Below are 230686 nucleotides of genomic sequence, written 5' to 3' on the forward strand. Positions count from 1 at the left end.
CTTCGTTCCAGGCGCCGGGCAGATCGCCGAGGGGTTCGGACACGATGAGCCGGGTCTCCTCGCCGACGTCCCGCAGGAACGCGACATCGGGGTGCAGCCTGCGCAGTGCGTCCACCCGGCTGCTGTAGAACAGCGACCGTGACGCGTGCCCGCTGGAGTAGCGGAAGGCCCAGACGCGTTCGCCGTCGGTGATGGCGAGCGTCATCTGGAGCGGCAACTCCACGCCGTGGTCGCGGCCGACACGCTCCACCACTCCCGCCATCCGGGCCACGGCGGTCGGCGGGTCCTGGTCCAGGCCGAAGGTGAGGGCCAGGTAGAACATCACCTCGGAGTCCGTGGTCCCCTCGATGTCGGCGTACAGGGCGGGGTCGACGAGCAGCGTGAGGTCCCGGCGCATGAGGTGGAAGCCGGCGATGGCGCCGTTGTGCATGAACATCCAGCGGCCGTGCCGGAAGGGGTGGCAGTTCGACTGCTGTACCGCGGTGCCGGTCGACGCCCGGATGTGGGCGAAGAACAGCGGGGAGCGGACGTGGTCCGCCATCTCTCGCAGGTTGCGGTTGTTCCAGGCGGGACCGACGTCCCTGAGCAGCGCCGGAGTGCTGCTGTTGTCCTCCGTGTACCAGCCGACACCGAACCCGTCGCCGTTCGTGGTCTCCACGCCGAGCTTGGAGTGCAGGCTCTGGTCGATCAGCGAGTGGGCGGGTTTGTAGAGGATGGTGTCGAGCAGCATGGGTGTCCCCGAATAGGCCAGCCATCGGCACATGTGCCATCACCTGGGTCCTTACAGCACGCCGGGAAGGAATGTGCTTCCCGTTCGCCCGGAGTGGGGCGGCTCGACGAGCATCCTTCGCCGCGACCGTCATTGCGGGTTGGAGCACCCCGGCACGGGCCTACCCCGGACTCTGCGGGCGACGTCGTGTGGATCTTGTCCGGCTCTCCCATTCTCGGCTCCCTCTGCGGAGCGCGCCACGCGGGGCGGGAACACCGGATCCGCGGATCCGAGCGTCCACCTCCGGACGGGCGGGCGATTCCCGCCGGATGCCGTGTGCGGGCCCGTGGCACAGAGTGGCGAAATGCCGGAGAGGCGGCTTTCCGTCATTGTTCTCCGGGAAGGGCGGTCGCCCCCGTCGGAGCTCGACACAGGAGGAGTCTCTGCGTGCCCGAACCGCAGACCGGTGCGCGCCGCATTGCCGCGCCAGGCTGGATGCGCAGGCACACCCCGCTGCTCGGCCGGCTCCTGGAGCAGCTCGCGACCGTACGGGTCCTGGACTGTGCGACTCGGCTGGCCGCCCAGGCCTTCCTCGGTGCGCTGCCGGCCGTCTTCGTCATCGCCGCCGTCGCACCCGAATGGGTCCAGGACGAGCTGGTCTCCTCCATCCGCGCGACACTGGGGCTTCAGGACACCGCGCTGGACCAGGTGCGGGCCGTGTACTCCGCCACCGACCCCACGGCCGTGGCCGGTACCAGCGGGGTGGGGATCCTGGTGTCCCTGCTGTCTGCGACCGCATGGAGCCGCGCCCTGCAGATGACCTGCGAGCGCTCCTGGCACCTGCCCAAGGCGAAAGCGCGGCTGGCCGCGTGGCGGTGGCTGGTCTGGCTCGTCGTCTGGTTGGCCGCCCTGCTGTTCCAGGGCCCCGTGCAGAACGCCTTCGGTGCCGGCCGGCCCGTCGGATTCCTCGTCGCGGTGGTCAGCGGCACCCTGCTGTGGTGGTGGACCCAGCACCTGCTGCTGGGCGCTCGGATTCCGTGGCTGCCGCTGCTGCCCGGGGCGGTTCTGGCCGGGGCCGGGGCGCAGCTCCTTTCCATGGGATCGAGGATCTACATGCCCCATGCCGTGGAGCGCAGTCTGCAGCAGTTCGGCAGCCTCGGGTCGGTCTTCGTCCTGCTGTCCTGGCTCATCGCGTTCTTCATCGTCATCACGCTGGCCATCGCCGTCGGGTACGTGGTGGCTCACGAGCCGCTGCCGGCTCGCCGGCTGGGTACGCCGGCCGCGCCCGAAGCCCCCGAGACGGTGAGTGGCTACCAGACGAGCGGGTAAGCCTCGCTGCCGGTGCGCTCAACCCACTGCAGCCGCTCGTACACGACGGCGGTCCGGCCCTCGGGGGTGCGCTCCGCCAGCCTGCGCAACAGGTCGCGCATTCTGCGCAGGGCCAACGGGGACCCGGCCGCGGCGAGGGCCACGTCGTCGACGGCGGTCCGGACGTACCGCTCCCAGCCGGGCACCGGGACGCTCACCCGCAGCCGTCCGGCGGGGTCGTGGAACCGGCCGATGTCCAGGTCGCGGCCGGCGAGGCGGGTCAGCAGGTCCTCGACGCGGTCCAAGGCCTCGACCGCCGTGGCCGGATCGTTCACCGCCGGGGACAGGGCGCGGAGCGCGATGTCGGCGAGGAGCCTGAACGGCAGTTCGGGGTCCTGGCCGAAGGTCCGCTCGACCCCCGTCGCGAGGACCGCGCGCAGTGCTGCCTCCGCCGGACCGCCCGCCGTCACCTCGGCGAGGACGGTGCCCCCCGACAAGGTCGTACCCGGGGCGACGCGGAACGCGAACGTGGAGTCGTGTTCCCGGGCGACGGCCATGAGGGCGGGTACGTCGATCCCCTGCAGTACGGCCGGCGGTCCCGTCCAGCGGACCGCTACGCTCGCGCCTGCCGCCGGGGGCTGCGGGGCGGCGGTCCCGTCCGGAACGTACGGGCGCAGGTACAGGGCGTCGTACAGGCGGTGCGCGCGGGCGGCGATCGCGGTCAGCGCGTGGCCGAGCTGGATCGAGTCGAACGCCTTCATCTGCAGCGTCCGCATCAGGCCGAGCGCGACCAGCGTGAGGAGCATGGCGACGCACGGAACGAAGGCGGAGACGCTCTCGCGGGTGCCGAGGGCCAGGCCCGAGGTGATGCAGAAGACGAACACGCCGACGGTGAAGGCGAACGCCCGCCAGACGATCGGCTCGTCGCGGAACAGGCCGAGGCGCGGGGTGAACGTGCTCGCGGAGAACTGCACGACCAGGAACAGCATCGAGTAGATGATGCTCACCAGGCTGACAACGCCGAAGCCCAGGGTGAACAGCACGCTGACCACCCGTCCGGCGGCGACCTGGGGCCCCGCCGTGACCAGGGGGGCCAGTAGGCCCAGCACCAGCCCGGCTACCGCGCACAGCAGTTGGGACAGGTCCCTGCGCAGGGCGCGCGTGGGCCGCTGGAACAGCGCGCCGCGCCGGTGCCGTTCCCGTGCCGGGCGGTCGGGGCCGTCAGCAGAGCCGGGCATCCGGCCTCCTCCAGGGTCGTGTCTCGCGGCTGGGTCGCGCCCCGCCTCCCCCGGCGCCGTCCCGGGGGCCCGGGCCGCGGACTGCGCCTACGGACTGCGCGGGCGCCGTTCCCGGGCGGCATGGCGGCCGCCGGCGGCCAGCAGGGCGAGTACGGCGAGCACCGCCAGCAGGACGAGCACCAGCAGCAGGACGGTGAGCACCGTCGGGTGGTTCCACAGGGCGAACACGAGGGCGAGGACCAGCAGCACTCCGGCCGTGATCCCCCGTCGGCGGGCCTCCACCCAGGTGCCGGCGCTTCCGGTGCGCAGTCCGCGGGCGGCGCCCCAGCGCGCGGCGGAATCGGCCGCGTGCTCGGCCCTGCCGCGCACGCCGCGCGGCAGGCGGCCCGCACCGGACAGGTAGGCGCCGAGCGCCACGACCACCCCGAGGACCAGTGCGGTCCGGACGGCCGCCCGCAGGAACCGCACCAGCGTGTCGAAGACCGCCGCCGCGGCGGCCGGGGACTGCACCTGCGCCGGGAGGTGGTCGAGGTAGTGGCGGCGGGCGACGGCCAGACCGACGGCGAGGACCAGGCAGGCGGCCGCCGCGCACAGCGCGGTGGTCACCAGGGCCCGGCGGCGGCGCCGCGCGAGCAGGACGCCGATCGCCCCGAGGACCACGGTGAGCACGGGCAGCCAGTTGCCCACCGCGTCGAGGAGGTGCACGGCGCCCCGGATCTTCGCCAGTTCGTCCGACTGGAAGAGCACCATCTGCCGGTCGACCCGGGGGATCTTCTCGGCCGGCGCGAGACCCGCCTTCACGAGGTCCTGCTTGACGTTCTCCACGGCGGCGCCGAGGTCAAGGGTGACGGTTCCGCCGTCGACTCCCACCGCTCCGCGGCCCTCACCGGTCAGCGCGTGCACCACTGCGGAGTGGGCGGCGCGGTTGGCGGCGGTCCAGACGGACTCGAACCTGTCGCTCTCGACGAACCGGGTCGCGACCTTGCCGACGGCCGCGTCGGCGGCCGAGTCCAGCTGCGGGCCCAGCGCCTTGACGGCCGTACCGACGCGGGGCGGCAGCCCCTGCGCCTCCAGCCACTTCGCCAGGTCCGCGGTGACCCGGGAGCCGTCCACCCGCACGTCGGCCGCCTCGGTGATCCGGTGGACGGCGGCGGCCTCGATGTCCGGATCCGAGGCGAGCGGGGAGACGGTCGACACGTACCGCCCTGTGTCCAGCACGATGTCGTGCACCCACACCGTGAGCAGGGAGACCGGTACGAGGATGCAGGTGAGCGTGATCAGCACCGCCGAAACGGTGCTCGCCATGATCCTCCATGGACGCGAAGCCCCTGGCCGAGCCGGTGCGGGCGCCTCAGCGGGCGGCTCGGACGGCAGACTCATGGCGCTCCCCGGGGACGGCGTGAGGTGAAGGCCGCTTCCCCGTCATTGGACACGTGGCGCCGCCGTTGTGCGCGTCGGGTTGAGCCCACCGTGTGATGCGCCCCTGCCTCCTGCCCTCCTGTCCTACGCGACGAAGCCATCCGCCGGGCCACACGATCGGGTAGCCCGGTCGAACGCATTCGGGGCGCTTCGCGGGCCGAACGGGCGCGCGGGGAGGCAGGGTGTTGCCATGGACCGCCGACAGATCAGCTCCATCGCCCACACCGACCACCCCATCGCCGCTCCGCTGGGCGACGATTCCGTACGCACGCTCCTCGACCGGGCCCTGCCGGGCACCGACGCCCGGCTGCTCGACCTCGGGTGCGGATCCGGCACGTGGCTGATGCGCGCACTATCCGCTCGCCCGGACCTGCGTGCCGACGGCGTGGACAACGACGCGCAGGCCATCGCCGCCGCCGCTCGCGCCGTCGACGAGGCGGGGCTCGGCGGCCGGATCGCCTTCCACGCCCAGGACGCCGCGGAGTTCGCTTCCCCCCACCGGTACGGGCTGGTTCTCAGCATCGGTGCCACGCACGCCTTCGGCGGCCTCCTTCCCGCGTTGAAGGCCGCCGACAGCCACCTCGCCCCGGGCGGAAGCGTTCTCCTCGGGGAGTGCTTCTGGGAACGCGAACCCGACCGCAAGACCCTTGACGCCGGTTTCGCCGTCGATGACTACGACAGCCTCGCGACGACCGTCGACCGCATCACGGCCGCCGGCTGGGTGCCGGTCTACGCGCACGTCAGCACCCTCCAGGAGTGGGACGACTACGAGTGGTCCTGGACCGGATCGCTCTCCCGCTGGGCCCTCGACCATCCGGAGCACCCGGACCACGGCCAGGCCCTCGAGGCCGCGGCCGGACACCGCGAGGCGTGGCTCCACGGCTACCGGGGCACGCTCGGCTTCGTCACCCTGCTCCTGCGCCGCGCGAACCGGCCACAGCACTAGGTTCACGGGGGAAGGGCCCGGCCCGGCCGCGCGCGGTGTCGTCGTCGTCAGAGGCGGTGGAGATGCCTCAACACGGCGTGCGGCACGGCCATGTCGACGTAGGCCGCCGACGCCGGGCCCGTCTCTGCGGCTGCGGCCGGGAGCACCAAGGCGGCGTCGAGCGCCGGGGCGAGAGCGGTGGCAGCCGATGTCGCGGTGAGGTGGTGGATGCCGCCGTCCTTGCCGTAGGCGATGCTCGACACCACCGGAATCCGGCCACTGCCGAGGAACACGCGGAGCACCCCCGGATCGACCCGTACGTCCTCTCCCTCGCCCACCACCAGCGTGCGGCCGTCCTCACCCGTGAGGCCGACCGCCAGCGTGGTGTGCTCGTTGAGGCTCCCCACCAGTCCCCGCTGTACGTACCCCGCGACGTGGGTGCGCAGCGCGGCCGGGTCGTCGTCCAGCCATGCCGGGAGGTGAGGGCCGCCGTCGTGTACCACGACGGTCCTCACCCCGCTGTACCGCAGGAACCCGATGTCGCCGCAGAACGCGTGCCGCAGTTCGTCGTCGGCGAGCACGTGGTGCCCGGCCACCACGACCACGGTCCGGCCGTGCAGTTCCCTGATCCGGGGCAGGGCGGTGACGAGGGTTTCGGCCATGTCCCGGGCGGCCGGGCCGGGGTGCGCCTCCGGTGTCATGCCTCGGCTCAGCCGTCGGTCCGCTGGTACAGCGTCCCGTCGCTCCAGATCCGGGCGACCCTGCCCCACTCGGCGGCAGAGGCCACGTCGGGGAAGAAGCCGTGCCCGTTGAGGTTGGCGCTGGTGTTGCACAGCACGGGGACGCCGCTGAGCCGTCGGTAGGCGGACAGCACGGCGAAGAGCAGGTCGTCGTCGGCCGGCCCGACCGTCTGGAGCCGCGCGGTGCCGTCCAGGTGGATGACCGCGGGGATCCGGTCCACCCATTCCGCCCGTACCTCGTGGTCGAAGAGCATGTGCGGGTCCGGCGTGCCGGGAGCGAAGATCCCCGGTGCATCGGCCTCGAGGCAGATGGGGGCGACGGGCCGGTAGGGCTCGCGGTCCTTCACCCGGTTCAGCTCGTCCTTCATCGACGCGCTGACCGGGGCCGCGAGGATACTGCGGCCGCCGAGTGCGCGAGGGCCGAGTTCGGCTCGTCCGTGCAGGACCACCACGGGCTCTCCGGACTCGTGGAGGATGGCGGCGAGTTGCTCCGGAGCACACGCTGACGCCGACCAGCCGGCGGGCAGCTCGGGTGACGGCGTCAGAGCCGGGCCCAGCCGGGGGTTCCACGCGAGCGGTGCCAGACCGTCGCGCTGCGCCCGGCCCAGAACGGCCGCCCCGATGGCGGAACCGGAGTCGTTGGGGAACGGCGGGACCCACACGTCGCGGAAGTCCGGTGCCTCGCGCAGCGCACTGTTCCACTTGATGTTGAGCGCGCAGCCGCCGGCGAAGCACAGGTTCCACGGACCGTCGCCCTTCGCGGCGCGGACCTTGGCGGTGATCCGTTCGACGAGGAGGCCCTCGAAGAAGGCGTGCACGCTCGCCAGGACGTCCTCGTCGCTGATCCCGTTCTCCGAGACCCGGGCGCGGACCGCGGAGAAGAACTCGTGTACGGGAGGCACGGACCGCTCGAAGAGGCTGCCGTACCCGCCGACCGTCGCGCGGTACTCCACGGCGGCCGGCTCATCGCTCTCGAAGACCCGGTGGAACTCCTCGCGCAGAACCGCGACGACGCTCTCGTCCGTCCGGCCGAGCGCGATGTACGCCATGAGCTTGCCGGCGACCGAGAGGTCGTCGACCGTGGGTGACTGGACGGTTTTGCGGAAGGGCCCGAAGTGGTGTCCCGCGATGGCGTACGCATGGCCGATGAGGGGGAAGAGCTCGCCCAGGTTCTCCACGCCGCCGCGCGGGTCCGCCCAGTAGAGGCGGGGGAAGAGCCCGCCGTCCCAGACCAGGACGAAGGAGCCTTCGTCGCGCTGGGCGAAGGGGCTGGATGCGTAGGCGCTCGCCACGTGTCCCGCCGCGTGCGGGTAACTGGTGTACGGGTAGGTCTTGCCGTCCATCGGGAACGTGCCCGAGACGCTGGGCGAATCGAGTGCCGGGCATGCCGCCGACTCCCGGTAGGGACCGACCACGATCTCTGCGGGCGTTCCCTGGTCGAGGAGGGCGACCGTTCCGGAGACGTCTCCGTCCCAGCCGTCGACCACCCACTGGTCGACGTCATCCGGCTTGTAGCCGAAGTCGGAGAGGACTCCGGGGATCAGGCTGAAGTCGGCAACGGTGCTGTAGCGCAGACCGTTCCCCAGCTTCTCCATCTCAACACTGAATACGAGACGGTCGTCGTCGAGCAGCGCGACGGCACCGTCGTGCGTGAGTTTCAACCCGCAGATTATCAACTGTGTCACTCCTTGGTCTGCTTGAGTCGGCGCATGGGCGTGCTTCGGTCTCCGGACTGTTCGGAGGCGAGTCTCAACTGGTAGAGGCTGGATCTTCGGCCCGGGCGGAAGAGAGGGCGCCATTCATCGCGGGTCTCGCTCGCCGGGACTTCTCTGAACCCCAGCTTCCCGAACCATTCCCCGCCGTGCCGGGTGAGGGCCAGCAGAGAGCTGTAACCCCGTTCTCTGGCGATGGTCTCGGCAATGCCGACCAAATGCCGGCCGATTCCCCGGCCCTGCCGGTCGACCGCAATGCACAGGTTGTAGACGACCAGGCTGCCCCCGGACGGTGCCACCCCGGCGCAGCCGACCAGTCGGTTCCCTTCGCAGGCGACCACGAAGTCCTGTGACGTTGCGGCGATTTCGGCGAGCGGGCGAGCGACCAGCAGGCCCTGCTCGACGAACGGGGCGGAGAGCAGGGCGATCTGCTCCGCGTCCTCGGGGCGGGCGGGTCTGGCGACGAGCACGTCCTGCGCGGTATCGGGCCGGGAGGCGGTCAGCACGGACTCACGCATCCTGCGCACCACCGGGCGGGGCGGGCGGGCTGCCGGTGAAGCCGAGCCCGAAGTGCTGTTCGGCCGGCATGAGTTCGATCATGTTGACGTTGACGCGGGCGGGCTGCGAGAGGCACCAGGCCACCGCCTCGGCCACGTCGTCGGCGGTGAGCGGCTCGATCTCCTGGTAGAGCGCGTCGGCGCGCTCCTCGTCCCCGTCGTAGCGGACCTTGGCGAACTCGGTCTTCGCCATGCCCGGCGCCACACAGCTCACCCTGACGCCCGTTCCCTGGAGGTCGACGCGCATGTTCAGCGACAGCTGGTGGACGAATGCCTTGGTGGCGGCATAGACGTTCCCGCCCATGTACGGGTAGCTCGCGGCGATGGAGCCGATGTTCACGACGTGGCCGGACCCGCGCGAGACGAGCCGGGGAAGCACCAGGCCGCTGAGGTTCAGCAGGCCGGAGATGTTCGTGTCGATCATTTCGCGCCAGGAATCGTCGCTGCCGGACTGCAGGGGCCCGAACCCGCGGGAGAGCCCGGCGTTGTTGACGAGTACCGAGATGTCACGGAATTCCGGGGGCAGCTCGTCGAGGGCCAGGGCCAGCCCTTCTCGGTCACGGACATCGGCGACCAGCGGCAGAATCGCTCCTGTGGAGTCCTCATCCGCCAAGACCTTCAGACGGTCCGCTCTACGGGCGAGAGCCACCACGGAGTAGCCCCGCCGGCACAACACCTGTGCAATTCTCCTGCCGAATCCCGACGACGCACCCGAGACCACGGCTACGCCACGCTTTTCCTGCGCCATGCACACCCCCTCGGCCCCCGTTGCGCTGTATCGCGACGAAGCCTTCGCGTTCATCCCGCACCCCCGTCAGGGGCGGGGTTCCGGACACCTGCTTCAGCGGCATTGGGATCTCCTTGCACGCCGACCGGCCAGAGGTACGCCTCGCTGCGTCGAAACCCCCTCGCCGACAAGGCTCCAGGCCGACTGACCTCTTACCCGTCAATTCCTGGCCAGTGAATCATGGTCCGATGCGGCTCGACCGAGTCTTCCAGCCGGTCGGAAGCGGAGCTCAAGGCATACTCAACCGGTCTCGCGATACAAATAGTTGGATGGAGAAACCCGTGGAGAGGCTGCGATGATGCGACTGCACGGTACTTGACGTCGCACGATCGCGAGACTCAACCCGGCATAACCGCCGGACGACAGCGCCCGCTCGTTCGGCCTGAACACGATTGCGGGGAAGCCGCTATTCGCCCGTTGACATTCCAAGTCCATTCCATGGTAGGAATGTTGGCAATGAGGCAGGGGCGGTGCATGTCGAATCGAGTCTCACTCGAGGGGCAGTACATGAAGACCGTTCCACCTTCGAATGACAAGGGAAACAGTGTGCCTCCATTCAGAAGCGTCGCATTCGCGTGTCCGTCTTAGCCCGGCCACTGCCGAACCCGTGCGGCCCGACCGGACCCGCGCACGCGCGGGCCGAGCGCGTGTGGTCCTGAGATCCGCGCCGATGGCCGGCTCCCACGCGCGGGCGACGGTCGGTCCCCGCACCGTGCTGCGCACCGTGCCCGTCCTGCGCGCGGACGGCGGATGGCTGGAAGACCGCGTTTCCCCAAGCGACCTGCCCGAGGTGCTCCGCGCGCCCGCCGACGACATGCGGGGGCGGCTGTGAAGCCGGGGCCCCTCATGGACTGGGAGCCGCCGCGCAGCGCGAAGGCGCTACTGGTGTGCCTGCCCCACGCGGGTTCCGGCGCCTTCCAGTTCCGCACCTGGCAGGAACTGCTCGGCCCGGACATCGCGCTGCTGGCCGTACAGCTGCGGGGACGCGAGAACCGGTGGCGCGAGGAGCCCGCGACGGGCATGGCGGAGGTGCTCGAGGAACTGGCGCCGGCCGTCGCCGCCCGGCTCGACCTGCCCTACGTCGTGTTCGGCCACAGCATGGGAGCGCTGGTGGGTTACGAGCTCGCCCGCGTCCTGGGCCGAGAGCACGGCCGGCCGCCCCGAGGATTCGTCGCCTCGGCCTGCCGGGCCCCGGACGACCAGGGCGAGCCCTCCGGCTCGCTTCGGCTGACCGACATGGAGCTCGTCGCCGAACTGGTCGCGGAAGGCGCCGTGCCCGCCGCCTTGGGCGCCAACAGCCGCCTGGCCGCGGCGGTGGCGCGACCCCTGCGCGGCGACATCGCCCTCTGCGACTCCTACACGCCACCCGGCGAGGACGCTCTCCTGCCCTGCCCCATCGGCGCATGGCGGGGGCAGGACGATGCCGGCGTGACGGACGGGCACATCCGCAAGTGGCGTGCCTGGTCCGCCGGCGCCGGCACCGTGCAGACCTTTCCCGGAGACCACTTCTACCACCACGCCGATCCACGCCGCGTGACCGCTGAACTGAGGGCGTTCGTCCTCGGTCCGCTGTCAGCGCACAGCTGACCGGGGGACGCTCCCGAGCGTCCCCCGGCGGCAGAACCGCTCCGTCCCGCTCACGCCCTCTCAGTCCCCGACCCGCCCCGGCCGTCCGGGACGGGACAACCCCGAAGGAATTCGCATTGCGAAGCAACGATCCGCTGCCCGAGCTGGGAGATCCGGACCTCCGGTCGCCCCGGAGCTATCTTCGATGGCTGATCGGCAGGCAGTCGAGCACACTGTTCCTCGGGGTGTTGTGGGGCTGCCTGTGGATGGCCAGCATGGGCCTGACCCCCTTCGCCATAGGCCGGGCCATCGACGCCATGTCGGAGAAGGACACCGACCGGCTGCTGGTCTGGACCGGCGTCATCATCGGGCTCGCCCTGGTGACCACCGCCGGCAGCGTCCTGCGCCACCGCTGTGACACGATCGGCCGGCTCAAGGCCAACTACCTGACGTTCCGCCTCGTGGCCGCGCAGGCGGCACGGCTGGGCGCGACCCTGCCCAAGCGGATCTCCACCGGCGAGGTCGTGGCCATCGGCACGGCGGACATCTCCCGCATCGGCGCCCTGCCCGGGGCCGTCGCCCGCGGCATCGGCAGCGCGGTCACCGTCGTGCTCGTCGCCATCGTGCTGCTCTCCACCTCGGTCACCCTCGGCCTGCTCGTCCTCATCGGCGTCCCCGTCCTCCTCGCGGGCACGGGCCCGCTGCTCAGCCCCCTGCACAAGCGGATCGGCAGCTACCGGGACCTGCAGGGCGACTTGACGAACCGGGCCGGCGACATCGTGTCCGGGCTGCGCGTGCTGCGCGGCATCGGCGGCGAGGCCGCGTTCGGCGAGCGCTACCGCAAGGACTCGCAGCGGCTGCGGCAGGCGGGCGTCCACGTGGCGAAGGTCGAGTCGGTGCTGCCCGCCGCCGAGGTGCTGCTCCCCGGGATCTTCGTGGTGGCGGTCGTCTGGATCGGTGCCCGCCTCGCGGTCGGCGGCGGTCTCTCCGCCGGTGAACTCGTCGCGGCCTACGGATACGCCGCGTTCCTCATGCTGCCGATGCGCACGGCGACTTCGGCGGTCCAGTCGTTCGTCGGCGCCGATGTGGCGGCGCAGCGCGTCGTGCGGGTACTGGCCCTCGAGCCCGACGCCGGCTCCGACGTCGCACGGGCCGACCTCTCCGAGGCACCCGACCTGTACGACGCGGAATCCGGGCTGCGGGTCCGGCCGGGGCTGATGACCGCGATCGCCGCCTCCACTCCGGAGGAGGGCGCCGAGATCGCCGAGCGGCTCGGGCGCTACGCCCCGGGTCAGGTGAGCGTCGGCGGCGTACCGCTGGACTCGCTGCCGCTGGAGCAGGTGCGCGAGCTCATCCTGGTGGCCCGCAACGACGACACCCTCTTCTCCGGTGTCCTGGCCGAGGACCTGGGCGGACGTTCGGACCAGGTGCGGGCCCGGGCCCTGCACGACGCCAACGCGGAAGACATCGTCGAGGCCCTGCCGGACGGCCTGGCCACCGTCGTCACCGAAGGGGGCTCCGCCTTCTCGGGCGGCCAGCAGCAGCGGCTCCGGCTGGCGCGCGCGCTGGCAGCGCAGCCCCCGGTCCTCGTCCTGGTGGATCCGACCAGTGCCGTGGACGCGCACACCGAATCGGTGATCGCCGAACGGCTCCACAGGTCCAGGGCGGAGCTCACGACCGTGGTCGTGAGCAACAGCCCGCTGTTGCTCGACCAGGCCGACGAGGTCGCCTACGTGGAGGACGGCAAGGTCGTCGTGACCGGCACGCACCGTGAACTCGCCACCGGTGCGCCGCAGTACGCCGCCGCCGTCATGCGGGAGGAGACGTGACCGTCACCGTCCCCCGCCCTTACGACAGCCGCCCTCAGAGGAGTGCCCAGTGAGTCTTCCGGTAGCCGACGCGAAGACGGTCCGCCGTCACGTACGGGGCCTGGTGCGCAGCCATACCGCCCTGCTGACCCGCACCGTGCTCTGGTTCGTCCTCGCCACCGTCTGCGGGCTGGTCGTGCCCGCCCTGCTGGGCCGTCTGGTCGGGCAGGTGGAGGAGGGCATCACCACCGGCCAGGTGGACATCACCGTAGCGGTGATCGCCGGACTCCTCCTGCTCCAGGGCGTGTTCACCCGTACGGCCCGCCTCCAGGGGGCCCGGCTGGGCGAGCTGATCCTGGCCGACATCCGCGAGGGGTTCGTGCGGCGGGTCCTGACCCTGCCGCTGCGCACGGTGGAGAAGGCCGGGGCCGGCGATCTGCTGACCCGCAGCACCCGCGACGTGGATGCGCTGTCCAGCGCCGTACGCATGGGGGCGCCGTCGATCCTGGTGGCGAGCCTCTCGGTGGCACTGACGCTGGTGGCGCTGATCGTAACCAGTCCGATCATGGTCCTGCCGTGCCTCGTCGCCGTCCCGCTCATCGTGTGGTCGACCCGCTGGTACCTCGCACGCGCCCGGGAGGCCTACCTGGCCGAGGCGGCCGGCTACTCGGACCTGGCACAGGGCCTCTCCGAGACGGTGACCGGCGCCCGCACCGTGGAGTCGCTACAGCGGTCCGGCCCGCGCATCCGCCGCACCGATGAGGACGTCGAGCGGGCGAACGGCGCGGAGCGGCGCACGCTGTTCCTGCGCAGCGTCTGGTTCCCGCTGATGGACTTCGGCTACGTGCTGCCGGTCGCCGCCACGCTGCTGTTCGGCGGCCTCTTCTACATCGAGGGCTGGGTGAGCCTCGGCGAGGTGACCGCCGCGACCCTCTACACCCGGGCCGTGATCGACCCGCTGGACGAACTCCTCGGCTGGCTCGACGAGTTGCAGGTAGGCGACGCCTCGCTGGCCCGCCTGATCGGCGTCGAGGCCGAGACCGGCCCGGCGAGCGACTCCGGTCGGCGCCCTGAGGGCGAGCGGCTGGCCGCGGAGGGCATCGCCTATGCCTACCGGGCCGGTCACGATGTGATCGAGGACGTCAGCCTCAGCGTCGGAGCCGGTGAGCGCATCGCCATCGTCGGCCCTTCGGGGGCCGGGAAGTCGACCCTCGGCCGGATCCTCGCGGGGATCCACGAGCCGCGCACCGGATCGGTCACGCTGGGCGGAGTGCCGGTCCACGAACTCCCGTTGGAGGAGCTGCGCCGGCACGTCGCACTGGTCACACAGGAACACCACGTATTCCTCGGAACCGTGCGCGAGAACGTCGCTCTGGCCGCGCCGGACGCCACGGACAAGCAGGTGACGGCGGCCCTGGCGGCCGTGGCCGCCGAGGACTGGGTCCGGGCCCTTCCGAACGGTCTGGACACCGAGCTGGGCACCGACGAGAACCCCGTGTCGCCCGGCCAGGCACAGCAACTGGCCCTGGCCCGGCTCGTCCTGGCCGATCCGCACACCCTGGTCCTCGACGAGGCCACCTCGCTGCTCGACCCGCGGGCCGCCCGCGACCTCGAGCGTTCGCTCGCCGGCGTGCTGCGCGGGCGCACGGTCATCGCCATCGCCCACCGGCTGCACACGGCCCATGACGCGGACCGTGTCGTCGTGATGGAGTCCGGCCGCATCACCGAGCAAGGAGCCCATGACGAGCTCGTCTCGGCGGGGGGCGCGTACGCCGGGCTGTGGGAGTCCTGGCACGGGCGCGGTCCCTCGGCCTCCTCGAAATCCCCTGTTCCTTCACCTGCTGTGGACCAGCCCGAACACTGAGCGCCAGGAGAGACCGTTGCAAGCTGAGCGCACGCGCATAGTCGACGCCGAAGCCATTGCCGCCATCGTCACGAAGGTGGGACTCGGACACCTCTACGATCTGACGATCGCCCGTTTGGAAACCGTTCTCGCCACCGGCCGCGACGCACCGGTGGAGATGAAACAGCGGGACGGGTTCCTCATCGAGACACCCCATATGGGCCTGCTGGAGTGGATGCCCGCGCTCCGGCACGGCGCCACGGTGTCCATGAAGATGGTCGGCTACAACCCGCACAATCCGGTCAAGAACCAGCTGCCCACCATTTTGTCCACCTTGTGCGCCTTCGATGCGGACAGCGGCCACCTGCGGACGGTCATCGACGGGACCTTCGCCACCGCCATCCGTACGGGCGCGGCGTCCGCGCTGGCCAGCCGGGTGCTGGCGCGTCCGGACTCGGCGGTCCTCGGACTCGTGGGCTGCGGCGCGCAGGCCGTGACACAACTGCACGCCCTGTCCCGGGTCTTCTCCTTCTCCGAGATCCTGGTGTGCGACGAGGACGTGCGGGCGGAGAACTCCTTCGCGGCCAGGTCCCGGCTGCCCGCCGGGACCGTACGGGTCGCGCCGTTGGCGGAGGTGGAGGAGCGGGCCGACGTGCTGTGCACCGCCACCTCGGTCGCGCCGTACGCGGGCCCGGTCATCCGGGGAACCGGGCTCAAGCCCGGGGTGCACATCAACGCCATCGGCTCGGACATGCCGGGGAAGACCGAGCTGCCGCTGGAGCTGCTGCGCAAGGCGGTCGTCGTCCCCGATCACGTGGCGCAGGCGCGCGCCGAGGGCGACTGCCAGCAGCTCGCTCCCGAGGAGATCGGGCCCTCGCTCGCCGAGATCCTCCTGGACCCGGAGGCCCACCGGAAGCTGTCCCCGCTCACCACCGTGTACGACTCGACGGGCCTGGCGCTGCAGGACCTCGTCATGGTCGAGGTGTTCGAGGAGCTCGCACGAGAACTCGGCGTCGGCCACCACATCGCCATCGAGGCGACTGCCGACGACCCGCAGGACCCCTACTCGTTCCTGCCGGGGCCGGTCACCCGGTCCTGGGAGGGGCAGCCGGGGGCACGGCGATGACCGCGGCGACCCCTCTCCCGGGGCACGCCGGGCCGGTGATCGACACCGGCGTGTCCTCGGTCCTGGAGCTGATCGACCGCGAGGTGGCCGCGCACCCGGGGGCACCCGCGGTGCGCGAGCCGGGCCGGGAGGTGACGTACGCGGAACTCGACCGTCTCGCGGACACCGTCGCGGGCCGGCTCGGGCGGGAGTTCGGCATCGCTCGCGGTGACACGGTGCTCATCGCCGCGCGGGCGGGAGCCGACTTCACGGCGGCGGTCCTGGGCACGCTGCGAGCCGGGGCCGCCTATCTGCCGGTGGACACGACGTACCCGCCCGAGCGCATCGAGCAGATTCTGCGGGCGAGCAGCGCGGCACTGCTGGTGCTGGCCGATCCAGGGGCGCTGGACACCGGTGCTCCGGGGATGCGGGCGACCGGTCTGGCGGGTCTGGTGGCGCCGGATCCGGCGGGCAGTGCGGCGGCGGTTCGCCGAGCACCGGCACCGGAGGATCCCGCGTACGTCATCTTCTCCTCCGGATCCACCGGCAACCCCAAGGGCATCGTCCAGACCCACCGCTGCCTGGCCAACTTCATCTCCTGGCAGGTGGACGGCTCCGGTCTCGGGCGCGGTCGGCGGGTGCTCCAGGTGGCGCCGCTGACCTTCGACGTGTCGGTCCAGGAGATGTTCTACACGCTCGCCTCGGGCGGGTGCCTGCACGTGCCGGAGCCCCATGTGCGGCGCGATCCACGGGATCTGATCGACTTCGTCATCGACGAACGCATCGAAGTCGTGGACTTCCCGCAGTCGCTGATCGACGTGGTCATGTCGTTGCCGACGAACTTCGAGCACGCCGCGGACCTGCGCCACATCATCAGCGCGGGCGAGACGGTCCGGGTCACGCAGGCTCTGGAGGGACTGCTGACGCGCCGGCCGGAGATCACCCTGCACAACCACTACGGGCCGGCCGAGAACCACATGGTGGCCAGCCACTCGATGAGCGGGGCGGCCGGCAATCTCGAACCGAGGCCGCCGGTCGGGTCACTGGTGTGGAACACGTACGTCTACGTGCTGGACGAGCGCGGCGTGCCGGTGCCCGACGGGGAGGTCGGGGAGGTGTACATCGGCGGTGCGGGTGTGGCCCTGGGGTATACCGATCCCGAGCTGAGCCGCACCGCGTTCGTGCCCGATCCGTTCCGTCCGGGCGAGCGGCTGTACCGCACCCGGGACCGGGGGGTGTGGCGGGCCGACCAGACGCTCCAGCTGCTGGGCCGGATGGACGACCTGATCAAGATCCGGGGCAATGCCGTGGAACCCCGGGAGGTGGAGGCGCGCCTCACGGGCTTCGCCGGGGTCAAGGACGCGGCGGCGTTCGCGGTGGTACGGGCCGACGGGGCGGTGGAGCTGCACGCTGCTCTCACCGGTGCTCCGCCGCCGGCCCCGGAACTGCGCCGGGCGCTGCTCGCGGTCCTGCCCGACTACATGGTGCCGGTGCGCTGGTGGCTGGTGGACGGCCTGCCCGTCTCACCCAACGGCAAGCTCGACCGCAAGGCGCTGCCCGGCCAGGGGGCGCAGCCCCTGTCCCTGGTGCCTCACCAGGCGAACGCCTCGCGGTAGCCGCGCTTCTCGATGCAGTACGTCCGGAACGCCTCGGCCTTCTCGACCAGCGCGTTGTCCCCGGTGCGCACGGCGGCTTCGACGAACCAGTCGAACGCCGCCGTCGCATCGGCCTGGCGCGTGAAGTGGACCGCAGCGAACTTCCGGAAGGAGGCGCGCAGGTTGCCGGAGTTCATATCGGCCGCGGAGGACATCAGATCCGCCACGTCGGCGTCCGAGACCGGAGGACGCGAAATGATGCGGACGGGCAGCTCCGACGGGATGGAGTTCTTGATTTCAATGGGAGCCTCGGCATCCGAAAAATCGAGGCAGAGAGACAGCCTGGGGAGCGGTGAGATGCTCCGGGCCGAGTGCGGAACGGTGGTGTGTATTTTCCAGACCTCGCCACGTCGGAGGTGATAGACGATGTCGTTCTCGGAATGCAGGGAGTCCTCGTCCGTGCGTAGGGGTATCTGAAGCCTCGTACCCGGCTCGGAGAATTCCAGAAAATCAACATGCGGCGCGAGAATTCCGTCACTGAGGCCGAATACGCGTACCCACTGCAGCCTCTCGAGAGGGAAATTGTCGGTGACCAGCGACATGATGCCGGGAAGCTTCCTGCCCAGCTCCGTCAGGGTGAGCTGCCCCTCGTAGGGCCGGAAGGCCGTGTCCTTGCCGCTCCCGCCGGAGTTCGCGAGAACATGCGCGGACCAGGAGCCGAAGGAAAACGCGTCGTACTCGCCCCCGGCATCGTTTGAATCGATGACCGCAAGGTCTTCGGTCAGGTCGTAGGAATCGATCGGAAGCGTGGCGAGCCTTTGTGATTTGAGCATGCGAGATCCCGTCGGTTGATTGGTGCACCGTGGCGCCGGACATCGGTGATCGGCAAGCATAACGACCGGAGGAAGAGAGGGCAATGGCCGACTGTGGGCATCGGATTCGTGATTGACAAGACCCATTTCCCTTGCACAGGATCTTGGGTGCCGTCATGTTCTTCAGAACCATCGAAGGTATTGGGTGAGCGTACAAAATGCTGAGTGACAATGCCCTGAGTGAATCCTGGCTCGCCCGGTTGGCGGCCGGCCGCGGAGTTCCGTTCCTGGATGTCGTGTCCCCGGACGGAGAGACGCCGGAACACGTCCTGGACCCCGCGGTCACCGAGCGGCTGGATGCCCTGACGGGCGGCGACGCGACGGGCCTCCTGCTGCTGACCGTCGCGGCCACCCGGCTCGCGCTGGCTGCGCTCGACGGGGAATCCCGGCATGTGATCCTGGTGCCCGCGCCCACCCCGTCTCCCACCCCGTCGCCCGGGGCGGACACGGGGACCGGCGCGGACTCGGCGCCCCGCGAGCTCGCGCTCTGCGCTCCCCTCGACCGCGAGGCACCGGCCTCGGCCTTCCTGATGGCGCTGCACGCCGAACTCGAATCCGCCCTGCCCCTCGCCTGGCCCGACCGGGAGGCGCTCACCTCCCGTCTGCACCTCGCCGGTGTGCCCGTGGGCCGTGCTCTCGGCCGGCTCGGCATCGTGTGCGAGGAGGCGGGCGGCACGCTGCCGGCGCCTGTCGGCCTGTGCCTGACCCTGCGCCGGGCCGACGGCCGGCTGACCCTGGCCGCCGAGGCGGACGGCGATCTTCCGGTGGCCGCGGCAGCGCTGCTCCGCTGCACGGCGGCCGCCCTCGCGGAACTCGGCCGCTCACCTCGGCGGCCGGTCAGGGAGCTGGACGTCCTCGGTCCCGCACAGCGCGCCGAACTGGAGCGGTGGTCGGGCCTGCCCGTCGTGGCGGACTTCGCCGACGCGACCCTCACCGGCATCGTCGACGACGCCGCGGACCGCTTCCCGGACCGCGAGGCGGTGTCCGACGGCACCGTGGTGTGGAGCCACCGGGAGCTGGCGCTGCGCTCCTCGCGCGCCGCGCGGTCGCTCTCCCTCGACCACGGTGTCAAGCCGGGCGACCGGGTCGCACTGCTGCTGCCCAAGAGCCCCGAACTCGTGCTGGCGGTACTGGCGGTACTGCGGGCGGGCGCCTCGATGGTTCCCCTCGACCCCTCGCACCCTCCGGCGCGGGTCGCCCGCCAGCTGCGCCTGAGCGGGGCGGTCTGCGTCATCTCCGCAGAAGAGGAACTGCCCGGACAGGTGGCCCTCCCTGTGGTGTCCCCGCAGGCCCTGGCCACCGCCGACGGCCGGGGGGCGGCGGCCGAACCGGGCCCCGACGACGAAGCCATCCTCTTCTTCACCTCCGGATCGACCGGCCTCCCCCGCCCGGTGGCGCTCACCCACCGCCAGCTCGCCCACAAGACCCTCTCCTCGGGGCGGCTCCTCGGTTTCGACGAGGAGAGCCGGTGCGCCCTGCTGTCGGCGGTGACCTCCGACGCCCTGACGTACCAGATCTTCACGACGCTCGCCGCGGGCGGCTGCGTGGTGGTCATGGACTCACCCCAGACGCTCTCGCCCCCGGAGTTCTGGGCGTCGACGCGCCGGCTGCGCGTGAACGTCATCAACTGTGTTCCCTCCCTGCTCGCCGTGATGGCCGAAGGGCTGCCTGCAGGCGCCGCCGAAGAAGTCCGCATCTGTCTGCTGGGCGGCGACGAGATCCCGGCGGGGCTCCTGCCCCGGCTGGCGGACCGGCTGCGCGTGGGCACCTTCGGCAACCTGTACGGGCCCACCGAGGCCACCATCGAGGCGACCACCTTCACCTGCCCCGGATCGGCCTTCCCCGAGTTGACCACCGTCCCGGTCGGCAGGCCCTCCGAGGGCTTCGGCGTGCTGGTGCTCACCCCCCACGGGGACCACGCACCGCCCGGCATCCCCGGCGAGATCCACGTGCTCGGACCCGGCGTGGCCCGCGGCTACGCCGATGACGAACCGACCGGCCCGGGGCGGTTCTGCGAACTCCCCGCACACCCCGGCGTCCGGGTGTTCCGGACCGGCGACTTCGGCCGCTGGAACCGCCAGGGCGAGCTGGTCTTCCTGGGCCGCCGGGACAACCAGATCCAGATCCACGGCAACCGGGTCGAGCTCGGCGAGGTGGAGGCGTCCCTCAGCTCCGTCCCCGGCATCGTCGCCGCCACGGTCCTTCCCTTCACCGCCCCCTCGGGACCGCCGGCCGTCGTGGCCGTCTACACCTCGGACCAGGGACTCGAACCGGCCGACGTCCGCCGCCGGTTGGAGCTGCGCCTGCCCGGCTACATGGTCCCGGGCCGCATCCTGCGACTCGACGAGCTGCCCGTCACCCTGCACGGCAAGATCGACCGCACGGCCATCCTGGCCCATGTGGCGGGCCTGGACGGGCAGGTCTGGCAGCCCGACGACGAAGCAGACCGCACCGCCGCCCGGATCTGGGCCGACGTGCTCGGCGCCGCGCCGCGCGCCGGGGACGAGGACCTCTTCGCGGCGGGCGGCCACAGCCTCACCGCCGCCGTCCTCGCGGGCCGGCTCGGCGCCGCTGCCGGCGGCGGCGTGATCACGGTCCGCGATGTGTTCACCGCCCGCACTCCCGAAGGGCTCGGCGCGCTGCTGCGCCGCGCCGCGGCCGACGGGCGTGCGGCCCCCGCCGCCCGGACACCGTGGCCCGAGACCCCGGACCCCGTCCCCGCGAGCAACGCCCAGCGCCGCATGTGGTTCCTCGAACAGTACGAGGACGGGGAAGTGCGCCCGTACAACATGGTGGAGGCCTTCCGGCTGCCCGGCCCCCACGAGGCGGCCGACGTGGCGGACGCGCTGGAGCGGACGGTGCGCAGGCACCAGGCCCTGCGCACCGTGTTCCGCGCCGACCCCGACGGCCTGCGCCAGATCGTGCTGGCTCCCGAGCGGGCCCGGCCCGCACTGCGCCTGCACCGGGCGGGCACCGAGGGTGCCGCCGGCCTCCTGCGGCGCATCGCCGATGCGGAGCAGCGCCACGTGTTCGACCCGGCCGAGGGTCCCCTGCTGCGTGCCCACTGGCTCGTCGAGGACGGGCGCCCCGGCGGCACGCTCGTGCTGTCCGTTCATCACAGCGTCTGCGACGGCTGGTCGTTCGCGGTGATCCTGCGCGACCTCCAGCGGTTCCTGAACGGCAGGGAACAGGTACCGGAGCCCACGCAGTACGGTGCGTACGCGCTCGGCGAGCAGGCCCGACCGGACGACCCGCAGAGCAGCGCGTTCTGGCGGCGCGTCCTGGACGGCGCGCCGAGCGTCGACCTGCCGCTCGACCGCCACCGGCCGACGGAGCGCAGCTCGGCGGCGGGCACCGTCCGGCTGACGCTCGGCGCGGGCACGACCCGGTCCGTGCAGGAGCTGTGCCGGCGGCTCTGCACCACCTCGTTCACGGCGATGGTGGCCGCCGTCCGCGTCCTTCTGCTGCGCTGGAGCGGGGCCGGCGACATCGTGCTCGGCACGGTCGTCTCCGGCCGTGACCGGCCCGAACTGGCCGACTCGGTGGGGCTGTTCGTCAACACCGTGCCGCTGCGCACCGCGATCGGGCCGGAGCTCGGTTTCACCGATGCGGTCGCGGCGGTGGCGGCGCACGCGCGGGAGGTCCGCGCCCATGAGGAGTACCCCTTCGAGAACCTCGTGGAGGCAATGGGGCGCGAACGGATCACGGGACGCAATCCGCTCTTCGACGTGCTGGTCGAGGCCGCCGTCTCCGGTACGGACCCGCTGGGCACCGAGGAGGACCCGACGGCCGAGCACATCCGCCTGGACAGCGGCGCGGAGGGGTTCGACCTCGCCTTCAGCTTCGGCGAACCCGGCCCGGACCGTCCGATCGAGGTGGCGGTCACCTACCGCGAGGACGTACTGGACGCAGGGACCGCGCACCGGCTCGCCGGCCAGCTGGAGCACCTCCTGACCGCACTGGCAGCCGCCCCCGAGGCCCCCGTCGGCACGGCTCCCCTGCTGCCCGGTGCACAGCGCGCCGCGCTCATCGCGGCCGGTACCGGGGAGAGCCCCTCCGCCGCGCGCACCGCGGGCACCCTCCTCGACCTCGTCGGTGAGCAGGTGCGGCGCGCGCCAGAGGACCGGGCCGTCGTCTGCGGCGACCGTGTCCTGACCTACCGCGAGCTGGACCGCCGGGCCGACGCCCTGGCCGCCCGGATCGCCGCGGTGGCGCCGACCGGCCCCGACCGCGTGGTCGCGGTGCTGTGCGAGCGTTCCGAGTGGATGCCGGTCGCGCTGCTCGCCGTCCTCAAGACCGGTTCGGCGTTCCTTCCCCTCGATCCGCAGCAGTCGCCGGCCCGGCTGGCGCGGGTGCTCCGCGACAGCGGCGCGGTCGCCGCCGTCACGTCGGCGGACTTCACGCAGACCACGGTCGCCGAGGGCCTGCCCACGGTGACCACCGGCGACGGGCCCGAGGCCGCTGCGGTCCGGGACGAGCCACGACCGCTCCACACCGCCGGCCCCGCCGACCTCGCCTACGTCGTGTACACCTCCGGCTCCACCGGAACACCCAAGGGCGTCATGGTGGAGCACCGCGGCATAGTCAACTCCGTCCGGTTCCGCATCGACCACTACGGTCTCGACGCCGGTGGGGCGGTCCTCCAGGTCGATCCGATCCATGCCGACGCCGGCATCGCCGACGTGTTCAGCGCCCTGGGTTCGGGCGCGCCCATGGTGATCGTCACCCGGGAGCAACTGCTCACGCCGGAGGACGTGGCCGCGGTCATGCGGCAGCACCCGATCCGCCATGTGCTGCTCGTGCCGAGTCTCTACCAGATGCTCCTCGACGAGGTCGGCCCGGCGTTCCGCGAGGTGCGCGAGGTCGTGCTCGGCGGGGAGCGGGTCACCCGGGCGCTCGCCGCCCGGCATGCCGAACTCCTGCCCGGTGTCCGGCTGTTCAACGAGTACGGTCCGGCCGAGGACAGTGTGGTGACCACGGTGGAGCCGGTGGACGCGCCAGGGGCCCCCGGCAAGCCGGACATGCGGTCCGGGACGGCTTCCGGCGACGCCTCGATCGGCCGCCCGCTGCCCGGCAAGTGGGTGGACCTGCTCGACGAGCGGGGCGGGCTGGTGCCGCTGGGGGCTCCGGGCGAACTGTGCATCGGCGGAGCAGGCCTGGCCCGCGGCTACCTCGGCGACGCCGAGCTGACCTCCGCCCGCTTCGTGACCAGCCGGGTGCGCCCGGGAGAGCGCATGTACCGCACCGGCGACCTGGCCCGCCGGCTGCCCGACGGACGCCTGGAGTACCTGGGCCGGTCCGACGACCAGCTCAAGATCCGGGGCAACCGGGTCGAGCCGAACGAGGTGGCCGCGGTCCTCGCCGAAGCCCCCGGTCTGCGCAACGCCGCCGTGCTCCCGACGACCGGCGCCGAACCGCGGCTGGTCGCCTACGTGGTCGGTGAGGCGGACCCGGCGGCGCTCCGCCGGCACCTCGCCGGGCGGCTGCCGGCCTACATGATGCCCGCCGCCTTCGTGCACCTGCCCGCCCTCCCGGTGGCCGCGGGCGGCAAGCTCGACCGCCGGGCGCTGCCCGCGCCCGACGAGGTTCTGGCCGCCGCGGAATCCCCCGCTGCCGCCCGGCCGTTCACCCCGGCCGAGCAGCGCGTCGCCGACGTGTGGACGCAGATTCTGGAGCGTCCCGTCACGGACCCGGACGCGAACCTGTTCGAGCTGGGCGGCCACAGTCTGGCCGCCGCGCGCATCGCGCACGCCCTGCACGTCAAGGTGCGCACCGTCTTCACGTACCAGACGGTGGCCGCGCTCACCACGGCACTGGAAGGGCAGTCGGCGACGGCCGCAGCGGAGCCGGGCCCGGTCGCGGGGGCGTCCTCGGAGAGCGGGTTCCTGCCGCTGTCCCGGGCACAGCACCGCGTCTGGCTGACCTCGCGGTGGGCGGGCTCGGACACCTTCATCATCTCCGACCTCGTACGGCTGGGCCGGCGGATCGATGCGGGCGCGCTGCGCAGCGCCCTTGACGCCGTCGTCGAGCGCCAGGACATGCTGCGCGCGCAGGTCCTGCCCCGGGGAACGGATGCGGAGCTGACCGTGCTGGACCACCTACCGGACGGCGCACCGCTGGTCGTCGTGGATCTGCCCGGTGCGGACCCCGCGGGGCCGGAGGTCGCTGCCGCGCTGCACGACGCCCGGCGGGTCAGCTTCTCCCTCGACAAGGCGCCGCTGTTCGAAGTACGGCTGCTCGCGGGGCCCGTCGGCGGTGATCTGCTCACCGTCACCGCACACCACCTGATCTACGACGGCGCGAGCGTCGACGTGCTGCTGCGCGACCTGTTCACCGCGTACGAGCTGGCCCTCGCGGGCGAACCGCCCCGACTGCCCCGACTGCCCTACACCTACCAGGAGTGGGTCCGCGAGGAGCAGGAGTGGCTGGCCGGGCCCGAGGCGGAGCGTCAGGTGGAGTTCTGGCGGGAGCGGCTGCGCGGCGTCCCTGAAGGGCCCGACCCCGTGGACCCGGCCCGCCGCCGGGGCCGCCGGGGCCGGACCGGTGTGGTGCACCGGTCCCTTCCCGCAGCCGTGCTCCGCGGCGCCCCCGGGACCCCGTTCGCGCAGGTGGTCACCGCATTCGCGCTCACCCTGCACCAGCGCACCCGGGCCACCGACCTCGTCGTCGGTTTCGCCGCGGGACTCCGCGACCGGCCCGAGGCCGACGACCTGATCGGCTACTTGGTCAACGCGGTGCCCCTACGGGTCACGCTGGACGGCGCCGTGACCGGAAGCGAGTTGCTGCCCCGGGTCCAGATCGGGATCGCCGAGGCCTACGAACACTCCCGGCTGCCCTTCGACGTACTCGCGCAGCGGCTGGCGCTGCGCGCGGCACCGGGCCGCAGCCTGCTGCTCGACCTGGGCGTGAGCTGGGAGAACGCGGGCCTGCGCCCCGAGAGCCACGTGGTCGAGGACCTGCTGGTGAACGATCTGCCCGCCACCAGTGACCTGTGGCTGTACGCACGCGTCAAGGGCGACACCCTGCACCTCGACCTCACCTACGACGACAACCTGCTCGACGAGGCGGAGGCCGGCGGCTACGCCGACCACGTCGCCGCGGTGCTCGGCACCTTGGCCACCGGCCGGTCCGCACCGCCCGCCGGCACCCCGTCACCGACCGTGCCCCCGGCCCCGACTCCGGCGCCGTCCGCACCCGGCTCTGTTTGGAGCGAGACACACTATGACTTCTGACACCGCCCCCAGGCACGGGGGATCGGCGACCATGACGGAACCCGGCCTGACGCAGCGGCTGTGCGAGCTGTTCGCCACCGCCCTCGAACTGGACGACGTCACGGCGGACACCGACTTCTTCGTCGCCGGCGGACACAGCCTGTCCGCGCTGGACCTCGCCGTGGCCGTGGAAGAGGCCTTCGGCGTGCGGGTCCGCGTGCGGGACATCTTCGACGCCGCGACGCCCGCGCTGCTCGCGGCCGCGCTGGCCGAACTCGGCCCCGGAGCAGTGGAACCCGCCGAGCCGCCCGCCCCGCGCCGGCGGCCCGCCGCTGGGCTGCCCGGACACGAGGTCGCCGAAGCCACGCGCTGGCTGTGGCTCGAACGGCAGCGCGGGGACGGCGACTGCGGGGCCTACACGGTGCCCTGTCTGCTGGACGGCGAGGGCGCCGTGGACGTCGACAGGCTGGCGGCGGCGCTGGCCGGCCTGGCACGGCGCCACCCGGCGCTGCGGACCGTGTTCGTCGAGGCCCAGGGCGAACCCCGGGCGGTGGTCACCGACGACGTGCCGCCGCTGGAGGTCGTCGACCTGCGCGGGCACGACCCGGACGACACCCGGTTCGACTCCTTGGTGGACGAGCGCCTCGCAGTGCCCTTCGACCCGTCGGCCGGCCCGCTCACCCGGACCACCCTGTTCCTGCGCCCGGACGCCCGGTGGTCGCTCCTGCTGCTCGCGGACCACCTCGTGTGCGACGGACGCAGCCTGGAGATCCTCGCCACGCAACTCGTGGCGGCCTACGCGGACCCGGCTGCCGCCGGGCCGCCCGAGGACCGGCCCGCTCACCGCTCGACCGATCAGGAGGCCGCGCTCGACCACTGGCGTCGCGTGCTCCTCCCCCCTCCGGCGCCGCTGCCCCTCCCGGTGCACGGTCCGCGGACGCAGCGGGCCGGCAGCGCCACCGCCATCGCCGTGCGCGAGATCGGTCCGGACGTGCTGCGCCGGCTGACGCAGCTGGGCAGGCGGCACCACGCGGGCCCGTTCGTGCCGCTGGCCGCCGCCGTCGCCCGGACCCTGGCGGGGATCACGGGCAGCACGGACATCTGTCTGGGCACGCCCGTGGACCGGCGGGCCCGACTCGGTGCGAACGACGCGGTCGGCTTCCACGTCGCGACGGCCCCGCTGCGGCTGGAGGTCCGGGCCGAGATGTCGGCGGACGACCTCGTCCAACAGGTCGCGCGGCGCACGGTGGACGCGGTGGACCACAGCGAGGTGGCCTTCGACACGCTCGTGGCGGCGCTCGCTCCCCCGCGGGCCCCCGGACGGCCGCCGTTCTTCGACGTCTGGGTGGCCCTGTATCCCCGCATCGACACCGGACCGTGTCCGCCGGGCGGGATCGCCCTGCGCGGCGGGCCGATACCCCAGCGCGTCGGCATGTTCGAGCTGTCCTTCCAGTTCGTGGAACACGCGGACGGCATGCGGCTGTGGCTCCAGTACGACACCGTGCGCTACGCCGCGGACACCGCCGAGCGGGTGGCCCGGCGGCTCGGCGACGAAGTGGCGCGCCTCCTGCGGGACCCCGCGGAGCCGGAGTCCGAAGCGGCGCCGGCGCACCGGGCCTTCAGCGGATTCCGGTTCGACGCCTGACCCGACCTGTTGCCCCTGCACATGAGGAGATGAACCATGACGACGTCCGTCAAGCCCCGGACCGGGACAGAGCTGCGGCTGACCGCGGCCGAGGCCCGGCAGGTGTCCGAACTGACACTGCGCCTGGCCGAGCGGTACCGCGCGGCCGACGACGAACGGCTGCTCCAGGAACTGCCGTTGCTCACCGACGGACTGCCCGTCCGGGTCCGGCGCTTCCTGCGCGCCTTCTCCCTCGACCAGGCACGCGGTTTCTGCGCGGTCAACGGCCATCTGGTGGACGACGAGCGCATCGGGCCCACGCCCGCGCACTGGAAGGACGAGACCCGGATCCACCACGAACTGCCCGAGGAGATCCTCGTCCTCCTCTACGGTTCGCTGCTCGGCGAACCGTTCGGCTGGGCCTCCCAGCAGGACGGGCACTTGGTCAACGACGTGTTCCCGATCCGCCAGTACGAGCGCGAGCTGCTCGGCACGGGCAGCAAGACACCGCTGACCCTGCACACCGAGGACGCCTTCCACCCCCACCGCGCCGACTACATCATCCTGTCAGCGCTGCGCAACCCCGACGCCGTGCCGGTCACCGTCGCGGAGGCGGACTTCTCGGAGCTGCCGCAGGACGTCCTCGACGTCCTGTTCCAGAGCCGGTTCCGCATAGTTCCCGACACGTCGCACCTGCCGCAGAACAACACGGTGCGCACCGACGAGGACCGGCTGGTCTTCGAGAACATCGCGCGCCTCATCGACGGGCTCGGCCCGGTGCCCGTGCTGACCGGCTCCCGGTCCCACCCCCTGCTGTGCTTCGACGCGACGCACATGTCGGCGCCCGAGGAGGACCAGGAGGCCGTACGGGCCTTCGCGGCGGTGGCGGAGCTGCTCGACGCCGGCCTGACCGACTGCCCGCTGGAGGCCGGCAGCTGCGTCTTCATGAACAACCACCGGGTGGTGCACAGCCGTAGTGCCTTCGAGGCGCGCTACGACGGCACGGACCGCTGGCTCAAGCGGGTCAACGTCACCCACGACCTCCGCAAGTCCCGTGCCATGCGCCGGTCCATCGGCTCCCGCCTGATCGGCTAGCCGGCGCCCGCACGGCGGAACGCCACGCACTGTGCCCGGGGCGACCCTGCCCCGGGCACAGTGCGTGGCGTCTCGGCGCGGCCTAGACGGCCTAGTGGTCCGGCTTGGCGTTCCGGATCAGGTCGGAGACCTCGCGGACCGTCGGGGTGTCGAAGAAGTCACCCATGTCGATGCTCACGCCGAGCTGCTTCTCGACGGCGTCGATCACGGAGATCGCCAGCAGGCTGTGCCCGCCCTCCTCGAAGAAGTCCCCCTCGGGACCGATCGGGCCGGAGGCGAGGACCTCCTCGAAGATGGCCCCGACCTTCGCCTCCAGCCCGTCGCCTCCCGCTCCCGTCCGCGACGGGGAGGACGCCGGTGCGGCGGCAGCGCTCTCGGCGAGACGTACCAGGGCGCCCCGGTCGATCTTGCCGCTCACCATCCGGGGCAGCTCGTCGACCAGCGTGATGGAGGTCGGCACCATCGCGGGCGGCAGTGCGGCACTGGCCCCCGCCCTGATCTCCTCCACCGTGGTGTCCACGGCTTCGATCCAGGCCGCGAGCGCCGGAGCGCCGTCGGGGCCGCTCACCACGGCGACCGCCGCCTGCCGGACTCCCGGCAGCAGTCCCAGCACGCTCTCCACTTCACCGGGTTCCACCCGGTGGCCGCGTATCTTCACCTGGTCGTCGGCCCGCCCGGTGAACTCCAGCATTCCGTCCGGGCGCCACCACACGAGGTCCCCCGTGCGGTAGCTCCGCCCTCCGGGCGCCTCGGCGTCGGCCACGAACGCCGCTGCCGTCAGCTCCGGCCGGTTGCGGTATCCGTCCGCGAGGCCGTGTCCCGCCAGCCTGAGCTCTCCGACGAATCCGATCGGCAGGACCCGGCCGTCGGCACCGGTCACGGTGGCGACGGTGTTGGCGATGGGCCACCCGATCGGGAGGCCGGGTCCGGCGGCCGTGCCGTGGTCGAACGCGGTCGCGCCCACCGAGCTCTCCGTCGGCCCGTACTCGTTGATCAGCCTGACCCCGGGCAGCAGTTCGTGGTGGCGGCGCACCAGATCGGGCGTCGTGGCCTCGCCGGCGACCGTGACGGCGCGCAGTGAGCCCGCGGCACGCGCGAGTTCGCCCAGCAGGACCCGGTAGAGGCTCGGGACGGTCGTGAGGTGGGTGATGCGGTGCTGTTCGGCCAGCTCGGCCAGCTGACGCGGCAGCAGCTGGTGCGTGTCCGCGAGGACCAGGCGGCCGCCGGAGGCCAGCACCGGGAACAGGTCGGCGACCGAGCTGTCGAACGCCAGCGACGGCAGTTGCAGCACCCTCGTATCCAGGTCCAGCCCGTGGTTGCGCACCTTCCAGCGCACATAGCTCGCGACGGCACGGTGCCGGATCTCCACGCCCTTGGGCCTGCCGGTCGACCCGGAGGTGTACACCACGTACGCGAGGTCGTCCGGGAGCGGCCCGGGCCAGTCGGTCCCGGGCCGGGCGGCGGGGCCGCCGGCCGCGGCCTGGATGTCGATCACCGGGGTGGTGAGGCCGCCGGGCAGCCCGGTGAGCAGGTCGGGCGCGGCGAGGACGGCTCCGCACTCGGCGTCGTCGAGGATCTCGGCCAGCCTCGCGGCCGGTGACCTGGGGTCGAGCGGCACGTAGGCCGCGCCCGCGAGCAGGGTCCCGACGATCGCCGGCACGGCGTGGACCGTCTTGCCGGTGAGCACCCCCACCCGGTGTCCCCGTCCGATGCCCGCTGCCCGCAGACGCGCCGCCACGGCCTGCGCGGCCCGCCAGAACTCGCGGTACGTCAGGGTGTCGGCGCCGGCGACGACGGCCGTACGGTCCGGGTTCGCGCGGACCGTCTCCTCGATCGGCGCCGTCAGCGTCGTGGTGACGCCCTGTGGTGCGAAACCGCGTCGGCCGAGGGCAGTGGCCGCGGCCACGTCGTCCGCCGCAGCCGCCGGCAGCGCGGCGGCCGGACCGTGCGGATCGACGAACCCGGCCAGGACACGGGACACCGACCGCAGCAGGACTTCCAGGAACCAGGCCTCGGCGCGATCCGGTCCGGCCTCGGCCACCAGTTCGCGTACGCCGTCCGCACCGGGCTCGGTCAGGCTCAGCTCGATGACGTCCCGCCGGGACGCACGGGGGGCGGGGCCGGTGCCGACCCGGGCCGAGCGGACCAGCACCGCGCCGGCGAGTGCCGCGTCCTCGTCGGCCACCACGGGCGCCGAGCGCAGTGACGCGTCGGCGGCCCGGATCAGATCGCCGACGGTGGACCGGGCGGCGAGCCCTATCCCGGACAGCACCGGCCCGGCCGGGCCGGACACGGCCACCACCGGCTCGTCGGTGTGCTCCGCCGCACCGACCACCACTGCCGTCGCCGCGGTGAGGGCGACCAGTTCCTCCAGGGGGCGCCCGCCGGAGACCTTGGCCAGGCCGTCGACGGCGGACGCGGTCAGCGCGAGCCCGGCGTGGGCCCGCGCCGGCTGCGCGGCACCCGTGCGTCGAGGGCGGATCGTGGTGGCGGGCACCACAGAGTCGGACGTCATGGGCACATTCCCTTGCTCGAGGACGAATGAAGACAACTGCCCGTCGGCCAAGCGGCGTTCTCCACGGCGCATGGACCGCCATGGATTTCGAACACCGCATCGGGCACGTGCGGGCACACCCGTCACCGAGGTGGGACGCGAACGGACCGCGCACCGGCGGGCCGTGGCCGAGCCGGTACGCGAGTCACCGCTGACACCACAGGGTGCCCTTGCACTTGTCGGGCCGGAGTACCGGGCGGCCCGCAACTCGGGCGCCCGGTACTCCGGCCAGGCCGCTGCCTCGCGTCAGCCGCGCTTCGCGATCATGTTGGCCATGCCTTCCTTGCCCTGCGTCTTCAGCGCCTTGAGGCGCTCCTGGCGCAGGCGGGCATCGCTCCGCGAGGCGATCCACTGGTTCTCTCGGATCAGCTTGTGGTAGCTGTCCAGGCGGCGCTGCTGCAGCATGCCGTCCTCGATGGCCTCCTGTACCGCACAGCCGGGTTCCGCGACGTGCTCGCAGTCCCGGAACCGGCAGTCCTCGGCGAGCTGCTCGATCTCGGAGAACGTCTGCTGCAGGCCGTCGGCGGCGTCGTACAGGCCCACGCCGCGGATGCCCGGAGTGTCGATCAGCACCCCGCCGCCCGGCAGGGGCATCAGCTCGCGGGTCGTCGTGGTGTGGCGGCCCTTGCCGTCGCTCCTGGTCTGCTGGGTCTCCATCACGGAGCGGCCCAGCAGCACGTTGGCGATGGTGGACTTGCCCGCGCCCGACTGTCCGACCAGGACGCTCGTCCCCGTCAGAACGGCCGCGAGGATGTCCATGCCGTCGTCGGTGGTGGCGCTGACGACCAGGACGTCCACCCCTGGCGCGGCCTGCTCGACCGTCTCGCGGACCCGGTCCGCGTCCTCGGCGAGGTCGGACTTGGTGAGGACCATCACCGGCTGCGCTCCGCTCTCCCACGCGAGGGCGAGGAACCGCTCGATCCGGCCGAGGTCCGGCTCCGTGTCCAGGGCCACGACGACGCCGATGGTGTCGATGTTGGCGGCGAGCACCTGGCCCTCGGAGCGCTGCGAGGCGCTGGAGCGGACCATCGCCGTGCGACGAGGCAGCAGCGCCTGGACGTACGTGCCGGCCGCGCCGGCCTGGACCGCCACCCAGTCGCCCGTGCACGGCATTTTCATCGGGTCGGGGTCCGCGACCGGACCGGTGTCGGCATGGACGACGGTCACCTCGGAGTCGCCGTCGGCGATCACGACGTCGCAACGGCCCCGGTCGACCCGAATGACCCGGCCGGGCAGCCACGAGGGGTCGGCAACGGAGGCGAATTGGCCGTCGAGCTCAGGGGACCATCCGTAGGCCTCCAGCGGCCGCGGGTAGATCGAATCGGCCGATGTCGATGAGTGACGCAACGCGATGAGCCCTTCGGGAGGCGTTTCCGGCCGGCGCACGCGAGTCGGGCTGCACCGGCTGCTGAACAAGGGGCGGAGGAGTGGGGCTGCTCTTCGGGCGCGGCTACGACGGTGGTGACATGCGGGTCGCCCACCCCGGCCGGCTCCGACGCCAGAGGCATGCAATGCACTTGACGCTACGACAGCCCTGGAAGGCCCGCAACACCGCTCAAGCACCGCTGGATCGAAACTCGAGATGCAGAAGGAGAGGTCCGCCGTCGGGGACGGTGCCCGCCCACTCACCGGGTGTTGGCCCGGGTGAGCGGGCGGTGCGGCTGCTACTGTCCGGCGGGCGTCGGGGCGCTGTGGTAGAGGGCCCGCAGTTCCTTCTCCAGGGCCTCGACCTCGTCGAGCCTGGGCTTGCTCTTGGGCGCGAACAGGCCGTCCTGCTCCCAGCGTTCCGGGTCCAGGCTCAGTGCCGAGACGTTGAGCCAGCCCCGCGAGCGGATCTCTTCGAGGCGCTCGGGAAGGGCGTCCTCGAGGGCGAGGTAGAAGATGACGTGGGCCAGCTCCTCGATGCGCTCCAGACCGTCGCGCACGCTGGTGAGCACCGTGCCGAAGGCCGGTATCTCGTCACCCGGCAGGTTCTGCTCGAAGAGCCGGGCGAGCGTGGGCACGTCGTCGTAGTAGTCGATGTAGTCGAATGCGAAGACGCCGCGATAGCTGCGCGCCCAGGCCTGGAAGAGGTTCATGATGGTGCCCTGGGTGGCCACCGCGTGCGCGCCGAGCGCGCTGAGCGTGGTGCTCGCCGACTCGTCCAGGAAGGTCTTCCCGTAGAACTGCGGGTCGGAGAAGGACCATCCGACGTAGTAGTCCCAGATCGTCTTCAACGACATGATCACGGCGTTGTCGTGGAAGGCGTAGGAGCCCTGGATGTTCAGGGTGAGCCCCTCGGCGAGCGAGAGGAACCAGCGGTTGGCGTACCGCACGAAGCCCTCGTCGAAGGACTCCTTCACGTCGCGGCCGACCATCTCGGTCACGAAGCTGTTGGCGTAGCCGATCAGGTTCGACCCCACGGAGTAGTAGGGGTCGGCGAAGACCGCGGCGTCGCCGACGCACGCCCAGCGGTCCTGCGAGAAGACCTGCTGCGAGGAGTGGCTGTAGTTCTTCAGTACGCGGAAGTCGAGGACCGGCAGCTCGCGGATGGCGGGCTCGAATCCCGGAACGCGCTCCGCGACGAAGTCGATGGCCTTCTCGATCCGGTTGAACTTGGTGACCGGGTGGAGCTCGTCGGACACCACGATGCCCACGCTGGTGTGGTTGGGGGCCAGCGGGATGGCCCACACCCAGCCGCCCTCGAACATGAAGTGGTTGGTGGAGTGCCAGCGCGGTTCGGTGATGCGGTCGTGCCAGCCGGTGTGCTCGGCGCCGACCGCCTCGTCGGTGTCGAGCCGGCCTTCGAGCCGGAACCAGACCGAGTTGTGGGGCTTGGGGTACCGCTTGGTGAGGTCGAGCTTGCGCTGCAGCAGCCGGTGCCGGCCCGTGGCGTCGACGACCCACCGGCAGGTGACGCCGGTCGGCTGCGCGCCGTCCTCGTCGACGGCCTGGTACGTCACCCGGTGCGGGGCGTCCTGCTCGCCGAGCTCGATGTCGAGCACCTTGACGCCCTGCGTCAGCTCGGCCCCGGCATCCGCCGCCACCACGCGCAGGTGCTCCTCCAGGGAGCCGCGGTTGAGCTGGTAGGACTTCGCCGGGAGGAAGCGGTTGACGCCGAACTCGGCTTCCTCGTGGAGGCCCGAGCCGCCGCCGTAGAAGTACCGGAGCCCCAGCTTCTCCAGGTGCTCTTCCTCCAGGTAGTCGTACAGACCGAGGACGTGGTGGAAGTAGTACGCGCCCACCTCGACCGAGGACTCGCCGACCTTGTGTGCGGACAGCGGGATGGGTGAGCGCTCGCGCTCCAGGACGAGGAGGGAGAGCTCGGGCTGCGCGTCCTTGAGCTGCTTGGCCAGGCAGAGCCCGGCCAGGCCGCCGCCCGCGATGACCACGTCGTAGTCGACACCGCCGAACACGGAGTCAGTACCGCTTTGCCTGCTCACTTTGTACCCACCTTGTCGTTCTGTCGGTTCTCGATGTTGAGGGCCAGGCTCCGGATGGTCCGGTCCGTGTAGGGGTCCGAGACGTCGAGCTGGACCCCGATCCGCGCCTCCACGCGCGAGAGCAGGTCCATCACGCTGAGGGAGTCGCCGCCGAGGTCCAGGAAGTCGTCGTCCAGGCCGATGTGCAGGGGCGCGAACAGCTCCTGCCAGATCTCCAGGAGCGCGGCCTCCGCTGCTGTCGTCGGCTCCGGGCCCGCCGCGCCCTGGCCGACGGTGTCCGCGTACAGGGCCACCAGGGCCGTGCCGTCGACCTTGCCGTGGCCGGTGAGCGGCACGGTGTCGACCGGGATGATCGCCGACGGGACCATGTACTCCGGCAGGTTCTCCTGCGCCATGGCGCGCAGGCGGTCGACGTCCCGGGCGGTGGCCCCCTGGACGAAGGCGATCAGGAGCGGCGTCTCCGTGTCGGTGGCGTGGCGCATCACGTGCACGTGGCCGACCGCGACGTCCTGCGAGAGGACCTGGGCCACGTGTCCCAGCTCGACGCGGCGGCCGCGGATCTTCACCTGGCCGTCCCGGCGCTCGATGAATTCGAGGTCACCGTTCTCGTGCTGCCGGACGATGTCCCCGGTGCGGTAGACGCGCTTCCCGGCGGCCGGGGGCGAGGACGGCGTGAAGAACCGCTCCGCGGTCAGCTCCGGATCGCCCAGGTAGCCCCGGGCCAGACCCGCCCCGGCCAGGTGGAGCTCCCCGAGTCCGCCGGGGCCCACGGGCGCGCCGTCCTCGTCCAGGACGAACGCCTCGGTGTGCTCGATCGGCTTGCCGATGAGCACGCGCTCGTCGGTGGCCGCGAGGCGGTGGACAGTGGAGCAGACCGCATTTTCGGAGGGTCCGTACTCGTTGTACAGGCGCACCTGGGGGAGGCGCAGGAAATGCTCCTGGGTCAGACCCGCCGTGAACCATTCGCCGGCGATCGTGACGCACCGCAGGGACGTCACCCGCTGGGCTTCCATGCCTTCCAGGAGGCGTTTGTACAGCATGGGGGTGATCAGGAAGTGGGTGACACCCCGGTCCTCCATCAGGCCGGTGAGGTAGCGCCGGTCGGTGATGCGGTCCCGGCGCGGCAGGAGCAGGCGCACACCGGAGGTGAGGGCGCAGAACGTGTCCGCCACCGCGCTGTCGAAAGACGGCCGCGGAATGGCCAGAGTCACGTCTTCCGGACCGAATCCGTAATAGGAATTGCGCCACGTCACCGTGTTGACGATCGCGCGGTGTTCGACGGCCACACCCTTGGGGGTCCCGGTCGAACCCGACGTGTACACCACATATGCGAGGTCGGAGGGGGCGGCCACCGGCTCGGGGTCGGAGTCCGGCGTGTCGAGGGCGCCGCCCATGACGTCCAGAACGAAGAGCTCGCCGTCGAAGAACATCGCGCCGGCGGCCGCCGACGACTCGATCACCATGGCCCTGGGAGCCACGGCCTCGACGATCCGCTGCGTCACCGCGGGCGGGTTGTCGGGGTCCAGGGGGACATAGGCACCGCCGGCCTTGAGGGCGGCCAGCATGGCGACGATCACGTCCGGCGGATGCCGGACCAGGATCGCCACCCGGTCGTCGGGGCGGACTCCGCCGGTGTCCCGCAGGTGGTGTGCCAGCCTATTTGCCCGGCGATTCAGCTCGCCGTAGCTCAGGGCTTCGCCTTCAAATTCCAGGGCAGTATGACCCGAAAATCTTCTGGCGCATTCCTCAAAAAGGAGAGTCAGAGTCTTCGGATCGTCATGGCTCATCAACAAACGCCCCCTGCCGAATTATTATTAATTCTCGATTCACGCAGACTAGTCCTCACCGATCGAAGGGCCCTCTATTAACGCTCGAGTGCACGTCGGGCCTACGGCTTCGCCGGGTCGACGGCGGTCCAGGTGCGCTCGGCCCGGTCGCGCAGGAGCTCGGCGGTGACGCCGCGTTCGGCGCTCAGCCGGGTGAGGACGCCGGCCTGCTGCACGGGTTCGGCCTCGGGGTCGTAATCGGAGCCGGTGAGGTGCTTGAGCCAGGGTTCGAGGCCCATGGCGTAGGCGTAGACGTGACGGGCGCCCAGCTGCCGGGCGAGCTCGTCGGCCTGGGCGGCGTTGCTGCCCTTGAGCCGGCGCCCGGTGTTGTGCTCACGGGAGAGCTTCCCTTCCAGCATCGGCCCGTACAGCCAGTTCAGGGGGGCTCCGACGCACTCGAGGCCGATGAAGAGCGCGTCGAGAGGAGTCTCGGTGAGGCCGGGGACGTTGTCGAACAGCGCGGGCTCGAGCGGCGTGATGTCGGTGGCGAAGAGGAGCCTGCGGCCGCCGGCTTGGACGAGGGGCACCATCTTGGTGCGGATGTCGAGGTCGGCGTGCTCGCCCACGAAGGGCAGGGCGGTGACCTCGACGTGCTCGGCCACGCGGTGGGTTTCGAGTTCGGCCAGCTCCTGCACGTCGGAGAAGCCGAGGGCCTGGAGCATGGCCTTGAGGCTGGGATCGGGCAGCGATCCGCCGGAGGCGCGGGGAACGAGGATCGTGCCGATGCGGGTGCGGAGTTGGAGCAGCGTCTCGAGCGAGAAGTGGTCGGAGTGGAAGTGGCTGATGACGACGGCGTCGATGTGCCGGGGGAGGTCCTCGAGGGTGTAGTGCTCGTAGCCGTCGCCGGAGTAGCCGATGAGCGGGTCGAGGAGGACGGACGCGTTGCCGGTCTCGATCAGCACGGTTGCGTGGTTGAAGTACCGAACCCGGACGTCGCCGGGCGCGGGCGGGGTGTGCTGCGCCGGCGGCACGTCGTGGAACAGCGCGGTGAACGCCGGGAGGTCGGCATCGGCGACCCCGAGGCGCTGTGCGAGGTGCGGGACGTCGACGGGGTCGAGGCGCGCCGCGAACAGTTCGTCCCACAGCGGGGAGTCGAAGGGCACGTCGATGTCCAGGCGGTCGGGCCGCGGCAGGACGGGGCTGCTGTACACGAAGGGCTGGGGGCTCGGTGCGGCGGTGAGGGAGACGCACTGGCCGTGGCGCTCGTGCGCCGGCGAGCTGTACATCAGCGCCTCGAAGAAGCGGAAGTCGGGCCGATGGGCGGTGTCGTAGACGAGCTCGACCCGCCCGCGCAGAGAGTGGGGAACCAAGGGATAGAGCGGCTCCATCGGCCCGCCGACCGCCTTCTCCCGCAGCAGGGCACGGAGTTCGTCTATGTCGTCGGCGAGCTGGAGCTTGGCCTGGCCCGCCTTGACCATGGCCTCGCGCGCCGCCTGGACTTCGTCGAGGGTGGCGCCCTGGGGGTCGAGGAAGGGCGCGCCGTAGCGGTGTGGGTCCGAGGTGACCGCGTCGTGGAGGTGAGGTGCCTTCAAGTAGCTGTCCACGATCGGCAGCAGGCGGTCCCGCAGATTGAGTGCGCCGGTGTGGGGCGCCAGGAGATAGGGCCACGCGTACCAGCGGTGCAGCAGGGGCTGAGCCACCGCGGACGGGCGGAGATAGAGCTTCTGGTGTGCGGGCACGGCAATTCCCTCACTGTCGGTTCATGAATCCGGCAATTTAGCAGGACAATTGCCCGGCGATCACCCTGCTGATGCATCTCTGAATGGGGGCCCCAGAGCAGCTCAAGGAGAAATCAAGGCGGCATGGATTACATGGAGCGAATTCAGCCGGCGTCACGTGTGTCGCGGATGTATTCGGGGATGTATTCGCGCCAGGCTCCGGCACCCGGCACTCGACGAGCCCGGGTCCCGGATGCCCGATGGCAGGGGCAGGGCCGCTACGGCCGCTCTTCGGTCGGTTCCTCGATGACGTGCACGGCGGCCTCCTCGGCGGAGGCTGCGCCCGCGTCGATGCCCACATCGTGGGCGAGCACGTCGTGCTCGTGCGGGGAATGGGTGGCGGGCGCCAGCCGGCCCGCCCGGACACCACCCGCTTGCGGATCGATGGGCTCGCCCTCACCGTCGGCCAGATCGCCGATGCCGTCACCCGTCTCGGGGCCGGGTTCGGGGACCTCCCGGGCGAGGCGGTCGTCGAGGCTCTCCCCTCTCCGCTGCTCTTCGCCGGTGGTGGCGTAGTCGTCGCTCGCGTAGGGCCGCTCGGGCGGCGAGTAGCCCTGGTCGAGCATGTCGTCGGTGGTCGGCTCCCCCACGGCGTCGTCCAGGTCCGGCTGCCCCTCCGAAGGCTCGTCCTCGGGCTGGGGCTGGTAGACGTCGTCGCCGCGGGCGTCGGATCCCTTCATGGCCGTCTCCTCTCCTCCACGCGCCACCGCGCTCGGGGACGTGGGCCCCGCGCGCGGACGGTCCCCCTGCCCGTGCGGCTACCCGTTCCGCCCGGATCCACCGTCCGCCCCGCCGGCCGGACCTGGTGTCAGGCTCTCCACGGCCGCGAGGACCTCATCGACACGGATCCGCAGCAGGCGCCGGTCGGGGCGGTCGGCGTGCGCGTCCCCCGGGCGCAGCGGGTCCCCGTCCGGCTCCGGATGCCACAGGACACGGTGGGGTCCGGCCGCGGGCGGGCCCCAGAGCCTCGGCGACACGGGGCCGAACAGGACGACGGAGGGGGTGCGCAGCGCCGACGCGAGGTGGGCGAGCCCGGTGTCCCCCACGACGACGCACCGGGCCTCGGCGACGAGCGCGCACAGGCGTGCGAACGGCACGTCGGCCGTGCCACCCAGTACCGCGTCCGGCGGCAGGCCCGCTCCGGCGGCGACGCGGCGCCCCAGTCGTCCTTCGGCGGCACCGGCGGTCACGACGACCTGGTGCCCCGCGCGGCGCAGGGCCGCCGCCACGGCCGCGAACCGCTCCGCCGGCCACTGGCGGGCGGCCGCGTCGGCGCCGGGATGGATGACGGTGGCACCGGGCGCGGGCGAGGGCTCTCGGGGCGGCGCGATGCACAGGTCGCCGGGGTCGGCCGGCATCCCGTACCAGCGCAGCAGCCGGCACCAGCGGTCCCGTTCGTGCTCCTCGGGACGCCAGAGCGGTCCGGGGATGCCGGGCGTGTGGTCGTGCCGGTAGGCGAGCAGCCGGTGGGGCCGCAGCCGCTGGAGCAGCAGGTGGCTGGGCGGGCCGTTGCCGTGCAGGTCGACGGCCACCTCCGGCGGCGGGCCGTGCCAGTCGAGGGAGGCGGGGACCTCGCGGCCGGCGGCCCGGGTGCCCAGGATGCGGTCGACGAGGCCTGTGGCGGCCGCGGCGCCCGCCAGCCGCTCGGGAGCGGCCAGGACGATCTCGTGGTCCGGCAGGTGGCGGCGCAGCGCTCGGAGCGCCGGCACGGCCGTCAGGAGGTCACCCAGCCCCAGTGCACGGAGCACGAGGGCGCGGGGCCGCGGGCCGGCGGGGCGCCGGCGGCCCGGCGCACCGGCGCCTGCGCGGGCCTCTCGGCGTTCAGGGCCTTCCGCGCCTGCGCGGCCTTCGGGGCCTTCGGGGCCTGCGCAGGCTTCGGGGCCTTCCGGGTGCCGGCTCACGCCTTCCCCTTCACCGCCCCGTGACCCGGGCGGCCGCCTCGGCCGCCCGGCCGGCCAGCACCGTGGTGGAGCGGCCCGCCAGGTAGGGCAGGACGACGGCCTGCCCTCCCCACGCCCGCAGGACGGCCGCCTCGGGAAGGTCCTCGACCGCGTAGTCGCCTCCCTTGACCCAGATGTCCGGCCGCAGCTCCGCCAGGAGCGCGGCGGGTGTGTCCTCCTCGAAGGCCACGACGGCGTCGACGCTGCCGAGGGCGCCGAGTACGCGCATGCGGTCCGCGAGGGGGGTCAGCGGTCTGCCGGGGCCCTTGCGCCGGGTGAGCGACGCGTCGGAGTTGACGCACACGATCAGGCAGTCGCCGATGCGCCGGGCGCTCTCCAGCAGCCCGACGTGGCCGGCGTGCAGGAGGTCGAAGCATCCGCCGGTCGCGACGACGGTCCCGCCCCGGGCCCGGACGCTCCGGGCGAGGGCGAAGGCGTCCGAGGGAAGGCTGTCGTCGGCGGCGGCCGGCGCGTGCCACAGGGCGGGGTTGCCCGCTCCTCCGGAGGCCACGAAGGAGCACGCTTCGGCGACCGCCCGTTCCACGGCCTCTCCGGGCAGGGCCCCGTCGGCGAGGGCGGCGGCCGCGGTGGCGGCGAAGCAGTCGCCCGCTCCACAGGGGTCTCCGGCGGCCCGGTAGGGCGGCGGTACGAGCATCGGCGTGTCCTGGCCCGGGCTCGTCAGCAGCGCTCCGCACGCGCCCAGCGTCACGGCGACGGAGGCCGCCGCCCACCGCTCGGCGAGCCGTGCGCCCCGCAGGGCGTCGTCGCTCAGGGTGGTGCCCTCGCCGGGGCACAGGGCGCGCGCCTCGGCGGCGTTGGGCGTCACGAGGCGCGCTCCGGGTACCGGGTCGTCGCCCTTGGGATGGGGGTCCCACACCAGGGGCACCCGGTGGGCGGCGGCCACGAGCTGCTCGCGCACCGCGCGTGCGGCGTGGCGGCCGTAGTCGGCGACGAGGACCGCGCCGGCGCTCGCCAGCGCCTCGCGTACGGCGTCGCCCGGTGCGCCCGGCCGGCCGCCGCCCCGGTCGATCCGCACGAGCGGCCGCCCGCCCGCCATCACCCGGGTCTTGACGGGGAGGGACCCGGTCAGGGGCAGTTCTACGAGCCTGACCCGGTCGCGCAGGGCGCGCCGTACCGTCCCGCTGGCCTCGTCGTCGCCGAGCGCCGTGATCAGTACGACCTCTCTCCCTTCGCGAGCTGCCAGGACCGCCGCGAGTCCGGCGCCGCCCGGTCGGCACCGGTCCTCGGTGACGTCGACGACCGGGGCGGGAGCGTCGGGCGACAGCCGCGTCGCGGTGCCTTCGATGTCCTGGTCGAGCAGGGCGTCCCCGACGACGACCAGCGGCCCGGGCGCGCTCACAGCGGCCTCGGGGCGGCGGCCATGGGCTCGCCGGTCCCGGTGGGCCGGGCGCGGGCCCGGCCGGCGGCCGCGTCGAAGTTCTCGCACAGCAGGTGGACGGCCACCAGATGGGCTTCCTGGATGGTGGCGGTGCTCGTGGCGTCGATGGACAGCGTCTCCTCGGCGATGTCCGCCAGCGGGCTCGGAGCGGGTCCGGTCATCGCCCAGACGTGCAGGCCGACGGTGCGTGCCGTCGCGGCGGCGGCGATCAGGTTGGCGCTGCGGCCGGACGTGGACAGCAGGAGCAGCACGTCTCCGCGACGGCCGTGGGCGGACACCTGCCGGGCGAAGACGTGCTCGTAGCCGTAGTCGTTGCCGATGGCGGTCAGGCTGGAGGTTTCGGCGTGCAGGGCGATGGCCGAGTACGCGGGGCGCTCCTTGCGGTAGCGGCCGACGAGTTCGGCCGTCAGGTGCTGGGCCTGGGCGGCGCTGCCGCCGTTCCCCGCGGCCAGCAGCCGGCCGCCCGCGGGCAGGATGGCGGCCAGCCGGTCACCCCAGTGCGCCAACCGGTCGAGGCCGTCGCGGCGGAGCCGGTCCAGGGCGTCCTGGAGCGACTGGCAGTGCTGGTGCGCGTCTTCGCTCACGTGGTGTTCGCTCATGACGGTCGGACAGGTCGCAAGGGGGCCGCGTCCGTGTCCGTGCCTCCTTCGGTCGTCGGTGGTTCGTGGGGGTGCCCAGGGATCGGGGCCGGGTCAGACCGCTCCCGCCACGGCCTGCCGGGCGGCGAGCACCGAGCGGTACACCGCCTCGGTCGCCTCGGCGACGCTCGCCCAGCTGTAGCGGCTCAGCACGCGTTGGCGGCCCGCCGCCCCGCAGCTCATACGCCGGCCGGGGTCGGCGAGGAGGGTGCTCACGGCGGCCGCGAGGGCCTCGGGGTCGCCGGGCGGCACCAGCCGGCCGGTGACGAAGTCCATGACGGTGTCGAGCTGGCCGCCCACCGCGCTGGCGACGACGGGCCGGCCGCAGGCCATCGCCTCCAGCGGAACGATGCCGAACGGCTCGTAGTCCGCGGGGCACAGCACGATGTCCGCGCTGCGCAGGACGGCCGGTACCTGCGCACTGGGCACGGCGCCCGTGAAGTGCACGCGGTCGGCGACACCGGCTCCTTGGGCGATCGCGCGCAGTCGGCGCACCTCCATGTCGGCGTCGACGAGATCCCCGGCCGGCCCGCCCACCACGACGAGTTCCGTGTCGGGCAGTGCGGCGAGGGCGGCGATCGACACGGCCGCACCCTTGCGCGGGACCAGGCGGCCCAGCTGCACGAGCCGGTGGCGGCGCGGTCCGCGTTCGGCTGCCGGGCCGTGCGGGGTGAACACGTCGGGGTCCACCCCGCACGGCACGATGTCGACGCGGTCGGGCGGGATGCCCATCCGGGCCAGCTCGGCGACCTCGTCGCGGCAGGTGGCGACGACCCGGTCACCGTGCAGACCGACCTCCCGCTCACACGGGACGCGGGACGGCGGGCTGGTGTCGGCATGGCCCTGGTGGCGCCGCTTGACCGTGCCCAGCGCGTGGTAGGTGTGCAGCAGCGGCAGCCGCAGTTCCCGCGTGGCGGCCAGCGCGGCCATCCCGGACATCCAGAAGTGGGAGTGCGCGAGATCGGGGGGCCGCTCCTGCCATTCCCTGGTCAGGTAGTGGCCGAACGCCGGCATGTAGGGCAGGAGTTCGTCCTTCGGGATGTGCCGGGCCGGGCCGGCGGGCACGTGGTGCACGTCCACGCCCGCGCGCAGCCGCTTGCGCTGCGGCAGGTCGCGGGCGTCCTTGCGGGTGTAGACGGTGACGCGGTGGCCGCGGTCGGCCAGGGCCCCGGCCAGCGAGGCGACGTGCACGTTCTGCCCTCCGGCGTCGGCCCCGCCCATGGCCGCGAGCGGACTCGCGTGTTCCGAGACCAGGGCGATCGACAGCCGGCCGGCGGCATGCGGGCCGGGCCTCATGAGCACGCCTCCGCCATCACGCGTTCCCAGTCGGCCAGGAAGCGTTTGAGCCCGTACCGTTCGAGGGCCGCCTGACGCCCTCGCGCACCGTCCTCGGCCGCGGCCTGCGGATCCTCCAGATAGCGGCGGGCGGCGCGTGCCAGCACCTCGGGGCGCGTCGAGAGGACCCCGGTGCCGGGCGGTACGGCCTCCACGGCCTCCGTCGTGGCGAGTGCGACCACGGGCATCCCGAGGTGCATGGCCTCCAGCAGGGACAGCCCGAGGGACGTCCACCGTACGGGGTGGAGGTAGAGCCTGCGCTGCGCCATCGCGGCGTGCAGTCCGTCCTGGGGCAGATCAGCGCTGCGGCAGCGGTCGGCCGGCAGGCCCAGTTGGGCCGCGAGCCCTTCCGTGCGCATGCCGAACACGTCCAGGGGGACCGCCGCGGACAGTGCGGGCAGCAGGTCGGTTCCGGTGTACCGGCCGCGGCGGACGGGCTCGTTGACGACGACCGCGGCCCGCGGGAGGCCGCCGGTGTAGAGGTGGCCGGGATCGACGATGCCGTGCTCGATCACCTCGGTCCGGGTGGAGCCGTTGTCCCAGAAGAGCCGGTTGAAGTGCGTGACGTGGACGAGGGTCAGGTCGTCGCGGTCCGCGTACGGGTGCCTGGTGGTCGGGACGTTGCCCTCGGGGGTGTTGTGCTCCAGGTACACGGCGGGCAGGTCCCGGCCGGGGCGGCGGCCGCCCAGCCACCGCGCGGCGAGCTCCGGCTCGTGCGGGCGCTGGAGGACCACGAGGTCCACGGGGGCGTCCCTCAGCTGCTCGGGGGTGACCTCGTGCACCGAACCGGGCCAGGAGAAGGTGCGGGCGCGACCCAGTCCGTCCGGATCACGGCCGGGGGTGACGGGGACCAGGTAGGTGTGCGGCCCCTGGACGAACGCCGTTGTCCACGACCCGTGCACGTGCCACAGCAGGATGTTCATACGTTCGCTCCTCGCTCCGATTCGCTTGGGTCGTCGGCGGCGGCTGCCGTCGCCGCCGTGCGGCCACCGAGCCGGGCCACGGCCCTGAGGACCTCGGCGTCCGGGACACCGTCGAGACAGGGGTGTCCGCGCACGGGGCAACGCCGGGCCCGGCTGTCGCGGCACGGTGCCTCCTGGTCCCCGAGCAGAACGTGCGGCACCCCGTACGGGCGCCACCGCTCGGCCGGTACGACCGGGGCGAACAGGCAGGCCACCGGGGTCCCGACGGCGGCGGCCAGGTGGGCGGGGCCGGTGTTGCCGACCACCGCGACATCGGCCCCGGCCAGCACGCCCGCCAGGCACCGCAGGTCACCCGTGGCCCCGCCGAGGTCGAGCGCGTGGCGGCCGGCGACCAGGGCGGTCAGCTCCCGTTCCGCCGGCCCGCCCGTCACGACGACCCGGTGTCCGGCGGCGCTCAGGGCCTCGCAGGCCCGGGCGGCGCGCCCGGGACTCCACGCGCGGGCCGTGACCGCCGCGCCGGGGTGCAGTACGACGTACGGGCCGATACCGGTCAGCCCGGTGGTGTCGGGCGGTTCGGTGACGCGCAGGGTGCCCGCGTCGCCCGGCGGGAGGGGGAAGCCCGCGGCGTCGGCGAGGTCCAGCGCGGCTCTTGCCTCGTGGCGGTGGGGGGCCCGGTGGTGGCGCAGGTCGAGGAGTGCGCCGGGGTAGTCCTCGCAGTCGGCCGCCGTCCACGCCACGCCGGCGAGCCTCAGCAGCAGGGCCGCCGGGAGCGGGCTCTGGTGGTGGGAGACCAGGATGAGCGCCCGGTCGAAGCGCGCGGCGGCCACCGTGGCGACCAGCTCCAGCCAGGCCCGCTCCGAAACGGGTGCGGGCTCCAGCCCGACCCAGGGGGCGTCGTACACCAGGACGTCGTCGACGCCGGGCAGCAGCCGGCCCGCGGGGGCGCCTTGCGGACCGCACAGCAGCGCGGTGTACGAGGAACCCGCCGCGACGGCCCGTATCGCGGGTCCGGCCAGCAGGACGTCGCCCGCGCTGTCCAGCCGGACGACGAGCGTGCGCGGGCGGCTCACCGCACACCGCCCGGGGTCCGCGTCCCTCGGGCTCCCGCCCGCAGGGCCAGGCGTACGGCCGCCATCAGGTCGGGCGCCGACTCGGGTGCCCGCGCGACTTCCCGGGGCCGGGTGAGGGCGGTGGGAACGAGCACTCCGCGGGCCCCGGCGGCGCGGGCGGCTTCCATGTCGGCGCCGATGTCTCCGATCACCACCGTCCGGCCGGGCGGTACGCCGAGCCGTGCGCAGGCGGCGAGTACGAGGGCGGGGGCGGGCTTGCGGCAGCCGCACCCGTCGTGGGGGCCGTGCGGGCAGACCGCCCAGACGGAGAACGGCCCGATGAGGGCGTCCACCCGCTCGCGCACGGCCTCGACCTGGCGGCGGGTCAGCAGCCCGCGGGCCACGCCCGACTGGTTGCTGACCACGCCCACCGGGATGCCGAGGGCGGTGACCGCGGCCACGGCGTCCCGGGCCGCGTCCATGGGCACGACGCGTGCGGGGTCACCGTTGTACGGGACGTCGACGACCAGGGTGCCGTCGCGGTCGAAGAGCACGGCGGCGGGAAGCCCCGGGTCCCCGCTGCCCGGTGCGGGGCGCGGGACCGGCGCGGCGGCGCGCGGGGGCCCGTCGAACAGCCAGGGGCCGTCGTCGGACGCCCGGTGCCGCGCACCGGCCGGGTCCGGGTGGCCGCTCATGCCCCTGCCCGCGCCGCGGCGGGCGCGTCCGGCGCGTCCTCGTAACGGGGTGGACGGGCCGTGGCCCTCAGGGGTGCGGCGCGGCGGTGCACGAGCAGGCCCTTCAGCCAGTGCCAGGTGGCCGCCGGCGGGATCAGCGCACTCGTCACCGCCATGGTGGCGACTTCCCTGGCGGTCCGTGGTCCCGGCGCGATCCGGGCCGCGGCGAATTCCGCGCTGCCGGCGAGCCAGCCCGCGGCGCACAGGGCGGCGGGGCGCGGCCGGCGCAGCGCGGCGCAGCCGAGGGCGCCCACCGCCGCCCCGGTGACGAGGAGGTGCCGGGGCAGGCGCCCGCGCGGAGCGGCGGCGCGGCCCCACCAGTCACGGCCGTGCAGCCGGGTCATGAGCACGTCGTCGGCGTTGCCCGCCTGCTGGCGCAGGGATACCCAGCGGTTCGCGGGCCGGACGGGGTGCGCGGTGCGGCGGCTGCCCGCGGCCAGTGTCCAGCCCGCGTCGAGCACGCGCAGCGCGAGGTCCGCGTCCTCCCGGAAGGCGCGGCCGAAGCGTTCGTCGAAGCCGCCGACGCTTTCCAGGGCCTCCCGGCGGTACGCCATGTCCGCGGTGATCCAGCGGGCGGTGGCCAGGCCCGCCGTGCCGCGTTCCCAGTCGGTGGGCCTGCGATCGGGCGGGAGGGGCACGGTGATGCGGGCCGTGACGCCCGCCGTGCGGCCGGACGCAGTGGACAGGTCGCGCGCCAGCGCCTCGCACCAGTCGTCGCCGGGGACGACGTCGTCGTCGAGGAAGGCGATCCACTCCACGGCGCCCGCCGCCCGCGCGCCCGCGTTGCGGGCCGCGGCAGGACCGCGGCCGCCCCCGGCCACCACGGTGGTGACGGCTCTCAGTTCGTCGGGGACCTGGGCGTGCACGGGGCCGCCGCGGTCCGGACGCCGGTCGTCCACGATGACGATCGCGGCGGGTTTGGGCCCGGCGGCCCGTGCCAGCGCCGTCAGGCAGGTGTGCAGGCTGGGGCGGCCGAGTGTGGGGATCACGACCGCGTACTCGGGCGCCGACGCGGCTCCGCCGTGTCGCGTGGTTCCGGTCATCGTGACCACTCGTCCTCGCCCTGGCGGAAGAAGGCGCCGCGCCGGACCGCGTAGGGGCCGATGGCCAGGAGGTCCACCGGCGAGGAGCCGAAGCACTCCAGTGCCTCGCGGGGGTCGTCGACCATGGGCCGGCCCGCCGTGTTGAGGCTCGTGTTGACCACGACGGGCAGCCCGGTCATCTGCTCGAAGGCGCTGAGCATGCGGGCCACGAGCGGTTCGGATGCGGGATCGACCGTCTGGATGCGGGCCGTGCCGTCCACGTGCACGACGGCCGGGATGCGGTCGCGCCACTGCGGCGCCACGTCGTGGACGAAGAGCATGTAGGGGCTGGGGATCGGGCCGTCGAAGATCTCCGCCGCCCGGTCGGCCAGCACCATCGGGGCGACCGGCCGGAACTGCTCGCGGCCCTTGACGTCGTTGAGGCGTTCGAGGTTGCCGGCGTGGCCGGGGTGCGCCAGCAGCGAGCGGTGTCCCAGAGCCCGCGGCCCGTACTCCGAACGCCCTTGGAACCAGGCCACGATGGCGTTGTCGGCCAGCGCCCGTGCCACGGTCTCCGCGATGTCGGGCGGACGTTCGAAGGGGACGGCCGCCGTCTTGAGGAGCGCTCCGAGTTCCGCGTCGGACCAGTCGCGCCCCAGGTCGGCGCCGGCCATGGGCTCCACTTCCTCACCGGAGCCGGCCGAGAGCAGCAGGGCTCCGCCCAGGGCCGTTCCGGCGTCGCCGGCGGCGGGCTGGACCCACACGCGGGAGAAGGGGCCCTCACGGGCGATGCGGGAGTTGGCGACGCAGTTGAGCGCCACACCCCCGGCGAGGGTCAGCAGCTCGTCGTGCGTCTGGCCGTGCAGCCAGCGTACGAGGTCCAGCAGCGTCTCCTCCAGGACGGCCTGGGCGCTGGCGGCGACGTCCGCGTGGTCCTGGGTCCAGGGCTCCTCGGGGCCGCGCGGGGCGCACAGTTCGTGCCAGGGGACGCCGGTGGCCCGGAAGCCGCCGTCGCCCGTGGGGTGGACGTGGCGGCGCAGCTCGGCCAGCATGCGCGGCCTGCCGTGCGAGGCCAGCGCCATGACCTTGAACTCGTCCGAGGACCGCAGGAAGCCGAGGTGTCCGGTGAGCTCCTCGTAGACCAGGCCGAGGGAGTGCGGCAGGTCCTGCGCGTACAGCGGCTCCATCCGGTCCCCCACACGACGGGCCGCGAGATGGGAGGCGCGCTCCCCCCGTCCGTCCAGGACCAGGACGGAGGAGGTCCGTGCCCCGTCGGCGGCGAAGGCGCCCGAGGCGGCGTGGGCCATGTGGTGCGGAACGAAGCGGACGATGCCCGGGTCGAGGCCCGGGAGGGCCGTCGCGAGGAATCCGGGCGCCTGGCGCGCGTAGGTCAGGCGCAGGTGGTCCCAGGGGTCGTCGAGGCCCATGAGGTGCGCGGGCCGCGCGAGGTCCGGGTCGAAGGAGTAGGCCACCGCGTCGAGGTCCTGAGGGCGCAGACCGGCCCGTTTCAGGCACCAGGCGGCGGCCTGCTCCGGCATTTCCCACGCCGAGAACGGCACGGGCCGCTTGCCGTGCTTGCGGCGGGAGAATCGTTCCTCTTCCGCAGCCGCCACGGTCCGTCCGTTGACGACGACCGCCGCCGCCGGATCGTGGAACAAGGCGTTGATCCCGAGAATGCGCATGAGTGACAGGCCTTTCGGTGAGCGTCGCACCGGGCCCCGCGGGCGCCCGAAGGGGCCGCGCGGGACTCGGCCGGGCGGCCGCGGATCAGTCGGCGGTGTGCTCGCGGTACCAGGCGATGGTCCGCCGCAGGCCCTCTTCGGCCGTCACCACCGGCTCCCAGCCGAGCTTGTCGCGCGCCAGGGTGATGTCGGGGCAGCGCACCGCCGGGTCGTCGGTCGGCCGCTCGATGTAGCGGATCTCGGACGGGGAGCCGGTGAGCCGGATGATCCAGCGGGCGAGCTCCAGCATCGTGATCTCGGTCGGGTTGCCGATGTTCACCGGGCCGCGCATGCTGTGCGCCGCGGCGGCCAGGATGCCTCGTACGGTGTCGTCCACGTAGCAGAGCGAGCGGGTTTGCAGGCCGTCACCGGTGACGGTGAGCGGCTCGCCGGCCAGCGCCTGCCGGATGAAGGTGGGGACGGCGCGGCCGTCGTAGCCGCGCATCCGCGGCCCGTAGGTGTTGAACAGGCGCACGATGCCCGTGTCGGTGCCGTGTTCGCCCGCTTCCGCCGTGGTCAGCGCCTCGCCGAAGCGTTTGGCCTCGTCGTAGACGCTGCGCGGGCCCACCGGGTTGACGTTGCCCCAGTAGCGCTCGTTCTGCGGATGCTCCTGCGGATCGCCGTACACCTCGGACGTGGACGCGAGCACGAAGCGCGCGTCGGCTCCGTGGGCGAGGGCCAGCGCGTTGCGGGTGCCGAGGCTGCCCGTCTCCAGGGTGTGCAGCCCCAGCCGGAGGTAGTCGGCGGGCGACGCGGGCGAGGCGAAGTGGAGGACGAGGTCGGGGGGCCGGGTGACACTGAACGGCTCGGAGACGTCGGCCCGTTGGAAGACGAAGCCCGGCCGGTCCAGCAAGTGCTCGATGTTCTCGCGCCGCCCGGTGCTGAAGTCGTCCACGCACGTGACGTCGGTCCCGGCGTCCATCAGCGCGGTGCACAGGTGCGAGCCGACGAAACCGGCGCCACCGGTGACGACCGCGTGCTCCCACCGGCGTGGGACGGTGCTGTCCATGGGAATCTCCTCTGACACGGCGGGACCCGTGGTCCCGCACCAGGGGCCCGGCCGCTGGAGGGGCTGCCCGGGGGCGGGGCAGCCGGTCGGGCGGCGCGGCCGGAGCGGGGCCTGGTCCAGCCTCTTGTCTCACGCCCCGGTCGCGCATCCGGGGACGGGCATTGCGGTGAAACACGGAGCGTGACCGACCGTTCGCCGTCTTCGGCTCAGGGCCAGGACGGCTCCCTGCGGGGCACGACCACCAGCTCGGACACCGCGCTCCCGGCCGGCACCGACAGCGCGTACAGCACCGTGTCGGCGACGATCTCGGGGCTCTGGAGCATCGAGACATCGGCGTCCGGGAAGCGCTCCATGATGAACGCCGTCTCCATGCCGCCCGCGATGATGCCGGTGACGCCGATGCCGGGGCAGTCCCGCTGGGCCTCCTTGAACAGGGTGTGCGTGAAGGCGCGCAGACCGGACTTGCTCGCCGAATAGGGACCGGCCTCGGTCCACGTCCGGTTCGCGGCGGTCGACAGGATGTTGACGATGTGCCCTCCGCCGTGGGCGACCATCCGCCGGTAGACCTCCAGGCACAGGTACATCGGCCCGAGGAGGTTCGTCGTGACCACCCGGGTCACCTCGTCGGCCGTCAGGTGCTCGATCGCCTTCGAGACGTCCACGGCCGCGTTGTTGACGAGGATGTCCACCCTCTGGCCCGTCTCCTCCAGGTCGCCCACGACGGCCGCGACCGCCTGCGGATCGCAGACGTCCAGCTTGACGAACCGGGCGCGGGCCCCCGACGCCTCCAGTCGGGCGCACAGCTCTTCCCCCAGGTCCTTGCGTACGTCCGCCACGAGCACCGAGGCACCCGCCTCGGCCAGCCTCCGGGAGATCGCGCCGCCCAGGCCCCGGGCTCCGCCGGTGACCAGGGCCTGCCTGCCCTGGAGGTCTCCGTACACGCCGCTCATCGCGTCACCTTTCCTCGGTCGGGGCGTGGCGGCGGCTGCCGCCGCCCGCTTCCCCACTGTGGGGAGCCGATGGCGGGCGGGCATGCCGGATTACGCCACTTCGACGCGTGCGCGTCCGCCGGTGCCTCGGCGCGTGCCTCCGGCCGAGCCGCTGCGGACGGGGCGAGCGGGAACGGGATTGCCCGCGTCCGGCGCGGGTAGCGGCAGCCCAAACGGCCCGTAGCGGAAGGAGGGGGTCTCGTCGTGAACGGGCGCCGGCTCTCACCCGGGGAAAGGCGAGCGCTCGCTGCCATCGAGCGCTCCCTGAGTCAGGATCCGCGATTCGAGCGGAAGATGGCGGCCGCGGGCGGGCCGCCGCCCCACCGCACCGGACGCCCCGGCGCGATCGGCCGGCTGCAGCGCCGGGTGTGCGCCCTGGCCCTGGTGTCCGCCGCGCTGCTCCTGCCCGCCGCCGCCACCTCCTCACCGGCGCTCATCTGGGCCTTCACCGCCTCGTACGCGGCGACGCTCGCCTGCCTGGTGCTCCTCGTACGGCGCTGGTGCCGCCGGGGCACCGACGGGCCCGGTTGACGGCAGGGCGCGGGACCATCGTGGCGCCGCCGCGGTGCGTCCGCCCCACCGCGGCCGGGCCGCCCCGGTCCCTGCTCCCGTGTTAGAGGCGCGCCTCCCGGGGCAGACGGCAACCATCACGCGACATGGAAAGGAAGATCGCCATGACCACGGCGCGCGAAATCATGACCGAGGGCGCTGAGTGCATCGGCGTCGACGAAACCGTCCTGCAGGCAGCGGAGAAGATGGTCCAGCTCGGGGTGGGCGCCCTGCCGATCTGCGGCAACGACGACAAGCTCAAGGGCATGCTCACCGACCGCGACATCGTCGTGAAGGTGCTGGGCGCGGGCAAGGACCCCGCCAGCTGCACGGCCGGTGAACTCGCCCAGGGCGAAGTGGTGACCATCGGCGCGGACGACGACACCGCGGAGATCCTGCGCACCATGAGCGAGCACAAGGTGCGACGGCTGCCGGTCATCGACGGCCACCGGCTCGTCGGCATCGTCGCCCAGGCGGACGTCGCACGCTCGCTGCCCGACCCCCAGGTGGGCGACCTCCTGGAGGCCATCTCGGTCCCCTGACCGGGAGGGAACAGCGCTGAGACACGAGACACCCGCGACCGGCCGGGCCGCATCAGGATCGGAGGCCCAGTGAAAAGCACCGACGCCGCGGAGGGGGTCAGGGCCGATGTCGGCGCCCCCGACCCCTGGGAGGATTTCGCCCGCGTACGGCGGCAGATGGGGCGGCTCCTGCGGTCGTGCGCGGGCGGTCCGGCACCGGAGCACGACCGCCGTGCGAGCGGCACACGAACGCGGGCTGAGGACCGGCCCCGCCCCGGCCCGCACGACCCCGCCTCCGGGCGGGGTACGACGATGACGACGACGCGGGACTCGACTTCCACCTCACGCTGAGGCGCCAGGGATCAGCCGTCAGCCCCGTGTACGGGACCAGCGGCGCCCGCGTCCGCCCATCCCGATCGGCGCCCGCTCCGCCCGGCCCTGATCGGCGCCCCGGTGCCGCCCCTCCTCCGCCCGCGCGCTGAGGGTGCGGCGCAGGGCGGCGGTCGTGGCGGTCCGCTCGTCGGCGGGCCTCGGCGAACGCGCCGCGTCGACGCGGTCCACGAGGTCCAGCAGCCGCCGGGGCTGCCGGCGCCAGTTGTAGGCGAAGAACCCCGTACCGCGGACCTCGAGGTCGTGCGCGAGGGCCAGCAGGCAGTTCATGCCCGTGACGTCCATGAACGGGACGCGCAGCATGTCGCAGACCACCACCGCCACGTCGCAGTCGAGACCGTGCCGCACCCGCCCGAAGACGGGCTCGGCCTCCATGTCCAGTTCACCGGCGGGAGCGAGGTGGAGAGTGGGTCCGTAACGCCGTACCACGACGTGGAAGTCGGATGCCATGACCTCTCACCTCCCCGGGAGGGGGCTGCTGCGTCGACGCCGTCCGCCCGCGGCGTACGCGGCGTCGTCTTCGATACTGGCCCCTTCGCGCCCCGTTCGGCAACCACCCGGCCGGAACTCCGGCGGACTCAGGCCTCGGCGGTGATCAGGGCGGTGACGGCCGGCAGGCCGCCGTCGGCGAGGGCGCGGCGCTGGCGGTCCGCGGGGGTGCCCCGGCGGAGGAGACGGTGTACGAGCGAGCCCACCTCGCGCTGGTCGCCGGAGTCTTCCAGGGCGGGGCCGATGTGCCGCATGAGCATGCCCAGCACGTCTCCGCTGCTGCGCGGTCGGCCTTCCAGGTCCAGCAGCGTCTTGCTGAGCCCGTGCCGGGCCGCGTACCACGTGGCGGCTTGCAGGATCTCGGGCTGCCACTCCACCGGAGGCACTCCCGCCTCCTCCTCGGCGATCGCGGTGGCGGCGAGGGCGCGGACGATGCCGGCGAGCATGACGGCTTCGTCCGCCTCCAGCTGCACGTCACAGCAGCGCACCTCAAGGGTGGGGTACCGATCCGACAGCCTGGCCTGCCAGTACAGCTGTCCCCGGTCGGCGATCAGCCGCGATGCCACCAGCGCCTCGGCCCGCGCCTCGTAGTCCGCGACCCCCTTGAAACGCGGTACCGGGCCGCTCACCGGCCAGCGGCCGAAGATGATCGTGCGCCAGCTGCCGAACCCGGTGTCCTGCCCGTCCCACAGCGGCGAATTCGTGGACATCGCCAACAGGGTCGGCAGCCAGACGCGCAGGCGGTTCAGGACCGCCACCGCGGTCTCCCGGTCGGGAATGCCGACATGGACGTGCATGCCGCAGATCAGTTGCTCGTCGACCAGCAGGCGGGCCTCTCCCCGCATCCTCAGGTACCTCGTCTTGCTGGTGACGGGGACGGGGTGGGCGTCCCTGAGCGGCGCGGCGCCCGAGGTCGCGATGCGGCAGCCGTTCGCCTGGGCCGCGGAGGCGACCGCGTGGCGCAACCGCAGGAGATGGCCTCCGATCTCGTCCATGGCCCCGCACACGGGGGTGGCGACTTCGATCTGGGCCTGGAGCAGCTCGTCCTGGACCTCCCGCGCGTCGGCGATCGGCGCCAGGCCGGCCGTGGCCCGTACCTCCTCCACGAGCGGCGCGGGAAGCAGCGACACCGGGTCGACCAGCAAATACTCTTCTTCGACCCCAACAGTGATCATGCCAGGCGGCTACCCCGAACCGCCGTGATCATCCGTGCGGCACCCACGCCCTGCGGCGGCGCCGGCGAGGCGGGAGACTGCTGTTGAATCCGCCGGCCCCGCGAGGGCACGCGCCGTCGCGGGCCGCCCACGGCACTTCGAGGCCTGCCTGGGATACGTAAGCCCGTAGCTGGGCATACCTTCCATACTTCTCATCATTGCCGGTGTTTGCTTTGGGTTGGAGGGATCCCGCCGTGAAGTCTCCTATTAATCCAAAGTCAGGCCGTGTGCGGATCCAAGCCGGTCCGCCGGCCACAAAGCCGCTGGTCGCCGAGCCGACGGAAGCGTGGGCGACAGGAATGGTGATGGCCAGGACACCGTGCTCGGCGCGGGAGGCGCGGCAGATCCTGGCCGCCGCCGCTGAACTGGCCGATGTCGCGGTCGAGGACATGGCGGCGGCGCTGGCAGCCGGCTCGCGCGGCGTCCCCGTACCCCCGCAGGTCGCGAGGGCCCTGCACAGAGCGGTGGAGGCCGCTCGCACGCCGAGGTCGCCGTCGCCTGCCCTGTCGGTCGGCATACTCCCCAGCCGACACCGGACCGAGGAGGCCCTGCGACGGCTGCGGGACTGCCAGAGCCGCCTGGCGGCCGCTCCCACGGACCCGGACGCCCTGCGGGCGATGGACGACGTCACCTACACCCTGTGCGTCCTCATGGGACGGGCCACCGCGGCCGACGCGCTCCTGGCGGCCGAGCACCACCTGTCCCGGCCGGCCTAGGCCGGCCGCCGCGTGCGGGAAGCGGCGGGGCGCGGGAAGCGGCGGGGCGCGGGCGGCGCGGGGCTAACCGGACCGGGCCTCGCGCGTCCTCGAGCGGTTCTCCTTCCGGATCGCCTCCATCAGTTCGGACCGGCTCATGTTCGACCGGCCTCTGATGTCCATCCGCTGGGCCAGCTCGTAAAGGTGCTGCTTGCTGGCCTGCTCGTCGACGCCTTCACCGCTGGGGGCCGGCTTGTCCCGCGGAGTCGCGGCGCGCGCGTCCGAGGGGCCCTTGCGGCCGTGTTCCTTCCGTTCCCAGTGGTCCGCGACCTTCTCGTACTTGTGCTTGAGCGCGCTGAACGCCACCCGGTGGGCGCGCTCGCCCTCCCCGTACTGCTCCACAGCCGAGTCGTGCGCCTTGATCCAGGTGCGCTGCGCGTCCTTGGGCGAGCGCTCCAGCGTCGAAGGGAGCTCTTCACGTCCTGGCATGCTCCACCTCCGGTGGGTGATGACGGGCGGCGCCCGGCACCGCACCGAGCGCGAGGGCGGCCGGGTGCCAAGCACCGCCTGCCCGGGCAGCCCTCACCCAAACGGCCCGGGATCCGGCGTCCGTCAGCCCTCGACCCCGGTGGAGGTGTGGGGGGAGCCGACCGGCTTGGACTCCGGCGATCCGCGCTGGCGCAGGTAGACGGACAGGATGACCATGGCCGCCACGGCCAGGAGCTCCGACTGCCAGTTCTGCAGGGTCCTGTTCCAGAAATCGGGTGAGCCCAGGTAGGCGCCCCATCCGACGGGCTCCTGCAGTTGTCGCAGCTGTTGCTCGTCGTAGGCGGCCATGCCGGAGATCGACTGGGCGAACCACGCCAGCACGAACAGACCGCCCATGACGAGGCCCAGCGAGCGCGAGTACACCGCCTGCCGCCAGTCCTTGGTGCCGGCCCAGCGCGGCGAGTCCTGTCCCGCGTGGTCACCCGTCCGCTGGTCGCGGTCCGACTCGGTACCGATCTTGTGGAGCACCTTGGACTCCGGTGAGCCCCGCTGGACCAGCCACACGGTGCCGAAGATGAACAGGAAGAACTGCAGGAACTCCGACTGCCAGTTCTCGCTGACGTCCACGGCGAAGTCCGAGGACATCACGTACTCGCCCAGGCCGATCCGCTGAACACCATCGTCGGTGAGCTGCTCGTTGAACTCGGCGTGGCCGGCCAGCGCCTGTCCGAGGAGGACGAGCAGGAACGCCGTTCCGAAGGCGAGAGTGAGGCTGTTGTCCCTCCAGAAGCTGCCGTGCTCCCGCGCCTTCCGATCCCCGCGGCTCACCGCTGCATCGCCCCGATCGCGATGAAGTACCCCAGCCCGCCCACGATCACGACCAGGCAGGCAATGAAGAGACCCCGCATGTCAGCCGCCCTTCACGACGCAGTCGTAGGGCTTGTCGCCCCGCGGCGTGCAGCCTGCCGCGACCACCCGCCATCCTCCGGTGAACCGCGACAGGAAGAGCGTCTCTCCGGAGGCGCGGACCAGTGCCTGCCGCCCGTACACCTCGGCGCCGTCCACCGCTCCTGCCGGCAGGTCCTGGCCCTCCAGCGCCTTCGCGCACGTCTGCTTCTCGTCGTCCTCCAGCTGCGAGCGGGTCTCGGGTGCCAGCAGGGCACACGCTGCCCGGTAGTCCCCGGAAGCGAGCGACTGCTCGAAGGCGCGGCCGGCGTCCCGGGCCCCGTCCACGTGCGCCGCGGCCGCCCCGCAGCCGGACAAGACCCCCAGCAGCACCCCGGCAAGGGCCACGGCGCCGGCCGTCCTCCGAGCCGCGCGTGGCGGGCGGGTCCTCGAGGTCATCGGCTGCCGGCGCCGGCAGTGGCCAGCGGTCCCCTCGGCGCCTTCCCGACCGTCCTGCGGTCGTCCTGCCCGAGCATGTTCGTGTCCATGCAGTGCATCCTCCAAGCGCGCGGACGGTGGGGAGAACGGCGTTTTCCATGGATTTCCCTACCCGCGGGCAGCGGCCTCTACCGCCGCGGAGACCGACGCCGCCCAGGTGGAGCAGCGCGGGCACCGCTCCGGCACCGGCCCTGCCGTCCACCGATCGCGCTCCGGGACGCACCCTTAGGGCCGCTTCTGCCGGGTAGGCGCGACACAGACCGCACGAGCCGAGGAGGCATCGTCATGTCGAACCCGCAGGAACCGGGGGCGCGGCGCAGCCGCAAGGGCGGCGCGACGCCGCAGGAGGCCGGTTCGCTCAAGGCCGCGCAAGGCGGCCGCAAGTCCGCCAAGGGCACTCACCCGCAGGGCACCGACAAGGGGCAGAAGGGCGGCGGAGAAGGCGGCGCGGTACCTCCTGAGGAGCGCACCGACCACCCGTAGGACAGCGACCACGCGTAGCGCATCGCCGACCGGACGACGAACCATGCCGTTGTCCGATCGGCTGCGCGTGAGGAGGGCCGCGTGGGCCGAGGCGCGGGCGTTCAGGGGTAGCGCTGGAGTGGACCCCACGGGCCGGGCTGCTCCGTGATCTCGCGGGTGGCCTCCTCGATGACGTCGGGCGCGATCCACGCGAGGGGTTCGGCGTCGCGGACGAGCGGCTCGTTGTCCGGGCCGCGTCCCGCCTCGCGTCCCCGCAGCAGCCACGGCCGCACGTCGTCGCCGCGGACCCGGGGCAGGTGGCTGTAGTCGTGCAGGCGCCGCGCCACCCAGATCCGGATCGGCCGCTCCCCCCACCACGGTTCGACGTCGAGGGGATTGGCCGACAGGCCCGGCAAGGGCGTGCCCGTGAGCTCGTCGGAACTGGAGGAGGTGTCGAGGTCGGCGTCCGGGTCGCGTGACCACCGCACGTACACGCCCTCGCCGTCGCCGAGCCGCACGGCCACCTCGTCCAGTGTCTTCAGTGTCGGAAGGTCCCGGTGCGCGTTCACTGGTCCTCCTGGGCTGGCCCGCCCTCCCCGACTTCCGGTCAGCGGGCGCCTGCCCGGGCGGGCGGCACCGCTAACCTCCGCAGGCGCCCGCCCGCCGGCGGGTCCGCGCCGGCCGGCGGCAGGGCGCCCATCGCCCAGCGGATCGCCGCGGTCACCGCCTGCCCGGAGGGGCGTACGCAGGCCTTCTCGAACGGCTCCGGCAGCCGGGGCAGCCCGAGCTCCGCGCGGGCCCACCGGGGGAGCACGCTCGCGGCGTTCGCGGCGAGGAGGACGTACGGGGCGCGAGCGGCCGGCGGCAGCGGCGGGCCGAGGAGGATGAAGCGGGCGGCGTCCCGCGCCTCGGGAGTGCCGCGCAGTTCCGGCCGGTAGGCGGCCAGCCGCCCGGCCAGGCCGGCCCGGTCGAGTGGGGGGTCCGGCACACCGAGCGCGGTGGCCACCCGGGCGGTGTCGGCGATGTACGCGTCACAGCCGGGCCCGTCGAGCGGGTGCGCGCCGTACCGCTGGTGGGCGCGCAGGAAGCTGTCGATCTCGGCGACGTGGACCCAGGCCAGCAGGTGCGGGTCCGCGGCGTGGTAACGCTCGCCGGCGGCGGTGGTTCCGCGCACCCGCTCGTGGACCGCACGGACCCGGTCGACGGCCTGCTGGGCGTGCTCGGCCGTGCCGTACGTCGTGACCGCGAGGAACGTGCTGGTGCGCTGCAGCCGCCCCCACGGGTCCCCCCGGTAGCCGGAGTGCCCGGACACCGCTGCCATGGCCAGCGGGTGCAAGGACTGGAGCAGCAGGGCCCGCAGTCCGCCGATGAACATCGAGGCGTCGCCGTGGACGGCACGCACCGGCCGGTCCGGGCCGAACCAGCGGGGGCCGGGCGTGCCGTGGATCCGGGCCCGCGTCGCCGGTCCCGCGGGTCCGGCTACGCGGGAGAACAGTTCGCGGCCGAGCTGTTCGCGCAGCGCGGCCAGCACAGGTGAGGCCACCGCCATCCACCCATTGTGCCCGCGGATCCGGTACGTGTCGTCAGCCCTCCCGAACGCCGGTGCGGGTGCGCACCCCGGCCTCGTCGGGAGCGTCAGGCCGCGGCGCCCAGACCCGGGCGCAGCCCCGCCGGGACGCCCTCGGACAGGTAGCACACCTGGACGGGCGTGCGGCGGCGGCGCAGCAGGAAGCCGGAACCGATCGCGGCGGCGGTGACCAGGCCGCCTATCACCAGGGCGCCCCGTACGCCGGCCGTTTCCATGAGGAGCCCGAGCAGCGGCGGCGCGGCCAGGCTCCACAGCGTGCGCACGCTGCTCCACACGCCCAGGACCCGGCCCCGCAGGTGCGCGGGGGGATCCGTCTGCAGCACGGTGGTCCCGGCGGTGTCGGAGACGGACTCCGCGACCGCCATCGGCAGGACGAGGACCAGCAGGACGGCGAGGGAGGGGGACAGCCCCGCCGTGACCTGGAGGAGGCCTCCGGCCGCGGCGAGCAGGCCGACCATCCGCACGGAGGGCTTGCGCAGCCGGGCGCCGAGCACCGCGCCGACGATGCCGCCGGCCGCGAGGACGGTGGAGACCGTGCCGAAGGCGGCGGCGTCGCCCGCAAGGGGGCCGGTGACCAGCACGGCCAGGGTGAGCCCGTAGTTCCGCCCGAAGAGGGCGCTGATCCCGCTGATGGCGGCGAGCGCGACCAGGCGGGGACGGCTCAGGAAGAAGGTGATCCCCTGGCGCATGGTCATCTGGCCAGCCGCCGCGTCAGCCGCCGCGGTCTTCTCCAGGGGGGCCGCCGGCGGCGCGGCATCCCGCGCGGCTCCCGCCGCCTGCCGGGCAGGCTTGAGGAACGGGATCACCGCCGCGACGAAGAGGAAGGAGAGGCCGTTGCCCGCGTAGGCGGCCGCCGTACCGAGGAAGGCCACCGTCACGCCGCCGAGGGCGGCGCCCGCGAGCCGGCCCGCGTTGTGGACCAGCGAGCCCACGCCGATGGCGGAGGGCACGTCCTCGGGACGGACCAGGTCGTTGCCCAGCAGGGCGCAGGCGGGGCCGTCGACCGTGGCGATCAGGCCCGTGACGGCGGCCAGCACCATCAGCACGCCGAGGTTGATCTGGCCGAGCGCCACCAGGACCGCGGTGACGAAGGCGACGGCTCCCAGCAGGGCCTGGCTCACGACAGCGGTCAGCTTCAGGGGCCACCGGTCCACCGCGGCGCCGCCGGCGAGCCCCATCAGCAGGCCGGGTGCGGCCTGGACGGAGATGGACAACCCCGTCGCGGCGGCGGAGCCGGTGATCTGCAGCACCAGCAGGTTCTGCACCGTGAGCTGCATCCAGGTCCCCGCGTTGGAGACGAAGTGGGCCACGGACCACCAGCGCATGCTGCGGTAGCGCAGGGAGCGCCAAGGTGAGCGGTCGGGCGTCGCGGAAGGCGGCACGGTGGCAGGGGAGGGCGGTGAGGAAGACACAGTGGGGTACCTGAAAGAGCGCAGGGCTCGGCTGGTCGGCAAGGGGGGAATCGGGGGCGGGAGGACCGACACGCTCCGGCGTGCCTACCGCGGTGGCGGCGAACCTCCATGGGGACAGGAGGGATCTCTGCGTCCCGGCGATCCATCGTGGCAGACGCGGATTCGCGGCGGCGGTCCGGCACCGGCCGGTGCAGGGGGTACGGCGCCCAAATCGTCGACCGCGCCGGGCCGTTGACGGCCCGCGTGGGCTTGCTCACAGGAACCGCGGCCCCGCCCTCGCGGTGACCCCGGTCACCGGACGCGGCCGGCCGTGCCCGCGCGGACCGGGCAGGCCCGTACGTCGACGCGTACGGCGGACGCGCCGGGCACGCCGGGCCCCCGCGCCGCGACCGGCGCTGCGTAGTCCCCGGAAACCGGGGTAGCCGCAGGGGGACGGGGCCCGGGCTTCCGTCCCCGGGGCCGTCCTGAGCGAAGGAGGCCCGCCATGTCCCCCCGCAGCCGCCCCGCAGGGGGTCCCACGTCGCTGGTGCAGTGGGCCGCGCTGCTGATCGGCGCGGCATTCTTGGTGGTCGGAGTCCTGGGCATGATCCCCGGCCCCACCACCGGCTACGACGCGATGACCTTCGCCGGACACGACTCCGGCGCCGAGCTGTTCGGGCTCTTCCAGGTGTCGGTCCTGCACAACATCGTGCACCTGGTCTTCGGGCTCGCCGGTATCGCCCTGTCGCGTGCCCCCAGTACGGCGCGCACCTTCCTGATCGGCGGCGGAGCGATCTATCTGGTGCTGTGGCTGTACGGGCTCCTCGTCGACCGCGACACCGACGCCAACTTCATCCCGGTGAACACGCCGGACAACTGGTTGCACTTCGGTCTGGGCCTGGCCATGGTCGTCCTCGGTCTGCTCCTCGGCCGCACCCCGCCGGTCCCGCACCGGCGCTGAGGGCCGACGGCCACCGCGTCAGGTCTGCCGTACCGGCGAGTACGCCTCCGCGTCGAGGCCGAAGGTCCATGCCACCCCCTGTCTCGCGGTCCGTGTGTCCGGCGGCACGCGCAGCCAGTACGTGCGGCTCGTACCGTCCGGCTCCGGCGTGGAGTTGACCACCTCCACCATCACCACGTCCTCGTCGCCCGGCAGCGGCATCCGCCACAGGACTCCCGTCGCGTCCCGGTGCACCGGCTCGGCACCCGATGCGGTGAGGTAGCGCTCGTAGCCGTAGTGCTCCAGCATCACCCGGCGCAGCTCCGCGTTCTCCTCCTCCCGGATGCGCTCGGGCGTCAGCGCGTCCAGGCCGGCCAGGAAATCGGCGGGGACGGGCATCCCGCGCCACGCGTACAGCGCGAAGCCGTCCGGGAACGCGAGGGCGGGCCCGTCGCCGCGGTCCAGGCGGCCCGCCTCGTCCCGGTACAGCTCCACCGGGCGCTCGCAGACCACGGCCAGCCGCTCGTACGGCCACCACCAGCCCGCCGCCCGGGCGACGGCGGCGAGCCCCTCCAGCAGGGCGCCCTCCCCCGTGTCGAACGCGCACAGCCAGGCCGCGTCGTGCTGGCCCAGCACGGCGTCCAGGAGCAGCAGCCGGACCTCCGCCTCCTCCGCGGTGTCCTGCGCCAGCTCCTCGACGAGCCCGGTGCGTATGCGGCCGGCCAGCCGCTCGGTGTTCTCCCACAGCCGGGCGCCCGTCAGGGCCCATGTCCGGCTCCAGCCCCGGGGACCGAGCCGCTCGTGCGAGCGGGCGCGCTCCGCCGCCCACGGCGCGCTGCGGACCTTCTCGCGCACGCTCCGCCCCCGCACGCCCCTCCCCCACGGGCCGTCCGGGTCGCCGAGGAGGCCTACCGCGGCCCGCGGCGAGTCCGCCCACACGATCCGCTCGGGTGCGGGCAGCCCCGCCGCGCGGTAGGCGAGACGGACCCCCGCCTCCGCCGCCGCACGGTCCGCGGGCCCGGTCGCCGCCGCGACCGCCCGCCACCCGTCGACCCCGTGCACTGCGCCCGTCAGTTGCGTCACGTCCGTCATGTCCATCACTTCCATCGCGTCCATCACTCAGTCCGCCACGATCCGCACCGAGCCCGGCACGTACTCCCGCTGCCGCACCACCCGGTACCAGCCCTTCGGCAGCGGTATCGCGGCGTGCTCCTCGTGCACCACCCGCCCCCCGTCGGGCAGATGCAGCAGCAGCGGCGCCAGCGGTCCCGGCTCCCGCACCAGCCGGCCCGGCCCCACCACGGCGTGCGCGTGCCCGGTCACCTCGCCCAGCGCCAGTACGAGCCGCCCGCGCCCGTCCCGCGGCTCCGACGGCGCGTCCGCGGCGTACGACGGCACCGCCGATTCCTCGAGCGGCACGATGAGTACGTCCCCCTGCCGGTACATCCGGGTCCCCCTTCCCACGCGCCGCCCGGTGCGCCGCGTCGTCTTCGAAGCTACGGCGGGGGTCTGACAACGGCCCTTCGCCCTCCCCCGCTTCAACCGCTGTCAGCGCCGCTTGCTACAACGTGATGGCGCATCGGACACGACAGGCGAGGAACGGCGGGGACCATGAGTTACGCGAGGCATCTGCGGGAGTCGTACGGACTGCCCGTCTTCGTCTTTCCCGGGCCCGGGGACGAGAAGGGCATGGACCGGCTGCCCGAGGCGGACGCCGTCGCATGGCGGATCTCCTCCGACACCTACGACGCGGAAGAGGCCTGGCCCGAGGCGTTCGCCCGGTTCACCGCGGCCGTCGACACCACCCGCGTCCGCGCGATCGTCGTCGGGGCATGGGAGGACGCGTACGACAGCGGCCCCGAGGAGATCATCGCCGCGCTCACCGCCGCACGCGCCCAACTGCCCGCCCTGCGGGCCCTGTTCCTCGGGGACATGGAGTCCGAGGAGTGCGAGATCTCCTGGATCAGCCAAGGCGACGTCGGCCCGCTCCTCGACGGCTTCCCCGAACTGGAGGAGTTCGGCGTCCGCGGCGGCAGCGGCCTGGTCATCCCTCCCTTCGCCCACCGGCGGCTGCGCTCCCTGACCGTCGAGACCGGCGGCATGCCCGCCCGCGCCGTCCGCAACGTCGCCGCCAGCGACCTGCCCGCCCTGCACCACCTAGACCTCTGGCTCGGCACGGCGAACTACGGCGGGGACTGCGAGCTCGCCGACGTGCAACCCGTCATGGACGGCGGCCGCCTGCCGAGCCTGCGTCACCTCGGGCTGCGCAACAGCGACATCCAGGACGAGATCGCCACCGCCATGGCCTCCGCGCCCGTCGTCGCCCGGCTGGAGTCCCTCGACCTGTCCATGGGCGTCCTCACCGACCAGGGCGGCGCCGCGCTGCTCGGCGGCCAGCCCCTCACCCACCTCGCCGCCCTCGACCTCCACCACAACTACCTCAGCGACGCGCTGAAGCAGCGCTTCCGGGACACCCTGGAGAGCGCCGGCGTGCGGCTGGACCTCGACCGGGGCCACGCCGACGAGGACGACTGGGACGGCCGCATCTGGCGCTTCGTCGCCGTCGGCGAGTAGCGCGGCGGCCATGACGGAGCACACGCCCCCGCGCTGGGCAGTGGTCGGCAACCCGGAGAACCGCCGCGTCGCCCTGTTCACCCGGGCCGTCCGCGACGCCGGGCTGCCCGCGCCCCGCATCGTGCCCTGGGCCCGCGTCCTGCGCGAGGGCGGTGCGGCGTTCGCCGCCGACGAGCTCGTACGCCTCGACTCGCCGGGGGAGAACACCGAGGTGGACCGCGCCCTGCGCGGCCTGGACGACCCCACCCGCGTGGAGGGCGGCGCCCGCTGGTTCGCGCGGTTCACCGCAGCCGTGCGGAGCCTCACCGGCGGCGTACGCCTCGACGACCCGGACGAGCTGGCCGTCCTCTTCGACAAGCGGGACTGCCACCGCGTCCTGGACACCGCCGGGGTACCGGTCCCCCGGTCCCCGACCTCCGGCGGCGGCACACCGGTGCGCGGCTGGGACGACGTACGCGCCCTCATGGGCGAACACGGCATGCCCCGCGTGTTCGTGAAACTCGCGCACGGCTCCTCCGCGTCCGGCATCGTCGCCGTCGAGACGGCCGGCCGGGGCCGCGTCCGGGCCACCACCTCGGTCGAGACGGACGGGGAGGGACACCTGCACAACTCCCTGCGGGTGCGCCGCCTCACCAGCGAGCGGGAGACGGCCGCGCTGGTCGACGCACTCGCCCCTGACGGACTGCACGTCGAACGCTGGTGGCCCAAGGCCTCCCTGGGAGGCCGCGCGGCGGACCTGCGCGTGGTCGTCGTGGCCGGCCGGGCCACTCACGCCGTGGTCCGCACCAGCCTCTCGCCCATGACCAACCTCCATCTCGGCGGGAGCCGCGGCGACCTGTCCGCCGTGGTCGAGGCAGCGGGGCCCCGCTGGGCCGACGCCCTGGAGATCTGCGAGCGGGCAGCGGCCTGTTTCCCCGGCACCCTGTCCGTCGGCGTCGACCTGCTGCCCGCCGTCGGCTGGCGGCGGTTCGCCGTCGCGGAGGTCAACGCGTTCGGCGACCTGCTGCCCGGCCTGACCGGCCTGCCGGGCAGCGGAGCCGAGGGACTCGACACGTACGCCGCCCAAGTCGCCGCCGGACCGCCGTACGCACGGCGCCGCGCGGACCCGCACCATGCACACCAGCACCACCACCCGAGGAACCGCCACCGTGCACCAGCCTGACACCGGGCCCGACATGAACGAGGTCGTCGGCCGCGACGACCTGCTCCTGCTCACCCTGGACACCCTCCGCTACGACGTCGCAGCCGAACTGGCCGCGGCCGGACGCATCCCGCACCTGGCCCGTCACCTGCCCGGCGGCGCCTGGGAGGAGCGGCACGCCCCGGGCAGCTTCACCTACGCCTCCCACCAGGCGATGTTCGCCGGATTCCTGCCCACCCCCGCCGTGCCGGGACCACACCCGAGGCTGTTCGCGGCACGCTTCGCCGGCAGCGAGTCCACCGCCGGGCGCACCTACGTCTTCGACACCCCCGACCTGGTGTCCGGCCTGGCCGCGGCCGGGTACCGCACCGTGTGTGTGGGCGGCGTCGGCTTCTTCAACAAGCAGGGCGCGCTGGGCGGCGTCCTCCCGGGGATGTTCCAGGAGAGCCATTGGGAGCCGGAGTTCGGCGTGGCGTCCCCCACCTCCTTCGAGGCGCAGGTCGAGCGGGCCGAGCGGATCGCCGGCTCGCTCCCGGCGGAGCAGCGGCTGTTCCTCTTCGTCAACGCGTCCGCGCTGCACCAGCCCAACTGGTTCCACCTGCCGGGCGCGACACGGGAGGCGGGTGACAGCCGCGCCACCCACGCCGCCGCCCTGGAGTACATCGACGGCCACATCGGCCGGCTCTTCGCCGCGATGAGCTCCCGCCGCCGCTGCTTCGCCATCGTCTGCTCCGACCACGGCACGACCTACGGCGACGACGGCTACACCGGCCACCGCCTCGCCCACGAGGCCGTGTGGACGGTGCCGTACGCCCACTTCTTCCTGGAGCCGTCCGCATGACCGCCACCGCCACCGGTCTCCACGTCCGCCCCTACCAGAGCTACGTCTACGCCTACCCCCACAAGACCGCGTACGCCCCGCTGCCCGGCCGGCCCGCCCTGCGCGACCTCTGGCGCGGCGAGGACAAGAGCGCGCTCTCCCTCTACCTCCACATACCGTTCTGCGAGGTCCGCTGCGGCTTCTGCAACCTCTTCACCCGCATCGGCGCGCCCGACGGCCTCAGCGGCCGCTACCTCGACGCACTCGACCGCCAGGCCGCCGCCGTCCGCGAGGCCCTCGGCGACGACGGTCCGGTGCGCTTCGCCAACGCCGCGTTCGGCGGCGGCACACCGACGTTCCTCACCGCCGACGAGCTGACCCGGCTGTGCGACATCGCCGAGCGGCGCATGGGCGCGGACCTGCGCGCCGTCCCCCTCTCCGTCGAGACCTCGCCCGCCACCGCGACCGCCGACCGGATCGCCGTCCTCGCCGAGCGCGGCGCCACCCGCCTCAGCATCGGCGTCCAGAGCTTCGTCGAAGCGGAGGCGAGGGCCGCCGTACGCCCGCAGCGCCGCGCGGACGTGGAGGCCGCGCTCGGCCGGATCCGCGAGGCCCGCATCCCGGTCCTCAACATCGACCTCATCTACGGCATCGACGGCCAGACCCCCGCCACCTGGCGCACCTCCCTCGACGCCGCCCTCGCCTGGGAGCCCGAGGAGCTGTACCTCTACCCGCTCTACAAGCGCCCGCTCACCGGTCTCGCCCGGCGACGCACCGCGCACACCGACACCGAGTGGGACGAGCAGCGCCTGGACCTGTACCGCAAGGGGCGCGACCACCTCCTCGCCCGCGGCTACGAACAGGTGTCGATGCGCATGTTCCGCCGGGCAGGGACCGCCCCGCAGGGACCCGACGACCACGCCTGCCAGACGGACGGCATGATCGGCCTCGGCTGCGGCGCCCGCTCCTACACCTCCACCCACCACTACTCCTTCGACTACGCCGTCGACATGGGCCGGATCAAGCGGATCATCGACGACTACACGGCCACCGCCGACTTCGGCCGCGCCCTCCTCGGACGGTACGTGGACGAAGGCGAGGCGCGCCGCCGCCACCTCCTCCAGTCCCTCCTCCAGGCAGGGGGCATGCCGCTCGCCGACTACCGCGAGCGCTTCGGCACCGACCCGCACAAGGACTTCCCCGCCGAACTCGCCGCGTTCACCGCGTGCGGCTGGCTCGAAGGAGCCGGGACGCAGAGCGGGGAGCTGCGCCTGACCCCGGAGGGGCTCGCCCACTCCGACGCCCTCGGCCCGGCGCTCTTCTCCCCCGCCGTGCGGGCCGCCATGGCCGCCTACGATCCGAAGTAGCCCCCGTGGACCTGACGATCCTGTACCGCGGCCCGCTCGCGTCCTGCGACTACGACTGCCCGTACTGCCCCTTCGCGAAGCGGCGCGACACCCCCGATCAGCTGCGCGCCGACCGCGCGGCCCTCGACCGGTTCACGGCCTGGGCGGCGGCTCAACGCGGCGACCGGCTGTCGATCCTCTTCACCCCCTGGGGCGAGGGCCTGGTCCGCTCCTGGTACCGCCGCGCCCTCGTGGACCTCTCGCACCAGCCGCACATCGAACGCGTCGCCATCCAGACGAACCTCAGCTGCCGGACCGACTGGCTCGCCGAGGCCGACCCGGCCACCGTGGCCCTGTGGTGCACGTACCACCCCGGCCAGACGCCCTACGCACGCTTCCTGTCGAAGCTCGGGGAGCTGGCAGAGGGGGGCATCCGCCACAGCGTCGGCATCGTGGGCCTGCCCGAGAACCTGCCCCACGCGCGCCGGCTGCGCGCGGACCTGCCCGACCACGTCTACCTCTGGGCCAACGCCGCCGAGGGCCACACGTACACCGACGCCGAGGCGGACGACTGGACCGCCCTGGACCCGCTCTTCCCGTACAGCCGCCACCCCCACCGCTCGGCCGGACTGCCGTGCCGCACCGGGGAGTCGGTGATCTCGGTGGACGGCGAGGGCACGGTCCGCCGCTGCCACTTCGTGCGCACCGAGCTCGGCAACCTCTACGACGGCTCCTACCGCGCCGCCCTGGCCCCGCGCCCCTGCCCGCTGGCCGTCTGCGACTGCCACATCGGCTACGTCCACCTGGAGACCCTCCCCCTCTACGACGTCTTCGCGGGCGGCCTCCTCGAACGCATCCCCGACCGTCCGAGGGCACCGGGCAGGTGACGGGTGGGTGTACCCCGGCGTACCGGGGTCCGGCGCAGGCGGCTGGTACGGGGCGGACCCGCTACTGCCAGTCGTCCCACGGCGGGTCCATCTCGTCCAGGTCGAAGGGCGGCTCGTCGGCGTACGGCTCCGCCGGCCGTGCCGCCGGCACGAGGGCCGCGGCCGCCGGGGGTTCGGAGGCCGGGGCGGGTACGGATACGGGTGCGGAAGCCGGAGCCGGAGCCGTGGCGGTGCATTCCGCCAGGGTGTCCAGGACGCCCTGGCCGTACTTGGTGAGCTTGGCCTCGCCGACGCCGCCGATGGTGGCCAGTTCCTCCACCGTGCCGGGCAGTCTGGTCGCGATCTCGCGCAGGGTCGCGTCGTGGAAGACGACGTACGCCGGCACGCCCTGCTCGCGCGCCGTCGCGGCCCGCCAGGTGCGCAGGGCCAGGAAGACCGGTTCGGCCCCGGCCGGCAGGTCGACCGGCACCCGGGCGCCCTTGCCGGACCGCGACCCGGACTCCTTGCGGGGCGGGGCGACGACCGCCTTCTCCTTGCGCATCGAGACGCTGCGGCGCCCGCCCAGCACCTCGCCACTGGCGTCCGTGAGGACGAGCGTGCCGTAGTCGCCCTCCACCGCCAGCAGGCGCAGCGCCAGCAGCTGGCGGACCACCCCGCGCCATTCGGCGGTGCTCAGGTCCGACCCGATGCCGAACACGGACAGCGCGTCGTGGTCGAACTGGATGACCTTGGCGGTCTTCTTGCCCTGCAGGATGTCGATGATCTGGCCGGCGCCGAACTTCTGGCGCCGCTCCTTCGCCAGCCGCCACACCGTGGACAGCAGTTTCTGCGCGGCGACCGTCCCGTCCCAGGACTCGGCCGGTGCCAGGCACGTATCGCAGTTGCCGCACGGCTCGCCCGACTGCCCGAAGTACTCCAGCAGCCGCGTCCGGCGGCAGTCGACCGTCTCGCACAGCGCGAGCATGGCGTCCAGGTGCATGCCGAGCGACCGGCGGTGCGCCTCGTCGCCCTCGGAGCCGTCGATGAGCTTGCGCTGCTGGACCACGTCCTGCAGGCCGTACGCCAGCCACGCCGTGGCCGGTTCGCCGTCGCGCCCGGCGCGGCCGGTCTCCTGGTAGTAGCCCTCGACCGACTTCGGCAGGTCCAGGTGGGCGACGAAGCGTACGTCCGGCTTGTCGATGCCCATGCCGAAGGCGATGGTGGCCACCACCACGACCCCGTCCTCCCGCAGGAAGCGCGCCTGGTTCGCGGCGCGCGTACGGGCGTCCATCCCGGCGTGGTAGGCCACGGCGTCGATGCCCTGCTCCACCAGGGAGGCCGCGGTCTTCTCCACCGAGGACCGCGAGAGGCAGTAGACGACGCCGGCGTCCCCGTCGTGCTCGGTCCGGATCAGCTCCAGCAGCTGCTTGACCGGGTTGTTCTTCGCGACGATGCGGTACTGGATGTTCGGCCGGTCGAAGCTGGCGACGAAGTGCCGGGCGTCCTCCAGACCGAGCCGTGCCACGATCTCGGCGTGGGTGGCCGCGGTCGCCGTCGCCGTCAGCGCGATCCGCGGCACCTTCGGCCACCGCTCGTGCAGCATAGACAGGGCCAGGTAGTCGGGCCGGAAGTCGTGGCCCCACTGGGCGACGCAGTGCGCCTCGTCGATCGCGAAGAGCGACACCTTGCCCCGGTCGAGCAGCCGCTGCGTGCTCTCGGTGCGCAGCCGCTCGGGCGCCAGGTAGAGCAGGTCCAGCTCGTCCGCGAGGAACGCCTGCTCGACGGCCTGCCGCTCGTACTGGTCCTGCGTCGAGTTGAGGAATCCGGCCCGTACCCCGAGGGCGGTGAGCGCGTTCACCTGGTCCTGCATCAGCGCGATGAGCGGCGAGATCACGACGCCCGTGCCGTCTCTGACGAGCGCCGGGATCTGGTAGCAGAGCGACTTGCCGCCGCCGGTCGGCATCAGCACGAGGGCGTCACCGCCGCCGACGACCTGGTCGATGATCTCCTGCTGCTCGCCGCGGAACGAGCTGTAACCGAAGACGCGGTGCAGTACCTGCGATGCGTCCGAGGTCTCGGGGGAAGCGTCCGGAAGGGCCATCCACGAAGCCTAGCGGCACGCGCCGACACCCCCGCCCCGCCCGCCGGAGCCTGTGGACAACCTCCTGTCAAGTAACGAATAGCCGGGGCTGGGGCCCCGGTCCTCCCCCGGGCACGGTGGAAGTCGATCGTCCCGCACAAGAGCGGGACCGACCCGCCACCGGAACGGAGGGCCCGATGAACCGTCGCGCAGGGGTCTTCGTGACCCGTCGCCCGCGGCTCGTCCTGCTGGCCGCGCTCGCGTTCCTCGTGCTGTCCGTCGTGTTCGGAGCAGGGGCGACCGGCCGGCTGAAGACGCAGGGGTACGACGATCCGCACTCCGAGTCCAGCCGCGCCGCCCGCGTGGCGGCCGAGCACCTGGGGGCGACCCCCAACCTGGTCCTCGTCGCACAGTCCCGCGGCGGGTACGTCGACGACCCGGCGGCCCGGAGCGAGGGCGAGGCCCTGACCCGGCGCCTCGCCGCCGAGCCGCACGTGAGCGCCGTGACCTCGTACTGGACCGGCGGCGCGGCGGAACTGCGCAGCCGGGACGGCCAGGCGGCCATGCTGGTCGCGCACGTGGACGGCGAGGGGGACCGGCTCGGAGCGCGGGTCGAGCGGCTGCGCGACGAGCTGACCACCCCGGCCGCCGGCCAGAAGGCCGAGACGGCCCAGGCGGCCCTCACGGTGCGGGTCGGCGGCACGGCGCTCGTCGACGCCGAACTCCAGGACATCGCGGAGTCCGACCTGAAGCGGGCCGAGTCCGTCGTCCTGCCCGGAACGCTGATCCTGCTGGTCCTGGTGTTCGGCAGTGTGGTGGCCGCTGCGCTGCCCCTGCTGATCGGGGTCCTGTCCATCGCCGGGACGCTGCTGGTCCTGAGCGTTCTGGGCGCCGTCACCGACGTGTCCGTCTTCGCGCTGAACCTCACCACCGCACTCGGCCTGGGGCTGGGCATCGACTACGGACTGCTGATCGTCTCGCGGTTCCGTGAGGAGCTCTCCGCCGGATACCATCCGCGCACCGCGGCCATCCGGACCGTGCGCACCGCGGGCCACACGATCGGTTTCAGTGCCGCGACGGTCTCCGCCGCGCTCGCGACGCTGCTGGTCTTCCCGCCGTACTTCCTTCGCTCCTTCGCTTATGCGGGCATCGCCGTGGTGGCTATCGCGGCGGTGAGCGCCGTGACCGTACTGCCGGCCCTGCTCGCGCTGCTCGGCCCGCGGGTCAACGCCTGGTCCGTGCCGTGGCGCCGGCGGGCCCAAGGCGGCTCGCGGTCCCGCTTCTGGGAGGGGCTGGCGCGGATCGTCGTTCGCCGCCCGCTGCTCGCGGCGCTGCCCGTGGTCGGCCTGCTGGTGGTGCTCGCCGGGCCGTTCGCGCACGCCGGTTTCGCCACCCCCGACGACCGGGCGCTGCCGGTCAGCGCGTCCAGCCGGCAGACCGGGGACCTGGTGCGCAGCGCGTTCGACATGAAGGGCTCCAGCGCCCTCACGGTCCTCATGACGGGCAAGTCGTCCCCCGCGGAGCGGCAGGAGTACGCCCGGCGGCTGTCGGCGCTCCCGCAGGTCGCCCAGGTCGCCCAGGTCTCCGGCGTCGTGGAGCCGGCCGGCGGCGGCCCGGCCCGGCTCTCCGTGGTACCGCTGGTCGACCCCCAGTCGCGCGCTGCCCAGCAGCTCGTCCACGACATCCGCAGGGCCCCCGGCCCGGCCGGCACCGACGTGCTGGTCGGCGGGCCGAGCGCGGTTCTGGTCGACGCGAAGGCCACGGTGCGCGACCGGCTTCCGCTGGCGCTGTCCGTGATCACGGCGACCACGTTCCTGCTGCTGTTCGGCTTCACGCGCAGTCTGCTGCTGCCGCTGAAGGCCATCGCGCTGAACGCCCTGAGCCTCGCGGCCGTCCTCGGTGCGATGGTGTGGATCTTCCAGTCCGGCCATCTGCAGCAGCTGATCGGCTTCACGCCCGGACCGCTCAGCACGACCATGCCGGTGCTGCTGTTCTGCATCGTGTTCGGACTCTCGGTGGACTACGAGGTGTTCGTCCTCGCCCGCATCAAGGAGGCGCACGAGGCCGGGCAGGACAACGCCGGCTCGATCGTCTCGGGCATCGCCCACACGGGCGGCATCGTGACGACCGCCGGGGCGCTGCTCGCGTTCACCCTGCTGAGCTTCGGCACCTCCCAGGTCTCCCTCCTGCAGTTCTTCGGGATCGGCGCGGGCCTCGGCGTGCTGCTCGACGCCACGCTCGTACGGGGCGTCCTCGTACCGGCGCTCATGCGGCTGGCGGGCGACCTGAACTGGTGGGCGCCGCGACTGCTGCGGCGCAAGGAACCGCCCCCGACGCCGCGGCCGCCTCCCGGTACCTCCGGGCGGTGCCCTCCGGCGCCGCGACGCAGGGCCCCGGTCCGCACCGGCCTCTGCGCCCACGCCCCCGCGCGCCGCTGACCACGAGGGCGCGCACCCCGCTCACCCCGCACACCCCGCACACCCCGCACACCCCGCACACCCACACCCGTACACGCACCCACCCGACAAGGAATACCCGTCATGTCTGACATCGCCATCACCGGACTCGGCTGCCGCTTCCCCGGAGCCCCCGACACCCACGCCTACTGGGAGCTCCTGAAGAGCGGGGAGCGGCAGTTCTCCACCGTCCCCCGGGAGCGCTGGAACCACGAGACCTTCCACGAGCCCGGCAACCGGTCGGCCCCCAATGCCGCGTACACCGACCAGGTCGCCTTCCTGGACGACGTGGACCGCTTCGACGCCGTGCACTACGGGATACCGCCCGCTCGCGCCCGGGCCATGGACCCGCAGCACCGGCTGATGCTCGACGTCGCCCGCGAGGCGCTCGACGACGCGGGGATGGGCCGCGGCGACTTCGACCGGGAGAACACCGGGGTGTTCCTCGGACTGTCGGTGTCCGACTACAAGGACCTTGTATCGACGCCGATCCGGGCCATCACCCTGGCCGAGGAGTCCCTTGCCGCAGACGACCCGGACGGCCTCGATGCCGTCAAGGCGCAGGTGGCGCGGCTCGGCACGATCCAGAGCTTCAGCCTGCCCGGGAGCCTGCTCAACATGGCGGCCGGCACCATCAGCCGGCAGTTCGACCTCGGCGGGCCCAGCTTCGCCGTGGACGCCGCCTGCTCCGGCTCGCTGGTCGCCCTCGACCAGGCGATGGCCCAGCTGCGCCAGGGCAGCTGCCGGATCGCCGTCGTCGGCGGCGTGTACCTCAACCTCACCCCCGACAGCCTGGTCGGCTTCTCCCGGCTCCGCGCCCTGTCCGCCACCGGGGTGTGCCGCCCCTTCGACGAGGGGGCCGACGGCTTCGTGCTCGGCGAGGGCTGCGGCGCCGTCGTCATACGGCCGCTGGCGGACGCGCTCGCCGACGGCGACCGGGTCTACGCGGTGATCAAGGGCATCGGCTCGGCCAACGACGGCGCGTCCCCCGGACCGCTGGTCCCCACGCCCGAGGGCCAGCTGCGCGCCATGCTCCGGGCCTACGACGACGCGGGCGTCGCCCCCTCGTCCGTGGGCTTCATCGAGGCGCACGGCACCGGGACGGCGGTCGGCGACCGTGCCGAGGTCGAGGCGCTGCGCCGGCTGCGCACCGAGTTCCCCGACGACGACCCCGCCCTGTGCTACCTCGCCTCCGGCAAGGCCCTGATCGGGCACTCCCTGTCCGCGGCGGGCATCGCGGGACTGATCAAGACGGCCCTGGTCGTCCATCACGGCACGATCGTGCCGCAGCCGCAGACCACCCCCAACCCGGACCTGGGCATCTCCGCCGCGGGCCTGCGCATCGCGGACAGCGCGCGGCCCTGGCCGGCCGCGGCGGGCCCGCGGCGTGCCGCCGTCAGCTCGTTCGGATTCGGCGGTACGAACGTCCACGTGGTGCTGGAGGAGCAGCCCGGCCCGGCCCTGCGCCGCCTTCCGGTACGCCCCGAAGCCCCCGGGCCGCACCTCGTCCTGCTCTCGGCGGGCAACCGCGCGCTGCTCGACCGGCACATCGGCGAGGTGCTCGACGCCCTGGACCGCACACCCGGCGTGCCGCTCGCGGCGGTGGCGCACACCCTGGGCGCGCGCCGGCCGCTGTCGGCCCGGCTCGCGATCGTGGCCTCCGACACGGAGGAGTTCATCCAGCGGCTGCGCCGCGCACGTCAGCAGCTCGCCGACGGGGCCGGGGGCGACCTGGGCGACGGCACCGGGGGCGACCTCGGCGACGGCGCCTTCGCCGCCGACGCCCCCCTGCCGGCCGAGCAGCGCCGGATCGCCTTCCTCTTCCCCGGTCAGGGCAGTCAGCGGCCGGGCATGATGCGGGACCTCTACGAGCGGTTCACCGGCTTCCGGGCGGCCGTGGACACACTCGGCGCCGTGGCCCGGACGGACGGCGGCTTCGACCCCACCGACCTGTTGTACGGCGGGGCGGCGGCCGGCCGCGGCGGCGCCGAGGAGCTCAGGCAGCGGCTCGCCGCCACCGATGTGTGCCAGCCACTGCTCGGTACCGTCCAGATCGCGGCCACCCGCCTGCTCGCCGACTGCGGTGTCACTCCCGACCTCGCCCTCGGCCACAGCCTCGGGGAGTTCGCGGCGGCCGCTGCGGCCGGAGCGCTCAGCGACGAGGACACCGTCCGGCTCCTGGTCCGCCGGGGGGCGGCCCTGCGGCAGGCCGGGACGGGCCTCGCGGGCGGGGGGATGCTCGCCGTGCAGAGCGACAAGGAGACCTGCAGCCGGCTCATCAGCGGCATCGACGACGTCTGGCTCGCCTGCTTCAACCAGGAGCGGCAGGTCGTGGTCAGCGGCACGGCGCACGGGATCGCCGCGATGCGGCAGGCCTGCGCCGACGAGGGGATCGTCACCGCGGCGCTCGACGTGTCCCATCCCTTCCACTCGCCGCTGCTGGCCGGGGGCGACGAGGCGATGCGCGAGAGCCTGGCCGGCCACCCGATCAGCAGTCCCGTCCTGCCGTTCGTCTCGTCGGTGGACGCGGCGGTCTGCACCGACCCCGAGGGGCTGCGCGAGCTGTGGGCCCGGCACGCGTCCGCGCCGGTCCGGTTCAGCGATGCCGTGCGCACCGCCTACGAGCAGGGGGCCCGCGTGTTCGTCCAGGTGACCGGTGGCAGCTCGCTCCTCACCTCGGTCCGCCGCGAGCTCACCGGCCGCGGCGACGTCCACGTCGTCCCCGCCACCGGGGTGGCGCCGGACGACGGGCGCGACCTCGTACTGGCCCTCGCCCGGCTCGCGGTCCTGGGCGCCCCGGTCGACCCGCGCGCCCTGGTTCCCCAGGAAGACCGCCGCCTGCTGGACCTGCCGGTGGCGAAGCTCGACAGCCAGTCGTACTGGGTGTCCGACCGGCGCCGCGCGTCCGTGGCGCCCCAGCCCGTACTGACCGAGGAGACCCCGATGGACCACACGAGGAACGACGCGGTGAACCACCCGGTGAGCGCACTGCTCGAGCTGGCTCAGCAGCAGGTGTCGCTGCTGACCCGCCTCGCCGAGGCGCTCCCCGGCCCCGCGGCCGCCCCTGCGCCCGCTCCCGCCCCGGCCGCCGCTGCACCCACCACCCCGGCCGAGCCGCCCGCTGCTGCCACCACCCCGGCCGAGGCGCCCGCTGCTCCGGCGCCGGCCGCCGAGGAGCCGTCGCCGGCCGGGGGCGTCGACGAGGTCACCGAGGCCGTGCTCGCGCAGGTGGCCCGGATCAGCGCGTTCCCGGTGGGTCATCTGCGCGAGGACCAGCTGCTGATCGACGAGCTCGGTTTCGACTCGCTGATGCTGACGGACCTGTTCACCTCCCTCAAGCGGCAGTGGCCGGCATGGGCGTTCGACGAAACGGCTGCCGACCGGCCGACCGCCGGCAGGATCGCCGCGATGATCGCGGGCAGCTCAGCGGACGGCGTACCGGCGGCCGTCCCCGCGCAGCGCGCGGTACGCGGCGACGAAGCCCCGGACGCGTCCGAGCCGGCCGCCCCCGCACCCGCACCTGTCCCCGCATCCATTCCCGCCCCCGCTCCGCTTCCCGAGGAGCACACGCGGATCGAGTGCTTCCCGGAGGTCACCGCCCACGGCGAGCGGATCGCCTCCCTTTCCACGCTGGGGTTGGGGAACCCGTACTTCATGGTCCACGAGAGCGGCATGACGGACACGACCCGCGTCGACGGCCGGGAGCTCCTCTCCTTCTCCGGCTACAACTACCTGGGCATGGCGACGCACCCCCGGGTGAACGAGGCGGCCAAGGAGGCGATCGAGCGCTACGGGACGTCGGTGTCCGCCAGCCGGCTGCTGTCCGGCAGCCGTCCGCTCCACCTGGAACTCGACGCGGAACTCGCCGGCCTGCTCGGATGCGAAGCCGCGATCACCCTGGCCAACGGGCACGCCACCAACGTGACCGTGATCGGGCACCTCGTCGGGCCCGGGGACCTGGTCGTCCACGACTCCCTCGCCCACGACAGCATCCTCCAGGGATGCAAGCTCTCGGGCGCGACCCGGCGGCCGTTCCCCCACAACGACGCGGCCGCCCTCGACGCCATCCTCGCGCAGGTCCGCCACCAGTACCGGCGGGTCCTCGTCGTCATCGAGGGCGTCTACAGCATGGACGGCGACATCGCCGACCTGCCCGCCCTCGTCGAGGTCAAGCACCGGCACGGCGCGCTGCTGATGGTCGACGAGGCGCACAGCATCGGAACGATCGGTGCGACGGGCCGCGGCATCGGCGAGTACTTCGGCGTCGACCGCACCGCGGTGGATCTGTGGTCGGGCACGCTGTCCAAGGCCCTCGCGAGCTGCGGTGGCTACGTGGCCGGCAACCGCTCGGTCGTCGAGTACCTGCGCTACACCGTGCCGGGCTTCGTCTTCAGCGCCGGCATGACCCCGGCCGACACCGCCGCCTCCCTGGCGTCCGTGCGCGTGCTGCGTGCCGAGCCGGAGCGGGTGGCCCGTCTCGCGGAGAACGCCGCGTTGTTCGTCCGCCTCGCGCGCGCAGCGGGCATCGACACCGGGGACAGCCACGACACCGCGATCGTCCCGTGCATCGTCGGGGACTCGCTGAAGACCCTGCGCCTCGCCGAGGCCCTGTTCGAGCAGGGCGTCAGCGTCAATCCGATCCTCTACCCGGCCGTGCCCGAGGAGATGGCGCGGCTGCGCTTCTTCATCACCTGCGACCACACGCCCGACCAGATCCGGTACGCCGTGACCGCGCTGGAGCGCGAGCTGCGGCGCCTGGACCCGGTCCCCGTTGCCGCGTGACCCGCATGACGTCCGCCGCCGTGCACACCGCGCACCCCGCCTTCCAGCCGATCGCGCCGGGACACGTCCACCGGTGGGGCGGAGCCCGCCTCGTCGTGGCCCGGCGCGCCGGCCTCCACCGGGCACCGGTCCTCTCACCGGCCGAGCAGGGCGTGCTCCACGCGCTGCCGGGCCGGCGGCAGGCCGAGTGGGCGGCCGGCCGGCTGCTCGCCAAGCGCCTGGTCTGCGAACTCGTCGCCGCTCCGGCACACGACGTGGAGATCCTCCCGCGCGACGACGGCAGCCCCTGCGTCGTCGTGGGCGGCAGCCCGATGCCCGCCCTGCACGTCTCGATCAGCCACACCGCCGGCCACGTCGCCGCGGCCCTGGCACCGGAACCGGTGGGGGTGGACCTGTGCGAGACCGCCTCGGCCGAGGCGGTCCGCCGTGTCGCGGACCACGTCCTGTCGCCCGGGGAGCTCTCCCTCGTCGGCACGGACCGGCCCGATGCCCTGGCCGGCGCCTGGGCGCTGAAGGAAGCCGCGGTCAAGGCCGACCGCGGCAGCGTCTTCGGCGCCGCTCCGCGCAGCGTCGCGATCCTGGGCCTGCGGCCACCCGTACTCGGCGGACGGCGCCGCGCGATGGTGTGGCAGGCGGGCGAAGCGGTCCTCGCGCTCGTCCTCGCGCACCGGGCCGGGCCGGCCTGACCGCACTGCGTTGGTGCTCCTTGCCCGGCCGGATCATGCTTGTCAGTGGAGCCCCCTGGCCGTGCAGGTTGCCGTGAAGCCGCGGCATAGGAACTAGCGAGGGTGAGATGACCGACGCCTCCCATGAGCCCGCGTACACGGCCACGGCCACCCTCAGCGAGCAGGGCGTCGTGACCGAATGGAGCGAGGAGGCCCGTCGGCTGCTCGGCCACGAGCCCTCCGACGTACTGGGTCAGCCCGCTGCCCGCCTGCTCGCCGACGGTGTGAGCGATCCGGCGTGGCGGATCCCGCCCGGGCAGGAGCGGTGGAGCGGCACCGTGGCGCTGCGGCACCGTGACGGCCGGCGGCTGGAGCTGGGGCTGCTCGCGCACCGCTGGACGTCCACCGGCGGGGCGGCCAAGTGGTTCGTGGTGTCCGCCGTGCCGGGCGAGCCCCGTACGACCTGGGGCGAACCGCTGGAGGAGTGGGCGTTCAGCCAGTCCCCCTGCTTCCTGGCGGTCTTCGACGCGGACCTGCGGCTGGTGCGGGCGAATGCCGGAATGGAGCGCACGCTGTCCCTCACGGAGGCCGAGATGCGCGGGCTGCGCCTGCCGGAGATCGCGCCGGATCCCGTGAGCGACGAGACCGAGCGCAGGATGCGCCTGGTTCTGGAGACCGGTGAGGCGGAGCACGTACAGGCCTTCGTGCGTCCCACGGGTGCGAGTACGGAGCACGGCTGGGCGACCTCGCTGGCCCCGTTGCGTGACCCGGACGGCCGGGTGCACGGGGTGTGCCTGGCGGCGCACGACAGGACCGGGATCGAGGGTGACCGCCGGCTGATGCTCCTCCCGGACGATGCGGGCGCCCGTATCGGCACCACCATGGACGTCTCCCGCACCGCGCAGGAGCTGGCCGAGGCCGCCGTCCCCCGGTTCGCCGACTTCGCGGTCGTCGACCTGCTGGAGCCTCCCCCGCGCGGCGAGGAGCCGTCCACCGGCCCGGTGGCGGGTCCGGTCACCGTGGCCCGTGCGGCAGCCCGGTCGGTGCTCGGAGGAAGCCCGGATCCCCAGGTCGCGGTCGGCGGGACGACGGTCTACCCGCCGTTGTCACCTCCCGTCGAGTGTCTGGCCGCCGGCCGCGGCGCCGTGTACGCGACGGGCGACCCGGCCGTCACCCGCTGGGTGGCCGAGGATCCCGGGGCCGCGTGGATCGGCGAGTACGGGACCCACTCGATGATGGTGGTGCCGTTGCGGGCCGGCGGCGCCGCGCTCGGCCTGGCCGTCTTCGGCCGTCACCAGCGCCGGGAGCCCTTCCAGCCGGAGGACCTGTGGCTGGCCCAGGAGCTCGCGACCAGAGCGGCCGTCAGCATCCAGAAGGCGCGCCGGTACACCCGGGAGCACACCAGCACCATGACGCTGCAGCGCAGCCTGCTCCCCCGCAACCTCCCCGCCCACGCGGCCCTGGAGACCGCCTCCCGCTACCTGCCCGCCGGTACCGACGCGGGGGTGGGCGGCGACTGGTTCGACGTGATCCCGCTGTCGGGCGCGCGGGTGGCCCTGGTCGTGGGCGATGTCGTCGGCCACGGCATCCGCGCCGCCGCGACCATGGGCCGGCTGCGCACCGCGGTACGCACGCTGGCCGATGTCGACCTGCCGCCCGACGAGCTGCTCACCCACCTCGACGACCTCATCATCCATCTGGCGGCCGACGAGGCCGACCGGGACGCGGCCGGGGAGGCCGCCGGCGGCATCGGCACGACGTGCCTGTACGTGGTCTACGACCCCGTCATCCGGCGCTGCACGGTCGCCCGGGCCGGCCACCCACCGCCCGTGGTGATCTCCCCGGAGGGCTCCGTGTACCTCCTCGACGTCCCGCCCGGCCCGCCGCTGGGCCTGGGGGGCCTGCCCTTCGAGACCATCGAGGTCGAGCTCGCCGAGGGCAGCGTCATCGCCCTGTACACCGACGGTCTGCTGCAAGCCCGCGACCACGACATCGACGAGGCCCTGGACGACATGTTCGCGGCGCTCTCCCGTCCGGCCGCCACGCTGGACACGGTCTGCGACCGCGTGCTGACGGCCATGCTGACCCATCCTCCCGACGACGACGTCGCCCTGCTCGTCGCCCGGACCCGGGCCCTGCATGCCGACAAGGTCGTCGTCTGGGACCTGCCCTCCGACCCCTCCGTGGTCGCCAGCGCCCGCCGGTACACCACCGACCAGCTGACGGCCTGGGGACTGGACGAGGCCGCCTTCGTATCCGAGCTCGTGGTCAGCGAACTGGTCACCAATGCCATCCGCTACGGCCAGCCGCCCATCCAGCTGCGGCTGATCCACGAGAACAGCACGCTGATCTGCGAGGTCTCCGACTCGAGCAACACCGCCCCGCACCTGCGGCGTGCCCGGACCTTCGACGAGGGCGGGCGGGGCCTGCTGCTGGTCGCCCAGCTCGCCCAGCGCTGGGGCACCCGGCACGCTCCCATCGGCAAGACCATCTGGGCGGAGCAGTCCCTCGCCGGGTACTGAGACGGGCACGGAGGGGTGCGGGCGTCCCCTGTGACACGCCTGTGACAGTCGGCGGACAGCGTCATGAAGTCACGCGAGGAATCTCTTTAACAGGGACATACGGCGACATTAGCCAATAAGTCCCCTGCTTCCGAGGGCGTGAGCAGTGATGACCGAGCCGCTCCGTCGGAGGAAATCATGAGCCTCACCCTCGTCGCACCGCACACCGAAGCCCCCGCACCCGCGCTGGCCCCCCGCGAGCAGGAAGCACTCCGGCACATCGCCGCAGGGTGCACCTACCTGCAGGCGGCCCGCAACATGGGGCTCTCCAAGCACACGGTCGACGCCTACCTCCGCCGCATCCGCGCCAAGCTGGGCATCAACACCACGGCGGAAATGACCCGGCTGGCGATCTCCCTGGGACTCTGAGGGGACGCTGAGCGGACCGGTCCACAGGCTTCCGGCTAGAGGCTTCCGAACACCGGCCTGGCCCAGGCCGGAGGCTCCGGCGGGGGCGCGGGGATCCCCACGGTCCCGGGATGCGGGGCATCCACCGGGGACGACGGACCGGCCCCGCGGCCGACGCCGTTCCCGGTGGCGGCGCGCAGGGCCCCCACGAATTCCAGGCAGGAGCCGTAGCGGTCCTCGGGGACCTTCGCCAGAGCCTTCGCCAGCACCTCATCGGCAGCACCTGCAACATCCGGCCTCCTCTCCGTCAGGAGAGGGGGCCGGTCGTATTGGTGCGCCCACAGCAGCGCCGCGGCGTCGTCGCGCTCGAAGGGCGGCCCGCCGGCGAGGGATTCGTAGACGACGCAGGCAAGGCTGTACAGGTCGCACCTGCCGTCGACCGGCCGGCCGGAGATCTGTTCCGGCGCCATGTAGTCGAGCGTGCCGACGAACTCGCCCGTGGTGGTGAACCCGGTGAGCGAGAGCGACTTCTTCGTCAGGCCGAAATCCGTGAGGTAGACGTGCTCGGGGTGCTCGCTGTCGGTTCCCGCGGCGACCAGGATGTTGGCGGGCTTGACGTCCCGGTGCACCAGATCGTGCTCGTGGGCCGCGTCGAGCGCGGAGGCCACCTGGGCGGCGATGCGCAGGGCGGTCGCGACGGGCAGCGGGCCCTCCCGGTCCAGCATGACGCGCAGGTCCATGCCGGAGACGTACCGCATGGCGATGTACAGGACGCCTTCGGTCTCACCGGCTTCGAAGATGGGCACGATGTGCGGGTGGTCGATCGATGCGGCCACCCGCGATTCGTGGGTGAAGCGGCGCCGGAAGGTCTCGTCCCGGGCCCGCTCCGGGGCGATCAGCTTGAGCGCGACCGTACGGTCCAGGCGCAGGTCCTTGGCGCAGTAGACGACGGCCATGCCGCCGCGGCCGAGCATCCGCTCGACCCGGTAGCCCGCGATCTGCTTGCCGATCAGGGCGGAGGGCCGGCCCGCGTAACTGCTCAGGTTCGGTGCCGTCATGCCGACCCCGTCCTCGATCGTCCGTGACCAGCCGTACAGAGAAGTCTATCGAGTGATCCACACACGTGCCCGTCACCCGCCGCGAGGGCGGGTGACGGGCATCGGGAGCTCCTCGGGTCGGTGGGGGTCACCCCTCGCCGCCGTCGCCGCCGCGGCCGCCCTGGCCGCTGGTCTGGCAGCCGACGCCGACGCAGATGCCGCCGTCGCCGCCCCAGCCGCCGGCGCCGCCGTCGCCGCCGGCCGGCGCCGCCCCGCCGTTGCCGCCGTTGCCCCCGTTGACGCTGCCGTTGCACACTCCGGCGCAGACCCCGCCGTTGCCGCCGTTCTGACCGTTGCCCCCACCCGGGCGGCCGTTGGCACCGGTGCCGCCGTTGGCGCTGCCGTTGCACAGCCCGGCGCAGACCCCGCCGTTGCCGCCGTTGGTGCCGTTGACCGATCCGGTGCAGTTGCCCGCGCACACCTTGTCACCGACGCGAACGCTGCCGTTGCCCACCTTGACGCCGCCGAACGCCGAGCCCCCGCCGAACCGGCTCCCGCCTGGCCGGCTGTCGCCTTCGCCGTAGGCGAGGCCGTTCGGCTGGCCGGCCAGGGCCGTGGCCGCCTGGCTCGACGGTGCGGGCGCCGCCGTGGCGACGGGTGCCATCGCACCGGCGCCGAGCAGAGTCGTCGATATGACGAGACCGAGACGGAACTTCCACGAGCGTCGCATGCGCATGAGTTTCTCCCTTGCCAAGAAATTCGGATGAGTGGAACGGGCCGGCGGCTCGCCCGCCGGCCCGGGGCCTCAGAGGATGCTGCTTCCCATCAGGGCGAACCAGTCGCCGTCGACGTACTGCCGCTTCCAGGTGTCGAGCTGCTCCTGCGGGATGTCGTACTTCTTGGCGATCTTCTCCTTCGTCTCGTCCGTGTCGTCGGCCAGCAGGATCAGCACGATCCGCACCTTGTCCACCACCGTCAGCTCCGACTTCTTCTTGTCGGGCAGGTCGTCGTACCCGAGGAGGCAGCCCACTCGGCCGGGCTTGCCGGGTTCACCCGGCTGACCGGGCCGACCGCCCTTGCCGCCCTCGCCGCCCTTCCCGCCTTCGCCGCCTTCGCCGCCCGCCGTGCAGTGGGAGCCCGGGTCGGCCACGGCCGCCGTGCTGATGGCTGCCGGGGGGTGCTGCACCGACGCCTGCGCGGCGCAGGCCGTACCGGTCACCAGAGCGAACGAGGTCGCGGCCAGGATGAGCGGGCGCTGCCAGGAAATCGTGAACATGGGGTTCTCCGTTAGTGAGATCAAGAAGGGGGGGAGGGGGGTGGAGGCCCGAAGGCCTCCACCCGCAGGGCCTGGCGCGCCGGTCAGAACAGGGAGCCACCGCCCTTGCCGCCGTTGCCGCCGAGGCCGCCGATCAGGCCGCCGAAGCCGCCGTCGCCGGCGTTGCCGCCCTTGCCGCCCTGGAAGATGCTGAAGCCGCCGTCGCCGCCGTTGCCGCCCTTGCCGCCCTTGAGCCAGCCGTCGCCGCCACCGCCGCCGCCACCGCCTTCGCCGCCTTCGAAGATGCCGGCGCCGCCCTTGCCGCCGTCGCCGCCGCCGCCACCGATGCGGCCTTCGCCGCCGCCGCCGCCACCGCCGCCGCCACCGCCGACGAGGACCCCGTCGCCGCCTGCGCCGCCGTCGCCGCCTTCACCGCCGGTACCGAGGACGCTGCCGCCGCCGGAGCCGCCGGAACCACCGCCGCCTCCGATGAGGCCGCCGCCGCCCTTGCCGCCGTTGCCTCCGGCCCCACCGTCCTCCACGAGGGTGACGACGTGGCTGGGCATCGGCGCCGCGAATGCCGTGGAGGCCGGGAGGGCGATCCCTCCACCGATGACAGCAGCGGAAGCGATCAGCGTGGCGATACGAATCTTGCGGTTCATGTCTTTCTCCTACCTAGATGAATTGTGTGGTCCCGGTAATTCGGGGGCTGCGGTTTCCTCGTTTCGTTTCCGGTGAGGCCCGCACCACAAGTAAGCCCCGGGGGCCACACCCCGGTCATGTTCCGGAAAGTCGGGACTTGACACGCCCCTAAACGTCGGATAAAAGGCCCGCCCGCAGGGCTCGGCGGCGCCCTGACCGGGTGCGGAGCGCCCCCGGGACATTGGTCCTATAGCGCCTGGCAGCGCCCGGAAGCCACAGTGGTGACCACGGCGAGGGCAAGTGGCACAGGCCATGAGGGAGTGATCATGACTCGGATATCCATAGATCCCGGACGCTTCAGCCAGTTCGGCGAGGCCACCGGAAGCACTTTCTGCCTGGTCACGAACCCCGAATTGGTCGATCAGTTCGAGATCGTCGAATCCGCCGCGTACAAGAGCTACCTCACGGTCCCGATGGGCACGGGCGACCGTTTCGAGGACATCCTCGAAAAGCGGATACCGGAGCCCGCCCACATCCTGGTGGTCTCACCGCACAGGTTCTTCGCGTCCCCGGATCCCGATCTGGTGGGACAGCGGAAGATCATGGGCATGGCGTGCAACTCGACGCCGACCACCCTCGAGGAGATCCGGCACTTCCTCGGCGTCATGGAGCGGACCTCGTCGGCCGAGCAGGCGGCGTTCTGCGACACCTTCTTCGAGCTCGCCGAAGAGGCCGACCACCTGGTGTACAGCGACCCCGTGCACGGCACCCGCGCCGTACTCGACCATCTCCGCGACGGCCTGGTGTGGAACCAGCAGGCCGGTCCGCTGGAGTGGGGCGACCAGCAGATCGTGCCGTCCGGCGAGATCAGCGTGCTGCCGGTGGAGATCAGGGAGTTCGACGAGGCCCTGAAGCTGCCGCTGGAAGGCGAGATCACCCTGCGCGGGTACCCCATCCTGCACAACGGCACCCCGTCCTTCTCCCGGACCGACCAGGCCCGCATCCACTCCCGGCTCTGGGCGATGCGCGACCACGCCATCAAGGCCAAGGTCGAGGACGGCAGGATCACGCGCCTGGAGGCGCTGGACCCGGGAGCCGCGCCGGCCGTGGCGATGCTGGAGCAGATGTTCGCCGTGGACTCCCGCTACCGGATCGTGTGGGAGATCGGCCACGCGCTGAACACGTCCCTCGACATCCTGCCCGGCAACCACGCCATGAACGAGGTGTACGGCGGCACGGAAGGCTGTCTCCACTACGGCCTCGGGCTCACTCCGTACACCCAATACCACCTGGACATCATTTCGCCCGACACGCGCGTCCTCACGAGCAATGGACTGGCGCTGATCGGCCACCCGGACCACCCCACGGTGGAGAGGGTCGTCACCGCGGACTAGCGGCTTTCGACTTTCGGACCGTTCGGGGTGAATGCAAAGGAATCCATTCATACAGGAGGTGACTGTCATGAAGAAGATCAAGGTGCAGAAGAACCGCAACTACCTGGGCACGCTCCTGGGCTGAGTACCGACCCGTGGCGGGGCATGCGAATGCCCCGCCACGGGGTTCTCGCCGTCTGTCAGCAGGTCGTCTTTCAGTAGGTCGTCTTTCAGTAGGGAGCGCACCCGTGTCACCGCTGGATCTCACCACCCGTGACTTCGGTCAATTCGGCGAGCCGGTCGAGACGTTCTGTCTGATCACGAGTGAGGACGGCGGCGAGGCCCTCTCGCTGCTTCCCGGTGACGGGTATTCCCGCGTGGTCCACCTGAAACTGCCGCGCGGGACGCGCCTGGGCACCCTGATCGAGGAGGGCGTTCCGCCGGACGCGCACGTACTGGCCGTCTGCCCCGGCCGCTTCCTCGACTCGCCGACGCCCCAGGAGCTGGGCGCGCGCAAGCTGGCCGTGCTGCCCGCCGGCTCCACCCCGCTCACCGAGGAGTACGTCCGCTACTTCCTGCGCTCCGCGGCGAAGACCGACATCGCCGGGCAGGCGGCCACCGCCGAGGAGTTCTTCGATCTCGTCGGGGACAGCGACCGGCTGACGATCGTCGACGACGAGGCCGGCACCGAAGCCGGCTTCGACCACACCGCGGGCGACTGCGTGTGGAACATGCAGGCAGGTGTCCTGGAGCCGGGCGATCAGCAGATCTTCCCCTCCGGCAAGCTGAGCGTCACCGCCGCGGAGATCACCGCCTTCGCGCCGGAAGCCCGGCTGCTCGGTCTCCACGGAGACCTGACGCTGCGCGGCTGGCCGATCGTGCACCGGCACGCGGACCCCGCCGACGGTCCCGAGCAGCAGCGGCTCTTCGAAGCCCTCTCCCCCCTCGTCTCGCACGCCGTGACGCTCCACGTCACCGCCGGAAGCATCGAGGGTGTCACCCCGCAGACTTCGGGGGCCGCGCCGGCCGCCGCGGAGCTGGACAGGCTCCTCACCGAGGATCCGCGTTACCGCGTCATCTGGGAACTCGGCTTCGGGATCAACACCACCACAGAGGTCATCCCGGCGAACTGCGGGCCCAACGAGGTGTACGGCGCCACCGGCGGCGTGGTCAACCTCGGCCTGGGGATCACCCCGGCCACACGCTTCGCCCTGGCCTTCCTCTGCCCCCGCAGCTCGCTGCTGACATCGGACGGAACGGCCGTGCTCGGCGCCCGCAAAGCGGTGCGCCGCGGCCGGATGCAGCGCGTCTCCAGCGCGAGCTGCGGCTGTCACTGACCCCACAGGAGGGAAGCAAGCCCATGACGATCAACCCGGAACTGCGCAAGCGGGTCGACGCGATCCTCGACACCTTCATCAAGGACTTCTACGAGACGGTCCCGTTCGCCCAGCACCAGAAGAGCGCCGCCGAACTCAACCTGGACTACTACAAGCGCCACAACATCGAGACGATCCTGCGGCTGCGCCGCAAGCGCACCATCGACGCGCTGGCCATCAAGTACTTCACCAAGGTCGACCCGGTGCAGGCCAAGGCGTGGGCGCACTACACCGACGACGAGATGCTGCACGACCGGCTGTTCGCCGCGGACCTCGCCAAGGTGGGCGTCACCAAGGACCAGATCTACTCCACCGAGCCGATGCTCTCCACCAAGCTGCTCACCGGGTACCTCCAGTACGGGATGGAGTTCGAGGACAGCCCGCTCGCGCTGATCACCAGCGTGTACTTCGTGGAGTACGTCACCACGCGCACCCAGCCCGAATGGCTGGACAACCTGGAGAGCGTCCTCGGCCAGGAGAACGTGAAGGGCGCGCGCGCCCACGTCAACACCGATCTCGACGACGACCACGACGACTTCGTGTGGCGGGTGATGTCCACCCTCGTCACGACGGACGCGGACGAGCAGAAGGTCGTCGAGCACCTCAACCACGTCTACTGGCTGTGGAAGCTCTACTTCGTCGAGCTGCACCAGCTCACGGTGCTCGGCCGCACCGAGGGGCAGATCCCGCTGCCCACCGCCGCCGACGTCTGAGCGGGGTCGTCCGTGCCGGACAACGACCGGGCCGCACGGCCGAGCGGGCGGCAGGGAGTCGAGGTGATCGCCCTGCCGCCCGGCCGGGAGCTGGCGACCGAGACCGAGAAGTGGATCGTGGACGGCCTGGTGGAGACCATGCCCGGCCTGCAGACCCGTCAGCTGTTCACGCTCCGCCGCGACATGCTGACCGAGGCCGACTACGTCGTCGTCGGGGTGGACCGGGAGCGCGACCGCGTCGTCTCGCTGCTCACGTCCCACTGGGCGGAGATTCCCTCGGGGCGCTCCTGCCTGCACGTCATGATCCAGTTCGTGGGCGACAAGTACCGCAACGGGCCGGTCTTCGGTGAGAGCTGGTCCGTCCACTTCGCCCGGCTGCTGGCCGAGGGCCGGCCCTTCCCCGAGGTGATCGCGCTCAAGACGTACAACCCCGTGGTGCACTGTGCGATGTCGGCGTTCAGCGGGCATCCGGACATCAGCATGTACCCGGATCTGGCGGGCAAGGACGACAGCCGGGCGGCGCTGGCCGCCGAGGTGGCCGCGGCGCTCGCGCCCGGCGCCGCCTTCGACGCGGCCAGGGGCGTCTTCCCGGACATCGGCCGCCCGCGCGACCTCTACCGGGAGCGGCCCGCCAGTTACGTCCCCGAGGCGAACGCCTACTTCGAGCAGCACGCGGCGCCCGGGGACCGGGTGCTGTGCATGCTGCACGTCCCCACCCGGGACGGAGCGCACTCGATCCTCGCGGCCCTGGGCGTGCCGCTGCCCTCCGGGCGCGGCTGAGGCCCGTACCGGACCTCGGAACTCGGAACTCGGATCTCCAGGAACGCGAGACAGCCATGGCAGACGTCGTCTTCCCCTCCGACTACGCGCAGGCCCGCGCGGACTTCCTCAGTGCCGCCGAAGCGGCGGGCGCACGGCTGAGGACGTTCGAACTGCCGGGGCACCGAGGGCCGGACGGCGGTGAACTGCACGTCGACACGGCCTACGTGGGTCCGGCCGGTCCGGAGAAGCTGCTGGTGACGGTCTCCGGGACGCACGGCATCGAGGGCTTCTGCGGCTCTGCGTGCCAGACCGGGATCCTGCTGCGCGAGGGGATGGCGCGGGAGGCGGGGCCGGGGACCGGGGTGCTGCTGGTGCACGCCCTCAATCCGTACGGCTTCGCGTACCTGCGGCGCGTCAACGAGGACAACGTCGACCTCAACCGGAACTTCGTCGACCACGGGGCCCCGCCGCACAACGACGCGTACGACGCCGTCCACGCGGCGCTGGCGGCGCCGGACTCCACCGCGTTCTCCCCGCGCGAGCTGGTGGCCGGCCTGAACGCGCTCCGCGACCGGCTCGGCCCGCAGATGCTGCAGGAGGCCGTGACCCGGGGCCAGTACCGGCACGCCGACGGCCTGTTCTACGGCGGGCTGCGGCCCGCCTGGTCCCAGCGGGTGTTCCGGACGGTGGTCGCCGAGCAGATCGCCGGCGCCGCGCACGTCGCCTACATCGACCTGCACACGGGGCTCGGTGAGCGCGGTGTCGGCGAACCCATCTTCCGCGGCGGCCGGGACGCCCGCGCCCACGAGCGGGCCCGGCGCTGGTACGGGGACGCGCTCACCGCCTCGGAGCTGGGCACGTCCTCGTCCACGCCCATCGTGGGCAACACCGCGACCGCGGTGGCCGACGGACTGGGGCCCGGCGGCCGGCTCACGGCCATCACCCTGGAGTTCGGCACGCAGCCCGGTCCCGAGGTGCTGCTGGCGTTGTGCGCGGACGCCTGGCTGCACCGCCGCCACGCGCCGGCCGAGGCGGTCCGCTCCGAACTCAAGCAGCTGATGCGTGCGGCGTTCTGCCCCGCGCAGGACGCCGCGTGGCGCGAACGGATCGCCCGGCGGGCGCGCGAGGTGTTCGCCCAGGCCCTCGCCGGTCTCGCGGACGCGAAGCCGGGGGACGCCGGATGACCGCGCGTGGCAGGAAATCGTGGACGGACGTCAGTCTGGCCACTGTCGCCCCGGCCTGCCCCACCGCAGAGTAATCCCATGGCAAGCAGCGATTCCCCCTCTGCAGTGAACGAGACGGAGCCGGAGCCCGTGCACGTCGGCGTCAAGACGGTCTGGCGGGAGTCACCGACCGCAGTGAAGTCCCTGCTCGTCGGCACCGCGGTGAACAGACTCGGCGGCTTCATCCAGGTCTTCATGGTGCTGTACATGACGCAGCGCGGGTTCTCCGACACCCAGGCCGGCGTCGCACTCGGCGTCTACGGCGCGGGGACCGTGCTGGGGGTGCTGACCGGCGGCTGGATGTCCGACCGGGTCGGTCCGCGGCTGACCATCATGTCGACGCTGGTGGGCTCGGCCCTGCTGTTCCCCGCGGTCCTCTACCTGGACGACTATCCGGCGATCCTGGCGGTCATCGGGGTCGGCGCGGCCCTGAGCCAGGCGTACCGTCCCGCCTCGACGAGCATGATCAGCCAGCTCATCCCCGCCGAACGCCAGGTCATGATCTTCGCCATGGTCCGGCTGGCGATCAACCTCGGCACGACGGCGGCCCCGCTGCTGGGCGCGGCCCTGGTCCAGGTGTCGTGGGACTTCCTCTTCTGGGGCGAGGCCGTGGCGATCCTGGTCTTCGCGACCGTGGCCGGGGTGACGCTGCCCCGCGGCCCGGGTGCGGCCGGGGAGAAGGGGGCCGGCCAGGCCCCGGAGGCCGGGGCCGCGGGCGTCCGCAAGCCGAGCTACCTGGCCGTGCTGGCGGACGGCCGCTACCTGCTGTTCCTGCTCGCGATGTTCGCGAGCTCGGTGATCTACATCCAGTACGTTTCGACCCTTCCGCTGACGGTAAAGCACCTCGGCTTCGGCACCGGTGTGTACGCGGCGATGGTCGCGTTGAACGGCGCACTCGTCATCACCTGCGAGCTGCTGGTGGCCAAGGTGGTGCAGCGCTGGCCGGCCAGGATCGCGGTGATCGCCGGTGTGGCCCTGACGGGCATCGGGATGAGCCTGTACGCACTGCCCTGGGGGATCGCCGCGCTGGTGATCGCGACCCTCGTCTGGTCGCTCGGCGAGATCATCGGCTATCCGACGCTCTTCTTCGCCTATCCGGCGCAGGCCGGACCGCCCGAGCTGCGCGGCCGCTACCTGGGCGCGTCGAACTCGCTGTACGGACTCGGCACCGCGGTGGGCCCGTTCCTCGGCGTCATGCTGTGGAACCGGTTCGGGGACGGCCTGTGGCTCGGGTGCGGGGCGCTCGGGCTGCTCGCGGTGGGCGCCGCCTGGCTGGGTGTGCGCCCCACGGGCGCCGCCGACCGCAAGCCGCCGCGCACGGAGCCGGACGACCGCGCGGGGTCCGGCGAAGGCCTCGGCACCGGCACCGGCACGGAGGCCACCGTCGGCACGTGAGGCAGGCAGCGCCCCCGCACTACTCAGGAGGAAAAGAAATGCCCCGCTACGCGATCCTCGTCGACCCCTACTCCGGCGCGGCCGAGTACGCGAACGCCTTCCGGGCGCGAGACATCGAACCGGTGGCCGTGCTCAGCACGCCCGGCCCGCTCAACTCCTACCGGCGCACCTGGAATCCGGACGCCTTCTTCCGTACGCACCACCACGACGGGGACTTCGACGAGCTCGTCCGGACGGTGAAGGAGTACGACCCCGTCGCCATCGTCCCGGGCAACGAGTCCGCGGTCATGCTGGTCGACGCGCTGATCGAGGAGCTGATGCCGGGCACGGGCAACGTGTTCGAGCTGTCCGAAGCCCGCCGTGACAAATGGCCCATGGGCCAGGCGGTCGCCGCGGCCGGCATTCCGCATCTGCGGCAGATCGCCACCGACGACCCCGAAGAGGTCGCCGCGTGGATCCGGGACAACGGCCTCCAGGGCCGGCCGCTCGTGCTCAAGCCCCGCCGCAGCGGGGGCACGGACGACGTGCACAAGGTCGGCGCGCGGGAGGACTGGCGGCCGTACTTCGACCGCCTCCTCGGTTCGGTCAACCGCTTCGACATCCGCAACGACACCGTCCTGGTGCAGGAGTTCGCCGAGGGGACGGAGTACATCGTCGACACGTACTCGGTCGACGGGAAGTTCGGGCTGGTCTCGGTCAGCCGCTACAGCAAGTCGGCGAAGAACGACAGGATCGGGATCTACGACGCGGTCGACTACCTGGCCCCGCAGGACCCGATCGCGATCGCGCTGGGCGAGTACACCCGGCGGGTGGCGCAGGCGGTCGGAGTCCGTACCGGCTGCACGCACACGGAGGTCATGCTGACGGCCGACGGCCCCCGGCTGATCGAGACGGCCGCGCGGCTGGCCGGAAGCTGTCTGCAGTACTCGGCACGGCTGGCGACCGGGGACTGCCAGATCGACCGCACGGTCCGCCACCACCTCGACGGTACGTTCACCCCCGGGTACGAGATCGTGCAGCCGGTGCGCGTGGTGTGGCTGTCCAGTCCGCGCGAGGGGATCCTGCGCAACGCCGAGGCGCTGGACGCGGTCCGGGCCCTGCCGACCTTCCAGCGGCTGGGTCTGCCGTACGCCAACGGTGAGCTGGTGCCGTGCACGGAGGATCTGTTCACCAGCCTGGGCTGGGTCATTCTCGGCGGACCGAGTCAGGAATCCGTTGACGCGGACACGGTCCGTGTCAAGGAGATCGAGGCGCGGCTGACCGTGGAGCCCGTCTGACAACAGGGCGAGGCGGGGTGGGGAGCGGGAAGGGGCGGGGTGGTTATTCGGACACCCCGCCCCTTTCCGTATGGGACGAGAGTCCTATGGTGAGGGCGAATTCACCCGACTAATGTAACCCTCAACCTGATCAAATGCGGTGGGAATATGCAACGTAATGTTGCCGGGTGGCCAAGAGGGCGAGGGCAGACGGTGGAGCCGGTTGCGTGGGTCGGGATGAGTTCTCCAGAGCACGAGAGGATCATCGGCTGGCAGGCCCCACCACTGAAATTCGGGGTCGGCGCCACGCGGGACATCGGATACGAACTGCGCAGGGCCGGCGTCCGGTCGGTCCTGCTGGTGACCGACCGGGTGCTGGCGGGCCTCGGCCTGCCGGCCCGGGTCGCCAAGCTCATCGAGCAGGAGGGGATCGCGGTCTCGGTCTTCGACCGCGCCCGGGTGGAACCCACCGACGAGAGCGTCACCCAGGCCGCCCGCGAACTGGCGTCCCTCCGGGTGGACGGGTACGTCGGCCTCGGGGGCGGCAGCGCGATCGACACCGCCAAGATGCTGAACCTGCTGCTCACTTACCCCGGCCGGTCGGTACGCGACTATCTGAACGCGCCGATAGGCGCCGGAGCCAGGATCCCCGGCCCGCTGAAGCCGCTGGTTGCCGTGCCCACCACGGCCGGGAGCGGGAGCGAGTGCACCGCCATGGTCGCCCTCGGCGTCTCGGGCCTGAACGTGAAGACGGGGATCAGCGACCTGCGGCTGCTGCCGACCCTGGCGCTGATCGACCCCGCCAACACCCTCACGCTGCCGCCGGCGGTCACCGCTTCCTCGGGGTACGACGTGCTGACGCACGCCTGCGAGTCGTATACGGCCCGCCCCTACGACCGGCGTCCGCCCTACCCCACTCCCGGGGACCGGCCGCTGTACGTCGGCGCCAACCCGATCAGCGACGTGTGGGTGGAGCAGGCACTGAGGCTGGTCGGCCGCTACCTCCGGCGGGCCGTGCTGAACCCCGACGACCTGGAAGCCCGTATCGGAATGAGCCAGGCTGCGAGCTATGCGGGAATGGGGTTCGGCAATGCGGGAACCCACATTCCGCACGCCTGCGCCTATCCGATAGCCGGACTGGTACGCGATTACCGGCCGGAGGGATATTCGGTCGATCACGCAATGGTGCCGCACGGCGCCGCGGTCGTCTCCACCGCACCCGCGGCATTCGAATTCACCTATCCGACATCTCCCGAACGCCACCTGCGCGCGGCCGAACTGCTCGGTGCGAATCTGGCCGGAGTATCAACGTCCCATGGTGCGGATGTACTTCCGGCCACTCTGCAACGGCTGGTGTCGGATACGGGCGGTCCAGGCGGCCTTGCGTCGTTCGGCTATTCGGGCAAGGATCTCCCTGCACTTGTCGATGGTGCGCTCAAACAGCAGCGCCTGCTGGTGTGCTGCCCCCGCCACGTCGCCGCTCGTGATCTGGAAAGAGTCCTCGGCGGTTCGATGGCCGGCTGACGACGAGTGCTGCGGTCCCCCATGCAAGGAGCTTGAGACCCCCGTGAGCGAAGCAGACTTAACCGAGTACACGGCCGTCATCGCGGGAAAGAAGGTACCCGCGGCGGCGTGGATCGACGTCCTCGATCCCTCGAACGGCCGCCCGTTCGCGCGAGTGGCCCGCTGCGGCGCCGCCGAGGTCGCGGACGCCGTGGAAGCGGCCCGGCAGACGTACGAGTCCACCTGGCGGTTCGCCACGGTGGCGGAGCGGTCCGGGGTCTGCCGCCGGATCGCCGCGGCGATCCGCGCCGAGCGCCGGGAACTGGCCCGGCTGGAGACCCTCGACACCGGCAAGCCGCTCAGCCAGTCGCTGGTCGATGCCGATGTCGCAGCACGCTACTTCGACTTCTACGCCGGCGCCGTGGAGGCACTGGGCGGCGAAACGATCCTGCATCAGGCGGACCGGTTCGCCTTCACCCTGCGGGAACCGTACGGCGTGTGCGGGCACATCATCCCGTGGAACTACCCCCTGCAGATCGCCGCCCGGACCGTCGCACCCGCCCTCGCGGCCGGAAACTGCTGCGTTCTCAAGCCGGCCGAGGACGCGCCGTTGACCTCGCTGCGCCTGGCGGAGATCGTCCTGGAAGCGGGGCTCCCGGCGGGCGCGCTGAACGTGGTGCCGGGCTACGGGGAGGAGGCGGGCGCCGCGCTGGCCGCGCATCCCGGCGTGGACCGCCTGGCCTTCACCGGTTCGCGGGAGATCGGCGAGGCCGTGATGACCGCGGCCGCGCGGAACATCGTGCCGGTCACCCTGGAGCTCGGCGGCAAGTCGCCGCACATCGTGCTCCCCGACGCCGACACCGCACGTGCGGTACCGCTGATCGTCGACTCGATCACCGAGCACGCGGGGCAGAACTGTTCGGCCGGAAGCCGGCTGCTCGTCCACCGGTCCGTGCACGAGGAGCTGGTGGCGGCCCTCGCGGACGCGTTCCGCGCCCTGCGCATCGGCCCGGGCATCGGCGATCCGGACATGGGACCGCTCATCTCCGCGAAACAGCGCGACAGGGTGCTCGGCTACCTGGCGGAGGGCGCCCGGCAGGGAGCGGTCCGCGCCGGCGGCGGCGTGCCCGAGGGCGAGGGCTACGCCGGAGGGTTCTATGTGGAGCCCACCCTCCTGGACCACGTGACACCGGAGCACCGCGTGTTCAACGAGGAGATCTTCGGCCCCGTCCTGTGCGTCACGGTCTTCGACGCACTGGACGAAGCGGTCGAGCTCGCGGAGCACACCACCTACGGGCTGGCCGCCGGTGTCTGGACCTCCGACGTGACCACCGCCCACTGGCTCGCCCAGCGGCTGCGGGTGGGGCAGGTGTTCGTGAACAACTACAGCGCGGCGGGAGGCGTGGAGCTTCCCTTCGGGGGATACAAGCGCTCGGGCATAGGCGTGGAGAAGGGGCTGGAGGCGCTGCGCGAATACACGCGGTGCAAGACAGTGGCCATACACACGCAGCTTCCTTCTTGATCCCTCACCGAAAAGAGCGGTTCGGTTATCACATCTGCATTAAGGGAGTGCACCTGATGGCACGTGTCGTGCAGAGGCGAGTCGTGGAGTTGAATGGCAAGAGCTGCTGCGAATTCTGCGGTGCGCCACCGCAGCCCGTTACGGCTCTGGCCGAAGCGGTCGACAGGATGCACAAGGCCCTCGGCGAGGTGCAGGACGCACTGGAAGCCCAGGAACAGATGATCGAGGACCTGCGCACGGACACCGGGGACGAGCAGGAGGCGGGCCCTGGCCCCACCGCCCTCCCCGCGGATCCGACATCCCGGGAACCCCTTTCCTCCCTGACGGCGCGCGAGCGGGAGATCCTGGTCCTCGTCTCCCAGGGGAAGTCGAACCGGCGGGTGGCCAGTTCGCTCGGCATATCGGAGAAGACCGTGCGGAATCATTTGTCCGCCGTCTTCTCCAAGGTGGGCGCCTCCGATCGCACACAAGCCGTCGTCATGGGAATCCGCGGCGGTATCGTCTCCATCGGCGAGTGATTGCGGGATCCATGCCGTCAGTGTGCGGGAGCTTTTGGCCACCTGACAGGGGTGGGACTGTCAGAACACCACGAATCCCTGCCACATTGGATCCCATGCTGAAGAACGTAGCCGCGGTGCTACTCGACAACGTCCACCCCTTCGAGCTGGGCGTCGTATGCGAAGTGTTCGGGATCGACCGCCAGGAGGAGGGGCTGCCCGCCTACGACTTCGCGCTCGTCGCCGCGGAATCCTCGTCCGTGCGAGCGGTCCCCGGATTCACCATCAGCACGCCGTACGGCCTCGACCGGCTCGCGGACGCGGACCTCATCGCGATCCCCGTGGGGGACGACTTCCACACCAGGGACTTCCCGCCGGAACTCCTCGAAGCCCTGCGCCAGGCAGTGGCGCGCGGCGCCCGGGTGCTCAGCGTCTGCGTCGGGGCCTTCGTCCTGGCCGCCGCCGGGCTGCTGGACGGGCGGCGCTGCACCACGCACTGGCGGTACGCCGACGCTCTCGCCGCACGCTACCCGAAGGCGGAGGTCGAGCCGGGAGTGCTGTACGTCGACGAGGATCCGGTGTTCACCTCGGCCGGCACCTCCGCGGGCATCGACGCGGCCCTCCACCTGGTGCGCAAGCTCCAGGGCAGCGACGTCGCCAACGCCATCGCCCGGCGCATGGTCGTCCCCCCGCACCGGGACGGCGGCCAGGCCCAGTACATCGAGAGGCCGGTGGCGGAGTACCGCGAGGACGGCGTGCGCGACGTCCTGGCCTGGGCCGAGGAACACCTGGACCAGGAGATCAGCGTGGAGCAGCTGTCGGCGCTGGCGTGCATGTCGCCGCGCACCTTCGCCCGGCGCTTCCGCATGGAGACCGGCACCACCCCGTACCGCTGGCTGCTGGCGCAGCGGGTACTGAGCGCCCAGCGGCTCCTCGAGAACACGGACGAGACGATGGAGGCGGTGGCCGCCCGCACGGGATTTCCCAACGCGGCCGCTCTGCGCCACCAGTTCGTGCGCTCGCTGGGCACCACCCCGAACGCCTACCGGCGCGCCTTCCGGGGCTCTCTCACCTGATACGGACACTCACCGGGCGCCTGCCCGGGCGAACAGGAGGACGGGAATGCTGCGCATCGCGATAATCGGCGCCACCGGCGCCGTGGGCAGGGAGTGCCTGGCCCTGCTCGACAGCGGGATCGTGCCGGTGGAACAGGTGGTGCCGGTCGGCTCGGCGCGCAGCGTCGGCCGGGACCTGGGCGCCGAACTCGCGCTGTCCCTGCCCCTGGCCCCGCTGGTCACGGTCGAGGATCTCGACCCCCGGGGTCTGGACGTGGCCGTCTTCTGCGCGGGCGTGGACGTCAGCAACCGGGAGGCGGAGCGGCTGGCCGCGGCCGGTGTGCTGATCGTCGACAACAGTTCCGCGTTCCGGATGCGGCCCGACGTCCCGCTCGTCGTACCGCAGGTCAACCCCGGCGCCCTCGCGGTACGGCCGGCCTCCGGCCTCGTGGCGAATCCGAACTGCTCGACCATCCAACTGGTGCGCGCCCTCCAGCCGCTGCACGAACTCGCCTCGCTGGAGAGCGTCGTGGTGGCCACCTACCAGGCGGCGTCGGGGGGTGGCCTGCGGGGGCTGGAGGAACTGGCCGCGGGATCCCGGACGGTCCTGGACGACCCCGGGGCGCAGGGAGAGCCGGGCGGGCGGTTCGGGCAGCCGCTGCCCTTCAGCCTCGTGCCCGAGATCGGTCTCCAGGACGATTCCGGGCTCACCCACGAGGAACGCAAACTCGTCCGCGAACCGCGCAAGATACTCGGCCTGCCCGAGCTGCGGGTGAGCGCCACGGCGGTGCGGGTGCCGGTCTTCCACTGCCACTCCGAGGCGGTGCACGTCAGGCTGCGCGAGCCGGTCACCACGGCGGCCGTCGAGAAGGCGCTGACGGCCACCCCGGGGCTGCGGGTCTACTCCCGGTCGGACAGCCCCTCGTACCCGATGCCCCGCTCCGTCTTCGCGCGGCCCGAGGACCGGGCGCTGGTCCACGTCGGCCGGATCCGGGTCGAGCCGCAGGACCCGCGGGCCGTGGCGGTGTGGGTGGTCGCCGACAACCTGTGGGTGGGGGCGGCGCTGAACGCCCTGCAGATCGTGGAACTCGCCATGGAGAAGGGGTGGCTGGGTTGACCGGCGCCGGCGCCGGACCGGACCGGGGCCCGCTGGTGGTCAAGTTCGGCGGTTCGGCGTTCGCCGACCTGGACGGCTACACCCGCGTGGCCCGGTACACGGCCGGTCGGGTGGCCGACGAGAAGCGGCCCGTGGTCGTCGTGGTGAGTGCGATGTCCGGCACCACGGGCAGGCTCCAGCAGACCCTCGACGTGCTGGCCGACGATCCGCCCGCACCGGTCGCCGCCATGCTGCTGACCAGCGGCGAGACGGTGAGCGTCGCCCTGCTCGCGGCCGCGCTCGATGCCGAGGGCGTCCCGGCGCTGGCGCTGTCCGCGGGCGGCACCGGGCTGCTGGGCGAGGGGCCGGCCGACCGGGCGAGGCTGGTCCGGGCCGACCCCGCGGTGCTGCTGTCGGGTCTGGAGGACTGCCCGGTCCTGGTCGTCCCGGGCGGGCAGGCGGTCGACGCGGCCGGCCGGACCGTGATGCTGGGACGCAACAGCTCCGACCTGTCGGCGGCGGCGATGGCCGCGGCGCTGGGCGCCGGCACCTGCGTGCTCTTCTCCGACGTGCCCGGAGTGTGCACCGCGGACCCCTATCTGGTGCCGGCCGCGCGGACGCTGCCCGCGATCAGCTACGAGGGGGTGCGGCGGATGTCGCGGCACGGCGCCAAGGTCGTCCACGAGAGCGCCGTGGACTGGGCGCAGCGCGGGGACGTGCGGCTGCACTGCCGCCCCTTCCCGTGGACCGGCGGCGCGGGCGGGGACGGGACCGTGGTGGGAGAGGGTCCCGAGGCGGCCGCGGTCGTGGCGCACAAGGGCAGCGACGTCTGGCGCTTCCGGTCCGGGCCGGAGCGCCGGGCTGCGGCCCGGGGGCTGCTGGCGGAGGGGCTGCGGACCACGGAGTTCGACTCGGCGAGCGGCACCTACCTGGTGGCGCCGGCCGGGGTCCGGGGTACGGCGCACCACCTCGGCGCCGGGCGGCGGCACGACGGCCTGTGCCTGATCACCACGGTGCGCGCCGACGGCCGGGCCGAGCACGTCCTGGTGTCCCGCGCCGACGCGGACGCCGAGGCCCGACGGTGCCACGCCCTGCTCTACCCGGACGCGGACGCGGACCCGGACGCGGTGGGCGCCGCGGGCCCGGCCATACCGGCACCGGTCAAGGCGCGCTCCCCGCACAGCGACGTCCTGTTCGGCTCCCGGCCGGTCCCGGCGGCGGGGGACGGCGCGCGCTGAGCGCCCCGGGTTCGACATGCGGACGCACGCGGGGGTCGGAAGACTGGAGGCATGGCAGACAGCGCAGTACTCGTGGGCGGCCCGGACGACCTGTCCGATCGGATCGTCGCGGCCCCCGCCCCCGGAGAAGACCTGAAGATCCCGCACCGTGGCGGATACGAGCACTTCAAGCCCACGTCGCGGCGCCAGGACAGCCCGCAGGGGCAGCTGCCCGTATACGAGTGGTGGGAGCGGACGGAGATCGCCGAATAGCAGCAGTGGCCGGTACCGCGCACCCGGATGCATCCTGGAGACAGGGTGGAGCCGGGGTGTGAGGAGGCATGTCATGACACACGCCGAGGAATGGAAGGTGGGCGTCTACCTGATCGAGGAGGGCGGTACGACCAAGGCCCGGGCGGTGCTCGACAAGGACGGAAAGTCGACGATGGTCGGCCGCGGTGCGGCGCACTGCAATCCGCAGGACGTGGACGTCCCCGCGATCGGTGACGAGCTCGCCGCGAGCCGGGCCATGCGGGACCTGGCCGGTCAGCTGATGCGCGCGGCCGACCGGGACCTGGCCGCGATGGGCGCCGTACCCCCCGATCCGCGCACGGGTTACGGATGGCCGGAAGACGCCGACACCTGAGCCAACTCTCCACGTTTTTACCGCAGTTGTTAACGCGGGATTGGCCTGACTGTGCGTGAATGGCCAACCGGGCGGTGGATGCTGCCGCTTCGAGGGTGACACGGCGTGCTGGGGGGCATGGGTGGTTGTCGGGGAGAGACCGGTCGTCGAGGAGCCCCGGCTGGCCGTCCGGCGCCGGTCGTCCGGTTCGTGGTCGCGGCGGGGCCTGCTGTTGTTCTTCCTGCCGGCGCTGGCCACCGTACTGACGGGGCTGGCCACGCTGGCGGTGTCGGGCAATCTGCTGCTGCCCTTCGAGAGCGTCGTCGTCCTCGAGGGCAAGATGGCCTCCAAGCGGGACTTCTTCGAGGACGAGGAGGTCCAGCGGATCCTGCTGAAACACCGCGTGAAGGTCCACGTCACCAGTTCGGGCTCGCGCGAGGTCGCCCTGCGGGACCTCGCCGCCTTCGACTTCGTCTTCCCCTCCGGTCAGCCGGCCGGGGACCTGATCACCGGCGTCCGCGGGGCGGCCGGCCAGTACGCCAAGGTGCACCGGCCGTTCGTGAGCCCCCTGGTGCTCGCGACCTACCGGGAGTACGCCGAGACCCTGCACGACGCCGGCATCGCCACCCCGCTCCCCGCCCAGGGGGCGGACCAGCCGCTCTACTACGCGCTGGACATGCAGAAGTTCCTCGACAACATCGACCGGGGACAGCGCTGGAACGACCTCGGCATCCGCCGGCACGGGATCTCCAACGCCAACCGGATCGTCGCCCAGAGCCCCGACGTGTGCAGCTCCAACTCGGCCGGGACCTACCTGGCGCTGGTCTCCTTCACCTGGCGCGGCGACGGCCCCGACGTTCCCTCCACCACGCAGGAGGCGACCATCCGGGCGAACTCCGTCAAGCACCTCATGGAGCAGGGCCTGCCCGCCGCCGACGTGTTCCGGACGTACCTCTCGCCCGAGGGCAAGGGCATCGCCCCCGTGGTCGTGGCGTACGAGCACCAGTACCTCACCTACCAGGTCCGGTACCGCTCCGAGTCCGACCGGCTCGACTCCGAGCGGGTTCTGCTCTACCCCTCCACCCAGTTCGTCACCCAGCCCCAGTTCATCGCGCTGAACACCGAGGGCGGCGAAAGGCTCGGCGATCTCATCGTCAAGGACCCGGAGTTGCGCCGGCGCGCGATGGAGCTGGGCTTCCGGATCCTGGACCCGGCGGGCGAGGTCGCCGGCGACCAGCTGTCGCGCTTCCTGACCGAGCGGCACGTCCCGGTGCCCGCCCTGCGCGCGGACGACACCCGCTCGCCCATGCCCCGCATCCGCCCGCTGGAGCAGATGATCTCCGTCGTGGGCGACTGCCCGCCCGCCCCGCTCCCGGACGGGGCGCCGTGACGGCCCGGCCCGGGAACGGCCGGCTCCGCCGCCGGACGCCGGCCGCGCTCGCCCTGGCGGCCTGCCTGTGCGTCCTGGCCGCGCTCACCTCCTGCACCGGGGACGGGGACGAGCCGGTGACCCTGCGGGTGCTCGCGAGCTCCGAACTCGCCGACATGGAGCCCCTGTTGGACGAGCTGCACCGCGACACCGGCATCACGCTGGCGATGGAGTACCAGGGCACCGTCGAGGCCACCGCCTCCCTGGTCGGCGGCCCCTACCGGCACGACCTCGCCTGGCTCTCCTCCTCCCGGCCCTTCCAGCTCCTGCTGAAGGAGGCCGGCCGCCGGCCCGACGGTCCGCTGTCGACGAGCACCATGCGCTCCCCCGTCGCCGTCGGCCTCAAGCCCGAGGTGGCCGAGCGGCTGCGGCGGACGGCCCCCGACGGGCAGCTGTCGTGGGCGGACCTGGCGGACGCCGCGGCGGCCGGCACGCTGAAGTACGCCATGGCCGATCCCCGGAGTTCGAACAGCGGGCTCGCCGCACTGGTGGGCGTCGCGACCGCGGCCGCGGGGACGGGTGGCGCGCTGCGCCCCGAGGACGTCTCCTGCGACCGGCTGCGCGGCTTCTTCGCCGGGCACGCGGTGACCGAGGACTCCTCCGGCCGCCTCACCGACGCGTACGCCCGGGGCGAGGACGGCCTCGACGGGCTGATCACCTACGAGTCCGAGCTGCTCGCGCTCAACCGGGCGGGCACCCTGCGCGTGCCCTTGGAGCTGGTCTACCCGAAGGACGGCATCGTGCTGTCCGACTATCCGCTGATGCTGCTGGATCCGGCCAAGCGGGCCGCGTACGACCGGCTGACGGCCTGGCTGCGGAGCGAGCCGGTCCAGCGGAAGATCATGGAACGTACGCTGCGCCGGCCGGTCGACCCCGGCCTCACGCGCGTGCCCAGCCTGCGCGCCCCGCTCGGCAACGCCCTGTACTTCCCGGACAGCCAGGCCGTCGTCGACCGGCTGCTGGCCGACTACGCCGAGGCGCGCAGCGGCCGCCCGGCGCGGGTGATCTTCCTGCTGGACTTCTCCGGGTCCATGCGCGGCGAGCGGATCGCGGGCCTGCGCACCACGATGGCCGGGCTCAGCGGCGCGGACGGCTCCCGTTCCGGCAAGTTCGCCCGGTTCCACCAGGGCGAGACCGTCACGGTGGTGCGCTTCGGCGGCCGCGTCCTGGACGAGCAGACCGTGACGTACACGGGCGCCGCCGACCTGGAACGGCTGCGCGCGACGGTCGCCGACGACGGCTTCGACGCGAGCACCGCCGTATGGTCGGCCCTCGACCACGGCTACCGGACGGCGGCCGACGCGGTGGCGAAGGACGCCGGACAGCGCGTCTCCATCGTGCTCATGACCGACGGGGAGAACAACGCCGGGATGAGCCTCGACGCGTTCCTCGCCCGGTACGCGGCCCTGCCGCCGGCCGCCCGCGCCGTGCGCACGTACACCGTCCGGTACGGCGAGGCGGACCCGCGGGAGCTCGACCGGGCCGCCCGGGCCACCGGCGGGCACATGGCCGATGCCACCGGGCAGTCCCTCCTCAATGCCTTCAAGGAGATCCGTGGGTGTCACGAGTGAAGCGTGGTGGGCCGTGTGGTGGCCCTGGATGCTGCTGTGGGCGGCCACCGGGACGGGCCTCGCGGCGCTCCTGGCCGTGGCGGTGCTGCGGCTGGTCCGGACCCGGCGGGCCGCCGCCCAGGACCTCACCGACGGCATCTGCTTCTACCTGCACGACAAGACGGTCATGGACCACTACCAGATGCGCGGGTACACGGCCGCCCTGCGCAAGGAGGTCGAACAGCGCACCAGCGACAGCAAGGACGGCACCGTCCGCGCCAAGGTCTTCGGCGTCGGCGCGGACGGCGGCCGCAAGGAGAACACCGAGATCGTCAGCCGCTACCTGGAGGTCGCGGAACCGATCACGGTGATCGGCCTGATCATGAAGGTGCTGGAGGAGAAGCGCGTCATCGTGCACGTCGACCTCCCGAGCCAGTCCGTCACCCGCAGCCCCGCCCTGCTGCGCACGGCCTCCGGCGCGCAGGGCGATGTCCGGCTGCGCGACATCGAGGGCTTCGTCCTGATCCGGGGCCGGTTCCGGGCGACCGGCGACGACCCGGAGCGCGCCGGCTCCACCGTGTTCCTCGCCCCGTACGGGGATCCGGCCGACCCGTCCCGGGACCCCCGGGTCCGGGTCACCTGCGCCACGGAGGGGCTGCGCAACCAGGTCCCCCGGGGCACCTTCTCGGCCCGCTGCCTGGGCAAGGTCCAGGAGTGGAACCCGGACGAAGGGGTCCTCGAAGTCCAGGCGATGGCGATCTTCCGCTAGGCGGTGCCCGCCGCGGCGTGCACCCGGCCCTGTTCCGCCGGGGCCGCCCCTGCGAACGTCGTGGCCAGCCGGCGCATCCCCTCCCCGATGCCGGCCGGTCCGTGGGTGGCGAAGGACATCCGGAGCGTGGCCGGGTCGGGGCGCCCGGCGAAGAACGGGGCGCCGGGCACGTAGGCGACGTCCCGGGCCACGGCGTGCGGGAGCAGGGCCGCCGCGTCCCAGCCGTCGGGCAGCCGGACCCAGACGAACATCCCGCCGTCGGGACGGCTCCAGGTGCTGCCGGCGGGCAGCACCTGCGGCAGCGCCTCGAGCAGGGTGTCGCAGCGTTCGCGGTACAGGTCCCGGACCCGCTCCAGCCGGGCGTCGAGGTCGTGGTTGCGGAGGTAGCGGGCCGCGGCCGCCTGGTCGACGGTCGAACTGTGCAGGTCGAGGGCCTGCTTGGCGAGTACGGCGGCCCGGCGCAGCCCGGGCGGCCCGTGCAGCCAGCCCAGCCGCATGCCCGGTGCCACCACTTTGGAGAGGCTGCCGAGCAGCACGGTCCGGTCCGCGGCGCCCTCCAGGGCGGAGATCCACGGCAGCCGGGCGCCGCGGAAGCGCAGTTCGCCGTACGGATCGTCCTCGGCGATCCAGAACCCGCGCGCCGAGGCCAGGCGGGCCACCTCCCGGCGCCGGTCCAGCGGCAGGGTGTGCCCGGTCGGGTTCTGGAAGTCGGGCACCAGGTAGAGCAGCTTGGGCCGCTCGCGCTCCACGGCGTCCGCCAGGGCTTCGACGTCGATGCCGTGCCGGTCCGTGGGCACCGGGACCACACGCGCACCCGCGTAGCCGAAGCACTGCAGAGCGGCCAGGTACGTGGGCTCCTCGACGAGCACGGTGTCGCCCGGTTCGAGCAGGACGGTCGCCAGCAGGGTGAGGGCCTGCTGCGCGCCGGTGGTGACGAGGAGGCCGTCCGGACGGGCGGCGAGCCCGCCCCGGACCAGCCGCGCGGCGACCGCCTCGCGCAGGTCGGGGTCCCCCTCCGTGACGGAGTACTGCAGGACACGGAGCGGGGCCTCGCGCAGCACCTGGTCGTACGCGGCGCGGATGCCGTCCGTGTCGATCAGTTCCGAGGCGGGCAGGCCGCCCGCGAAGGAGATCACCTCGGGCCGGGCGGTGAGCGCGAGGGCCTCGCGGATCACCGAGCTGCCGGCCGCGTCGGTCCGGCCGGCCAGTCCGGGCGGCGGGACGCGCCTACGCATGGCGCGCCTCGATTTCGCGGCCGATCCGCGTGGTCACCTCGGCCGTGAACCGGGCCGTGGTCCCCCGGCCGCCGAGGTCGGGGGTGGCCGCGCTGCTGCGCAGCGCGCCGGCCAGGGCCCGGCGCAGCACGGCGGCCGGTGCCCCGTGCCCGAGGTGGTCGAGCATCATGGCCAGGGACAGGAGGGCGGCGTACGGGTTGGCCACCCCCTTCCCGGCGATGTCGGGGGCACTGCCGTGCACCGGTTCGAAGAGGGCGAACTCCGTCTCGGGGCAGATGCTCGCGCTCGCGGCGAGGCCGAGACCGCCCATCAGCGCGGCGCCGATGTCGCTGATGATGTCGCCGAAGAGGTTGGAGGTGACGACGCCCTCGTACGGGGACGGATCGCGCACGAGGTTGTAGCAGAAGGAGTCGACGTACTCCTCGGATCCCTCCAGTTGCGGGAAGTCCTCCAGCTCACGGCGGAACACCTCCTGCCACAGCCTCCCGGTGTGCGGTACGGCGTTGGACTTGTGGACGAGCACGACGCGCCCCCGCTGTCCCTCGGCGAGGCGGCGCAGGCAGTACCGGACGAACTTCTCCACCGTGGGGCGGGTGTACACGCACTCGTCGATCGCGACTCCGGCCAGCCCGCCCTGCAGCACCGTGCCGCCGACCCCTGAGTAGAGCCCCTGGGTGTTCTCGCGGTAGACGTCGACCAGGCCCGTCGGCAGGGTCAGCGGGCGGTGGTTGACGTAGAGGTCGAGTCCTCTGCGCATGCCGAGGAGGATGTCCCGGCCGTGGGCCATGTCGGGGATCCTGGGATCGCCCAGGGCGCCCAGGAACACGGCCGCGTACTGCTCCGACAGCATGTCGAGCGCCCCCTCGGGGAGCCCCACGCCGCTGCTCAGCCACTGGTCCGCGCCCCAGTCGAAGACCTCGTACCCGATCCCGAGGCCGAACTCCCCGCTGAGCTGGTCCAGGACCTCGAGGGCCGGCGGGACGACCTCCCGGCCGATGCCGTCACCGGGGACCACCGCTATCTTCATGAGCCCGTCCGCATCGGGAACATGTCCTCCACCGAGCTGAGCCGGCCCGCGATGGCGCTGGCGGCGACGACGTAGGGCGAGGCCAGGTAGACCTGCCCGGGCCCGGAACGTCCGGGGAAGTTGCGGTTCTGGGCGCTGACGGTCACCTCGGCCGCGTTTTCGGAGACCCCTGGACCGGCGTTGATGCACGCTCCGCAGGAGGGGGGCAGGACCGTCACGCCGACCTCCGAGAAGAGCTCGAGGTAGCCGCGCTCCGACGCGTACCGCATCACGGCCTCGCTGCCGACCTGGATGAACGCCTGCACGTCGGCGGGCACGCGCGCGCCGCGGGCCCGGGCCCGCTCGAACACGCTGGCGTACATGTCCATGTCGTCGGCCTTGCCGCCGGTGCAGGAGCCGCCGTAGATCTTGTCGACCTTCACCTCCTCGCGGATGGTGGCGAGGGGGACGGAGTTCCGCGGGTCGCCGGGCAGGGCCACCATGGGCTCGGTCCCGGCCAGTTCGATGTCGACGACCGAGGCGTAGGCGGCGTTCTCGTCCGAGGTGAGGGCGCTGCCGGGCGGCTCCGCGGGATCGCGCCGGGCCAGGTGGGCGCGGGTGATCGCGTCGGGCTCGAACAGGGCGGTCATGCCGCCCGCCTCGACGGCCATGTTGCACAGGGTGGCGCGTTCGTCCATGGACAGCCCGGCGCAGCCGGGTCCGGTGAACAGGAGGACCTTGCCGAGGGTCTGGCTGCCTTCGATGGCGGGATGCCGCAGCAGGCCGAGCATGACGTCCTTCGCGCAGACGCCGGGGCGCAGTGCGCCGAGCAGGTTGATCCGGATCACGGCCGGGACCTTCAGCAGGATCTCGCGGTTGTACCAGGAGTTGGCGATGTCCGTGGCGCCCACGCCGAAGGCGAACGCGCCCACGGCGCCGGCCGTGCAGGTGTGGCTGTCGGTGCCGATGATCACGTCGCCGGGCCGGGCGACGTGTTCGACGATGTGGTTGTGGCAGATCGCGCGGCTGCCGCCGTCCGGCGCGGGACCGATGAAGTTGCCGCCGCTGAGGGCGGCGAACTCCTGTTGCCGGCTGCCGAGGTTCTCCACCCGTTCGATCAGCTCGGCGCCGTTCGCGCGCCGGGCCAGCACCGGCGCGGCCAGCGACAGGTGGTCCTGGAAGAAGTACACGGACTGCGGGTCCGCCAGGACGGCGCCGGGGCCGAACTGCTGGGTGAACATGCCCGCGGCCATGGGGGTGACGTACTCGTGGGAGAAGCGGACGTCCGTCCTCACGAAGTAGGACTGGCCGATCCGCACGCTCGCGTCCGCCGGCAGCGGGTTGCGGTCCGAGAGCCGGCTCTGGATGATCTTCTCGACCACGTTGAGGGGGCGGTCGGCCTCGAACGCGGGCTCGATGCGGGATCCGGTCCGGTTGAAGCCGAAGAGTCCTCCGAGGTCGACGACGGCGCGCTCGATCTCGTTGGCCCGGCGGGTGAAGGCCTCCAGCGGCAGTTCCTCACCCGCGAGCAGCGCGTCGAGGAGCTCGAAGTCGTCGCAGGTGACGATGCCGACGTTGCGGCAGTTCTGTTCGTAGATCCGCTCGAAGGACCGGGCGAAGACCACTTCGACGCCCGCGTACTTCTCTGCGTAGACGGCGTGTTCCCGGGAGGAGCCGCAGCCCTTCGCCTCACCGCTGACGATGATCTGCGGGCCGAAGGCGCGCAGGGCGCCCTCGCCGACCCGCTTGCCGCGCAGGCCCAGGTAGGCGTAGTCGCCGAGCTTCTCGTCGTACCAGTAGCAGCACCAGCCGGGGATCATCTCGTCCGTGGAGATGTTGTTCATGAGCGGGGTGCGCAGCAGCTGGGCCGTGGTGAGGCGGCTGCTGCCGTCCAGCTGGGCGGCGAGCGCGTCCGTGTCCTCGGTCACGACGAGGACGCTGCCCCGGAGGCGGATCGTGCGGCGCTCGGCGGCGCCGTCCGTGATGTCACTCGGCGGTCGCAATGATCTGCCTTATCTGCTCGTCGGTGAGGGGGCCGCGGGTGGACTTGGCCTTCGCCAGCACCTTCTTGAGGTAGGCGGCGTTGGAGCTGTCGTAACCGTTGACGGTGAGCCAGTACTTGACGTTGTTGGTGCCGGACGCCTCGTCGATGAGCACCTCTTGTTCCCGGCCCAGGAAGCTCGCGGGGACGCTGGAGTACACGCTGTCCTTGACGAGCAGGTTTCCCTTCTCGTGGGCCTTGAGGATCGCGGAGGCGTGCACCCCGGCACTCGTCTTGAACACGTCGCGGCCCAGGGCGGGATAGTTCTGCGGGATGTCGACTCCCAGCACGGGCGCCGCGTAGTCGCAGTAGTCGCGCAGCGCCTTGAGGTCGTAGCTGTCGTGCCCGTCCAGGTGGGTGTTGACGATGAGCTGGTCCAGGGAGGCGTTCCCGGCCCGCTCCCCGATGCCCAGGACGGTTCCGTGGACGCGCTCGCAGCCCAGGGCGAGGGCGGTGAGCGAGTTGGCCAGGGCCAGTCCGCGGTCGTTGTGGCCGTGCCATTCGAAGGCGACCGGATGGCCGCGGTCCAGGAAGTAGCGCCGGGACCAGTGGATGAGCGAGGCCGCGCCGCCCGGTAGGGCGGCGCCCACGGTGTCGCACAGGGTGAGGCGGGCCACCCCGGATTCGACGGCCGCGTCGTACACCCCCGCGAGCACCTCCGGGGTGCACCGTACGGCGTCCTCGAGGACCAGGACGAACTCCACTCCCTCGCGCCGGCAGGCGACGGCGGACTCGCGGACGTGGCGCTGGATGGTGGCGAGGTCCCAGTCCTCCACGTACTGGCGGATGGGGCTGACACCGATGAACAGGTAGGCGTCGACGGGCACCGAGGCCTGCTGGGCTATCTCGCAGATCGCGTCGATGTCCGCCGGGTGCGTACGCCCCGCGTAGCCCTGGACGAGGGGGAGCCGGTTCTCGGCGATGTACCGGGCGATCTCCACGCATTCCTTCAGGGCGACCGGGTCCGATCCGGGGAAGCCGAGGTCCGCCGAGTGGACGCCGGTGCGGGCCATGTGCTCCACCAGCGTCAGCTTCTGCTCCAGCGACGGGTTGCGGATGTTCGGAGCCTGGAGCCCGTCGCGCAGCGTCTCGTCGAAGAGTTTCCCCGTGTACGCCGGCGCCGGGGTGGCCGGCACCCCTTCGACGCTGTTCCAGTTGAACCAGACGTCGGGGCTGGGGTGCGCATTGCGGCCGGTGTTGCTGTTCACTGCGACCTCCGCGTGCTCTGGTGGTGGTACGGGAAGAAGGGCAGGTTCCGGCGGTCATTCCTGCCAGGCGGGAAGGGGCCCGGGACGGGGGCTGAGCGAGACGGGCAGGCTGCTCATGCCCGTGAGGAAGTTCGAGTAGATGCGCTGCTCCGCGCCGGTCTGCTCGATGGAGCCGACGAAGGTCCGCAGGGCGTCGAGCATCGCGGTGATCTCGACCCGGCCGAGATAGGCGCCCAGGCAGAAGTGCGGGCCGTAGCCGAGCGAGAGGTGCTTGTTCGGGGTCCGGGCGAGGTCGAAGCGGTGCGGGTCGGTGAAGACGCGCTCGTCGCGGTTGGCGGCGCAGAGCCAGAGGGTGACCAGGTCGCCCTTGGCGATGGTGCGGCCGTGCAGTTCGACGTCGTCGGTGGCGGCCCGGCCGAAGTGCAGGGTGGGGGTGGTCCAGCGCAGGACCTCCTCGGTGGCCTCCTTGAGCGGGGCCGTGCCCTCCCGCAGCGCCTGCCACTGCCCGGCGTCGTGGGCCAGCATCCGCACGGCGCCGATCATGGAGAGGCGGCTGGTCTCGTCACCGCCCATGATCAGGCTGTAGCAGTTGAGGACGACGGCGTCGTCGTCCAGCAGCGTGGACCCCGCGGGCTCCGTCGCCATCAGGCTGATGGCGTCGGTACCGGGGTGCAGGCGGCGGTGGCGGACCAGATCGTGGAAGTACATGAGCAGTTCGGCGCGGGCGAGGCGGTCCTCGCCCTCCTGGAGGCTGGCGTAGTCCGACGCCAGGGCCGACTTGGTCAGGGTGAGGATGTACTCCCGGTCGGACTCGGGCACGGCCAGCAGGTCGCAGATGGTGGCGAGCGGCACGTACGAGGCGATGTCCTGGGCGAAGTCGCAACCCCCGTTCTCCAGCGCCTCGGTGACGAGCCGCCGGCTGGTCCGGCGCACCTGCCGCACCACGCCCTCCAGGGCGCGCGGGGAGAACGCCTTGAGCAGGAGGGTGCGCAGGGCGGTGTGGTGCGGCCCGTCCGTGACGGCGAGCATGCTCCCGGCCCCGCTGTCACCGCCGTGCAGCATGGTGGCGAGCACGTTGCCGCGCTCCGAGGTGAAGCGGGTGGAGTCGCGCAGGACGGCCGAGACGTCGGCGTGCCGGGTGAGGACCCAGAAGCCGGGGGTGTCGGTGCCGCCCGGGTGCCAGTGGACCGGGTCCTCCCGGCGCAGGTGCGCCCAGACCTCGTCCAGGCCGTCGGGGGGCAGGTGGGTGAGCGGGTCGGTCAGGTCCGGGACGGTGGCGGGGGCTGAGGTCATGGTGCGGCGGGCTCCTCGCTCGGCTCGCGGGCGGGGGTCACGCGGCGGGCGGGACGGTGCCGGCCAGGCTGTGCGGCCGCATGTCGGTCCAGTGCTCCTCGACGTAGTCCAGGCAGGACTGGCGGCCCGCCGCGCCGTGGACGGGGCGCCAGCCGGCGGGCACGTCGGTGGCGGCCGGCCACAGCGAGTGCTGCCCCTCGTCGTTGACCAGGACCAGGTAGGAGGCGTCGTCGTTCTCGAAGGGGTTGCTCATGGGGTGTCCCTCTCACATGGGCGCGGGGCCGGCAGGGCGGCGTGGCGCGGCGGTGCCGCCGGTGCGGATACGGCGCGGTGTCCCGCCGGCCGCGCGGCGGACCGGATGGCGGAAGCCGCCGGTGCGGGCAACGGCCCCGGGGCCGGGGCCCCGGTGACGGGGCCTCACGGACGGCCGGACGGCCGGCCCGGGCGGTGGAAGTGCGGCTACCCGCACCGTCGTGGTGCGGGTACCCGTACCTCTTCATCGTTGTTCAGACCTCACGCCGCGGGCAAGAAGTTTCCCTGCAAGGAAAAAGCCCAGTTCACGACCGCTTGGCCGTGGGAACGTCCACGGGGGTCAGCAGCTGGGTGAGGTGCCGGGACGAGGCCTCCCAGGACCACTCCTCCTCGACCCAGCGCCGTCCGGCGGCGCCCATCGCCGCACGGCCCGGGGAGACCAGCAGTTCGGCCAGGGCGTCCGCGACCGCGGTCACGTCCTGGCCGTCGACGACCCTGCCGGTCCGCCCGTCGAGGACCGCGTCCGGGGCCCCGCCGGAGTCCCCCGCGAGCACGGGCAGACCGGTCGCGGACGCCTCCAGGAACACGATGCCGAGGCCCTCCGCCTCCAGTCCCGCCCGGCGCGTGCGGCACGGCATGGCGAACACGTCGGCCGCCGCGTAACAGGCGGGCGTCTCGGCGTGTTCGAGCCCGCCGGCGAACACCACCGACCCCGGGGCGTGCCGGTCGGCGAGCCGGCGCAGCCGCCGCTCGTCCGGTCCCCGGCCCACCACCAGCAGGGCCGCGTCCGGCACCATCCGCCGGATCAGCGGCATGGCGCGGATGAGGGTGTCCTGCCCCTTGCGCGGGACCAGCCGGGCCACGCACAGGATGACCGTGCGGTGCTGCAGCCCGTACCGCCGGCGCAGTGTGCGGCCGGTGGTGAGGTCGGGGCGGAACACGTCCGAGTCCACTCCCGGCACCAGGCGGCTCATCCGGGCGCGCGGCCCCAGCGCCGGGGCGATGCGGGCCCGGGTGTACTCCCCGAGGTACGTCACCACGTCCACGCTGTCGCCCACCCGCCGCAGGAGGCGGCGTGCGCCCGGTACGCGGGCCCACCAGATCTCGTGGCCGTGCGTGGTGGCGACGATCCGGCGGATCCCGGCGCGGCGCAGGGCCGGTGCCATCGCCGCCAGCGGGGCGGCGGCCCCGAACCAGACGCGGTCGCAGCCGTGCCGGCGGGCGATGTCCAGAGCACGGGCCGTGGCCCGGCGCGTCGGTAACAGGGTGCGGGCGGAGTCCCGTATGACCGGGAAGGGCAGGGTGGCGTCGTACGCGGCGGCGCCGGGCTCGGAGGAGGTGTAGACGACGACGTCGTTGTCCGGCACGCGGGCGGCCATGGCGTGCACGAAGGTCTCGATGCCTCCCTGCCGGGGCGGGAAGTCGTTGGTGATGATCAGAGTGGTGCCCATGGGGGCAGGCTCCTTTCCTCGGGGCGGAAGTTGTCGGCCGGTGGGCGGCTTCAGTCGGTGAACAGGTAGTTGCGGCAGTCGTCGCGGACCTCCCGGGCCTCCGCCCAGCGCCCGCCGTGCCAGCGGCGCATCCGGTAGCCGAACGGCCGGAGCCGGCGGACCAGGTCCGCCGGGCTCGCCCCGTACTTCTCGAGGTGCCTGCGCTCGATCTCCAGCAGGAGCACCGGCCGGTGGCGCAGCAGGGTGTCGCGGGCGCCTTCGAGCACGGCCGCTTCGGCTCCCTCGACGTCGGCCTTGACGAAGCTCACCTTCTCCAGCCGCGCGCCTCGCACCAGCCGGTCCAGGGTGTCCACGGCGGTGGGCACCGGCCGGGAGGTGCGGAACTCGGCGTTGGGGCCGGGGCCGTCGGTGCCTTCGGTGAGGTACGCGCGCCCGTGCACCGGCGCGCCGCGGCGCATCGGCAGGCTCAGTACGCCGTGACCCGTCCGGGAGCCCAGCGCGGTGCGGTGGACGACCACGTTGGCGCAGCCCAGCGAGCGCGATGCCAGGCGCAGCCAGCGCGCCGGGCCGGGCAGCGGCTCGACGCTGTGCACCTGTCCGGCGCGGCCGACGAGGTGGGACAGCGTCCAGGTGTACAGCCCGTACTCGGCGCCTATGTCGAGGCACACGTCTCCGGGCCGGACGAACTCCCGCAGCCCCGCGACCTCGTCCTCCACGAACGGCATGCGGGCCGCGGCCCAGCGCAGGGCTCCGGCCACGCCCGCCGTCCGCCGGGTGACCGTACGCGGCGCCGTCATCGCGTGCCTCCGGCGGCTACGGCCGGTGCGGGGCGGCGGGGAGCGGCGGCCCTCGTGACCGCGCCGCGCAGGGCCGCCGTGCGGTCGGGTCCGGTGGTGATCCGCGGCCAGACGACGAGGACGAGGGGCAGCGCGAGGTAGCCGAACCGTCCGGCGGGTGCGAGCAGGAAGGCCGCGCACAGGCCCAGGGCGAGCCGGTCGGCCGCGGCCACCACCCCGGCGGGCGGACGCACGACGAGGGAGGCCGCGACGGCGAACCCGCCGCACAGGAGCAGGGCCACGGCCGCGTACCAGCCGGCGGGGCCCAGGTCGGCGAGCAGCCGGCCCGGCAGCGGGCTGGCGGCCGGAGTGGCCACCGGGGCGCGGCCGGTGGGGAAGGCCAGCACCTGCTGGACCATCGGGCCGGGCGACAGCAGGGCGCTGGGCAGCACCACGGCGAGCGTGGCGGCCAGTGCCACCCCCGCGCAGCGCAGGGCCCGGCGGGCTCCGCCGCTCGCGGCGAGGAGGGCGACCGCGACGGCGAGGGCGGGCCAGGCCGTCCACTTCAGCGAGCAGGCGGCGGCGAGCACCAGGCCGGCGGCCACCGGCCGGCGGCGCGCCGCGAGGGCGAGCCCCAGGCAGCACAGTCCCGTCATCGGCAGGTCGACCCCGCTGACGCAGAGCGGCAGGGCCACCACGGGCGAGGCGATCAGGACGGCCAGGGGTGTACGGGGCGCCGGGCGCGCCGAACGCGGTCCGGCCCGGCCGTCCGCGGGTGCGGCCAGGACGCGGCGGCCCGCCCACAGGCTCAGCAGGAACACCGCCGCGCACCACACGCGGGCGTCCCCGGGGAGCCCGGCGGGGCCGCCGTCCCCGAGGAGTGCGCGGGGCAGGCCGAACAGGGCCATCCCCGGCAGGTAGGGGTTGTAGTCCGTGACGGCCTGCGGGTCCGCCAGGTAGGGCGTGGCCTGGCTCACCGTCAGTTCGGCGGACCGCTCGATCACCGCGACCTCGCTCTGCCCGTTCCCGGTCAGGAGCAGGTACAGCAGGGGCAGGACGAGGGCGCCGAGCAGGGCGCAGGCCACGGCCCAGGTACGGGCGCGCGGGCGCGGCAGCAGGCAGGAGGCGAGGGCCGCTCCCCCGTAGCCGGCCGCCGCGCACGTGCCCCAGACGCGGTGCGTGTCCAGGGTCGAGACGAGGGGGAAGACCGCGGCCCAGGCTGCCGCGAGCAGCCAGCCGCCCACCCAGATCCGCCGCCGGCCCACCCGGCGCACGGCCTTGCCCGCCGAGGCGGTCATTGCGGTCATTGCGGTTCCAGCCTGTCGAATCAGCACACCGTTCATTGCATCCGAGCGGCAGGGGTGGGGTCATGACAGGTAGGTCGAGAGGTGGGGGTCGGGTTTCCCCCACCACGGCGGTCAGCCGAGGTGCCGGCCGACCTGGAGGTCCGACATGGCGACGAGGATGCGGCGGTCGCCGCGGAACGGCTCCCGGGCGTGCGTGGCAAGGTAGTTGTCCACCACCAGGACGTCGCCCCGCTGCCAGGGGAAGGAGACCGCGCTGTCCTCGTACAGCTTCCCGATCAGGGCGACGGCCTCGTCCTCGAGGGGGCTGCCGTCCCCGTAGAAGGCGTTGCGCGGCACGCCTTCGGGCCCGTACGCGCCGAGGAGGTACTCCGCCACCTCGGGCTGGAGCGCGGAAACGTGCCACAGGTGGGCGTGGTTGAACCACACCGTCTCCCCGGTGCGGGGGTGCCGGGAGACGGCCTGGCGCACCGCCCGGGTGCGCAGCCCGTCCTTGCCCACCCACTCGAACCGGGTGTGGGAGGCGCGGCAGTACGCCTCGACCTCGGCCCGGTCGGTGGTCTGGAAGACGACCTGCCAGGGGATGTCGAGCACGGGGCCGTAGTTGCGCACGTAGCACACGCCGTGCCGCTGGAACCGCTCCCGGAGTTCGGCCGGGATCCTGGGGAAGACCGCGCGCTCGCTGGCGACGGGGGTGGCGCCGCCGGTCCGCGAGGGCCGGTCGCCGTAGAAGTAGAGCCTTCCCGGCCAGTTGTGGGAGTAGGACATCTCGTGGTGGAAGGCGATCCACTGGTCCTGGCTCAACTCGGTGGAGGTGAACACCTTGTCGGCGATCTCGGTGCGGGGGGCGGCCCGTTCCAGGTAGTCCAGCAGCTCGGGCGAGAACGCGCGGGCGGCGGCGCCGAATTCCTCGGGGCTGTCGACGGCGAAGCCGCGGAAGAGCAGGGCGGCGTGCCGGTCGAGTTCCTCGCCGAGCTGCGCCCGGTTGGCGCGGATCCACTCGTCGAGGCGCAGGCCGGGCGCGGTCGCCTCGATGCGCAGCAGGAAGGGTTCGGGGTCGAGCGGGGCGGCGGTCACCGGTCCGGTGAACCGGGCGCGGACGTCCTGGGCGGTCATGCGGCCGCTCCTTCCCGGACGGTGGCGACGGGGTCGGACATGGCGGCGAGGATGCGCCGGGGGCCCTCGAAGGGCTCGCGGGCGTGCGCGGTGATCATGTTTTCGACGAGCAGCACGTCGCCCAGCTCCCAGTCGAAGCCGGTGGTCTCGGCGGTGAACGCGGCGCGCAGTTCGGCGAGGGTCTCGTCCTCGATCGGCGTGCCGTCGCCGTAGTACGTGTTGTACGGCAGGTTCTCCTCCCCCAGGGCCGCGCGCAGTCCCGCGCAGACCTCCTCGGCCAGCGAGGTGACGTGGAAGAAGACGGCGTGGTTGAACCAGGTCCGGTCCCCCGTCACCGGGTGGCGGTGCAGCGCGGGCCGCGTCTGACGGGTCCTCAACTGGGTGCCGTCCACCCACTCGACGGAGATCCCGGCGCCCTCGCAGTAGGCGCGCACCTGCTCGGGGTCCTCGGTCTGGAAGGTCTCCTGCCAGGACAGGCTGATGCCGGGGATGTAGTTGCGCACGTACTGCACGCCGAGCCGCTCGAACTTCGCGACGGTCTGCGGGCGCAGCCGGGCCAGCACCTTGCGGGAGTCGGCGAGCGGCGTGCGGCCGCCGCGGTCGGCGGGCCGTTCGCAGCAGAAGACGATCCGCAGCGGCCAGTTCTCCGTGTACGACTGCTCGTTGTGCAGGAGGATGTGCTGGTCGGCGGGGTGTTCGGTGGAGGTGTAGATGTGGTCCGACACCTCGGTACGGGGCGAGGAGCGCTCGCCGTACTTGAGGACCTCCTCGGACAGCGCCCCCATCACGGTGCGGAACGCGGCGGATCCGGTCACCGCGAAGCCGCGGAACAGGACCGCCCCGGCACGCCGGGCCAGGTCGTCCACGAGGGGCTTGCGGGCGGCGATCCAGTCGGCCAGGTCGATGCCGGGCACCTCCGCACGGACCAGGGCCGGCAGGGTGCGTCCGTCCCATTCCTGCGACACGGTCACGGACGGTGCCCCGGCGCGTACGTCGTTCAGCTGTGTCATCAAGGATCTCCAGATCAGTGGCAGCGAGAGGTTCGGCGGCAGCCCCTCGATCGCTCCGGCCATGCCGCACGCCACGGTGCGGGTAGCCGTACCCCTTCATCCTTGATCGGACGTATGTGCGGCGGCAAGGTGTTTCCCTGGGAGGAAAGTTCGCAGGTCAGAGCCTTCAGAACGGTACGTTCACAGGCTTGCGGGCGACCACGGGAGGACCACGCGCACCGTGGTGGGCCCGCCGGCCGGACTGGTGAGCACCACCTCGCCGTTCAGTGCGGTGGCCCGGTCCGCCATGCCGCGCACCCCGGTGCCGCCCTGGGGCGTGGCGCCGCCCACCCCGTCGTCCGTGACGACGGCGACCAGGTGGTTTCCCTCCTGCGCCAGGGACACCGTGATGATGGTGGGCGAGGCGTGCTTGACGGCGTTCGCCAGGGATTCAGCGATGATGAAGTAGGCCGCCGCCTCGACGTTGACGGCCGGACGCCGCTCCAGCGTGCAGTCCAGCCGGACCGGGACGTGGAACGTGGCGGTCAGGGCCGCGAGGGCGGCGCGCAGTCCGCGGTCGCTCAGGATCGGGGGCTGGATCCCGTGCACCAGGTCGCGGATCTCGTCGAGTGCCCGGTCGATCTCGCGGTGCGTCTCCTGAAGCACCTTGCGCAGGTCCTCGGCGCTCTGCCCGGAGCGGCGGGTGACCTGCGAGATGCGCATCATGAGCGCGGCCAGCCGGGCCTGGGCCCCGTCGTGCAGATCGCGCTCGATCCTGCGGTAGTCGGCGTCGTTGACCCGCAGCGCGGCGATCCGCTGCTGTTCGGCCAGTACTTCGCGCCGCAGGCGCTCGTCCTCGTCGACCCGGCCGAGGATCCTGCGTACGAGCCGCGCCCGCAGCCTGCCCAGCCAGAAGAGCAGCATGACGAGGAGGACGAAGAGGGCGGCGGCGCCCAGCCCGACGCCGAGCCGGGTCCACGCTCCTTCGACGACGATGATGTTGCCCTCGCCGAAGGACAGTTGCTCCGTGCGCCCGAACGGCAGGCTCACCACGAAGGCCACCACGGGCAGCGACAGCGCGAGCACGGGCATCAGCCAGATCAGGCCGAGCAGGAGGAGGCCCAGGTATCCCAGGTCCCCCCATACGGCGGCGCCCCGCGGCCGGGGTGCCCGGGCCGGCCTCCCGCCGGCCTCGTCGTCCTGCGAGGTCTGCAGGACCGCGGCCGCCAGCAGGCGTTCCAGGTCGGCGGCCGCGCGCAGCAGCGGTATGCCGAGCAGGCCGCCCGGAGTGACACCGGCCACCCAGTGCCAGGCGCTGCGCCACGTCGGTCCCGGCGGCGGGGCCGGCACGGGTTCGACGCCGGCGTGCGGCAGGGCCCGCCGCACCGCCTTCATGACCGCCCTCACGAACAGCGCCCCGGCCAGCGGCAGGACGGCGAGGCACAGGGAGAGCAGCCGCAGCGCGATCGCCACCAGGGTGAGCGGCACCAGCAGCACACCGACGAGGCTGCCGACGGAGAGGTAGATGGCCCCGGCCGCGACCTTGGACTGAACGGACTGTCCGGGCCGGGTGGTTGAGGCCTCCGTGACGAGCGCGCCCATCAGGCGACGCTGTCCCGTCCCATTCCCCGCAGATAGTCCAGGACCGCGAGGACGCGCCGGTTGCCCTCTCCCGAACTGGGGATCTGCAGTTTGTACAGGATGGCGGTGACGTGTTTCTCCACGGCGCGTTCGGATATGTCCAGGCGGGCCATGATTCCCGTGTTGGACAGGCCCGTCGCCACGAGTTCCATGACCTGGCGCTCCCGTTTGGTGAGGAGCTCCGCGGCCCGCCGCTCGCTCGGGTTACCGACGAACTTCTTGTATATCTCGGCGTCCAGCACGGTTTCGCCGGCCACGACCCGCTCCAGGGCGGTGAGGAAGTCGTCGATGCTGCCCACCCGTTGCTTCAGCAGGTAGCCGGTACCGCCGCGGGCGTCGCGGACCAGGTCCTTGGCGTACTCGTACTCCACGTACTGCGAGAGCACCAGGACGGCGGTGCCGGGACATCGGCGCTGGATGTCCCGGGCCGCCCTGATGCCCTCGTCGGTGAAGCTGGGCGGCATGCGCACGTCCATGATCGCCACATCGGGTTCGCACGTGGCGACCACCTGGAGGACGTCGGCCACATCGCCCACCGAGGCGACGACCTCGATTCCCTCATCCTCCAGCAGCCGCTGCATTCCCATGCGCAGGAGCGCGGAATCTTCGGCGATCAGGACGCGCACAGTCTCTCCCCTTGCTACTGGCGAGTGGTCGCCATCGTGATGCCGGCCTTCCCGAGGAGCCGCCGGGTCGCCATCAGGCCCACGGTCGCCGAGACCGCCCCACATGCGAGGACCAACCCCGACAGCGCCCCCCACGGCACACTCAGCGGAACCGCGTCATACGTCACGCGCAGCGCTGCACGATAGGCCTGGAGTCCCGAGGCCACAACCGCTGTGGCGACCACGGCCGCCACGGTGGTCGTGCACCCAGTTTCCCACAGGGCCATGCTCCTCAACTGCTTCTCGCTGACGCCGATCAGGCGCATGTCGGCGAACTCGCGGGTGCGCCTGCTGTACGACATGACCAAGGTACTCGCCACGGAGATCAATGCGTAGGCGGAGGCGGGTCCTGCCAGTACCACCAGTACCAGCATGTTGAGCCGTTCTTGATCGCTCGACGAGTTCACGAACCACTGGGTGGTCTCCGTCACCCGCACGCGGTCCGCGCCGAGCCGGGAGGTCAGCTCCCGGGCCACCGTGCGGGCCGTGCCGGCCGAGGCCCCGTCGAGCAGTACGGTCGCCCGGCGGGGTTCGGGGGCCCCGGGTGCCCCGGCGGGAAGTACCACGTGCGGTACGGCCGTTCCGCCGTCGAGGACCGCCGTCACCTCGGCGGTGGCGGGGCTCCCGCCGAAGAGCCCGTACGTCAGCCGGGTGCCCACGTGGTAGCCGTACCAGCCGGCGTACTCGCGCGAGACGGCGACCTGGCCCGGGCCGAGCTCCGTGACGGCGCCCTCGATCACGTCGACGCGGTGGGTGCGGGCCAGCGCGGGGAGGTCGGCCACGGCGCCCCGGTCCTGCCGTACGGAGGACCGGTCGGCCACGGCCAGTTCCAGGCCGGCCGGTGCGGACACCGCGAGCACCCGGGGGTCGGCCCGGAGCGCGGCCAGCGCGTCCTGGGCCAGCGGCCCGCCGGAGGCCTCCTCCACGACCAGTTGTCCCAGGGTCCGCCCGCGGTCGTCGGACTTGATGGTGGCGCCCGTGGTGGACAGGACGGAGGTGAACACCCCGACCACGGCGACGATGGCGAGGACCGGCCCCACCAGGGAGGCCGTCCTCAGCTTGGAGGTGCCCAGCGACTCCACGGCGAGCCGGGCGGCCACGGAGCTCGAGCGCCGGACCGGTGCGGCCAGCAGGCGGGTCAGCGCGGGCAGGTAGGCCGGGCCCAGTGAGGACGCGGCGAGGGTCAGCGCCATCGATCCGAAGAGGGCCAGCGGGATGGATCCCTCCAGGCCGGCCTGGGGGGCCAGCCCCACCATGACCGCGCCCACGGCGAGCAGCAGCAGGCCGGCCGCCCAGCGGCCCCCGGTCATGGCCCGCGAGTCCAGTACGGCCTCGCGCAGTGCCTCGGTGGCGCCGACCCGGGAGGCCCGGCGGGAGGCGGCCACCGCGCCGAGGACGGCCATGACCAGCCCGGCGGCCGCCGCGATCAGCAGGGGCCCGCCCAGCGGGCCGGCCCGCAGTTCCGCGGGCGACAGGCCCGTGCTGTTGAGCCCGTCGACGGCCCACGGCGCGGCCACCACGGCGAGCAGGCAGCCGACCGCGACGGCGGGCACCGCGACGGCCAGGCTCTCCCCGATCACCATGCGCCGCACCTGCCTCGCGCCCGCGCCGACCATCCGGAGCAGGCCCATGTCCTGGCGGCGCAGGGCGACGCTGAAGGCGCAGGTACCGGCGATGACGAACACGGTCACGAAGGCCGAGACGATGCCGGCCATCACCAGCACGGTCTGGATGCCGCCCAGGTCGAGCCCCCCGCTGACCAGGGTGTGGGCGGTCCCCCGGCCGTCTTCGAGCGTGATGGAGGGGCGGCCTTCCGCAGGCGGCTGCCGGACGTCGAAGGTGGCGGCCAGGGCCGCCGAGGACACCGCGATCAGCGCGACCCCGAGCACGAGCGAGACGAAGGTGCCGAGGAACAGCGGCGCGTGGTGCCGGACCGAGCGCAGGGACAGCTGCCACATCACGCGTCCCACCGGTTCAGGCGGGCGGTGATGCGGTCGACGGTGGGGGCGGTGTCGGTGCCCACCACGCGGCCGTCGACCAGGTAGACCACCTGGTCCGCGTAGGCGGCGGCAACGGGGTCGTGGGTGACCATCACCACGGTCCCCCCGGCCCCGTCCACCAGGTCCCGCAGCAGGGCCATGACCTGACGGCCCGTGGCCCGGTCGAGCGCGCCGGTCGGCTCGTCCGCGAAGACCACCTCCGGCTCGGCCACCAGGGTCCGGGCAATGGCCACCCGCTGCTGCTGGCCGCCCGAGAGCTGCGCGGGACGGCGGTCGGTCAGCTGCTCCAGGCCGACCTGGGCGAGCGCGCCCAGCACCACCGACCGCTTGGGCCGCAGGCCGTTCAGCCGGAGCGGGAGCGCCACGTTCTCGTAGGCCGTGAGCATGGGCAGCAGGTTGAACTGCTGGAAGACGAACCCCACCCGCTGCCGCCGGATCCGCGTCAGCTGCTCCTCGTCGCAGACGGCCAGGTCGGTGTCGCCGAGGAGCACCTGCCCCGCCGAGGGCCGGTCGAGTCCCGCGGCGCAGTGCAGCAGGGTCGTCTTGCCCGAACCGGAGGGGCCCATGACGGCGGTCATGGCGCGGGCCGGGAACTCCACGGTGACCTCGTGCAGGACCGGTCCCGTGGCGCCCGGGTAGGTCTTGGACACCGAGACCAGTCGCGCGGCCGACACCTTCATGTCGGTGAGAAGTGCCATGTCGTGAATCCTTTGCCGATGCGGTGGGGCTGGGGCGGGTGGCGGGGAGGAGGGGGAGAAGCGGAACGCCTCCAGTCCAGCACCGGGGGGTGCCCGGGCGCAGTGGGCCTGAGGGGACACCTCGGGGGTGGGTTTCCCCTACCGACAGTCGGCGGAGGCCGGACTAGAGTTTCGGGAAGATCGCCAACTCCGGGTTCCACGAAGGGTGCGCAGATGTCGGGGCAGCCGTTGCCGCACGAACCGAGCGGACAGGCCATCGCCGTCTGGGAGGCGATGAGGTCGGGGCCCCGGCACTTCCTGCGGTCCCGCTGGCCGCTGCGCAGCTGGGCCTACCTGTTCAGCGGTGCGCTGTTCGGCGTGGGCGTGCTGCTGTGCCTGGCCGTGCTGGTGGCCCTCGGGGTGGTCCTCTCGGTGGTCGGGGTGGGCCTGCTGGTCCTGGCGGCGACCGCGCTGCTCGGGATCCCCGTGGCCCGGGCGGAGCGGCGGCGGATGCGGCTGATGGAGCCGGCCGCGCCGGCCGATCCGCACGGCCCGCTCCTGGACATGGGTCCCTGGGCCCGGCTGCGGACCAGGCTGCGGGAGCCGGCGACCTGGCGGGAGCTGGGGTACGCGGCGCTGCTGGCGATCGTCTTCGCCGGTGCGGGCCTGGGCGTGACCGCGCTGCTGGCGTTCTCGGGCATGCTGCTGGTCTCGCCCGTGGTGGTGTGGGCGCTGGCACCGGAGACCGTGATGATCATCCCCGGTCAGGCGGTCGGCCATCCGCTGGCCGCGCTGCCGTTCAGCCTCTGCGGGGCCCTGGGCCTGGCCCTGTCCGCGTACGCCGCGGGGCTGCTGGCGGGTGCGCAGGTGCGGACGGCCTGGTTCCTGCTGGCGCCCCGCGAGGCGCAGGACGACCACCGGGTCATCGAACTCACCCGGTCCCGGGCCCGGCTGGCGGACGCCTTCGAGGCCGAGCGCCGCCGTATCGAGCGCGATCTGCACGACGGCGCCCAGCAGCAGCTGGTGGCCCTGACGATGACCCTGGGCCTGGCCGAGATGGAGCTGGGGGACAAGAGTCCCGCGGCCTCCGAGCTGGTCGCCCGCGGCCGCGGGGAGGCGCGCCGGGCCCTGGACCAGCTGCGCGACCTCGTACGGGGCATCCACCCCCAGGTGCTGACCGATCACGGGCTGGCCGCCGCCGTCGCGGAGGTCGCGCTGCGCAACCCCGTCCCGGTCACGGTGGACATCGACCTGCCGCGGCGGCTGCCGGGCCAGGTGGAGACGATGGCGTACTTCGCCGTGACCGAGGCGCTGGCCAACGCGGTCAAGCACAGCGGGGCCTCCGGCATCTCCGTCGTCGGCCGGCTGGAGGGCGACCGGCTTATCCTGTTGATCACCGACGACGGGCGCGGCGGGGCGGATCCCGACAAGGGCACCGGTCTGTCCGGGCTGGCGGACCGCATGGCGATCCTCCGGGGCCGGCTGCTGGTCTCCAGCCCGGTCGGCGGTCCGACCCAGCTCCGAGTGGAGGTCCCGTGCTCCGCGTAGTCCTTGCCGAGGACGCAGTGCTGCTCCGTGCAGGACTCGTCGAACTCCTGACCCGCAGCGGCCACGAGGTGGTCGCCGCGGTCGGCGACGCGCAGGCGCTGGCGCGCGCGGTGGACGCCGAACTGCCCGACATCGTCATCACCGACGTCCGGATGCCCCCGGACTTCCGGGACGAGGGCCTGAAGGCCGCGCTGGAGCTGCGGGCCCGGCACGAGCGGCTGCCCGTCCTGGTGCTGTCCCAGTACGTGGCCACCGCGTACGCCACCCAGCTGGTCAGCGGTGGCGGTACGGGCGCGGCGGGGCTCGGGTACCTGCTCAAGGACCGGGTCGGCGAGGTCTCGGAGTTCCTGGACACCCTGCGGCGGGTCGCCGCGGGCCAGACGGTCATCGACCCCGAGGTGGTCCGGGTGCTGCTGCAGCAGCAGACGGCGAGCCGCCCGCTGAACCGGCTCACCCCCCGGGAGCGGGAGGTGCTGACGCTGATGGCCGAGGGCCTGACCAACCAGGCGATCGCACAGCGGCTGAGCGTCACGGAGGCCTCGGTGGTCAAGCACTCCAGCAACATCTTCATGAAGCTGGACCTGGACCCGGCCGAGGGCAACCGGCGGGTCCTGGCCGTCCTGGCCCACCTGCGGGGTGAACACGCCTGAGGACGGCGGCGGTTGCGGCCGCACGAGCCGCACGGCGTCAGTACCGCCCGTCCTGAATGCGCGTCAGCCAGTCGGCCACGGCCGTGAAATCGCCCTCGGCCGTTCCGGGGCGCGGTACGGCGACGGCCTCGCCGAGGTCCCCCGCGCGCGGGTAGGAGCCCAGGAAGCGGACCTTCGGAGCGATCCGTTTCAGTCCCATCAGGGCCTCGCCCACCCGGCGTTCGGTGACGTGCCCTTCGGCGTCCATCACGAAGCAGTAGTTGCCGATCCCCTCCCCCGTCGGACGTGACTGGATCAGCATCAGGCTGACTCCGCGGACGGCGAACTCCTGGAGCAGGCCGAGCAGGGCCCCGGGCCGGTCGCCGCCGAGCCAGACCGCCACCGAGGTCTTGTCCCGCCCGGTGGGCGCCGCGGGCCTGGCCGACCGGCCGACCAGCACGAACCGGGTCTCGGCGTTCTCGGCGTCGTGGATCTCGGTGACCAGGGGTTCCAGCCCGTAGCGGGCCGCCGCGAACTCCCCGGCGAAGGCGGCGTCGTAGCGGCCCTCCTGCACCAGGCGGGCGCCGTCGGCGTTGGAGGACGCCGACTCCCACACCGCGTACGGGAGATGCCTCCGCAGCCAGCCCCTGACCTGCGACTGGGCCACCGGGTGGCCGGTCACGGTCTTGATGTCCGCGAGCACCGTGCCGGGGCGGGCCAGCAGGGCGAAGGAGATGGGCAGGCGCACCTCACGGTAGATCATCAGCGGTTCGCCCTGGGCGAGTTCGTCGATGGTGGTGGTGACCCCGCCCTCGACGGAGTTCTCGATCGGCACGAGGGCGGCGGCGGCCTCGCCGCCGCGGACGGCGTCCAGCGCCGCGGGCACCGACACCATGGGGACGAGCTCCCTGGTCGCCGCTTCGGGAAGGGTGTGCAGGGCGGCCTCGGTGAACGTTCCTTCCGGGCCGAGATAGACGTATCGGGTTGCCGACATGCGCGCCACCCTAGGCCGGGCCGGCGCCGCCCCCTGCTGCACGGGGCCCGCCCCGACCTCTCAACAGGCGCTCTGACCTGCGCACTTTCCTCCCAGGGAAACACCTTGCCCGCGACCATGCGTCCGATCAAGGATGTGGAGGTACGGGCAGCCACACCCTTGATGGTGCGGATAGCCGTACCAGCGGGGGGACCGTCACGACAGCGGTGGAGCACCCTCCGGGCCGCCGTCCGCACCTTCCGCCGGCGTGCCGGAAGACGCACTGCGCGCACACATCCGTGCCGCCCGGGCAGTGCCGGTCGAGTGATGTCGAGCGATGGGGGAGGACATGAACATGCGGCATGCCGCCGAACTGCTGCGCACCTTGGCGCAGGAGCACGCGGTACCCGGTGCCCAGCTCGCCGTGGACACGGGCTCGGAGGTGGTGTCCGTGGCCACCGGTGTCACCCGGTCCGGTACCGGTGTGCCCGTGGACTCCGGGACGGCGTTCGCCTACGGCTCCGTCACCAAGGCGTTCACGGCGACCCTGGTGGTGCAGCTCGCGTCCGACGGCGACCTCGGGCTCGACGATCCGCTCGCGGACCGGCTGGCGGAGTTCCGGCGGCCGAAGGACGAGGCCGCCGCCGCCATCACCGTCCGCCAACTGCTGTCCCACACCGCCGGACTGGTCTCCGACCACCAGCTCCCCGACCCCGGCGAGCGGTCGCTGTTCCGGTACGCGGCGAGCGTCGCCGCACTCCCCCTGCTGCTCGCGCCCGGCAGCTCCTTCAGTTACGCGAACACCGGCTACAACCTGCTCGGCCGCCTCGTCGAAGAGGTCACCGGCACGTCGTGGCAGACCGCGCTGGGCGACTTCCTGCTGGGCCCCCTGGACATCCGGCCGCACTTCCTGCACGGCTCCGGCCCGAGCGGCCGCGTTCCGGCGGAGGGGCACGCCGTGCGTCCCGGCGAGCGGCAGGCCCGGCCCGTCGGCCTGTACTTACCGCCCACCTGGGCGCCGGCCGGCGGACTGTGCGGCAGCGCGCGGGACCTGGTCTCCTTCGCCCGGCTGCACACCGGTACCGCCGCCGGCGCCGCCACCCTCCTCGGCCGGCAGGAGCGCGCCGAGATGCACACCCGGCAGCCCGCCGCCGACGCCTTCGGGATGGCCGACGGCTGGACCCTGGGGCTCGCCCGGTACGGCGCGGACGGCCGCTGGCTGGGCCACGACGGCACCGTGGACGGCGCCACCTGCCACCTCCGCTTCCACCCTGCGACGGGCGCGGCCGTGGCCCTGACCACCAACGCCACCACCGGGACCCGGCTGTGGCCGGACCTCCTGCGCGAACTGCGCACGGTCGGCCTCGACGTCGCCGACCACACCGGCGCCCTCCCGTCCTCCCCCGCCGCGGACCGCGCCCTCGCGGACCCGGCGCCGCTCTTCGGCGACTACGCCAACGGCGACACCGTCTTCTCCGTCCGCCCGCACGGCGAGGGCATCCGGCTGAGCGACCCGTCCGGTCTGCTCGCGGACCTCGCGCTGTACGACGGACTCCACTTCAGCGCGCGGCGCACCGACACCGCCGCCGCGCCCTACCCCGGACGCTTCGTCCCGGACCCGGTCACGGGAGCCGTGCACCTGATGCAGCTGGCGGGGCGATCCGCCACGCGCCTGCGCGGCGCCGACCGCCCCGCGGCCTGACGGCCGCGCACCCCTTCGTCCCCTTCTTCTTCCGACTTCCCCCGTCCCGTGCGGCCGCCGGCCTCGGGCTCCGGCGCGGAGGTCAGTCCCCCATGGAGGCACAGCTTGACTCGCGCCGCAGCACCGGATGGCCGGCCCCTGCCCGAGCACGTGGAGTTCTGGCGGAACCAGCTGGACGGGGTCACCTCCCTCGACCTGGCACTGGACCGGCAGCGCCCCGTCGTCCGGTCGACCGAGACGTCCACCCACGCGTTCACGGTCCCCCCGGGCACCACGACGGCCTTGCGCGCGCTCGCCGAGCGCACCGGCACCGGCCTGCTGGAGGTGCTGACGGCCGCCGCCTGGTCGCTGTTCGCGCGCTACTCCGGCCAGGAGGACATCGCGGTCGGCACGGTTTCGCCGCGCACCGGGCACACCGTGGTGCTGCGGGCCCGGGTCGATGCCGGGGAGCCCTTCTCCCGGCTGCTCGACCGGGCGGGGCAGACCGTGCGGGACGCCCTGGACCACGACGGGGTCGCCTTCCCCCGGCTGGTCGAGGCCCTGGCGCCGGAGCAGGACACCAGTGTGACCCCCTTCATCCAGACCATGGTCGTCCTGCGGGGCGCGGACCCGTCGCACCAGGCGCCGTACGACCCGCTCGACCTCGCGCTGGAGTTCACCGAGGCGGACGACGCGCTGACGGGCCGCGTGCACTACAGCACGGCCCTGTTCGACGCCGCGACGGCCGGCCGGCTCGGCGGCCACCTGGGCCGGCTGCTGGCGGGCGCGGCGGACGACCCCGGCCGGGCCGTCGCCACCCTGCCGATGCTCACGGACGCCGAGTTCGACCGGATGGCCGGCGAGTGGAACGCCACCGCGCTCGAGGTCCCCGCCGGCACCTTCCCGGAACTGTTCGCCGCCCAGGTGGCAGCGCGCCCCGACGCCGTGGCCGTGATCGACGAGTACGGTTCGCTGACCTACCGGGAGCTGGACGAGCGGGCCAACCGCCTCGCCCACCACCTGATCGCCCGCGGAGCCGGCCGCGACGTGCTGGTCGGCCTGTGCGTGGAGCGCAGTGCCAGGATGATCACCGGGCTGCTCGGGATCATGAAGGCGGGCGCCGCCTACGTGCCGCTCGACGCCAACTACCCGTCCGACCGGCTCGGTTACATGCTCCGCGACTCCGGGGTCGCCCTGATCGTGACGCAGGAGCACCTGCTCGGCAGGCTGCCGGAGAGCGACGCCGTCCTGGTCGACCTGGACCGCGACCGGGTGGCCCTGGAGCAGTGGCCGGACACCGCGCCCGAGACCGCGCCCGCCCCGCAGGACCTGGCGTACGTCATCTACACCTCGGGCTCCACCGGCCGCCCCAAGGGCGTCCTCGTCTCGCACGCCGGGATCGGCAACCTGGCCGCCGTACAGGCAGCGCACTTCGACGTCACCCCGGACAGCCGCGTCCTGCAGTTCGCCTCGTCCAGCTTCGACGCGGCGTTCTGGGAGATCTGCATGGCCGTGCTCAACGGAGCCGCGCTCGTCATGGGTTCCGAGGAGGCGCTGCAGCCGGGCGAGCCGCTGGCCGCCTACACCCGCAAGCACGGCGTCACGCACGCCACGCTGACCCCCACCACCGTGGCCGTGCTGCCCGAGGGCCGCGGCCTGCCCGAGGGCGCCACGCTGATCGTCGCCGGCGAGGCCAGTACGGGAGCCCTGGTGGAGCGCTGGTCCGCCGGGCGCCGGATGGTCAACGCGTACGGGCCCACGGAGAGCACGGTGTGCGCGACGATGAGCGGCCCGCTCGGCGGCGCGGCCGTGCCGCCGATCGGCGCCCCGATCGCCAACACCCGCATCCACGTGCTCGACGGCGCCCTGCGGCCCGTGCCGGCCGGGGTCCGCGGCGAGCTGTACATCGCCGGGACGGGCCTGGCCCGCGGCTACCACGGCCGCCCCGGCCTCACCTCGGAGCGCTTCGTCGCCGACCCCTTCGGCGCACCGGGCAGCCGCATGTACCGCACCGGCGACGTGGCCCGCTGGAAGGGCGACGGCACCCTGGAGTACCTGGGCCGGGCGGACGACCAGGTGAAGGTGCGGGGCTTCCGCGTCGAACTGGGCGAGATCGAGAGCGCGCTGGCCCGGCGGCCGGACGTGGCGCAGGCCGTCGTCATCACGCACAACACCAACCTGCTCGCGTACGCGGTGCCCTCGGGCCGGGCGCCGCTCGCCGCCGAGACGCTGCGCGCCCACCTGGCGGAGCGCCTGCCGGAGTACATGGTCCCCTCGGCGGTCGTGGTGCTCGACGCCCTGCCGCTGACCCCCAACGGGAAGGTGGACCGCCGCGCCCTGCCCGCGCCCGGTCCGGCGCAGGCCGCCGACAGCGCGTACACCGCCCCGCGCAACGCGGTGGAGGAGACCATCGCCGGGGTCTGGGCGGAGGTGCTCGACCTCGATCAGGTGGGCGTCCACGACGACTTCTTCGCCCTGGGCGGCAACTCGATCCTGTCCGTCCGGGCCGCCGCCCGGCTGCGCGAGGCCCTGGGCATCACGCTGTCCCTGCGGGTCCTCTTCGACACCCCCACGGTGGCCGCCCTCGCCGCGTCGGTCGACTCCGCCGAGCAGGGAGCGGAGATCTCCATCCCGCGCGTCTCGCGCGAGGGCCTGCTGCCGATGTCGTACGGGCAGCGGCGGCTGTGGTTCCTGGAGAACTTCGACCCCGGGAGCGCCGAGTACCACACCGCCTTCGCGCTGCGCCTGACCGGACGCGTCGACGTGGCGGCGCTGCGGGCCGCCGCCGGCGACCTGACGGACCGCCACGAGGCGCTGCGCACCACCTTCGGCGTGGTCGGCGGCCAGGGCGTCCAGGTGGTCCACGCGTCGCTCGCGCCGCAGTGGAACAGCGCCGACCTGTCCGCCGTCGCCGAGGGGGTGCGCGAGGACCGGCTGCTCGAGCTGGTGCGCGCCGAGCACGCCCGGCCGTACGACCTGCGGAACGGGCCGCTGGTACGGGTCCTGCTCGCCCGGCTGTCGGCCGAGGAGCACGTCCTGGTCGTGGGGATCCACCACATCGTCACCGACGGCTGGTCCACCGGCGTGGTGGCACGCGAACTGGGCGAGCTGTACGCGGCCCGGGTGCGCGGGGAGCGGGCCGGCCTGGCCGGACCGCCCGTGCAGTACGCCGACTTCGCCGCCTGGCAGCGCGGCCGGATCGAGGACAGCGGGGTCGTGGGCCGGCAGGCCGACTGGTGGAAGGAGCGGCTGGCGGGCATCACCCCGCTGGAGCTGCCCACCGACCGGCCCCGGCCGCTGGTGCGCTCGACGGCGGGCGCCGAGTTCCTGTTCGAGGTGGCGCCGGAGACGGTGGCCAAGGCCCGGGCCCTGGCCGGGGAGCGGAGCGCCACGCTGTTCATGGTGCTCACCGCCGCGGTCAAGGCCGTCTTCGCCCGGCACTCCGGGCAGGAGGACATCGCCGTGGGCACGGCGACTTCGGGGCGCGGCCACCGCGATCTGGAACAGCTCGTCGGCTTCCTGGTGAACACGGTGGTCCTGCGCTCGCGGGTGGACCGCGCCGCGTCCTTCGGCGCGCTGCTCGACCGGGTCAAGGAGACCGTGCTCGACGCCTTCGCCCACGAGGACCTGCCGTTCGAGCGGCTGGTGGAGGTGGTGCAGCCGGAGCGGGACGCCGGCCGCACGCCGCTGATCCAGACGATGGTCGTCCTGCAGAACGCCCCCAAGGGCGAGGTGCGGATGCCCGGACTCCAGGTCGCCCCCCACCCGGTGGAGCACAATGCCGCGCCCTTCGACCTCACCCTGGAGTTCACCGAGGACGGTGCGGTCGTCGCGGGCCGGATCATCTACAGCACGGCCCTGTTCGACGAGGCGACGGTCGCCCGGCTCGCCGGACACCTGAACGTGCTGCTCGACGCGGCCGGCGAGGACCCCGACCGGCCCGTGGCGGACCTCCCGATGCTGTCGGGCGCCGAGTTCGAGCAGGCCGTCCACGGCTGGAACGACACGTACCGCCCGCTGCCCGAAGCCTCCCTCCCGGAGCTGTTCGCCGCCGTCGCGGCCGAGCGGCCCGAGGCCGTGGCCCTCGCGTACGGCCCGGAGCGGCTGACCTACGGCGAGCTCGACGCGCGCGCCAACCGGCTCGCCCACCGGCTGGCCGCCGCGGGCGCGGGCCCGGACGTGCTGGTGGGCCTGTGCCTGGAGCGCGGAGCGCAGGCCGTGGTGGCCCTGCTCGCCGTCCTCAAGGCCGGGGCGGCGTACGTCCCGCTGGACCCGGGCTACCCGGAGCAGCGCCTCGCGTACATGGTCCGGGACGCCGGTGTCCGGCTCCTCCTCACCCGGGAGGAACTGCGCGACCGGCTGCCGGACACGGGCGCCGGCGTGCTCACCGTCGACGGCCCGGAGGATGCGGGCGGCCGGTTCCCGGCCACCGCACCCGAGGTGGCGCTCTCCCCCGACCAGCTGGCCTACGTGATCTACACGTCCGGTTCCACCGGGGCCCCCAAGGGGGTCATGACCTCGCACCGCGCTGTGGTCCGGCTGGTCCGCGAGTCCGGCTTCCTGGACGTCGGGCCGGGCGACGCGGTCGCCCAGTTCGCCTCGCTGTCCTTCGACGCCTCGACGCTCGAGGTGTGGGCGGCGCTGCTGCACGGTGCCCGGCTGGCCGTGCATCCGCCGACCGCGCCGACCGGCAGCGAGCTGGGGGCGTTCCTGGAGGAGCACGGGGTGACCCATCTGGCCATCGCGGCGGGCCTGTTCCACCAGGTCGTCGACGACGACGTGCACGCGCTGCGCGGTCTGCGGCAGGTCATCGCCGGCGGCGACACGGTCTCTCCCGAGCACTGCGCCCGGGTGCTGGCGGCGCATCCGGGCCTGCGGCTGCACAACGGCTACGGGCCGACGGAGGCGACCTCGCTCACCACGGTGCACGAGCTCGGCGCGGACCTCGACACGGCCGCCCCGGTCCCGATCGGCCTGCCGATCGGCAACACCCGGGTGTACGTGCTGACGCCGACCCTGGAGCCGGCCCCGGCCGGGGTGCCGGGAGAGCTGTACATCGCCGGTCCCGGCCTGGCCCGCGGCTACCTCGGCCGGGCGGGCCTGACCGCGGCGCAGTTCGTCGCCGACCCGTACGGAGCCCCCGGCTCCCGGATGTACCGGTCGGGCGACCTCGCCCGCCGGCGGTCGGACGGCGCGGTGGAGTTCCTGGGCCGGGCCGACGGCCAGGTCAAGGTCCGCGGGTTCCGGATCGAACTCGGCGAGGTGGAGAACGCGCTGAAGCAGCACCCCGCCGTGACGGACGCCGTCGTCGTCCCGTACGAGGGGGACTCGGGCCACCGCCGTCTGGTGGCGTACCTCGTCTCCGGGCGCGAGGTCCCCGCCGGGGAGCTGCGCGCCCACCTCGCCTCCTCGCTGCCCGAGTACATGACGCCTTCGGTGTTCGTGCCGCTGGACCGGCTGCCGCTCACCGCGAACGGCAAGGTGGACCGCGCACGGCTGCCGGATCCGGAAGGCGCGGCCGGGCGGCCGGGCGGTCCGGCGTACGCGGCGCCGGCGGGCGCGACGGAGGAGATCCTGGCGGCCCTGTGGTCCGAGGTGCTCGGAGTCGAACGGGTCGGGGTCCACGACAACTTCTTCGACCTGGGCGGAGACTCGATCCTCTCCCTCCAGGTGGTTTCGCGGGCCCGGCAGGCGGGTCTGCAGCTGACCTCGAAGCTGCTGTTCGTCCACCAGACCATCGCCACCCTCGCTCCGGCCACCGGGGTGATCACGGACGCCCGCGCCGAACCCGCCGAGGTCTCCGGGCGGGTCGGCCTCACCCCGATCCAGCGGCGGTTCTTCGAGGACCACCCCGAAGGCCCGGACCACTACACGATGTCCGTCCAGCTGGAGCTGGCCTCCGACACGGACCCGGCCCTGCTGGAGCGGGCCCTGGCCGCCGCGGTCGCCGAGCACGACGCCCTGCGCATGCGGCTGACGCGCGACGGCGGCGCGTGGGTCCAGGAGTACGGCGAACCGGCCGCGACGGCCCTGCTCACCGTGCGGGACCTGTCCGGTCTCGACGAGTCCGGGCAGGGCGCGGCCCTCGACGAGGCCGCCCTCGCGGCCCAGCGCTCGCTGGACCTCGGTACCGGCCGCCTGCTGAGGGGCGTGTTCTTCCGGCTGGGGGCCGGACGGCTGCCGCGGCTGTTCCTCACCGCGCACCACCTCGTGATGGACGGTGTGTCCTGGCGCGTGCTCCTCGAGGACCTGGCGGCCGCGTACACCCGGTTCGCACAGGGCCGTCCCGCCGAGCCGGCCGTACGGACCAGCAGCTACCAGCAGTGGGCTCACCGACTGGCCGAGCACGCCCGCGACGGCGGATTCGCGGCCGAACTGGCGTACTGGCAGGGCGTTCCGGCGGGGGCCGCGGTGCCGCGCGACGGGACGGCGCCGAACACCTTCGGCTCCTCCTCCACGGTCTCCGCCGTGCTCGGCAGGGCCGAGACGAAGGCCCTGCTCCACCAGGTGCCGTCCGCCTACCGCACCCAGATCAACGACGTGCTGCTGACGGCGCTGGGCCGGGTCCTGCACCGGTGGTCCGGGGCGCCGGTCACCATCGCGCTGGAGGGGCACGGGCGCGAGGACCTGTTCGAGGACATCGACCTGTCCCGGACCGTGGGCTGGTTCACCACCGCCTTCCCGGTCGCGCTCGACGTGCCCGGGGAGGACTGGGGCAGCGGCCTGAAGGCCGTGAAGGAGGGCATCCGCGCGATCCCCCGCCGCGGTCTCGGATACGGGGCGCTGCGCCACCTCGCCCCGGAGGGCTCCGGGCTCGTCGGGGACGCGTCCTGCGGCCCCGCGATCAGTTTCAACTACCTGGGCCAGTGGGACGGTTCGACCAGCACGGACGGGCTGATCCGCAAGCGGCTGCCCGGGCTGGGCCGGGACCAGGCCGCCGGCCTGCCCCGCCCGCACCTGATCGACATCGTGGCCGCGGTCGGTGACGGCGAGCTGCGGATCGACTGGATCCACTCCCCCGGCAACCACACCGCGGAGACGGTCGAGCGGCTCGCAGCGGAGTTCCTGGCGGCCCTGCGCGAGGTCATCGCGCACTGCCTGGCCGAGGGCAGCGGCGGCGCGACCCCCTCCGACTTCCCGCTGGCCGGCCTCGACCAGGCCGGCGTGGACCGGATCGCGGGCGACGGACGGGACGTGGAGGACATCCACCCGCTGACGCCGATGCAGGCCGGCATGCTCTTCCACACCCTCGCCGATCCCGCCTCGCCCACCTACTTCGAGCAGATGACGTACGTGCTCGAAGGGGTTGCCGACCCGGACCTGCTGGCGGCGGCCTGGCAGCGGACCGCGGACCAGCTGGGCGTGCTGCGCGCCCACGTGGTCTGGGAGGGCGTGGACCGGCCCCTGATGGTGGTGCGGCGCCGTGCCGCGCTGCCCGTGGAGCGGCTGGACTGGCGGGGTGCGTCCGAGCGCGAACGGGAGCAGGCGCTGGCGGAGCTGCTCGCCGCGGAGCGGGCCCGGGGGCTGGACCTGTCGGCGGCTCCGCTGATGCGGCTGGCGCTGATCCGGCTCACCGAGAGCTCGGTCCGTGTGGTGTGCTCCTTCCACCACCTGCTGCTCGACGGCTGGAGCGCGTTCTCCGTCCTGACCCAGACGCACAGCGGTTACGGTGCGCTCGCGGCGGGCGATGAGGCGGCGGCGCCCGCACGGCAGCCGTTCCGGGCGTACGTGGAGTGGCTGGAGCGGCAGGATCCGGTGCAGGCCGAGTCCTACTGGCGCGAGCGGCTGGCCGGAGCCGAAGGGCCGACGGCGCTGCCGTACGACCGCAGCCCGCGGGCGAGCCACTCGGCGCGCTCCACCGGCCGGCTGGCGAGCCGCCTGTCCCCCGCCGCGTCCGAGGCGCTGTTCGCCTTCGCCCGCAGCCGCCGGCTGACCGTCAACACGCTGGTACAGGCGGCCTGGGCGCTGCTGCTCTCCCGGTATTCCGGTGAGCGGGACGTCGTCTTCGGCGCCACCGTCTCGGGACGGCCCGCGGACCTGCCGGGTGCGGACTCGATCGCGGGCATGCTGATCAACACCCTGCCGGTACGGGTGGACGTCGACGGCGACGCCCCGGTGGCCGAGTGGCTGGAGCGGCTGCAGCGCGAGCAGGTGGAGGCGCGCCAGTACGACTACGTGGCGCTGCCGCGGATCCAGGGCTGGAGCGGCGCCGCCCCCGGCACCAGCCTGTTCGAGAGCCTGGTCGTCTTCGAGAACTACCCCAGGGAGGACCAGCCCACGGGGGACAGCGGCCTGGTGCTGAAGGGGCTGGAGGGCATGGACATCACCAGCTTCCCGCTCAATCTGCTGGCCTACACCGACGAGGCGTTCGCGTTCACGCTCGCGTACGACCCGGCGCTGTTCGAGGAGGCGACGATCCGGCACCTGGCCGGGCACTTCACCGCCCTGCTGACCGGACTCGCCGACGACAGCGGCACGTCCGGGCCGGCCGTCGCCGAGGTGCCGATGCTCACCGACGGCGAATTCGAGCGGGTGGTGCGCACCTGGGGCGCGCCCGAGCGGCCCCCCGTGCCGGACGGCTGTCTGCACGAGCGGATCGGCCGGCAGGCCGCCGCCACCCCGGACGCCGTCGCGGTCTCGGCCTCCGGCCGCTCGCTGACCTACCGGGAGCTGGACGAGGCGGCCAACCGGCTCGCCCACCACCTGATCTCCCTCGGTGCGGGTCCGGGCGGCACGGTGGGCCTGGCGGCCGGACGCGGCATCGACCTCGTGACGGGCCTCCTCGGCATCATGAAGTCGGGTGCGGCGTACGTCCCGCTGGACCCGGCGTACCCGGCCGAGCGGCTGGCGTTCATGCTGCGCGACTCGGGTGCGGGAATCCTGGTCGGCGACGGCAGCGGCCCGACCGGGGCGGCCGCCGAGGGCGTGACCGTGGTCGACCTGCACCGCGACCGGGCTGCCCTGGCGCAGCGGCCCGCCTCCGCGCCCGAGGTGGCGGTGTCCGGCGAGGACCTGGCGTACGTGATCTACACCTCGGGCTCGACGGGGCGGCCCAAGGGCGTGGCGGTCGAGCACCGTTCGGTGCTGAACCTGCTCGAGAACGCCCGGCCCGCCTACGGGTTCGGCGAGCGCGACGTGTGGAGCGCCTTCCACAGCTACGCCTTCGACGTCTCCGTATGGGAGATGTGGGGGTGCCTGTCCTCGGGCGGCCGGCTGGTGCTCGTCGACCGGGACTGGGCGCAGCGGCCCGAGGCCGCCTGGGCACTGCTGCGCGAGGAGGGGGTGACGGTGCTGTGCCAGACGCCCTCGATGTTCCGCGCCCTGGTGGAGAGCGCGGCCGCGGCCGGCAGCCCGGACCTGCCGGACCTGCGCTGGGTGATCCTGGCGGGCGAGGCGCTGGAGCCGAAGCACCTGAGCACGTGGTTCGACCGCTTCGCCGCCGGGCCGGCCCGGCTGGTGAACATGTACGGCCCCACCGAGGCCACGGTGTACGTGACGCGCCAGGAGATCACGGCCCGGGACGTGGCCGACGGCGGCCCGATGGCCGTGGGCCGGCCCCTTCCCGGCTACCGTGTGCTGCTGGTCGATCCAGCGGGCCGGCCGGTGCCGGTCGGGGTCACGGGCGAGCTGTACATCGCCGGTGCCGGTCTGGCCCGCGGCTATCTGGGCCGGCCGGAGCTGACGGCGGAGCGGTTCCCGGCGCATCCCCTCGGCGGCGCGGCCGGGCCCGGGGAGCGCGTGTACCGCTCGGGGGACCTGGCGCGGTGGCGGGCCGACGGCGCTCTGGTCTACCTGGGGCGCACGGACGGGCAGGTCAAGATCCGCGGCTTCCGGATCGAGACCGGCGAGATCGAGGCCGCGCTCGTCACGCACCCGCGGATCGCCGACGCGGCGGTCACGGCCCATGCGGACGGCGACCGCACCTTCCTCGTCGGCCATGTCGTGGCGCCGGGATGGAGCGAGCCGGACCCGGCGGAACTGCGCGCCCATCTGCTCACGTCCCTGCCCGAGTTCATGGTGCCCGCCGTTTTCCTCCGGCTGGACGAACTGCCGCTGACCCCGAGCGGCAAGGTGGACCGGGGGGCCCTGCCGGCTCCGCAGGGCCGGGTCGCCGGCGGGGACGCGTACGAGGCACCGCGCACCGCGACCGAGGAGGTGCTGGTGCAGATCTGGCAGGAGCTGCTGGGCGTCGAACCGGTCGGCGTGCACGACGACTTCTTCGCGTCCGGCGGTGACTCGCTCCTCGCGGTGCGCATGGCTTCCCGCATCAACGCCGCCTTCCTCACCGCCCTTTCGCCCAGAACCCTCTTCGACCGGCCCACGGTCGCCCAGACCGCGCACGAGATCGAGGACCGGATCCTCGCGGAGCTGGAGACCGGCGACGCCGCTCCGTGACGCGGGCCCTCCCCGCGCCCGCTCCTCCCCTTCCCCACCCGAGCACACGCTCCGTGGTGCGCCCCGGCGCCCACGTCCTCTAGGAGTCCTCATGAACAGCCCGTCTTCGCGCGAGAACCGGATCGCCGCGCTCCCCGATCATCTGCGCGCGGCCCTCGCCGAGCGTCTGGCCGGCCGCTCCGGGGCCCCGAGCGGTCTCGCGATTCCCCGCGTCCCGCGCTCCGAGACCCTCCTGATGTCCTTCGGGCAGCAACGCCTCTGGTTCATGGAGGACTTCGCACCGGGCGGCGCCGACTACCACCTGGCGGAGGCGCTGCGCCTGACCGGCCCGCTCGACGCCGGGGCGCTGCGCGCGGCGGTCGGCGACCTGATGGCCCGGCACGAGGCCCTGCACACCACCTTCGGCTTGGCCGACGGCAGGGGGGTGCAGGTCCTGCGCCCCGAACTGACCCCCGAGTGGGCGCTCGTGGACGTGTCGGACACCGATCCGGCCGGCCGCGAGGAGCGCGTACGCGAACTGGTGCGGGCCGAGATGGGCCGCCCGTACGACCTGGAGGGCGGCCCGCTGGTGCGGGTGCTGCTGGTGCGGCTGTCCGCCGCCGAGCACGTCTGCGTGCTGGGGATGCACCACATCGTCACCGACGGCTGGTCGATGGGGATCGCCGCCCGCGAATGGGGCGAGCTGTACGCGGCCCGGGTCGAGGGCCGTCCGGCGCGGCTGGCCGACGTACCGCTGCAGTACCCGGACTTCGCCGCCTGGCAGCGCGGCCGGCTGGAGAACGGCGAGCTGCTCGCCGCCGAGCTCGCCTGGTGGCGGGAGCGGCTGGCGGGGCTCGACCCGCTGGAGCTGCCCACCGACCGGCCGCGTCCGGCGGTGCGGTCCTCGGCCGGCGCGGCCCTGCGGTTCGAGGTGCCGGGCGCGACGCTCGACGCGGTGGCGGAGCTGGCGCGGTCCCGCGGCGCGACGCTGTTCATGGTGCTGACCGCGGCGGTCGGCACGGTGCTGGCCCGCTGGTCGGGTCAGGAGGACATCGCGCTGGGCACCTCCTCCTCGGGCCGCCGCGAGGAGGAGCTCGAGCAGCTGGTCGGCTTCCTGGTCAACACGGTGGTGCTGCGCTCGCGGGTGGCCCCGGAGATGACCTTCGACGAACTCCTCGGCCAGGTCAAGGAGACCGTCCTGGACGCGTTCGCGCACGAGGACGTGCCGTTCGACCGGCTGGTGGAGGCGCTCGCGCCGGAGCGGGACCCCAGCCGTACCCCGCTGGTCCAGGCGATGGTGGTGCTGCACAACACCCCGGCCGGCTCGGTCGCCTTCCCCGGTGTCGCCGCTGAGCCGTACCCGCTGGACCGGGACGCCTCGCTCTGCGACCTCACCGTGGAGTTCGAGGCGCGCGACGGCGCGCTGCTCGGCCTGATCGAGTACAGCACCGAACTCTTCGACGAAGCGACGGCCGCCCGGCTGGCCGGCCATCTGACCACGCTGCTGGCCTCGGCCGCCGCACACCCCGGACAGGCCCTCGCGGACCTGCCGATGCTGACGGACGGCGAGTACCGGCAGGCCGTCGAGGAGTGGAACGCGACGGACCGGGAAACCGGGGACCCGGCGCCGGTCCACGAGCGGGTGGCCGCCCAGGCGGCGCGCACTCCGGACGCGGTGGCCGTCCTCGCCGACGACGCCACCCTCACCTACCGCGAGCTGGACCAGCGCGCCAACCGGCTGGCCCACGTCCTGCGGGACCGGGGAGCGGGAGCCGGCACGCCGGTCGGGCTCTGCGTGCCGCGCGGCACCGCGATGGCGGTCGGGCTGCTGGGCATCCTCAAGGCGGGGGCGGCGTACGTACCGCTCGACCCGGACTATCCGGCGGACCGGCTCGCGCACATGCTGCACGACTCCGGTGCGGCCCTGGTGGTGACCGAGGAGGCGGTCCGCGGACGGCTTCCGGAGTCCGGCGCCGCCCTCGTCGACCTGACGGCCGACCGCGACACGATCGCCGCGGCCCCCGCCGACGCGCCCCGGGCCCCCGTCTCCCCCTCGGACCTGGCCTACGTCATCTACACCTCGGGCTCGACGGGCCGCCCCAAGGGCGTGGCGATCGAGCACCGCAACGCGACGCACATCTGCGAGGCCTGGGACGAGCAGTACGGCCTGTCCCACCTGGGGCTGCGCTTCCTGTCCGTCTCGAGCATCTCCGTCGACCTGTTCTTCGCCGACCTCATCCGCTCGCTGCCGTTCGGCGGGGCGCTGATCATCGCCTCCCGGGACGTGACCACCGACCCGCCCGCGCTGCTCGCCCTGATCGAGCGGACCGGCGCCACCGGGCTGGAGATCGTCCCGTCCCTGCTGAACGCCGTGCTGGCGGAATCCGCCCGCCAGGGCGGCCCGTTCCCGCCGCTGAGGCTGATCTCGGTGGGCTCCGAGGGCTGGCGGGTGGAGGACTGCCGCGAGCTGCTGGGCCGGATCGACCCCGGCACGCTGGTCGTCAACGCCTACGGCGGAACCGAGGCGACCATCGACTCGACGGTGTTCCTGCCCCGGCTCGACACCCTCGGGGACGGGGTCTTCGTACCGGTCGGCCGTCCGCTGCCGGGCACCCGCGTCTACGTGCTGGACTCCGGGATGCGGGTGGTGCCGGTCGGGGTGCCCGGTGAGATCTGGATCGGCGGCGCGGGCGTCGGCCGCGGCTACCACGGCAACGAGGAGCAGACCGCGGAGCGGTTCCGGCCGAGCCCGTTCGTGGCGGGCGACCGCCTGTACCGCACGGGCGACCGGGCCCGGCGGCTGCCCGGCGGCGACCTGGAGTTCCTCGGCCGGGCCGACGACCAGGTCAAGATCCGCGGCTTCCGGGTCGAACTCGGCGAGGTGGAGAAGGCCGTCCGGTCGCACCCGGACGTCGAGGAGGCGGTCGTCGTCGCCCGGGAGGAGGGCTCCGGACGCCGCCGGCTCGTCGCCTATCTGGTGGCCGGCCGCGAACTCGCCCCCGCGGAGCTGCGCGGCCACCTCGGCGGCCTGCTGCCCGACTACATGGTGCCGGCGGCGTTCGTACGGCTGGAGCGGCTGCCGCTGACGCCCAGCGGCAAGGTGGACCGCCGGGGCCTGCCCGAGCCCGGCGCACGGGATGCCGCGCCGGACGCGGAGTACACCGCCCCGCGCGACGAGACCGAGGAGGTGCTGGCCGCCGCGTGGGCGGCGGCGCTGGGTGCGGAGCGGGTCGGCGTCCACGACAACTTCTTCGACCTGGGCGGCGACTCGATCCTGTCGATCCAGGTCGTCTCCCGGGTCCGCCAGGCGGGCTACCGGCTCACCTCCAAGCAGCTGTTCGTGCACCAGACCGTCGCCGCGCTGGCCGCAGTGGTAACGAAGGACGCGGATCCGGCCGCCGCCACCCCGGACACGGGCCCGGGCGCGGCCGAACTCACCCCGATCCAGCGGTGGTTCTTCTCGGCGCACACCGTGGCCCCGGAGCACTACGCGATGTCGGTGCAGGTCGAGCTGGCCCCCGACACCGACAGCGGACTGCTGGGCCGTGCGCTGGAAGCCGTGGTCGCGCACCACGACGCCCTGCGGATGCGGTTCCGCCGCGAGGGCGAGGAGTGGGTCCAGGAATACGGCGGCGGCACGGCCGCCGGCCTGCTCGACGTCTGCGACCTGACCGCCCTGGACGAGGCCTCGCGCCGCACGGTGATGCACGGGGCGGCGCTGGCGGCCCAGCGGTCCCACGACCTCGCCGCCGGCTCCCTGGTGCGGGGCGTGTTCTTCGACTTCGGCGCGGACCGGGCGCCGCAGCTGCTGCTGGCCGTCCACCACCTGGTGGTGGACGGGGTCTCCTGGCGGGTGCTGCTGGCCGATCTGGCCGCCGCGTACGACCGGCTCGCCGGGGGCAAGGCGGTGGACCTGGGCCCGAAGACCAGCAGCTACCGGCAGTGGTCCGGGGAGCTGGCCGGGCTCGTGCGGTCCGGCGGACTCGACTCCGAGATCCCGTACTGGCGCGCAGTCGATCCCAACGGCGCCCCCGCGCTGCCCACCGACCGCAGCGGGGCCAACACCACCGCCCACGAGCGGACCGTCGAGGTGCTGCTGGGACGGGAGGAGACCGAGGCACTGCTGCACCGCGTACCCGCCGCCTACCGCACGCAGATCAACGACGTGCTCATGGCGGCCCTGGGCCGGACCCTGGCCGGCTGGACCGGCCGGGACCGCCTGGTGATCGGCCTGGAGGGCCACGGCCGCGAGGAGCTGTTCGACCACCTCGACCTCTCCCGTACCGTCGGCTGGTTCACCACGCACTTCCCGGTCGCCCTCACCCTCCCGGCCGGCGGCGCCGGCTGGGGCGAGTCCCTGAAGTCGGTGAAGGAGCAGCTGCGCGCGGTCCCCGGGCGGGGCCTCGGCTACGACGCGCTGCGCTTCCTGTCCCGGCCGGGCAGCCCCGGCCACGCGCTGCGCGGCGACCGGCTCCCGGAGATCAGCTTCAACTACCTCGGCCAGTTCCACGGCACGACGGACCAGGACGGCCTGGTCCGCGGCCGGGTGGCCGCCTCCGGTCTCGATCACGCGCCCGAGGAGCCGCGCCCGTACCTGCTGGACGTCATCGGCCTCATCGACGACGGCCGGCTCGGCGTCGGCTGGACGTATTCCGGCGAGGTCTTCGAGCAGGCCACGATCGAACGCCTCGCCGGGGAGTTCCTGACCTCGCTGCGCGAGATCATCGCGCACTGCCTGGCCGAGGGCAGCGGCGGCGCCACCCCCTCCGACTTCCCGCTGGCCGGCCTCGACCAGGCCGGCGTGGACCGGATCGCCGGGGACGGGCGCACGGTCGCGGACATCTACCCGCTGACGCCGACACAGGCCGGGATGCTCTTCCACACCCTGGCCGACCCCGGCGGCCCCGGCTACTTCGACCAGATGGTCTTCGAGTTCGACGACGTGGACGACGTCGGGGTGCTGGCGGCGGCCTGGCAGTACGTCACCGACCACCTGGAGCTGCTGCGCGGCTCGCTGGTGTGGGAGGGGGTGCCCCGGCCGCTGATGGTGGTCAACCGGCACGCCGAGCTCCCGGTGACCCACCTGGACTGGCGGGAGCTGCCGGAGCGCGAGCACCGGGCGGAGCTGGAGCGCTTCCTCGCCGAGGACCGGGCCCGCGGCCTGGACCTGGGCACGGCTCCGCTGGCCCGGCTCGCCCTGATCCGCACCTCGCGGACCGGCGTCCGGGTGGTCCGCAGCTCCCACCACGTGCTGCTGGACGGCTGGAGCACCTTCCAGATGCTCTCCGCGCTCTCCGTCGCGTACGAGGCGCTGGCGGCGGGCCGGACCCCCGTCCTGCCGGCCCGCAAGCCCTTCCGCGCGTACGTGGAATGGCTGGAGGCCCAGGACCTGACGCAGGCGGAGGCGTACTGGCGCGGCCGGCTGGCGGGGTTCGAGGAGCCCACCCCGCTCCCCCTCGACCGGCGGCCCGCCCCCGGGCACCAGGCCGCGTCCACCGGGCGGCTGGTCCGGCGGCTCTCCCCGCAGGCCGGGGCGGAGCTGTCCGCCTTCGCCCGGCGGCACCGGATCACGGTCAACGCGCTGGTGCAGGGCGCCTGGGGGCTGCTGCTGTCCCGGTACACGGGCCGCGGCGACGTGCTGTTCGGCGCCACCGTCTCCGGCCGGCCCGCCGATCTGCCGGGGGTGGACTCGATCGTCGGCATGACGCTCGGCACCCTGCCGGTACGGATCGGGGTCGACGGCGCCGCGCCGGTGGCCGAGTGGCTCGGACGGATCCACGAGGCCCAGGTGGAGGCGGCGCAGTACGAGTACGTTCCGCTGACGCGGGTGCAGAACTGGAGCCCCCTCTCCGGCGCCACCCAGCTCTTCGAGAGCCTGGTCAACTTCGAGAACTATCCGATGACCGACGGGACGGCGGCCGCGCAGGGACTGCGGCTGCGGAACCTGGAGAGCATCGAGACCACCAACTTCCCGCTGGTCCTGCGCGCGTACGCGGGCGACGGGTTCGGCTACTCGCTGGCCTACGACCCCGCACTGCTCGACGAGGCCACGGTCGAGCGCATGGCGGGGCACCTGGAGACCCTGCTGACCGGCATGGCCGCCGATCCGCTGCGGGCGGTGTCCGCCGTGCCCATGCTGTCGGCCGAGGAGTTCGAGCAGGAGGTCCGCGGCTGGAACGCGGCGAGTGCCGTGGCCGGCCAGGGGGAGTTCCTCCACGAGCGGTTCGCACGGTGGGCCGCACGCACTCCGGACGCCGTGGCCGTCTCCTCCGCCGAGGGCACCTTGACCTACCGGGAGCTGGACGAGCGGGCGAACCGGCTCGCGCACCACCTGGTCTCCCTGGGCGCCGGCCCGGACCGGCTGGTGGGCCTGTCGGTCGAGCGCGGCCCGCTGATGGTGCTCGGCGTGCTCGGCATCCTCAAGGCGGGGGCCACCTACGTTCCGCTGGACCCGGCCTATCCGGCCGAGCGGCTCGCGTTCATGGTCCGCGACTCCGGCATGGGCATCCTGCTGACCCAGCGGGAGCTGCGGGACCGGCTCCCGGTGTCGGGGGCCGTGGAGGTGGAGCTGGACGGTGACGGGCCCGCCATCGAGGCGCACCCGGCGACGGCGCCGCTGGTGGCGCTCACGGGCGGGAACCTGGCCTACGTCATCTACACCTCGGGGTCGACGGGCCGCCCCAAGGGCGTCATGGTGACCCACGCGAACGCCGCGAACCTGCTGCCCTGGCTGGAGCAGGCCTACCCGGTCGACCCCAGCGACAAGGTGCTGCTGCGGACCTCGATGAGCTTCGACGTCTCGGTCTGGGAGCTGATGCTGTCGGTGCTCTCCGGGGCCACCGGGCACGTGGTCTCCACCGACGTGTCCAAGGACCCCTTCGAACTCGCCGACGTCCTGGACCGGTACGGGATCACCATCGCGCAGTTCGTCCCGTCGCTGCTGGGCGCCCTGCCGCTGGACCGCAGGCCGCGCGCGCTGCGCCGGCTCTTCGTCGGCGGCGAGCCGCTGCCCAAGTCGGTGGCCGACGCCGTCCGTTCCGCCTGGGACGTGCCGCTGGTCAACAAGTACGGGCCCACCGAGGCGACCATCCAGATCACCGTCGCCGAGCACCTCGGCGACGGTGACGACGAGACCGTCTCGATCGGCGGCCCGATCGCGGGCGCCTCGCTGTTCGTGCTCGATCCGCAGCTGCGTCCGGTGCCCGTGGGCGTGGCGGGCGAGCTGTACGCGGCCGGCCCTGTCCTGTCCCGGGGCTACCTGAACCGGCCGGGGCTGACCGCCGAGCGGTTCGTCGCCTGCCCGTTCGGGGAGGCCGGGGCGCGCATGTACCGGACCGGGGACATCGTCCGCCGCACGGCGGACGGCCGGCTCCGGTTCATCGGCCGGGCCGACAACCAGGTCAAGATCCGCGGCTTCCGCATCGAGCTGGGCGAGATCGAGGCCGCTCTGGACCGGCTGGCCGGGGTGGGCCAGGTCGTGGCGTCCGTACGGGAGGACAGCCCCGGTGTGCGGCGGCTCGTCGCCCACTACACCGCCGACCGTGCGCTGACCTCGAACGAGCTGCGCAGCGCCCTGTCGGCCTCGCTGCCCGAGTACATGCTGCCCGACGCCTTCGTCCGCCTGGAGCGGCTGCCGCTGTCGCCGAACGGCAAGGTGGACCGCAAGGCGCTGCCGGCCCCCAGCGCCGAGGGCGAGCAGCAGGAGGCGCAGTACGCCGCGCCGCGGACCGGGACCGAGGAGACCCTGGCCGCGCTGTGGGCCGAGGCCCTCGGCGTGCCCCGCGTCGGCGTCCACGACAACTTCTTCGACCTGGGCGGCAATTCCATCCTGGCGATCCTCGTGGTCTCCCGTACGCACAAGGCACTGGGCATCCAGGTTTCGCCGCGGCTGCTGTTCGACGCCCCGACGGTCGCCGAGCTCGCGGCCGCGCTGGTCCCGGCGGACGACGCGGACGGGCCGGGCGCCGGCGCGACCGGGGCCGAGGGCCCGGCGATCCCGGTGGTGTCCCGTACCGGCGACCTGCCCATGTCGTTCGGGCAGCAGCGCCTGTGGTTCCTGCAGGACTTCAACGAGGACAGCACCGAGTACCACTCGACGGCGGCCGTGCGGCTGGCGGGCGAGCTGCACGCCGGCGCGCTGCGCACCGCGGCCGGTCTGCTCGCCGCCCGGCACGAGGCGCTGCGCACCACCTTCGCCCTGGCCGACGGCCGCGGGGTGCAGCGGGTCCACGAGGTCCTGGAACCCGGCTGGCGGACGGCCGACCTGTCGGACGTCCCCGAGGGGGAGCGCGAGGAGCGGCTGCGCACCCTGGTGCGCGCCGAAGTGGACCGGCCGTTCGACCTGAAGGGCGGCCCGCTGCTGCGCCTGCTGCTGGTGCGGCTGGCCGCCGACCGGCACGTGCTCGTCCTCGGAATGCACCACATCGTGACCGACGGCTGGTCGATGGGCATCGTCGCGCGGGAGCTGGGCGAGCTGTACGCCGCGCAGGTCCGCGGGGTTCCCGCCCAGCTGCCGGAGGTCCCGGTCCAGTACCCGGACTTCGCCGCCTGGCAGCGCGGCAGGCTGGAGGACGGGGGTCTGCTGGAGGAGCAGCTGGCGTGGTGGCGGGACCGGCTGGACGGGGTCGCGCCGCTGGAGCTGCCCACGGACCGGCCGCGGGCGGCCGTCCGCTCGGCGCGCGGCCGCTCCGTCACCTTCGAGGTCCCCGCCGCGGTGGTGGCGGGGGTCAAGGAAGTGGCGCGGGAGCAGGAGGCCACCTTGTTCATGGCCCTGACGGCGGCGCTGAAGGTGGTGTTCGCCCGGTACTCCGGGCAGCAGGACATCGCGGTCGGCACGGCGTCGGCGGGCCGCGGCCGCGCGGGGCTGGAGCACCTCGTCGGATTCCTGGTGAACACCGTCGTGCTGCGCTCGCAGGTCGACCCCGCGATGCCGTTCCGCGAGCTGCTCGGGCAGGTCAGGGAGACGGCGCTGGAGGCCTTCGCCCACGAGGAGGTGCCGTTCGAACGCGTGGTGGAGGCGGTGCGGCAGGAGCGGGACACCAGCCGGACCCCGCTGTTCCAGGTCATGGTCGTGCTGCAGAACACCCCGGGGAGCCACCTGGAGCTGGCCGGGCTGCGCACGGCGGGCTTCGAGATGGAGCGCGACTCGGCGCTGTACGACCTCACCATCGAGTTCGAGGAGCACCCGGACGGGGTGCGGGGCCTGGTCGAGTACAGCAGCGAGCTGTTCGACGAGGAGACGGTCGCCCGGTTCGCCGAGCACGTGAAGGCCGTCCTGGCGGGCGTCGCCGCAGCCCCGCAGCAGACCGTGGCCGAGCTTCCGCTGCTGGCGTCCGGCGAGTTCGAGCGGGTCGTGCGGGAGTGGAACCGGACGGGCGGTGTGCCCGCTCCGCAGGGATCGCTGCACGGGATGGTCGCCGCCCGGGCCGCCGCCACGCCGGCGGCGACCGCGGTCTCGTGCGGGCCGGAGGCCCTGTCGTACGGGGAGCTGGACGAACGGGCGAACCGGCTCGCGCACCACCTGGTGTCCCTGGGGGCGGGGCCCGGCGTGCTGGTGGGCCTGTCCGTCGAGCGCGGTGTGGAGATGGCCGTCGCCATGCTCGGCATCCTCAAGTCCGGGGCGGCCTACGTGCCGCTGGACCCCGCCTACCCGGCGGACCGGCTGGCGCACATGGTCCGGGACTCCGGGGCGGAGATCCTGGTCACCCACCGCGGCCTGGAGCGGCGGCTGCCGGTGACGCGGGCCGTGGTGGTCGATCTGGACGGCGACGGCCCGGCGATCGGCCGGCGCCCCGGCACGGCGCCGCAGACCGCGGTGTCCGGCACGGACCTGGCCTACGTGATCTACACCTCCGGATCCACCGGCCGCCCCAAGGGCGTGGCCGTCGAGCACCACTCGGTACTGCACCTGCTGGAGAACTGCCGCCCGGCGTACGGGTTCGACGAGCGGGACGTGTGGACGGTCTTCCACAGCTACGCCTTCGACTTCTCGGTGTGGGAGCTGTGGGGCTGCCTGGTCACGGGCGGCCGCGCGGTGGTCGTCCCGCGGGACGCGGCGCGCAGCCCGGAGGCCGTGTGGTCGCTGCTCGAGGAGGAGGGCGTGACGGTGTTCAGCCAGACGCCGTCGATGTTCCGCGAGCTGGTGGCCACGGCGGCGGAGCGCGGCTCGGCGCAACCGCCGGCGCTGCGCTGGGTGGTGTTCGGCGGTGAGCCGCTGGAGGCCAAGCACCTCGCGACCTGGTTCGACCGGTACGGATCGGGCCCGGCCCGGCTGGTGAACATGTACGGCATCACCGAGACCACCGTGCACGTGACCTTCCAGGAGGTGCTGGCCGGCCATCTGACGGGCGGAGGCCGGATCCCGGTCGGGCGGCCGCTGCCCGGCTACCGGGTGCTGCTGCTGGACGCCTCGGGCAGGCCGGTGCCCGTGGGGGTGCCCGGCGAGATCCACGTGGCCGGCGGCGGTCTGGCCCGCGGCTACCTGAACCGGCCCGAGCTGACGGCCGAGCGTTTCCCGCTCGACCCGTACGGCGCACCCGGTGAGCGGATGTACCGCTCGGGCGACCTGGCCCGCTGGCGGTCGGACGGCACCCTGGAACACCTCGGCCGCAGCGACGACCAGGTCAAGGTGCGCGGCTTCCGGATCGAGCCCGGGGAGATCGAGACGGCGCTGGTGGGCCACGAGTCCATCCGCGAGGCCGTGGTGGTCGCCCACCAGGACGAGGGCGGACACCGCAGGCTCGTCGCCTACCTGGTGGGCGGTGGCGAGCTGTCCACGGCGGAGTTGCGGGAGCACCTCGCCGCCTCCCTGCCGGACTACATGATCCCGGCCCTGTTCCTGGTCCTGGACGCGCTGCCGCTGTCGCCGTCCGGGAAGGTGGACCGGCGCGCGCTGCCCGCCCCGGAGGCACAGGGGGGCCCGTCCGGCGCCGAGTTCGTCGCTCCGCGCGACGCTGCGGAGGAGGCTCTGGCCCGGATCTGGGCGGAGGTGCTGGGTGTCGACCGGGTCGGCGTCCACGACAACTTCTTCCACCTCGGCGGTGACTCGATCCTGTCCATCCAGGTCGTCTCCCGGGCCCGGCAGGAGGGTCTGCAGCTGACTTCCCGGCTGCTCTTCCTGCACCAGACCGTCGCCTCCCTCGCCGCGCAGGCCGCGGTGGCCGGACCGGGCTCCGCGTCCGCCGCGGCCGTCGAACCGGAGCACGGCACCGTCGAACTCACCCCCGTCCAGCGGTGGTTCCTCGACCAGCAGGGGGCCGTCACCCCGGACCAGTACGCGATGTCGGTACGGGTCGAACTGGCCCCCGGCACCGATCCGGTGCTGCTCGGCCGGGCCCTGGACGCCGTGATCGCCCAGCACGACGCCCTGCGGCTGCGGTTCACCCGCGGCTCCGAGGGGTGGGTTCAGGAGTACGGCGAGGCGCCGCGCGGCGTGCTCGCGGTCTGCGACCTGTCCCGCGAGGCGGACGCGGCCGCCCGGGAACGGGCGGCCGGCGAGGCGGCGCTGGCCGCCCAGCAGGAGCTCGACCTGGCGTCGGGGACCCTCGTCCGGGGCGTCTTCTTCGGCCTCGGCGGGGACCGGCTGCCGCAGCTGTTCCTGGCCGTGCACCACCTGGTGATGGACGGCGTCTCCTGGCGGGTGGTCCTGGAGGACCTGGCCACCGCCTACGGGCAGCTCGCCGGCGGCGCCGCGGCCGACCTCGGCGCACGGACCAGCAGCTACCGGCAGTGGGCCCGGCGGCTGGCCGACCACGTGCGGTCCGGCGGCCTCGACCACGAGGCGGAGTACTGGAAGGCGGCCGCGGGCTCCCGGGCCGTCCCGCAGGACGGCGAGGGCGCCAACACCTACGGCGGCAGCGCCGTGGCGTCCGTCCGGCTGGGCCGGGAGGCGACCGGCGATCTGCTCAAGCGGGTTCCCGGGGCGTTCCGTACGCAGATCAACGACGTGCTGCTGACGGTGCTGGGGCGGGTGCTGGGCGACTGGGCCGGGGCTCCGGTGACCGTCGCGCTGGAGGGCCACGGCCGCGAGGAGCTGTTCGAGGACGTGGACCTGTCCCGCACCGTGGGCTGGTTCACCACGATCCACCCCGTCACCCTCGACGTTCCGGCCGGCGACTGGCCGCCCGCGCTCAAGGCGGTACGCCGCCTGCTGCGCTCCGTGCCCGGACGGGGGCTGGGCTACGGAGCCCTGCGCCACCTGTCCGCACCGGACGGGCCCGGCCGGGCGCTGGCGGAGCAGGAGCAGCCGCGCGTGAGCTTCAACTACATGGGCCAGTGGGACCAGGCCGCAGGTCCGGACGGGCTGGTCCGCGGACACCTGGACGCCCTGGGTCGCGACCGGGCGCCCGGGCTTGCGCGCCCGCACCTGATCGACATCGTGGCGGCCGTCGTCGACGGCGAGCTGCGGATCGACTGGATCCACTCCCCACGACACCACCACACCGCCACCGTCGAGCGTCTGGCCGGCCGGTTCCTGCGGGGACTGGAACAGATCGCCCGCCAGGCACGTGCCAACTGAAGGGTTCTTCCCGTGACTCGCTATGTCTTGAACCAGAACGAAACGGATGCGGTGGCCGAGCTGGCGGACCGCTTCCTCGCCGGCCACCAGGGCTGGGAGCCGCTGATCCTCGCCGATGAGATCAGGGCGGAGTCCGAGCGGCTGCCGCTCGGGATACGGCAGTTCCTCGTGGCCTGCCGGACGGCCGAGGAGCCCGTCATCACCCTGGCGAACCTGCCCGTGGACGAGCGCCTGGTGCCGACGCCCGCGAGCTGGCAGGTCGCCGAGAAGGAGGGAGCGGCGGTCCGCGAGGAGCTGGTGCTGCTGCTGATCGCCTCCGTGCTCGGGGATCCCTTCGCCTGGGCGAACCAGCAGAACGGCCGGCTGGTGCACGACGTCTGCCCGGCCAGGGGCCAGGAGTCCTCGCTGACCAGCGCGAGCAGCGAAACCCAGCTCACCCTGCACACCGAGGACGTGTTCCACGCCTGCCGGGGGGACTACGTGGCCCTGATGTGCCTGCGCAACCCGGACCGGGTGGGCACGACCGTGGCGGGGCTCGACTCCCGTTCCCTGCCGGAGCAGCTGCGGGAGGTGCTGGCGCAGGAGCGCTTCCGCTTCTACCCGGACGACTCCCATGCGGTGGCGCCCCGGTACTCCGGCGGCCGGCCGGTCGCCCGGGAGGAGCGCGAACACGAGGTGGCGTCCGTGCTGTTCGGCCCCGCCGATGCCCCGTACCTGCGGATCGACGCGGACTTCACCAGCGCGCTGCCCGGCGACACGGAGGCCGGGAAGGCCATGGAGGAGTGCGCCGAGCTGCTGAACGCGTCCGCCGAGCGGGTCGTGCTCAGCCCGGGGGAGGCGGTCTTCCTGGACAACTACCGGGTGGTCCACGGCCGGGACGTGTTCGTGCCCCGGTACGACGGCGAGGACCGGTGGCTCAAGCGCACCAGCGTGGTCCGCGACCTGCGGCGCACGTACGTGCACACCCGGTCCCGCTCCCGCGTGCTGGGCTGACATGGCCAGGAAGGACTTCACTCTGCTGTGGGCGAGCCAGGCGGTCAGCGAGTTCGCCTACAGCACCTCCCTGATCGCGCTGCCCCTGCTGGTGCTGACGATCACCGGGTCCCCCTCGCAGGCGGGTGTCATCGCGTTCGTCGACGCCGTCGCCATGCTGCTCGCCGGCCTGCCGGCGGGCGCCGTGGCCGACCGGTACGACCGGCGGTCGGTGATGCTCTGGTGCGAGGGGGTGCTGGTGGCGGTGTTCGGCGCCGCGGCGCTGTCCTTGTGGGTGGAGGTGGCCTCGCTGCCGGTCCTGGTGCTGCTGGCGCTGGTGAGCGGTGCGGCCACCGCGGTGCTGCTCGCCGCGGGCGCGGCGATGGTGCCGGCCCTGGTCCCCCGGGAGGAGCTGTCCGGAGCCGTCGCGATGAACTCGGCGCGCACGTACGCCGGCCAGCTGGTCGGCACCTCGGCGGGCGGCTTCCTGCAGGCGATGCGGAACGCCCTGCCGTTCGCCTTCGGCGCCGTCGCCCACGCGATCAGCTTCGTCCTGCTGCTCTTCATCAAGCCGCAGCCGCCCGCCGGACGGGAGGGGGCCCCGCAGGGCGCCCGGAAGTGGTCCGCCCGGGACCTGGTGGACGGCATCCGCTGGATCTCCGGGCAGCCCTTCCTGCGGCTGGGCCTGCTCTACGCCACGGTCACCAACTTCTTCTACGGAGCGGTCTACTTCGTCGTGATCGCGTCGGCGAAGACGAGCGGGATGAGCTCGGGCCTGGTCGGCGTGATGGCCGCGCTCCTGGGGGTCGGCGGGCTGCTGGGCGCGCTGGCGGCGCCCCGGCTGCAGCGGGTCCTGACCGGGTCCCGCCCCATCTACCTCGTCCTGTGGCTCTTCGCCGTACTGACCGCGGGGATCGCGCTGCTGCCGGGCAGCTACACGCCGGGGATCCTGCTGGGCGTCACCGCCTTCACCGCGCCGACCGCCAGCGCCTACTTCACGACGTACCAGCTGCTGCTCACTCCGGACACCCATCGCGGCCGGGTGATGAGCGTGGCGAACATCTGCAGTGCGGGCGGCGCCGCGATCGCGCCGCTCGCCGGCGGCGCCGCCTTCGACTTGTGTGGACGGCCGGTCACGCTGCTGGCTTGCTCGGCCCTGCTGGGCATCATCGCCCTGTCGGCCGTACTGAGCCCGGTCATGCGCCGCCCTCCGGAGGCGCCGGCCGTGGCGGAGGTGGGCGACGGGGCGGGTACGGTGCCGCAGTCAACGCGGTGAGCACGTACGTCAGGAGTCGCCGACCCGACTGACCAGGAATCCGGGATGTCAGCCCCCGATGGCTCGAAAGCACCCTGCCCCGAGGCCGGTTGATCACTGTAGGCTCGTCGACAGTCTTCAACTCATGTGGATGCGCAAGGTATGGGGGCGCGCGGGCAACCGCGTGCATGGCTTTGACATCAGGAGAAATGCGTTGGTTACCCTCCGACTGACCGTCGAGGACCTGTCGCGAATTCGCTTCATCGGCACGCTGGGGGCGGAGTTCGAATCGCGCCTCGCGGAGCTCAGATACGCGGAGCCGCTCCAGGACGAGTTCAGCGAGTGGCGTCGGAAGGTGAAGCGGAGACTGCGCCGCATCTCCGCCATCGCGGCGTCCGCGCCGCCGCCCGCGGCCCGCGCCGCGGCCGGCCCCTCCCCCGCCGGGGGATACTTCCACGCCACGGCCATCGAACCGTTCTGGGGGCGCATCCGCAGCCATCTGGAGACGGAGCGGGAGCTCTTCGGGCGCACGGCCCTCGCGGGCGGGGTGGAAAGCGCGCTCAACCGGCTGCACCCGACGATCGACTGGGACGCCCCCTACTTACGGGTGGACAACGGGCAGAGCGCACGGGAGATCCGGCTCACCGGGGACGGGATCGTCCTCGCCCCCTCCCTGTTCGCCAGCCGTCCGCTCGTCCTGGACCCGGAGAGCGGACGGCAGGGGCTGACCACCCTGGTGTACAACGTCCCGCTGGACACCGAGTCCGCCTCCTCGCTGTGGCAGGCCGAGGAGGACGGCGCCGCGGCCCTGCGCGAGCTGCTCGGGCACACCAGGGCGAGCGTCCTCGAAAGCGTCCGCGTGCCCAGCTCCACCGGCGACATCTCCCGCCGCCTGCACATCTCGAAGCCGTCCGCGAGCAAGCACGTCAGCGTGCTCCGGCGGTCCGGGCTGGTGGCGACCGAGCGGAAGAGCAACCTCGTCGTCCACCGCCTCACCCACCTCGGCGAAGCCGTTCTCGGATAGCCAGATTGGCACGGAACCACCATGAGCAAGAAGTCCCCCTGGCTGGTGGCCTACGGGCCCGACCCGGACGCGGAGACCCGCGTGATCACCTTCCCGCACGCCGGCGGCAGCGCGAGCTTCTTCCGCCACTGGGCGCAGCACCTGGGCCCCGGCTTCGCGCTGCAGTCCGTCCAGTACCCGGGCCGGGAGAACCGGCTGGCCGAGCCGCTGGTCCCCTCGATGGGGCAGCTGGCACAGGGCGTGGCGGAGGCCCTGGCCGACGGATCCGGAGACGCTCGCGAGACGGTGTTCTTCGGACACAGCATGGGAGCGGCGGTCGCCTACGAGACCCTGCGGCTGCTCGAGGCCCGGGGCTCCTCGCCCGTCACACGGCTGTGCGTGTCCGGCCGGGAGCTGCGGGCCGTTGCCGAGCCGGCCGCCCACGGAGTCCCGGGAGCCCGCGACGACGAGCAGCTCATGGCCTCCATGACGCGACTGGGCGGCACCCGCTCGGCGGTTCTGGACGATCCGGACCTGCGGGAGATGGTGCTGGGCATCGTCCGCAACGACTACCTCCTGATCGACACGTACCGGCCCGACCCGGGCGCCGCGCCCCTGCGCGCCGAGGTCCTCGCCCTGACCGGGGACCGCGATCCCCAGGTGGACCTCGGCCGGATCGACGCCTGGGCCTCGGTCACCACCGGTGCGTACGCGCGCCACGTGTTCCCGGGAGGCCACTTCTATCTCACCGACCACGCACCAGGACTGCTGCGGCTCGTGACCGGAGGACAGGCGGCAGGCTGAACCGTCACGTACGAAGGTAAAATGCGCCTTCGAAGATGGAGGCACGGCGCATGACCAACCCCGACGACAAGCCGGCCAACAGCCTGGCCGACAAGCTGAACCACCTGTTCAGCAGCACGGCCCCGGCCGGCCGCGGGCCTTACACGGGCGAGGAGGTCGCACGTGCGATCACGGCATCCGGCGTCCCCATCTCGGGCAGCTACATCTGGCTGCTGCGCAAGGGACAGCGCGACAATCCGACGCTGCGGCACATCGAGGGGCTGGCGAAGTTCTTCGGTGTGCCGCCCGCCTACTTCTTCGACGACGAGGTGACCGACACCGTCAACTCCGAGCTGGCCCTCCTGGCGGCCATGCGGGACGCCCAGGTCCAGCGGGTCGCGCTCCGGACCGCCGGGCTGTCGGAGCGGAGCCTGCGTTCCATCAACGAGCTGATCGAGCGCGTCCGCGAGTTGGAGGGCCTGGCGGAGAACCCGCCGGAACCCGGGAGTCCCGCCGAGGACTGACGCGAAGCCCCCCTTGACAGGACCGTACTGGCGCAAACCCGCCTGTACCCACCGGGACAACTGTGTTGGGGTAGAACTCCTGACGATCACTCGGGGGGACCAGGATGCTCAGCGGTGCGGCACTCAGCGTCGACGTGCTGTGATCGTCGTGCGCTGGCGATCGAAACTCGGCGGCCCGGCCGCCAACCCACTGGCCGAGAGGTGCCGGGCGAAGGTGCGCGGCCTGCGTCTGCCGCCCGGGGAGAAGCTGACCATCGGCGAACTGTGCGACTACGTCGGGACCCTGCGCGGACGGCAGGTGCACATCGTCACCCTGGCCCTTCCGTCCACCGGGCCGCACGGGCTGTGGGTCTCGACCGCGACCCGGGACTACATCTTCGCCGAGGAGCGCCTGGTACCCGTCCACCAGCAACAGGTGATCCTCCACGAGCTCGGCCACGTCGTGTGCGATCACGACGCCTCGCCCGTCATGACCCGGGACGCGTCGCGGCTCCTGATGCCTTCGCTCGACCCGGCGCTCGTACGACGCGTCATGGGCCGGGAGCACGGCGACTCGGAGGCCGAGCTGGAGGCCGAGCTGGTGGGCTCGCTGATCGGCGGGCTCATCAGCACGTGGAACGTCCACCCGACCTGGACCGTGCCGCCGGAGGCCCGGGACATCGCCGAGCGGTTGAGCTCCCTGGAATCGCCCATGGCACGGGACTCGGCTTGAACACCCTCCTCTACCCGCTCTGTTCGGCCGTGGCCCTCGCGGCGCTCCTCTACAAGGCCCGGGTGCTCAGGACGGACCGCTCGGTCCCCCAGGTCGCCCTCGTCGCCAACTTCCTGCTGCTCTTCGTCATCTTCACCGTGTCCACCCCGTCCGTCTGGGTGCGGGTCAGCGAGCTCGCCGGGATCGAGAACTTCTCCGGCCTGCTGACCCAGAGCTGCGTGGTCGTCATGACCGTCTGCCAGCAGCTCGTGCTGCTGCACTTCAGCCACGGACCGGAAACGGCCCGCCGCAAGGCGGTTCCCCGCGTGGTGGCCCTGGGGCTGGTGCTGGTCACCATGTCCGTGCTGTTCTTCGCCGCGACGGCCCACGGCGAGGCGCCGCACGACTTCGCCGTCGCGCGGGCCCAGTTCACCCCCGCCTACCTCGTCGTCTACCTCGCCGCCTTCACGGCGAACCAGGTCCAGGTCGGGGTGATGGGGCGGCGGTACGCCAGGATCGCGCCGTCCCCGTGGCTGCGCCGCGGCCTGCGCATGGTCGCCCTCACCCTGCCCTTCGCGCTCGTCTACACGGGGGCCCGGACCGCCGATGTCGTCGCGGCCCAGCTCGGCCACGACGGACGCGCCTGGGAGCCCGTCGCACAGATCGGCGTCGCCATTGCCGTGATCGTCCAGACGATCGGCTGGATCCTGCCGGACTGGGGCCCGCACCTCACCTCCCTGCGCGACCGGCTGGGACACCGGATCGCCCACCGCGCGCTCGGCCCCCTGCACCGCAGTCTCACCGAGCACGTACCGGAACCCGTCCTGCCGTTCACCCGGGCCCTGGACCTGCGCACGCGCCTGTACCGCATGGTCATCGAGATCCGCGACGCCCAGTGGGCCCTGCGCACCTGGATGGACGCGGACGTGGCCGAGCTGGCCCGGCAGGACGCCGAGCGGGCCGGCCTGCGCGGCGAGGAGCTGGCGGCCGTGGTCGAGGCGGCCCAGCTCCGGAACGCGATCGACGCGAAGCGCCGCGACCTGCCGCCCCCGCGGCAGCCGCAGACGCCCATGGCCGCGGCCCCCGGCGACCTCGCGGCCGAGCTCGCCTTCCAGCGGAGACTGGCCCGTGCCATGTCCTCGCCCATCGCCGACCGCTACGCCGGCCGGACCGAAGCCCCCGGCACACCACGCAAGGAACCCGCATGACCCTGAACACCGCCCCGACGGCCCTTCCCCAGCCCTTCGGAAGCGACTTCCCGGCCGACCCGCACGCCATGTACGCGCAGCTGCGCGAGAAGGGATCCGTCCACCGCGTGGCGCTGCCGGACGGCTCGCCGGTATGGCTGGTGACCCGGGAGGCCGATGTCCGCCAGGGCCTCGCCGACCCCCGGCTGTCCGTCGACAAGAGGCACTCCGGGACGGGGTTCAAAGGCTTCGCCCTGCCCCCGGCGCTCGACGCGAACCTGCTGAACATCGACGCGGACGACCACCTGCGGCTGCGCCGCCTGGTGTCCCAGGGATTCACGCCCCGCCATGTCGAGGTCCTGCGCGGCTCCGTCCAGGCGGCGGTGGACGCGGGGGTCGACCGGCTCGTGGAGCGCATGGAGGCCGAGGGCCGGGCCGACGTGGTCGCGGAGCTCGCCAGGCCCCTGCCCCTCACGGTCATCGGGGAGCTGCTCGCCGTGCCCGAGGCCGACCGGGCGGCGTTCTCCGGCTGGGTGGCCGCCATGCTCGCACCGGCGTCGCGCGAGGATCTCGGCTCCGCGATCGAGGCCATCCACGGCTTCCTGCTGGATCTGGTGGCCCGGCGGCGCGCCGACCCCGGTGACGACATGCTGTCGGACCTGATCGCGGCCCGGGACGACGAGGACCGGCTCACCGAGAACGAACTCGTCTCGCTGGCCTTCCTCCTCCTCATGGCGGGGAGCGAGAACGTCCAGCACCTCCTGGGCAACGGCCTGCTCACCCTTCTCACGCACCCCCGGGAGCTGGCGGCCCTGAGGGCGCGTCCGGAGCTGCTGCCGCAGGCCGTGGAGGAGCTCTTGCGCCACTCCCACCCCAACCACACCGCGATCCGGCGGTTCCCGACCGAGCCCGTCGACATCGGCGGCGTACGGGTCCCCGCGGGCGACACCGTGCTGTTCTCCCTGGCCGCCGCCCACCGCGACCCGGCCCGCTACCCGGAGCCCGACCGGTTCGACCTCGACCGGGAGGACAAGGCCCACCTCTCGCTCGGCCACGGGCTCCACTACTGCCTCGGGGCCCCGCTGGCCCGCATGCAGGTCTCCCTCGCCCTCGGCACGCTCCTGCGCCGCCTGCCGTCCCTCCGGCTCGCGTGCCCGGCGGAGGAGATCCGGTGGACCACCACGTTCAGGTTCCACGCCGTCCGGGAGCTGCCGGTCGCCGTACCGGCGGTGGGCGGGGCTACGCGCAGGACGGGCACAGCCCCCGGTAGGTGACCTCGACCACGGACACGGTGAAGCCGAACCGCTCCTCCGCCGGGAGGACGGCCAGCGGGCTGGCGGTCGGGTGGACGTCGCGGATGAGGCCGCAGCCGGAGCACACCAGGTGCTGGTGCGGGTGGTGCGCGTTCGGGTCGTAGCGCTTCGCTCGACCGACGGTGGAGACCTCCACGACCTCGCCGAGGGAGACCAGCTCGCCCAGCGCGTTGTAGACGGTTGCCCGGGAGATCTCGGGCAGCCGCTCCGCCGCACGGGCGTGCACCTCGTCCGCCGTGAGGTGCACGTGCTCGCCGTCGAGGACCTCCGCGACCACGCGCCGCTGGGACGTCATCCGCCAGCCGCGCCCTCGCAGCCGTTCCAGCAGACCGCTCATATCGGCTCTCCGATGAGATATTGGCTTGGTGTCCGTCTTGACTTGGATTCTGTCCATCGTAGGATCGGTTCTGTTGATAGCCAAGAGGATGAATGACCCCAAAGCGGCAGGAGTCATTCGAGACCGTCCAGGACGTGACCACCTCGGCGTCGAGACCGCGATCCGCCTGGTCCGGAAGGATTCCCATGTCTGAGAACCACGATGCAATCGTCGTAGACGCCAAAACGGAGGACGGAGGCGGCTGCCCCGTCGCGCACGGGCGCGCCCCGCACCCGACCCAGGGCGGCGGAAACCGCCAGTGGTGGCCGGAGCGGCTCAACCTGAAGATCCTCGCCAAGAACCCCGCCGTGGCCAATCCCCTGGGCGAGGAGTTCGACTACGCGGCCGCGTTCGAGGCCCTCGACCTCGCGGCGGTGAAGCGGGACATCGCCGAGGTGCTCACCACCTCGCAGGACTGGTGGCCGGCTGACTTCGGCAACTACGGCCCGCTCATGATCCGCATGGCCTGGCACAGCGCGGGCACGTACCGCATCAGCGACGGCCGCGGCGGCGCCGGCGCCGGCCAGCAGCGCTTCGCCCCCCTCAACTCCTGGCCGGACAACGGCAACCTGGACAAGGCCCGCCGTCTGCTGTGGCCGGTCAAGCAGAAGTACGGCCAGTCCATCTCCTGGGCCGACCTCATGATCCTCACCGGCAACGTCGCCCTGGAGACGATGGGCTTCAAGACCTTCGGCTTCGCCGGCGGCCGCGCCGACGTCTGGGAAGCCGACGAGGACGTGTACTGGGGCCCCGAGACCACCTGGCTCGGCGACGAGCGCTACACCGGCGACCGCGAGCTGGAGAACCCGCTCGGCGCGGTCCAGATGGGCCTGATCTACGTCAACCCGGAGGGCCCGGGCGGCAACCCGGACCCGATCGCCGCGGCCCGCGACATACGCGAGACGTTCCGCCGGATGGCGATGAACGACGAGGAGACCGTCGCCCTCATCGCCGGCGGCCACACCTTCGGCAAGACCCACGGCGCGGGCCCGGCCGACAACGTCGGCGCCGACCCCGAGGCCGCCCCGCTCGAGGCCCAGGGCTTCGGCTGGGCGAACACGTACGGCACCGGCAAGGGCGCCGACACGATCACCAGCGGTCTCGAGGTCACCTGGACCAGCACCCCCACCCAGTGGGGCCAGGGCTTCTTCAAGAACCTCTTCGAGTACGAGTACGAGCTCACCCAGAGCCCGGCCGGCGCCAACCAGTGGGTGGCGAAGGACGCCGAGGCGATCATCCCCGACGCCCACGACGCGTCGAAGAAGCACCTCCCGATGATGCTCACCACCGACCTGTCGCTGCGCTTCGACCCGGTCTACGAGCAGATCTCGCGGCGCTTCTACGAGAACCCCGACCAGTTCGCGGACGCCTTCGCCCGCGCCTGGTACAAGCTGACGCACCGCGACATGGGCCCGATCGTGCGCTACCTCGGCCCGGAGGTCCCCGCCGAGACGCTGCTGTGGCAGGACCCGCTGCCGGCGCGCGAGGGCGAGCTCGTCGACGCCGCGGACATCGCCTCCCTCAAGGAGCAGATCCTCGGCTCGGACCTCACCACCGCGCAGCTGGTCTCCGCGGCCTGGGCCGCGGCCTCCTCCTTCCGCGGCAGCGACAAGCGCGGCGGCGCCAACGGTGCCCGCATCCGCCTGGAGCCGCAGCGCACCTGGGAGGTCAACAACCCGGACGACCTCGCGCAGGTGCTGCGAACCCTCGAGGGCATCCAGGCCGCCTTCAACGCCGCGGGCGGCAAGCAGGTTTCGCTGGCCGACCTGATCGTGCTCGCGGGCTCCGCGGCCGTCGAGAGGGCCGCCAAGGACGGCGGCGTCGAGGTCGAGGTGCCGTTCACGCCGGGCCGCGTCGACGCCTCGCAGGAGCAGACGGACGTCGAGTCCTTCGCCGCGCTCGAGCCGGCCGCCGACGGCTTCCGCAACTACGTCGGCAAGGGCAACCGCCTGCCGGCCGAGTTCCTGCTGACCGACAAGGCGAACCTGCTGACGGTCAGCGCGCCCGAGATGACCGTGCTCGTCGGCGGTCTGCGCGTCCTGGGCGCCAACCACGCCGGGTCGAAGCACGGCGTCTTCACGGACAAGCCGGGCACGCTGTCGAACGACTTCTTCGTCAACCTGCTCGACATGGGCACGACGTGGAAGTCGACGTCCTCGGCGCAGGACGAGTTCGAGGGCCGTGACGCCTCCGGCGCGGTCAAGTGGACCGGTACGCGGGCCGACCTCGTCTTCGGCTCGAACTCGGAGCTGCGCGCGCTCGCGGAGGTCTACGCGAGCAACGACGCGAAGGAGAAGTTCGTGAAGGACTTCGTCGCCGCGTGGGACAAGGTCATGAACCTCGACCGGTTCGACCTGGTCTGATCCCGGCGTCCGGGCCGGCCCCTGGGGGCCGGCCCGGACGTTTTTCCGTACCCGTACCTCCCTGGTGGGCCGCCTCCGTGCGGCCCACCACCATTTGGGCCCCGTCCGGGCGGCCCGTTCCTGGGGGCGGCGGGCGGGAATGATGGGTGGGCAGCTCCCATGTGCGCGTGGGGCGGGTGGCGTTGACTCGGACATGCCGATCGGCCGGTACGGCTACTGAAACCACCCGACCCGACCTCCGAGGAGGTGACCTCGATGAGCGTACTCAAGCTCCAGAACCTGCAGCCCGTGGCGACGAACAACAGCGCTGCCGTCATCAGCCTGACGAGCAGCAGCAGCACCTGCTGTTCCACCAAGCCGGTGTAACCCCGACGGCGATCCGTGCCGGGACGCGCTGTGTCCCCGTACGGATCGCCGTTTGCGTTTCCCACCGGCCGCTGCCGGCGGCGGCCCTCGGACGATCACAGAGGCGGACATGCGCAACGAACGATGGGTCTACCGATTCCTCTTCGCTTGGGACGACACGCTGTTCTTCGACCCGCTCGACGTCTCCTACGAGCCGAGGGCGGACCACTTCCTCGCCGGGCTCGACGAGCAGGTGCGGGCGCGGTTCGTGCGCAGCGGCATCTGGTGGAGCCATCGGCACAACCCGGACCTGCCGGCGCAGGGCTGGAAGATCCACGTCTCGGCGGCCCAGGGCACCGTGCGTGAGGTCGCCGCCTCGGTGATCGCCCATCTGACGGCGCACGAGATCGACTTCAAGATCGCTCTCGACCTCAACATCTTCGAGATGCTCAACTCCAAGGCCATGTCCCGGGGCAGCGGCGGCAAGCTCGTCACCGTCTACCCGCGCGACGACGAGGAGTTCAGGACCTGCCTGGCCGACCTGGCCCGCGTCCTGGAGGGCGTCGAGGGCGCCTACGTACTGTCGGACCTGCGGTACCGGGACAGCAAGGCGCTCTACTTCCGCTACGGCCAGTTCCTCGACACGCACGCCGTCGACGTCCTCGGGCGGCGGGTGCCGCACATCCTCGGACCGGACGGGCCCGTCCCCGACGACCGGCAGCCCGGGTACGCCCAGCCGTGGTGGGTGCCGTGGCCGTTCACCGACTGGAAGCCCGCCGACGAGGACGAGGGGGACGGCCTGCTCGGCGGCCGCTTCCGGGTGACCGGGGCCATCCAGTTCTCCAACAGCGGCGGGGTGTACACGGCCGAGGACACGGCCGACGGCGACCGGAAGGTGGTCCTCAAGGAGGCCCGCCCGCACACCAACATCAACCCGCGCCAGGACCACGACGCCGTGGACATCCTCGCCCGCGAGTGGATGTTCCTGAACCGGCTGGCCGACGCCGGCTCGTATCCGAAGCCGGTCGCCACGTTCCGGCACTGGGAACACCACTACATAGCCGAGGAGTTCGTCGACGGCTCCGACGTCCGCTCGGTGCTGCTCGTACGCAACCCGCTCGCACGGCCCGAGTTCGACATCGACCGGTCGCGGGAGTTCCTGCAGATCTTCATCGCCGTCTTCCGCGGACTGACCCGCGCGATCCGGTCCGCCCACGAGCGCCAGGTGATCCTCGGCGACTTCACCCCCGCGAACCTGCTCATCGACACCGACACCCACGAGGTGACCATCGTCGATCTGGAGGCGTGCCGGCTGGCCGAGGGCGGGGCAGCGGACGGGAGCGGCGACGCGTCGCTGGAGAAGCCGGTCGAGCTGTTCACCCCGGGGTTCAGCCTCTCCCGCAGCCGCTTCGAGGCGTCCGGGCCCGAGGGCGACCTGTACGGCCTGGCGAACACCATGGCCTACTTCATCTTCCCGATCGCGGCGCTCTCGTACGTACGCGAGGACGTCCTGGACACGTACCGGATCTTCACCGACTCCCTGGGCTGGCCGGCGCGGATCCACGAGCTGCTCACCGACCTGGCCCAGGCGCGGATCACGCTCACCGAAGTGCTCGAGGCCCTGGAATCCGAGGCGGACCTGATCGCCCAGGTCAAGGCCGCGCCGCCGCGGCCGGTCGTCGAGGAGCGGCTGGGGCTCGCGGAGGCCGAGGCCGGGGTGGCCGCGTTCGTCGAGGCCGTCGCCGACCCCGACCGGGCGACGCTCTTCCCCGTGGACCCGTTCGCACACGTCACCAACCCGCTGAGCCTGGGCTTCGGGGCCAGCGGCGTCCTGTGGTCGCTGAACGCCTCCGGCATCCCGGTCCGCCCCGAATGGCGCGGCTGGCTGAGCGACGAACTGGCCGGCATCGACGTGGCGGAGTACCCGGACGGACTCATGAGCGGGCTGGCCGGCATCGCCTGGGCGGCCGACTCGCTCGGGCTGCGGACCCAGGCCAGGGAGCTGCTCGCCCAGGCCAACCGGCGCGCTCCGGAAACCGGCGACCACACCTTCTACTACGGCCTCGCCGGGCTGGGCATGACGAACCTGCGCTTCTTCCTGCGCGGGCACGACCCGCGCGATCTCGCGGCCGCGCAGGAGTGCGCGCGCGTCCTGTGCGCCGCGGCGCAGCGCGACGGCCGGCACGCCTACTGGCTGAACGAGTTCTCGTCCAAGGGGCCGTTGACCGGCCTGGGCTTCGGTCAGGCCGGTGTGGCGCTGTTCCTGTTGCGGATGCACCAGGTCACCGGGGAGGAACGCTACTTGCGGCTCGGACAGGACGCGCTCGCCTGGGAGATGGCCCATGCCAAGCCCCTGGACCCCGACGCCGCCGACAACAGCCCGATCATGTTCGAGCACGAAGGGACCATGGAGCCGTACGTCGAGGTGGGCTCCGCGGGCGTGGCACAGGTGCTGCTGCGCTACGGGGACCTGGACTCCGCACGGACCGTCCTGCGCGGGCTGGACGCCCGGCACTCGGTGCTGCCGGGGTACGCCTTCGGCATGAGCGGTGTCGCCGACGCGCTGCTGGACGCCGCCGAGTTCACCGGTGACCGTACGTACCGCGACACCGCGTTGCGGCAGCTCGATTTCGTCCGGAAAGTGTTCCTGTTCGAGCCCGCCGAGCGCTTCGCGGTGCCGCGCCGGGACGGGGTGACCCCGCTGGGCGTCCCCGGAGAGGGGCTGCTGCGCTGCTCCTGCGACTACCTGACGGGCTCGGCGGGCGTGCTGCGGGTGCTCCACCGCGTGAACGGCGGTGGCACGGCCGACTTCCTGCTGGACGAGGCCGCGCGGTGAACCAGTTGTGGCTCACCCTCAGCGGTCACCGGGCCCGGTTCGTCGTGATCGCGGCCGCCGAGGCGACCATGGGCGGGCTCGAGGCCCTGCTGCACCCGCTCCTGCTCAAGGCCCTGTTCGACCAGGCGATCCTGGCCGCGGACTTCCGCAGGTTCCTCGTCCTCGGCTGCGGTTACCTGGTGCTCGGCCTGACCCTCAACCTCGCGGGCTACGGGATCTCCTCGTGGCGCAAGCGGTGCGAGAACGCGTTCACGCTGGTGCTGGAGACGGAGCTGCTGGGCCGCACGCTCGGCCAGGACAGCCGGAGGATATCGGCGGCGGGCAACGCCTCGTACGTCAGCCGCATCCACAACGACGTCTCCGAGGGCGTGCTGCCGGCCGTCGACGTCTGCATCCGCATCGCGCGGCAGGCCGTCGCCTCGCTCGTCTTCCTCGGCGTGCTGCTGTACCTGTCCTGGCAGGCCAGCCTCATCCTGCTGGTGATCGTGCCGCCGCTGGTGCTCGTGAGCAACCGGCTGGCCAAGCGCATCGAGGACAACACCGAGCCCGAACGCGAGGCGGAGGCGCGGTACATCAACAGGCTGACCCGGACCCTGGAGGCCTTCCACGCACTCCGCGGTCTGCCGTCGCTGCTGCCCGGCACCCGCGCGGCGAACCAGGACGCGCTGCGCGGGTTCCTGGGCATCAGGTTCGTCAACTACCGGCTGTCGCTGAAGCAGAAGACCCTCAGCGACCTCGTCATGAACCTGTCGGACACCGCGTCGATGGTCATCGGAGCGTTCTTCGTCTTCTCGGGCAGGATGTCGTTCGGCAGCTTCCTCGCCTTCGTGAACTCGCTGTGGCGGGCGGTCACCGGGATCTTCGACCTGGTCAACATGATCCCGCAGGCCCGCCGGAGCACCGCCGTGCTCAAGCGGATCCAGGCCCTTCGCGATTCCGGGGAGGCGCCGTACCACGAGGAAGGAGCCCTGGTCCTGGTCCGCGGGGCCCGGGTGGGGTACGGCGACGGCAGCGGCGACGGCGCCCACGTCTCGATCGAGGAGTTCACGCTGGGCGCAGCGGAGCACGTACTGCTGCGCGGCCCCAACGGCTGCGGGAAGAGCACGCTCCTGCACATCATCTCCGGGACCCTCGCCCCCGACGCCGGTACGGTCACCCTGCCGCCCCGGGTGGCGAGCCTGACCGCCCCGGTGAACCTGCCCCCGCTGCCGGTACGCGAACTGGTCGCCGACGAGCGGCTGCGCACGGCGATGGGCCTGGACGGCCTGGCCGACCAGCTGCCCTCGGAGCTGTCGTCCGGCCAGCGGCAGCGGGTCGGGGTCGCCGCGCTCCTGTGCGAGGACGCGGACGCCTACCTCGCCGACGAGCCGTTCTCGAACCTCGACGGGGAGGGCAGGGACCTGGTGCTGCGGACCCTGCGCGAGCGGACCGCGGGCCGCGCCCTCCTCGTCGTGCACCACGGGGACGAGGACCTCGACGGCCGCTTCGACCGCGTGGCGACCTTGGCCCCGGCCGGTGCGCTGTCCCGGAACCTCTAGACGGGCACCGTGGCAGCGGCGCCGGTGACCAGCTCGCGGGCGGCGGAGGCGAACGCCGACCGGTTGGGGTGGCCGGTCTTCTGCAGGAGGCTCGCCACGTGCTTCTCGACGGTGCGCGGGGAGATGTGCAGCAGGCCGGCGATGTCCTTGTTGCCGATCCGCTCGGCGAGCAGCCGGGCCACCTCGAACTCCCGGACGGTGATGCCGCACCGGCGCAGGAACGGCGGCACCTGTTCGGTCCCGGTCCGCCGCTGCCGGACGGGCGCGCCCATCCCCCGGAGCAGCGCCCGGCAGGCGCCGGCGACCGCCTGGAGGCCGGCGCCGTGGAAGTACTCCTCCGCGTCGCGCAACCAGTCGGCCGGGGAGCCCCAGCCGTCCGCGTACGCCGACCGGGCGACCAGCCGGACACACAGGTGGCGGGCCACGGGGTAGGGCTCGGCCGCCTCCAGCGCCGCTCGCGCGGCGGCCGCGGCCTCGCCGCAGCGGCCCTCGCGGCCCAGCAGCACGGCGTGCGCCAGCCCGACGAACGGGCGGTTCCAGCGGGTACCGCTGACGCTCGCCTCCGCGATGTCGGCGTAGTGGCGCGGGCCCATGCGCCCGGCCAGTACGCCGAGCAGCAGGATGACGCCGTGTCTGCCGAACTCGCCGGTCGCCGGATTCTCCGCGTCGTAGGCGAGCGCCTGCGCGAACTCCTGCTCGGCGGCGCCGTGCCGCTCCTCGAGCAGCGAACAGAACGCCCGCGCCAGCCCGTACGCCATCGACCGCACGCCCGGCGCGTCGTCGACGAGCGGGGCCAGTGCCTCCAGTGCCTCCTGCATCTCGGCGCGCCGGCCCTGGTGGGCCCAGCGCACGGCGTCGGCCAGCCGCAGCAGGGACAGGGCCTGCCCCAGTCCCAGCCGGGCCGCGTCGGCCGTGCCCGTGCGGATCCGGTCGCGGGCGGCCTGGAACTCGCAGCGCTGGATGCGGTCCAGGGCGAGGACGAAGCCGGTCTCGTGCGCCAGCGGCAGTACGCCGATGCGCAGGGCCTCCTGCCGGGCCTGTTCGACCCGGGCGGGCCTGCCGTCGCGCCGGGCCGCGATCCGTGCCAGGTGCACCTCGGCGGAGACCCGCAGTACGGGGAGCCGGTGCTCGTGGGCGAGGGCGCAGGCCTGCGCGAGGTGGGCCAGCGCGGTGGGCTCGTCCCGTTCCGCGGCGAGCTGCCCGAGCACCAGCAGGGCCTCGCAGGCCACCGCGGGCAGGTGGGCCTGCCGGGCCGCGTCCGCCGCCCGGCGGGCGAACCCGGCTGCGGTGGACAGCCGGTCGGGTGCGAACCGGCACAGCTCCACGTGGGCCGCGGCGAGGTCCACGAGGGCGGCGTGGGCCGGGGCCGGGCGGTCCCCGAGCAGCCAGCGGGCGACGTCCAGGTGCCGGAGGGCTTCCTCGGACCGGCCCCTCAGGGTGGCGATACGGGCCAGTCGTGCGTGCAGGCCGGCCCGGCGCCCGGCGGGTACGGCGTGGTCGCCACCCAGCGCTTCCAGGCCGGCGGCCAGCGCGGGCAGCTGGTCGAAGCGGGCCGCGCAGGCGACGGCGTCCAGCAGGTGCTCCAGTACCGTGGCGCGCAGTTCGGGTGCGGTGCCGGCGTCGACGAGACGGTGCGCCCGGATCAGCAGCTCCACCGCCCGGTCCACCGCCCCGTCCACCGCGCCCTCGGTCGTCGCCCGCCCCGCCGCCTCGCAGTACAGGCGGATGGCCTCCCCGGTATCGCCGGCGTGCCCGTGCAGCTCCGCGGCCTGCGCGCACCACGGCCCGGGCAGACCGGGGTGCAGGTCGGCCAGGGCGTGCGCCGCCCGCCGCGCGTACCCCGCGCGCTCGCCCGGTCCGAGGTCGTCGAGCAGGGCCTCGGCGGCCAGCCGGTAGCGGAACGCGTACCACTGCGTGCTCGACGCGTCGGGCACGATCAGGCACGCGGCGACCCCGGCGCGCAGGATCGCGGACAGCTGCGCGGGGTCGCAGCCGGTGGCGTGCTGGAGCACCGGCAGCGGGAAGCGGTCGCCGAACAGGGCCGCCATGCCCAGCAGTTCCGTGCCGAGCGGACCGAGTCTCCCGGCCCTGCGTCTGACGCTGTCCACGACGGCGGCGGGCACGGACGGCCTCCGGTCGTCGCCGGGAGCGCGGCCGGCGAGGTCGCGGACCAGCTCCTTGACCACGAACGGGATCCCGCCGCCGCAGGTCACCGCCCGCTGCACGAGCTCGGGGCCGACCTCGGCCGGGGCGGTGCCCAGCTCGGCCGCGAGGAGGAGGTGCACGTCGGGGCGGCTGAGGGGGCGCAGTCCGAGTACGGTCGCGGCCCCGCGCTGGCGGGCGCGCTCGGCCAGTTCGGCCGCCGCGCAGGGTTCGCGCCCCACGACGAGCAGGAGCACGGCCGGCTGGTGGCCGATGTGGTCCAGGAGGTACTCGATGACGGCGAGGGTCCCCGCGTCGGCATCGTGCAGGTCGTCGAGGACGAGCAGGCAGCCCCGCTGCCGTCCGGCGACGGCGATCAGGCGCAGGACCGTCTCGGCGACCATGAGGGGTGACACGGCGTCGGCCCGGGGGGCCCGCGTGCCGCTCAGCAGGTGGCCGAGGACCGGACCGTAGCGGCCGAGCTCGTCCGGGTCGGGCAGCAGGCCGGCGCGAGCGAGCAGGAGCAGCGCTTCGACCAGGGGCCGGTACGGGACGACCGAGCCCATCGTGCCGGCCCGCCCCTGCGCCGTGACCATGTCCGCCGAGGCCGCCGCGGCGACGGCTTCGGCGGCGAGCCGGGTCTTGCCTATGCCGGGCTCGCCGGTGACGAAGACCGCTCCGCCCCGCCCTGACCGGGCGGCGGCCAGAGCGGCCCGGACCTGCTCCATCTCGGCCTGCCTGCCGACGAGTTCCCCTCGCGCGAGGTGCCTGCCGTCGATGCCCGTGGTGGTGCGTTCGTACAGCTGTGTCATCTGCCTCTCCTGGTGCGCGGGGAAGCGGAAGTGCGTCGCCTGGCGGAGCGAGCGGCGGCGAGGTCGTCGCCGGGGCCGACGATACGAAGGGGGGGCCGCCGCCTGTAGCCGTCCGTTTGGGGGGCTTGCGCGGGGCTGGTCAGCCCCCGTCGAGGCTGTCCTCGCGCACCCGCCGGGCCAGGTCGAGCTTGGTGTAGGTGGGGCGGCCGGCCTGCTGGTACTTGGCCTTGACCCGGTCCAGGTAGTCCTTGGCCGTGTGGACCGTGATGCCCGCGCGCCGGGCGGCGGACTTCAGGGTCATCCCGGACGCGTAGTCCAGCAGGACCTGCCGCTCCCGGGGCGAGAGCCGGGGACGGGCGGGGCCGGTGTCGTGCGCGCAGGCGAAGGCGAGTTCCGCGGAGTGGGCGCTGCGGCCGGCGGCGATGTCCCGGACTGCGGCGACCAGGGTCGGCAGGTCGTTGTCCTTGGTCAGGTAGCCGTCGGCGCCGGCCCGGAGCGCTTCGATGATCCGGGAGCGGTCCGGGACGGTGCTGATCACCAGCACGCGGCTGCCGGACCGCAGCAGGCGCCGGATGTTGTCGGCGGGGGCGGAGCCGTCGCGCAGCACGAGGTCGAGGAGGACGACGTCGGGCGCCGCGTACCCCGACAGGCCCGGCCCCTGCGGGGGCTGTGCGGCCGGTGCGCCGAGCAGCTCCGCCACCGTGGCCGCGGTCGCCACCACCCGCAGCTCCGGGACTCCGCCCAGCCAGGCCCGCATGCCGTCGAGGAGCATCCGGTCGTCGTCGACCACCGCGACCGTGGTCACCTGGGCCATCTCAGCTCCACCCGTACTCCCTCGCCGGGGGCGGTGTCCACGGTCGCCAGGCCGCCCACCTCGGCCATCCGGTCGCGGACCGAACCGCGCAGCCCGAGGCCGGGCACGTGCCGCTCGGGGTCGAACCCGGGCCCCCGGTCGACCACGGTGACGACGGCTCCCCCACGCCCGTCGGTGTCCCCGGTGGCGGTCAGGTAGGCGTGTCCGGTGCCCGCGTGCCGCCGTACGTTGTTCAGGGCCTCGCGCGCGGCGTCGGCGAACGCGGCGGCGACCTCCGGCGGCACCTTCGGCAGGTCGTGGTACTGGGCGGTGACCCGCAGCTGCAGGCTCTCCACGGAGCCCACCGCCTCCTCCAGGGCCTCGCCGATCTCCCGGTGGTGGACCTCGTCGGCGGTCTGCTGGATCAGCCGCCGCAAGTACGCGGCCTCCCGGGCGCAACGGGCCCGCACCTGGGGCGCGTTGGCGTCGATCCCGCCGGCCGCGAGGGTGGTCAGCGTGGCCAGCACGGTGTCGTGAAGCGCGCGGTGGTGTTCCAGGCGCTCGGCGTAGCGCGCCTTGTGCGCCTCGGCGGCCAGCGCACGGGCGTTGGCGTCGTCGAGGAGGCGTCCCTGGCGGCGCAGGTACCACCACATGACCCAGGTCATCACCGCCGACGACAGCAGCGAGTTGACGTGGCCGCCGAGGACCGCGGGGCTCGCGCCCACCATCCGGTAGCCGATGAGGTGGCTGACCACGAGGAGCGCGACAACGGCGAGGACGTGGAACCGTTCGAGGGCGATGGCCGCGACGGCGCTCGCCGATCCGCCGAGCAGCATCGCCCAGCCGAGCAGTGCGGGCTCCCGGACCCCGCCCCACGTGATGAGGACGAACGGCAGCACGCACCCCGTGACCAGGACGTCCGCCCAGACGTGCCGCCGGTCGAACCAGCCGCGCCGCAGGGCCGCTCCGTAGCTCAGCGCGCTCAGCGCCAGGGCCACGGCGATCCCGGCGTACTGCAGGGGAAGGTCGTGCCGGCGCTGGGCCACGGCGAGGACGCCGACCGTCAGATGGCTCGCCCGGTAGAGCAGGGTGGTGAGGATCATGAAGGACTGGGCGCGCTGCAGCCCCGACCCCACCCCCGACGTCCTGCGCAGTGCCCGTAATCGCCGTATCGACACGAACGCCACCGACAACACCACCCCGCCCATGATCATCGCTGCTGGCACGTATCTTGCCCCAGCAGGTCCATGTCAAGGTCCGCATCCGGCCACGGCGGCCGGGGGCCCGGCGGCGCGCTTCGGCGAGCCGGGTCCGTCCGGGTGACGTAGCGTGGAAGGCGCCTGCTCGGCTCGGTCGTGTGCGAACGCACCCTGAGAGAGGGCACGGTCATGGACGTCACAGTGGGAACGTTCAACCTCAACAACCTGTTCTCGCGGTTCAACTTCAGAGCCGAGATACAGGAGATCCTGCCGACCGGAGAGGACGGCAGGGACGACGGCAGGGACGACGGCCGGCTGACCTCCAGCTACGAGTTCAAGGACCCCAAGGAGTTCCGGATCCGCACGTACAAGGGGCGGCTCGTCAAGGGGATCACCCCCGAAGAGCAGGAGATGCTCGCCCGGCGGATCATCGGGATGGACCTGGACGTCCTGGCCGTCCAGGAGGTCGAGGACATCGACACGCTGCGCTTCTTCGTCGCCCGGCGCCTGCGCAAGGCCTACCCGTTCCTGTCGTTGATCGAAGGCAACGATCCCCGGCTGATCGACCTCGCCGTGCTCTCCAAGTTCCCGATGGGCGCCGTCACCTCGTGGCAGCACACTCCCCATCCCGAGCTGCCCGGCGAGCGGGTGTTCAGCCGGGACCTGCTGGAAGTGGAAATCCTGGATCCGCGCGACCCGGACCGGCATCTGCTGACGGTCTTCAACAACCACCTCAAGAGCCAGTTCGTCGACCACAGGCAGGACCCGGTCCAAGGCAAGATCGACAACGACCACCTCCGGACCCTGCAGGCGGAGGCCATCGCCCGGATCCTCGCCGCCCGCACCCGCCCCGACGGACGGTTCGTCCTGCTGGGCGACATGAACGACACCCCGGAGGCGCCCACGCTCGCCGCGCTGGCCGCACCGACCCCGCAGGTGGCGCTCGAGGAGGCCCTCGCGCACCCCGTGGAGACCCGCCCGCCCAAGCCCGACGATCCGCCTCCGCCTGCGTCGGGGTCCTGGACGCACCGGTTCAAGGAGTCGCACCGGCCCGCGGAGTACGAGCTCTTCGATCAGATCTGGCTCAGCCGCAGCCTCACGTCGCGGCTCAAGAGCTCCCACATCGACCGGCGCACGCGGCACGCCGGCGACGGATCGGACCACGACCCCGCATGGGTGGTCCTCGAGTTCTGACCCCCGCCGCCGCCCGGCGCGCATACGGCCGCACCCCGCCCCGGACGTCCGGGGCGGGGTGCGGCCGTGTGTCGGACCGGAAGGGTCAGGCCACCGGGACCGGGAAGGTCGGGTACTCCACCCCGGAGACGTGCTGGACGACGCGGATGACCTGGCAGGAGTAGCCGAACTCGTTGTCGTACCAGAGGTAGAGGATGGCGTTGTCGCCGTCGACCTTGGTGGCTCCCGCGTCGACGATCGAGGCGTGGCGCGAGCCGACGAAGTCCATGGAGACGGCGTCGGGCGCGGTGGTGAAGTCGATCTGGCGCTTCAGCGGCGAGTGCAGCGAGACGTCGCGGAGGTAGTCGAGGACCTCCTCGCGGGTGGTCTCGCGGCCCAGGCGCAGGCTCAGGATGGCGATCGAGACGTCCGGGACGGGAACGCGGATCGAGCTGCCGGTGATCGGCGCCTTGAGGTCGGGCAGCGCCTTGGCGACGGCGGAGGCCGCACCGGTCTCGGTGATGACCATGTTGAGCGGCGCGGAACGGCCGCGGCGGTCGGCCTTGTGGTAGTTGTCCAGCAGGTTCTGGTCGTTCGTGAACGAGTGGACGGTCTCCACGTGGCCGCGCAGCACGCCGTACTCGTCGTCCATGGCCTTCAGCGGCGGGACGATCGCGTTCGTGGTACAGGAGGCGCAGGACAGGATCTGCTCGTCGGGCTTGATCGTGTCGTGGTTGACGCCGTGGACGATGTTCGGGACGTCGCCCTTGCCCGGGGCCGTCAGGACGACCTTGTCGATGCCGGGGCGCAGGTGCTTGGAGAGGCCCTCGCGGTCGCGCCACTTGCCCGTGTTGTCGATGAGGATGGCGTCCTGGATGCCGTACGCCGTGTAGTCGACCTCGGACGGGTCGTTCGCGTAGATCACCCGGATCGCGTTGCCGTTGGCGATGATCGTGCTGTTCGCCTCGTCCACGGTGATCGTGCCCTGGAACTGGCCGTGGATGGAGTCGCGGCGCAGCAGCGAGGCGCGCTTGACGATGTCCTGGTCGCCGCCCTGGCGGACGACGATGGCGCGCAGCCGCAGGCCGTTGCCGGACCCGGCCTTCTCGATCAGCAGGCGGGCGACGAGGCGGCCGATGCGGCCGAAGCCGTAGAGGACGACGTCGCGGCCCTCGCCGCGCTCGAGCTTGTTCTCACCCGTGGCCCCGATGACCGCTTCGGCGGTGAAATCGGCGACCGAGAGACCGCGGTCGTCGGTCTTGTACGTGGCGGCCAGCATGCCGATGTCGATCTGGGAGGGACCGAGATCGAGGGCGGCGAGGGCCTGGAGGAACGGCATCGTCTCGGTGACCGACAGTTCCTCGCCGTCGATCTGCCGGGCGAAGCGGTGGGTCTTGAGGATGCTCACCACCGATTTGTTCACCAAGGAGCGGCTGTGAAGCAGGACGGTGACGTCCCGCTCCCGGTGCAGCTTCCCGATGATCGGGATCATCGACTCCGCGATCTCCTCGCGGTTCTTCCAGTTGGTGAACGAGTCATCATTGACAGTCACAGGTTTATCTTTCGAGCTAGGCGGCGCTCATATGCTAACCCGTCCCCCGTTTGGCCCATCAAGCGGGGGAGGTCGAAACCTCGGCCGGCAGTTCGTACGAGCCCTGCCGGTCCGCCGTGGCAGGGCTGTCACGAGGCGGAGACGCCCCGGCTGCCGCGGTGGACGGCCTTGGTGCGGAGGAAGAGGGCGGTGGTCAGGGTCCCGAGGACGACGATCGCGGTGTTCACGACGACCGCGGTGGTGATCCCCGCGCGGATGCCGGTGTTCACCGCGGCGATCGCCGACATGATCGGCGTGCCCATCGTGATGCCGATCTGCTGGGTCATGGTGGCGAGGCCGGTCGCCAGGCCCTGCTCGTGGTCGGGAAGTCCGGTGGTGGCCGTGACCATGAACCCGACGATCACCAGCATGTTGCCGACACCGCCGGCGAACGTGGCGATGAGCAGGAGCCACATGCTCCCCGAGGTCTCGCCCAGCCCGACCAAGGCCACGGTCGCGACCGCCTGGAGCAGACCGCCCGCCACGAGGGTGGTGCGGGTGTTCGTCGCCGCGATGACCCGCGGCGCGATCGACCCGCCGATCACCGTGCCGATTCCGAGGACACCGAACGACAGTCCCGCCGCCAGCGGCGAGAAGTCCAGCACTTCCTGCAGGTAGAGCGTCATCAGGAACACCAGGCCGGTCTCCGTCAGGAACGCGATCAGACCCGCCGCATTCCCCCACGCCACCGTCTTCCTCTTCAGCACGCTGACGGGTACGAGGGGCTCGGCGGTCTTCGATTCGATGGCGTAGAAGGCGATCAGCAGGACCACACCGGCGCCGAGCCAGCCCAGGGCGGGACCCGATCCCCAGCCGTGCTCGCCCGCCTGCGTCAGCCCGTGGATCAGCGCGAGGAGACCGAGGGTGACGGCGGTCGCGCCGGGCAGGTCGAGCTTGGGGCGGGTGGTGGGACGCGGCTCCTTGATGACGGTGGGGGCGATGAGCAGGACGGCGAGGGCGACGGGGACGTTGATGAAGAAGGCCCACCGCCAGGAGAGCAGGTCGGTCAGGACACCGCCCAGGACGGCTCCGGTGGTGAACCCCGCCGACATCAGGGCCCCGTTGAGGCCCAGCGCCTTCTGGCGCAGGGGGCCTTCCGGGAACGAGGTGGTCAGCAGGGACAGGCCGGCCGGGGTCACCGCCGCGGTCGCCAGGCCCTGGAACACCCGGGCCGCGATCAGCATGTCGGGGCTGGTCGCGAGCCCTCCGGCCAGCGAGGACAGGCCGAGGACGGCCAGGCCGGCAAGGAACAGCCGGCGCCGCCCGAACAGGTCCGCGACCCGCCCGAACAGCAGCGTGAAACCCGCCGCGCACAGTGCGAACGAGGTCGCGATCCACTGCAGGTTCGACAGCGGGAAACCGAGCCCGTCACCGATCACCGGCAACGCCACGTTCAGAATCGAGAAATCAACCGCCAGCATGAACTGCGCCACCAGCAGCACCGCCAGGACCACCTTGAGGCGCCCGTCCAGACGGACCGGCCCCTCCCCCACCCCCGTATCCGCATCGGCACGCGCGCTCTCGACCACCGACATCGCGACACATCCTCTCGATCACCGCAACAAGGTGTTGCGGGACCGACTCTGGACCGGTCGGAAGCGGTTACCCAGCCCCCTGGTTGTGCTGGCGCCGGGCAAGCTGGCACTGCCAGGGCCACCTTCACGGGCAGCGTCCGGCGCCCTCCCCCGGCACACTGGAACGCATGGACACAGCCACCGCCCTGGGCGAATTCCTCCGCACCCGCCGGGCCCAGCTCCAGCCCGAGGACGTCGGGCTGCCCTCCCACGGCACCCGGCGGCGCGTGCCCGGGCTGCGGCGCGAGGAGCTCGCCCTGTTGGCCGGCGTGAGCATCACGTACTACACGCACCTGGAGCAGGGGCAGAGCACGAACGCCTCGGACAGCGTCCTCGACGCCCTGGCCCGCGCCCTGCGGCTGACCCCGGACGAGCACGCGCATCTGCTCGACCTGGCCCGCCCGCCGCGCGCCAAGCGGTCCGCACCGCCCCGTCCCGAGTACGCGCGTGACACCACGCGCCGGCTGATCGGCGCGATGCCGCAGGTGCCCGCCGTCGTTCTGGACGGCCGCAACAACGTGCTCGCCTGGAACCCGCTGGCCCATGCCCTGCTCGCCGGGCACCTCGACGTCGCGAGCCCCGACGACCCGTCGGTACGCCCCAACCTGACGCGGATGCTGTTCCTCGACCCGCACACCCGGGAGCTGTACACGGACTGGAAGGGCGAGGCCCGGGTCGCCCTGGCGGCGCTGCGCCTGGTCGCCGGACGCAATCCCGGGGACCGGGCGCTGGCCGAGCTCATCGGGTCCCTGATGCTCCAGAGCCCCGACTTCGCGGCGCTGTGGTCCAAGCATCCGGTGCGGGACTGCACCGTGGGGACGAAGAACCTGCACCACCCCGCCGTGGGCCCGCTGACCCTCGACTTCGAGAACCTGCACCTCACCGACGGCACCAACCACCGGATGCTGCTCTACAGCGCCCCCGAGTCCTCGCCCTCCGACGCGGCGCTGCGCATGCTCTCGAGCCTCACCGCAGGCACCGCCGGCGCGGAGGCACGTCCCACGCCTCGACCGGCATGTACGCCGGCACCGTCAGCGACACCGGGGAGACCACCACGGGCCGGCTTCACCGGCTGATTCCCGTACGGGAGCCCAGCGCGGCCACGGCGTCGACCAGCCGGTCCCAGAACAGCCCCGTCTCCAGGGTCAGCGCGACCTGCGCGTTGACCGGCAGGTCCAGGGTGCGGTGCAGGTCGACGACCGTGGCGCCCCGCGTGTACTGGCCGCGCAGCTCCACGACCACGCCCGCCGGTACGCAGTGCACGAGTCCGGGCTCGATGACGCGGGCGACGGCGACGGGATCGTGCACCGGCGGGCTCTCGAAGCCCCACAGGCGGCGGTAGGTGGAGCCGAAGAACGACAGCAGCCCGGCGCAGGTACGGCCGAGCTCGGTGCCGAGCCCCTCGAAGCGGGCCAGCACCTCGGGGGTGGCGAGCGCCTGGTGGGTCACGTTGAGGCCGCACATGGTGATCGGCACACCGCTGCGGAAGACGATGTCGGCGGCCTCCGGATCGGCCTGGATGTTGAACTCGGCGGCCGGAGTACGGTTGCCGCGCTCGGTGGAACCGCCCATGAGGACGATCTCGCGGATGTGCGCGGCGGCCTCGGGGTACCGGGTCAGCAGCAGGGCGATGTTGGTCAGGGGCGCCGTCGGCACGAGGGTGACGGGCTCCGGGTGCGTGGTCAGGATCCGGTGGATGAGTTCCACGGCGTGCCCGGGGACCACGTCGACGGTGGGTTCGGCGAACCGGGGCCCGTCCAGGCCCGATTCCCCGTGGACGTCTCCCGCCACCCCCAGCGGCTGGACCAGCGGACGGTCGCAGCCGGCCGCGATGGGCACGTCGGTGATGCCCGCGACCGTGCAGACGCGGCGCGCGTTCAGGGTGGTCTTGGCGAGTGTCTGGTTGCCGGCGACCGTGGTGATCGCGAGCAGGTCGACCGCCGGATCGCCCGCGGCCAGCATGATCGCCAGGGCGTCGTCGTGGCCGGGATCGCAGTCGATGATGATCGGAACAGGCACGCTCACTCCTCGGGCATCCGGGGCATCCGGGGCGTCTCCCGTACCAAGTCTGCCTCTTCGCGGTCGCCCGCTCACGCGGATGCGCACGCGGAGGGAACCGTCCCGCGGCGCGGGGACGTGGTGGAGCGGGGGTGTCCGTGGTGTCCAATGCGGCGAGGGGGCAGGGCCGGATGACCGATCAGGGTGCGCCGGGGACCGAGTGGGAGCTGAGCGACGCGCGGCGGCACGTCGACGAGTACCGCTCACTGGCACGCGCCGATCCCGCCCAGTACCTGTCCGGCTTCGCCCTCTGCCTGTACCGGCTCGGCGCCCTGCTGATGGAACGGCCCGCGCAGCACGAGGAGTTGGCCGAGATCCTGGGCGAGGCCGTCGCGGTGACCCGGCGCCTTGCCGACGGGGACCGGCGCCGCTGGCTGCCGAGCCTGGCCATGATCCTCGGCCAACGCGCCCTGATCACGGGCCTGCTGGGCCGCCGCACCGAGGCCCGGACCCTCGCCGCGGAGGCCACGGGCCTGTACCGCGACCTCGCCCGCCGGGATCCGGGCAGGCACCTGCCCGATCTCGCCTCCGCGTTGACCAACCTCGGCAACCAGCTGGCCGAGCTGGGGCAGCACCACGAGGCACTCGACCGGATGCGCGAGGGCGTCGAGGTGCGCCGCGGCCTGGCCGCGCGGCAGCCGGGCGGGACGGCCGGTGCCGAACTCGCCTCGTCCCTGGTCGAACTGGGCGTCAAGCTGGGCGAGATGGGCCACCACGCGGAAGCGGCCGACGTCCTGCGCGACGCGATCGGCCGGTACCGCGCGCGGACCGGCTCCCCGCCCGCCAAAGACCTGGCCGACCACTGGGTGGCCCTGACCACACTCACCCGCGAACTGTCGGCGCTCGGCCGCGGCGGCGAGACGGGGCCGTACCGCGAGGAGGCCGCGGGCCTCTACCGCCGGCTCGGCCGTACCAGTCCGCACTTCCTCGCCTTCCTGACGGCCGTGGCACGGCGCCACGGCATCACCCTCGGCGAGGACGGCCGGTTCGAGCAGCCGCGGCCCACGGCCGGCCCGCGCCGCTCCGCCGGCCCCGACCCGGCCGTCCTGGCCCGCATCCGGCACCTGAACGAGCAGGGCCTGCGCCTGGCCTCGGCCGGCAGCCTCGACCTGGCCGTCGGAATGCTCCGCGACGCCGTCGCCCTGTCGCGCCGGGCCGCCGACACCGCGCCCGGCATGTCGATCGCGCTGGGGCGCTCGCTGCACAACCTGGGTCTGGCCGAGGCGTGGAGCGGCCGGCGCGCCGAGGCCCTGGCCGCGGCGGACGAGGCGGTGCACCTGTACCGGCGCACCGTCGAGGCGGCGCCCCGGCAGGTGCGTCCTGTGCTGGCGGACTCACTCGACAGCCTCGGCAGCCGGCTCTCGGCACTCGGCCGCCACCACGACGCGCTCGTACCGGCCGAGGAGTCCGTCCGCATCCACCGGCACCTCGCGCGGGAGGACCCCACCGCCCGCCTGCCGGAGCTGGCCCGGGCGCTGAACAACCTCGGCATCCGGCTCGCCGACGCCGGCCGCCACGAGGACTCGCTCGCCGCCGCACGGGAGGTGGTGGCCCTGTACCGCCGGCTCCGGGCGAGCGAGTCGGCCGAGACGGACCGGAGGGACGGGACGGGCGGGACGGACGGCGACCACCTGTCCGGGCTGATCCACGGCCTGTCCAACCTCGCCCTCCGGCTGGCGCGGGCCGGGCGCGAGGACGAGGTGCTCGCCCCCACCGCGGAAGCGGTGGAACTGCTGGCCGGCCTGACCCGGATCCACCCCGGCAACGACGTCGCCGCCCTCGCCGAGACCCTGACGTGGCTCGGCCGCCGCCTCGTCAAGAACGGCCACCGCCGGGAAGGGCGCGCCGCCACCCGGGCCGCCGAGGACCTGCTGCGCCGGTCGGCCGTCCGGCGCTGACGATCGGACGGTCAGACCTTCCGGACCACGCTGGACTTCAGCTGCATGGCACCGAACCCCTCGATCTTGCAATCGATGTCGTGGCCGTCGACACCGTCGACGAGGCGGATGTTGCGCACCTTGGTGCCCGCCTTGATCCCGGACGTGCTGCCCTTGACCTTCAGCCCCTTGACGACCGTCACGGTGTCGCCGTCGGCCAGGACGTTGCCGACCGAGTCCTTGACGACCCGCTCCTCGGCGGCACCGCCGGTCTCGGCGGAGGCGGGCGACCACTCGTGTCCGCACTCGGGGCAGACGAGGAGCACGCCCATTTCGTACGCGTACGCGCTGGAGCATTCGGGGCAGGGAGGCAAAGGATTCTCGGTCTCGGTCACCTGACCAGTGTATTTGAGGCAGCGGCACGGCCGAGGCCGTCAGCGATCCGTATGGACTTGGCCGGGCGCCGTCAAGGTCCCGTCATGGGGAGGCCGTGCGTGGGCGGGTGCGGGGATAGCTTCGGGTGCGCGCTCCGGACCGCCTCCCCGCGCCCGGGGCGCCATCCGCCACTCGTGGTTCCTCAGGGAGGGCCCCATGTGCTTGTTCCAGTACGACGACGATCCCGAGCCCGAAGAACGGATCCCGGCCGGGCTCCTGTACGTGCCGGCCCGGCCGGGAGGATCGCACGTCGCGGTCCGGCTGTTCCGCACCCCCCTGGGAGCCCGCACCGCCGTCGGCTTCACCGGCCCGGACCTGCTGGCCGCCACGCTCGGCGCGGCGCAGCCCTGGATCCGGCTCTCCGCATCCGCGCTCCGCGCGCTGGCCGAACCGCTCGGAGCAGTCCTGCTGACCGTCGATCCGACGCTCACCGCTCCTGCGGTCACCCCGGCCCCGGTCGCCCCTCCCCCGCCCCGGGCAGCCGCGGGCGCGGCCCGGACCGCCCGGCGGGAGGGCGCGTCATGACCACGGCCCTGCTCTCCGAGGTCCCGGCCGGCGCCGATGACCTGTCGATCTGGCCGGCCTCCACGACACGGCTCCCGGGCGGCGGGCCGGCGGTGGGCGGAGTGTCCCTCGCCGAGGTCGCCGAACGGTTCGGCACCCCGGTCTACGTCCTGGACGAGGGCGAGGTGCGCGGGCGCTGCCGGACCTACCGGGACGCCTTCCCCGAGGCCGAGGTCCTCTACGCGGCGAAGGCCTTCCTCTCCCGGGCGATGGTGCGCTGGGTCATGGAGGAGGGACTGGGCCTGGACGTGTGTTCCGCCGGAGAGCTGGAGCTCGCCGTCACCGCCGGTTTCCCGCCCGAGCGCATCGTGCTGCACGGCAACGCCAAATCGCCCCGCGACCTGGCGGCGGCGCTGCGGCTCGGCGTGGGGCGGATCGTCATCGACAGTCCGTCGGAGATAGCACGGATCGCGGCCGCCGTCGGGCCCGGGAGCCGCCAGCGGGTCATGGTGCGGGTGGTGCCGGGCGTCTCGGCCGGCGGCCACGACAAGATCCGTACCGGTACGGACGACCAGAAGTTCGGCCTGTCGCTCACCGACGGGGGCGCTCAGCACGCCATCGCCCGCATCCTGGGCCAGCCCCGGCTCGAGCTGACCGGCCTGCACTGCCACATCGGCTCACAGATCAGCGACGTGAAGCCCTACCTGGTGGCGCTGCGCCGCATGGTGGGGCTGATGGCCCGGATCCGCGACGCGCACGGCATCGCCCTGCCCGAGCTGGACATGGGCGGCGGCCACGGCGTCGCCTACCGGCCCGGCGAACCCGCCCTCGACCTCCCCGCGCTCGGCCGGCGGATGCGCGCCGATCTCATCGCGGGCTGCGCCGCGGCGGGGCTGAGCGTGCCCCGGCTCCTCATCGAGCCCGGGCGGGCCGTCGTGGGGCCGGCCGGAGTGGTCGTGTACCGGGTGCTCGCCGTCAAGCACACCGGCCAGAAGGTGTTCGTCGCCGTCGACGGCGGAATGAGCGACAACCCGCGCCCCGCCCTGTACGGGGTGCGCTACGCGCCCCGCCTGGTCGGCCGCTCCTCGGCCGCCGGACCCCGTACGGCCACGGTCGTCGGCCGGCACTGCGAGGCCGGCGACGTGCTCGCGGCCGGCGTGGAGCTGCCGGGCGACGTCCGTCCCGGGGACCTGCTCGCCGTACCGGTCGCCGGTGCCTACCAGCTGTCCATGGCCTCGGGCTACAACCTCGTCGGCCGCCCCGCGGTCGTCGCGGTCCACGGGGGCGCGGCCCGCGTCCTCGTACGGCGCGAGACGCTGGAGGACTTCCGCAGCCGGGACATCGGCGCGTAGCCGGCCTCTTGGCGAGCGGCTCAGCCCTCCTCCGCGGCCCGCCAGACCGTGGTGATGTTGCAGAACTCCCGGATTCCGTGGCCCGACAGCTCGCGCCCGTACCCGGACCGCTTGACGCCGCCGAAGGGCAGGGCGGGGTGCGAGGCGGTCATGCCGTTGACGAAGACGCCGCCGGCCTCCAGGTCGCGCGCGACGTGCTCGACGTCCTCCTCGCTGCGGGTCCACAGGTTCGAACTCAGCCCGAAGGGGGTGTCGTTGGCCCGTTCGACCGCCTCCTCCAGGCTTCCCACCCGGTAGAGGGTGGCGACGGGCCCGAAGGCCTCCTCCTGGTCGATGCGCATGGCGGGGGTGACGTCGGTCAGCACCGTCGGTTCGTAGAACCAGCCGTCCGCGTACCGGGGCGGGCGCCGGCCGCCGCACAGGACCGTCGCTCCGTGCCGTACGGCGTCGTCCACGAGCTGCTCGAGGTCGCCCCGGCCGGCCTCGGTGGCCAGCGGTCCGACGTCGGTGGACTCCTGCATCGGGTCGCCCACCGTGAGCGCCCGCATCCCGGCCGTGAAGCGCTCGGCGAACTCGTCGTGGACGTCGGTGTGGACGATGAAGCGCTTGGCGGCGATGCAGGACTGTCCGTTGTTCTGCACGCGGGCGGTCACCGCGGTGCGGGCGGCCCGGTCGATGTCGGCCGAGGGCATCACGATGAACGGGTCGCTGCCGCCGAGCTCCAGGACCGTCTTCTTGACCTCGTCCCCGGCGACGGACGCGACGGCACGCCCGGCGGGCTCACTGCCCGTCAGGGTGGCCGCGGCCACCCCTCGGGTCGCGGAGCACGTCCTCCACGGCCGCCGCGCCGATGAGCAGGGTCTGGAAGCAGCCGCGGGGGAATCCGGCCCGGTGGAAGAGCTCGCCGAGGTAGAGCGCCGTCTGGGGGACGTTCGAGGCGTGCTTGAGCAGGCCCACGTTGCCGGCCATGAGGGCCGGCGCGGCGAACCGTACGACCTGCCACAGGGGGAAGTTCCACGGCATGACGGCCAGGATCACCCCGATCGGCCGGTAGGCCACCCGGACGGCCGCCGCTCCGGCGTCGCGCACATCGGCGTCGGCGGGGTGCTCGTCGGCGAGGAGGGACTCGGCGCGGGCGGCGTACCAGCGCATGGCCTTAGCGCATTTGGCGGCCTCGGCGCGGGCCGCCGCCAGCGGCTTGCCCATCTCCGTGGTCATGGTCCGCGCGATGTCCTCGGTCTCCGACTCGAGGAGCGCGGCCGCACGGGTCAGGAGCTCGCCGCGCTCCGCGAAGGAAGTACGGCGGTACGCGGCCGCCGCCGCGGCGGCGTCCGCGAGGCACCGCTCGATACCCGCCGCGTCGAGCGGGTCGAAGGTGCGCAGCGTCTGGCCGGTCGTCGGGTTAACGGTGGCGATGGGCATGGTGGGACCTTCCTACGGGGCGGCCGCCTCCCCTCGACCCTCCCCCGCGGCGCGGGGCCGCGCAAACGCGGGGCGCCACGGCACCGGACCGCGTCAGGACTGGACCGCGTCGTCGCAGGCGGCGCACATCAGGTCCGCGTGCTGCGGCGGGTACCAGGTGGCACCGGGGTCCGCGGAGGCTGTCCACGGGGCCGTTTCCATGGCGAACGTGTCCCTCCCGCAGAAGGTCCGCGGCCCCGCGACCGAGGTCGTTCCCGGGGCGGCGGGCGCTGCGTGCACGCGCCGGACGGACAGGTCCGCCTGCTCGACCTCGTACAGGACGACGATCCCGCTCATACCTCGACGGTAGGCGGCTCCGGGGCGACCCGCCCGCCGTCGGGGGCCGGCCAGTACGCGGTCTTGTCCCGCGCGGGCAGCAGTACGGCCGCCAGCACCGGGAAGACGGCCGCCAGGGCGAACACCAGGGGATAGCCCTGTCCGGCGATCAGCGCACCGGCCAGCGGCGGGACGAGGACCACGGCGGCGTGCTGCCCCATCCCGTTCACCCCGAGGGCGCGGCCCGCCCAGTGGGGACCGGCGTACTCGGCGACCGCGGTGTTGTGCAGACCGTTGGTGCTGACCGTCAGGCCCGAGGCCAGCAGCAGGGCCGCCGTACCGGCCGAGGAGTCCCAGGCCGCCCCGGCGGCCAGCAGGACCAGGTCGGCCGTGGTGGCCGCGGCGAGCAGCCGCATCGGCCGGATCCGGCTCGCCACGGTGTCGGACCACCAGCCGGCGAGCAGCCGTACCCCTGCGCCGGCCAGGTTGGCGGCGGCCAGTACGCCGCCGGCGGTGGCGGCGGACCAGCCGCGCGCCTCGGTCAGGTAGAGCAGGGCGAATCCGGTCACCACGAACTGCGGCACGCACAGCGCCGCGGCGGCGCCGTGCAGCCGCCACAGGTAGCCGCCCCGGTACGGGGCCGGGGAGGCGGGTGCGCCCGCCGCTCGCCGGGGGCGCGGCGGATCGACGGCGCACAGGGCGATCGCGACGCCCGCGGCCCCGCAGAGCGCGGCGCAGAATCCGAAGGCCGCGGCGAGGCCGGTGTGGTGGGCGAGCGGCGGCAGGCCGGCCGCGGCCACCGCGGTGCCCAGCGGCTGGGAGGCCTGCCGGACCCCCATCGCGATGCCCCGGCGGTCGGGCGGGAACCAGCCGATGACCAGCCGTCCGGAGGCCGAGTTGACGGAGGAGCCGGCGGCGCCGGCCAGGACCAGCAGCGCTCCCAGCGTCCACGTCCCGTGCACGGTGGCCGCCGCGGCCGTGGCCACGGCGGCGATCAGCAGTCCGGCGGACAGCGCGAGCCGCTCCCCGTACCGGTCGGCGACCGCCCCCCAGCCGATCAGCCCGAGCAGGACCCCGATGAGCGGGCAGGAGACGAGGAGGCCGGCGCCGGCCAGGGAGAGCCCGAGTTCCCGCTGGAACGCGGGGACCAGGTAGGCCAGGCCGTAGAGCACCGTGGTGCTGGCGGCCTGGCCGCCCGTACCCAGGGCGAGCATCAGCCAACTGCGCGGTATCCGCTGCTCCTTCATGCCGCCAGCCTACCGACGGGCCGCAATGTGAGATGAATCGTCCTGCATGGTGAGACGAAATTTCACTTCCCCACCCCACCCCGCATCCTGACGAGCCATCAGGTCAAGTGTCCCGGACTCTTGACTCTGCGAGCGGCCGTAGCGATCGTTTCGCACGACACCCTTTGTGCGGGCCATGACAATCAGGACGTGAGTGATGACGATGACTGGACACCCGTACCACCGGCATCGGCCCCTCGCGGTGCTCTCGCTGCTCCTCGCCCTGGTGGCCATGGTGCTCGGCCCCGCGGGGACCTCCTCGGCCGAGCCCGGCTGGTGGAACCCGGTCGCGCGGCCCGCCCCCGACTCGGAGATCAACGTCACCGGGGAGCCGTTCAAGGGGACCGACGAGCAGGGCCGGGTCCGCGGCTTCGTCGACGCGCACGACCACCTGATGTCCAACGAGGGCTTCGGCGGCCGGCTCATCTGCGGCAAGCCGTTCTCCGAGCAGGGGATCGCCGACGCGCTCAAGGACTGCCCCGAGCACTACCCCGACGGCACCCTCGCGATCTTCGACTTCATCACCAAGGGCGGCGACGGCAAGCACGACCCGAACGGCTGGCCGACCTTCAAGGACTGGCCCGCCCACGACTCGCTGACCCACCAGCAGAACTACTACGCCTGGGTCGAACGGGCCTGGCGCGGCGGCCAGCGGGTCCTCGTCAACGACCTCGTCACCAACGGCGTGATCTGCTCGGTCTACTTCTTCAAGGACCGCGGCTGCGACGAGATGACCGCGATCCGCCTCGAGGCCCGCAAGACGTACGACATGCAGGCCTACGTCGACACGATGTACGGCGGCCCGGGCAAGGGCTGGTTCCGGATCGTCACCGACTCCGGACAGGCCCGCGAGGTCATCAAGCAGGGCAAGCTGGCCGTGGTCCTCGGCGTCGAGACCTCCGAACCGTTCGGCTGCAAGCAGATCCTGGACATCGCCCAGTGCAGCAAGCAGGACATCGACCGCGGCCTGGACGAGCTGCACCAGCTCGGCGTGCGCAGCATGTTCCTGTGCCACAAGTTCGACAACGCCCTGTGCGGGGTCCGCTTCGACCAGGGCGCCCTCGGCACGGCCATCAACGTGGGCCAGTTCCTGTCGACGGGCACCTTCTGGCAGACCGAGAAGTGCCGGGGCCCGCAGCACGACAACCCCATCGGCCTCGCGGCGGCGCCCTCGGCGGAGAAGCAGCTCCCGGCGGGCGTGGCGGTGCCGTCGTACGCGGCGGACGCGCAGTGCAACACCCGCGGTCTGACCGAGCTCGGCGACTACGCGGTGCGCGGCATGATGAAGCGCAAGATGATGCTGGAGATCGACCACATGAGCGTGAAGGCCGCGGGTCAGGCCTTCGACATCCTGGAGTCCGAGTCGTACCCGGGCGTGATCTCCTCGCACAGCTGGATGGACCTGGACTGGACCGAGCGGGTGTACCGCCTGGGCGGCTTCATCGCCCAGTACATGGGCGGCGCCGAGGGCTTCAGCGCGGAGGCCGAGCGCACGGACGCGCTGCGCGACAAGTACAACGTGGGCTACGGCTACGGCACGGACATGAACGGCGTCGGCGGCTGGCCCGGCCCCCGCGGCGCCGACACCCCCAACCCGGTGCGCTACCCCTTCCGCAGCACCGACGGCGGCTCGGTCATCGACAAGCAGACCACCGGCGTGCGGACGTGGGACCTCAACACCGACGGCGCCGCGCACTACGGCCTGGTCCCCGACTGGATCGAGGACATCCGGATCGTCGGCGGCCAGGGTGTGGTGGACGACCTGTTCAAGGGCGCCGAGTCGTACCTGACCACCTGGGGCGGCTCCGAGAAGCACAAGGCGGGCGTCAACCTCGCGGCGGGCTCCGCCGCCTCGGCCTCCTCCGCCGAGTGGAACCCGTTCACGAGCTACGCCCCGGGCCGGGCCGTGGACGGCAGTACGGGCACCCGCTGGGCCAGTGACTGGAGCGACGACCAGTGGCTGCGGATCGACCTCGGTGCGCCGAGCCTGGTCAAGCGCGTCACCCTCGACTGGGAGCGCGCGTACGGGACGTCGTACCGCATCGAGGTCTCGTCCGACGGCACGAACTGGCAGTCCGTGTGGTCCACGACCACCGGCGACGGCGGCCTGGACACGGCGCAGTTCGCCGGCACCCCGGCCCGCTACGTACGGGTCCACGGCACCCAGCGCGGCACTCAGTGGGGCTACTCCCTGCACGAGGTGGGCGTGTACAGCAGCTGACACCGAGGGGGTTCCCGGGCGTCCTCGGGATCCCGGGCCCACGACCGAAGGGAACCCCCATGGCACGGATGCCGTCGGCCGAGCGGCGCCGGCAGCTGACCGAGGCCGCGATCCGCGCGATGACCAGGGACGGCGTCGCGCGGACGACGACCCGGTCCATCGCCGCCGAGGCGGGCGTGTCACTGAGCGTCTTCCACTACTGCTTCGACTCCAAGCAGGCCCTGCTGGAGTCGGTCATCGCGACGATCACCGACCACTGCATCGCGGTGGTGAAGGAGGCGATCCAGCCGAAGGCCACCCTCCGGGAGACCGTCCGGGCCGGCTTCCAGGCGTACTGGGACCACGTGGCCGCCCATCCCGGCGAGCACATGCTCACGTACGAGCTCACGCAGTACGCCTTGCGCCAGCCGGGCTTCGAGCACCTGGCCAGGCGGCAGTACGAGCTGTACGCCGACACCTACACCGAGCTCATCGAACAGCTCCGCCCGGGCATGGGCTTCGACCTGGGGGTGCCCGTCCACGCGCTGGCCCGCTATCTGGCGGCCATGACCGACGGGCTGACCCTGAGCCTCCTCGTCCTGGGCCACGACGCGGCTTCGAAGGACGTCCTCGACACGATCACCGACCACGTCGCCGGCCTCGTCGGCGACACCGGCCCCGGCACGGTCACAGGCACGGCCCCCGACTAGCCGGGCACGTGGATGTCCAGGACGCAGATGTCGTCCCGGTGGCCCCGGCGCCGTGCGGCCAGGGTGCGGGCGAGGGCCTCGCCCCGGCCCTCCTCCAGCAGCCGCCGGGCGGTGTCGGCGAGCCGGGCGAGCCCCACCTCGATGTCCTCCCCCGGCTCCTCGACCAGCCCGTCGGTGTAGAGCACCAGGTGGTCCCCGGGTTCCAGGTCGAGGCTGTGCTGTCCGTAGACGGATTCGAAGGCGGCCCCGAGGAGGCTGCCCTCGGGCAGCGGCAGGAACCGCGCCGCACCGCCGCGGATCAGCAGGGGCGGCAGGTGCCCGGCCCGTACCCAGGTCAGGCGGCGGTCCCCGGGGCGGTAGATGCCCATGATCACGGTGGCGGTGGCCGCGTGCTTGTCCGAAGCGGTGTGCAGCAGGAGGGTGTTGAGCCTGTGCAGCACGTCGGGCAGCGCCGAGCCCGTGACGACCATGCCCTTGATGGTGAACCGCAGCTGGGCCATGGTCGCGACGGCGTCGAGGCCGTGACCGGCGACGTCGCCGACGACGAAGAGCGCGCGCTCGTCGGGGAGTCCGATGGCGCTGTACCAGTCGCCCCCGACGTTGACTCCGCTCTCGGAGGGCAGGTAGGCGACGTCGATGCGCAGGCCGGCCAGCTCCAGGGACTGTTCGGGGATCGGCAGCAGCGCGTTCTGGAGCCGGGCGGCGAGGGCGCGTTCGGCCTGGAGCATGCCCCGCTCCATCAGGACCGCGCGCTCGCTCTCGTCCAGGGCCAGTTCGGCCTCGCGCTGTGCGGTGACGTCCTGGAAGAAGCCGTGCACCTCGACCGGGGCCCCGTCCGCGTCCGTCTGCGCCTCCGCGACGAACCGCAGGTGCCGGACCCCGTCGGCGGTGGTGATGCGGAAGGGCTGGTCGATCGCGGCCCCCTCGCGCAGCAGCCGCTCGACGGCGGCGCCCAGCACCGGAACGTCCTCGGGCACGAGGTGCCGGGGCAGCTCCTCCAGCGTCATGGGGCCCAGCGCGGGGTCCCGGCCGAAGACCGTGTAGACCTGCTCGGACCAGGTGATGGTGTTCGTCGCCAGGCTCCAGCCGGCCCAGCCGAGGTTGGCCAGGCGCTGCATGTCCTCCAGCCGGCGCGTCTCGCGGTCTTGGGAGTCGTGGCGGATCCAGGACACGACCAGGCGGTCGCCCAGACGCGTGGCGCGGACCGAGTACGTGGACTCCCGGGGGACTCCGGCGCTGACCTCCTGGTAGACGAAGGGCTCGCCGTCATAGGCAGTTCCCGTGGTCAGCGTGTCCAGGTACCCCTCCCACAATGCCGTGCCCGCGATGGTGGGATAGGTCTCCAGGACGTGCCGCCCGACGAGCTCCTTGCCCCGCCGCCCGGCCACGTCGACGGATTCCGGCGCCGCCGCGTCGATCCGGAAGTCCCGCACCTCCCCCGCCGGCGAACGCACGGGGGTCAGGAGGACCGCGGTTCCGGACAGCACGTCGAAGATCCGCTGGACGACCTCCGTCTCGCCCCGCGTGCCGGGGCCGTCGGAGCGCCCGATGAAGCGCAGCGAGTCCGCGCACAGCCGGACGGCGCCGCGCAGCAGGGTCCGGGTACCGGCGTCGAAGGGGCCCTGCCGGGTCCGGAGGAATCCGATGGCTGCGGTCGCCGGCCGGTCGCCGGGTACCGGGAGCCAGGCCCGCGTGGGCCAGCGCTCGGGCGGGTCCCCGATCAGGTGGCAGCGGATGGCGTCCCGCTCGGCGTCCTCGAGCCACAGCGCCCGCCCGCCGCCGATGGCCTCCAGCGCGGCCACCCCGCTCAGCGGCGGTACGTGCCGCCACTGCTCGGCCACACCGTCCCCGACACCGGCGTGCCCGGCCAGCCTGAGGCCTCCGGCGGGCGCCACCGCGTAGATCATCACGCCGTCCACACCCGCGGCCCCGCCCAGTACGGTGCGCAGCAGCTCGGCGATCTCGTCCGGGCTCCGTGCCCCGGCCAGGCCGTCGGCCAGCCGGGCCAGGACGGGCCAGTGTCCGACGCTCCGGCCGGTGGCGGCGGGATAGCGGCCGGAGCCGAAGGCCGACAGCGCCTCCCGCGGGGGCGGATCGGCCTGCTCTGGGGGCTGCGGAGGTGACACCGTGCGCGAGGGGACCTGACCCAGGGTGATCCGGCTCTCCTCCAGGAGCGTCCGCCCCCGCCGGATGGCGCGCCGGAGCAGCGTCCCGTACGCCTCCTCGGCGGACACGTCCTCACGGGCCATCAGCACGCCCGTGGCCCGCTCCACGACGGCCGTGGCCGAGGCGGCCCCCTCCAGGGCCATGACCTCGACGCGCAGCTTGGCCACGACCTTGGCCAGTGCGAGCACCTCGGGTGCGGGTGCGAGCTCGGCGCCGTCGCCGTCGCCTATGCCGGGGAGCGTGGAATCGCTCGTCATCCTTCGAGCATGTCACGTGGTGGGGACGGGCCGCCTCGCGGCGGGCGCAGGCAGGGGTACGGCGGGCCGGCAGCCGTTTCCCGGGCCCACGTCCCGCGGGGGCCCGGGAAACCGGTCAGGACCGGTACAGCAGCAGGCTCAGGACCTCGTGGAGGACGGACTCCGGATCGACCACGGCCTCCGGCGAGCGCCAGGCCACGAAGCCGTCCGGGCGTACGAGGACCGCCCCGGTCTTCGTCGTGCCGTGGACCTCGGCCCAGTCGGCGCCCTCCTCCGGGGCCAGGTCGGCCTCCGGACTGGTCCCGATGGCGTACGCGTCCAGGCTCACGCCGAGCAGACGGGCGACGGACCGGGCCGCCGCCCGCCAGGGCGTGCCCTCGGAGCTGAGCAGCACGAACGACCGCTCGTAGAGGTCCACCGTGGACTGCCGCCCGCCCGATCCGTGGAGCCACATGTGCGGGGCGCGCGTGCCCGGCTCGCCCGACAGCCGCATCCGTTCGGGTACGACGGGCTGCTCCGGATCGGCTCCCAGCACGGCGCCCACGGTGTAGCGGTAGCCCATGGCGACGGTGAGCACCCCGCCCGGCCGTCCGCCGCCGGGCGCGGCGGAGGCCGTGTCGGGCTCGGGCTCGTATCCCGGATGGCTGTGCTCCGCCGAGCGGGCCGAGGCCCGTTCGCTCGTCGCCCGGGCGACCGGCAGCCGCTCGGCCTCGTAGCTCTGCAGCAGTCGGGGCCCCGCCGCACCGTTCAGCACGGCGGCGAGCTTCCAGGCGAGGTTGTGGGCGTCCTGGATCCCGGTGTTCGAGCCGAACGCCCCGGTCGGGGACATCTCGTGGGCCGAGTCCCCGGCGAGGAACACCCGTCCGGTGCCGTACCGTTCCGCGACGCGCTCGGCCGCGTGCCACGGCGCCTTGCCGGTGATCTCGACGTCCAGACCGGGCGCGCCGACGGCCCGGCGGATGTGCTCGGTGCAGCGCTCGTCGGTGAAGTCCTCCATCGTCTCGCCCCGGTCGGGGTGCCAGGGGGCGTGGAAGACCCACCGCTCGCGGTTGTCGACGGGGAGCAGGGCCCCGTCCGCGTCCGGCTTCGTCAGGTAGCAGACGATGAAGCGCCGGTCGCCGACCACGTCCGCGAGCCCGCGGGAGCGGAAGGTGATGCTCACGTTGTGGAACAGGTCTCCGTGGCCGGTCTGGCCGATTCCGAGCTGCTCCCGGACGGGGCTGCGCGGCCCGTCGGCGGCGACCAGGTAGTCCGCGCGGACGGTGCTGTGCTCCCCGGTGTCGCGGTTCTTGACGATCGCGGTCACGCCGGTGTCGTCGGTGTCGAATGAGAGGAGCTCGGTGGAGAACCGCAGGTCCGCCCCGAGCGCGGGGGCCTCGGACATCAGCACCGGCTCGATGTCGTTCTGGCTGCACAGGCACCATGCCGACGGGCTGAAGCGGGCGAGCGCGCCCCCGGGGTCGATCTCCTGGAACAGCCACTCCTGATCCTCGCCGGTCAGCGAGCCGCCCTGCAGGATGCCGTGGTTGCCCGCGAGGACCGAGGCGGCCTGACGGATCCGGCCCTCCACACCGGCGACCCGGAACAGCTCCATGGTCCGTACGTTGATGCCGCGTCCGCGTGGATGCATCGAGGTGCCCGCATGCTTCTCGACCAGCATGTGCCTGATGCCGTGCCGGCCCAGAAACAGCGAGGTGCACAGGCCCACCAGCGAGCCGCCCACGATGAGGACGGGAACGCGGTGGTCAACGTTTTCCTTCATGGCTCTTCCATGCCCTGTGCGAGGGGCGTTCCCTCGCCCGTTCACCCGCTTGGTTCTCCCCTCTCGCGCCGATGGCACTACCGGACAACGATCGGTTCGGGTGGTGCCGCCCCCGTGGCGGCCGCGATCTGTCGAAGGAGTGTGAACGATGACGACCTTGTCGGAACGGATATCCCAGTCCGCCTTCGACGGCGCGAGGCTTCGGGTCGTACTGCTGCTGGACCTGTACGACGGGGCTCAGAATCAGTTCCTCGAGGTCTACGAGCACATGCGCCGGCAGGTGTCGTCCGTTCCCGGACACATCCGCGACGAGCTGTGCCAGTCCATCGAGAATCCCTCGCAGTGGCTCATCACCAGCGAATGGGAGAGCGCCCCGCCCTTCCTGGCCTGGCTGAACAGCGAGGAGCACGTCGCGACGGTCCAGCCGCTGCACGGCTGCGTGCGCGATACCCGCTCGCTGCGGTTCAGCGTGCTGCGGGAGACCGGCAAGGCACCCGGGCCCGGCACGGATCCCCCGGCACCCGGAACGATCGCCTCCGCTCCCCGCCGCGGGGACGGCGTCGTACGCCACGCGCTCACGTTCACGGTGAAGCCGGGCAGCGAGGCCGCCGTCGCGAGACTGCTGGCCGGGTACGCCTCCCCGCCGGCCCGCGTCGACGAGAAGACCCGGCTGCGCCGCACCTCCCTCTTCATGCACGGCAACCGCGTGGTGCGGGCCGTCGAGGTGGAGGGCGACCTCCTCGCGGCACTGCGCCACGTCGCGCAGCAGCCCGGCGTCAGGGCGCTGGAGGAAGCCCTCAACCCGCACCTGGAACAGGACCGGGACCTCGGCGATCCCGGATCCGCCCGCCTGTTCTTCACCCGCGCCGCGCTCCCCGCCGTCCACCACGTGGCGTCGGGCGGGCCCGAGCCCGAGGACATCGGGCGGCACGCCCTCTTCTACCCCGCGAAGGAAGGGTGCGGGACGGCGCTGGCGCGGCTGCTGGCCCGCCAGGACGAGGCCGCCGTGGACGACCCCGCGAGCCCCATCCACGGCAGCACGGTCTTCCAGCGGGACGACATCGTCGTCCGGCTCCTGGACCTGCGCGGCCCGCTCGACGCCCGGCCCGCCGTGGCGCTGGGTGTGGAGGGCAGCCACAAGGCGGCCGTGCTGGCCCGGCTGCTCGACAGCGTCAAGGACGGCGTCCCCACGACCGAGGACGAGCTGACCCGTTTCCTGTGGCGCTCCGAAATGCGTCTGATCACCGACCGGCGTCCGCCGGCGCAAGCCTGAGGAGAGGTCCGTCATGACCACTGGACTGACTCGACTGACGATGGATGAGCTGGCCGCTCTGATGCACAAGGGCGCGGGTGTGACCGTCGACCCCGCGGACATGGCCGCCCGCCCCGACGCGGACTTCGAGGAGTGGGGGCTCGATTCGCTGGGGCTGCTCGGGATCGTCGGGGAGCTGGAGAACCGCAGCGGCCGGCCCCTGCCGCCCGACGCGGACAAGTGCAAGTCGCCCCGGGAGTTCCTGGATCTCGTCAACAGCGCGCTCATGACCGACGCTTGACACGGCCGGCGGCGCCCAGCGCCCCGGGACCGGCTGCGTGCCGGCCCCGGGGCGCTGTGGTGTCCGCCCGCCGCCGTCAGCCGGGGGCCGGGACGGTGCACTCGAATGCGTGCAGGTACGCGTTGACCGGGCGGATCTCGCCGACCACCAGACCGGCGTCCGTCATACGGGCGAGCAGGCTGCCCTTGGTGTGCTTCGCGCCGCCCACGTTGAGCAGCAGCATCAGGTCCATGGCGGTGGTGAACCTCATGGACGGGGTGTCGTCCACCAGGTTCTCGATGATGACGACCCGGGCGCCGGGGCGGGACGCCTCGATCACGTTCCGCAGGGTCCGGCGGGTGCTGTCGTCGTCCCACTCCAGGATGTTCTTGATGATGTACAGGTCGGCGGCGACCGGGATGGAGTGGCGGCAGTCGCCGGGGATGATGTCGGTCCGCGCGGCGAGCGGTCCGCCGTCGCGCAGCCGGCGGTCGGCCTTCGCCACCACGCCCGGCAGGTCGAGCAGGACCCCGCGTACGGCCGGGTGCTTCTCCAGCAGGCTCGCCAGTACGTGCCCTTGGCCGCCGCCGATGTCCGCGACCACCGAGACGCCGGTGAGGTCGAGGAGTTCCGCGACGTCCAGGGCCGACTGCGTGCTGGAGGTGGTCATGGCCTGGTTGAACACGTGGGCGGACTCGTGCGCGTCCTGGTGCAGGTAGTCGAAGAACCCCTTGCCGTACAGGTCGTGGAACACGCTGCCGCCGGACCGTACCGCCTCGTCGAGCCGGGGCCAGGCCTGCCAGGTCCAGGGCTCCGTGCACCACAGGGAGATGTAGCGCAGGCTGTGCGGATCGTCCTCGCGCAGCAGCCGTGACATCTCGGTGTGCACGAACGTCCCGTCGGGGGCCTCCGCGAAGATCCCGTAGCAGGACAGGGCGCGGAGCAGCCGGTGCAGCGGTTGCGGAGCGGCGTTCACCGCCGCCGCGAGGTCGTCCGCGGTGGCGGGCGACTCCCCCAGGGCGTCGGCGACGCCGAGGCGGGCGGCTGCCCGTACGGCGGCGGCGATCGCCGCGCCGAAGACGAGCTCGCGCAGCCGCATCGCCGACTGGGGGGCGGCCACGTCCGCGGAGGTGGGTGGCGGTGCGGTGCCGGGGGTGGGACTTGCCGTGGTCATACGGCCTCGATTCTCCTGATGAGGGCGAACACCGGTCAGCACATCCCCGCGGGTTGGGAGGTCTCGCACCGGTTGCCGACGAAGCTGTTGCCGGTGCCCGTCCCCTGGTTGGCCAAGTCCGCCGGCTTGTTGCCCTGCACCTCGTTGTCCTTGATGACGTTGTCGGTGTTCGTGGCGCCCACGAAGCTCTTGAAGAGCAGGATTCCGCCGGACAGCGGTGAGGCGCCCACGTTGCCGCGGATCGAGTTCGAACGTACGAGCGTCTCTTCGGCGCCGGTCAGGACGATGCCGACGCCCTGGATGTCGGGGAGGCGGGTGTTGCCGCGGCAGAACTTGTTGTTCTCGTGGATCCGGTTGCCGCGGATGGTCATGTCACCGGCACCCGGCTCGCCCTCGTCGCCCACGACGAAGATCCCGCCGCAGTTCCCGGTGAGGACGTTGTCGTTGACGGAGAGGTTCCGCACCCGCCTGACCGTGACTCCGATCCGGTTCCCGGTCAGCGTGTTGTTGCGGACGACGGCGCCGAGGGTGTCGGTGGCCCCGCCCTCGCGGTCGATGGTGTTGGCGACGAAGATGCCGGACTCCGCGTTGTCGCGGGCGGTGTTGTTGCGGAACGCACCCCGGGTGGACCTCTCCTGGGCGATGCCCCAGGTGCCGTTCCTCTCGGCGGTCACCCCCTCGACGGTCATCCGGTCGGTGCGCGAGGCCCAGATGCCGCTCTTCTTGAAGCCCGTCAGTGTCAGCGACCGGATGCTCACCCGGTTGACGGTCTTCTCGGCGGCTCCTATGACGCAGATGCCGTTGCCCGTCTGTGCGCAGGGGTTCTCGGCGCGCGCGGGCAGGGGCGCGGCCGGCGGCGTGATCACGGTGGTCGCCCCGGAACCCCGCAGGGTCAGGGACTTCGTGATGTGCACGCTCTCGTGGTAGGTGCCGGGGAGCACGATGATGGTGTCTCCCGGCCGTGCGGCGTCCACCGCTTCCTGGATCGATTCTCCCGGATGCACCGTGCGTCGGGCCGCGGCGGCCGAAGGCGCTGCCACGCCGAGGCCTGTGGCCATGACGACTGAGATGCATGCGAGGACCGTGAGCTGTCGGTTCGTCACGTTGCCGAAGTTATGGGCGATCAGGGCAGCTCGCCACACCGGGTAAGCGGATGGATACCTACCGCTGGCAAACGGGCTCATTTCGAGGTCCGGACGGGTGGCCGCCCGCGCGTCGCCTTGGCAGCCGCCGGCCGGGCCCGGGAGCGCGCCTCCGCGGCCGCCCCGATCGGCGTGTTGCCCCCTCCCGCGCGCACCGGCCGGTCGCCGGGGGTTTCCCCCGGCGGGCCGCGACGGGCAACGGGAAACCCGTCGACCCCCGGTGCCCGGCGGCCGCAGTCTGGAGCCGTCCGCACCAGGCAAGACCCACGAGGGGAAAATCATGCGCAAGATGTTCCGCGGCGCCGCCGCGCTCGCGACCGCCGCCGCCGCCGTACTCGCGCTCAGCGGTACGGTCGAGGCCAAGCCGGCCGACGCGTGGGCCGGGTGCCCGGACGGGGCCGTCTGCATCTACCCCCAGGACCAGAACCCCGCCGTCAGGCCGACCCACATCTTCTACAAGTACGGGGCCCACAACCTCAGCAACCAGTACGGGAACCACTGGGTGCTCAACAACCAGTACGGCGGTGCGACCGCAAATCTGTGCACCGGCTCCAACGGGGCCGGCTGCGGCAGCCCCATCGCCGCCAAGACCGGTGTCTACGCCAACCTGACGCCCATCAACTCGGTGCGCCTCAACCCGTAGCGCCTGCGGGGGAACAGCGTCCGGAGCCGCCGTCCGCCGGCTCCGGACGTTCCTGTTGTCGTCATACGAATCCCAGGATTTGGCCGTCCGTCCGACCCCCGCTGTAGCCTGGGAACCGCCATCTCGGCGTCTGGGCGCGCATGCCATGGGGGATGCTTTGGGGGATCCGGACCGACGGCCGAACACCGACCACCCGTACGACTCCGACGACACCGCCGCCCTGCCGTTTCCCGCGCAGCTGAGACGTCTGCGGTTGCAACGGGGCATGTCGCTGGCCGACCTGGCCCGGCGCACGCACTACAGCAAGGGCTACCTGAGCAAGATCGAGACGGGCTCGAAGCGCGTGACCGTGGACGTCGCCCGGCGCTGCGACGACGTACTGCGCGCGGGCGGTGAGCTGCTGCGGATGGCCGGGGAGGCGGACCGGACCGATCCGGGGTCCGGCGGGGCGGGGACGGAGGCCGGCGAGTGCCCGTACCGGGGCCTGCCGGCCTTCACGGCGCAGGACGCCGGGTGGTACTTCGGCCGGGAAAGGGCCACGGCCGAGCTGGTCGAGCGGGTCTTCGAACGGATCGGGAACGGGCCGCTGATGCTGGCCGCCCCCTCCGGCGCGGGCAAGTCCTCCCTGCTGAACGCCGGTCTCGTCCCCGCGCTCCGGCGCGGCGGCGGCTTCCCGATGCCGGGCGCCGACGCCTGGCCGGTGGTGCGGTTCACTCCCACGGCCCATCCGCTCGAGGAGCTGCTGGACTGCACCGCGAAGGTGCTGGGCAGCGATCTCGGCCTCGGGGCACAGGAGTTGCGGGAGCGGCCCCTGGCACTCCTGGAAGCCTTGCGCCGGCTGTCGGCCACCGCCCCGGACCCGGCCGCCGACCCGGACCGGGACCGCGAGCCCCCGCCGGTCCGGCTGGTGCTGATCGTCGATCAGTTCGAGGAGCTGTTCACCCTCTGCTCCGACGAGGCCGAGCGGCACGCCTTCGCCCGGGTGCTGTCGGCCGTGTCCACGTCCCGGCCCGCGGGCGACGGGCCCGACCCCGCCGTCGTGGTGCTCGGCGTGCGGGCCGACTTCACCGGCAGCTGTCTGGACCTGCCGGAGCTGGCCTCGGCCTTCGCCTCGGGGCTCTTCGTCCTGCCCCCGATGTCCCTGGCGGAGCTCCGGGAATCGATCACGCGCCCGGCGGAGCTCGCCGGAGTCACCCTCGAGCCGGGCCTGGTCCCGCTGCTGCTGCGCGATGCCGGTCTGCGCGAGGACAGCCCCGGCCACACGCCCTCCGGTGTGCTTCCGTTGGTCTCCCACGCCCTGATGGCCACCTGGCAGCAGCGCACCGGATCCACCCTGACGGTCGCCGGGTACGAGCGGACCGGCGGCATCCAGGGGGCGATCGCGCGGACCGCCGAGACCGTGTTCGCCCGTCTGTACCCCGCCGAGCAGCGGACGGTCCGCCGCGTCCTGGTCCGGCTGGTGCACGTCGCCGACGGAGCGGGGGCGACCCGCCGCCGGATGGACCGGACCGCGCTGACGGAGCAGCTGCCCGGCCCGGACCGGGCCGCGGCGGCGCTCGACACCTTCGTCCGGGCCCGGCTGGTCACCGTGGACAGCGACACCGTCGAGATCACCCACGAGGCCCTGCTGCACGCCTGGCCGCGGCTGCGCGGCTGGATCCACGCGGACCGGGCCGGCCTGCTGATCCACCAGCAGCTGGCGCACGCCGCCGCCGAATGGGAGCGCGAGGACCGCGATCCGTCGGCCCTCTACCGCGGGACCCGGCTGGAGAACGCCCGGTCGTGGGCGGACGAGCTCGACGGCAGGAGCAGGCTCGGCCCGCGCGAGGAGGACTTCCTGCGGGCCAGCCAGGCCGGGGAGGACGCCCGGGAGCGGCAGGCCCGGCGCCAGGTACGCCTGCGGCAGCGGATGCTGGCCACCCTGGTCGTCCTGCTGGTGCTCGCCGTGGGCGCGGGCGGCCTGGCGTACGAGCAGCGCGCGGGCGCGCTCGGCCAGGAGCGCGTGGCCCGCTCGCGGGCGCTGGCCCTGCAGTCCGCCTCGCTGGCGGCGGGCCAGCCGGAGAGCTCGATGCGGCTCGCCGCGGAGGCCTACCGGACCTCGGCCACGACCGAGGCGCGCGGGGCGGTGCTGAGCACCCAGTCCCAGCCGTTCATCGCCCGGCTCGGCGGGCACGGCGGCGCCGTGAACGCGGTGGCCTTCGCCCCGGGGAACGGCGTGCTGGCGACGGCCAGTTCGGACGGCACGGTGACCCTGCGGCGGGTGTCCGACCGCCGCACGACGGCGTCCTTCGCCCTGCCCGGGCGGGTACGGGCCGTCGCCTTCAGCCCCGACGGCCGCACCCTCGCGGCCACCTCCACGGACGGTCCCGCGCTGCTGTGGGACGTCACCGGCCGCCGTACGGCCGCGGTCCTGGCGCCGGACACCACCGGGGCCCGGGCCGTGGCCTTCGCACCCGACGGGCGGACCCTGGCCGTCGCGGCCCCCGACGGGACCGTCCGGCTGTGGGAGACGGCCGGGGAGCACCGGGCGGTGGCCTCGCTCGAGGGCCACGCAGGGAGGGTCAACGCCCTGGCGTACGCGGCGGACGGCCGCACGCTCGTGTCGGCCGGAGGCGACCGGACCGTACGGCTCTGGGATCCGGTGGCCGCCCGTCCGCTGGCCGTCCTCGCCGGGCACACGGACGAGGTGCTGGGGGCGGCCTTCGCCCCGGACGGCCGGAGCGTCGCCACCGGGGGCGTCGACCGGACCGTACGGCTGTGGGACGTGGCCGGGCGCCGGACCACCGCGACGCTGACGGGACACAGCGACGACGTCAACGGCGTGGCGTACACGCCGGACGGGACGACGGTCGTCAGCGCGGGCGGGGACGGCACGACCCGGCTGTGGGACGTGCGGGCCGGGCGGCTGACGGCGACGCTCGCCGGACACACCGACTACGTGCTCGGGGTGGCGGTGGACCCGGACGGGACCGTGCTGGCCACCGCCGGGTTCGACCAGTCCGTGGTGCTGTGGGACCTGCGCGGCCCGGTGCTGACCTCGCGTCCGTTCACCGAGGTCTGGCACGCCGCGTACAGCCCGGACGGCAGACTGCTGGCCACCGCCGAAGCGGATCACGCCGTGCGGCTGTGGGACGTGGCGGGGCGCCGGGCGGTGGCCGCGTTCGCGGGGCACACCGAGACGGTGTTCTCGGTGGCCTTCGCCCCCGACGGGCGGACGCTGGCCTCGGCGGGCTCCGACGGCACGATCCGGTTGTGGGACGTCGCGGCGCGCGGGCCGGCCGCCACCCTCAACGGCCAGGGCGGCACCGTGTTCTCCGTGGCCTTCGCACCGGACGGCCGGACCCTGGCCGCGGCCGGCTCGGACGGCACGGTGCGGCTGTGGGACGTGGCCGCGCGCCGCAGGCTCGCCGTGCTCGCCGGCCATACGGACTTCGCCAACGACGTGGTGTTCAGCCCCGACGGGCGCACCCTGGCGAGCGCGGGCGACGATCTGACCGTACGGCTGTGGGACGTCTCCGAGCGGCGGCAGCTGGCCGCGCTCACCGGCCATACGGGGGCGGTTCGGGGCGTGGCCTTCAGCCCGGACGGCCGGACCCTGGCCAGCAGCGGCAACGACGGGACCGTACGGCTCTGGGACACCCGCCGCCGCCGCTTCGAGGCGGCGCTCACCGGCCACACCGGCTCCGCGCGCGGCATCGCCTTCTCCCCCGACGGGCGGACCCTCGCGAGCAGCGGCAACGACCGCACGGTGCGGCTGTGGGAGGTGGCCGGCCGCCGTCCGGTGGCCGCGCTGTCCGGCCACACCAGCGCGGTGTGGGGGGTCTCCTTCGCCCCCGACGGGCGGACGGTGGCGAGCAGCAGCACCGACGGCACCGTACGGCTGTGGAGCGTGGACGTCGGGGCCCGGCTGGCGGAGATCTGCCGGCTCTCCCCCGGCCCGGCGTGCCCGCGGCCCTGACACGCCCTGTCCGCGGGGGTTTCCCGGAGGGGTTTCCCGTTGCCCGTCCGGACGGGGTGCTCCCGGGACCTCCCCGGGCGGGGCCGCGGCCCCCAGGCTGCTCTCACCTACGGCAACACGAATCGAGGTCCTCGCATGCTTCGCCGATCCTCTCTCCTGGGCACGGTCGTCGGGTTACTGGTCTTCCTCCTGTGGGCTCCCCCGACGGCCGCCGCCGACGCGGAATGCTCCGTACGCGCGCCGGGGGCTTCCGCGACCGCCGAGCGGGCCGTCGCCGCCGCCTGCGCGCAGATCGCCGCGGACGTCTGGTACACGTGGGGCGGCGGCCACGGGCCCCGGCCCGGCCCCACCTACGGGCAGGTCGACCCGACCGACCCGGCGAGCGAACACGACCCCGAGCGGCTCGGCTTCGACTGCTCGGGGCTGGTCCGCCACGCCTACGCCGAGGCTGCCGGGTCGGACATCCTGAACGGCGTGGCGAGCGCCCAGTACTACACGCACCGCGCGGCCGGCCGCTTCACCGCCGCCCAGGGGCTCGGCCCGCTGCTCCCCGGCGACCTGCTGGTCTGGGGCACCTCGCAGGACCTGCACCACATCGCGATCTACCTGGGCGCGGGCAAGATGGCCGAGGCCCGGCAGTCCGGCACCAAGCTGATGGTCAGTGACGTCCGGCTGGGCGCCGGCTACTACGGGGCCGTGCGCATCGACCCCGGACCGGTGACCGGGCACGTGTTCCGCACCTGGGGCTCCGGGGTGTGGACCAAGGACCGGCCCTCCACCCAGGGGGCGCGGGTGTACGCCTTCCCCGGTCCGACGACGATCCGCGTGGAGTGCCAGAAGCACGCGGAGAAGGTCACCTCCGACGGCTACACCAACGACGCCTGGTCCTACCTGCCGGACTACCGGGCCTGGGTCACCAACATCTACATCCAGGGACCCGAGTGGCTGGACGGCGTGCCCACCTGCGCCCCGGACAAACCCTGAACGCGAGCGACGGCCTAGGCGCCGCCGGCGATGACCAGGAGGGTGCGGGCTGCTGACGGGCCGGCGAGGCGGCAGCGGTGCGGAACGCCGCCGTGGTGGTGGGCGCTCTGGCCGGCCCGCAGGGTCAGCGGTTCCTCGCCCTCGACCTCGAGGAGGATCTCGCCCTCCAGGACGTAGAGGAAGTCCTCGCCCGGGTGCTCGAACCAGCCGCGCTCACCCTGGCCGGGCTCGAAGTGGTGCTCGTAGGCCTCCATCAGCCCGCTGCGCCCGCCGGGGATGAGCACCTGCGCCACCTGCCCCGCGGCCTCGTCCACGCGGATCACCTGGGGGTCGCTCTCGTGGCTGACCGTCCCCGGGCGGGCGGGGGGCCTCAGGAAGGTGCCGGGGGCCACCTCCAGGGCTTCGGCGATCCGGTAGATCGAGCTGAGGCTGGGCGTGGCGAGTCCGCGTTCGAGCTGGCTGAGGAAGGGCTGGGAGAGGCCGGAACGGGTGGCGAGCACGGCCATGGAGACCCCGCGCTGTTTGCGGCAGCCGCGGATCACCCGTCCGACCTCGATCGCTTCGGGCGTGGGTTCGGGGCGAGACACGCTGGCGAACGTACCTCATGGCGCCGGGCGGGCCGGGTGGCCCCGGCAGGCTTCGCACGGCTGCAACACGCCCTTCATAAGCGTGGTCAATTATTAACCTCACTTATCAACGAGGACGAACGAGGAGCCACCCCCGTGCACGCCACCCACTCCCCGCCCGGCCGGACCCTCGGCCGGCTCGGTCCGGCCCTGGGCGCGGCCGGCGCCGTGCTCGCCCTGTGGTACCTGCTCGCCCGGTCCGGAGCGGTGGCCCCCGGGCTGCTGCCGACGCCCGCCCAGACCGCGGCCGCCCTGGCCGACAGCGTCCGCGAGGGCACCCTGGCCGCCGACCTCGGAGCCAGCCTGGCCCGGGCGGGACAGGGCTTCGCCCTGGGCGCGGTCATCGGCAGCGCGCTCGGCTTCACCACCGGCTACCTGCCGGCGCTCTCCGCCGCCGTCACCCCGGTGGTCTCCTTCCTGCGCCCGATACCCGCCATCGCGCTGGTGCCGCTGGCGACCGCCTGGTTCGGCATCGGCGAGACCGCCAAGCGCCTGCTCATCGCGTACGCCGTCCTGCTCGCCGTCTGGCTCTACGTCCACGACGGGGTCTCCCGGGTGCCGGTGTCCCACCTGCGCGCGGCCCGGTCGCTCGGGGCACCGCTGCACCGGCGCTTCACCGAGGTGCTGCTGCCCTCCGCCGCACCCGCCCTGCTCGCGGCACTGCGCTACGGAGCCTCGGTGGCACTGCTCGCCCTGGTGGCGGCGGAACTGGGCGGCGCGGACAGCGGGCTCGCGTACCGGCTCCAGGTGGACGGCCAGTTCCTGCGCGTGGACCGGATGTTCGCGGGGCTGCTCGTGCTCGGGCTGCTCGGCGTGGCCGTCGACCTCGTCCTGGCCGCGGTCGGCCGCAGGTTCGTGCACTGGAGCGCGTCATGAGCCGACGGGTCCGGCTGGAGGGGCTGACCGTCGGGTACGGCGGCACGGCGGTGCTGGAGCGCACCGATCTGGACCTCCCGGCGGGGTCGTTCACGGCCCTGCTGGGGCCGAGCGGGTGCGGGAAGTCCACGGTGCTGAACGCGGTGGCCGGATTCGTGCGGCCGGCCGCCGGGCGGGTGACGGCGGGATCCGAGCCGGTGCGCGGACCTGGCCCCGACCGGGGCGTGGTCTTCCAGCACTACGCCCTCTTCCCCTGGCGCACGGCACGCGGCAACGTGGAGTTCGCCCTCAAACGGCTCGGCCTGCCGCGTGCGGAACGCCGCCGCCGCGCCCTCGCCGCGCTGGCCGAGGTGGGGCTGTCGGAGGGCGCGCAGAAGTACCCGGCCCAGCTGTCCGGCGGGATGCAGCAGCGCGTTGCGCTGGCCCGGGCGCTGGCCGCCGAGCCGGAAGTGCTGCTGATGGACGAGCCGTTCGGGGCCCTGGACTCGCTGACCCGGACCCGGATGCAGACCCTGCTGCGGGAGTTGTGGCAGCGCCGCGGCACCACCGTCCTGTTCGTCACGCACGACATCGACGAGGCCCTGGCCCTCGCCGAGCGGGTCGTCGTACTCGGCGGATCTCCCGGGCGGGTACTGGCCGACCACCCGGTTCCCGCCGGGCCGCCCGACCCGGATCTGCGGTCGCTGATCGCCCGTCACCTCGGTGCCGAATAACCCCCTCCCCCTCCCCCTCCCCCTCCCCCTTCACCCCTTCGCCCTTTCCCGAAAGGACCCCCCGACATGCCCGGATCCCGCGCGGCGGCCGCCGCACTGCTGGCCGCCGCCGCCCTGCTCGCCGCGCTCACCACGGCCTGCACCGGCTCCCCCGCCCGCGCGGGCGCCGTGCGCCCGCCCGTCACCCTCGCGGCGAGCGACCACCTCGGCGGTGCGCCCGTCCACGTGGCCGCCGAGCGCGGGCTGTGGGCCGCCGAGGGCGTCGAGGCCACCGTCACCACGCAGCCCACCGGCCGGGACGCCCTCAACGCCGTGCTCGGCGGCCAGGCCCAGCTCGGCGTCGTGGGCGACCTGCCCGCGGTGACGGCCGTGCTGGGCGGCCGGGACCTGCGGATCGTCGCCGACCTGTCCCGGTTCGACGACTGGCGCCTGCTCACCCGGACCGACCGGCGGATCACCGGGTTCGCCGCGCTCAAGGGCCGCAAGGTCGGCGTCCCGCAGGGCACGAACGTGGAGTACGCGCTGTCGCGGATGCTGGCGTCGGCGCAGCTGACCGCCGCGGACGTGACGGTGGTCAACCTCGCCCCGAACCAGGTGACTCCGGCCCTGACCCGCGGGGACGTCGACGCCGGGGTCACCTTCCCCAGCTTCTACGACTCCGCCCGCACCACCCTCGGCGAGCGCTACGCGGAGCTCCCCTTCACCGGCTACACGGCCCGGACCCTGCTCGTCGCCGGCCCCGGGGCGGCCGAGGAGACCACCACGGCCGTGCTCCGGGCACTGGTGAAGGCGCAGCACGAGATCGCCGCCGATCCGGCCGCCGCGCGAAAGGCCGTACTCGCCCAGTCCAAGGGCGCGCTCCAGGCCGGATACGTGGACGCCTTCCAGCCCCGGTACGGGTACGGCGCGAACCTCTCGTCCGAGCTGCTCGACCAGTTGGAGCAGGAGGCCGCCTGGGCCAAGGCCGCCCAGAGCCTGCCGGGCTCCGCCGACCGCGCCGCACTGCTGCGGCACGTGCACCCCGCACCCCTGACGGCCGTCGACCCGGCCGCCGTCACCGTCCGCTGAACCACACCCCGCACAGGAGATCCTCATGGCCGTCGACCAGAACACCCTGCGCCGCCGCGGCGTGGGCCTGATCGCCCACGACCCCGCCCTCAGCTACGGCGGCTACACCCTCTACACGCCGATCACGGGCACCGGCGAGATCCACCTCGTCGACATCGAGGGCCGTCCCGCCCACACCTGGAACTCCCCGCATCCGCCCGGCCGTCAGGCGCAGCTCCTCCCCAACGGGAACCTCTTCTACGCGGCCAAGGACACCAGCGGCCCGACCCTCTTCCCCATCTGGGACGTCTACCACGGCGGGATCTTCCAGGAACTGGCACCGGACTCCACGGTCCTGCGCGAGGCCCGGCACCCCTTCCACCACCACGACGCCTCCGTCCTGCGCAACGGCAACCTCGTCGTCACCGTCGTAGAGCCGCTGGCCCCGGCCGACGCGGCCCGGATCCGCGGCGGCATTCCCGGCTCCGAAGCACCGGGCGGGGTGATCTACGGGGACGTGGTGTACGAACTGACCTGGGACGGGCGAGCGGTGTGGCGCTGGGCCGCCATCGAGCACCTCGACCCCGAGGAGTTCCCCCTCAACCCGCACTTCGCCCGCGAGCACTGGCCGATGGCCAACACCGTCAACGAACTGGCAGACGGCTCGATCGTGGTGGGCTTCCGCAGCGCCTCCACCACCGTGGCCGTCGACCGGGCCGACGGCTCCGTGCGCTGGCGCATCGGGCCCGACGTGCTCGCCCAGCAGCACCATCCGCACGAATTGGCCGACGGCACGATCCTGGTCTTCGACAACGGGACCTACCGCGACACCACCTCCGTGCCGTACTCGCGGGTGCTGGAGATCGACCCGCGCACGGGCCGGGAAGTGTGGTCGTACGAGGACAATCCCCCGCAGAACTTCTTCAGCCCTTACATGTCGAGCGCCCAGCGCCTGCCGAACGGGAACACCTTCATCGCCGAGGGCTCCTTCGGCCGGCTCTTCGAGGTGACCCGCGACGGAGACGTGGTCTGGGAGTTCGTGGTGCCGCAGTTCGGGTCCTTCGGCGGGGGCGTGGGCCTCGAGTCCTCGGCCGGCGCCCAGAACTCCGTCTTCCGCGCCTACCGGTACGCCGCCGACCAGCTGCCCTGGCTGTGACGGGACGGCGGGAGCCGGTCGGCGCGGGGCGCGTGCCGACCGGCTCCCGCCGGGGCGGTCAGCCGCCGTCGCGGACGGCGACGATGCCGTTGAAGACGCCGACGTACGCGGTCCCGTCGGGCCCGAGGGTGATCGGGGCCCAGTTGTTGTCGTACAGCGGGCCGGTGCCGGTCAGCTGCCGCCAGCGGCGCTCACCGGTGCGGAAGTCCACCGCGGTGAGGTACCAGGCGTCGATGCCCCAGGAGTTGGGCTCCTTCTCGTAGAAGTAGAGGAGCCCGTTCGCGGTGGAGAGCTTGGGGACGACGGAGGGTGCGCGGACCGGGCTCTCCCACACCGTGTCGCAGCCGCTGCCGTCGACGCGCACGTCGATGCGGGCCGCGCCGCCGACGACGGACTTGCCCAGCAGCAGCGTGGTGACGTTCTCGTAGCCGTAATTGTTCTCGACGACGATGCTGTTGCCCCAGGTGATCAGGGAGTTGTCGGTGGTCGAGGCGCCGGATCCGAACACCGGCACCCTGCAGACCAGCCGCCGGTCGGCCGGGACGTCGACGCCCCGCCGGTAGACCAGGACGTTCATCCGGTCGTCGGCGTTGTCGGTGATGGCGACGTAGCCGTCCCCGAAGAGGTCCGGTGTGGTGCCCGAACCCTGGTTCACGGTACCGGGTTTGGCGCCGGTGCCGCGGTCGTAGGTCTGGCGCCACTGCACCTCGGGGGTGCCGTCGGCGGCGGCGCGGAAGCTGTAGAGCGCGTGGTCGGAGACGATGGAGACGCCGTCCTCGGCGACGGAGAAGGAGTTCTGGATCTCCTCGCCGTCCAGCCGGACGGAGCGGATCTCCGAGGTCGCCGGGTCCACGGTCCCCACGCGGCCCTGACGGGTGACCCACCAGATGCGGCCGCTCCAGTCGGGCATCACGGAGGTGACCGGGTCGCAGGTGCCGCTGGGCCTCAGGTTGGTCCAGGTGACGCAGTCGTGCGGCACCTGGCCGGTGAGGTCCCAGTCGTTGTCGACGGTGAACCGCCAGCTGCCGTCGGGGTTCCGGGAGTGTGCGAGGCGCAGGATGTGCTGGCGGGAGTCGGCCAGTACGGCCCGGTCCTGGTGGTCCAGGTAGAAGTAGGCGCCGCCCGAGGTGTCCTTGAAGATCTTCGAGAAGTCGAGGGAGGTGATCGCCTCGACCGTCGAGGAGCGCTGCGGGAGCTGGTACTCCGCGAGCGTGGCGAGCGTACGGGGCTCCAGGAGCTTGACCTTGAACCCGGTGAAGGTGCCGCACACCGTGACGAGCCGGCCGCCCGCGTCGAAGGTGGCGGTGGCGCATTCGCCGCCGAGGGCGGCGATCTTCTCGCTGGTCACCTTCGGGTCCTTGCCGAGCGGCCCGGACCAGGGCGAGGTGGCGCTGCCGGACGCGTCGGAGTGCATGCCGCTGCGGCCGTTGGGCGCGAGGAAGGGGTGCTGCGGCGGCGCCTCGCCGGGCAGCGGCGCGGGGGCCGCGGCGGCGCCGTCGTAGTGGCTGATCAGGCGGTGGCCGGGGGCCTTGGGTATCTCGTCCGCCTGGGCGGGCGCGACGCCGTACATCACCGCGAATGCGGCGACTACCGGTGCCACGGCGCAGTTCAGCGCTCTTCGGAACATCCGGACTTCCTCCGTGTCTCTTCCGTGCTGTTGACAATGCGTCTGATGTCGCGCCGCCGCCAGACGCTAGATCGCGGTGCCCGAAGAGTCCATGGAGGAGCCGGATGATTCACGTGCGCGCAACAGTCGATCGACTCCCTAGGGCTTGAGGCTGGAGACCACGTTCGCGGTGGCCGTCAGGCCGTCGTGGATGGTCGCGGCCATGCTGCTGCTCGCGAGGTAGAAGCCGAGCAGCACGCACACGAGGGCGTGGGAGAACTTGAGGCCGCCGCTGCGCAGGAAGATCCACGCGAGGATGAGGAGCAGGACGACCACCGAGAGGGAAATCACCATCGAAACCTCCTTACTCGCCGCCATGGTGGCGCAGCCGGGGGTGCCGTCGGGCGAAACACGTGTCCGCCGTACGGGTGTTGACCGTCCGTGATGGCCGGTCAGTCCTTGACGATCACGCTCCAGCGGGTCGTGCCGGGCCCGTTGCAGCCGGCCGCCGGCGCACGGGTCTTGCCCGGGCCGGGCCCCGCGTGCCATATATGTCTAGACCTTTATGCGGAAGCGGAGGAAGGCATCCCGTGCGACGCACCGCCCCCCTGCTCGCCCTCTGCCTGGCCCTCGGCGGCCTGTCCGCGGCCGCCGGCTGCACCGGACCCGACACCGAGCCGCCGCCCGCCCCCGCCGGGCTCACCGCGCAGGCGTCCAGCTCCACCACCGTGCACGTCATGTGGAACGCGGCCGCCGAGGGCGACGGGGTGACCGGCTACCAGGTCTTCGAGGACGGCCGCCTGCTCCGCGAACTCCCGGCCGAGAAGACGATGGTGGACGTCACCGGCCTCAACCCGCGGACCGGCTACGCCTTCACGGTCCGCGCCAAGGACGCCGCCGGGAACCTTTCCGGGACGGTCCCGGCCGTCCGGGCCACCACCCCTGCGGCCACGGCCGAGGACCTGCGGGCGCCGACCGCCCCGGCGACCGCCACGGGCCGCGCCACCGGGCCCCGCGCCGCCTGGGTGTCCTGGTCCGCCGCGACGGACGACACGGGCGTGACGGCGTACGACGTCTACCAGGGCGGCACCCGGATCCACAGCGCGGGCCCCGGCGAGACCGGCACGGCGCTGAGCGGCCTCCAGCCGGACACCGTGTACACCTTCACCGTGCGGGCCCGCGACGGCGCGGACAACTCCTCACCCGACTCCCCCGCGGTGGACGTGACCACCCCGCCCGCCTCGGGCGGCGGACCGGGCACCGCGCCCGGCGGGTTCACCGCGACCGCCTCGGCGGGCACGGTCACCCTCGGCTGGACCGCGCCGGACACCGGCCGGGAGACGAGCGAGTACGAGCTGTACGTCAACGGACGGCCCACCACCGTCATCCAGTTCGGCACGGGCGCGGTGCCCAGCGGACGGGCGGAACACCGGATCACCGTGACGGAGCCGGCCGGTACCGTGTGGGCCGTGAAGCTGCGCGCCCGGCTGCCGGACGGGAACTGGGGAGCCTTCTCGGCGGAGCGGACCGTCACCCTCGTGGCGTGAGATCAAGCAACGATCCAGCCCGAACGGCACTGCCGCGAAAGAAGATCACGCACAATACATCCGTGTTCGGTGAGTACTCGGTCAACAGCAGTCAGGCAGGTTCCACGGGCGGCGGTGCTGAGCCGGACTCGGGCGCCGTGCCGGGAAACCTGCCGCCGGAATCGGCGAGCTTCGTCGGCCGGGAGGCCGAACTGGTCCTCCTCGACCGCCTGTTGAGCGAACGAAGACTGATCACCCTTACCGGCGTGGGCGGCGTCGGCAAGTCCCGGCTCGCCCTGCGGGCCGCCGCCCAGGCCGGCCGGGCACGGCGCGACGGCGCGTGGTGGGCGGAGCTGTCGCCCCTGCGCGACCCCGCGCTGCTCACCACGACCGTCGCCCACGTCGTGGGCCTCGCCGACCACTCCCCCCGCCCGCTCGACGAGGAGTTGTGCGCGTGGATGGCCGACAAGGAGCTCCTGCTCGTCCTCGACAGCTGTGAGCACCTGGTCGCCCACTGCCGCCACCTGGTCGGTGAACTCCTGCAGTCCGCACCCGGACTGACGGTCCTGATCACCTCCCGGGAGCCGCTCGGCTCCCCCGGCGAGGAGGTCGTCGAGGTCCGGCCGCTGCCCTGCGCGGGGCCCGACAGCGACGCCCTCGCCCTCTTCCGCGCCCGCGCCCTCGCCGCGGCGCCGCGGGCGGCGGCCGCCTTCGAGGGCGCCGGGCGGACCGCGATCGCGGCCGAGCTGTGCCGCCGCCTCGACGGGATCCCGCTCGCCCTGGAACTGGCTGGCGCCCGGATGCGGCTGTGGACGCTGGAGCAGATGGCCGAGCGGATCGGCGAGCGCTTCGACGTGCTCGCCGACACCCGGGCCGCCCTGCCGCACCGGCACCGGACGATGCGGACCGCGATCGGCTGGAGCCACGAGCTGTGCGAGCCGCTGGAGCGGCTGCTGTGGGCCCGGCTCTCGGTCTTCACCGGGGACTTCGACGTCGCCGCGGCCCGCGCGGTGTGCGCGGGCGGCCCGCTGGCCGCCTCCCGGGTGGAGCGGGTCCTGGCGGGCCTGGTCGCCAAGTCGGTGGTCCGGCGCACCGAGGAGCGCGGCGCCGGAGCCCGCTACCGGATGCTGGACACGATCCGCGAGTACGGGCACGACTGGCTCGGCGAGCTCGGCGAGGCGCGGATCGTCGCCGACCGGCACGCGCACTGGTACGCGGCGCTCTCCGAGGCCGCCGACCGGGGCTGGCTGGGCCCGGGTCAGGTGGACTGGTACCGCAGGATGACCGCCGAGCACGCGCAGCTGCGTACGGCCCTGGAGCACCTGCTCGGCTCCGACCCGGTGTCGGCGCTGGAGATGGCCGGGGCGCTGTGGTTCTACTGGTTCGCGTGCGGGCACGTGCACGAGGGCCGGGCCTTCCTGGAACGGGCGCTGGCCGCCACCCTGCCCGCGGGAGCCGCGTACAACCAGGCCCTGTGGGCCCTGGGGCTGACCGCTCTGCTCCAGGGCGACCTGGAGACCGCCCGGTGGATCGGCGAGGAGTGCACGAAGGGCGCCGCCCGTCTCGCCGACCCCGAGTGCGAGCTGCGCGCGGCCTATCTGCACGCCGTGTCGGTGATGATGCCGGGCGACCCCCTGCGGGCCCTCGCGCTGGCCGGTCCGCGGGCGCGGGCGGGCCACGGCGGGCGGACCAGCGATGCGGGCTGGCTGCTGTGCAAACTGGCCACCAGCTACGCGCTCTGCGACCTCCGGCGCTTCGACGAGGCGGCCCAGGAGGCGCTGGCCCTGCGGGAGGCCTGCGCGGAGCTGGGCGAGCGCTGGCTGCGGGCGTACGCGGACTACATCCTGGCGGTGGCCGCGCTGGGCCTGGGCGACCACGGGGAGGCGGCCCGGCACGTGCGGGCCATGCTGTCGGGCAAACGGCTGCTGGGCGACCGCTTCGGGATCGCGCTGGGCCTGGACCTGCTGGCCGCAGCGGTGGCGGGGCTCGGCGACGGCGAGCTGGCGGCGCGGCTGCTCGGCACCGGACACGCCTGGTGGCGCACGGTCGGCCGGCCGCAGATGGGCGGCTCGCCCTCACTGCGGGCCCTGCGGGACCAGGGCGAGCGGCAGGCCAGGGCGGCGATCGGCGACGCCGCGTACGAGACGGCGTTCCGGGGCGGCGCGGCGGCGCCCACCAGCTGATCTACAGCCGGTGGACGGCCGGGCCGCGTGGTAACCGGGTCGGGTCTCCCGTCAGTACGGGAGGGGTCTGCCCGACGGTGTGCGCAGGTCCAGGTCTCGGGGGGCGGGCTTGGGGACGGGCTTGCGGATCAGCTGCTGGCGCATGCTGCCTCCTCGCTCAGACCAGGGCCGGGCGGCGGGGTTCCACCGTCTGGCCGTCGGGGAGCAGTTCACCGGTGTCGTCGAAGACCATGACGCCGTTGCAGAGCAGGCTCCAGCCCTGTTCCGGGTGGAAGGCCACGGTGCGGGCGGCGTCGCGGTCGGCGCTGTCGGCGGGCGGGCAGGGGGGCTGGTGGGAGCACATGGCGCACCTCCTCGCAGAGTGGGGCGGGAGGGCCGGTGGTCACCCGGTCGAATCCGCGATCCACGGTGGCGGTGAGTATTACCGATCGCCGCCCCCGGACGGAACCCATATCGGCAGTCCAGTTCAGGGTGTGTATGCCCGATTACCATGCGCTCATGCCCGGTATCCGGATCGTTCACCGCACACATCTCGCGCCGGCCGAGGCATGGTCGCGGGTGACGGACTGGGAACGCCATGGGGACCGCGCCCCCCTCACCCGGACGATCATCGAAACGCAGCCTCCGACGGAGGTCGGAACGGTCTTCACGGCGCGCACGGGCGTGGGGAGGATCACATGCGACGACCCCATGGAAGTGGTCGTCTGGCGGCCTCCCGCGGAGGGTACGGGTGGGTTCGTCCGATTGGTGAAGCGCGGACGGGCCGTGACGGGCTGGGCGGAGATCGAGGTCCGCCCCCTGCCGGCCGGCGGCAGCGAGATCCACTGGCGCGAGGACCTGCGCCTGCGCGGCCTGCCCCGCGCGCTGGACCCCGTGGTGGCCCTGGCCGGCCGGCTGCTCTTCTCCCGTGTCCTGCGGGCGCTGTTGCGCCGATAGCGTTCCTCTAGGGTTCCTCCGTCACCGACCGGTGACGACCGCGAGAACCGAGGGGGATTTCCGTGGCCACCCCGCCACCGCCGCACCCGCACCCGCCGGCGGGCCCGTACCCGGGGCACACCCCGCACGGCCCGCACGGCCCGCACGGCCCGCACTCTCCGTACGTCCCACAGGCCCCGTACACCCCGGCAGCCCCATACGCGCCGGCCGCGCAGGCTCCGTACGGCGCCCCGTACGCCCTCACGCCGGAGCAGGGCGCGTACGGCTGCCGCGTCTGCGGATCGCTGCCCGTCGCGGACACGACGGTGTACGGCCATCAGGGCATGGTCGTGCTGATGCGGTTCCGCAGCCGCAAGGGCCCGTTCTGCCGCGACTGCGGGGTCGCCACCGTCCGGGAGATGTCGGCGCGGACCCTGTGGCAGGGCTGGTGGAGCCCGCTGTCGCTGATCATCACGCCGATCACGCTGCTGGTGAACCTCGGCCCGTGGGGAAAGCTGTGCAGGCTCGGCCCGCCGACGGGCGGGGTCATGGCACCGCTGAACCCCGGCAGGTCGCTGTGGCTGCGGGCACCCGCGCTGGCCTTCCTCGTACCGGTGCTCCTCGCGATCCTCGCGGTCCCCGCCCTCATCCTCGTCTCCGCGCTGAACGGGGACGACGAGCAGGCGGTCCTGCAGGTGGGGCAGTGCGTGCGCAACGAGGGCGACCGGCGCAAGGAGGCACTGGTGGTCACGGACTGCGACGCGGGCTTCGCCCAGTACCGGGTCACCGGACACCTCGACCACACGGGTGCGCGCTGCGCGGACGGCGAGTACATCACCCAGCTGCGGGAGCGCCCGGACGGCCTGGCGTCCTCCTGCCTGCGGCCGCTGGCGCCGCACTAGGACACACCTCGGCCGGGCCTCCCCGCACGGGGCTGCCCGGCCGGACGCGGCCTAGCGGATGGGCATGTCCGAGATCGTGCGGGCGATCACCAGCCGCTGGATCTCGCTGGTCCCCTCGAAGATGGTGTAGATGGCGCTGTCGCGGTGCATGCGCTCCACCGGGTACTCGCGGGTGAAGCCGTTGCCGCCGAGGATCTGGACCGCCTGGGCCGTCACCTTCTTGGCGACCTCGCTCGCGAAGAGCTTCGACATGGAGCCCTCCGCCGAGGTGAACGGCCGGCCCGCGACCGCCATCCAGGACGCCCGCCACACCAGCAGCCGGGCGGCGTCGATCTGGGTCCGCATGTCGGCGAGCTGGAAGGCCACGCCCTGGTTGTCGATGATCGGGCGGCCGAACTGGGTGCGGGTCTTCGCATAGTCCAGGGCGACCTCGTAGGCGGCGCGCGCCGTGCCCACGGCCATCGCGCCGACCGCCGGCCGGGAGGCCTCGAAGGTGGCCATGGCGGCGTTCTTCACGCGCTCGCCCCCGCCGCTGCGGGCGCGCTCGCGGGCCCGCGCGAGCCGCTCGTCGAGCTTCTCCTTGCCGCCGAGCAGGCAGGAGCCGGGAATGCGCACGTCCTCCAGCACCACCTCGGCGGTGTGCGAGGCGCGGATGCCGTGCTTCTTGAACTTCTGGCCCTGGGACAGCCCGGGGGTGTTCGGCGGCACGATGAAGGAGGCGTGGCCCTTGGTGCCGAGCTCCGGGTCGACCACGGCCACGACGATGTGGACGTTGGCGATACCGCCGTTGGTCGCCCAGGTCTTGGTGCCGTTCAGCACCCACTCGTCCTTGGCCTGGTCGTAGACCGCACGGGTCCGCATGGACCCGACGTCCGATCCGGCGTCCGGCTCGGAGGAGCAGAAGGCGGCGACCTTCACGTCGTCCGGGGTGCCGTACATCTGCGGGATCCAGGTGCCGATCTGCTCCTCGGTGCCGTTGGCGACGACGCCGATGGCCGCGAGTCCGGTGCCGACGATGGACAGGGCGATGCCCGCGTCGCCCCAGAAGAGCTCCTCCATGGCCATCGGGATGCCGAGGCCCGTAGGGTCGAAGAACTGCTGGGCGTAGAAGTCGAGCGAGTAGATGCCGACCTTGGCGGCCTCCTGGATGACGGGCCAGGGAGTCTCTTCGCGCTCGTCCCATTCCGCGGCCGCGGGGCGGATCACGTCGGCGGCGAAGCCGTGGATCCAGTCGCGGACCTGCTTCTGGTCGTCGTTGAGCTCCATGGTGAACTCCGCCATGTCCCCTCCACCTGTCTGTGCTCGCGTATCGTGGTGTTACTAGCGGTAACCCACACGTGGGCACAGTCTGTTACCGGCGAGTAAGCAGTGTCAAGCTCGGACGCCCGCCCACGGCCCCGACCACCGCCGATTCGATCGCCAGGGTGTGCAGGGTGTTACGTTGCGTGGGCGTCACGCACATCGCAAGGGCGGGGAGAGAAACACATCATGGAGACCACGCAGCAGGCAGGCGAGCCGGGAGCGGGCGAGCGCCGGCGCCGGGAGCTGCTCGAAGCCGCCGACCGGGTGGTGCTCAGGGACGGCCCCAAGGCCTCCATGAACGCCATCGCGGCGGAGGCAGGCATCACCAAGCCGATCCTCTACCGGCACTTCGGCGACAAGGCGGGCCTCTACCAGGCACTCGCCGTCCGGCACACCGACGCGCTGCTCGACTCGCTGCGCGCCGCGCTCGACGCCCCGGCCGAGCGGCGCCGCCGGGTGGAGTCCACCCTCGACACCTACCTCGCCGCCATCGAGGCCCGCCCTCAGGTCTACCGCTTCCTGATGCATCCGGCCGAGGACTCCCACAGCACCGAGCGCGGCTTCGACGTGGGCCTGCACTCGGCCCCGCTGCTGCGCCGCCTCGGCGAGGAGCTGGCCCAGGTGATCGGCGAGCGCGTGGACCTCGGCCCGGGCGGCGAGCGCCTGGCCCGCGTCTGGGGCCACGGCATCGTCGGCATGATGCACGCGGCGGGCGACTGGTGGCTCGGCGAACGCCCCTGCGACCGCGCGGACCTGGTGGCCGGCCTCACGGACCTCTTGTGGGGCCGTCTCGCCACCGCTGGCAACCGCGAAGACGGCCCCGGCTTCTGACCCCGCCGAAGCCGGGCTGCCTTCAGCCGCGCAGCGCCCCCGCGCCCCACGCCGTCTTCCGGATCGCCCGCCGCAGGCGACGGGCGCGCAGCCCCGTGACCCGGTCCGCGTAGACGGTCCCGTCGAGGTGATCGCACTCGTGCTGCAGGCAACGGGCGAAGAACCCGGTCCCCTCGATCCGCACCGCCGCCCCGTCCGAGGTGACCCCCTCGACGACGGCCCGGTCGAACCGCGCGGTCCCGGCCTCGAGCCCCGGCAAGGACAGGCAGCCCTCGGGGCCGAGGAACTCGTCCCCGTCGGCCGCCACCAGCCGCGGGTTGACGACGTGTCCGACATGGCGGACGTCCTCGTCGTCGGGGCAGTCATAGACGAAGACCCGCTGTCCGACCCCGATCTGGTTCGCGGCGAGGCCGACGCCCTGGGCGGCGTACATCGTCGCGAACATGTCCTCGATGAGCCGGTCGAGCTCCGGTCCGAACTCGGTGACCTCCGCGCAAGCGGAATGGAGCACCGGATCGCCCAGCAGGCTCATGGTGCGGACGGTGCCGGTGGTACCGGGGATGGGGCGCTGTCGCATGGCCGTAAGGGTACGACGGGCGAATATATGAGGAGATCTGCCGTGGTGTGGGGGCGCCGCGGTCAAGGCCCCGGCAGGTACTGGATAGGCTGGGTCCGACCGACGCAAGGAGGACAAGGGACGATGGCAGGCAACACGGAGCCGCTTTCGCCGCGGGCCAAGCTGGCCGTGACGGCGGGCAAGGCCGCGGCGGCGGTGTCGCGGGCCGCGGGACGCGGAAGCGGATCGGTGATCGGCGGCAAGGTCGCACTCAAACTCGACCCCGATCTTCTCGGCGCGCTGGCGCAGCACCTCGACGTCGTCCTCGTCTCCGCGACGAACGGCAAGACCACGACGACCCGGCTGATCGCGGAGGCCCTGCGGGCCAGCGGTCCGGTCGTCTCCAACGCGCTCGGCGCGAACATGCCGGCCGGCATCACCTCGGCGCTGGCCGGCGGCTCGGACGCCAAGTACGGCGTCATCGAGGTCGACGAGAAGTACCTGGCCGGGGTGGCCCGGGACGTCACCCCCAAGGTGATCGCCCTGCTGAACCTCTCCCGCGACCAGCTGGACCGCGCCGCCGAGACCCGCATGCTCGCGGAGAAGTGGCGCGAGGGCCTCCAGGGCTCCAAGGCGGTCATCGTCGCGAACTGCGACGACCCGCTGATCGTCTGGTCCGCCTCCTCCTCGCAGAACGTCGTGTGGGTCGCGGCCGGCCAGGAGTGGAAGGACGACGCCTGGTCGTGCCCCTCCTGCGGCGGTGTCATGCAGCGCCCGGGCGACGACTGGTTCTGCGGCGAGTGCGGTTTCCGCCGCCCGACGCCGAGCTGGGTGCTCTCCGGCGACCACGTCCTGGACCCGCACGGTTCGGCCTGGCCCATCCACCTCCAGCTGCCGGGCCGCGCCAACAAGGCCAACGCCGCCACCTCGGCCGCCGTCGCCGCCGTCTTCGGCGTCCCGCCGCAGGTCGCGCTGGAGCGGATGTACCAGGTGCAGGCCGTCGCGGGCCGCTACGACGTGGTGAACTTCCAGGGCCGCGAGCTGCGTCTGCTGCTCGCGAAGAACCCGGCGGGCTGGCTCGAAACGTTTTCGCTGATCGATCCGCCGCCGACCCCCGTCATCCTCTCGGTGAACGCGCGCGGCGCCGACGGCACCGACACCTCCTGGCTGTGGGACGTGGACTACCCGCGCCTGGCCGGCCACCCGATCTTCGTGATCGGCGACCGCAAGCTGGACCTCGCGGTCCGCCTCGAGGTCGCGGGCCTGGACTTCCGGGTGTGCGAGACCCTCGACGAGGCCGTGCAGCTCGCGCCGCCCGGCCAGATCGAGCTGATCGCGAACTACACCGCCTTCCAGGACGTGCGCCGCCGCGTCGGCAACTAGCCCCCTCAGAACCGCAGAGGACAAGAGCATGAGCGACAACAGCCTGCGTCTGGTGTGGGTCTACCCCGACCTGCTCAGCACGTACGGAGACCAGGGCAACGCCCTCGTGGTGGAGCGCCGGGCGCGCCAGCGCGGCCTGGACGTGCAGCGCGTGGACGTGCGCAGCGACCAGCCGATCCCCACCTCGGGCGACATCTACCTGATCGGCGGCGGCGAGGACCGGCCGCAGCGCCTGGCCGCCGAGCGCCTGGTGCGCGACGGCGGTCTGGAGCGGGCCGTCTCGAACGGGGCGATCGTCTTCTCCGTCTGCGCCGGGTACCAGATCCTCGGCAAGGAGTTCGTCAACGACCAGGGCCAGCGCCAGGAGGGCCTCGGCCTGCTGGACGTGGTGACCGTGCGCGGTGAGGGCGAGCGGTGCGTCGGCGACGTCCTCGCCGACATCGACCCGCGGCTCGGCCTGCCGCAGCTGACGGGCTTCGAGAACCACCAGGGCGTCACCCACCTCGGGCCGACGGCGCGGCCGTTCGCCCGGGTGAGCATGGGCCGCGGCAACGGCACCGGCGACGGCACCGAAGGCGCGTACAACGACACGGTGTTCGGCACCTACATGCACGGTCCGGTCATGGCCCGCAACCCGCAGGTCGCGGACCTGCTGCTGAAGCTGGCCCTCGACGTCAACGCGCTGCCGGCCATAGACGACCGGTGGTACGAGGCGCTGCGCGCGGAGCGCATCGCGGCGGCGACGCAGCCCGCGTAGGGCGGGGCCGGCGCCACCCGGCACCCGGCGTTCGGCCCGGATTCCCCTGGCGGGAACCGGGCCGACGTGCGTTCGCACCACGGCTGCGACCGGCATGTGGAGGATGGTTCAGCCCACCCGCGTTCCGCTTGTAGGGTGACGTGTAGTTCCCACCGGACGACGTGGTCCGGTCGTCGGCCCACGTTGCAAAGGTCTCTTCCTGCCATGCGCATTGGTGTGCTCACTTCCGGTGGCGACTGCCCCGGCCTGAATGCCGTCATCCGCTCCGTCGTGCACCGCGCGGTCGTCGACCACGGCGACGAGGTGATCGGCTTCCACGACGGCTGGAAGGGCTTGCTGGAGGCGGACTACCGCAAGCTCGACCTCGACGCCGTCGCCGGCATCCTCGCCCGCGGCGGCACCATCCTCGGCTCCTCGCGGGTGCAGCCCGCGCACCTGCGCGACGGCGTGGAGCGCGCCCGCGGCCACGTCGCGGACCTCGGCCTCGACGCGATCATCCCGATCGGCGGCGAGGGCACGCTGAAGGCAGCGAACCTGCTCTCGCAGGCGGGCCTGCCGATCGTCGGCGTCCCCAAGACCATCGACAACGACATCGCGTCCACCGACGTCACCTTCGGCTTCGACACCGCCGTGGGGGTCGCCACCGAGGCGCTGGACCGGCTGAAGACCACCGCCGAGTCCCACCAGCGCGTGATGGTCGTCGAGGTCATGGGCCGCCACACCGGCTGGATCGCCCTGCACTCGGGCATGGCGGCCGGCGCGCACGCGATCGTCGTACCGGAACGCCCCTTCGACATCGACGAGCTGACGGCGATCGTCGGCGAGCGGTTCTCGGCGGGCAAGCGGTTCGCGATCGTCGTGGTCGCCGAGGGCGCCAAGCCGCGCCCCGGGTCGATGGACCTGGAGGAGGGCGGCGTGGACATGTACGGCCACGAGCGGTTCGCCGGCATCGGCAACCGGCTCGCGGTGGAGCTGGAACACCGCCTGGGCAAGGAGGCCCGTCCGGTGATCCTGGGCCACGTCCAGCGCGGCGGCACGCCCACCGCGTACGACCGGGTGCTCGCGACCCGCTTCGGCTGGCACGCCGTGGAGGCCGCCCACCGCGGCGAGTTCGGCATGCTGACCGCGCTGCGCGGCACGGACATCGAGATGGTGCCGCTCGCCGAGGCGACCTCGTCCCTCAAGACGGTCCCGGCCGAGCGCTACGACGAGGCCCAGACGGTTCTGTGACCGTATGCCCGTTACGGCCGCCCCCGCGCGCATGAGCGCACGGGGGCGCCACTACTGTGGTGGGGCGCCACAGTCAAGGGAGTGAAGAGATGGACCACAGCGGGCACGGCATGGGTATGGACATGGACCTGCCGCCCTTCACTCTCGGGCGCGGGCTGGAGTTCTCCTTCGACGCCTTCTTCCTCCTCGGGTCCCTGCTGGGGCTCGCGCTGTACGGGTGGGGAGTGCTGCGGCTGCGCCGCCGCGGGGACTCCTGGCCGCTGGGCCGGACCATCGCCTTCACCCTCGGCGTGCTGACCGTGGTGCTGGTGATGTGCACCAAGCTGAACGACTACGGCATGGTCATGTTCAGCGTGCACATGGTCCAGCACATGGTGATCAGCATGATCACCCCGATCCTGCTGCTGCTGGGCGCTCCGGTGACTCTGGCGCTGCGCGCGCTGCCGCCCGCCGCCCGCGGCCACAAGGGCCCGCGCGAGCTGCTGCTGATGCTGCTGCACAGCCGCTACATGCGGATCGTCACCCACCCGGCCTTCACGATCCCGATGTTCATCGCCAGCCTCTACGGCCTGTACTTCACCCCGCTCTTCGACTTCCTGATGGGGTCCAGGGCCGGGCACATCGCGATGATGGTGCACTTCCTCGCGGTCGGCCTGATCTTCTTCTGGCCGATCATGGGCATCGACCCCGGCCCGCACCGCCCCGGCTACGTGATGCGGATGCTGGAGCTCTTCGCCGGCATGCCGTTCCACGCCTTCTTCGGCATCGCCCTGATGATGGCCAGCGAGCCGATGATCAAGACGTACGCGGACCCGCCGGCCTCCCTCCGCATCGACCCGCTGCTCGACCAGCAGTGGGGCGGCGGCATCGCCTGGGCCTTCAGCGAGATCCCCTCCGTGCTGGTGCTGATCGCGCTGGTCTACCAGTGGTACCACTCGGAGCAGCGGGCGGCGAAGCGCTCCGACCGGGCCGCGGACCGCGACGGCGACCAGGAGCTCGAGGCGTACAACGCGTATCTGGCCTCGCTCCAGGCGCGTGGCCGGTAGCGGAGTACGGCCTGGGCGCGGCACCATGGAGCATGACCGGATCCGTTAAGGCGATGGCAGTCATGACCTTCGCCGCTCTGGTGGCCGTGGCCACGTATTCCGTGGCCCTCGGCAGCAACGGCTGGCTGTGGTTCGGCTGGGTGGTGCTGGGACTGCTGACCGCGGGAATGGCCGCCTCACGCGGCGCGTGAGCCCCGGCCGCCCCTGCCGCTGAACCGTCGTCGCCGACTGTGCGTGCCAGGTCGTGACGGTGCGTACGACCGCACCTAGACTGGTTCCTTTCGCCATGTCCGGCGGCGGCCGGCACTGCGCCGCCCCAGGAAGCGGGAGCGGCCCGGTGTTCTACCACTTGCTCAAGCACGTGTTGCTCGGTCCGCTGCTGCGGCTGCTGTTCAGGCCGCGGATCGAGGGCCTGGAGAACATCCCGGCGGAGGGGGCCGCGATCATCGCGGGCAACCACCTGTCCTTCTCCGACCACTTCCTGATGCCCGCGATCCTCAAGCGGCGCATCACCTTCCTCGCGAAGGCGGAGTACTTCACCGGTCCGGGGCTCAAGGGGCGGCTGACCGCCGCCTTCTTCCGCAGCGCCGGACAGATCCCCGTGGACCGCTCCGGCAAGGACGCCGGCCAGGCGGCCCTGCGCGAGGGGCTGGGGGTGCTGGCCAAGAACGAACTGCTGGGCATCTACCCGGAGGGCACGCGCTCGCACGACGGGCGGCTGTACAAGGGCAAGGTGGGCGTGGCCGCGATGGCCCTGGGAGCCGGGGTGCCGGTCGTGCCGTGCGCGATGGTCGGCACCTTCGAGATCCAGCCGCCCGGGCAGAGGATCCCGAACATCCGGCGGGTGACGATCCGCTTCGGCGCTCCGATGGACTTCTCCCGGTACGCGGGACTGGAGGGCGAGCGGGCCGTTCTGCGCGCCGTCACCGACGAGATCATGTACGCCATCCTCGAACTGTCCGGCCAGGAGTACGTCGACCGGTACGCGGCCGAGGTCAAGGCCGAGGAAGAGGAGGAACGGAAGAAGGCCCGGCGCAGATCGCGCTGAGCCTTCTCCCGTACGGACGACCGGGCCCTAGCGGACGGCCGGGAGTTCCTCGCGCGCCGGCCAGGCGGCGCCCGAACCGTGCTCGAGCGTCAGCGCGGCGACCGGCGCCGGGGCGACCGGAGCGGCGTGCGGGGCGCACGTCACGTCCTTGGCGTCGACCTTGCCGGTGAGCAGGTAGGCGTCGACCCGCGTGTTGATGCAGGGGTTCACCAGGCTGGTGACGCCGTGCGAGCCGGCGTTCTGCTCGGTGATCAGACGGGAGCCGGCGAGGCGGCGGTGCAGCTCGACCGCACCCTCGTACGGCGTGGCCGCGTCCCGCTCGGACTGGACGATCAGCACCGGCGCCAGACCGCGCTTGGCACCGACCTCGATCGGGGTGCTCTGCTTGGACTTCCAGGTCGCGCAGGGCAGGTTCATCCATGCGTTGGACCAGGTCAGGAACGGGTACTTCTCGTGCAGCCGGGTGTTGTCGCGGTCCCACTTGGCCCAGCTGGTGGGCCACTTGGCGTCGGCGCACTCGACCGCGGTGTAGACGGCGTTGCCGTTCTCGGACGCCGCGTTGCCCTTGGTGTCCGACATGTCCGGGGCGATGGCGTCGACGAGGGCCTGCTCGTCACCCGCCTCGTACGCGGCCCAGGTCTGGGCGACGGGCACCCAGGAGGAGTCGTAGTACGGGGCGCCCTGGAAGAAGCCGATCAGCTCGGCCGGGCCGACGACCCCGCCGAGCGGGTTGGCCTTGGCCTTGGCGCGCAGCTGCTGGTACCTGGCCTCGACCTTGGCGCGGGTGTCGCCGAGGTGGAAGACCGCGTCGTTCTTGGCGACCCAGTCCTGCCAGTCGTTCCAGCGCATCTGGAAGGCCACGTCCTGGCCGAGGTTGGCCTCGTACCAGATGTTGTCCGTGTCCGGGTTGACCACGCTGTCGACGATCATGCGGCGCACGTGGGTCGGGAACAGGGTCGCGTAGACCCCGCCGATGTAGGTGCCGTAGGAGACGCCGAGGAAGTTCAGCTTCTGCTCGCCGAGGGCGGCGCGGATCACGTCGAGGTCGCGCGCGGTGTTCGGCGTGGTCATGTGCGGCAGCATCTCGCCGCTGCGCTCCTTGCAGCCGTCCGCGTACTCGGCGGCGAGCTTGCGCTGGGCGCGCTTGTCGGCCTCGGTGTCCGGGACCGGGTCGGCCTTGGGGGCCTTGACGAACTCCTGCGGGTCGATGCAGGAGATGGGCGCGGAGTGGCCGACGCCGCGGGGGTCGAAGCCCACGAAGTCGTACGCCTTGGAGGCGTTGACCCACAGCGGGCTCTTGGTGGTGACCCGGCGCGGGAAGCGCATGCCGGAACCGCCGGGACCGCCGGGGTTGTAGATGAGCGCGCCCTGGCGCTCCTCCTTGGTGCCCGTGTTGCCGATCCGGTCGACGGCGATGTCGATGGTCTTGCCGAACGGCTTGGTGTAGTCGAGCGGGACCTTCACCCAGCCGCACTGGATGGGCTTCTCGAAGCCCCAGTCGGCAGGACAGTCCTTCCAGTCGATCCCGGTGCGGGCGGCGCGGGCGGCGGCGATCTGGACGCCCACCGCCTCAGCGGCGCCGTTGTCACGGCCGGCCGGGGCCGCCGAGGCCGACGGCGCGAGCATCAGGCCCGCCGCCAGCGTGCCGGTGATCAGTGTGGCGGCGCTCCCCAGCGCCGCGTTGCGTATCACGTGGTTGTTCCCCCTGCGTCAGTCGCCGCCGTGGGCGGCCGGATCGGTCGGTTCGGTCGTCGGCGTGCAGGGGGATCCTTGCGCCTTACCGCGAGTCGGCAACAGAGCGGGGTGCGGTTCTTTGCCAACCCGATAACCGGAGAGGTGTGTACCGGTGAACGGAGTCCGATGCGCCGCGAACTACGCTCCGGACGGCGGCCCGTAGGTACGGGCGGCCGCGTCGAGCAGTTCCCGCAGCCGCAATGCGTCCGGTGCCAGGGCGGTCACGAGCACCGCCGGTCCCGCCAGCGGGGTGACCGCGGCGAACTCCCCCAGCAGCCCCGCCGCGGGCGGGGCGTCCGCGAAAGCCGGGTCCACGACGAGGAGTTGGCCGAGCGCCCGGTGGCCGGCCAGCCCCGCGGGCCCGTCCCAGCCGCCGGGCGCGCCGGGTCCGCAGCTCAGCTCCTGGTCCAGCAGCGGGCGGCCCCCGCGGGTGACGGTAAGTCGGCTGCGCAGCAGGCCGGGGTCCTCCCCGCACCGGCCCAGCACCTGTTCCTCGCGCAGCAGCAGCCGGGCCGTGGGGGCCAGTTCGACCCGCGTGCGCATCCGCAGGTCGCTGCCGCGCACGGAGACCAGCGGCTCCGGCAGCCACCGCACCGACGCGCCGTCCTCCAGGGTCAGGTGTACGTCGTACCGCGCGGGCCCGCCGCCCCGGCCGGGCAGGGCCAGCGTGGCCGCCGCCGAGGCGAGGGCGAGCCGCGCCCCGGGGCCGGCGGTCGCCTCGACGGAGAGGTGGTCGCCGCCCAGCGGGGCGCTCATGGCGCCGACCAGCATGACCCCGGCCTCGGCGGCGGTTCCCCGGGTGCGGCGCAGCGCGAGCGGTCCGTCCCCGGCCAGCAGCGGCAGGGCGGTGCCGCCCCGCCCGTCGGCGACGGCGTGGACGCGGGCGGTGGCCCGCAGGCCGGCGGGGGTGACGGGGGCCGCGCTGGTCACCGTACGACCCAGGCGGCGATCCGCTCGCGCACCCAGGCGGCCACCGGAGCCACGCCGTCCGGGCCGCGCAGCGACTGGAAGGCGACGGGCAGTTCGCCGCGCTGCGCGGCGGCGTCGCGGGCCATCCGCCCGAGGTCGGAGCCGACGTGGGGCGCGAGGTCGGTCTTGTTGACGACGAGGAGGTCGGCGGTGGTGACGCCGGGGCCGCCCTTGCGCGGGATGTCGTCCCCGCCGGCGACGTCGATGACGAAGATCTGGGCGTCGACGAGCCCCCGGGAGAAGGTGGCGGTGAGGTTGTCCCCGCCGGACTCGACGAGGATCAGGTCGAGCGGGCCGGTCTCCCGGAACGCCTCCTCCAGTTCCTCGACCGCCTCCAGGTTGGCGGAGATGTCGTCGCGGATGGCGGTGTGCGGGCAGGCTCCGGTCTCCACGGCGGTGATCCGCTCGGGCGGCAGGACGGCCTCGCGGAGCAGGAACTCGGCGTCCTCGCGCGTGTAGATGTCATTGGTGACGACGGCCATGGACAGTTCGGCGCGCAGGGCGCGGCACAGCGCCGCGACGGTGGCCGTCTTGCCGGAGCCGACGGGTCCGCCGAGTCCGATGCGCAGGGCCCGGCGGGTGCCGTCGGCGCGCAGGGGCGCCGCGCCGTGCGTGTGGCGCGGGGGGTAGGTCACCGCGTGATCGAGGTGCATGGGGTCTCCTTCGGGGGGTCAGGAAGCGAAGAGGCGTACCGGCCAGTCGGCATGGACCTCTGCCGCGATCTCCAGCAAGGGCGAGGAGGCCGCAGGAAGGGCGTGCGTGCCCTCGGTGCGCGCCCGGTGCGCGGCCTCGGCCGCCTCGGCCGCGACGGCGTCGAGGGCGGGCGCCAGCCGCGCCAGCACCCCGCTCGCCTCGAAGGGGTCCAGGCCCAGCAGCCGCACCGTCGCGGTCGCGGGCCCGCCGATGCTCTCGTACGCCGCCACGTGCGCGGCATCGAGCGGCCCGAGCCCGGCGGCCCGGGCGGTGAGCCCGAGGACGACGGGCTGGTGCGCCCCGCGCGGGAACGCGGCGGCCAGCGCGTCGAGTTCGGCGGCGGGCCAGGTGGCCCGGGCGGCCCGCAGCAGCTGGCGGCCGAGCCGGCGCGCGGCGGTGCGCAGGGCGGGCGAGGGCGTGCGGGCGTCGGCGGCGGCGTCGAGATCCGCGGGGTCGAGGCCGAGCGCCGCCGCCGCGGCGAGGGCGGCGGCGGTGAGCCCGGCGGTGTGCAGCCTGCCCCGGCAGAAGGCCTCCAGGGTGGCGGCGTCGTGGATCCGGCCCGCCTTGCAGGCGGCCTCGGCCCCGCCGGAGTGGGCGTGGCCCCCGGCGGGGAAGCGGCCGTCGGCGAGGACGAGCAGCGCGGCGAGGCTCATCAGAAGAGGAAGTATCTCTGTGCCATGGGCAGTTCCGTCGCGGGCGCCGGTTCGACGGTCTCGCCGTCGATGGTGACGGTGAAGGAGTCCGCGTCGACCTCGACCCTGGGCATGGCGTCGTTCATGCGCATGTCCGTCTTGCTCACCTTGCGCGTGCTGTCGATGGCGACGAACCGCTTGTCGAGGCCGAGCCGGTCGGGCAGGCCGTCGTCGAGCGCGGCCTGTGCGGTGAAGTTGAGCGAGTTCAGGCCGGGGGCGCGCCCGTGGCTGCCGAACATCGGTCGGGGCATGACCGGCTGGGGGGTCGGGATGGAGGCGTTGGCGTCGCCCATCTGCGCGTAGGCGATCTGGCCGCCCTTGATGACCAGCGCGGGCTTGACCCCGAAGAAGGCCGGGCTCCACAGGACGAGGTCGGCGAGTTTGCCGGTCTCGACGGAGCCGATCTCGCGGGCGAGCCCCTGGGCCACGGCGGGGTTGATCGTGTATTTGGCGACGTAGCGGCGGGCCCGGTGGTTGTCGGCCGGTCCGTCGCCCGGGAGGAAGCCGCGCCGCTTCTTCATGACGTGGGCGGTCTGCCAGGTGCGCAGTATGACTTCGCCGACCCGGCCCATGGCCTGGGAGTCGGAGGAGATGATCGAGATGGCTCCGAGGTCGTGGAGGATGTCCTCGGCGGCGATGGTCGAGGGCCGGATGCGGGATTCCGCGAAGGCGAGGTCCTCGGGGACGGCCGGGTTGAGGTGGTGGCACACCATCAGCATGTCGAGGTGTTCCTCGATGGTGTTGACGGTGTGCGGCCTGGTGGGGTTGGTGGAGCTGGGCAGCACGTTGGGTTCGGAGACCACGGTGATGATGTCGGGTGCGTGCCCGCCGCCCGCGCCCTCGGTGTGGTAGGCGTGGATGGACCGCCCGGCGATCGCGGCGAGGGTGTCGGCGACGAATCCGGCCTCGTTGAGCGTGTCGGTGTGGATGGCGAGCTGGGCGCCGGTCTCGTCGCAGACGCCGAGGCAGGCGTCGATGACGGCGGGGGTGGCCCCCCAGTCCTCGTGGATCTTGAAGCCGAGGGCTCCGCCGCGCAGCTGGGAGTGCATGGCCTCGCGGGACATGGTGTTGCCCTTGCCGAGGAGGCCGATGTTGACGGGGTAGGCCTCCAGCGCCGCGAACATCCGGGCCGTGTGCCAGGGGCCGGGGGTGATCGTGGTGGCCTTGGTGCCCTCGGCGGGTCCGGTGCCGCCGCCGATGAGGGTGGTGATTCCGGAGGCCAGGGCCTCGTCGATGATCGTCGGGGAGATGAAGTGCACGTGGGCGTCGATGGCACCGGCGGTGACGATCTTCCCGTTGCCCGCGATGATCTCGGTCTCGGGGCCGATGACGAGGGCGGGGTCCACGCCGTCCATCGTGTCGGGGTTGCCGGCCTTGCCGATGCCGCAGATCCGGCCGTCGCGGATGCCGAGGTCGGCCTTGACGATGCCCCAGTGGTCGAGGATCACCACACCGGTGATCACGGTGTCGGGTGCGCCCTCGGCCCGGGTGGTGCGGGCCTGCCCCATGGACTCGCGGATCACCTTGCCGCCGCCGAAGACGGCCTCGTCGCCGGCCCGGCCGGGGCCGCCGCCGAGGTCCTGCTCGATCTCGACGAAGAGGTCGGTGTCGGCCAGCCGGATCCGGTCACCGGCCGTTGGCCCGAAGAGGTCGGCGTACACCTGGCGGGAGATCTCAGCCATCGAGCGGCCCTCCGGTCTCCCCGCGCAGTCCCGGTACGGTCCGCAGTCCGCCCAGCGGTACGAGTTCCACCGCGACCGGAATGCCCGGCTCGAACCGCACGGCCGTGCCGGCGGCGATGTCGAGCCGGAGACCGCGGGCGGCGGAGCGGTCGAATTCGAGGCCGGGGTTGGCCTCGGCGAAGTGGTAGTGGGAGCCGACCTGGACGGGCCGGTCGGCGGCGTTGAGCACGGTGAGACGGGTGACGGGGCGGCCCTCGTTGAGGCGCACCGGACCGTCCCCGTAGGCGATTTCGCCGGGGATCATGGCGGGTACTCCCCCTCAGACGATCGGGTCGTGGACGGTGACGAGCTTGGTGCCGTCCGGGAAGGTGGCCTCGACCTGCACGTCGTGGATCATCTCGGGGATCCCCTCCATGACCTCCGCGCGGCCGAGCACGGTACGGCCGGAGGCCATCAGCTCGGCCACGGTCCGCCCGTCACGGGCCCCTTCGAGGATGTGCGACGTGATCAGCGCGATCGCCTCGGGATGGTTGAGGCGCACCCCGCGGGCGCGGCGCCTCGCGGCCACGTCGGCAGCCACGTGGATGAGCAGTCTCTCCTGCTCGTGCGGAGTCAGTTGCACACGTATCACCAAATTTCCGGGACAAGATCAACATCGCCGGGGCGACCCTATCGCCCGTCAACACTCCGTTGACCTGCGGATATCCGAGCCAAGCAGGTCTTGCCCAACGCAGAGAAAGACATTCCGTCCCGACCACCGCTGCTTTACCGGATCATGGGTGATCTTTGGCGGTCGAACGTGGAGCCACGCTAGGCGCCGCGCTTTACCGCTGAGTTAACCCACGTTTCGGGAAGGCACCCGGTTCATCTCACGGGCCCCTGAAATCCGATTCCGTATACGGCCGGTACCGGCCGGCGCGCGGTCGGCGTCAGCAGCCGGTGGCGGTCTTCGCCGCCGCGCCGACCGTCCAGGGCAGCGCGATCCAGACCGTCTTGCCGCCGTCCTCGGTGGGGCTGACGGAGAGCCGGCCGCCCGCTTCCGCGGTGAGCCAGCGGATGATGACCAGGCCCCGGCCGTTGTCCTGCTGGACGGCGGCCGGCAGCCGCTTGGGCCAGCGCGGGTGACTGTCGGTCACCCCGATGCGCAGCCACTCCTCGCGCTCCAGCCGGATGTCGACGGTGAAGGTGGGCGACTGGCCGAACGTGTGCTGCACGGCGTTGGTGGCGAGTTCCGAGACGATCAGCCGGACACTGTCGGCGGTGGTGTCGTCATCGGACAGTCCCCATTCGCCCAACACCTCCGCGACATAGCGCCGGGCGGTGGCGACCGAGGCAGGATCGCTCGGCAGAGTGACGGATGCTTCCTGGTGATCTGCCATGGCGACGGTCCCTTTCCCACCGGGGCCAAGCCGCCCCGGATCTGCGCTGGACGCCAGAGTGCCACCCATGGTCACGCCGTTTCTCCCGTTCCCCCAAGATATGCATATATCTGTCGCTCAATGCGGTGAACTCTGCTACGGAAGAGCGTATTTGGACGGCAGACTGGTGCGAGCTGTGCCGGTGGAAGGAGGCGGGTATGCAGCACGGTCCCGCGGTGCGTCGGCGCAAGCTCGGCGAGGAACTGCGTGCCCTGCGTGACCGGTCCGGTCTCACGAGCGGTGAGGCGGCCCGGATCGCTGGATGGCACCAGTCGAAGATCAGCCGTATCGAGACGGGTCGCAGCGGGGTGAAGCCGGAGGACATCCGCCTTCTCCTCGACGTCTACGGGGCGATCGTGAGCCCGGAGCAGCGGGCGCTGCTGGAAGCCCTGTCGGCCTCCGCGGCCGGCCCGGGGCCGGGGGGCGACACCGGGCGGGGCCGCCAGTGGTGGCACGACTACCGGGGGCTGCTGCCACAGGAGTACCGGGACTTCATCAGCCTGGAGGCGGGCGCCCGGTCGGCGCGCACGGTGGAGCTGTCCGTGGTGCCGGGCCTGCTGCAGACCGCCGGGTACGCGCGGGCGGTGACCCGGGCCGCGCTGGGCGGGCTTCCGGAGCCGAAGGTGGACGCGCTGGTCGAGGTACGGCTGGCGCGCCAGAAGGTGCTGCGGGCCGATCCGCCGCTGGAGCTGAGCGCCGTACTGGACGAGGCGGTGCTGCGCCGGCAGATCGGCGGGCCGGGGGTGATGGCGGGGCAGTTGAGACACCTGGTGGAGGTGGGGCGGCTCCCCCAAGTCCGGTTGCAGGTATTGCCGTTCAGCGTGGGGGGACATCTCGGCCTCACCGGGCCGTTCGTCATTTTCTCATTTCCGAACATCGCCGATCTGGATGTGGTGGTACTCGACCATTTGACGAGTAGCCTCTATCTGGAGCGGAAGGAAGACCTTGAGGCGTACAGCGCCGCGTTCCGCACCATCCAGGCGCACGCCCTCCCGCCCCAGGACTCGTCGGATCTCATCAGCTCACTTGCTGACGACGCGTAAGGAGGCACCCCCGTGTCCGCAACCCCCTTATCCACCAGCGGACTTCTGATCAGCGCGCGGTGGCGGCGGAGCAGCCGCAGCACCGGAATGAACAATTGCGTGGAAGCGGCCGTCCTCGGCGGCGGCCTGCTGGCCGTCCGCGATTCCAAGCGGACGGACGGCCCGGCCGTCTTCTTCACCGGGCCGGCCTGGACCGGCTTCCTCGCGAGCGTACGAACGGACGTGCCCGCCTGACGTCCTAGCGGTCCGTGGCTCCGGCCGGTGCGGTCTGCAGAATCGTTCCGACGGCCCGATCGATCTCCTCCCCCGTGAGATCGGCCCGGGCGGTCAGCCGCAGCCGGGAGATGCCGTCCGGCACCGACGGCGGCCGGAAGCACCCCACGGACAGTCCTGCCTCTCGGCAGTCGGCGGCCCAGCGCAGTGCCGCCGAGGCCGACGGGGCCCGTACCGACACCACGGCCGCGTCCGGCCGGGCCGCGGTCAGGCCGGACGCGGTGAGCCGCCCGTACAGCCGGTCGGCCACCTCGCGGGCGCGGGCGGCGCGTTCCGGCTCCCGCCGGAGCAGGCGCAGGCTCGCCAGCGCCGCGCCCGCGGCGGCCGGGGCCAGCCCGGTGTCGAAGATGAAGGTGCGCGCCGTGTTGACCAGGTGCCGGATGACCTTGGCCGGGCCGAGCACGGCGCCGCCCTGGCTGCCCAGCGACTTCGACAGGGTGAGCGTGGCGACCACCCCCGGGGCGCCCGCGAGCCCGGCGGCGTGCAGCGCGCCGCGGCCGCCCTCCCCCAGGACGCCCAGGCCGTGCGCGTCGTCCACGAGCAGGGCCGCGCCCTCGTCACGGCAGGCCGCCGCGTAGCCGGCGAGCGGGGCGGCGTCCCCGTCGACGGAGAACACCGAGTCGGTGACCAGCAGCGCCCGGCCCTCGTGCGCGGCCAGCGTCTTGCGCGCGGTGTCCGGGTCGGAATGGGGAACCACGGCGGTCTCGGCGCGCGAGAGGCGGCAGCCGTCGACGATCGAGGCGTGGTTCCCGGCGTCGGAGACGACCAGCGTGCCGCGGTCGCTGAGCGCGGTCACGGCGGCGAGGTTGGCCGCGTACCCGGAGGAGAGGACCAGCGCGGCCTCGAACCCGCAGAAGGCGGCGAGCTCCCGCTCCAGCTCCGTGTGCAGCTCGGTCGTGCCCGTCACGAGACGGGAACCGGTGGCTCCGCCGCCCCACCGCTCGGCGGCCTCCCGCGCGCCGCGGACGGTCTCCGGATGCCGGGACAGCCCGAGGTAGTCGTTGCTCGCGAGGTCCAGCAGCACGGAGTCCGCCGGCCGCGGCCGCAGCGTACGGACCAGCCCCGCCTCCTCCCGGGCGCGTTCCGCGGCATCGATCCAGGCGAAGACGTCCACCCGGTCGGGAGTGTGCTGGGGCATCGGCAGGTCCTCGTGTTTTGTCGGCAGTCCACAGACCTGCCCGACCCTAGCGGCCGTGACTTGTGTGCCAGGTGTGGCGATACACACACTCCCATCCGGCCATGTTGTGCGATCTCTCCTTGGCCGGGAGTGGTGGTGTGGTCCAGGATCGGCGTCATGGACCTGCTGAACACCCTGGTGGACAAGGGGCTGCGGCGCGAGCTGCCGACCCGCGAAGAGGCGCTCGCCGTACTGGCGACTTCCGACGACGAACTGCTCGACGTGGTGGCCGCGGCCGGCAAGGTGCGCCGCCAGTGGTTCGGCCGCCGGGTCAAGCTCAACTACCTGGTCAACCTGAAGTCGGGCCTGTGCCCGGAGGACTGCTCGTACTGCTCGCAGCGCCTCGGCTCGAAGGCCGAGATCCTCAAGTACACCTGGCTGAAGCCGGAGGAGGCCTCCCAGGCCGCGGCGGCCGGTGTCGCGGGCGGCGCGAAGCGCGTCTGCCTGGTCGCGAGCGGCCGCGGGCCGACGGACCGGGACGTGGAGCGGGTCGGCAAGACGATCGCCGCCATCAAGGAGCAGAACGAGGGCGTCGAGGTCTGCGCCTGCCTGGGCCTGCTCTCCGACGGCCAGGCCGAGCGGCTGCGCGACGCGGGCGCGGACGCGTACAACCACAACCTGAACACCTCCGAGGCCACGTACGGCGCGATCACCAAGACGCACACCTACGCGGACCGCGTGGACACCGTGCAGAAGGCGCACGCGGCGGGCCTGTCCGCCTGCTCCGGTCTGATCGCGGGCATGGGCGAGAGCGACGAGGACCTCGTCGACGTCGTCTACTCGCTGCGCGAGCTCGACCCGGACTCCGTGCCGGTCAACTTCCTGATCCCGTTCGAGGGCACCCCGCTCGCCAAGGAGTGGAACCTCACCCCGCAGCGCGCCCTGCGGATCCTCGCGATGGTGCGCTTCGTCTGCCCCGACGTCGAGGTCCGGCTCGCGGGCGGCCGCGAGGTGCACCTGCGCTCCATGCAGCCGCTGGCCCTGCACCTGGTGAACTCGATCTTCCTGGGCGACTACCTGACCAGCGAGGGCCAGGCCGGGCAGGCCGACCTCGACATGATCGCGGACGCCGGTTTCGAGGTGGAGGGCGCGGGTACGACGACCCTTCCGGCCCACCGGGCCGACGTGGCGGAAGCCGCCGCGGCGGGCGGCTGCGGCTCGCACGGTGGCGGCGCCTCCGTCTGCGGTTCGGCGGGCTCCGCCGGCGCCGAGGCGGAAAGCGGCTGCGGCTCGGCCTGCGGGGGCTGCTCCGGACACGCGGAAGCGGCGCCCGCAGCGGCTCAGGCGGATGCCGGCGAGGTCCGCTCGGACCTCGTGGCGGTGCGCCGGCGCGGCGCGGGAACGGACCTCGCCCCCAATGCCTGACCTGCACGATCCGCTCGACCCGCTCGGCCCGCTCGATCCGCCGTTGTCCGGCGCGGACCTGCTCGCGCTGGACCGGCAGCACGTCTGGCACCCGTACGGCCCGATGCCCGGGCGGCAGGAGCCGCTGGTCATCGCCTCCGCCGCGGGTGTCCGGCTGCGCCTCGCCGACCCGTCCCAGGGGCAGGGCCACGAGGAGCTGGTCGACGGCATGTCCTCCTGGTGGTCGGCCATCCACGGCTACAACCACCCGGTGCTGAACGAGGCCGCCACCGCCCAGCTGGGCCGGATGTCGCACGTGATGTTCGGCGGGCTCACGCATGAGCCCGCCGTCCGGCTCGCCGCGAAGCTCGTCGAGATCACCCCGGCCGGGCTGGAGCACGTCTTCCTCTCCGACTCGGGCTCGGTGTCCGTCGAGGTCGCGGTCAAGATGTGCCTGCAGTACTGGCGTTCGCTCGGCCGGACGGGCAAGACCCGGCTGCTGACCTGGCGCGGCGGCTACCACGGGGACACCTGGCAGCCGATGGCCGTGTGCGACCCCCAGGGCGGCATGCACGAGCTGTGGCAGGGCCACCTGCCGCGGCAGGTCTTCGCGGACGCGCCGCCCGGTGGCTTCGACACCCCCCTGGACCCGGCGTACGCGGACCACCTGCGCTCCCTCATCGCCGCCCACGCGGACGAGCTGGCAGCGGTGATCGTGGAGCCCGTCGTGCAGGGCGCGGGCGGCATGCGCTTCCACCACCCCGCCCATCTGCGGGTGTTGCGCGAGCTGTGCGACGAGTACGGGGTCCTCCTCATCCTCGACGAGATCGCGACGGGCTTCGGCCGCACCGGCGCCCTCTTCGCCGCGGACCACGCGGGGATCACGCCGGACGTGATGTGCCTGGGCAAATCGCTGACGGGCGGTTACCTCACGCTGGCGGCGACGCTGTGCACGGAGCGGGTGGCCGACGGGATCTCCCAGGGCGAGGTCCCGGTGCTCGCGCACGGGCCGACCTTCATGGGCAACCCCCTCGCGACGGCCGTGGCGCTCGCCTCGATCGAGCTGCTGCTCGGCCAGGACTGGGCGACCGAGGTCAAGCGGATCGAGGCGGGGCTGCGCGAGGGCCTGGCGGCCGCGGCCGGGCTGCCCGGCGTACGGGACGTACGGGTCCTCGGCGCGATCGGCGTGGTCCAACTGGACCACGAGGTCGACATGGCGGCCGCCACCGCGGCGGCGGTACGCGAAGGCGTGTGGCTGCGCCCGTTCCGGGACCTGATCTACACCATGCCGCCGTTCGTCACCGGCGACACCGATGTCGCCCGGATCTGCCGCGCGGTGTGCGCGGCGGCGCAGGAAGGCTGAGATGTCCGTTCTGGTCGTGTCCGGTACGGGCACGGAGGTCGGCAAGACCGTGGTCACGTCGGCGATCGCGGCCGCGGCGGTGGCCGCGGGCCGCTCGGTGGCGGTGCTCAAGCCCGCCCAGACGGGTGTCGGCCCGGACGAACCCGGCGACGCGGCGGAGGTGGTCCGGCTGGCCGGACCCGCCGTCACGGCGGTGGAACTGGCCCGCTACCCGGAGCCGTTGGCCCCGGACACGGCGGCCCGCCGGGCCGGGCTGCCGACGCTCTCCCCGTCCGACATCGCGGAGGCGGCCCGCGAGCTGTCGCTCCACCACGACCTGGTCCTGGTGGAGGGCGCGGGCGGGCTGCTGGTCCGCTTCGACGAGGCGGGCCACACGCTGGCCGACGCCGCCGTCCTGCTGGGCGCCCCGGTCCTGGTGGTGGCCGCGGCGGGCCTCGGCACCCTCAACTCCGCCACCCTGACGGCGGAGGCCCTCCGGGCGCGGGGCCTGGCCCCGCTGGGCCTCGTCATCGGCAGCTGGCCGGCGTCCCCGGA

General features: G+C 72.9%; 179 protein-coding genes and 1 pseudogene (2 of these 180 only partly in view). 94 read left to right on the forward strand and 86 right to left on the reverse strand.

The features are described from left to right. A protein-coding gene (locus ACIPUC_RS10470; RefSeq protein ID WP_446588409.1) for a class II glutamine amidotransferase crosses the window boundary here: on the reverse strand, positions 1 to 763 show its 5' portion. It extends 74 nt beyond the left edge of the window; 763 of the gene's 837 nt are visible here — the first part of the coding sequence; its start codon is at positions 761 to 763; the stop codon falls past the left edge of the window. A gap of 393 nt (positions 764 to 1156) precedes the next feature. On the opposite strand from ACIPUC_RS10470, the gene ACIPUC_RS10475 reads away from it, so the two are divergent. Further along, on the forward strand, positions 1157 to 2038 hold the full coding sequence (locus tag ACIPUC_RS10475; RefSeq protein WP_446588411.1) for a YhjD/YihY/BrkB family envelope integrity protein: 882 nt from the start codon (positions 1157 to 1159) through the stop codon (positions 2036 to 2038). Here ACIPUC_RS10475 and ACIPUC_RS10480 read toward each other — a convergent pair. After that, complete coding sequence (locus tag ACIPUC_RS10480; protein WP_446588413.1) at positions 2020 to 3255, reverse strand: DUF2254 family protein; 1236 nt, start codon at positions 3253 to 3255, stop codon at positions 2020 to 2022. The genes ACIPUC_RS10475 and ACIPUC_RS10480 overlap by 19 nt on opposite strands. Before the next feature lie 87 nt (positions 3256 to 3342). Further along, the gene (locus tag ACIPUC_RS10485) at positions 3343 to 4560 is read right to left on the reverse strand and encodes a hypothetical protein (RefSeq protein WP_446588414.1); all 1218 of its coding nucleotides are present in this window, start codon (positions 4558 to 4560) and stop codon (positions 3343 to 3345) included. A gap of 304 nt (positions 4561 to 4864) precedes the next feature. Here ACIPUC_RS10485 and ACIPUC_RS10490 point away from each other — a divergent pair, with 304 nt between their 5' ends. Further along, complete coding sequence (locus ACIPUC_RS10490) at positions 4865 to 5620, forward strand: SAM-dependent methyltransferase (protein ID WP_446588416.1); 756 nt, start codon at positions 4865 to 4867, stop codon at positions 5618 to 5620. Between the two features lie 47 nt (positions 5621 to 5667). On the opposite strand, the gene ACIPUC_RS10495 is transcribed toward ACIPUC_RS10490, so the two are convergent. Genes ACIPUC_RS10495 through ACIPUC_RS10510 form a run of 4 tightly spaced genes read right to left on the reverse strand, consistent with a single transcriptional unit; the run spans position 5668 to position 9410 of the window. Beyond that, a complete protein-coding gene (locus ACIPUC_RS10495) occupies positions 5668 to 6300 on the reverse strand; it encodes an amino acid kinase family protein (protein WP_446588418.1) in 633 nt (210 codons plus the stop codon). 8 nt (positions 6301 to 6308) lie between these two features. Beyond that, the gene (locus ACIPUC_RS10500) at positions 6309 to 8000 is read right to left on the reverse strand and encodes a carbamoyltransferase N-terminal domain-containing protein (protein WP_446588420.1); all 1692 of its coding nucleotides are present in this window, start codon (positions 7998 to 8000) and stop codon (positions 6309 to 6311) included. A gap of 20 nt (positions 8001 to 8020) precedes the next feature. Then, positions 8021 to 8557, reverse strand: a complete 537-nt coding sequence (locus ACIPUC_RS10505; RefSeq protein ID WP_446588422.1) for a GNAT family N-acetyltransferase — start codon at positions 8555 to 8557, stop codon at positions 8021 to 8023. Between the two features lie 4 nt (positions 8558 to 8561). Continuing rightward, positions 8562 to 9410: an SDR family NAD(P)-dependent oxidoreductase gene (locus tag ACIPUC_RS10510; protein ID WP_446588424.1), complete on the reverse strand. Its 849-nt coding sequence runs from the start codon at positions 9408 to 9410 to the stop codon at positions 8562 to 8564. Positions 9411 to 10065: 655 nt separating this feature from the next. On the opposite strand from ACIPUC_RS10510, the gene ACIPUC_RS10515 reads away from it, so the two are divergent. From ACIPUC_RS10515 to ACIPUC_RS10540, 6 genes are all read left to right on the forward strand, one after another. Further along, on the forward strand, positions 10066 to 10227 hold the full coding sequence (locus ACIPUC_RS10515) for a hypothetical protein (protein ID WP_446588425.1): 162 nt from the start codon (positions 10066 to 10068) through the stop codon (positions 10225 to 10227). A 14-nt stretch (positions 10228 to 10241) separates the two neighbouring features. After that, positions 10242 to 10982, forward strand: a complete 741-nt coding sequence (locus ACIPUC_RS10520; RefSeq protein WP_446588427.1) for a thioesterase II family protein — start codon at positions 10242 to 10244, stop codon at positions 10980 to 10982. A 116-nt stretch (positions 10983 to 11098) separates the two neighbouring features. Continuing rightward, positions 11099 to 12790: an ABC transporter transmembrane domain-containing protein gene (locus ACIPUC_RS10525; RefSeq protein WP_446588429.1), complete on the forward strand. Its 1692-nt coding sequence runs from the start codon at positions 11099 to 11101 to the stop codon at positions 12788 to 12790. Between the two features lie 49 nt (positions 12791 to 12839). After that, positions 12840 to 14633, forward strand: coding sequence for an ABC transporter ATP-binding protein (locus ACIPUC_RS10530; RefSeq protein ID WP_446588431.1), 1794 nt, complete (start codon positions 12840 to 12842; stop codon positions 14631 to 14633). A 16-nt stretch (positions 14634 to 14649) separates the two neighbouring features. Next, positions 14650 to 15738: an ornithine cyclodeaminase family protein gene (locus ACIPUC_RS10535; RefSeq protein ID WP_446588433.1), complete on the forward strand. Its 1089-nt coding sequence runs from the start codon at positions 14650 to 14652 to the stop codon at positions 15736 to 15738. Next, positions 15735 to 17333 (forward strand): amino acid adenylation domain-containing protein, encoded by a 1599-nt coding sequence (locus ACIPUC_RS10540; protein WP_446588435.1) that lies wholly within the window; start codon positions 15735 to 15737, stop codon positions 17331 to 17333. Before ACIPUC_RS10535 ends, ACIPUC_RS10540 begins: the two co-directional genes overlap by 4 nt. On the opposite strand, the gene ACIPUC_RS10545 is transcribed toward ACIPUC_RS10540, so the two are convergent. After that, positions 17309 to 18145 (reverse strand): putative nonproteinogenic amino acid hydroxylase, encoded by an 837-nt coding sequence (locus tag ACIPUC_RS10545; RefSeq protein WP_446588437.1) that lies wholly within the window; start codon positions 18143 to 18145, stop codon positions 17309 to 17311. The two genes, ACIPUC_RS10540 and ACIPUC_RS10545, sit on opposite strands and share 25 nt — an antisense overlap. Before the next feature lie 275 nt (positions 18146 to 18420). Here ACIPUC_RS10545 and ACIPUC_RS10550 point away from each other — a divergent pair, with 275 nt between their 5' ends. Genes ACIPUC_RS10550 through gntD form a run of 3 tightly spaced genes read left to right on the forward strand, consistent with a single transcriptional unit; the run spans position 18421 to position 28114 of the window. Beyond that, complete coding sequence (locus ACIPUC_RS10550) at positions 18421 to 25416, forward strand: amino acid adenylation domain-containing protein (RefSeq protein WP_446588439.1); 6996 nt, start codon at positions 18421 to 18423, stop codon at positions 25414 to 25416. Positions 25417 to 25447: 31 nt separating this feature from the next. Continuing rightward, positions 25448 to 27040, forward strand: coding sequence for a condensation domain-containing protein (locus ACIPUC_RS10555; RefSeq protein WP_446588441.1), 1593 nt, complete (start codon positions 25448 to 25450; stop codon positions 27038 to 27040). A gap of 36 nt (positions 27041 to 27076) precedes the next feature. Next, the gene (gntD, locus tag ACIPUC_RS10560; protein WP_446588442.1) at positions 27077 to 28114 is read left to right on the forward strand and encodes a guanitoxin biosynthesis L-enduracididine beta-hydroxylase GntD; all 1038 of its coding nucleotides are present in this window, start codon (positions 27077 to 27079) and stop codon (positions 28112 to 28114) included. Positions 28115 to 28205: 91 nt separating this feature from the next. Here gntD and ACIPUC_RS10565 read toward each other — a convergent pair whose 3' ends face one another. The 7 genes from ACIPUC_RS10565 to ACIPUC_RS10595 form a co-directional block, all read right to left on the reverse strand. Then, the gene (locus ACIPUC_RS10565; protein WP_446588444.1) at positions 28206 to 30629 is read right to left on the reverse strand and encodes a non-ribosomal peptide synthetase; all 2424 of its coding nucleotides are present in this window, start codon (positions 30627 to 30629) and stop codon (positions 28206 to 28208) included. 285 nt (positions 30630 to 30914) lie between these two features. After that, the gene (gene rsgA / locus ACIPUC_RS10570; protein ID WP_446588446.1) at positions 30915 to 32015 is read right to left on the reverse strand and encodes a ribosome small subunit-dependent GTPase A; all 1101 of its coding nucleotides are present in this window, start codon (positions 32013 to 32015) and stop codon (positions 30915 to 30917) included. Between the two features lie 317 nt (positions 32016 to 32332). After that, positions 32333 to 34090 carry an NAD(P)/FAD-dependent oxidoreductase gene (locus ACIPUC_RS10575; RefSeq protein WP_446588448.1) on the reverse strand — a complete coding sequence of 586 codons (1758 nt, stop codon included), beginning with the start codon at positions 34088 to 34090 and terminating at the stop codon, positions 32333 to 32335. Then, positions 34087 to 35877: an amino acid adenylation domain-containing protein gene (locus tag ACIPUC_RS10580; RefSeq protein WP_446588450.1), complete on the reverse strand. Its 1791-nt coding sequence runs from the start codon at positions 35875 to 35877 to the stop codon at positions 34087 to 34089. The genes ACIPUC_RS10575 and ACIPUC_RS10580 overlap by 4 nt, the downstream gene beginning before the upstream one ends. Before the next feature lie 101 nt (positions 35878 to 35978). Continuing rightward, a complete protein-coding gene (locus ACIPUC_RS10585) occupies positions 35979 to 37595 on the reverse strand; it encodes an MBL fold metallo-hydrolase (protein WP_446588451.1) in 1617 nt (538 codons plus the stop codon). Between the two features lie 257 nt (positions 37596 to 37852). Next, entirely contained in the window at positions 37853 to 38314 is a 462-nt protein-coding gene (locus ACIPUC_RS10590) for a DUF5709 domain-containing protein (RefSeq protein WP_446588453.1), read from the reverse strand. A 78-nt stretch (positions 38315 to 38392) separates the two neighbouring features. Beyond that, on the reverse strand, positions 38393 to 39343 hold the full coding sequence (locus ACIPUC_RS10595) for a glycosyltransferase family 9 protein (RefSeq protein ID WP_446588455.1): 951 nt from the start codon (positions 39341 to 39343) through the stop codon (positions 38393 to 38395). Between ACIPUC_RS10595 and ACIPUC_RS10600 the strand changes: the two genes are divergently transcribed. Beyond that, positions 39302 to 39559, forward strand: a complete 258-nt coding sequence (locus ACIPUC_RS10600) for a hypothetical protein (protein ID WP_446588457.1) — start codon at positions 39302 to 39304, stop codon at positions 39557 to 39559. The genes ACIPUC_RS10595 and ACIPUC_RS10600 overlap by 42 nt on opposite strands. Here ACIPUC_RS10600 and ACIPUC_RS10605 read toward each other — a convergent pair. From ACIPUC_RS10605 to ACIPUC_RS10650, 10 genes are all read right to left on the reverse strand, one after another. After that, positions 39546 to 40934 carry a PfkB family carbohydrate kinase gene (locus ACIPUC_RS10605; RefSeq protein ID WP_446588459.1) on the reverse strand — a complete coding sequence of 463 codons (1389 nt, stop codon included), beginning with the start codon at positions 40932 to 40934 and terminating at the stop codon, positions 39546 to 39548. The genes ACIPUC_RS10600 and ACIPUC_RS10605 overlap by 14 nt on opposite strands. Further along, entirely contained in the window at positions 40931 to 41572 is a 642-nt protein-coding gene (locus ACIPUC_RS10610) for a D-sedoheptulose-7-phosphate isomerase (protein ID WP_446588461.1), read from the reverse strand. Before ACIPUC_RS10610 ends, ACIPUC_RS10605 begins: the two co-directional genes overlap by 4 nt. Positions 41573 to 41665: 93 nt before the next feature. After that, the gene (locus ACIPUC_RS10615; RefSeq protein ID WP_446588462.1) at positions 41666 to 42907 is read right to left on the reverse strand and encodes a glycosyltransferase; all 1242 of its coding nucleotides are present in this window, start codon (positions 42905 to 42907) and stop codon (positions 41666 to 41668) included. After that, on the reverse strand, positions 42904 to 43869 hold the full coding sequence (locus ACIPUC_RS10620; protein ID WP_446588464.1) for a glycosyltransferase: 966 nt from the start codon (positions 43867 to 43869) through the stop codon (positions 42904 to 42906). Before ACIPUC_RS10620 ends, ACIPUC_RS10615 begins: the two co-directional genes overlap by 4 nt. Beyond that, entirely contained in the window at positions 43866 to 44939 is a 1074-nt protein-coding gene (locus tag ACIPUC_RS10625; protein ID WP_446588466.1) for a glycosyltransferase family 9 protein, read from the reverse strand. The genes ACIPUC_RS10620 and ACIPUC_RS10625 overlap by 4 nt, the downstream gene beginning before the upstream one ends. After that, entirely contained in the window at positions 44936 to 45613 is a 678-nt protein-coding gene (locus ACIPUC_RS10630) for an HAD-IIIA family hydrolase (protein ID WP_446588468.1), read from the reverse strand. Before ACIPUC_RS10630 ends, ACIPUC_RS10625 begins: the two co-directional genes overlap by 4 nt. Then, a complete protein-coding gene (locus ACIPUC_RS10635; RefSeq protein ID WP_446588470.1) occupies positions 45610 to 46695 on the reverse strand; it encodes a glycosyltransferase family 2 protein in 1086 nt (361 codons plus the stop codon). Before ACIPUC_RS10635 ends, ACIPUC_RS10630 begins: the two co-directional genes overlap by 4 nt. Beyond that, the gene (locus ACIPUC_RS10640) at positions 46692 to 48356 is read right to left on the reverse strand and encodes a carbamoyltransferase family protein (protein WP_446588472.1); all 1665 of its coding nucleotides are present in this window, start codon (positions 48354 to 48356) and stop codon (positions 46692 to 46694) included. Before ACIPUC_RS10640 ends, ACIPUC_RS10635 begins: the two co-directional genes overlap by 4 nt. 85 nt (positions 48357 to 48441) lie before the next feature. Next, positions 48442 to 49404, reverse strand: a complete 963-nt coding sequence (locus ACIPUC_RS10645) for an NAD-dependent epimerase/dehydratase family protein (protein ID WP_446588474.1) — start codon at positions 49402 to 49404, stop codon at positions 48442 to 48444. 206 nt (positions 49405 to 49610) lie between these two features. Next, complete coding sequence (locus ACIPUC_RS10650) at positions 49611 to 50354, reverse strand: SDR family oxidoreductase (protein WP_446588476.1); 744 nt, start codon at positions 50352 to 50354, stop codon at positions 49611 to 49613. Positions 50355 to 50597: 243 nt separating this feature from the next. Here ACIPUC_RS10650 and ACIPUC_RS10655 point away from each other — a divergent pair, with 243 nt between their 5' ends. Together ACIPUC_RS10655 and ACIPUC_RS10660 are read left to right on the forward strand one after the other, a co-directional pair. Next, the gene (locus ACIPUC_RS10655) at positions 50598 to 50924 is read left to right on the forward strand and encodes a DUF3040 domain-containing protein (RefSeq protein WP_446588478.1); all 327 of its coding nucleotides are present in this window, start codon (positions 50598 to 50600) and stop codon (positions 50922 to 50924) included. Between the two features lie 143 nt (positions 50925 to 51067). Then, positions 51068 to 51484, forward strand: a complete 417-nt coding sequence (locus ACIPUC_RS10660) for a CBS domain-containing protein (RefSeq protein ID WP_446588480.1) — start codon at positions 51068 to 51070, stop codon at positions 51482 to 51484. Positions 51485 to 51832: 348 nt separating this feature from the next. Here ACIPUC_RS10660 and ACIPUC_RS10665 read toward each other — a convergent pair whose 3' ends face one another. Further along, positions 51833 to 52303 (reverse strand): STAS domain-containing protein, encoded by a 471-nt coding sequence (locus ACIPUC_RS10665; RefSeq protein WP_446588482.1) that lies wholly within the window; start codon positions 52301 to 52303, stop codon positions 51833 to 51835. A 128-nt stretch (positions 52304 to 52431) separates the two neighbouring features. Beyond that, the gene (locus tag ACIPUC_RS10670) at positions 52432 to 53517 is read right to left on the reverse strand and encodes a carboxylate-amine ligase (protein ID WP_446588484.1); all 1086 of its coding nucleotides are present in this window, start codon (positions 53515 to 53517) and stop codon (positions 52432 to 52434) included. A 344-nt stretch (positions 53518 to 53861) separates the two neighbouring features. On the opposite strand from ACIPUC_RS10670, the gene ACIPUC_RS10675 reads away from it, so the two are divergent. Then, a complete protein-coding gene (locus ACIPUC_RS10675; RefSeq protein WP_446588486.1) occupies positions 53862 to 54272 on the forward strand; it encodes a DUF5133 domain-containing protein in 411 nt (136 codons plus the stop codon). Positions 54273 to 54335: 63 nt separating this feature from the next. Here the strand turns inward: ACIPUC_RS10675 and ACIPUC_RS10680 are convergent, their stop codons facing one another. From ACIPUC_RS10680 to ACIPUC_RS10690, 3 genes are all read right to left on the reverse strand, one after another. Continuing rightward, positions 54336 to 54740 (reverse strand): ChaB family protein, encoded by a 405-nt coding sequence (locus tag ACIPUC_RS10680; RefSeq protein WP_446588488.1) that lies wholly within the window; start codon positions 54738 to 54740, stop codon positions 54336 to 54338. 123 nt (positions 54741 to 54863) lie between these two features. Continuing rightward, a complete protein-coding gene (locus ACIPUC_RS10685; protein WP_446588489.1) occupies positions 54864 to 55568 on the reverse strand; it encodes a DUF6766 family protein in 705 nt (234 codons plus the stop codon). An 81-nt stretch (positions 55569 to 55649) separates the two neighbouring features. Further along, entirely contained in the window at positions 55650 to 56033 is a 384-nt protein-coding gene (locus tag ACIPUC_RS10690) for a hypothetical protein (protein ID WP_446588491.1), read from the reverse strand. Positions 56034 to 56408: 375 nt separating this feature from the next. Here ACIPUC_RS10690 and ACIPUC_RS10695 point away from each other — a divergent pair, with 375 nt between their 5' ends. Next, positions 56409 to 56606 carry a hypothetical protein gene (locus ACIPUC_RS10695; RefSeq protein ID WP_446588493.1) on the forward strand — a complete coding sequence of 66 codons (198 nt, stop codon included), beginning with the start codon at positions 56409 to 56411 and terminating at the stop codon, positions 56604 to 56606. 101 nt (positions 56607 to 56707) lie between these two features. Here the strand turns inward: ACIPUC_RS10695 and ACIPUC_RS10700 are convergent, their stop codons facing one another. The 3 genes from ACIPUC_RS10700 to ACIPUC_RS10710 all read right to left on the reverse strand — a co-directional run bounded on the left by ACIPUC_RS10700 (position 56708) and on the right by ACIPUC_RS10710 (position 59498). Next, positions 56708 to 57154 (reverse strand): DUF6098 family protein, encoded by a 447-nt coding sequence (locus ACIPUC_RS10700; protein ID WP_446588495.1) that lies wholly within the window; start codon positions 57152 to 57154, stop codon positions 56708 to 56710. Positions 57155 to 57192: 38 nt separating this feature from the next. After that, entirely contained in the window at positions 57193 to 58134 is a 942-nt protein-coding gene (locus ACIPUC_RS10705) for an oxygenase MpaB family protein (protein ID WP_446588497.1), read from the reverse strand. Positions 58135 to 58220: 86 nt separating this feature from the next. Continuing rightward, on the reverse strand, positions 58221 to 59498 hold the full coding sequence (locus ACIPUC_RS10710) for an MFS transporter (RefSeq protein WP_446588926.1): 1278 nt from the start codon (positions 59496 to 59498) through the stop codon (positions 58221 to 58223). Positions 59499 to 60069: 571 nt separating this feature from the next. Between ACIPUC_RS10710 and ACIPUC_RS10715 the strand changes: the two genes are divergently transcribed. After that, the gene (locus tag ACIPUC_RS10715; protein ID WP_446588499.1) at positions 60070 to 60525 is read left to right on the forward strand and encodes a DUF4383 domain-containing protein; all 456 of its coding nucleotides are present in this window, start codon (positions 60070 to 60072) and stop codon (positions 60523 to 60525) included. A gap of 18 nt (positions 60526 to 60543) precedes the next feature. Here the strand turns inward: ACIPUC_RS10715 and ACIPUC_RS10720 are convergent, their stop codons facing one another. Together ACIPUC_RS10720 and ACIPUC_RS10725 are read right to left on the reverse strand one after the other, a co-directional pair. Next, on the reverse strand, positions 60544 to 61611 hold the full coding sequence (locus tag ACIPUC_RS10720) for a DUF6745 domain-containing protein (RefSeq protein ID WP_446588928.1): 1068 nt from the start codon (positions 61609 to 61611) through the stop codon (positions 60544 to 60546). 12 nt (positions 61612 to 61623) lie between these two features. Further along, positions 61624 to 61950: a hypothetical protein gene (locus ACIPUC_RS10725; protein WP_446588501.1), complete on the reverse strand. Its 327-nt coding sequence runs from the start codon at positions 61948 to 61950 to the stop codon at positions 61624 to 61626. A 165-nt stretch (positions 61951 to 62115) separates the two neighbouring features. Here ACIPUC_RS10725 and ACIPUC_RS10730 point away from each other — a divergent pair, with 165 nt between their 5' ends. From ACIPUC_RS10730 to ACIPUC_RS10750, 5 genes are read left to right on the forward strand one after another with little or no spacing between them, the layout of a single operon-like run. After that, positions 62116 to 63078, forward strand: coding sequence for an STM4015 family protein (locus ACIPUC_RS10730; RefSeq protein WP_446588502.1), 963 nt, complete (start codon positions 62116 to 62118; stop codon positions 63076 to 63078). Between the two features lie 10 nt (positions 63079 to 63088). Beyond that, positions 63089 to 64240, forward strand: a complete 1152-nt coding sequence (locus tag ACIPUC_RS10735; protein ID WP_446588504.1) for an STM4014 family protein — start codon at positions 63089 to 63091, stop codon at positions 64238 to 64240. A 13-nt stretch (positions 64241 to 64253) separates the two neighbouring features. Continuing rightward, positions 64254 to 65060, forward strand: a complete 807-nt coding sequence (locus ACIPUC_RS10740; RefSeq protein WP_446588930.1) for an STM4013/SEN3800 family hydrolase — start codon at positions 64254 to 64256, stop codon at positions 65058 to 65060. Then, positions 65057 to 66406: an STM4012 family radical SAM protein gene (locus ACIPUC_RS10745; protein ID WP_446588506.1), complete on the forward strand. Its 1350-nt coding sequence runs from the start codon at positions 65057 to 65059 to the stop codon at positions 66404 to 66406. The genes ACIPUC_RS10740 and ACIPUC_RS10745 overlap by 4 nt, the downstream gene beginning before the upstream one ends. Positions 66407 to 66411: 5 nt before the next feature. After that, positions 66412 to 67272: an STM4011 family radical SAM protein gene (locus ACIPUC_RS10750; protein WP_446588508.1), complete on the forward strand. Its 861-nt coding sequence runs from the start codon at positions 66412 to 66414 to the stop codon at positions 67270 to 67272. Positions 67273 to 67333: 61 nt separating this feature from the next. Here ACIPUC_RS10750 and recQ read toward each other — a convergent pair whose 3' ends face one another. Continuing rightward, positions 67334 to 69352, reverse strand: a complete 2019-nt coding sequence (gene recQ, locus ACIPUC_RS10755; protein ID WP_446588510.1) for a DNA helicase RecQ — start codon at positions 69350 to 69352, stop codon at positions 67334 to 67336. A 176-nt stretch (positions 69353 to 69528) separates the two neighbouring features. Between recQ and ACIPUC_RS10760 the strand changes: the two genes are divergently transcribed. The 5 genes from ACIPUC_RS10760 (at position 69529) to ACIPUC_RS10780 (ending at position 80164) form a co-directional block, all read left to right on the forward strand. Then, positions 69529 to 71769, forward strand: a complete 2241-nt coding sequence (locus tag ACIPUC_RS10760) for an MMPL family transporter (RefSeq protein ID WP_446588512.1) — start codon at positions 69529 to 69531, stop codon at positions 71767 to 71769. Between the two features lie 102 nt (positions 71770 to 71871). Beyond that, complete coding sequence (locus tag ACIPUC_RS10765) at positions 71872 to 76569, forward strand: type I polyketide synthase (RefSeq protein ID WP_446588514.1); 4698 nt, start codon at positions 71872 to 71874, stop codon at positions 76567 to 76569. After that, on the forward strand, positions 76566 to 77255 hold the full coding sequence (locus ACIPUC_RS10770; RefSeq protein WP_446588516.1) for a 4'-phosphopantetheinyl transferase family protein: 690 nt from the start codon (positions 76566 to 76568) through the stop codon (positions 77253 to 77255). The genes ACIPUC_RS10765 and ACIPUC_RS10770 overlap by 4 nt, the downstream gene beginning before the upstream one ends. A gap of 107 nt (positions 77256 to 77362) precedes the next feature. Next, entirely contained in the window at positions 77363 to 79756 is a 2394-nt protein-coding gene (locus tag ACIPUC_RS10775) for a SpoIIE family protein phosphatase (protein ID WP_446588518.1), read from the forward strand. 177 nt (positions 79757 to 79933) lie between these two features. Next, a complete protein-coding gene (locus tag ACIPUC_RS10780) occupies positions 79934 to 80164 on the forward strand; it encodes a response regulator transcription factor (RefSeq protein ID WP_446588520.1) in 231 nt (76 codons plus the stop codon). A 35-nt stretch (positions 80165 to 80199) separates the two neighbouring features. On the opposite strand, the gene ACIPUC_RS10785 is transcribed toward ACIPUC_RS10780, so the two are convergent. The 4 genes from ACIPUC_RS10785 to ACIPUC_RS10800 all read right to left on the reverse strand — a co-directional run bounded on the left by ACIPUC_RS10785 (position 80200) and on the right by ACIPUC_RS10800 (position 83097). Beyond that, on the reverse strand, positions 80200 to 81201 hold the full coding sequence (locus ACIPUC_RS10785) for a serine/threonine-protein kinase (protein WP_446588522.1): 1002 nt from the start codon (positions 81199 to 81201) through the stop codon (positions 80200 to 80202). 127 nt (positions 81202 to 81328) lie between these two features. Then, a complete protein-coding gene (locus ACIPUC_RS10790; RefSeq protein WP_446588524.1) occupies positions 81329 to 81916 on the reverse strand; it encodes a hypothetical protein in 588 nt (195 codons plus the stop codon). 69 nt (positions 81917 to 81985) lie between these two features. After that, the gene (locus ACIPUC_RS10795; RefSeq protein WP_446588526.1) at positions 81986 to 82456 is read right to left on the reverse strand and encodes a hypothetical protein; all 471 of its coding nucleotides are present in this window, start codon (positions 82454 to 82456) and stop codon (positions 81986 to 81988) included. Positions 82457 to 82539: 83 nt separating this feature from the next. Continuing rightward, entirely contained in the window at positions 82540 to 83097 is a 558-nt protein-coding gene (locus ACIPUC_RS10800) for a hypothetical protein (protein WP_446588527.1), read from the reverse strand. Between the two features lie 306 nt (positions 83098 to 83403). On the opposite strand from ACIPUC_RS10800, the gene ACIPUC_RS10805 reads away from it, so the two are divergent. The 18 genes from ACIPUC_RS10805 to ACIPUC_RS10890 all read left to right on the forward strand — a co-directional run bounded on the left by ACIPUC_RS10805 (position 83404) and on the right by ACIPUC_RS10890 (position 102438). Next, positions 83404 to 84471: a hypothetical protein gene (locus ACIPUC_RS10805; RefSeq protein ID WP_446588529.1), complete on the forward strand. Its 1068-nt coding sequence runs from the start codon at positions 83404 to 83406 to the stop codon at positions 84469 to 84471. Between the two features lie 227 nt (positions 84472 to 84698). Beyond that, the gene (locus ACIPUC_RS10810) at positions 84699 to 85787 is read left to right on the forward strand and encodes a hypothetical protein (protein WP_446588531.1); all 1089 of its coding nucleotides are present in this window, start codon (positions 84699 to 84701) and stop codon (positions 85785 to 85787) included. A gap of 23 nt (positions 85788 to 85810) precedes the next feature. Further along, positions 85811 to 86539: a hypothetical protein gene (locus ACIPUC_RS10815; RefSeq protein ID WP_446588533.1), complete on the forward strand. Its 729-nt coding sequence runs from the start codon at positions 85811 to 85813 to the stop codon at positions 86537 to 86539. 12 nt (positions 86540 to 86551) lie between these two features. Beyond that, positions 86552 to 87319, forward strand: coding sequence for a hypothetical protein (locus ACIPUC_RS10820; protein ID WP_446588535.1), 768 nt, complete (start codon positions 86552 to 86554; stop codon positions 87317 to 87319). A gap of 56 nt (positions 87320 to 87375) precedes the next feature. Then, positions 87376 to 88485: a M14 family metallopeptidase gene (locus ACIPUC_RS10825; protein WP_446588537.1), complete on the forward strand. Its 1110-nt coding sequence runs from the start codon at positions 87376 to 87378 to the stop codon at positions 88483 to 88485. Positions 88486 to 88563: 78 nt separating this feature from the next. Next, positions 88564 to 89919, forward strand: coding sequence for an MFS transporter (locus tag ACIPUC_RS10830; protein ID WP_446588539.1), 1356 nt, complete (start codon positions 88564 to 88566; stop codon positions 89917 to 89919). 38 nt (positions 89920 to 89957) lie between these two features. Next, on the forward strand, positions 89958 to 91196 hold the full coding sequence (locus ACIPUC_RS10835) for an ATP-grasp domain-containing protein (protein WP_446588541.1): 1239 nt from the start codon (positions 89958 to 89960) through the stop codon (positions 91194 to 91196). A gap of 192 nt (positions 91197 to 91388) precedes the next feature. Continuing rightward, positions 91389 to 92699 (forward strand): hydroxyacid-oxoacid transhydrogenase, encoded by a 1311-nt coding sequence (locus tag ACIPUC_RS10840; protein WP_446588543.1) that lies wholly within the window; start codon positions 91389 to 91391, stop codon positions 92697 to 92699. A gap of 43 nt (positions 92700 to 92742) precedes the next feature. Further along, complete coding sequence (locus ACIPUC_RS10845; RefSeq protein WP_446588545.1) at positions 92743 to 94200, forward strand: aldehyde dehydrogenase family protein; 1458 nt, start codon at positions 92743 to 92745, stop codon at positions 94198 to 94200. A gap of 56 nt (positions 94201 to 94256) precedes the next feature. Then, complete coding sequence (locus tag ACIPUC_RS10850; RefSeq protein WP_446588547.1) at positions 94257 to 94718, forward strand: LuxR C-terminal-related transcriptional regulator; 462 nt, start codon at positions 94257 to 94259, stop codon at positions 94716 to 94718. A gap of 95 nt (positions 94719 to 94813) precedes the next feature. Then, entirely contained in the window at positions 94814 to 95773 is a 960-nt protein-coding gene (locus ACIPUC_RS10855) for a GlxA family transcriptional regulator (protein WP_446588549.1), read from the forward strand. A 46-nt stretch (positions 95774 to 95819) separates the two neighbouring features. Next, positions 95820 to 96869 carry an aspartate-semialdehyde dehydrogenase gene (locus ACIPUC_RS10860; protein WP_446588551.1) on the forward strand — a complete coding sequence of 350 codons (1050 nt, stop codon included), beginning with the start codon at positions 95820 to 95822 and terminating at the stop codon, positions 96867 to 96869. Then, positions 96857 to 98086 (forward strand): amino acid kinase family protein, encoded by a 1230-nt coding sequence (locus tag ACIPUC_RS10865; protein ID WP_446588553.1) that lies wholly within the window; start codon positions 96857 to 96859, stop codon positions 98084 to 98086. Before ACIPUC_RS10860 ends, ACIPUC_RS10865 begins: the two co-directional genes overlap by 13 nt. A gap of 51 nt (positions 98087 to 98137) precedes the next feature. Continuing rightward, positions 98138 to 98338: a DUF5988 family protein gene (locus ACIPUC_RS10870; RefSeq protein WP_446588555.1), complete on the forward strand. Its 201-nt coding sequence runs from the start codon at positions 98138 to 98140 to the stop codon at positions 98336 to 98338. Between the two features lie 73 nt (positions 98339 to 98411). Continuing rightward, a complete protein-coding gene (locus ACIPUC_RS10875; RefSeq protein ID WP_446588557.1) occupies positions 98412 to 98711 on the forward strand; it encodes a DUF1876 domain-containing protein in 300 nt (99 codons plus the stop codon). A gap of 121 nt (positions 98712 to 98832) precedes the next feature. Further along, positions 98833 to 100080, forward strand: a complete 1248-nt coding sequence (locus ACIPUC_RS10880) for a hypothetical protein (protein WP_446588559.1) — start codon at positions 98833 to 98835, stop codon at positions 100078 to 100080. Beyond that, a complete protein-coding gene (locus ACIPUC_RS10885) occupies positions 100077 to 101690 on the forward strand; it encodes a substrate-binding domain-containing protein (RefSeq protein WP_446588561.1) in 1614 nt (537 codons plus the stop codon). Before ACIPUC_RS10880 ends, ACIPUC_RS10885 begins: the two co-directional genes overlap by 4 nt. Beyond that, a complete protein-coding gene (locus ACIPUC_RS10890) occupies positions 101674 to 102438 on the forward strand; it encodes a hypothetical protein (protein WP_446588562.1) in 765 nt (254 codons plus the stop codon). The genes ACIPUC_RS10885 and ACIPUC_RS10890 overlap by 17 nt, the downstream gene beginning before the upstream one ends. On the opposite strand, the gene ACIPUC_RS10895 is transcribed toward ACIPUC_RS10890, so the two are convergent. The 15 genes from ACIPUC_RS10895 to ACIPUC_RS10965 all read right to left on the reverse strand — a co-directional run bounded on the left by ACIPUC_RS10895 (position 102435) and on the right by ACIPUC_RS10965 (position 120113). Further along, entirely contained in the window at positions 102435 to 103673 is a 1239-nt protein-coding gene (locus ACIPUC_RS10895) for an aminotransferase-like domain-containing protein (protein ID WP_446588564.1), read from the reverse strand. The genes ACIPUC_RS10890 and ACIPUC_RS10895 overlap by 4 nt on opposite strands. Beyond that, entirely contained in the window at positions 103666 to 104700 is a 1035-nt protein-coding gene (locus ACIPUC_RS10900) for an isocitrate/isopropylmalate dehydrogenase family protein (protein WP_446588566.1), read from the reverse strand. Before ACIPUC_RS10900 ends, ACIPUC_RS10895 begins: the two co-directional genes overlap by 8 nt. After that, the gene (locus ACIPUC_RS10905; protein WP_446588568.1) at positions 104697 to 106682 is read right to left on the reverse strand and encodes an aconitase family protein; all 1986 of its coding nucleotides are present in this window, start codon (positions 106680 to 106682) and stop codon (positions 104697 to 104699) included. The genes ACIPUC_RS10900 and ACIPUC_RS10905 overlap by 4 nt, the downstream gene beginning before the upstream one ends. Continuing rightward, entirely contained in the window at positions 106666 to 107928 is a 1263-nt protein-coding gene (locus ACIPUC_RS10910) for a LeuA family protein (RefSeq protein WP_446588570.1), read from the reverse strand. The genes ACIPUC_RS10905 and ACIPUC_RS10910 overlap by 17 nt, the downstream gene beginning before the upstream one ends. Positions 107929 to 107982: 54 nt before the next feature. Then, on the reverse strand, positions 107983 to 109221 hold the full coding sequence (locus ACIPUC_RS10915) for a cytochrome P450 (protein WP_446588572.1): 1239 nt from the start codon (positions 109219 to 109221) through the stop codon (positions 107983 to 107985). A gap of 37 nt (positions 109222 to 109258) precedes the next feature. Continuing rightward, complete coding sequence (locus tag ACIPUC_RS10920) at positions 109259 to 109474, reverse strand: MbtH family protein (RefSeq protein ID WP_446588574.1); 216 nt, start codon at positions 109472 to 109474, stop codon at positions 109259 to 109261. A gap of 304 nt (positions 109475 to 109778) precedes the next feature. Then, complete coding sequence (locus tag ACIPUC_RS10925) at positions 109779 to 110924, reverse strand: glycosyltransferase family 4 protein (protein WP_446588576.1); 1146 nt, start codon at positions 110922 to 110924, stop codon at positions 109779 to 109781. A gap of 50 nt (positions 110925 to 110974) precedes the next feature. Continuing rightward, on the reverse strand, positions 110975 to 111721 hold the full coding sequence (locus ACIPUC_RS10930; RefSeq protein WP_446588578.1) for an FkbM family methyltransferase: 747 nt from the start codon (positions 111719 to 111721) through the stop codon (positions 110975 to 110977). Continuing rightward, positions 111718 to 113007 (reverse strand): glycosyltransferase 87 family protein, encoded by a 1290-nt coding sequence (locus tag ACIPUC_RS10935; RefSeq protein WP_446588580.1) that lies wholly within the window; start codon positions 113005 to 113007, stop codon positions 111718 to 111720. Before ACIPUC_RS10935 ends, ACIPUC_RS10930 begins: the two co-directional genes overlap by 4 nt. A gap of 111 nt (positions 113008 to 113118) precedes the next feature. Continuing rightward, the gene (locus ACIPUC_RS10940) at positions 113119 to 114120 is read right to left on the reverse strand and encodes a TauD/TfdA family dioxygenase (protein ID WP_446588582.1); all 1002 of its coding nucleotides are present in this window, start codon (positions 114118 to 114120) and stop codon (positions 113119 to 113121) included. Further along, positions 114117 to 115130, reverse strand: coding sequence for a TauD/TfdA family dioxygenase (locus tag ACIPUC_RS10945; RefSeq protein WP_446588584.1), 1014 nt, complete (start codon positions 115128 to 115130; stop codon positions 114117 to 114119). Before ACIPUC_RS10945 ends, ACIPUC_RS10940 begins: the two co-directional genes overlap by 4 nt. Positions 115131 to 115310: 180 nt before the next feature. Further along, the gene (locus ACIPUC_RS10950) at positions 115311 to 116711 is read right to left on the reverse strand and encodes a sensor histidine kinase (protein ID WP_446588586.1); all 1401 of its coding nucleotides are present in this window, start codon (positions 116709 to 116711) and stop codon (positions 115311 to 115313) included. After that, entirely contained in the window at positions 116711 to 117376 is a 666-nt protein-coding gene (locus ACIPUC_RS10955; protein ID WP_446588588.1) for a response regulator, read from the reverse strand. Before ACIPUC_RS10955 ends, ACIPUC_RS10950 begins: the two co-directional genes overlap by 1 nt. 14 nt (positions 117377 to 117390) lie before the next feature. Continuing rightward, positions 117391 to 119385: an FtsX-like permease family protein gene (locus tag ACIPUC_RS10960; RefSeq protein WP_446588590.1), complete on the reverse strand. Its 1995-nt coding sequence runs from the start codon at positions 119383 to 119385 to the stop codon at positions 117391 to 117393. Further along, positions 119373 to 120113: an ABC transporter ATP-binding protein gene (locus ACIPUC_RS10965; RefSeq protein ID WP_446588592.1), complete on the reverse strand. Its 741-nt coding sequence runs from the start codon at positions 120111 to 120113 to the stop codon at positions 119373 to 119375. Before ACIPUC_RS10965 ends, ACIPUC_RS10960 begins: the two co-directional genes overlap by 13 nt. A gap of 213 nt (positions 120114 to 120326) precedes the next feature. On the opposite strand from ACIPUC_RS10965, the gene ACIPUC_RS10970 reads away from it, so the two are divergent. Beyond that, complete coding sequence (locus ACIPUC_RS10970; protein WP_446588594.1) at positions 120327 to 121640, forward strand: sensor histidine kinase; 1314 nt, start codon at positions 120327 to 120329, stop codon at positions 121638 to 121640. Continuing rightward, positions 121628 to 122290 (forward strand): LuxR C-terminal-related transcriptional regulator, encoded by a 663-nt coding sequence (locus ACIPUC_RS10975; protein WP_446588596.1) that lies wholly within the window; start codon positions 121628 to 121630, stop codon positions 122288 to 122290. Before ACIPUC_RS10970 ends, ACIPUC_RS10975 begins: the two co-directional genes overlap by 13 nt. 37 nt (positions 122291 to 122327) lie before the next feature. On the opposite strand, the gene pheA is transcribed toward ACIPUC_RS10975, so the two are convergent. Next, complete coding sequence (pheA, locus tag ACIPUC_RS10980; RefSeq protein WP_446588598.1) at positions 122328 to 123263, reverse strand: prephenate dehydratase; 936 nt, start codon at positions 123261 to 123263, stop codon at positions 122328 to 122330. A 328-nt stretch (positions 123264 to 123591) separates the two neighbouring features. On the opposite strand from pheA, the gene ACIPUC_RS10985 reads away from it, so the two are divergent. The 11 genes from ACIPUC_RS10985 to ACIPUC_RS11035 all read left to right on the forward strand — a co-directional run bounded on the left by ACIPUC_RS10985 (position 123592) and on the right by ACIPUC_RS11035 (position 155503). Further along, a complete protein-coding gene (locus ACIPUC_RS10985; RefSeq protein ID WP_446588600.1) occupies positions 123592 to 124944 on the forward strand; it encodes a serine hydrolase domain-containing protein in 1353 nt (450 codons plus the stop codon). A 105-nt stretch (positions 124945 to 125049) separates the two neighbouring features. After that, complete coding sequence (locus ACIPUC_RS10990; RefSeq protein WP_446588602.1) at positions 125050 to 135318, forward strand: amino acid adenylation domain-containing protein; 10269 nt, start codon at positions 125050 to 125052, stop codon at positions 135316 to 135318. A gap of 91 nt (positions 135319 to 135409) precedes the next feature. After that, positions 135410 to 147814 (forward strand): amino acid adenylation domain-containing protein, encoded by a 12405-nt coding sequence (locus tag ACIPUC_RS10995; protein WP_446588604.1) that lies wholly within the window; start codon positions 135410 to 135412, stop codon positions 147812 to 147814. A 27-nt stretch (positions 147815 to 147841) separates the two neighbouring features. Continuing rightward, the gene (locus ACIPUC_RS11000) at positions 147842 to 148807 is read left to right on the forward strand and encodes a TauD/TfdA family dioxygenase (protein ID WP_446588606.1); all 966 of its coding nucleotides are present in this window, start codon (positions 147842 to 147844) and stop codon (positions 148805 to 148807) included. Between the two features lies 1 nt (position 148808). Next, positions 148809 to 150062 carry an MFS transporter gene (locus ACIPUC_RS11005; RefSeq protein ID WP_446588608.1) on the forward strand — a complete coding sequence of 418 codons (1254 nt, stop codon included), beginning with the start codon at positions 148809 to 148811 and terminating at the stop codon, positions 150060 to 150062. A gap of 193 nt (positions 150063 to 150255) precedes the next feature. Beyond that, positions 150256 to 151065, forward strand: coding sequence for an ArsR/SmtB family transcription factor (locus ACIPUC_RS11010; RefSeq protein WP_446588610.1), 810 nt, complete (start codon positions 150256 to 150258; stop codon positions 151063 to 151065). A gap of 21 nt (positions 151066 to 151086) precedes the next feature. Continuing rightward, positions 151087 to 151848 carry a thioesterase II family protein gene (locus ACIPUC_RS11015; RefSeq protein WP_446588612.1) on the forward strand — a complete coding sequence of 254 codons (762 nt, stop codon included), beginning with the start codon at positions 151087 to 151089 and terminating at the stop codon, positions 151846 to 151848. 50 nt (positions 151849 to 151898) lie between these two features. Continuing rightward, on the forward strand, positions 151899 to 152351 hold the full coding sequence (locus tag ACIPUC_RS11020; RefSeq protein ID WP_446588614.1) for a helix-turn-helix domain-containing protein: 453 nt from the start codon (positions 151899 to 151901) through the stop codon (positions 152349 to 152351). 214 nt (positions 152352 to 152565) lie between these two features. After that, entirely contained in the window at positions 152566 to 153063 is a 498-nt protein-coding gene (locus ACIPUC_RS11025; protein ID WP_446588616.1) for an ImmA/IrrE family metallo-endopeptidase, read from the forward strand. After that, on the forward strand, positions 153060 to 154250 hold the full coding sequence (locus ACIPUC_RS11030) for an MAB_1171c family putative transporter (RefSeq protein ID WP_446588618.1): 1191 nt from the start codon (positions 153060 to 153062) through the stop codon (positions 154248 to 154250). The genes ACIPUC_RS11025 and ACIPUC_RS11030 overlap by 4 nt, the downstream gene beginning before the upstream one ends. After that, positions 154247 to 155503 (forward strand): cytochrome P450 family protein, encoded by a 1257-nt coding sequence (locus tag ACIPUC_RS11035; RefSeq protein WP_446588620.1) that lies wholly within the window; start codon positions 154247 to 154249, stop codon positions 155501 to 155503. Before ACIPUC_RS11030 ends, ACIPUC_RS11035 begins: the two co-directional genes overlap by 4 nt. On the opposite strand, the gene ACIPUC_RS11040 is transcribed toward ACIPUC_RS11035, so the two are convergent. Continuing rightward, positions 155469 to 155879, reverse strand: coding sequence for a Fur family transcriptional regulator (locus ACIPUC_RS11040; RefSeq protein ID WP_446588622.1), 411 nt, complete (start codon positions 155877 to 155879; stop codon positions 155469 to 155471). The genes ACIPUC_RS11035 and ACIPUC_RS11040 overlap by 35 nt on opposite strands. A gap of 185 nt (positions 155880 to 156064) precedes the next feature. Between ACIPUC_RS11040 and katG the strand changes: the two genes are divergently transcribed. From katG to ACIPUC_RS11060, 4 genes are all read left to right on the forward strand, one after another. After that, the gene (katG, locus tag ACIPUC_RS11045; protein ID WP_446588624.1) at positions 156065 to 158281 is read left to right on the forward strand and encodes a catalase/peroxidase HPI; all 2217 of its coding nucleotides are present in this window, start codon (positions 156065 to 156067) and stop codon (positions 158279 to 158281) included. Positions 158282 to 158536: 255 nt separating this feature from the next. Next, entirely contained in the window at positions 158537 to 158647 is a 111-nt protein-coding gene (locus tag ACIPUC_RS11050) for a class III lanthipeptide (RefSeq protein ID WP_362586987.1), read from the forward strand. 109 nt (positions 158648 to 158756) lie between these two features. Next, on the forward strand, positions 158757 to 161462 hold the full coding sequence (gene lanKC, locus ACIPUC_RS11055; protein ID WP_446588626.1) for a class III lanthionine synthetase LanKC: 2706 nt from the start codon (positions 158757 to 158759) through the stop codon (positions 161460 to 161462). Beyond that, positions 161459 to 163000, forward strand: coding sequence for an ATP-binding cassette domain-containing protein (locus ACIPUC_RS11060; RefSeq protein WP_446588628.1), 1542 nt, complete (start codon positions 161459 to 161461; stop codon positions 162998 to 163000). Before lanKC ends, ACIPUC_RS11060 begins: the two co-directional genes overlap by 4 nt. Here ACIPUC_RS11060 and ACIPUC_RS11065 read toward each other — a convergent pair. The 3 genes from ACIPUC_RS11065 to ACIPUC_RS11075 all read right to left on the reverse strand — a co-directional run bounded on the left by ACIPUC_RS11065 (position 162997) and on the right by ACIPUC_RS11075 (position 167973). Further along, positions 162997 to 165954: an AAA family ATPase gene (locus tag ACIPUC_RS11065; protein ID WP_446588629.1), complete on the reverse strand. Its 2958-nt coding sequence runs from the start codon at positions 165952 to 165954 to the stop codon at positions 162997 to 162999. The genes ACIPUC_RS11060 and ACIPUC_RS11065 overlap by 4 nt on opposite strands. 139 nt (positions 165955 to 166093) lie before the next feature. Next, positions 166094 to 166768, reverse strand: a complete 675-nt coding sequence (locus ACIPUC_RS11070; RefSeq protein ID WP_446588631.1) for a response regulator — start codon at positions 166766 to 166768, stop codon at positions 166094 to 166096. After that, positions 166756 to 167973 carry a sensor histidine kinase gene (locus tag ACIPUC_RS11075; protein WP_446588633.1) on the reverse strand — a complete coding sequence of 406 codons (1218 nt, stop codon included), beginning with the start codon at positions 167971 to 167973 and terminating at the stop codon, positions 166756 to 166758. Before ACIPUC_RS11075 ends, ACIPUC_RS11070 begins: the two co-directional genes overlap by 13 nt. Before the next feature lie 162 nt (positions 167974 to 168135). On the opposite strand from ACIPUC_RS11075, the gene ACIPUC_RS11080 reads away from it, so the two are divergent. Beyond that, complete coding sequence (locus ACIPUC_RS11080; RefSeq protein WP_446588635.1) at positions 168136 to 169140, forward strand: endonuclease/exonuclease/phosphatase family protein; 1005 nt, start codon at positions 168136 to 168138, stop codon at positions 169138 to 169140. A gap of 85 nt (positions 169141 to 169225) precedes the next feature. Here ACIPUC_RS11080 and ACIPUC_RS11085 read toward each other — a convergent pair whose 3' ends face one another. Together ACIPUC_RS11085 and ACIPUC_RS11090 are read right to left on the reverse strand one after the other, a co-directional pair. After that, the gene (locus ACIPUC_RS11085; RefSeq protein ID WP_446588637.1) at positions 169226 to 170671 is read right to left on the reverse strand and encodes a glyceraldehyde-3-phosphate dehydrogenase; all 1446 of its coding nucleotides are present in this window, start codon (positions 170669 to 170671) and stop codon (positions 169226 to 169228) included. A gap of 128 nt (positions 170672 to 170799) precedes the next feature. Then, entirely contained in the window at positions 170800 to 172245 is a 1446-nt protein-coding gene (locus ACIPUC_RS11090) for an MFS transporter (RefSeq protein ID WP_446588639.1), read from the reverse strand. 167 nt (positions 172246 to 172412) lie between these two features. Here ACIPUC_RS11090 and ACIPUC_RS11095 point away from each other — a divergent pair, with 167 nt between their 5' ends. Continuing rightward, positions 172413 to 173360: a helix-turn-helix domain-containing protein gene (locus ACIPUC_RS11095; protein WP_446588641.1), complete on the forward strand. Its 948-nt coding sequence runs from the start codon at positions 172413 to 172415 to the stop codon at positions 173358 to 173360. Here the strand turns inward: ACIPUC_RS11095 and ACIPUC_RS11100 are convergent. Beyond that, on the reverse strand, positions 173350 to 174303 hold the full coding sequence (locus ACIPUC_RS11100) for a nucleoside hydrolase (RefSeq protein ID WP_446588643.1): 954 nt from the start codon (positions 174301 to 174303) through the stop codon (positions 173350 to 173352). The two genes, ACIPUC_RS11095 and ACIPUC_RS11100, sit on opposite strands and share 11 nt — an antisense overlap. Positions 174304 to 174473: 170 nt before the next feature. Between ACIPUC_RS11100 and ACIPUC_RS11105 the strand changes: the two genes are divergently transcribed. Continuing rightward, complete coding sequence (locus ACIPUC_RS11105) at positions 174474 to 176240, forward strand: tetratricopeptide repeat protein (RefSeq protein WP_446588645.1); 1767 nt, start codon at positions 174474 to 174476, stop codon at positions 176238 to 176240. Between the two features lie 11 nt (positions 176241 to 176251). Here ACIPUC_RS11105 and ACIPUC_RS11110 read toward each other — a convergent pair whose 3' ends face one another. Continuing rightward, positions 176252 to 176614 (reverse strand): zinc ribbon domain-containing protein YjdM, encoded by a 363-nt coding sequence (locus tag ACIPUC_RS11110; protein WP_446588647.1) that lies wholly within the window; start codon positions 176612 to 176614, stop codon positions 176252 to 176254. A gap of 196 nt (positions 176615 to 176810) precedes the next feature. Between ACIPUC_RS11110 and ACIPUC_RS11115 the strand changes: the two genes are divergently transcribed. Beyond that, the gene (locus ACIPUC_RS11115; RefSeq protein WP_446588649.1) at positions 176811 to 177179 is read left to right on the forward strand and encodes an SAV_915 family protein; all 369 of its coding nucleotides are present in this window, start codon (positions 176811 to 176813) and stop codon (positions 177177 to 177179) included. After that, positions 177176 to 178510 (forward strand): diaminopimelate decarboxylase, encoded by a 1335-nt coding sequence (lysA, locus tag ACIPUC_RS11120; RefSeq protein WP_446588651.1) that lies wholly within the window; start codon positions 177176 to 177178, stop codon positions 178508 to 178510. The genes ACIPUC_RS11115 and lysA overlap by 4 nt, the downstream gene beginning before the upstream one ends. 20 nt (positions 178511 to 178530) lie before the next feature. Here the strand turns inward: lysA and ACIPUC_RS11125 are convergent. From ACIPUC_RS11125 to ACIPUC_RS11135, 3 genes and pseudogenes are all read right to left on the reverse strand, one after another. Next, positions 178531 to 179932: pseudogene (locus ACIPUC_RS11125) on the reverse strand (NADP-dependent succinic semialdehyde dehydrogenase). Positions 179933 to 180025: 93 nt separating this feature from the next. After that, the gene (locus ACIPUC_RS11130; RefSeq protein WP_446588653.1) at positions 180026 to 180268 is read right to left on the reverse strand and encodes a hypothetical protein; all 243 of its coding nucleotides are present in this window, start codon (positions 180266 to 180268) and stop codon (positions 180026 to 180028) included. Beyond that, positions 180265 to 181494, reverse strand: a complete 1230-nt coding sequence (locus ACIPUC_RS11135) for an MFS transporter (protein ID WP_446588655.1) — start codon at positions 181492 to 181494, stop codon at positions 180265 to 180267. The genes ACIPUC_RS11130 and ACIPUC_RS11135 overlap by 4 nt, the downstream gene beginning before the upstream one ends. Positions 181495 to 181690: 196 nt before the next feature. Between ACIPUC_RS11135 and ACIPUC_RS11140 the strand changes: the two genes are divergently transcribed. Further along, entirely contained in the window at positions 181691 to 183754 is a 2064-nt protein-coding gene (locus ACIPUC_RS11140; protein ID WP_446588657.1) for a galactose-binding domain-containing protein, read from the forward strand. Positions 183755 to 183813: 59 nt separating this feature from the next. Then, entirely contained in the window at positions 183814 to 184443 is a 630-nt protein-coding gene (locus ACIPUC_RS11145) for a TetR/AcrR family transcriptional regulator (protein WP_446588659.1), read from the forward strand. Here the strand turns inward: ACIPUC_RS11145 and ACIPUC_RS11150 are convergent. Continuing rightward, positions 184440 to 186866 carry a SpoIIE family protein phosphatase gene (locus ACIPUC_RS11150; RefSeq protein WP_446588661.1) on the reverse strand — a complete coding sequence of 809 codons (2427 nt, stop codon included), beginning with the start codon at positions 186864 to 186866 and terminating at the stop codon, positions 184440 to 184442. The two genes, ACIPUC_RS11145 and ACIPUC_RS11150, sit on opposite strands and share 4 nt — an antisense overlap. Positions 186867 to 186981: 115 nt before the next feature. Next, a complete protein-coding gene (locus ACIPUC_RS11155) occupies positions 186982 to 188628 on the reverse strand; it encodes an FAD-dependent oxidoreductase (RefSeq protein ID WP_446588663.1) in 1647 nt (548 codons plus the stop codon). 148 nt (positions 188629 to 188776) lie between these two features. Here ACIPUC_RS11155 and ACIPUC_RS11160 point away from each other — a divergent pair, with 148 nt between their 5' ends. Both ACIPUC_RS11160 and ACIPUC_RS11165 read left to right on the forward strand, forming a co-directional pair. Next, positions 188777 to 189901, forward strand: coding sequence for a SchA/CurD-like domain-containing protein (locus tag ACIPUC_RS11160; protein WP_446588665.1), 1125 nt, complete (start codon positions 188777 to 188779; stop codon positions 189899 to 189901). 13 nt (positions 189902 to 189914) lie between these two features. Beyond that, a complete protein-coding gene (locus ACIPUC_RS11165) occupies positions 189915 to 190181 on the forward strand; it encodes an acyl carrier protein (protein ID WP_446588667.1) in 267 nt (88 codons plus the stop codon). A gap of 76 nt (positions 190182 to 190257) precedes the next feature. Here the strand turns inward: ACIPUC_RS11165 and ACIPUC_RS11170 are convergent, their stop codons facing one another. After that, positions 190258 to 191334: a methyltransferase gene (locus ACIPUC_RS11170; protein WP_446588669.1), complete on the reverse strand. Its 1077-nt coding sequence runs from the start codon at positions 191332 to 191334 to the stop codon at positions 190258 to 190260. Positions 191335 to 191369: 35 nt separating this feature from the next. Then, the gene (locus ACIPUC_RS11175; protein WP_446588671.1) at positions 191370 to 192437 is read right to left on the reverse strand and encodes a right-handed parallel beta-helix repeat-containing protein; all 1068 of its coding nucleotides are present in this window, start codon (positions 192435 to 192437) and stop codon (positions 191370 to 191372) included. A 319-nt stretch (positions 192438 to 192756) separates the two neighbouring features. On the opposite strand from ACIPUC_RS11175, the gene ACIPUC_RS11180 reads away from it, so the two are divergent. From ACIPUC_RS11180 to ACIPUC_RS11190, 3 genes are all read left to right on the forward strand, one after another. Then, complete coding sequence (locus ACIPUC_RS11180; RefSeq protein ID WP_446588673.1) at positions 192757 to 193119, forward strand: hypothetical protein; 363 nt, start codon at positions 192757 to 192759, stop codon at positions 193117 to 193119. A gap of 145 nt (positions 193120 to 193264) precedes the next feature. Further along, positions 193265 to 197077 carry an nSTAND1 domain-containing NTPase gene (locus tag ACIPUC_RS11185; RefSeq protein WP_446588675.1) on the forward strand — a complete coding sequence of 1271 codons (3813 nt, stop codon included), beginning with the start codon at positions 193265 to 193267 and terminating at the stop codon, positions 197075 to 197077. 135 nt (positions 197078 to 197212) lie between these two features. Further along, the gene (locus ACIPUC_RS11190; RefSeq protein WP_446588677.1) at positions 197213 to 198061 is read left to right on the forward strand and encodes an NlpC/P60 family protein; all 849 of its coding nucleotides are present in this window, start codon (positions 197213 to 197215) and stop codon (positions 198059 to 198061) included. Positions 198062 to 198075: 14 nt separating this feature from the next. On the opposite strand, the gene ACIPUC_RS11195 is transcribed toward ACIPUC_RS11190, so the two are convergent. Next, on the reverse strand, positions 198076 to 198648 hold the full coding sequence (locus ACIPUC_RS11195; RefSeq protein ID WP_446588679.1) for a helix-turn-helix domain-containing protein: 573 nt from the start codon (positions 198646 to 198648) through the stop codon (positions 198076 to 198078). Positions 198649 to 198783: 135 nt separating this feature from the next. Here ACIPUC_RS11195 and ACIPUC_RS11200 point away from each other — a divergent pair, with 135 nt between their 5' ends. The 4 genes from ACIPUC_RS11200 to ACIPUC_RS11215 all read left to right on the forward strand — a co-directional run bounded on the left by ACIPUC_RS11200 (position 198784) and on the right by ACIPUC_RS11215 (position 202479). Next, entirely contained in the window at positions 198784 to 199563 is a 780-nt protein-coding gene (locus tag ACIPUC_RS11200; protein ID WP_446588681.1) for an ABC transporter permease, read from the forward strand. Beyond that, complete coding sequence (locus tag ACIPUC_RS11205; RefSeq protein ID WP_446588683.1) at positions 199560 to 200276, forward strand: ABC transporter ATP-binding protein; 717 nt, start codon at positions 199560 to 199562, stop codon at positions 200274 to 200276. The genes ACIPUC_RS11200 and ACIPUC_RS11205 overlap by 4 nt, the downstream gene beginning before the upstream one ends. A gap of 66 nt (positions 200277 to 200342) precedes the next feature. Further along, the gene (locus ACIPUC_RS11210) at positions 200343 to 201344 is read left to right on the forward strand and encodes an ABC transporter substrate-binding protein (protein ID WP_446588685.1); all 1002 of its coding nucleotides are present in this window, start codon (positions 200343 to 200345) and stop codon (positions 201342 to 201344) included. 25 nt (positions 201345 to 201369) lie between these two features. Further along, entirely contained in the window at positions 201370 to 202479 is a 1110-nt protein-coding gene (locus ACIPUC_RS11215; RefSeq protein ID WP_446588687.1) for an aryl-sulfate sulfotransferase, read from the forward strand. Positions 202480 to 202537: 58 nt separating this feature from the next. Here ACIPUC_RS11215 and ACIPUC_RS11220 read toward each other — a convergent pair whose 3' ends face one another. Further along, positions 202538 to 204106, reverse strand: coding sequence for a hypothetical protein (locus tag ACIPUC_RS11220; RefSeq protein ID WP_446588689.1), 1569 nt, complete (start codon positions 204104 to 204106; stop codon positions 202538 to 202540). A gap of 138 nt (positions 204107 to 204244) precedes the next feature. Continuing rightward, positions 204245 to 204439, reverse strand: a complete 195-nt coding sequence (locus ACIPUC_RS11225; RefSeq protein ID WP_446588691.1) for a hypothetical protein — start codon at positions 204437 to 204439, stop codon at positions 204245 to 204247. Positions 204440 to 204675: 236 nt separating this feature from the next. Here ACIPUC_RS11225 and ACIPUC_RS11230 point away from each other — a divergent pair, with 236 nt between their 5' ends. Together ACIPUC_RS11230 and ACIPUC_RS11235 are read left to right on the forward strand one after the other, a co-directional pair. Continuing rightward, a complete protein-coding gene (locus ACIPUC_RS11230; RefSeq protein WP_446588693.1) occupies positions 204676 to 205632 on the forward strand; it encodes a fibronectin type III domain-containing protein in 957 nt (318 codons plus the stop codon). A gap of 62 nt (positions 205633 to 205694) precedes the next feature. Beyond that, a complete protein-coding gene (locus tag ACIPUC_RS11235; RefSeq protein ID WP_446588695.1) occupies positions 205695 to 207794 on the forward strand; it encodes an ATP-binding protein in 2100 nt (699 codons plus the stop codon). A 157-nt stretch (positions 207795 to 207951) separates the two neighbouring features. Here ACIPUC_RS11235 and ACIPUC_RS11240 read toward each other — a convergent pair whose 3' ends face one another. Continuing rightward, positions 207952 to 208137, reverse strand: coding sequence for a DUF5999 family protein (locus ACIPUC_RS11240; RefSeq protein ID WP_361765487.1), 186 nt, complete (start codon positions 208135 to 208137; stop codon positions 207952 to 207954). A gap of 404 nt (positions 208138 to 208541) precedes the next feature. Between ACIPUC_RS11240 and ACIPUC_RS11245 the strand changes: the two genes are divergently transcribed. Both ACIPUC_RS11245 and ACIPUC_RS11250 read left to right on the forward strand, forming a co-directional pair. Next, positions 208542 to 208730, forward strand: coding sequence for a hypothetical protein (locus tag ACIPUC_RS11245; RefSeq protein WP_446588697.1), 189 nt, complete (start codon positions 208542 to 208544; stop codon positions 208728 to 208730). 62 nt (positions 208731 to 208792) lie between these two features. Further along, on the forward strand, positions 208793 to 209611 hold the full coding sequence (locus ACIPUC_RS11250; protein WP_446588699.1) for an LppU/SCO3897 family protein: 819 nt from the start codon (positions 208793 to 208795) through the stop codon (positions 209609 to 209611). A 51-nt stretch (positions 209612 to 209662) separates the two neighbouring features. Here the strand turns inward: ACIPUC_RS11250 and ACIPUC_RS11255 are convergent, their stop codons facing one another. Further along, positions 209663 to 210892 carry an acyl-CoA dehydrogenase family protein gene (locus ACIPUC_RS11255; protein ID WP_446588701.1) on the reverse strand — a complete coding sequence of 410 codons (1230 nt, stop codon included), beginning with the start codon at positions 210890 to 210892 and terminating at the stop codon, positions 209663 to 209665. A 207-nt stretch (positions 210893 to 211099) separates the two neighbouring features. Between ACIPUC_RS11255 and ACIPUC_RS11260 the strand changes: the two genes are divergently transcribed. Further along, entirely contained in the window at positions 211100 to 211744 is a 645-nt protein-coding gene (locus tag ACIPUC_RS11260; RefSeq protein WP_446588703.1) for a TetR family transcriptional regulator, read from the forward strand. Between the two features lie 22 nt (positions 211745 to 211766). Here ACIPUC_RS11260 and def read toward each other — a convergent pair whose 3' ends face one another. Then, positions 211767 to 212321: a peptide deformylase gene (gene def / locus ACIPUC_RS11265; RefSeq protein ID WP_446588705.1), complete on the reverse strand. Its 555-nt coding sequence runs from the start codon at positions 212319 to 212321 to the stop codon at positions 211767 to 211769. Between the two features lie 123 nt (positions 212322 to 212444). On the opposite strand from def, the gene ACIPUC_RS11270 reads away from it, so the two are divergent. The 6 genes from ACIPUC_RS11270 (at position 212445) to ACIPUC_RS11295 (ending at position 217764) form a co-directional block, all read left to right on the forward strand. Continuing rightward, complete coding sequence (locus ACIPUC_RS11270; protein ID WP_266669266.1) at positions 212445 to 213683, forward strand: MurT ligase domain-containing protein; 1239 nt, start codon at positions 212445 to 212447, stop codon at positions 213681 to 213683. A 28-nt stretch (positions 213684 to 213711) separates the two neighbouring features. After that, positions 213712 to 214440: a type 1 glutamine amidotransferase gene (locus ACIPUC_RS11275; protein WP_446588707.1), complete on the forward strand. Its 729-nt coding sequence runs from the start codon at positions 213712 to 213714 to the stop codon at positions 214438 to 214440. A gap of 204 nt (positions 214441 to 214644) precedes the next feature. Then, positions 214645 to 215670, forward strand: a complete 1026-nt coding sequence (locus tag ACIPUC_RS11280) for a 6-phosphofructokinase (protein WP_446588709.1) — start codon at positions 214645 to 214647, stop codon at positions 215668 to 215670. A gap of 89 nt (positions 215671 to 215759) precedes the next feature. Then, complete coding sequence (locus ACIPUC_RS11285) at positions 215760 to 216716, forward strand: cytochrome c oxidase assembly protein (RefSeq protein WP_446588711.1); 957 nt, start codon at positions 215760 to 215762, stop codon at positions 216714 to 216716. Between the two features lie 32 nt (positions 216717 to 216748). Beyond that, positions 216749 to 216907, forward strand: coding sequence for a hypothetical protein (locus ACIPUC_RS11290; protein ID WP_361765462.1), 159 nt, complete (start codon positions 216749 to 216751; stop codon positions 216905 to 216907). Positions 216908 to 217053: 146 nt separating this feature from the next. Beyond that, entirely contained in the window at positions 217054 to 217764 is a 711-nt protein-coding gene (locus tag ACIPUC_RS11295) for a lysophospholipid acyltransferase family protein (RefSeq protein WP_446588713.1), read from the forward strand. 27 nt (positions 217765 to 217791) lie between these two features. On the opposite strand, the gene ACIPUC_RS11300 is transcribed toward ACIPUC_RS11295, so the two are convergent. The 8 genes from ACIPUC_RS11300 to ACIPUC_RS11335 form a co-directional block, all read right to left on the reverse strand. Beyond that, positions 217792 to 219390, reverse strand: coding sequence for an alpha/beta hydrolase (locus ACIPUC_RS11300; protein ID WP_446588932.1), 1599 nt, complete (start codon positions 219388 to 219390; stop codon positions 217792 to 217794). Between the two features lie 246 nt (positions 219391 to 219636). Next, on the reverse strand, positions 219637 to 220428 hold the full coding sequence (locus ACIPUC_RS11305) for an urease accessory protein UreD (protein ID WP_446588715.1): 792 nt from the start codon (positions 220426 to 220428) through the stop codon (positions 219637 to 219639). Continuing rightward, a complete protein-coding gene (ureG, locus tag ACIPUC_RS11310) occupies positions 220425 to 221120 on the reverse strand; it encodes an urease accessory protein UreG (protein ID WP_446588717.1) in 696 nt (231 codons plus the stop codon). The genes ACIPUC_RS11305 and ureG overlap by 4 nt, the downstream gene beginning before the upstream one ends. An 18-nt stretch (positions 221121 to 221138) precedes the next feature. Beyond that, positions 221139 to 221813, reverse strand: coding sequence for an urease accessory protein UreF (locus ACIPUC_RS11315; protein ID WP_446588719.1), 675 nt, complete (start codon positions 221811 to 221813; stop codon positions 221139 to 221141). Further along, a complete protein-coding gene (locus tag ACIPUC_RS11320; protein ID WP_446588721.1) occupies positions 221813 to 223534 on the reverse strand; it encodes an urease subunit alpha in 1722 nt (573 codons plus the stop codon). The genes ACIPUC_RS11315 and ACIPUC_RS11320 overlap by 1 nt, the downstream gene beginning before the upstream one ends. Beyond that, the gene (locus ACIPUC_RS11325; RefSeq protein ID WP_446588723.1) at positions 223527 to 223838 is read right to left on the reverse strand and encodes an urease subunit beta; all 312 of its coding nucleotides are present in this window, start codon (positions 223836 to 223838) and stop codon (positions 223527 to 223529) included. The genes ACIPUC_RS11320 and ACIPUC_RS11325 overlap by 8 nt, the downstream gene beginning before the upstream one ends. Before the next feature lie 15 nt (positions 223839 to 223853). Beyond that, positions 223854 to 224156, reverse strand: a complete 303-nt coding sequence (locus ACIPUC_RS11330) for an urease subunit gamma (RefSeq protein WP_446588725.1) — start codon at positions 224154 to 224156, stop codon at positions 223854 to 223856. Between the two features lie 307 nt (positions 224157 to 224463). After that, a complete protein-coding gene (locus ACIPUC_RS11335; protein WP_446588727.1) occupies positions 224464 to 224913 on the reverse strand; it encodes an ATP-binding protein in 450 nt (149 codons plus the stop codon). Positions 224914 to 225110: 197 nt separating this feature from the next. Here ACIPUC_RS11335 and ACIPUC_RS11340 point away from each other — a divergent pair, with 197 nt between their 5' ends. Both ACIPUC_RS11340 and ACIPUC_RS11345 read left to right on the forward strand, forming a co-directional pair. Continuing rightward, positions 225111 to 225995, forward strand: coding sequence for a helix-turn-helix domain-containing protein (locus ACIPUC_RS11340; protein WP_446588729.1), 885 nt, complete (start codon positions 225111 to 225113; stop codon positions 225993 to 225995). A gap of 12 nt (positions 225996 to 226007) precedes the next feature. Then, positions 226008 to 226229 carry a DUF397 domain-containing protein gene (locus ACIPUC_RS11345; RefSeq protein ID WP_446588731.1) on the forward strand — a complete coding sequence of 74 codons (222 nt, stop codon included), beginning with the start codon at positions 226008 to 226010 and terminating at the stop codon, positions 226227 to 226229. A 4-nt stretch (positions 226230 to 226233) separates the two neighbouring features. Here ACIPUC_RS11345 and ACIPUC_RS11350 read toward each other — a convergent pair whose 3' ends face one another. Then, a complete protein-coding gene (locus ACIPUC_RS11350; RefSeq protein ID WP_446588733.1) occupies positions 226234 to 227406 on the reverse strand; it encodes an 8-amino-7-oxononanoate synthase in 1173 nt (390 codons plus the stop codon). 156 nt (positions 227407 to 227562) lie between these two features. On the opposite strand from ACIPUC_RS11350, the gene bioB reads away from it, so the two are divergent. The 3 genes in view from bioB to bioD are tightly spaced (at most 1 nt apart) and all read left to right on the forward strand, a layout consistent with a single transcriptional unit that may run on beyond the window. Then, positions 227563 to 228810 carry a biotin synthase BioB gene (gene bioB, locus ACIPUC_RS11355; RefSeq protein ID WP_446588735.1) on the forward strand — a complete coding sequence of 416 codons (1248 nt, stop codon included), beginning with the start codon at positions 227563 to 227565 and terminating at the stop codon, positions 228808 to 228810. Continuing rightward, positions 228803 to 230152 (forward strand): adenosylmethionine--8-amino-7-oxononanoate transaminase, encoded by a 1350-nt coding sequence (locus tag ACIPUC_RS11360; protein WP_446588737.1) that lies wholly within the window; start codon positions 228803 to 228805, stop codon positions 230150 to 230152. The genes bioB and ACIPUC_RS11360 overlap by 8 nt, the downstream gene beginning before the upstream one ends. A gap of 1 nt (position 230153) precedes the next feature. Further along, positions 230154 to 230686: the 5' portion of a dethiobiotin synthase gene (gene bioD / locus ACIPUC_RS11365; RefSeq protein WP_446588739.1), read on the forward strand. It continues 205 nt past the right edge of the window; the window shows 533 of its 738 coding nt (coding positions 1-533); the start codon lies at positions 230154 to 230156; the stop codon falls past the right edge of the window.

Source organism: Streptomyces sp. LARHCF249 (genome assembly GCF_052871255.1).

Excerpts from the sequence above, each read along its gene's own strand:
- ACIPUC_RS10940 (WP_446588582.1), bottom strand. The coding sequence starts at position 114,120 with ATGACCGCCCAGGACGTCCGCGCCCGGTTCACCGGACCGGTGACCGCC.
- ACIPUC_RS10555 (WP_446588441.1), top strand. The coding sequence starts at position 25,448 with ATGACGGAACCCGGCCTGACGCAGCGGCTGTGCGAGCTGTTCGCCACC.
- ACIPUC_RS11255 (WP_446588701.1), bottom strand. The coding sequence starts at position 210,892 with ATGGCGGAGTTCACCATGGAGCTCAACGACGACCAGAAGCAGGTCCGC.
- ACIPUC_RS10895 (WP_446588564.1), bottom strand. The coding sequence starts at position 103,673 with ATGCGTAGGCGCGTCCCGCCGCCCGGACTGGCCGGCCGGACCGACGCG.
- ACIPUC_RS11290 (WP_361765462.1), top strand. The coding sequence starts at position 216,749 with ATGACCGGATCCGTTAAGGCGATGGCAGTCATGACCTTCGCCGCTCTG.
- ACIPUC_RS11320 (WP_446588721.1), bottom strand. The coding sequence starts at position 223,534 with ATGGCTGAGATCTCCCGCCAGGTGTACGCCGACCTCTTCGGGCCAACG.
- ACIPUC_RS11160 (WP_446588665.1), top strand. The coding sequence starts at position 188,777 with ATGACGACCTTGTCGGAACGGATATCCCAGTCCGCCTTCGACGGCGCG.
- ACIPUC_RS11145 (WP_446588659.1), top strand. The coding sequence starts at position 183,814 with ATGGCACGGATGCCGTCGGCCGAGCGGCGCCGGCAGCTGACCGAGGCC.
- ACIPUC_RS11260 (WP_446588703.1), top strand. The coding sequence starts at position 211,100 with ATGGAGACCACGCAGCAGGCAGGCGAGCCGGGAGCGGGCGAGCGCCGG.
- ACIPUC_RS11185 (WP_446588675.1), top strand. The coding sequence starts at position 193,265 with ATGGGGGATGCTTTGGGGGATCCGGACCGACGGCCGAACACCGACCAC.
- ACIPUC_RS10785 (WP_446588522.1), bottom strand. The coding sequence starts at position 81,201 with ATGACGGCACCGAACCTGAGCAGTTACGCGGGCCGGCCCTCCGCCCTG.
- ACIPUC_RS11165 (WP_446588667.1), top strand. The coding sequence starts at position 189,915 with ATGACCACTGGACTGACTCGACTGACGATGGATGAGCTGGCCGCTCTG.
- ACIPUC_RS11300 (WP_446588932.1), bottom strand. The coding sequence starts at position 219,390 with ATGCTCGCGCCGTCGGCCTCGGCGGCCCCGGCCGGCCGTGACAACGGC.
- ACIPUC_RS11325 (WP_446588723.1), bottom strand. The coding sequence starts at position 223,838 with ATGATCCCCGGCGAAATCGCCTACGGGGACGGTCCGGTGCGCCTCAAC.
- ACIPUC_RS10640 (WP_446588472.1), bottom strand. The coding sequence starts at position 48,356 with ATGCGCATTCTCGGGATCAACGCCTTGTTCCACGATCCGGCGGCGGCG.
- ACIPUC_RS10675 (WP_446588486.1), top strand. The coding sequence starts at position 53,862 with ATGGCCAGGACACCGTGCTCGGCGCGGGAGGCGCGGCAGATCCTGGCC.
- ACIPUC_RS11080 (WP_446588635.1), top strand. The coding sequence starts at position 168,136 with ATGGACGTCACAGTGGGAACGTTCAACCTCAACAACCTGTTCTCGCGG.
- ACIPUC_RS10945 (WP_446588584.1), bottom strand. The coding sequence starts at position 115,130 with ATGACACAGCTGAACGACGTACGCGCCGGGGCACCGTCCGTGACCGTG.
- ACIPUC_RS10520 (WP_446588427.1), top strand. The coding sequence starts at position 10,242 with ATGGACTGGGAGCCGCCGCGCAGCGCGAAGGCGCTACTGGTGTGCCTG.
- ACIPUC_RS11115 (WP_446588649.1), top strand. The coding sequence starts at position 176,811 with ATGTGCTTGTTCCAGTACGACGACGATCCCGAGCCCGAAGAACGGATC.
- ACIPUC_RS10695 (WP_446588493.1), top strand. The coding sequence starts at position 56,409 with ATGTCGAACCCGCAGGAACCGGGGGCGCGGCGCAGCCGCAAGGGCGGC.
- ACIPUC_RS10765 (WP_446588514.1), top strand. The coding sequence starts at position 71,872 with ATGTCTGACATCGCCATCACCGGACTCGGCTGCCGCTTCCCCGGAGCC.
- ACIPUC_RS10965 (WP_446588592.1), bottom strand. The coding sequence starts at position 120,113 with ATGGCACTTCTCACCGACATGAAGGTGTCGGCCGCGCGACTGGTCTCG.
- ACIPUC_RS11050 (WP_362586987.1), top strand. The coding sequence starts at position 158,537 with ATGAGCGTACTCAAGCTCCAGAACCTGCAGCCCGTGGCGACGAACAAC.
- ACIPUC_RS11180 (WP_446588673.1), top strand. The coding sequence starts at position 192,757 with ATGCGCAAGATGTTCCGCGGCGCCGCCGCGCTCGCGACCGCCGCCGCC.
- ACIPUC_RS11190 (WP_446588677.1), top strand. The coding sequence starts at position 197,213 with ATGCTTCGCCGATCCTCTCTCCTGGGCACGGTCGTCGGGTTACTGGTC.
- ACIPUC_RS10545 (WP_446588437.1), bottom strand. The coding sequence starts at position 18,145 with ATGCTCAAATCACAAAGGCTCGCCACGCTTCCGATCGATTCCTACGAC.
- ACIPUC_RS11015 (WP_446588612.1), top strand. The coding sequence starts at position 151,087 with ATGAGCAAGAAGTCCCCCTGGCTGGTGGCCTACGGGCCCGACCCGGAC.
- ACIPUC_RS10875 (WP_446588557.1), top strand. The coding sequence starts at position 98,412 with ATGACACACGCCGAGGAATGGAAGGTGGGCGTCTACCTGATCGAGGAG.
- ACIPUC_RS11210 (WP_446588685.1), top strand. The coding sequence starts at position 200,343 with ATGCCCGGATCCCGCGCGGCGGCCGCCGCACTGCTGGCCGCCGCCGCC.
- ACIPUC_RS11155 (WP_446588663.1), bottom strand. The coding sequence starts at position 188,628 with ATGAAGGAAAACGTTGACCACCGCGTTCCCGTCCTCATCGTGGGCGGC.
- ACIPUC_RS11135 (WP_446588655.1), bottom strand. The coding sequence starts at position 181,494 with ATGAAGGAGCAGCGGATACCGCGCAGTTGGCTGATGCTCGCCCTGGGT.
- ACIPUC_RS10735 (WP_446588504.1), top strand. The coding sequence starts at position 63,089 with ATGACGGAGCACACGCCCCCGCGCTGGGCAGTGGTCGGCAACCCGGAG.
- ACIPUC_RS10715 (WP_446588499.1), top strand. The coding sequence starts at position 60,070 with ATGTCCCCCCGCAGCCGCCCCGCAGGGGGTCCCACGTCGCTGGTGCAG.
- lysA (WP_446588651.1), top strand. The coding sequence starts at position 177,176 with ATGACCACGGCCCTGCTCTCCGAGGTCCCGGCCGGCGCCGATGACCTG.
- ACIPUC_RS11070 (WP_446588631.1), bottom strand. The coding sequence starts at position 166,768 with ATGGCCCAGGTGACCACGGTCGCGGTGGTCGACGACGACCGGATGCTC.
- ACIPUC_RS11225 (WP_446588691.1), bottom strand. The coding sequence starts at position 204,439 with ATGGTGATTTCCCTCTCGGTGGTCGTCCTGCTCCTCATCCTCGCGTGG.
- ACIPUC_RS11005 (WP_446588608.1), top strand. The coding sequence starts at position 148,809 with ATGGCCAGGAAGGACTTCACTCTGCTGTGGGCGAGCCAGGCGGTCAGC.
- ACIPUC_RS10950 (WP_446588586.1), bottom strand. The coding sequence starts at position 116,711 with ATGGGCGCGCTCGTCACGGAGGCCTCAACCACCCGGCCCGGACAGTCC.
- ACIPUC_RS10935 (WP_446588580.1), bottom strand. The coding sequence starts at position 113,007 with ATGACCGCAATGACCGCCTCGGCGGGCAAGGCCGTGCGCCGGGTGGGC.
- ACIPUC_RS10800 (WP_446588527.1), bottom strand. The coding sequence starts at position 83,097 with ATGAACCGCAAGATTCGTATCGCCACGCTGATCGCTTCCGCTGCTGTC.
- ACIPUC_RS10930 (WP_446588578.1), bottom strand. The coding sequence starts at position 111,721 with ATGACGGCGCCGCGTACGGTCACCCGGCGGACGGCGGGCGTGGCCGGA.
- ACIPUC_RS11140 (WP_446588657.1), top strand. The coding sequence starts at position 181,691 with ATGACGATGACTGGACACCCGTACCACCGGCATCGGCCCCTCGCGGTG.
- ACIPUC_RS11360 (WP_446588737.1), top strand. The coding sequence starts at position 228,803 with ATGCCTGACCTGCACGATCCGCTCGACCCGCTCGGCCCGCTCGATCCG.
- ACIPUC_RS10760 (WP_446588512.1), top strand. The coding sequence starts at position 69,529 with ATGAACCGTCGCGCAGGGGTCTTCGTGACCCGTCGCCCGCGGCTCGTC.
- ACIPUC_RS11335 (WP_446588727.1), bottom strand. The coding sequence starts at position 224,913 with ATGGCAGATCACCAGGAAGCATCCGTCACTCTGCCGAGCGATCCTGCC.
- ACIPUC_RS11040 (WP_446588622.1), bottom strand. The coding sequence starts at position 155,879 with ATGAGCGGTCTGCTGGAACGGCTGCGAGGGCGCGGCTGGCGGATGACG.
- gntD (WP_446588442.1), top strand. The coding sequence starts at position 27,077 with ATGACGACGTCCGTCAAGCCCCGGACCGGGACAGAGCTGCGGCTGACC.
- ACIPUC_RS10745 (WP_446588506.1), top strand. The coding sequence starts at position 65,057 with ATGACCGCCACCGCCACCGGTCTCCACGTCCGCCCCTACCAGAGCTAC.
- ACIPUC_RS10900 (WP_446588566.1), bottom strand. The coding sequence starts at position 104,700 with ATGAAGATAGCGGTGGTCCCCGGTGACGGCATCGGCCGGGAGGTCGTC.
- ureG (WP_446588717.1), bottom strand. The coding sequence starts at position 221,120 with ATGCACCTCGATCACGCGGTGACCTACCCCCCGCGCCACACGCACGGC.
- recQ (WP_446588510.1), bottom strand. The coding sequence starts at position 69,352 with ATGGCCCTTCCGGACGCTTCCCCCGAGACCTCGGACGCATCGCAGGTA.
- ACIPUC_RS10915 (WP_446588572.1), bottom strand. The coding sequence starts at position 109,221 with ATGACCTCAGCCCCCGCCACCGTCCCGGACCTGACCGACCCGCTCACC.
- ACIPUC_RS11240 (WP_361765487.1), bottom strand. The coding sequence starts at position 208,137 with ATGTGCTCCCACCAGCCCCCCTGCCCGCCCGCCGACAGCGCCGACCGC.
- ACIPUC_RS10565 (WP_446588444.1), bottom strand. The coding sequence starts at position 30,629 with ATGACGTCCGACTCTGTGGTGCCCGCCACCACGATCCGCCCTCGACGC.
- ACIPUC_RS10620 (WP_446588464.1), bottom strand. The coding sequence starts at position 43,869 with ATGAACATCCTGCTGTGGCACGTGCACGGGTCGTGGACAACGGCGTTC.
- ACIPUC_RS10870 (WP_446588555.1), top strand. The coding sequence starts at position 98,138 with ATGGCAGACAGCGCAGTACTCGTGGGCGGCCCGGACGACCTGTCCGAT.
- ACIPUC_RS10805 (WP_446588529.1), top strand. The coding sequence starts at position 83,404 with ATGACTCGGATATCCATAGATCCCGGACGCTTCAGCCAGTTCGGCGAG.
- ACIPUC_RS10710 (WP_446588926.1), bottom strand. The coding sequence starts at position 59,498 with ATGCGCTGGTGGTCCGTGGCCCACTTCGTCTCCAACGCGGGGACCTGG.
- ACIPUC_RS10825 (WP_446588537.1), top strand. The coding sequence starts at position 87,376 with ATGGCAGACGTCGTCTTCCCCTCCGACTACGCGCAGGCCCGCGCGGAC.
- ACIPUC_RS10495 (WP_446588418.1), bottom strand. The coding sequence starts at position 6,300 with ATGACACCGGAGGCGCACCCCGGCCCGGCCGCCCGGGACATGGCCGAA.
- ACIPUC_RS10635 (WP_446588470.1), bottom strand. The coding sequence starts at position 46,695 with ATGACCGGAACCACGCGACACGGCGGAGCCGCGTCGGCGCCCGAGTAC.
- def (WP_446588705.1), bottom strand. The coding sequence starts at position 212,321 with ATGCGACAGCGCCCCATCCCCGGTACCACCGGCACCGTCCGCACCATG.
- ACIPUC_RS11340 (WP_446588729.1), top strand. The coding sequence starts at position 225,111 with ATGCAGCACGGTCCCGCGGTGCGTCGGCGCAAGCTCGGCGAGGAACTG.
- ACIPUC_RS11035 (WP_446588620.1), top strand. The coding sequence starts at position 154,247 with ATGACCCTGAACACCGCCCCGACGGCCCTTCCCCAGCCCTTCGGAAGC.
- ACIPUC_RS10995 (WP_446588604.1), top strand. The coding sequence starts at position 135,410 with ATGAACAGCCCGTCTTCGCGCGAGAACCGGATCGCCGCGCTCCCCGAT.
- ACIPUC_RS10830 (WP_446588539.1), top strand. The coding sequence starts at position 88,564 with ATGGCAAGCAGCGATTCCCCCTCTGCAGTGAACGAGACGGAGCCGGAG.
- ACIPUC_RS10815 (WP_446588533.1), top strand. The coding sequence starts at position 85,811 with ATGACGATCAACCCGGAACTGCGCAAGCGGGTCGACGCGATCCTCGAC.
- ACIPUC_RS10670 (WP_446588484.1), bottom strand. The coding sequence starts at position 53,517 with ATGATCACTGTTGGGGTCGAAGAAGAGTATTTGCTGGTCGACCCGGTG.
- ACIPUC_RS10835 (WP_446588541.1), top strand. The coding sequence starts at position 89,958 with ATGCCCCGCTACGCGATCCTCGTCGACCCCTACTCCGGCGCGGCCGAG.
- ACIPUC_RS10490 (WP_446588416.1), top strand. The coding sequence starts at position 4,865 with ATGGACCGCCGACAGATCAGCTCCATCGCCCACACCGACCACCCCATC.
- ACIPUC_RS10485 (WP_446588414.1), bottom strand. The coding sequence starts at position 4,560 with ATGGCGAGCACCGTTTCGGCGGTGCTGATCACGCTCACCTGCATCCTC.
- ACIPUC_RS10775 (WP_446588518.1), top strand. The coding sequence starts at position 77,363 with ATGACCGACGCCTCCCATGAGCCCGCGTACACGGCCACGGCCACCCTC.
- ACIPUC_RS10660 (WP_446588480.1), top strand. The coding sequence starts at position 51,068 with ATGACCACGGCGCGCGAAATCATGACCGAGGGCGCTGAGTGCATCGGC.
- ACIPUC_RS11065 (WP_446588629.1), bottom strand. The coding sequence starts at position 165,954 with ATGACACAGCTGTACGAACGCACCACCACGGGCATCGACGGCAGGCAC.
- ACIPUC_RS11215 (WP_446588687.1), top strand. The coding sequence starts at position 201,370 with ATGGCCGTCGACCAGAACACCCTGCGCCGCCGCGGCGTGGGCCTGATC.
- katG (WP_446588624.1), top strand. The coding sequence starts at position 156,065 with ATGTCTGAGAACCACGATGCAATCGTCGTAGACGCCAAAACGGAGGAC.
- bioB (WP_446588735.1), top strand. The coding sequence starts at position 227,563 with ATGGACCTGCTGAACACCCTGGTGGACAAGGGGCTGCGGCGCGAGCTG.
- ACIPUC_RS10580 (WP_446588450.1), bottom strand. The coding sequence starts at position 35,877 with ATGAGCCATGACGATCCGAAGACTCTGACTCTCCTTTTTGAGGAATGC.
- ACIPUC_RS10515 (WP_446588425.1), top strand. The coding sequence starts at position 10,066 with ATGGCCGGCTCCCACGCGCGGGCGACGGTCGGTCCCCGCACCGTGCTG.
- ACIPUC_RS10645 (WP_446588474.1), bottom strand. The coding sequence starts at position 49,404 with ATGGACAGCACCGTCCCACGCCGGTGGGAGCACGCGGTCGTCACCGGT.
- ACIPUC_RS10705 (WP_446588497.1), bottom strand. The coding sequence starts at position 58,134 with ATGGCGGTGGCCTCACCTGTGCTGGCCGCGCTGCGCGAACAGCTCGGC.
- lanKC (WP_446588626.1), top strand. The coding sequence starts at position 158,757 with ATGCGCAACGAACGATGGGTCTACCGATTCCTCTTCGCTTGGGACGAC.
- ACIPUC_RS10740 (WP_446588930.1), top strand. The coding sequence starts at position 64,254 with ATGAACGAGGTCGTCGGCCGCGACGACCTGCTCCTGCTCACCCTGGAC.
- ACIPUC_RS10680 (WP_446588488.1), bottom strand. The coding sequence starts at position 54,740 with ATGCCAGGACGTGAAGAGCTCCCTTCGACGCTGGAGCGCTCGCCCAAG.
- ACIPUC_RS10970 (WP_446588594.1), top strand. The coding sequence starts at position 120,327 with ATGTCGGGGCAGCCGTTGCCGCACGAACCGAGCGGACAGGCCATCGCC.
- ACIPUC_RS11270 (WP_266669266.1), top strand. The coding sequence starts at position 212,445 with ATGGCAGGCAACACGGAGCCGCTTTCGCCGCGGGCCAAGCTGGCCGTG.
- ACIPUC_RS10590 (WP_446588453.1), bottom strand. The coding sequence starts at position 38,314 with ATGAAGGGATCCGACGCCCGCGGCGACGACGTCTACCAGCCCCAGCCC.
- ACIPUC_RS10615 (WP_446588462.1), bottom strand. The coding sequence starts at position 42,907 with ATGAGGCCCGGCCCGCATGCCGCCGGCCGGCTGTCGATCGCCCTGGTC.
- ACIPUC_RS11315 (WP_446588719.1), bottom strand. The coding sequence starts at position 221,813 with ATGAGCCTCGCCGCGCTGCTCGTCCTCGCCGACGGCCGCTTCCCCGCC.
- ACIPUC_RS10780 (WP_446588520.1), top strand. The coding sequence starts at position 79,934 with ATGAGCCTCACCCTCGTCGCACCGCACACCGAAGCCCCCGCACCCGCG.
- ACIPUC_RS11020 (WP_446588614.1), top strand. The coding sequence starts at position 151,899 with ATGACCAACCCCGACGACAAGCCGGCCAACAGCCTGGCCGACAAGCTG.
- ACIPUC_RS10480 (WP_446588413.1), bottom strand. The coding sequence starts at position 3,255 with ATGCCCGGCTCTGCTGACGGCCCCGACCGCCCGGCACGGGAACGGCAC.
- ACIPUC_RS10795 (WP_446588526.1), bottom strand. The coding sequence starts at position 82,456 with ATGTTCACGATTTCCTGGCAGCGCCCGCTCATCCTGGCCGCGACCTCG.
- ACIPUC_RS11205 (WP_446588683.1), top strand. The coding sequence starts at position 199,560 with ATGAGCCGACGGGTCCGGCTGGAGGGGCTGACCGTCGGGTACGGCGGC.
- ACIPUC_RS11275 (WP_446588707.1), top strand. The coding sequence starts at position 213,712 with ATGAGCGACAACAGCCTGCGTCTGGTGTGGGTCTACCCCGACCTGCTC.
- ACIPUC_RS10855 (WP_446588549.1), top strand. The coding sequence starts at position 94,814 with ATGCTGAAGAACGTAGCCGCGGTGCTACTCGACAACGTCCACCCCTTC.
- ACIPUC_RS11170 (WP_446588669.1), bottom strand. The coding sequence starts at position 191,334 with ATGACCACGGCAAGTCCCACCCCCGGCACCGCACCGCCACCCACCTCC.
- ACIPUC_RS10510 (WP_446588424.1), bottom strand. The coding sequence starts at position 9,410 with ATGAACGCGAAGGCTTCGTCGCGATACAGCGCAACGGGGGCCGAGGGG.
- ACIPUC_RS11090 (WP_446588639.1), bottom strand. The coding sequence starts at position 172,245 with ATGTCGGTGGTCGAGAGCGCGCGTGCCGATGCGGATACGGGGGTGGGG.
- ACIPUC_RS10665 (WP_446588482.1), bottom strand. The coding sequence starts at position 52,303 with ATGGCATCCGACTTCCACGTCGTGGTACGGCGTTACGGACCCACTCTC.
- ACIPUC_RS11220 (WP_446588689.1), bottom strand. The coding sequence starts at position 204,106 with ATGTTCCGAAGAGCGCTGAACTGCGCCGTGGCACCGGTAGTCGCCGCA.
- ACIPUC_RS11130 (WP_446588653.1), bottom strand. The coding sequence starts at position 180,268 with ATGAGCGGGATCGTCGTCCTGTACGAGGTCGAGCAGGCGGACCTGTCC.
- pheA (WP_446588598.1), bottom strand. The coding sequence starts at position 123,263 with ATGTCGGCAACCCGATACGTCTATCTCGGCCCGGAAGGAACGTTCACC.
- ACIPUC_RS11285 (WP_446588711.1), top strand. The coding sequence starts at position 215,760 with ATGGACCACAGCGGGCACGGCATGGGTATGGACATGGACCTGCCGCCC.
- ACIPUC_RS10540 (WP_446588435.1), top strand. The coding sequence starts at position 15,735 with ATGACCGCGGCGACCCCTCTCCCGGGGCACGCCGGGCCGGTGATCGAC.
- ACIPUC_RS10925 (WP_446588576.1), bottom strand. The coding sequence starts at position 110,924 with ATGGGCACCACTCTGATCATCACCAACGACTTCCCGCCCCGGCAGGGA.
- ACIPUC_RS11350 (WP_446588733.1), bottom strand. The coding sequence starts at position 227,406 with ATGCCCCAGCACACTCCCGACCGGGTGGACGTCTTCGCCTGGATCGAT.
- ACIPUC_RS10725 (WP_446588501.1), bottom strand. The coding sequence starts at position 61,950 with ATGTACCGGCAGGGGGACGTACTCATCGTGCCGCTCGAGGAATCGGCG.
- ACIPUC_RS10860 (WP_446588551.1), top strand. The coding sequence starts at position 95,820 with ATGCTGCGCATCGCGATAATCGGCGCCACCGGCGCCGTGGGCAGGGAG.
- ACIPUC_RS11095 (WP_446588641.1), top strand. The coding sequence starts at position 172,413 with ATGGACACAGCCACCGCCCTGGGCGAATTCCTCCGCACCCGCCGGGCC.
- ACIPUC_RS10650 (WP_446588476.1), bottom strand. The coding sequence starts at position 50,354 with ATGAGCGGCGTGTACGGAGACCTCCAGGGCAGGCAGGCCCTGGTCACC.
- ACIPUC_RS10985 (WP_446588600.1), top strand. The coding sequence starts at position 123,592 with ATGAACATGCGGCATGCCGCCGAACTGCTGCGCACCTTGGCGCAGGAG.
- ACIPUC_RS10790 (WP_446588524.1), bottom strand. The coding sequence starts at position 81,916 with ATGCGCATGCGACGCTCGTGGAAGTTCCGTCTCGGTCTCGTCATATCG.
- ACIPUC_RS10630 (WP_446588468.1), bottom strand. The coding sequence starts at position 45,613 with ATGAGCGGCCACCCGGACCCGGCCGGTGCGCGGCACCGGGCGTCCGAC.
- ACIPUC_RS10720 (WP_446588928.1), bottom strand. The coding sequence starts at position 61,611 with ATGGAAGTGATGGACATGACGGACGTGACGCAACTGACGGGCGCAGTG.
- ACIPUC_RS11150 (WP_446588661.1), bottom strand. The coding sequence starts at position 186,866 with ATGACGAGCGATTCCACGCTCCCCGGCATAGGCGACGGCGACGGCGCC.
- ACIPUC_RS11280 (WP_446588709.1), top strand. The coding sequence starts at position 214,645 with ATGCGCATTGGTGTGCTCACTTCCGGTGGCGACTGCCCCGGCCTGAAT.
- ACIPUC_RS11105 (WP_446588645.1), top strand. The coding sequence starts at position 174,474 with ATGACCGATCAGGGTGCGCCGGGGACCGAGTGGGAGCTGAGCGACGCG.
- ACIPUC_RS10610 (WP_446588461.1), bottom strand. The coding sequence starts at position 41,572 with ATGAGCGAACACCACGTGAGCGAAGACGCGCACCAGCACTGCCAGTCG.
- ACIPUC_RS10850 (WP_446588547.1), top strand. The coding sequence starts at position 94,257 with ATGGCACGTGTCGTGCAGAGGCGAGTCGTGGAGTTGAATGGCAAGAGC.
- ACIPUC_RS10730 (WP_446588502.1), top strand. The coding sequence starts at position 62,116 with ATGAGTTACGCGAGGCATCTGCGGGAGTCGTACGGACTGCCCGTCTTC.
- ACIPUC_RS10920 (WP_446588574.1), bottom strand. The coding sequence starts at position 109,474 with ATGAGCAACCCCTTCGAGAACGACGACGCCTCCTACCTGGTCCTGGTC.